This window comes from Williamsia muralis NBRC 105860 (assembly GCF_001598915.1).
GTDB lineage: Bacteria > Actinomycetota > Actinomycetes > Mycobacteriales > Mycobacteriaceae > Williamsia > Williamsia muralis.
This window is the reverse complement of the sequence record NZ_BDAP01000005.1, coordinates 288358-465188: the sequence shown is the minus strand read 5'-3', so window position 1 is coordinate 465188 and position 176831 is coordinate 288358. Positions and strand designations below refer to the sequence as shown.

Sequence of the window (176831 nt, the reverse complement as noted above, 5' to 3'; positions counted from 1 at the left end):
AAGAAGGCTCCGGCCAAGAAGACCGCTGCAAAGCGCACAAGCAAGTAGCCAGACCAGCACCAGACCGAACAAACCCCGGCGGACCTTCCCTCCGCCGGGGTTTGTTTTGCGTTGTGTGGCCACCCCTGCGCTAGGGCAACGCGGGACGTCCTGAGATCAGGTGCCGGGGTTGCCGGGCAGTGGGCTGTCGATGTGGTTGGCAGCAACCAATTTGCCGTCCAACAAAGAAAGCACCCACACGCTCGCCTTACGATTTCGCGCGGGCGGCAGCTTCACACCGTCGTGCGCCGACCACCACTTCATCAGCGGCGGGATGACCTTGCCCTGACTACACACGACATGGATCCCGCTCTCGCAACCGATCTCTCGGATCCGCCGTCGCCCCGGTTTGGGATCTTCGTTGAACGCTTCCTCGGCCAGGCTGGGTTCACTGATGATCGACACACCCAGCTCATCAGCAAGCGGTGCCACTGTCTGCTCGCACCGGACGCGGTCAGCGGAGTGCACGTGCGTGGGCCCGAACGCGAGGAGCTGTCCGAGCAATGCCTCGGACTGGGTTCGGCCGACCTTCTCCAACGGTCGCAGACGGTCATCGCCGTGGTACCGAGATTTGCGGCCCGCCTTGGCGTGACGCACCAGCAGGACCGTATCGAGTCGTGCTGGTAGATGTTCGAAAGTTGCCAGGACCTTCTGGTCCAGTCGGAAGGAAAGTTGCTCGGCGGCCGATTCAATTGGCAGCCAACGTATTTCGTCAACCTCGTGGTTGGGTGTAAAGCTGCCGCCGACCGCTTCGGCGGACCAGTAGTGCACGTGCTTGCGACCGGGTCCACGTAGGTCGTAGCTGACCATGCGTAGGTGCCGTACCAGACGGACGTCGTAACCGGTCTCTTCTTTGATCTCCCGTACCGCGGTGCTGATCAACGTCTCGCCCGGCTCGACCTTGCCCTTGGGCAGCGTCCAGTCGTCGTACCGCGGGCGGTGGACGATCACGACTTCGACGTCACCGGCGGAGTTCTCGCGCCACACGACTCCGCCGGCCGCATAGACAACAGTGTTCTTGCCGTCTGCCCCTTTGCTCACTGGATCAGGTCGGCCCGGCTACGGTTGCGACGCATCATCTGGCGCTGATGATCACGTACCTCTTCACCCGCGGCAGGCGACGCCGTCCAGCCGCCGTCCTCGCCGAGCACCCAACTGCGGGTGGTCGGGTCCATCGCCGAATTGAAGACGTCGTCGAGTTCGCGGGTCAGTCGTGGATCGCGCACCTGCGCCATCACTTCCACGCGGCGGTCGAGATTGCGGTGCATCATGTCGGCGCTGCCGATCCAGAACTCGTCGAGAGACTGGAAATGCAGAACCCGTGAGTGCTCCAGGAACTGTCCGAGTATTGAGCGGACGGTGATGTTCTCGCTCATACCCGGAACGCCCGGCCGGAGCGCACAGATCCCACGCACCACGACCTCCACAGGAACACCGGCCTGCGACGCCCGGTACAGGGCGTCGATGACCTGCTCGTCAACCAGAGCGTTCATCTTCAACCGGATCCGAGCATCGGTGTGACCGGCCTGACGCCGTTCACATTCTCCGAGGATCCGGTCGATGATGCCCGCCCGCACTCCGTGCGGGGCGACCAACAGGTTGCGGTAGGCCACCTTCCGTGAGTAGCCCGTGAGGGTGTTGAACAGATCGGTCAGGTCGGCACCGATGTCCCGGGCCGCGGTGAACAGGCCCACGTCTTCGTAGAGCCGCGCGGTTTTCGGATTGTAGTTACCCGTTCCGATGTGGCAGTACCGGCGGATGGTGGACCCTTCACGGCGCACGACGAGACATGTCTTGCAGTGTGTCTTGAGCCCGACGAGTCCGTAGACGACGTGCACGCCGGCCTGCTCGAGTTGCCGGGCCCACTTGATGTTGGCCTGCTCGTCGAAGCGGGCCTTGATCTCCACAAGCGCGACAACCTGTTTGCCGGCCTCGGCGGCGTCGATCAATGCGTTCACGATCGGGGAGTCGCCCGAGGTGCGGTACAGCGTCTGCTTGATCGCCAGCACCTGGGGATCTGCCGCGGCCTGCTCGAGGAACCGCTGCACACTCGTGGAGAAGGAGTCGTACGGGTGATGGACCAGGACGTCGCCGTCACGCAGGGTCGAGAAGATGCTCTTGGGTGTTTCGCGCTCACCGAAAGCCGGGTGGGTGGCCGGGACGAACGGCGGGTCCTTGAGAGCCGGGCGGTCCACAGCGGCCACCTGGAACAGACTCGACAGGTCGAGCAGCCCGGGAACTTCGATGACGTCTGCCGGGTCGACGTCGAGCTCACGCAGCAACAGTTCGAGCATGTGCTCGGTCATGTCGTCGGCGACCTCGAGGCGGACCGGCGAACCGAAACGTCGCCGCGCCAGTTCTCGTTCGAGTGCCTGCAGGAGATCCTCGTCGCGGTCTTCCTCCACCTCGAAATCCGCGTTGCGAGTGATGCGGAAAGCGTGGTGCTCGACGATCTCCATCCCGGGGAACAGCTGATCGAGGTGAGCTGCGATCAGATACTCCAGCGGCAGCAGAACCGTTTTCGCCGGGGTGTCGGCGGTTTTCGCGTAGTTCTGCCGGAATTCCGGCGGCATGAACCGATCGACCTGAACGAAGCGGTCGACGTTGTCGGGCACCTTGACGCGCGCGAAATGTTCGCCACCTTCGGTGACGTCCTTGACGGTCACCGCCAGATTGAGGCTGAGGCCGGAGATGTACGGGAACGGGTGCGCCGGGTCGACCGCGAGTGGGGTCAGAACCGGGAAGACCTCTTCGTGGAAGTACTCGGCCATCCGGCGGCGCTCGTCGTCAGTCAACTGGTCCCAGGTGATGACGTGAATGTTGTTGTCCGCCAGGGCCTTGCGGACCGAGTCGAGGAAGACCCGGGCATGGCGTTCGGCCAGCACCTGTGTGCGCTGTGCGATGAGTGCGAGCTGCTCGCGCGGTGACAGCCCGTCGGCCGACCGTACCGACAGGCCGGTTTCGTGTCTGCGCTTGAGCCCGGCGACACGCACCATGAAGAACTCGTCGAGGTTCGAGGCGAAGATGGCCAAGAACTTTGCCCTTTCGAGCAAGGGCAGCGAGGTGTCTTCTGCCAGCGCCAGAACCCGGGCGTTGAAGTCGAGCCAACTCAGTTCCCGGTTCAGGTAACGATCTTCGGGAAGGTCCGCTGTGGCGGTGGGGGCGGCGGTGGCTGCCGGCGGGGCGGCCGGCATCGACGATCGCGGCCGGGGAGCGGGGGTCGTTGATTCGGCTGTGCTCACCAGACCATCATGGCCTATCTGTCGGGGCCCCGACACCGGGAGATCAGGTTTGTTCATCCAATTGCAAGCGTTCGAGAACGGCACTGGTGGAAGTTCCCAGGCCAAGGCGCCGTGCGGTCAGCAAATCCTCGACGGTGTCGACGTCGATCCTCAGGTCCGGCCAGCGACCGGAGTCCTCGGTGAGTTCGACCGCACCCCGGCGACGATGTTCTCGGGCCGAATGGGCCCCGAACCGAAGGGTGTCGGCGGCGCTGAGATCGGCTGCGTTCAGGAAGAGCGCGGTGGTACCGGTGCCCGAATGGTCGGCGATGAACGCCCGCTCCAGATCCGAGGACCGGTCGATGGCAGCCGTGAGCGACTCGGGCCTCACCGCGGGGAGATCGGCCTGCAGCACCATGATTCGACTGCCCGGCCACAACGACAGAGCGTGGTCGATGCCGATCGCGAACGCCGCGTTGAGAACATCGCCGTTGAGCACGTCGCCGCGGTCCACCACAGTGCGAGCGCCACTCGCCTGCGCGGCCTCGGCCACCGATGTGTCGGGACTGACCACCACCACCTGATCGAGTCCCGCGGCTCGCACCGCTGCGAGGGTGTCGGTCAGCATGGCCAGCACCAGTTGGCGTCGGGCGTTGCCGTCGACGCCCGGCGACAGCCGTGTCTTGGCTGCGCTCAGCTCTTTGACCGCGATGACGACTGCGATCGATCGCGTATCCATGACCTCCATCATGGTCGCCGGTGGTCGCGGGGGGAAAAGGCACCCCACCACCTCCGTGGCCTCTAGTCTTGGACCGTTCGAGAGAATCGGGTCGGTCCGGGCAGCGGATGTCGACACAGTCGGACGGCAGAGAACGATGGAGAAGGTGGTGGCGTGATGCAGGCGGTCGTGATGGGCTCGGGTTCGTGGGGCACTGCGATGGCCAAGGTGTTGGTCGACGCGGGCACCCCGACGGTCTTGTGGTCGAGGAGGCCCGAACTGGCGGACGCCATCAACCGCACCCACACCAACCCCGACTATCTGCCACAGGTACCTCTGCCCGAGGGCCTGCGCGCCAGCGCCGACCTCGCCGAGGTTCTCGCGGGTGCAGACCTGGTGGTCTGTGCCGTGCCCTCCCAGTCGCTGCGCGCGAGTATGCAGACCTGGCTGCCGCACCTCGCCGACATCGCAACCCTGATGTCGTTGTCCAAAGGCGTAGAAACCGGGACGCTGCTGCGGATGAGCGAAGTGATCGCCGAGGTGACCGGTGCCGCCTCAGATCGCGTCGCGGTGCTGTCGGGGCCCAATCTCGCCGGCGAGATCGCAGTCGGCCAACCCGCCGCGACCGTGGTCGCGTGTGAGGACGAGTCCCGGGCGCGCGACATCCAGAAGGCGTGCAGTACGAGATATTTTCGGCCGTACACCAACACGGATGTGGTCGGCTGCGAGATCGGGGGCGCGGTCAAGAACGTCATCGCGCTCGCATGTGGGATGGCGTCCGGTGTCGGCCTCGGGGAGAACACCCTGGCATCCATCATCACTCGCGGTCTGGCCGAGACAATCCGCTTGGGGGTCGCGCTGGGGGCGAGACCGGAAACACTCGCCGGGCTGGCCGGGGTCGGTGATCTCGTCGCCACATGCTCCTCGCCGCTGTCGCGCAATCGCACATTCGGCAGCAGATTGGGGGAGGGTAAGACTCTGGCAGAGGCTCAAGAAGCCACCAACGGTCAGGTCGCCGAGGGTGTGAAGTCGTGCACGTCGGTACGGGCACTGGCCGAGAAACACGGTGTGGACATGCCTTTGACCGAGGCGGTTCACCAGGTCTGCCACGAAGGCCTCACGGTCACCGAGGCCATCTATTCACTGCTCGGCCGGCGGACCAAGCCCGAGTGACGTGACGTCCTCAGCCGCCCAGATCGATGGGTGCGCTCGTGAGATTCTGGTCGATCAGTTGCGAAACCTGTTGAATGGGGCCATTTCCGACGTTCTCGGGTAGCCAGATGGCCACATAGGGCCGATGGTCGACGGCGTACCAGAGGAAGCCCTTGGCCTCGGTTGTCGCCGACACCGAGAACCACTGCACCGGATCGACGACCTGCAAACCAGAGGTCGGCGAGAGCGATTCGGGCCGATCGACTCCGCAACGCACCTGGACGGGTCCGGCCACCTGGTCGCCCGGCGCCCAGGTCACCAGGCCGTCCGCAGCGGTCTCTCGCTTACCGAATCCCTCAAAACTCTCGGGAAGGGCGGCAATGAGTTTCGCGCACTCCGGAGAGTCCCGTTCGGGCGCTGCCATCGTCTTCAGCGGGGTGTCGTCGGAGGTTGCACCGTCTGTGCCGACCACTGCATAGGTGATGAACCCCACGATCACCATGACCGGGATCGCTACGATGCTGGCGATCACGGCCGGACTGAGCCGGCGCGTCGACGAGTCGCTCACCCCTGCCTCGGCGTACCGGTCACCACCGGGCAGGTCAACGTCCGGGTGATTCCTTCGACCTGCTGGATCTTCGGTACCACCGCTTCGGTGAGGTGCGTCCCATCGGTCGCATCCACGCGCACGATGACGTCGTAAGGGCCGCTGACCTCCTCCGACGAGGCGACGCCGTCGATCTCCGAGATGGTGGCCGCTGCCACGGCGGCCTTTCCGACCTCGGTCTGGATCAGTATGTATGCCTGAACCACGGCGTTCCTTTCGCTGGCGACTGCGATCAACCGGTGGCTGACCCAAATACACTGGCACATATTCTCACCGACAACGGTGCTCAGAGGCCAATCAACAGACTCGAGATGAACAGAGGGGCGGTGAGGGAACCTGTCCAGCGATCCCGTCCGCACGGTCGGCGACGTCGGTGAGCACGAGCTGATCGCGTTGTTCACCGCACAGAACGACTCCGCTCCTGCAGATGGGGTGATCGTGGGCCCGGGTGATGACGCCGCGGTTCTCGTCGGCAGCGGACCGGTGGTGGTGAGCACCGATGCACTCGTCGACGGACAGCACTTTCGACTCGACTGGAGCACGCCACGTCAGGTGGGCGCCAAAGCGGTGGTGGCCAATGCCGCCGACGTGATGTCGATGGGCGCCAGGGTCACCGGTTTTGTGGTGTCGCTGACGTGCCCGGATCGAACCCCCACCACAACACTGGTCGGTGTCCGTGACGGAATGCGTGAGGCCGCAGCGCGGTACGGGGCGCAGGTCGTCGGTGGCGATCTCACCGCGGGCGATCAACTGGTGATCGCGGTGACGGCGATCGGCGCGATGGACGACCGCGCACCGGTTCGACTCTCCACACCGGTAGCCGGCGACGTTCTCGCCGTATCGGGCCCGCTCGGTGGATCCGCCGCGGGCCTTGCTCTCCTGCTGGCGGGCGTCGATGACTTTGCCGATCTTGTTGCCGCCCACTGCGTTCCGAGGCCGCACCTGCAGCTGGCCCTGGCCGCGGCGGAGTCGGGCGTGCACGCGATGACCGACATCTCGGACGGCTTGTCGAGTGAACTGCGAACGATGGCAAGGATGTCGGGTCTGTCGCTTCGGGTGGACCCCGCTGCCATTCCGGTGCCCCCCGACCTCGCCGCGGCAGCAGTCGAGCTGGGTGTCGACCCGGTCCGCTGGGCCGTGGCCGGTGGGGAAGACCATGAGCTCTTGGCTGCCTTCGCGCCCGGTGAGCTGCCGACGGGGTGGACCGCGATCGGGTCGGTGCATGCGGCTGAAAGCGGCCCGTCGGTGGTGGTCTCGGGCTTGGATGTGTCCGACCTCGATAGCGGCTGGCGGACATTCTGACCGCTGCGGTCGACCGCCGGGGCGCCCGCGATACTGTGACTGCCATGGCGATCTACGCACTCGATGACCGAGAACCGCAACTGGGCGAAGGGGTCTACATCCATCACGACGCGGTGGTGATCGGAGCCGTCACGCTCGAGGCGGGGGTCTCGGTATGGCCCGGTGCCGTGCTTCGGGGCGACTACGGAACCATCACCGTCGGCGAGCGGACAAACATCCAGGACGGCACCGTCATCCACTGCACACTCGTGGACGCGACGGTGATCGGGGCGCGGTGCACCATCGGGCACAACGCGCACATCGAGGGAGCCGTGATCGGCGACAACTGCCTGATCGCCTCAGGGTCGGTGGTACTCAACGGGTCTCGGATCGGAGCCGGTTCCATTGTCGGTGCCGGGGCGGTGGTGCCGTTCAAGTTCGAGGTGCCCGACCGTTCGATGGCGCTCGGTGTTCCGGCGAAGATACGTCAGGGCTACCAGGTTCCGGAAGGTCACATCGACCTGAACGTCGATCTGTATGCCAACAATGCCGCCTACTATCGAACCGCCCTGAGGCGGCTCGACTAGGTGATCGGCACTTTCCCACGGTGAGGAGCGATATGTCCGACGGGCGACCACTGTCCGAACTCGTGGACGCGGGCTGGGCAAAAGCCCTCGAACCGGTGGCCGACGATGTCGCGCGGATGGGCGAGTTCCTGCGTGCCGAGTTGGCCGCAGGGCGAACGTATCTGCCGTCGGGGCCCAACGTCTTGCGCGCGTTCACCCGTCCCTTCGACGAGGTGAGAGTTCTCGTGGTGGGCCAAGATCCCTACCCGACGCCCGGACATGCTGTCGGACTGAGCTTTTCGGTGGCACCGGAGGTGAGACCGGTTCCTCGCAGCCTGGGGAACATCTTCACCGAGTACGGTTCCGATCTCGGATTTCCGCGACCGTCGAACGGGGACCTGACGCCCTGGGCGGATCAAGGGGTACTGCTGCTCAATCGGGTTCTCACGGTCTTGCCCGGAACCCCGGCGAGTCATCGCGGCAAGGGGTGGGAGGCAGTCACCGAGTGCGCCATCAAGGCCTTGGCGGCCCGAGATCGGCCGTTGGTCGCGATTCTGTGGGGGAAAGATGCCGCATCACTTGCGCCCTGGTTGCCCGGGGTCGCGACGATCACGTCTCCCCATCCGTCGCCGCTGTCGGCAAGTCGCGGATTCTTCGGGTCGAAGCCGTTCTCGCGTGCCAATGCAGCGCTCGCCGAACAGGGCGCCGATGAGGTGGACTGGCGCCTGCCGTGAACAGCGGCGTCACAGCAAGTCCGGTACCGGCGACTACTTGCCGTTGATGGAAGAGAAGTCCGGCTTGCGTTTGCCGACGAACGCGTCGACGCCTTCGACTCCGTCGGGCTGGCCGGACAGTGCCGATATCGATGCGGCCTCGGCATCGAGCTGATCGCTCAGCGTGGATGTCGGGGAGTTCGTGAGAAGTTCCCGGGTGGCGGACAACGCTCGCCACGGACCGGCCGCGATCGCGGATGCAGCGGCTTCTGCGGTCGCCAGAACCTCGTCGTCCTCGACGATGCGTGAGAGCAAACCCAGTTCGAGTGCACCGGCCGCGTCCACGATCCGGTTGGTCAAGATGATGTCGCGGGCGCGGGCGGCTCCGACAACCCGGGGGAGCGACCACGTGAGGCCGCCGTCCGGACTGAGACCGATCCCGATGTAGGCCGGACGCATCTTGGTGGATGTGCCACCGATGGCGACATCGCTGTGCGTCACCAAACTCATCCCCGCGCCGGCGGCCCAACCGTGCACCGCTGCGACGATCGGGAGATCCGCTCCGACGAGAGCTCGGATGAAGTGGTGGAAGTCACCGGCGAGACCACCGAGGAATTCAGGTCGGTCGTCGGCAGCCGCGAAGTCGCGAACGTTGCCGCCCGCGCAGAAGTTGGCTCCGGTACCGATCAGAAGAATGGCACCGGCTTTGATCTCGCCACGCGCCACCTGGAGCAAGACCTCGGTGCCGCGGTTGAAATAACCGCGGTCCAGGGAGTTGCCCGCTTTGTCAGACGCGACGGCGATCCGCAGAACGCCATCGTCGCTGAGCTGGACGGAATCGGACTCGACGGCCGACTCCGGCCGTGTGTCGGTCACGGGGTCAGCCCCGGACGACCTTGCCGGCCTTCAGGCATGAGGTGCAAACATTCAGGCGCTTGCGGTTTCCGGGAGCGATCTGGGCCCGAACAGTCTGGATGTTCGGGTTCCAGCGCCGGTTGGTACGCCGGTGTGAGTGAGAGACCGACTTACCGAAGCCGGGGCCCTTGGCGCATACGTCGCAGACGGCAGCCATCGTCGAACTCCTTAGTGAGAAACTGGTGGTCATGGCCCCTCGGTGTTCGGCGTGACGCCGGCGTCCGATAGGCAACCCTGCAAGGATAGCGGCTCGGTGGGCCGCGATCCAAATAGCCTCACGTCCCCGTCCCGCTGATACGGCCGGGTCCGGTTGGTCGTCCCCTCAGATTAGTCTGTGGAACAGACCACATGAGGGGAGGTGCGGACATTGGCGGAGCAGGTTGGTGTACCCGCCATGGATCCCGGGTTGTTGCGCGACTGGATCGAGGGTGCGGTGGCAGGGCTCGGCGCCGTCCGCGCCGAGATCAACGACCTCAACGTCTTCCCCATCCCGGATTCGGACACCGGCAGCAACATGCTGCACACGATGATGGCGGCAGCCGACGCAGTGGGTGAGGTACAGGCCGACGCCGATACGGCGACGGTCGCCAGGGCGATGGCCGATGGTGCCGTGGGCAAGGCGCGGGGTAACTCGGGCATCATTCTCTCGCAGGTCCTCGTCGGATTGGCCGACGCTGCCGAGGTCAACTCCATCGGTGGCCGTGTCTCCTTCAACCAATTGTGGGTCGCGGGTCTGCGTCTCGGATCGCTGGCCGCCACGCGAGCGGTGAGCCAGCCGCGTGAAGGCACCGTCCTCACGTTGCTGCGGCGTGCGGCGCACAATGCCGCCGAACACATCGAGGCGACGCCTGCCGACCTCGCCAGGGCGATCGCCGACGGCTGCGCGGAGGATCTCGACCTCACCACCGGCCAACTCGACGTGCTGGCTCAGGCCGGGGTGGTCGACGCCGGTGGACGCGGTCTGCTCGTGATCTTCGACGAACTGGTCAAGGTACTCACCGGTGTATCTGCACGCCGCCGTCGTTATCAGGGCGCGCTTGCCGGTGGCGGTGACCGCATCGGACACCAGATCGGCGAGACGTGCGAGAGCGACGATGAGATGGACTTCGAGGTGATGTACCTCCTCGAAGGCGCTGCCGCAGAGCAGATCTCGACGTTGCGGCGCGACCTGGACGGTCTCGGTGATGCGGTGGTGATCGTCGGCGACAGCGCCGATGACGAAGCAGGTGAACGATTCTCGATTCACGTGCACACCTGTGAACCGGGTGCGGCGATCGAGGCGGGACTTGCCCTGGGAAGGGTCTCCGACATCCGGATCAGCTGCTTTTTGCTCGATGCCCATCGAGGCCAGGACGACGACTCCGGACACCTTCCCAAACGTAAACGCGCCGTCGTCGCCGTCGTCACCGGCGACGAGGCCGCCGAGTTGTTCGAACAGGAGGGGGCCGTGGTGGTCCGCGCTGACACCGACGGTGCCGGTGAACTGGATGCGGATGCGTTGGCCAAGGCGATCATCGAGGTCGACAGTGCACATGTGGTGTTGATGGGCAACGGGGCATTGCCAGCTCAGGAACTCGTCGCCGTTGCTGCCGCTGCCCGCTCGCGGGAGCGCTCGGTGGTCATCCTCCCGGGTGGATCGATGGTGCAGAGTCTGTCGGCGATGGCAGTCCACGACCCGACCGAACTGGCCGACGACGACGCCTACGCGATGGCTGAAGCAGCCGCTGCAACGCGTTTCGGCGCGGTGGTGGTGGCCACCGAGACGGCCCTGACCTTTGCCGGAACCTGTCGGCCGGGTGACCATCTCGGACTCATCGGCGACGGAGTCCTGGTGATCGACAGGGAGATCCTCGGCGCTGCGACAGGTCTGATCGATCTGCTGCTCAGTACAGGTGGCGAGATGGTCAGCGTGCTCGCGGGCCGCAACCTCGATCCAGGGGTTCTGGAGCAGCTCGAGCACCACGTGAACACCAACCACCCCGGGGTCGAGTTCGTCAGCTACCCCGGCGGCCAGGTCGGCGAGCTCTTGCAGGTCGGAGTCGAATAGGCATGGCACGCTAGTGGTTTCGCTGTCCGACTCGCTCGAGACGGTGCTCGGCGCCAAAGCAGCCGACATGCTCGAGGAACAGATCAAGGTGCAGACCGTCGGTGAGCTCCTACGCTACGTTCCCGACCGCTACGTCAAACAAGGTGATCTCTCGGGCGAACGCAAACCCGAACCCGGTGAGCGCCTCACCGTGGTGGCCCGGGTCGAGGAGAACAAGACGATCCCGATCCGCAATTCTCGCCGAAAGATGGTCAAACTCGTTGTCTTCGACGGGAACGTCCGGATCGCTGTCACCTTCTTCAACTCGCCGTGGATCGCCGCGAAGCTCCCCAAGGGGACGCGGGTGATGATGGCCGGCGAGGTCAAGTACTTCCGCAACGAACTACAGCTCACACACCCGAACTGGCTGCTGCTGCCAGAGGACGGCACCTCGATCGAGGCCGACGATGCGGTGGGGTCGGCGGTGATGGCGGGGATCGCCAAAGCGCTTGCGGTGGACGCAGGAGACGGCGGCGGAGAAAAAGATGGGTCGATCGATTTCTCCGAGTTCCTGCGCGATGTGATCCCCGTGTACCGGGGCACGGCCAAGTTGCAGGCGTGGACCATCTGGCAGTGCGTGCGCGCCGTTCTCGGCCAACTCGATCCGATCGAAGACCCGTTGCCCGACACCGAGCGGCTCGCCCGCGGGTTGATCGGTGCCGACGAGGCGCTTCGCAAGATTCACGTGCCCGAGGGGCAGAACGACATCGACCAGGCGCGTGCCCGGCTCAAGTTCGACGAGGCGCTCGCGTTGCAACTGGCATTGGCGCAGCGACGCCACGTCGACCGCGGTGCGGCCGGCCCTGTCTGTCGGCACGTACCCGGTGGCCTCGAGGACAAGATGATCGCGCGGCTGCCCTTCACTCTGACCGAAGGTCAGGCGGCCGTGATCGACGAGATCAGCGCCGACCTCGCAGCCCCGATCACCGCGGCCGATCAGTCCAGCGTCGCGCCGATGAGCAGGCTGCTGCAGGGAGAGGTCGGGTCGGGCAAAACCCTGGTGGCGCTGCTGGTGATGCTGAGGGTGATCGACAACGGCTACCAGTGCGCGCTACTGGCTCCGACGGAAGTCCTTGCCGCTCAGCATCTCCGGACGCTCGAGGCGATGCTCGGAGGACTCGCGCGCGAAGGTGAGCTCGACGGTGAGGAGGGAGCCACCCGGATCGCGCTGATCACCGGATCCATGAAGACGGCGGCCAAACGCACCGCGCTTCTGGAAACCGTCACCGGCCAGGTGGGCATCTTGATCGGCACCCACGCGCTCCTCCAGGAACACGTCGACTTCTTCAACCTCGGTTTTGTCGTGGTCGACGAGCAGCACAGATTCGGTGTGGAACAGCGCGATACGTTGCGGTCCCGTGGACGCGACGGAATCGTCCCGCATCTGCTGGTGATGACCGCGACGCCCATCCCGCGGACTGTGGCCATGACCGTGTTCGGAGACCTCGAGACCTCCACGCTCCGAGAGTTGCCGCGTGGTCGTCAACCCATCACCACGAGTGTGGTCCCGCGTGGGAATCCGAAGTGGGTCCAGCGTGTCTGGGAGCGGGTGAACGAGGAGGTCGAGGCCGGTCGACAGGTGTACGTGGTGTGCGCCCGGATCGGCGACGACGGGACTGCGGCCGGGCAGAAGTCGGAGCGCAAAGGCGCCGAAGCCGCAGCCGAACCGGCCACGTCCGCGGTCGACATGTTCACGACGCTGAGCGAAGGGCCGTTGGGTGGTCATCGCCTCGGCCTCCTGCACGGTCGACTGCCCGCGGACGAGAAGGCCCTGCTGATGGCCGACTTCACCGCAGGGGACATCGACATCTTGGTGTCGACAACGGTGATCGAGGTGGGAGTGGACGTGCCCAATGCGACCACCATGGTGATCGTGGACGCCGAGCGTTTCGGGGTCAGCCAACTGCACCAATTGCGGGGCCGCGTCGGCCGTGGTGGTCTGCCCGGATTGTGTCTGCTGGTGACCGGTGCGGCGGAGATGTCGCCGGCGATGGAACGGTTACGGGCTGTCGCGGAGTCCAATGACGGATTCGCGTTGTCGATCGTCGACCTTGCGCAGCGGAGGGAAGGTGATCTGCTTGGCTCCCTCCAATCGGGGCAGACCTCGTCGCTCAAGTTCCTCTCTCTCCTCACCGACGGCGACCTCATCGAGGACACCCGCGCGCTGGCCGACGAAGTGGTGGGCCGCGACCTCACGCTCGTCGACCACAAGCCGATGGCGGGTCTCGTCGACTCGATCCTCGGGCCCGTCCGATTGGCCTATCTGGACAAGTCGTGACGGCGGTACCGTTGCCCTTAAGTGGTGGGTGGCGCTGTTCGCTTTCGCGATGGCGGCCGTGTTCGCGGCGAGCGACGGGTTCACCGGGGTGGATCCGCCCATCGCGTCCACCGATGCCCGAGCGGTTCTGGCCGACTTGGCGTTGATCCCGGCACTCGCGGAGCGCCCGAAATCGACCGACTACGAACGCAGCTCCTTCGGCGAGGCGTGGACCGACGGTACCGATGCGCGCGGAGCCGGCAACGGATGCGACACCCGCAACGACATCCTCGATCGGGACCTGCGCGACAAGGTGTTCACGGCCATCGACAGTTGTCCGCGAGCGGTGGCCTCCGGTGAACTGCAGAGCCCGTACAGCGGGCGCTGGATTGTCTTCCGGCGGGGCAAAGGGTCCGGCGCCAAGGTGCAGATCGACCACATCGTGCCGTTGGCCTACGCATGGTCGATGGGTGCGCGTCGTTGGAATGCCATTGTGAGACAACGGTTTGCGAACGATCCGGCGAACCTGGTGGCGGTCGACGGGGAAGCGAACCAGGACAAGAGCGACAAGCAACCCTCGCGATGGATGCCCGCCAACGCGGCCTTCCACTGTCAGTATGCAACCCAGTTCGTCAGGGTGGTGCGAGCGTACGGGCTGTATCTCGACCGCGCGTCGTATCCCGTGCTCCGAAAGGCCCTGACAACCTGTTGAATGCGTCCGCCGATCGGGCCGAGATGCTGGTCGAGAGTGCCTGACTTTCCGCCTTGGATCAGGACGGCGACAACGGCGCGGTCGTCGGGGGACAATCGCAGACATGCGTAGTCCCGAGACAGCAACAGCATCGGACGTCGGCTCGCCACTGGTCGCAGTGGTCGGCACGTTGAATCTGGACCTCGTCGTCCGCACCGACCGCCGGCCACGGGTCGGCGAGACGGTGATGGGCACGAGCTACGTCGAACGACCCGGCGGTAAAGGAGCGAATCAGGCTCTCGCGGCGGCAGACATCGGCCCCACCGCCCTGATCGGTGCAGTGGGCGACGACGCCGCGGGTACAACGATGCGCCGGCACCAGGATGCCGCCGGCGTGGACACCCGCCACGTCGTCGAGGTGGCCGGCGCCAGTGGCCGCGCCGTCATCGAGGTCGATGCCGATGGCGACAACAGCATCATCGTCATCTCCGGTGCCAATGATCAGGTCTCGGCGGACCATGTCACCGCTGCGCTCGACGCTCTCGCCCCAAAAGTGGTTCTGACGCAACTGGAATCACCACGATCGGTGACGGCGGCCGTGGTGGGATGGGCCGAAGCAGGCGACTGCCGTTTCATCCTCAACCCCAGCCCGGTCGCCCCGCTGGACGACAACATCTTGAGCGTGGCCGACCCGTTGGTGGTCAACGCGGTGGAGGCCGAGTATTACTGCGGCGACCGACTGCTCACTGATCCCGGTGACATGGCCCGGCGACTGCTGGAGGTGGCGCGGTCGGTGGTCATCACTCTCGGCGCCCGCGGGGTGGTGGTTGCCACGGGCGGCTCGGTCGAGACATTCGACGTCGAGAAGGTGCACGCACATGACACAACGGGAGCCGGTGACCACTTCGTCGGTTCTCTTGCTGCATACCTGGCCGCGGGATCGGATCTGCAGTCGGCGGCACGCCGGTCCGCAGCCAGAGCGACGGACTACGTCGCTTCCCCCCGGTAGGTCCGGCGCGCATGTGCGTCGAAGAGGCGTCGCCGCTGCGGTTTCGGCGATACGTTCGGACCCATCCGGCCAAGGGAGACACATGACGAACACAGTGGTGGTGCGCCGCGAAGGGTCGGTCACCACGATCGGCATCAACCGGCCCGAGGTGCGCAACGCCGTCGACGGCGAGACCGCCGCAGCGCTGGCGGCCGCCTTTCGCGCGTTTGACGCCGATCCCGACGCCGCGGTCGCGGTTCTGCACGGAGAGGGTGGAACCTTTTGCGCCGGTGCAGATCTCAAAGCGGTCGCGACGGGAGACAAGGTCAACCGGGTGGAGCCCGATGGCGACGGCCCGATGGGACCGACCCGAATGCAACTGTCCAAACCGGTGATCGCGGCCATCAGCGGACACGCGGTCGCCGGCGGACTCGAACTGGCCTTGTGGGCCGACATGCGCATAGCCGAGGATGACGCGGTGCTCGGCGTGTTCTGTCGCCGCTGGGGTGTGCCGCTGATCGACGGCGGCACCGTGCGGTTGCCGCGCCTGATCGGCACCTCGCATGCGATGGATCTCATCCTGACCGGACGGGCGGTCTCGGCTTCAGAAGCGCATCACATCGGCTTGGTGAACAGGGTGGTGCCGCACGGCGAAGCGGTGCACGCCGCGAAGCATCTCGCGCGCGAGATCGCTGCCTTCCCGCAGACGTGTCTACGTCAGGACCGGCTGTCGGTGATCGAGCAGGAAGGTATGGCAGAGAGAGATGCACTGAGCAATGAGTTCGCGCACGGACTGACGTCGTTGGCAAGCGACACCGTGGCCGGTGCTTCTCGGTTCGCAGGGGGCGCGGGCCGCCACGGCTCGTTCGACAGTGCACAAGACGGCCGCCAGGATGACGTCGATCAGGGATGAACTCCCCGAACCCTTATCCTGGACCGATGAGTGCTTCCATCACCACTGCGGCTGATGTCGAACAGATCGTTCGTGCCCAGGCGACCGCGGCGAAAGCCGCGTCCAGGATGCTGGCCCGACTGACGACCATCCAGAAGAACCAGGTGCTGCATGACGCAGCGGAGGCTCTTCTCGTCCAGACCGATGCCATCCTGGCGGCGAACGCCGGCGATGTCGCCCGGGCCGAGGCTGCGGGTGTGGAGGCCAGTCTCATCGACCGCCTGCGTCTGACCGCCGACCGCGTCGAGGGCATCGCCCAGGGCCTGCGGCAAGTCGCCGTTCTGCCCGATCCGATCGGCGACGTCGTCCAGGGCAAGACGCTGCCCAACGGAATGCAGTTGCGTCAGGTCCGGGTGCCCCTCGGTGTCGTCGGGATGGTGTACGAGGCGCGGCCCAACGTCACCGTCGACGCATTCGGCATCGCGCTGAAATCGGGTAACGCAGCGCTGCTTCGTGGGTCGTCGTCCGCGGCGGGTTCGAACGCAGAGCTGGTACGCATCCTGCGCGAGACGCTGACCACCGCTGGTGTGCCCGCTGATGCCGTCCAACTGCTCCCGTCCGACGACCGGTCGAGTGTGACCCATCTGATCCGGGCTCGTGGACTGGTCGATGTGGTCATCCCACGTGGCGGGGCCGGGTTGATCAAAGCAGTCGTGGAGAACGCGACCGTGCCGACCATCGAGACCGGTACGGGCAACTGCCACATCTACATTCACGCAGCCGCCGATCTCGACATGGCCGAGGATCTGGTGGTCAACTCCAAGACCCGCCGGCCGAGCGTGTGCAACACCGCCGAGACCGTGTTGGTCGACCGGGCCATCGCGGAGACCGCCCTGCCGCGACTGACCCAGGTCTTGCAGACCTCGGGGGTGACCATCCACGGGGACGAACCGGGCATGGTTCCGGCGACCGAGCAGGACTGGGCCGACGAATACCTCACCCTCGACATCGCTGTGAAGATCGTGGGTGGGATCGACGAGGCGATCGACCACATCGACCGGTACGGCACCAGCCACACCGAGGCCATCGTCACCACGGACCTCGCTGCCGCCGAAGAGTTCACCAACCGCGTCGATGCCGCCGCGGTGATGGTGAACGCGTCCACCGCATTCACCGACGGTGAACAGTTCGGCTTCGGCGCCGAGATCGGTATCTCCACACAGAAGTTGCATGCTCGTGGACCGATGGGGCTCCCGGAACTCACGTCCACGAAGTGGATCGCGTGGGGGAACGGCCAGACGCGGCCTCGTTGACCCGGTGGACGAGCCGGCCGACACCTGATTTTCGATCCTGAGGAGTGACCTGTGGGCGTACAGCCTAGTTTCACCGATGTGCCCGGCGTCCGCGAAACGCTTGCCGGCGTCGGCTATCTCGCCGACGACTCGACCTCCACGTCGGTGTTCCTTGCCGACCGGCTGGGCAAGCCGCTCCTGGTCGAGGGACCGGCCGGCGTGGGTAAAACCGAACTCGCGCGCGCCATCTCGCAGTCGACGAACGCCGATCTGGTGCGACTGCAGTGCTATGAGGGCATCGACGAGGCTCGCGCACTGTATGAGTGGAATCACGCCAAGCAGATCCTCGCCATCCAGGCGACAGGGCAGCGCGGATGGGACGAGACGAAAGCCGACATCTTCTCGGACGAGTTCCTCCTGCCCCGGCCGCTGCTGAAAGCGATCTCGCAGCCTGGCCCGACGGTGCTGCTGATCGATGAGGTCGACAAGGCCGACGTCGACATCGAGGGCCTGCTGCTCGAGGTGCTCAGCGACTTCGCGATCACCATTCCGGAGATGGGCACCGTGACCGCCGACCGGCGGCCCATCGTCCTGCTCACCTCCAACGCGACACGCGAACTGTCCGAAGCCCTCAAACGACGCTGCCTGTACCTCTACATCGACTTCCCCGATGCGGCCCGCGAGCGCGAGATCCTCGCCAGTCGTGTCCCGCAGCTCGCCGAATCCGTCGCGAACGAGCTGGTGCGCATCATCGGAGTTCTCCGCACCCTCGACATCCGTAAGAAGCCATCGGTGGCCGAGACAATCGACTGGGCCAACACCTTGCTGGCCTTGGGAGTGGGGGAGAAGCCGGGGTCACGGATCGACGAGGGGGTCATCGCGAAGACCCTCGGCGTGGTCCTCAAACATCGTCCCGACCTCGCCACGGCGCTCAAAGAGCTGAAGTTGAGCTGAGCGCGCCCGTGGATGCCCCGTTCATCAGCCAGCTCACCGGATTCGTGGATGATCTGCGGGCCCGCGGCATCGTCGTCGGACCGGCCAACCTGATCGATGCGGGCCAGGCGACGGCAGTGCTGGATCTGCTCGACCGGGACAGCTTCCGTGAGGGCATGGCGTGCACACTCCTGCACGACAACGGACACCGCCGGGTGTTCGATTCGGTCTTCGACCTCTGGTTCCCGTTGGGCATGGGCGAACGCAGCGGCGTCGACGACGACGCGTTCACGCCTGACGCCGACGGGAACATCGACGTGGACGCGGTGCGTGAACGGCTCGCCGAGTTGCTCGCGGATGACTCACCGCAGGCGCAGGCCGAACTGGCCGCATTCGCGGCGATGGCTGTGGCGCAGCTCGGCAGTTACCGATCCAATCGCGGTCCGGCATTCTCCACGTATCAGGCGATGTCGACGATCAATCCCCAGACCCTCATCGCGCAGATCGCCGCCGCCATGGCCGCCGGCGCGGGAGACGAGACCGCCGGCACCGAACCGCTGTACCGGCGGGCAGCGGCCGACCGGGTACAGAAGTTCAGGTCGTTGATCGAACAGGAGACCAGGCGCCGGATGGCCCAGCGGAACGGCCGCGAGCAGGTCTCGCAGTACGCGGTCCCCAATCTTCCCGAACGGGTCAACTTCCTCTCCGCCGGCGCCGCTGATCTTGCGGAGGTCCGTCGCACCATCGCCCCGCTGGCACGGTTACTGGCGGCCCGCCTCGAGATCCGCAGGCGACGCGCCCACCGTGGGTCGATCGACGTACGCAAAACGCTGCGGGCATCGATGTCCACCGGAGGCGTACCGATCGACCTGGTGCGCCGCAAACCTCGGCCCGGTCGGCCGGAATTGGTTGTCCTGTGTGATGTCTCGGGCTCGGTGGCTGGGTTCTCGCAGTTCACCCTGCAGCTCGTCTACGCCCTACGGCAACAGTTCTCGAAGGTCAGGGTGTTCGCTTTCGTCGACACCGTGGACGAGGTCACCGAGCATTTCGACGGGCCCGATCTCGACTTTGCGACAGCTGTGCGGGAGATGCTCGCCGGCGCCCGATTGATCACCCGCGACGGCCACTCGGACTACGGTCACGCGTTCGGCGGATTTGCGGACGACCACCTCGATGCCCTCACGCGCCGGGGCGCCCTGCTGATCCTGGGCGACGGGCGCAACAATTACCACGACCCCCAACTCGATGCGCTCACGCGCATGGTCGAGAGCACCCGGCATGCCTATTGGCTCAATCCAGAAGCCGCGGTGAACTGGGACACGGGGGACTCGGTGGCCGGCACCTACTCGGCGGTCATCGAGATGCACGAATGTCGCAACGCCGGTCAACTCGCCAAGGTCATCGCCAACCTGTTGCCGGTCTGATCTGCTGTGGACCTCACACGCTCAGTACACTCAGCCCCTATGCCCGAGATCGCGCCAGACCGACAGCAGCCGCGCGGTCGGCGGATCGGGGTGATGGGCGGCACTTTCGATCCGATCCACAACGGTCACCTGGTGGCGGCGAGCGAGGTTGCCGACCGGTTCGACCTGGACGAGGTCATCTTTGTCCCCACCGGACGACCCTGGCAGAAGAACCGGTCGGACCGGAACGTGAGCCCGCCGGAAGACCGCTATCTGATGACGGTGATCGCCACTGCGGCCAACCCCCGGTTCTCGGTGAGTAGGGTGGACATCGATCGCCACGGGGACACGTACACCGTCGACACCCTTCGCGACCTGCACACACTCAACCCGGACGCGGAGTTGTTCTTCATCACCGGCGCCGACGCGTTGGCGTCGATCCTGTCGTGGCAGAACTGGGAGGGTTTGTTCGAGTTCGCGAGCTTCGTCGGCGTGAGTCGGCCGGGGTATGAACTCGGCGCCGCACATCTCGACCAGCACCTCGACAAGCTGCCGCCCGATACCCTTCATCTGATGGAGATACCGGCGCTGGCCATTTCTTCGACCGATTGCCGGATGCGTGCCGGCACCGGCCGGCCGGTGTGGTACCTCGTTCCCGACGGGGTGGTGCAGTACATCAGCAAGCGAAAGTTATACCAATCGAAAGGCATTCAGTGACAGCGTCATCCGAGGCGGTTTCCATGGCAACCGTGGCCGCCCACGCGGCCGCCGACAAGTTGGCCGCCAACGTCATCGTGATCGACGTGTCCGAACAGCTCGTGATCACCGACTGTTTCGTGATCGCATCGGCCGACAACGAACGTCAGGTCGCGTCGATCGTCGACGAGATCGAAGAAAAGCTCCGCGAGGCGGGCAACAAACCTGTCCGTCGGGAGGGGACCAGAGAAGGCCGTTGGACCCTCCTCGACTACATCGACGTGGTGATCCACGTGCTGCACAACGAGGAGCGCGAGTTCTACGCCCTCGAACGGCTGTGGAAAGACTGCCCGATCATCGAGATCCCCGGAATCGAATCCACTGCGGAAGCCGGTGACAGCGATCGGGGTGACCTTGGTGAATGAGTCGATTCGGCCGGACGGCCACGACTCGAGCGTCGAACGGATGACCCCGGTTGTACGACGACTGCTTCTTCTGCGCCACGGCCAGACCGACTACAACGCAGGCAGCCGCATGCAGGGGCAACTCGACACCGACCTGTCCGAACTCGGAGTTCGGCAGGCCGCTGCGGCGGCGAAAGTGTTGGCTTCCCGCGGCCCACGGTTGATCATCTCCTCGGATCTGCGGCGGGCCCGCGACACCGCGGCTGCCCTTGCCGATCAGGTGGGCATGGAGGTTGCCACCGATCGTCGTCTGCGTGAAACGCATCTCGGTGAGTGGCAGGGTCTGACCCACCATGAAGTGGATGCCCAGATGCCCGGGGCCCGCAAGGTGTGGCGCGACGATGCCTCATGGCGACCGCCCGGTGGCGAGAGTCGCACCGATGTGGCCCAGCGCAGCATGCCGGTGGTCGACGAACTCGTGGCCGAGTTGGGGGACTGGGGGCGCGGCGACGACGCGGATGCCCCCGTGGTCCTGGTGGCTCACGGCGGTGTCATCGCTGCGATGACGGCGGGCCTGCTGCGGTTGCCGGTGAGCCACTGGCCCGTCCTCGGGGGTCTCGCCAACACGAGTTGGGTCCAGCTGAGCGGTCACGGCGCCGACGACGAGACCACGTGGCGGCTCGATGTGTGGAACGCGTCGGCCGAGGTCGCCGACGACGCAGTGCAGTGACCTGTTGATGAGTTCAAGCGACGGCATCTCGCCGAGTCGACCGCCGGTCCGCGACAGCCTGCTGGTCCTGTCCGACTCGCTGGCCTACTACGGGCCCACCGGTGGTCTACCTGCCGATGACCCCCGGATCTGGCCGGTCCTGGCGGCCGATCGCCTGGATCTGCGTCTGGAGTTGTTCGGGCGCATCGGCTGGACCAGCCGTGACGTGTGGTGGGCCCTCACCCAGGACCCGCGCATCTGGTCGGCGGTTCCGAGGGCCAAGGCCGTGGTGTTCGCCTTCGGCGGGATGGATTCGTTGCCGTCACCACTTCCGACGGCGCTCCGTGAGCAGATTCGGTACATCCGTCCTCCTGCCCTGCGCCAGCAGGTCCGCAACGCATACGGGTGGCTGCAACCGCGACTCTCGCCGCTCGGATGGCCGTTGGCGCTGCCGCCCGCGTTGACCACCGACTACCTGACGAAGATTTACGAGGCGCTGGTCGCAATACGCCCCGACCTGCCGGTGGTCGCCTGCCTGCCGTCCACCCATCGGAGTCCGTACTACGGGAACGTCCATGCCGGGCGACCGAAAACCGTTGGCGCGATGACTGATTGGGCAACGCAGGCGCAGGTGCCCCTGGTCGACCTGTTGGAGCCGACGGCACGCCATTTCGACCACGGTGAAGGCAACCCGGACGGGATCCACTGGGGGTTCGGCTGTCATCGGGAGGTGGCCGACCTGGTGGGCGATGCCGTCGCCGCCGCGACCGCGACTAGCGTGGCACTGTGACCGTCACCATCGTCACCGACTCGTCGGCCCGCCTGCCCGCGCCGATCCGCGAGCGGTACCGCATCGAGCAAGTACCCATGCATGTGCTGACCGCCGATCAGGATCTGCTCGAGGATGTCGACAACATCGGCCCGGACATCTTCAACGATCCGCAGACCACCACGTCCGGCGTCTCCCCGGCCGATCTCGAGGCCGCCTATGAGAAGGCGGTCGACCTCAGTGACGGCGACGGCGTGATCGCCGTACATCTGTCGCGTCGGTTCAGCGGGACATGGGGCTCGGCGAGACTGGCGGCCGAGAAGTTCCAGGGCCGCATCCGAGTGGTCGATTCCCGCACCGTGGGTCTGGGGGTCGGGTTTGCGGCGATCGCCGCCGCGCAGACCGCGGAGACCGGCGCCGACATGGACCGGGCGTATGAGGCAGCGATCCGGGTGGGGTCCACCACGGAGTGTCTGCTGTGTGTACAACAACTCGAGAACCTGCGGTCGAGTGGTCGCATCGGTGCCACCACCCGCCTGTTCGCCTCGGCCCTCGCGATCAAGCCGATACTTCGGGTGGTCGATGGCACGCTGGCCCTCAAGGAAAAACAGCGAACCATGTCCAAGGCGATCGCCAAGATGATCGACACGGCCGTGGACGTCGCCGAACGCCGTCCCATCACGCTGGGTGTACAGCATTGCGACGCACCCGAATTGGCCGAGCAGATCATCGACTCCCTGCAGTCCAAGCTCACCATCACCTCGCTGGTGCAATCCGACCTCGGGCCCGTGTTGTCGCGACATGTGGGGAGCGGTGCGGTGGGGATCGCTGTGACAACGTCGCTCGACCACATCGATGTCGACTGACTTTGTCAACACTCGCCGGGTTGTCCACAGCACCGCGTCGCCGGGTGGCGTTCTGATCTGAACGCAGAAATCTGGCTCCTACCGTTCGGGTATGAGAAGCAACCTGGACCGGTTGACGGCGTCGCCGACCGCGTCGGACACGCCTGAACCATCCGTCCCGGTGGCAGAACCGATGGCCCCTGCGTGGCTCGGTTCGGCGCAGTGGATGCACGACAACCCTGATTCGCCCGATGGCGGTGGCGATGTTCCGCCAGCGGATTCGGCCGGCCGCGCACGTGGTCACTGGACCGATGACCCCGACGACCTCGACTTCGGACCGCTGCGACGGCGATGGCGTTCGACCCCGGCAGCGGCGATCGGGTTGGTGGCGGTCGGAGTCGTGGCAACTCTGATCGCGTTGTACACCGCGTTCGCCGGGCCCGACGCGGGATCAGAGGTCCCCGTCAGCTTCCCGGAATCGGCGGGTGTCCCGGCCCCGATGGACACTGCACCACCGCCGCCGAGCGCTGCGCCCCCGGAGGAACTGGTGGTGAGCGTGGTCGGTTTGGTGCACCGTCCCGGATTGGTCCGGTTACCTCCGCAAGCTCGTGTCGCCGACGCCATCGACAAGGCAGGGGGAGCGAAGCCGAACGCAGATCTGTTGAGCCTCAACCTGGCTCAGCCGCTTCGGGACGGCGATCAGGTACTGGTCGGTTTCACCGATCCGGCGGGAGGCTTTCAGATGCGCAGTGCCGTCGTCGCGGTGGACGGTGCCGGGAGTCCGCCGGCCGCCGCCGGCACCGCACCATCCGGGCCCGGTCCGGCAGGAACGGCCGATGGGGCGGGCACGGTGAACCTGAACACGGCGACCGAAGCCGAGCTGGACACGCTACCCGGGGTGGGCCCCGTCACCGCGGCAGCGATCATCGCGTGGCGGCAGGCCCACGGGAGCTTCACCTCGGTCGATCAGCTGGCCGAAGTCGACGGGATCGGTCCCGCCCGCCTGGAGAAGCTGAAGGACAAGGTCACGGTGTGAACGGCACCGACGTCCGGGCGCCCACGTCGGTGGGTCTCGACGTGCGGCTGGTGCCCGCGGCAGTCGGAGCGTGGACCATGACGGTCGTGGGGATTGTTGGCCCCCTTGGCATCACGGTCGCGGCCAGCGTATCGGTCAGTGTGGTCGCGCTCGTGGCGATCGCTTGGACGGCACGCGGATCTCGGCTGCTGGTTCTGCCTGTGGTGTTGGGGGTCGCCGGAACCATGGCCGGATTCGGGTGGGCGCTGGTGGTGCGTCAGCACCAACTGGCCGAGCACCCGCTGGCGGCCGAGTCGATGCGCGGAAGCAAGACAATCATGACCCTTCGGGTGTCAGACGACCCGCGCATCATCGCCGGCACCGATCGGGTGGTGCTCGCGGTCGATGTGGTGTCGGTGCGGGGCCGGGATGTCGCCGACACGGCGGCGACCGTGCTGGGCCCGATGGACGGATGGTCCGGTCTTGTTCCGGGACAGACACTCTCGACTGTCGCCAAGGTGTCGGCGCCGCGGCGCCCGGACCTCACCGTGGCCACGCTGACCGTCTCCGCGCCGCCCAGCCGGGTGCGTGCGCCGCCCTGGTATCAGCGCGCCGGAGCAGAGGTCCGGACCCGGTTCCAGGAGACGGCCTCACGGGCACTGGGTACCCCGGAATCAGGATTGGTGCCCGGAATGGTGCTGGGGGACATCTCGACTCTGGACGAAGACCTCAAGACCGCATTTCGAACGTGCGGGCTGTCGCACCTCACGGCTGTGTCTGGCGCCAATTTTGCGATCATCATCGGTGCTCTGCTCCTGGCCGTGCGAGCGGTGGGTGCCGGGCCCCGTCTGTCGGTGACTGTGATCGCCTGCGCCATCGTGGTTTTTGTGCTGCTGGTCCGACCGAGTCCGAGTGTGGTGCGGGCAGCTGTGATGGGTGCGGTGGGACTGCTCGCGTTGCTGGTCAGGCGACGGGCCCAGGCGATGCCTGCGCTGTGTACGGCCATCGTTGTGCTGTTGCTGATCTGGCCCGCCTTTGCCGTCCATCCGGGATTCATGCTGTCGGTCGCGGCAACTGCTGGGCTGATCGTGATGGCACCACCGATCGTGGATCGGCTTCGACGGCACCGCGTTCCGGGTGGTGTCGCCGAGGTGCTGGCCGTCGCGGTCGCGGCGCAGGTGGTCACCCTTCCGATCGTCGTGATGATCAGCGGTCAGATCAGCCTGGTGGCCATCGTCGCGAACATCGCGGTGACCCTTGCGGTCCCGCCCATCACCGTGCTGGGTACGGCCGCTGCGGCCCTGGTGGTGCTCTGCCCGCCGCTGGCAACATTGCTGGTCCGGTTCGTCGGTCCGGCCCTGTGGTGGATGGTGGTGGTGGCCGAGCAGTTGAGTTCTCTTCCGATGGCCACGATCACTCTGTGGTGACCTGTCGCCGGTCTCTGGCACGATGGCCGGGTGAGCAGTGTGCATCTGGTGTTGGGCGACGACGAGTTTCTCTGTGAGCGGGCAACCGCGGGCATCGTTGCCGCCGTCAGGGGGTCGGTCGACAATCCCGGCGATATCCCGGTGACGCGGCTACGCGCCGGAGATGCGACCGAACACGAACTCGCAGAACTGCTCAGTCCGTCGTTGTTCGCCGAAGATCGCATCGTGATCCTGGAGGCCGCCGGTGAAGCCGGGAAGGAACCGGCCAAGCTGGTCACCGAAGTGGCAGCGAGTCCGCCTGAAGGCGTCACGCTGGTGGTGGTCCATTCCGGGTCGGGGCGTGCGAAATCCATGGTCGCCGCCCTGCGGAAGTCGGGTGTCGAAGAGCACGACTGCGCTGCGCTCAAACCATCGGCACGAGCGGATTTCGTCCGCAACGAACTACGCAGTCACGGTGTGAAGGCGGGCCCCGACGTCGTCGAGAAGATCTTGGATTCGGTACGGGCAGACCTGCGCGAGCTGGCTGCAGCGTGCAGTCAGCTTGCCGCCGACACCGGGGGCAAGGTGGACGTGGCCGCGGTCGCCCGCTACTACTCGGGTCGCCCGGAGATCACCGGCTTCGAAGTCGCCGACAAGGCGGTCACCGGTGACCGGCCAGGGGCCCTGGAATCATTGCAATGGGCTCATCATCACGGTGTTCCGCACGTTCTGCTCGCCGATGCGTTGGCCGAAGCGGTGCATGCGATCGCCCGGGTGCGCGGTATCGGCAGGATGGATCAGTATTCGGCTGCGTCGGAACTGGGCATGCCGCCGTGGCGGGTGAAAAAGGTTCAGGGCCAGGCGTCGGCATGGGACTCGGTGTCCATCGCCAAGGCGATGACCGTGGTGGCAACCTTGAACGGCGAGGTGAAAGGTCAAGCCGCCGACGCGGATTACAGTCTGCAACGCGCGGTGGCCGCGGTCGCCGATCTGCGTCCCTCTCGTCGTCGCTGACAGCGCCCACCGGCCAGAAACTTCTGGAGCAATCCGGGGTGAGGCATGCGAGGCGGCAGGTGATCAGACGACGCTCACCCCGACGACCGCGTGGGGGATCGTCGGGGTGAGCGAGGTATGAAAAGTTCAGTTGTGCCCGGTTATCGGGCGGGCTCGATCAGAGCTTGTTGAGCGAGACAGCCATCGCCGATTTCTTGTTGGCTGCCTGGTTGGCGTGGATGACGCCCTTGCTCGCGGCCTTGTCGAGCTTCTTGCTGGTGCTGACCAGCAACTCGGAAGCCTTATCCTTCTCGCCGGCTGAGACGGCCTCGCGGAAGGAGCGAATCGCGGTCCGCAGCGACGACTTCACCGACTGGTTGCGCAGCCGTGCGCTGTCGTTGGTCTTGTTCCGCTTGATCTGCGACTTGATGTTTGCCACGCGTGTGTTTTCCTTAGCTCAGCGATACGGGTTTTGGTGTCAGCACCAGCGCACTACGTTACCAGCCGGCCCGGTGCGCACCCAAATCGCAGCGGGGCAGGTAGCGGATACCGCTGGCAAGACTGCCAACACCAGCCACTTACGGCACGATGTTCACATGAGTGCGGCAACTGCAGCAGGGTCAAAGCGCGCCGTGGCCACTCGCGCCACCGGTACCAAGGTGTCAGCCGAGACCACGACGGGCAAGAAGAAGCCGGCAAAGGTGGCCGGGCCGAAAGGCAACGGTTCCAAGCCGCCGGCCAAGAAGACCGCGGCGAAGGGCGCTGCGAAGCCGAGCGGCATCTTCAACGGCTACGCCGCGGGCCCTTATGACGGCGCGTTCGACGAGATGTTCGACGACAACGGCGAGGTTCGCGGACCGTACCGGGGGATCCACAAGTCCCTGGGCAGTTACGACGGTGCCGACCTGGACACCCGCGTCGACGCTCTCGGTCGGGCCTTCATCGATCAGGGCATCACGTTCTCGCTGTCGGGGCAGGAGCGCCCGTTCCCGCTCGACGTGGTTCCCCGAGTCATCTCGGCAGGTGAATGGGCGAAGCTCGAACGCGGAATCACCCAGCGGGTCAAAGCCCTGGAGATGTTCCTCGACGACATCTACGGCGAGCAGGAGATCCTGCGCGACGGGGTCGTTCCCAAACGGCTGATCACCTCATGTGAGCACTTCCATCGCCAGGCGGTGGGTATCAGGCCTCCCAACGGGGTTCGTATCCACGTCGCCGGCATCGACCTGATCCGCGACGAGCACGGTGACTTCCGGGTGCTCGAGGACAACCTGCGCTCGCCATCGGGTGTGTCGTACGTGATGGAGAACCGTCGCACCATGGCCAGGGTGTTCCCGGATCTGTTTGCCTCACACCGAGTTCGGGCAGTCGGCGACTACTCGACCCACCTGCTCCGGGCCCTGCGGGCGTCGGCGGCATTCAACGAGGCCGACCCGAACGTCGTTGTCCTCACCCCCGGAGTGGCGAACTCTGCGTACTTCGAGCACTCGCTGTTGGCCAGGCAGATGGGCGTTGAATTGGTGGAGGGCCGCGACCTCTTCTGCCGCGACAACGTGGTGTACATGCGAACCACGGAGGGGGAGCAGCGAGTAGACGTGATCTACCGCCGCATCGACGACGACTTCCTCGACCCGATGCAGTTCCGTCCGGACTCCATGCTGGGCGTCGCCGGACTGCTCAACGCGGCACGTGCCGGCAACGTGGTGATCTCCAGTGCCGTCGGCAACGGGGTCGGTGACGACAAGCTCACGTACACCTACGTTCCCGAGATCATCGAGTACTACCTGGGCGAGAAGCCCAGCCTCGGCAACGTCGACACCTTGCGTTGCTGGCTCGACGACGAGCGCGAGGAGGTGCTCGACCGGATCGACGAACTCGTGGTGAAACCCGTTGAGGGATCAGGGGGTTACGGCATCGTCTTCGGTCCCGATGCCACATCGGAGGAACTGGACGTGCTGGCCCGCAAGGTCAGACTCGACCCTCGTGGCTGGATCGCGCAGCCGGTGGTGCAGCTCTCGACGGTGCCCACCAAGATCGGTGGCAAGCTGGCGCCGCGTCACGTGGATCTGCGTCCGTTCGCCGTCAACGATGGCGAGTCGGTGTGGGTGCTGCCCGGCGGGCTGACCCGGGTGGCGCTCCCGGAAGGCAGTCTGGTGGTCAACTCGAGCCAGGGTGGCGGCTCCAAGGACACCTGGGTTCTCGCGACCCGTACTTCGGGTGAGGAGCGCGAACTCTCGGGCGACGAACTCGTCCGGAGCCAAGACCTCAGGGCTCCGAGTACTCCCACCGAGCAGGGGCCGGACACCGCCGCCATGCAGGATCAGCAGCAGCAACAACAGCAACAGCAGGCGGGTGTGACCGGTCGACACAGTCAGATCCAGAATCAGGGTCCGACCGGTCAGACGCAGAGCCAGTCGATGTCGCAGCAGGGTGGTGCCCGCCGATGATGCTCGCACGCAACGCCGAATCCCTGTACTGGATCGGACGCTACGTAGAACGCGCCGACGACACAGCCCGGATCCTCGATGTGGCGGTACACCAACTGCTCGAGGACGCCACGGTTGATCCCGACGGCCGGTGCCGACTGGTCTTGCAGGTATTGGGGATGGAATTGCCTCCCGCCGATGTGGAATTGGACGCCTGGTCGTTGACCGACCGGGTCGCCTACTCGAAGAAGGAACCAGGCTCCATCGTCGACAGCGTGGGTCAGGCCCGGGAAAATGCAAGGGGCGCACGCGAAGTCACGTCGAGTGAGATGTGGGAATGTCTCAACACCACCTACAACGGCCTGGGTGACGCCGAGCGGGCGTCGCGCAAGCTCGGGCCGTACGAGTTCCTGTCCTTCGTCAAGAACCGGGCGGCGATGTTCGCCGGACTGGCCGACGCCACCCTCAGCCACGACGACGGTTATCGCTACCTCCTGCTCGGCCGATCGGTCGAGCGTGTGGACATGACCATCCGAATGTTGTTGTCGCGTGCAGGTGACAGGTCGGGGTCACCGGCGTGGGTGACGGTGCTGCGGTCCGCGGGTGCACACGACACCTACCTAAGGACCTACCGGGGCGCACTCGATGCGACCCGGGTGGTCGAGTTCCTGCTCCTCGACCGGCTGTTCCCACGATCGGTGTTCCACGCGATCAGCCTGGCCGAACGGCAATTGATCGAGCTCGACAACCGGCCGAGCCGGGTGGGCGCACAGGCCGAGGCGCAACGTCTCCTGGGCCGCGCGCGAAGCGGGCTCGAGTTCATGCAGCCTGGAATGTTGTTGGACGACTTGCAGACCCGGTTGCTCGATCTGCAGGAGACGTGCCGCGAGGTCAGCGAGGCCGTGACGGCCCAGTACTTTCACGTGTCGCCGTATGTCGCCTGGGCGGATACGTCCGCAAGCGATTCGGTCGACCGATTCATCGAGGAGAGTGAACTGTGAGCTGGCGATTGCGGGTCGTGCATTCGACGGGATTTGCCTACAACGCCCCGGTCACCTCTTCGTACAATGAGGCCCGGCTGACGCCCCGGAGCGATACCCGGCAGAACGTGATCATCAACCGTGTGGAGACGATCCCCGCGACGAGGTCGTATCGGTACACCGACTACTGGGGGACCGCGGTCACCGCCTTCGACCTGCATGCTCCTCACGAGGAACTCGAGGTGTCGGGTCTGTCGGTGGTCGAAACCGAGCCCGACGCAATGCCTTCGGACGACGAATTGCTCGATTGGGAATCGCTGCACCATGAGTCGGTGATCGACCGATACGACGAGGTGCTGAGCAACACCGGATACGTACCGGTGAGCAGGCAGCTCGGTCAGGTGGCCAAACGCCTCACCAAGGGGCTCACCCCTCAAGAGGCTGTGCTCGCCGTGTGCCAATGGGTGCACACCGAGATGGAGTATGTTCCCGGCACCACCGGCGTCCACACCTCCGCGGTCGAGGCCTGGAAAGAGAAGAAAGGCGTCTGCCAGGATTACGCGCACCTGTCCTTGGTGATGTTGCGCAGCCTCGGCATTCCGTCGCGCTATGTGTCCGGCTATCTGCACCCGAGCAGGTCGGCAGTCATCGACCGCACGGTCGAGGGGCAGAGCCATGCATGGGTCGAGGCCTGGACCGGCGGCTGGTGGGGGTACGACCCCACCAACGACCTCGCGATCTCCGAGCAGCATGTGTCGGTCGGTGTGGGCCGCGACTACTCTGACGTGCCTCCGCTCAAGGGGATCTACACAGGCGCGGGCGCCAAGGACCTCGAGGTGAAGGTAGAGATCACCCGTTTGGCGTGATCGCCACCCATTCGCTCGCTGTGCGCCAAACCCTCGGTGGGCGGCCGCTCCGGTGTCACAGTCGTGCAATGACCACTGCAGCAAAGCGATCCGTTGTCCCGTTTGTTGTCAGCGCAACCGGTAGCGGGGTCGCGCAACGTCTTGTCACCGCCGGCTCGGCTCACGAGTTCCACACCGATGCGTACCCAGCGTTCGGCGGTGAGGACAAGGCCCCGAGCCCGTTGTTCTACGCTCTCGGCGCACTGACGTCGTGCAATCAGGTCACCGCGTCGCTGGTTGCCAAAGACCTCGGGATCGCGTTGGGGGAGTTCACCTTCGAGGTGCAGGGTGATCTCGACACCGCAGTCCTCGTGCAAGGCGCCGAAGGTAACGCCAACTTCGACAAGGTCACCGTGTCGGCCGTGGTCGAATCAGACGCAAGCGAGCAACAATTCGCCGAGTTCGTCGCCGAAACCGAACGACGGTGCCCGGTCTCGCAGCTCTTCGTGCGCAGCGGTCTCGAGTTCGTCAACAACTGGACGCAGGCGCCGCTGTCCTGAGTCAGACGTGGGTGGCCGGATTCAACGCCACCCGTACCGGTCCCGCAGAACTGTTGCGATCCGGTCGAATTGGCCTCGATCGACGATCGCACCCTCGCGGCGGATGGCATTTTCGGGCACCGTGAGCACCCGGTCGAGCCGGGCGAAGCTCTCGCGGTGGGCGCTGTCCCACTCGCCGGTCCCGATGCTCATCCAGTTCGCGTCGTCGCGCCGGTGCTCCTGACTGGAGAGCATGAGTCCGAGGAGAGCGGGTCCCTCCCGTCCGACCACCACGACCGGACGGTCTTTACCTCGACCTGGATCATCTTCGAACTCGACCCAGGTCCACACCACCTCGCCGGGATCGGCTGCGCCGTCGAGGCGGGGAGAGTAAGCGATTTGCCGCGCGTGTGTGGCCGTCGGAGACGTGCGCGTCACCCGGTTCCCACGCGGTGAGGGCGCAGATTCACGGCCGGGCCGTGTGGCCGCAGAGCGGGTGAGTTCGCGCACCACGCGCGGCCCGTGTCGACGGATCAACGACATCGCCATCTGTCCCAAGGTGCCTGCCACGCCGTCAGCCTATCGAGAAGAAGTCGAGCACCTCGGTGGCGATCAGCCGCGGCGCGCCCGACCGATCGGGTTTGAGGTCGTGGCCGACCTTGGGGAGATCGAGGAACCGGGTCGGTGACGGGATCATCGCGATGGCGGCGGTCAGCTCGTCCGTGGTGCCGAACGGGTCGGTGGCGCCGTGGACCACCAGGACCGGCTTGGTGATGGAGGGCAGGTGATCGGTGCGCATCTTCTCCGGTCGTCCGGGTGGGTGCAGTGGGTACGAGGTCAGCAACAGTCCATCGGCGATGTCGGGGTTCTCGGCCACCGTCATCGAGGCCTGGCGTCCTCCATAAGAATGCCCGCCGACGATCAGGGGGCCGGTCGATTGACCCCGGAAGGCGTCACACGCCGCGGCTATCCCTGCGCGGTCGGCTGCCGCGCCGGACGGATGCGGCGGTCCCTTGGGTCGTTTCTGACGGTAGGGCAGGTCGATGCGGGCGACAGCGATCCGGCGGTCGCACAATTCCTCGGCGATGCGGCGCAGGATGACCGCATTGTGGTCACCGCCCGCACCGTGCGCGAGCACGACCACGGCGAGCGGGTCGCCATCGGGCCGATGCAATGCGCCGGCCACACCTTCTGACTGCCACTCTTCGACGCTCACGTCCTGAACATTAGCGTCGAGACCGCCGATGGATGGTCGATGTGCCTGCGCATGAGAAACTGGACGGGTATCTCGGCCACTGCAAGGAGTGAGTTCAATTCCCAGGCTTTCCGACACCACGTTCACCGATCCCGCGAAGATCCGGAATTTCTGCATCATCGCTCACATCGACCACGGCAAGTCGACGTTGGCGGACCGGATGTTGCAGGTCACCGGTGTGGTCGAGGGGCGCGACATGCGGGCGCAGTATCTGGACCGGATGGACATCGAACGTGAGCGCGGCATCACGATCAAGGCCCAGAACGTTCGGCTGCCCTGGAACGTGGACGGCACCGACTACGTGATGCACCTGATCGACACCCCCGGCCACGTGGACTTCACCTATGAGGTGTCACGTGCACTGGAAGCGTGTGAAGGCGCAGTGTTGCTCGTCGACGCGGCCCAGGGCATCGAGGCTCAGACGTTGGCCAACCTGTACCTGGCGCTGGACAAGGACCTGACGATCATCCCGGTCCTGAACAAGATCGACCTGCCGGCCGCCGACCCCGACCGTTACGCAGCCGAGATCGCTCACATCATCGGCTGTGAACCCGACGACGTCCTGAGGGTCTCGGGCAAGACCGGCGTCGGCGTCACGGAGCTGCTCGACGAGGTGGTGCGGCTGATCCCGGCTCCGGTCGGCGATTCCGACGCCCCGCCCCGCGCGATGATCTTCGACTCGGTCTACGACACCTATCGCGGCGTCGTCACGTACGTCCGTGTGGTGGACGGCAAGATCGTGCCCCGCGAGAAGATCAAGATGATGTCGACCGGCACCACCCACGAACTCCTCGAGGTCGGCATCGTCTCGCCGGACCCGAAGCCGTCCAAGGGGCTGGGCGTCGGCGAGGTGGGCTATCTGATCACCGGTGTGAAGGACGTCCGCCAGTCCAAGGTCGGTGACACCATCACCTCTGCGCGTCATGGCGCGGAGACCCCGCTGACGGGCTACCGCGAGCCACGGCCGATGGTCTACTCCGGTCTCTACCCGGTGGACGGGTCCGATTACCCGGTCCTGCGAGAAGCCCTCGACAAGCTGCAGCTCAACGACGCCGCACTGGCGTACGAGCCAGAGACGTCGGTGGCGTTGGGGTTCGGTTTCCGTTGCGGCTTCCTCGGGTTGCTGCACATGGAGATCAGCCGCGAACGACTCGAACGGGAATTCGGCCTGAATCTGATCTCCACCGCACCGAACGTGGTGTACCGCGTGGAGATGGAGGACGGCACCGAGCACATCGTCACGAATCCGTCCGATTGGCCGGACGGCAAGGCACGCAACATCTTCGAGCCGATCGTGAAGACGACGGTGATCGCACCGAGCGAATTCGTCGGTTCGATCATGGAGCTGTGTCAGTCCCGGCGTGGCGAACTCGGCGGGATGGACTATCTGTCCGAGACCCGCGTGGAACTGCGCTACACCCTGCCGATGGCCGAGATCATCTTCGACTTCTTCGATTCGCTCAAGTCGCGTACCCGCGGCTACGCCAGCCTCGACTACGAGGAGGCAGGCGAGCAGGTGTCGAGCCTGGTGAAGGTGGACATCCTCCTGCAGGGTGAAGCCGTCGACGCCTTCAGTGCAATCGTCCACAAGGACGGCGCCGCTGCCTACGCCACGAAGATGACAACCAAGCTCAAGGAGCTGATTCCCCGCCAGCAGTTCGAGGTCCCCATTCAGGCCGCCATCGGTGCCAAGATCATTGCGCGCGAGAACATTCGGGCGATCCGCAAAGACGTCTTGGCCAAGTGCTACGGCGGCGACATCAGCCGTAAGCGCAAGCTGCTCGAGAAGCAGAAAGAGGGCAAGAAGCGGATGAAGACGATCGGTCGGGTGGAGGTCCCGCAAGAGGCGTTTGTGGCTGCACTGTCGTCGGATGCGTCGAGCGACAAACCCAAGGGCAAATAAGGCCGGAGGGAATCAGGACCGAAAGTCAAGCACCGCAGTACCATCGGGCCATGCCCTCTAACCCGGTCCTGGCCCGAAGTCCCCATCTGCACGGTCTGCCCGACTTCCCGTCGTTCACCGACGACGACTTCGTGCCCGCCTTCGAAGAGGCGATGGCCGAGCACCTGCGTGAGGTGGAGAAGATCGCCGGCGCTCGCGCCGAACCGACCTTCGCCAACACCATCGAGGCACTCGAACGCAGCGGGCAGGCGCTGGCGCGGGCGGCAGGCATCTTCTTCAACCTCGCCGGTGCCGACACCAACCCCAAGCGCAATGCGATCGCCACCGAGCTCGCACCGAAGCTCACCGCGCACGGCAACGCCATCGCACTGCACGCCGGTTTGTTCGCCAGGATCGACACGTTGTTCCAGAACCGCGACGGCCTCGGTCTGGACGAGCCATCGCTGCGTTTGCTCGAACGCCGCCATCGCGACGCGATCCGCGCCGGGGCCGGTCTCGACGCCGACGGCCAGGCCCGGATGCGGCAGATCTCCGAGCGCCTTGCCACCCTCACGACCGAGTTCGGTCAGCGAATACTGAACGACAGCAACGACTCTGCGGTGCTCGTCGACGACGTGGGCAAGCTCGCCGGTTTGTCCGACGGCCAGATCGCGGCTGCGCGCCGCGCAGCGCAGGATGCAGGACACGACACCGGGTACCTCCTCACCCTCGAATTGCCGTCGAGCCAATCCGCTCTCGCCGTGCTGGAGGATCGCGACACCCGGATCCGGCTGTACGAGGCGTCGGTGAACCGCTGTTCGCGTGACAACAACAACGACACCCGGGCACTCATCCTCGACATCGTCCGTCTTCGTGCCGAACGGGCACGTCTACTGGGTTATCGCGACCACGCCGAGTACGTGATCGCGGAAGAGACCGCTCCGAGCCCCGAGGCCGTCGAGGAACTGCTGAGAGACCTGATCGCGTCGGCCATGCGGGCAGGGGGGCGCGAGCTCACCACCATCACCGAGACCGTCGGCACCGACATAGGTCCGGCGGATCTCACGTATTGGCTTGCGCGGCAGGAAGAACAGCGTGCGGCGGTCTCGTTGAGCGGGCTGTCGGACTACCTCGAACTCGACAGCGCGCTTGCCAATGGAGTGTTCTACGCTGCCGGCCGACTCTATGGTCTGCGGTTCGTCGAGTTGGACAACGTGCCCACGTATCACCCTGATGTCCGCGTCTGGCAGGTGTTCGACCGCACCAACACCTCGATCGGATTGTTCCTCGGCGACTTCTTCGCCCGTCCGAGCAAGCGGGGCGGCGCCTGGATGAACAACTTCATCGATCAGAGCTTGCTCCTCGAGTCCCGTCCGGTGATCGTGAACGTACTCAATCTGACAAAACCCGATGAAGGTGAGAAGTGCCTGCTCACCATGGACCAGCTCACCACACTGTTCCACGAGTTCGGACACGCACTGCACGGCTTGCTGTCGGCGGTGCGGTACCCGTCGCAATCGGGAACATCGGTCCCTCGGGACTTCGTCGAGTTCCCGTCACAGGTGAACGAGATGTGGGCGCTGCACCCAGAGGTGTTGCGACAGTACGCAAAACACCACGAGACCGGACTGCCCATCCCTGATGACCTCGCCGAGGCCGCCAGGGCAAGCGCGGACGTCGAGTCGGCCCACGGCACCATCGAGTACCTGGCGGCCGCGATCCTCGACATGGCCTGGCATCGGGTGACCGTCGAGGATGACATCGACGACGTCGAGGCCTTCGAGAAGGCGGCACTGGCCAACGCCGGTGCCGCGGCCGACCTCATCCCGCCGAGATACCGCAGCGCCTACTTCAATCATATTTTCGGTGGCGGATATTCGGCCGGCTACTACTCGTACATCTGGTCCGAGGTCCTCGACGCCGAGACCGAACAGTGGTTCCTCTCCGGCGGTGGCCTGTCTTCGGATCTGGGGGCCCGGTTCGCCGAGACAACGCTTTCTCGAGGCGACAGCGTGGACCCCATTGCCGCGCACCAGGAACTCCTCGGCCGTCCCGCCGAGATCGAACCCCTGCTGCGTCGGCGCGGTCTGCTACCGGCCTGAGACCAGCACGCCCGCCGCGATCGCGGCCAGTGCCGACTCGGCGGCGCGTTCGGCATCGACCTTCTTCAGCGGCCTTGTCGAGGTGAGGAACTGATAGTAGAGCGGTGCTGACACCTGCCGGATCGCAGCTCTGGCGTCGGTGCCGGCGGGCGCTTCTCTACGGGCGATCCCGTCAAGTACACACGGTGCCCATTCGGCGACGCGGGTGTCGTAGAAATGCGCCAGTGCGTCGGCGGTGCGCGCGTCGCAGGTCGCCGCAGCGATGATCGCCTTGAACAACGGACCTTGACGCTTGTCCGACAGGGTCTTTCGCACCAATGCGGCGTTGGCGTGCAGGTCGGCGGACAGGGTGCCGGTGTCTGCCCGCGGCACGGATTCGGCGGCCATCTCCGACAACAGGTCTGCCACCAGGCCGGGCGCCGAACCCCACCGGCGATACACGGTGGTCTTGCCCACACCGGCACGACTGGCCACGTCGGTGAGGTCGAGGCCGGGTAGGCCTGATTCGGCGAGTACATCTCCGGTCGCACGGAGAACCGAAGCGCGGACCGCCGCCGTTCGGCCGCCTGGTCTGACCATCCCTGGCTCAGTCATGTCATGAGTGTAACGGGAACGCCGTTTCATTAACCGAACTGTCGTGCTACCTTCACTAAAGGAACGGGAGTCCCATTAAGGAGGAAGATCGTGGAGTATCGGCGCGTGGGTAATTCAGGACTGGTGGTGTCCGAACTGAGTTTCGGCGCAGGCACATTCGGCGGCGTGGGCGAACTCTTCGGAGCTTGGGGCGACACCGATGTCACCCAGGCCCGGAGAATCGTCGACGTGTGTCTGGAGGCGGGCATCACCCTCTTCGACACAGCAGACGTCTACTCCGCCGGAGCCTCAGAGGAGGTTTTGGGCGCAGCGATCGAAGGGCGCCGAGACGATGTGCTCATCTCCACGAAGGCGAGCTTGCCGATGGGAGACGGGCCGTCCGACCACGGGTCGTCGCGATCGCGGTTGATCGGTGCCGTCGAGCGCGCGCTCACGCGGCTGCGGACCGACCGGATCGATCTGTTCCAGCTGCACGCCTACGACTCGAGTACGCCGATCGACGAGGTGCTCAGCACTCTCGACCTCCTTCAGCAGCAGGGCAAGATCCGGTACACGGGTGTCTCGAACTTTTCGGGGTGGCAACTGATGAAGTCTCTCGGAATTGCTGACCGCCAACGTTATTCGCGGTACGTCGCGCATCAGGTCTACTATTCGCTGGTCGGGCGGGACTACGAATGGGAACTGATGCCGCTCGCGGCTGACGAAGGCGTTGGCGCCATCGTGTGGAGCCCACTCGGCTGGGGCAGACTGACCGGCCGTATCCGACGTGGCGAACCCCTGCCGGAGGGAAGCCGGTTGCACGCGACCGCCGATGCGGGCCCGCCCGTCGACGACGAGCTGCTCTTCGACATCGTCGATGCGCTCTCTGACATCGCAGCCGAGACCGGGCACACGGTCGCGCAGGTCGCTCTCAACTGGTTGTTGCGCCGACCCACCGTCTCCTCGGTGATCGTCGGCGCTCGCAACGAGCAGCAGCTCCGCGACAACCTGGGTGCTGTGGGTTGGCGCCTCGACGCCGAACAGATCGCCCGGCTCGATGCGGTCAGTGTTCGCGAGGCGCCCTACCCCTACTTTCCGTATCACCGGCAGGAGGGGTTCGCCCGACTCAACCCGCCGATGGTCTGATCGCCGCAACATCTCCGATGATGTGGGGTTCTGGCGGTGCCGACCTGGCGGTTTCGTCGCCAGAACCGCACATCATCGGGTTCAGTTGGCGGGGATGAACATCCCGTGGCCCTGAGCTTCCTCGGCCCTGATCACATGCATCACCGCATTGATCAACGCCAGGTGGGTGAAGGCCTGCGGGAAGTTGCCGAGCTGGCGGCCGGTGGTGGGCTCGATCTCTTCGGCGTAGAGCTTCAGCGGACTCGCGAACGACAACAGACGCTCGCACAAGGCTTTTGCCCGCGGCAGCTCACCGATCTCCACCAGGGCGGACACCAGCCAGAAGGAACAGATGGTGAACGAGCCCTCTTCGCCGGACAAGCCGTCGTCTGTCTCCTCCACCCGGTACCGGAGCACCAGACCGTTCTCGCTCAGTTCGTCGGCGATCGCGAGCACGGTGTTGCGCACGCGCGGGTCCTCGGCGGGCAGGAACCTCAGCAACGGGACGAGCAGGAGGGATGCGTCCAGGGCGTCGCTGCCGTAGCGCTGGGTGAAGATCCCGCGGTCGTTGACCCCGAACTCGAGGATGTCGGCCTTGATCTCCTGAGCCTTCTCGGCCCACGTCTTGAAGTACGACGTCTCACCGTGGATGGCAGCCAGTTTGGCCCCCCGGTCGAGTGCGATCCAGCACATCACCTTCGACGAGGTGAAGTGCTGCGGTTCGCCACGCACCTCCCAGATGCCTCGGTCGGGGTGGCGCCAATGTTTGATGGCTTCTTCGACCTGTGCCTTCAACACCGGCCAGAGTGTCTCCGAGACGGTTTCGGTGGTCTTTGTGTTCAGGTAGACCGAGTCGAGCATCGTGCCCCAGATGTCGTGCTGTGACTGGTTGTAGGCGCCGTTGCCGATCCGCACCGGGCGTGCCCCGTCGTAACCGGACAAGTGATTGAGCTCGGATTCCTCGAGAGTCCGCTCGCCGCCCACCCCGTACATGACCTGGAGGGGATGGTGCTCGCCGTTCGTTGCTCCCGACACATCGGCGATGAACGAGAAGAAATCGCCGGCCTCGCGGTCCAAGCCCAAGGTGTACAGGCCCCACAGGGCGAATGTGGAGTCGCGAACCCACGCGTAGCGGTAGTCCCAATTGCGTTCGCCCTTGGGTGTTTCCGGCAACGAGGTGGTCGCAGCGGCCAAGAGTGCACCGGTGGGCGAGTAGGTGAGCCCTTTGAGGGTCAGTGCGCTGCGCTGCAGATGATTTCGCCACGGGTGGTCGGGGAAGCTGCCGACGTTGATCCACTGCCGCCAGGATTCGGAGGTCTCCCACATCATCTGGGCCGCATCTTCCCAGGTCTGCGGGGCGGGAGGACTACCCCAGCTCAGGGCGACGAAGATCTCGCTTCCCTCGGTCATCCGGGTGCGGGCCCGGGCCTCACGACCTTCGAGGCCGATCTTGAGATTGGTGGTGAGTTTGAGTGCCGGGAAGTCGCCGGTCACCCCGGTCGCGGTGGCGATCGCCTCTCCGTACGCGGGCCCGGAGTACTCCCATTTCGTGCCACCCTTGTGGTAGTCGAATGCCGGCTCGCAGCTCATCGCCAATTCGACGGTGCCGTTCACGCACCGCACGGTCCGCAGCAAGATGTGTTCGGCGTCCCAGTCGGTAGGTGTCCGCTTGTGGGTGCGGGAGCGGGCATCGTTGTCGTGCCACGGTCCCATCACCAGTGCGTCGCGCACGATCAACCAACCCGTATCCGTCTGCCAGGTGGTCTCCACCATCAGGCTTCCCGGAAGGTACCGCCGGTCGACGGGGACGTTCACCCCATAAGGGGCCAGTTTGAAATGTCCGGCACTACGGTCGAGCACCGCCCCGAACACACTGGGGGAGTCCGGCCGCGGAACGCACATCCACTCCACCGATCCGTTCCGGGCGATCAGACAATTGGTTTCGCAATCGGACAAGAAGGCGTAGTCACCGATGGGTGGGAACGCAGATTGCACCACTGGAGCGGACTGATGGGGGGCCGCGCCGCTGAGGGCGGAATGGCTCACATGCAGGCGGGGGACCGCTGTGTTGCCGGTGAGGTCAGAGATGCTGCTGCCCTCGGTTGGGGTTGTCATCGCTCTATCATGCGGTTGCGCGATGCCCCATGCCACCGATGCAGCGATACTCGCAGAGGCGAGCCGCACAGCGTCCGACTCCACCGAACACAGTCCTGGCCGATTTTGAATCACGGTGAACAAAAGTCGTCGGGCTAGGCTGTTGTGGTGGATGCGATGACAACGTGGTGGGACGGCGTCGAGGAGTGGCTGACGTCGTTGTCGTTCGTCCCCCAGATTCTTGTCTGCGCCGCGGTGGTCGTACCGCTGGCCATCGGCCTGTCCTATCTGATGAATCTGCTGGTAGACACCTCATTTCGGGTTGTCGACCGGCGCGAGTCCACCGAATCCGATTCCGGAGAACACTGATGCCTCGCTCGAAGGTCACGATGGCCCTGATCGGTCTGATCCTGTTGGTAGTGGTGGCCTGGTTGTTGCTCGGCTGAGCAGGGGCTCATCCGGTCCTCTTTTGGTGAGTTTGTCGACCAATTCATCCTGCTAGTCTTCGGCCTATGTCTGCAGCCGTCGGTTACCGCGTACGCCACACCCTGGCGTTGTTCGCGGTCGATTACCGCTGCGTTTTCGACGCGCTCTGTCGCTGAACACGTTTTCCGGGGCATTGCCCTGCGCTGATTCGACTCGAACACATCCGACCTGAAACAAGGGGACACAACCGTGCTTTTCCGTCTCTCCCGCCGAACGAGTACGCGAAGGCGCGCTCGGAGATCGTCGGCCGGGATCCTCACCATGCTGACCGTGTCCGCGCTGGTGCTCTCGGCCTGCGGCGGCGGTTCCACCGACGAGCCCGGCGGCCAGGACATCTCCAGCGGTTCACGGCACCTCAACCTCTTTGCGTACGCGGTGCCGAAGATCGGATATGACGCGATCATCCCGGCCTTCCGCGACACCGAGGAGGGCAAGGGCATCGGCTTCTCGCAGTCGTACGGCGCGTCCGGCGACCAGTCACGTAAGGTCGCCCGCCGCGTCCCGGCCGATGTCGTCAACTTCTCCGTCGCACCCGACATCACCCGCCTGGTGAAAGAAGGGGTGGTGGACAAGGACTGGGCCGAGCAGTACCCCAACGGCAGTACCCCGTTCGGGTCCGTGGTCGCGCTCGTGGTCCGCGAGGGAAATCCGAAGAACATCCGTACCTGGGACGACCTCTTGAAGCCCGGTGTCCAGGTTGTCACCCCGAACCCCGGTAGTTCGGGATCGGCCAAATGGAATCTGCTGGCACCGTTCGCCGCGAAGAGCAACGGTGGGCTGAACGAGCAAGCCGGGCTGGACTACGTGGCCGAACTCGTCCGCGACCACACCCGGGTACAGCCCAAGTCCGGCCGTGAGGCGACCACCGCATTCGAGCAGGGTCAAGGCGATGTGCTGATCAGCTACGAGAACGAGGCGATCTTCCTCAAGAACCAGAACCCCACCGCCAAGCCGGGGCAGCGCGTCGACTACGTCATCCCACCCGAGACGTTCAAGATCGAGAACCCGGTCGCAGTGGTGAACTTCAGCAAGGAGAAGGAGGCGGCCAACGCCTTCGTCAGCTATCTGTTCACCCCACCGGCGCAACGACTCTGGGCGCAGCAGGGTTTCCGTCCCGTCGACCCGACGGTCATCGAGGAGACCAAGGATCTGTTCCCCGGTGTGATCACCAAACTGTGGACGATCAGCGAATTGGGCAAGGTCCTCGGCGAGGGCACTGCCGCGAAGAACAAAGGTAGAGACCTCAAAGGCTGGCCGGCAGTGGACAAAGCGCTGTTCGGCACCTCCGGGGCAATCACCGAGATCTACGACGCCGGAGGCAAGGTATGACCGCCACAGTGACGCCGTTGAAGCCACCCGCTTCATCAGGTCCACCCAAGCGAGGATGGGGCAGCGTCGGGCCGCTCAGCATCGGTATTGCCGGTCTGTGGTTGAGCATCATCGTGCTCCTGCCGCTCGCCGCGATCACCAGTGAGGCGTTCGACGACGGTTGGAGTGGATTCTGGGCCGCCGTCAGCGACGACGGCGCAGTCGACGCCCTGAAGGTGACGGTCCTCGTCTCACTGGTCGTGGCACTGATCAACGTGGTGATGGGCACCATCGTGGCCTGGGTCCTGGTCCGGGACGAGTTCCCGGGCAAGCGAATCGTCAACTCGCTCATCGATCTGCCGTTCGCGCTCCCCACCATCGTCGCCAGCCTCGTACTGCTCTCCCTGTACGGACCGAGCAGTCCGATCGACATCGAACTCAACGCGACCCGCCCGGCACTGGTGATCGCGCTGACCTTCGTCACGTTGCCGTTTGTCGTCCGTCAGGTGCAGCCCGTGCTGATCGAGATCGACAAAGAGGTCGAAGAAGCAGCCGCGTCTCTGGGCGCAGGCAACTGGACCATCTGGTGGCGGATCATCTTCCCGTCACTGGCTCCGGCGGTGCTCTCGGGTGCAGGTCTGGCCTTCACCCGCGCCATCGGCGAGTTCGGTTCGGTTGTGCTGATCGGCGGCAACATCCCCGGCGATACCCAGGTGGCGTCGCAGTACATCCAGCAGCAACTCGAGATCGACTCACCAGTTGATGCCGCCGCGGTATCGGTGGCCCTGCTGCTGATCGCCTTTGTCGTGCTGCTCGTCCTGCGAGTACTCGGTCGCTGGACCTCGCGCCGTGAGGAGGCGAACTGATGAAGATCTCCAGATTCCCGCAACTCACCCTGCGTGTGATCGCATTGCTGTATCTCTTTGTGCTGCTGGTGGTTCCAGTGGCACTCATCTTCTATCGGTCGTTCGAGCACGGCATCGGCCAGTTCTGGGACTGGATCACCACACCCGCAGCGATCTCCGCTCTGCAGCTGAGTCTGCTGATCGTTCTCATCGTGGTCCCGTTGAACGTGGTCTTCGGTGTGTTCACCGCAATGGCTCTGGTACGTGGACGTTTCCGCGGTCGAGGCGTCGTCGAGGCAATCGTTGACCTGCCGTTCGCCGTCTCTCCCATCGTGGTCGGTGTCGCCCTGATCCTGTTGTGGGGGTACGGAGGCTGGTTCGGCGGAGTCGAGAGTCTCGGCTTCCGGGTGATCTTCGGGCTGCCGGGCATGGTGCTTGCAACCATCTTCGTCACACTGCCCTTCGTGGTCCGTGAGGTGGAACCGGTGCTGCGCGAGATCGGAACCGAGCAGGAGGAGGCTGCTGCGACGCTGGGGGCCAACGGCTGGCAGACCTTCTGGCGGATCACGTTGCCCGCCATCCGATGGGGGCTCTCCTACGGCGTGGTCCTGACCATCGCGCGCTCGCTCGGCGAATACGGCGCGGTGATCATCGTGTCGTCGAATCTGCCTGGCATCTCTCAGACCCTCACGCTGCTGGTGTCGTCGCGGTACACCGACGACTACAACGAATACGGCGCCTACGCGGCGGCGACGCTGCTGATGATCATCGCCATCATCGTGCTGCTGCTGATGACACTCGTGCAGCGGCGTACCGGAACCAATCAAATCGAGCGCCGACAGGCGAGCAACGAGTCCGACGCTGCCGCGGACCCGGCCGAGACAGCCCCGAAAACGCAGGAGAGTGAACTGGTATGACGATCTCGGTTATCGACGCGAACAAGCGTTACGGCGACTTCGCCGCCCTCGACAACGTGTCCATCGACATCCCGGTCGGCTCGCTGACCGCACTGCTCGGACCGTCGGGATCGGGCAAGTCGACGCTTCTGCGCGCCATTGCAGGACTGGATCAGCTCGACTCGGGGACCGTGCTCATCAACGGTGACGATGTCACGCGGATCTCCCCACAGCGTCGCGACATCGGGTTCGTGTTTCAGCACTACGCGGCCTTCAAGCACATGACGGTGCGGGACAACGTGGCGTTCGGGCTCAAGATCCGTAAGCGGCCCAAGAACGAGATCAAGGCGAAGGTCGACGAGCTGCTCGAGGTGGTGGGCCTGGCAGGTTTCCAGACCCGTTATCCCGCACAGCTGTCCGGCGGACAGCGACAGCGCATGGCGCTGGCCCGAGCGTTGGCCGTGGACCCCAAGGTGTTGTTGCTCGACGAGCCGTTCGGCGCACTCGACGCCAAGGTCCGAGAGGATCTGCGGGCATGGCTGCGCAGGCTTCACGACGAGGTCCAGGTGACCACCGTGCTGGTCACCCACGATCAGCAGGAGGCGCTTGACGTCGCCGACCGTATCGCAGTGCTGAACAAGGGTCGCATCGAGCAGATCGGCTCACCGGCCGACCTCTATGACCGGCCGGACAACAAGTTCGTGATGTCGTTCCTCGGCTCGGTGGCAAAGCTGAACGGGGTACTCGTCCGGCCACACGACATCCGTGTCGGCCGAACCCCCGACCTCGCACTGGCGTCCGCAGACAAGAACGCGGCGGAGACCGGTGTACTCAAGGCGCGGGTCAAACGCGTGGTGTACCTCGGATTCGAGGTGCGTGTCGAACTCGAGAACGCTGCCACGAACGAGGATTTCCACGCCCAGATCACCCGTGGTGATGCTGCGGCGCTGGGCCTGAGGGATGGCGACGACGTGTACGTCAGGGCTACGCGGGTGCCCGACGCCGCGCTCGCCTGACCCTTGACGCGAAGACGACCCAGCCGGCCGGCTGGGTCGTTTTCGCGTGTGTACGCCCCCGGGGCGAGAGTCAGGTGCTCACCAGGAACTCACCGATGAGCTCGGCGGTGCGCTGGGGCTGATCGAGCATGATCAAGACGTAGGCGTCGTCGACCTCGGCGAGGGTGCCCTTGGGGAACAGGTCGGCGAGCTGTTGCCCGTGCTCGCGCCGCATCACGTTGGTCTCAGGCGCCCAGATGATCAGCACAGGCCCCGCGAAGTCGCGCAGCTTCTCGGTTGCAGCGATCAGAGCTGCCTTGTCGAATCTCGTTCGGCAGTAGGCCAGTACGTCTCGGCGGACGTCGGCTGATGCCACCCCGGGATCGGTCCATCGAGCGATGATGTCGTCCGGAATGCGTTTTTTTGCCATCAACCCGAGGACCATCGGAGTTCGGCGTAAGAAGCGGTTGCGAAACTGATGCAGCGCGAACAGGATTCCGCCCGGTACCGAGACCGCGACCTTCACCACCTTGCCGGGGAACCCCGGTGGGAAGTTGTCGTACGCTTCGGCCGGGCAGACCACCAGGCGGGTGATCCGTTCACCGGACGTGAGCTCGGGCAAGAACAACGGGCCGCCCCAGTCGCTCAGGATCAGCGTCACCTGCTGCAGGCGCAGTGCCGCCAAGAACTCGGACAGGATGCCGACCATTCCGGGCATCGTCAGGTCGGCATCGGGGTCCATCGGGATGCGATGGCCGCCCAATGGCAGCACAGGCAACAGGTAGCGGAAGCCGTCAGGCAGGAGTGGCAGCACCAGATCCCATTGGTGGTTGTTCATCAGCAATCCGTGGGTGAGCACCACGGGAGGGCCTTCCGGATCTCCCACCTCGCGATACTCGATGGTTCCTGCGCCCAGCTGCACTGTCTGCATGGTGACCTCCCCGGTACTAGAGCAATCGTTCTAGAACGATTGCTCTAGTATGGGACGTGGAGGTGCTGATGGCAAGAGGAACGCGCGAAACGATCCTGACCACGGCGGTCGAACTGATGCGGGTGCACGGGTACGCAGCGCTGAGCATGAAGCAGATCGTCGCCGGATCCGGTGCGCCGATCGGGTCCATCTACCATCACTTTCCCGAGGGCAAGGCGCAGATCGCCCGTGAGGCACTGGTGAACGCGGGCGTCGCCTACGCCGCGATCATCCCGGCGGTCTTCGCCGACCAGACCGACCTCGGAGACGGCATCAGAGCGGCGTTCGCCCTGGCTGCCGAGGACATCGAGCAGACCGGTTTTGCGAACATGTGTCCGGTGTCCACCGTTGCCGGTGAGGTCGCAAATGCCGACGAATCGCTCCGGTTGGCCGCAGCATCGGTGTTCGGTGACTGGATCACGCTGGGAACGGCGTACTTCGAGAGTCGAGGCGTCCATCCGGACACGGCGAGGGAGGTCATCATCGCCATCATCTGCGCGTTGGAGGGGGCCTTTGTGATGACCCGGACCCTGCGCGACACCGCGCCACTACTCGCGGCCGGGGCGGCCTTGGCAGGTACTTACCATGGGTTGCCGCTGACCGAGAAAGCGGCGACCAAGCGTTCTATCTGAACGCAGAGAACGGAGCCGGGGTGGCCATGGTCGCGTCGCGGAAACGGTCGCACACGACGTCGATCAGGTCGGGATGAGCCCCGATCGGGCCGGCTATCAACGAACCCGGGGCAAGATGGTCCACGGCCGCGTCGACGCGTTCGGTCAGTAATCCTGCGGACAAGAAATACGGGCTGACAACAACACGCCGTGCACCGCCGCGACGCAGACTCCGTAGAGACTGATGCAGATTGCTGTGATCCTGGCCCAGTCGGGTCGCGAAGACCGTCTGCACCAACGGTGTCCGGAGCCGGACGGCGAGTTCTGCGGCGCGGCCCCGAACGGCCTCGTCGGCAGTGGGATCGCTGGATCCGACCGCGGTCAACACGACGCCGTCGGTGGCGCGGATGCCTGCCTGGTCCAGCCGGCCGATCAGCGCGCTGACGATCCGGGGATCATCTCCGAGTGGCGGCAACTGCCGGACCTCGATGTCGGGGTTGGCGGCGCAGGCGTCGGAGACGATCGCCGGAAGATCGACCTTGCTGTGAAAAGCGTTGGACAGCAGCAGGGGAGCGACCATCACCCGGCCAGTGCAAGCCGTGAGGACGTCGGCGACGCTCGGGGAATTGAGGTCGAGGTAGCCGAGGCGCACATCGACCCCGGGGAGCCGGGTGCGGACACCATGGGTGATCCGTTCCATGGTGGCCGCGAACCGGGGGTCGCGGCTGCCATGGGCGGCGAGCACAAGTGTTGTCACACAAGTTCTTTCAGGTGCAGCTGCGACAGGGCGTCGCCCACCAGTCCGGCGCCGAGGGTGTTGCCGCCCTGCGGGTCGATCAACAGGAAACTGCCGGTCTCGCGGTTGGTGTTGTAGTCATCGGCGCTGATCGGCTGTGCGGTCTGCACCGAGATCCGGCCGATCTGGTTCAGTTCCAGCGATTCGGGCTGATCGCGCAGTACCAGTTCCTGCTCGTCGAACAGCACCTCGAGTTCGCCGACGATGGCCTGGGTGGTGCGGGCGCCGTGCTTGAGCAGCAGTCGAGCACCGGGGCGCAGAGCCTTGTCGCCGAGCCAGCAGACCGTGGCACTGAACTGCGAAATGGGTTCTGGCGCATCGGCGACTGCGGCGATCACGTCACCGCGGGATACGTCGACGTCGTCCGCGAGGAGCACGGTCACGCTGCGCCCGGTGTGGGCGGACTGCAGCGAACCGTCCGCGGTGTCGATGCGTTCGACGGTGGTGCGGGTGCCCGAAGGCAGGACAACCACCTCGTCGCCGACGGTGACCCGTCCAGCGGCGACCTGACCGGCGTATCCCCGGTAGTCGGGGTACTCAGGTGTGCGGGGCCGGATCACGTACTGCACAGGGAAGCGGAAACCGACCGGCTTGCGGTCGTCTTCGACGGGCACGGACTCGAGGTGCTCGATCAGTGTCGGTCCGTCGTAGAAGGGCGTGTTGTCCGAACGCACGGCGACGTTGTCGCCGTGTAGCGCCGACACCGGGATCGAAACGACCCGATCGGCACTCCAACCGAGCGAGGTTGTCATGTCGGTGAACTGGGTCCGGATCTCGCCGAACACCTTTTCCGGGTCGTCGACCAGGTCGATCTTGTTGACTGCCAACACAAGTCGGGGCACACCCAGCAAGGCCATCACCGCGGCATGCCGACGGGTCTGCGAAATGACACCCTTGCGGGCATCAACGAGCAGGATGACCAGGCCCGCAGTGGACGCGCCGGACACCGTGTTGCGGGTGTACTGCACATGCCCTGGCGTGTCGGCCAGCACAAACGAACGCGTCGGTGTGGCGAAGTAGCGGTAGGCGACATCGATGGTGATGCCCTGTTCGCGCTCGGCGCGCAGACCGTCGACGAGCAGTGACAGGTCCGGTTGATCGAGGCCCTTGTCGACCGAGGCGCGGGTGACCGCGTCGATCTGGTCGGCCAGCACGGACTTGGTGTCGTACAGCAACCGGCCGACTAGCGTCGACTTGCCGTCGTCCACACTGCCGGCAGTGGCCAGGCGCAGCAGATCAGGTGAAGCACTCATCAGAAATATCCCTCGCGCTTACGGTCTTCCATCGCGGCCTCCGAGACCCGGTCGTCGCCGCGGGTGGCACCGCGTTCGGTCAGGCGCGAGGCCGCGACCTCGGCCAGGACGGCCTCGTTGTCGGACGCGTCGGACAACACGGCCCCGGTGGTCGATCCGTCGCCTACGGTCCGGTACCGGACCGAGAGCTTCTGGATCTGTTCACCGTCGGCGGGTCCGCCCCAGGGGCCGGGCGTCATCCACATGCCGTCGCGTGAGTAGACCTCGCGCTCGTGCGCGTAATAGATCGAGGGGAGGAGCACCTGCTCGCGGGCGATGTACCGCCAGACGTCCAGTTCGGTCCAGTTCGACAACGGGAACACACGAACGTGCTCGCCGGGTGCGTGCTTGCCGTTGTAGAGGTTCCACAGTTCGGGCCGCTGGCGCTTGGGGTCCCACTGCCCGAAGGCGTTGCGGAGCGAGAAGATCCGCTCCTTGGCGCGCGAACGTTCCTCGTCCCGGCGGGCACCACCGAACACGGCGTCGAACCGGTTCTCGGTGATCGCGTCGAGAAGGGGAACGGTCTGCAGCGGATTCCGGATGCCGTCGGGGCGTTCGGTCAGCCTGCCATCGGCCAGGTAGTCCTCGACCTTGGCGACGTGCAGACGGAGGCTGTGCCGCTCCACCACGTCGTCACGGAACTGCAGCACCTCGGGCAGGTTGTGCCCGGTGTCGACGTGCAGCAGCGAAAACGGCAGTGGCGCAGGCCAGAACGCCTTGAGTGCGACGTGCAGCAGCACCGTCGAATCCTTGCCGCCGGAGAACAGGATCACCGGACGTTCGAACTCGCCGGCCACCTCCCGGAAGATGTGGATCGCCTCGGACTCGAGGGCGTCGAGTGTGCTGAACTCATCCGCGGTCTCGACGGGCAGTACGTCGGTGTTCTGGTCGATTGTCATGACGCGTGCAACCCGCATTCTGTCTTGGCCAGTCCGGCCCATCGGCCACTTCGGGGATCAGCGCCGTTGATCGGCTTGGTGGTGCAGGGGGCGCATCCGATCGACGGATATCCCTCGTCCACAAGGGGATTGACCAGCACGCCCTTGCGGTCGATGTAGTCCTGGAACTCGTCGTCGGTCCAGGCGGCGATCGGATTGATCTTCACCAACCCGAACGCCTCGTCGAAGGAGATCAGAGGCGCGTTGGCGCGGGTGGGGGACTCCACTCGGCGAATGCCTGTGACCCAGGCCCGGTATCCCGACAGCTCACGTTTGAGCGGCACCACCTTGCGCAACCGGCAGCACTCGCCGGGATTCGAGGCGAACAGATTGCGTCCCACGGCCGCATCCTGCTGCGCGACGCTCTGCTCGGCTTTGGCGTTCACGATCTCGACGCCGTAGACCTGTTCGACGGCGTCGCGGGTGCCGAGGGTCTCGGCGAAGTGATAGCCGGTGTCGAGAAACAGCACCTTGAGTTTGCTGCCGTTCAACTGCTCGGGGGTGACGGCAGAGGCCGCAACGTCCACGAGCACCGCATCCTGCATGTTGGACGCGACGATGAAGTCGGTGCCGAAAGTGTCTGCGGTCCAGCGCATCAGGTCGTGTGCTGAGGCGTCCGGGCCCAGCAGTGCAGCACCTTCCGCCGCCAGATCGCGCAACTCCGTCTCACTGCGAACTGCGGTACTCATCGCAAATCCTCCTCGTCGGCGCGAACCGCCCACTGGGCGAAACGCTCACCGTCACTGCGTTGCTTCACGAAATTGCGGACCACGCGGTCCATGTAGTCACCGATCTCTCCGGAGAGCACCTTGTGCTGACGGAGTTTGCGGCCGAATGCCGAATCCTGACCGAGGCTGCCGCCGAGGTGAACCTGGAAGCCTTCCACGGTGTTGCCATCGGCGTCCTCGACGAGCATGCCCTTGAATCCGATGTCGGCGATCTGTGCGCGGGCGCACGAGTTGGGGCAGCCGTTGATGTTCACCGTGATCGGGACGTCGAGCTGGTCGTTGATGTCGGCGAGTCGCGACTCCAATTCGGGCACGAGCACCTGCGACCGTTTGCGCGTCTCGGTGAACGACAACTTGCAGAACTCGATGCCCGAACAGGCCATCAGGTTGCGCCGCCAGGGCGACGGCCTGGCGATCAGCCCGAGAGGTGCGAGTTCGGAGATGAGCTGCTCGACCTTGTCGTCGGCGACGTCGAGGACAACCAGCTTCTGGTACGGGGTGAAGCGGATGCGGTCGGAGCCGACCCGGGCTGCGGCATCGGCGACAGCGGTGAGCTTGGAGCCCGACACGCGTCCGGCGATCGCCGCGAACCCGACGGAGTTGAGGCCGTTCTTCAGCTTCTGCACGCCCACGTGGTCGCGCGGTGCGGTGAGCGGGGCAGGCGCCGGTCCGTCGATCAGCTTGCGGCCCAGGTATTCGTCCTCGAGCACCTGGCGGAACTTCTCGATGCCCCAGTCCTTGAGCAGGTACTTCAGCCGGGCCTTGGTACGCAGACGCCGGTAACCGTAGTCGCGGAACAGCGAGACCACGCCCTCCCAGACATCCGGGACGTCGTCGAGTGCGACCCACGCACCGACCCGCTGCGCAAGCATCGGGTTGGTGGAGAGCCCGCCGCCGACCCACAGGTCGAGTCCGGGCCCGTGCTCGGGATGGTTGACGCCGATGAAGGCGACGTCGTTGATCTCGTGGGCTACGTCCTGCAGGCCGGAGATCGCCGTCTTGAACTTGCGGGGGAGGTTCGAGTACTTCGGGTCGCCGATGTACCGGCGGACGATCTCGTCGATCGCGGGTGTGGGGTCGAGGATCTCGTCCACGGCCTCACCGGCGAGCGGGGAACCGAGCACCACGCGGGGGCAATCCCCGCACGCCTCGGTGGTCTTGAGGCCGACGGCCTCGAGTCGTTGCCAGATCTCGGGGACGTTCTCGATCTCGATCCAGTGGTACTGGACGTTCTCACGATCGGAGAGATCTGCTGTATCGCGGGCGAACTCGGTGGAGATCTGACCGATCGTGCGCAATTGCTCGGCAGTCAGTGCGCCGGCGTCGCAGCGGACCCGCATCATGAAATGGCGGGCCTCGAGGAGGTCGATGTTGTCGTCACCGGTCCAGGTGCCGTCATAACCCTCGGCGCGCTGGGTGTAGAGACCCCACCAACGCAACCGGCCGCGCAGATCCTGTTTGTCGATCGAATCGAAGCCCTGCTTGGAATAGATGTTCTCGACGCGGGCGCGGACGTTGAGCGGATTGTCGTCCTTCTTGGCCTGCTCGTTGGGGTTGAGCGGCTCCCGGTATCCGAGTTTCCATTGGCCCTCGGCGCGGCGCTTCGTCGGACGTGCCCGCCGCGCCGGTTTGCCGGGGGCGTCTGCGGTCGACGTCATTGATTCTCCTGTCTGGCGGACTCCGGGCAGCGTGCAGATCAGGGCTCGAGGCACCCGGGAGTCCAGCAAAGGCTTGGTACAAGGGAAGAGCGTGGCGCGGGCTTGTCACCATCTGCGGTCCGGGCTGTGGACCGTGGGTTGTGCCGCTTGTCAGTTAAGACAGAAAGCGCTGCATACGCGCTTGAGATCGATGTGCCGTCGCATCGCGAGCCACACCCCTTGAGAAGTCACGTCGCCCATAGTGCCACGGCCTTCCTTGATGCGTCTACTTGGGCTTACTTTGGCTCACTCTGAGCCGAAGTCCGTCGGCGCGGTCGACGCCGACGTATTCAGGTGTCAACACCGGTCGAGTCGTGGTCATTCCTCCCCGCCAGATTCTTTCTTCTTTGTCCTGCTCCACTGGACTGCCGCGACGATGACCTTGATGCCCACGCCGACGACGATCAGGTTGAGGACCATCTGTATCGCCACGATCGCGCGGGACAGATCGACGGCCGCGGTGATGTCCCCGAAGCCCACGGTCGCGAACACCGACAAGGTGAAATAGAGCGAGCTCATCCGGGACAGCGGCTCGTTGAACTGGGCAGGGTCACTCGCCGAGAGCAGAAAATATCCGAGAGCGAAGCCGAGCAGGTAGAGCGGGGCAATGATGGCAAGAGCCTCGATCGCCTGGACCGCGGGTGCCGGAGCCCGCAGGATCCGGCCGATCTGCCAGACGGCTGTGAGCGCAGCGACCACCAGAAACGCCGCCACGACCACCACCTCGCCCCAGCCGTCGAGCACCGTCCACGGCACCATGAAATACGCGGTCAGATAAGCGACCACGATGCCGAAAGACCGCACCATCGCCCAGACGATCAGGCTCTTGGGCAGTTGGATGAAGTCGCCCGACCTACCGGGTCGTGTCATGGGTTTCGTCCCTTGCCGATTGCGCTGATTCTGATGTTGTCGCCAGTACTGGGATGATCGAACCACGATGCCGAACACCTTCATCCCGAAGTCGCGATCCGAGACCCCTCTGGGGCTGTACATCCACGTCCCGTTTTGCGCGACGCGGTGCGGTTACTGCGACTTCAACACCTACACACCCGGTGAGCTGGGCAGCAGCTCGTCACCGGAGCAGTGGCTCTCCGCACTCGACGGTGAACTGTCGATGGCGGCGACCCACCTCGATCCGTCCAGGCCCGTGTCGACGATCTTCGTCGGCGGTGGGACCCCATCGCTGCTGGGCGCGGAGGGTTTGGGGCGCGTCATGGCATCGGTGCGGACTCACTTCGACATCGCGCCGGGGGCCGAGATCACCACCGAATCGAATCCCGAATCGACGTCGCCCGAATTCTTCGAGGGCATCCTCGCGGCCGGGTTCACCCGCGTGTCACTGGGGATGCAATCGGCCGCGGGTCACGTTCTCGCGGTGCTGGACCGCACGCACACCCCCGGCCGGGCCGTCACCGCCGCGCGTGAGGCCAGGGCCGCCGGGCTCGGACATGTGAACCTCGATCTGATCTACGGCACCCCCGGAGAGCGCGACGAGGATCTCGCCTCGTCCCTCGATGCGGTTCTCGATGCCGGGGTCGACCACGTGTCGGCATACGCGCTGATCGTCGAAGACGGCACCGCCCTGGCCCGCCGGGTGCGCCGGGGAGAGCTGCCTGCTCCCGATGACGACGTGCTCGCGAGCCGGTACGAGATGATCGACGAGCGCCTCTCGGCCGCGGGACTTCGGTGGTACGAGGTGTCGAACTGGGCGCGAACCTCGGTGCCCGACGCGTTCTGTCGGCACAATCTCGGCTACTGGGACAGCGCCGACTGGTGGGGAGCCGGGCCCGGGGCGCACTCGCACGTCGCGGGGGTCCGCTGGTGGAACCACAAACACCCGGCCAGGTATGCCGCCGCGGTGGCCGCCGCAGAACTACCGGTTGCCGGCCACGAACAGCTGACTCCGGACGATCAGCACACCGAACGGGTGATGCTGTCGATCCGCCGTTCGGTCGGGCTCGCGTGGTCCGAACTCCGTCCCGACGAGCAACAGCGGGCCGCGCGAACGATCTCCGACGGGCTCACCGAACGGGTCGGATCGTCCCTGGTTCTGACCAACCGTGGACGTCTGCTGGCTGATGGCGTGGTCCGTGACCTGTTGGCGGGCTGACACTCTCGACACCGGTACTCGGTTCGCGGGTGAGTTCGGACACGTTGTCCAGGTCGAGTAGTCGTGCATGGATGACGTGCCGGTTGCGCAACGCCGACCGGACTGCGCGATGTAGGCCGTCCTCGAGATAGATGTCGCCCTGCCAGCGCACGGCGTGTGCGAACAGGTCTCCGTAGAAGGTCGAGTCCTCCGAGAGCAGCTTGTCCAGCGCGAGCACCGTGGTGACGGTGATGAGCTGATCGAGCCGCAACTGGCGCGGGGGGATCTTGGCCCAATCGCGAATGGACAACTGATGGTCCGGGTACGGCTTCCCGTCGCGGACGCCCTTGAAAATCACCGGTTCACCGTATCGGTTCTCCGTCGCCGTAGACTTGATGAATGCTGTGAAGTGCCCATTGTCCAAAGCCGAGGGCTGGAGGTGAACTGCTCATGTCGAGCACCGATGAACGTCGTTTCGAAGTACTTCGCGCCATCGTCACCGACTATGTCGCGACGCAGGAGCCGATCGGCTCCAAGGCACTTGTCGATCGCCACCACCTCGGTGTGTCCAGCGCCACCGTCCGCAACGACATGGCCGTCCTGGAGGCCGAGGGGTACATCACCCAGCCGCACACCAGCTCCGGCCGCGTTCCGACGGACAAGGGATACCGCCTGTTCGTCGACCGCATCAGCGAGGTGAAGCCGCTGTCACCGGTGGAGCGGCGCACGATCCTCAGCTTCCTCGATTCCGGCGTCGACCTCGACGACGTACTCCGGCGGTCGGTGCAGTTGCTGGCGCAACTCACCCGGCAGGTCGCGGTGATCCAGTACCCGGTGCTCTCGTCGTCCTCGGTCCGCCACCTCGAGGTGGTCGCACTGACCCCGGCGCGGTTGCTGCTGGTGGTGATCACCGACACCGGCCGTGTCGAACAGCGAATCGTCGACCTCGGCTCCGACCTGAACGACGAAGACATCAGCCGGCTGCGCGACATGTTCGGTGCCGCGCTGAACGGTCAGCGGCTCGAGGTCGCCTCCCACGCGGTCGCGGAGCTGGCCAACAAGGCGCCCGAAGACCTGCGTCAGCCGTTCATCCGGGTCGCGACCGTATTGGTGGAGACACTGGTCGAGCGATCGGCCGATCGGCTGCTGATGGGTGGCACGTCCAATCTGACCCGGGCCGCCGCCGATTTCGCGCCGATGGCCGGCGCCATGGGATCGGTACTCGAAGCGCTCGAAGAGCAGGTGGTGGTCCTCAAACTGCTGGCCGCCACACAGAACACCGGCACCGTCACGGTGCAGATCGGCGAGGAGACCCGAGAAGAGAACCTGCGTGGCACCGCCGTGGTTTCCACCGGGTACGGTGCCTCGGGCACTGTGTTCGGTGGTCTCGGCGTGCTCGGACCGACCCGGATGGACTATCCGGGAACGATCGCGTCCGTCGCCGCCGTTGCCAGATACGTCGGCGAGGTACTCGCCGATCGATGACGTGCAACGCCGCACACTGACCTGAACAACCCATCCGGACGCGCCTGCTCGGTGCTCCCGGAGATGAATCAAAGAACGGAAAATGCATCGCCGTGGCACGTGACTACTACGGGATCCTTGGTGTGGACAGAGGCGCCAGCGACCAGGAAATCAAACGCGCGTACCGCAAGTTGGCGCGCGAATTGCACCCCGACGTCAACCCCGATGAGTCGGCCCAGAACCGCTTCCAGGACGTGACCGCCGCCTACGAGGTGCTGACCGACCCCGAGAAGCGGCGAATCGTGGATGCCGGCGGTGACCCGCTCGAATCGGCAGGCGCCGGCGGTTTCGGGGGCTTCGGCAACGGCGGGTTCACCGGTGGCCTCGGCGACGTCTTCGAGGCGTTCTTCGGTGGCGCGGGAGGCGGCGGCGGACGGGGTCCGCGTGGTCGCGTCCAAGCAGGTTCCGATGCGCTGCTGCGGATGCGACTCGACCTCGACGAGTGCGCGGCGGGTGTCAGCAAAGAGGTGACGGTCGACACGGCGATTCTCTGCGACGTGTGCACCGGGTCGGGCACAAACGGCAACAGCAAGCCCGTCGTGTGTGAAACCTGCCGTGGCGCAGGCGAAGTGCAGTCGGTGCAACGCTCGTTCCTCGGCCAGGTGATGACGTCGCGGCCGTGCCCCACCTGTGGGGGCGCCGGTGAGACGATTCCCGATCCGTGTCACAAATGCGGTGGTGACGGACGAGTGCGCTCGCGCCGCACCCTCACGGTCAAGATCCCCGCTGGTGTCGCCGATGGCATGCGGGTTCGTCTCGTCGGCCAGGGCGAGGTGGGACCCGGTGGCGGTCCTGCCGGCGACCTCTACGTGGAGGTCCAGGAGAAACAACACAGCGTGTTCGTCCGCGACGGCGACGATCTGCACTGCACCGTTCGCGTCCCGATGGTCGACGCCGCCCTCGGTGGCGAGATCGACATCGACACGATCCTGGGCGGCTCCACCCGCGTGGTGATCGAACCCGGAACGCAGCCGGGCCAGATCGCCAAGATCCGTGGTCAGGGAATGCCGCACCTGCACACCGGGGTGCGCGGCACCCTGCATGTGCACCTCGACGTGGTGGTGCCGACGCGCCTCGATTCGCAACAGACCAAGCGTCTCAAGGAGTTCCGGAAACTGACACTCGAGGACCAGATCGAACTGGTACACGCCGGGTCGTCGAACACCGGGGGACTGTTCTCGCGGCTGCGTAACGCCTTCGCCGGGCGCTGACGCAGGGCCGTGCCGAGAACGCCGTCATGAGTCCGCCGCTGTTCTGGGTCGGCACCGTGCCGCCTGCCGGGGAGATCGCCACCGTGGACGGCGACGAGGGTCGCCATGCAGTCACCGTCACCCGGGTTTCGCCGGGCGAACGCATCATCGTGGCCGACGGTCTGGGGACCTCCGGGCTGGCCGAGGTGATCACGACCGAGGGCAAGGCGTCGCTTCAGGCGCGGGTACTCGATCACGTCGGCAGGTCCGCGCCGCGACCGCGGGTGACCGTGGTGCAGGCCCTGCCCAAATCTGAACGATCCGAGCTCGCTGTCGACCTCGCCACCGAGGCTGGCGCCGACGCGATCGTGCCGTGGCAGAGCGCGCGCTGCGTGGCGAAATGGGTTGGGCCCAAAGCGGACAAGGGTGTGGCGAAGTGGCGGGCGGCCGCTCGGTCGGCGGCCAAGCAGAGCCGGCGGGCCTTCATCCCGGAGGTGGAAGACCTGGCGGCGACGCGGGACGTCGTGGCACGCGCACAACAGGTCGTCGCTGCTGGCGGCATCGTCGCGGTCCTGCACGAGAGTGCCCCGACGAGCCTTGCCGCGCTGGACCTGTCGAGCGCTGCGGAGATCATGCTGATCGTAGGACCCGAAGGCGGACTGGACGATTCGGAAATCGATGCCCTCGTGTCGGTCGGTGCGGTCGCGGTCCTGCTCGGACCCGAGGTGCTGCGCACCTCCAGTGCCGCAGCGGTCGCGCTCGGTGCCATCGGCGCGCTGACCCCGCGTTGGGCGGTGGGCACGCCATGGAGGTGAGGGTCAAAAGGGTGAAACTCGCCTACGGCGAGCGTAATTCGCAGTTCGGTCACGTCTACCTGCCGACATCGCCCGCCGAGAACGGTGTGCCGGTCATCGTCCTCGTGCACGGCGGCTACTGGAGCACCGAGTTCGGGCTCACCATCGAGACCGCCATCGCCCGCGATCTCGCCGCCCGCGGAGCTGTGGTCTGGAACATCGAGTACCGCCGCGTCGGGGAAGAAGGTGGCGGATGGCCACGCACGGGCAACGACGTCGTCGCCGCGATCTCCGCGCTCGACGGCCCGGTCCGATACGCCTTGCCCGAGCACATCGCGTCCGCAGCCGACTGGTCGCGGGTCACCGTCATCGGACACTCGGCGGGCGGCCAGCTCGGGGTGTGGGCCGTGGCCCAGCTGGGCGCCGTGACCAAGAGAGCAGCGATCTCCACGGTGATCGCGCAAGCAGCACCGCTCGATCTGCAGTCGGGTGGACGCGCCGGACGCCCGTCACTGCGTGCGCTCATGGGGGCCTCGATCAAGCAGGCGCCGCAGCTCTACCGCGACGCCTCCCCGGTGGAGCAGGCACCTTTTCCCGCCCACGTCGTGGCGATCCACGGCGAACTCGATGAGTCCGTACCGGTCGAGGTGAGTCGCGACTACGTGCACCGCGTGGTGCACGCCGGCCAGTCGGCCGAACTGATCGTGGTCCCCGGTGAGGGTCATGACGTGTTCGTCAATCCGCGCAGCAGGGGTCATCGGGAGACGGTCCGGGTACTCGGTATCTGACGGCGCGAGGTCCGCCTTCGGCGAGCAGGCGAAATATTGACGTGAAACCGGGCGTTTCATCGACGTAGAATCAATCGAACCCAGCGGCAGAGCAGGAGAAAAGAACTTCGTGAGAGATGACAACAGCGCGACCCGAACCAGCGACGACGCGGACGGGACATCGGCGCGTACAACGGTGACTACAACCCTCGAAGTGTCACCGGATGTCATCTTCGGACTGCTGGGCGCTGGTGACAAGAATCTGAAGCAGCTCGAGTCCGATCTGACCGCCGACATCCATGTACGTGGCAACGCCGTGAAGCTGACCGGAGAACCCGCCGACGTGGCGATCGCCGAGCGCGTTCTCGCCGAACTGTCCGCGGTGGTGCGGCGCGGAACCCCGTTGACGCCGGACCTCGTCCGGCACAGCGTCGGCATGCTGACCGACGGGTCGGGGGCTTCGCCTGCGGAGGTGCTGAGTCTGGATATCATCTCCAGGCGCGGCAAGACCATCCGGCCCAAGACGCTCAACCAGAAGCACTACGTCGACGCCATCGACAAGAACACCATCGTCTTCGGGATGGGTCCGGCCGGTACCGGCAAGACCTACCTCGCGATGGCCAAGGCTGTGCAGTCGTTGCAGGCCAAAGAGGTGAGCCGGATCATCCTGACCCGTCCTGCGGTCGAGGCCGGCGAGCGTCTGGGGTTCCTGCCGGGCACCTTGCACGAGAAGATCGACCCGTATCTGCGGCCGCTGCACGACGCCCTCCACGACATGATGGATCCCGAGGCGATCCCGAAACTGATGGAAGCCGGGGTCATCGAGGTGGCACCGCTGGCCTACATGCGTGGCCGCACCCTGAACGACGCGTTCATCATTCTCGACGAGGCGCAGAACACCACGGCCGAACAGATGAAGATGTTCCTCACCCGGCTCGGCTTCGGGTCGAAGATCGTCGTGACGGGCGACGTGACCCAGGTGGACCTGCCGGGCAACTCCGAGAGTGGGCTGCGTGCAGCAAGCCGCATCCTCGAGAACATCGACGACATCTTCTTCTCGCACCTCACCAGCGCCGACGTCGTACGCCATCGCCTGGTGTCCGACATCGTCGACGCCTATGGCCGAGATGAGGCAGCGGCAGAATTGCACGGCAATCGCGCACAGCGCCGTGCCGCGGCCGGCGGGCGTCACCGATGAACGCGGACTCACCCCGAACGACGGGCGGAGACCTGTGAGTATCGAGGTCTCCAACGAATCCGGCGTCGATGTGCCCGAAGAAATGCTCATCGACGTCGCCACCTTCGCGCTCGGCCGCATGGATGTACATCCGGCGGCCGAGTTGTCGATGGTGCTGGTCGACAGCGAGACGATGGCAGAGCTGCACATGCGCTGGATGGACCTGCCCGGTCCCACCGACGTGATGAGCTTCCCGATGGACGAACTGAGTCCGGGCGGACGCCCCGACACCGCAGGGCCAGGGCCTTCGATGCTCGGTGACATCGTGCTGTGTCCGGAGTTCGCGGCGGAGCAGGCCGCGACCGCCCGGCACTCCACCGACCACGAATTGTCCATCCTCACCGTGCACGGCGTGCTGCACCTCCTCGGCTTCGACCATGCCGAGCCCGAGGAAGAGAAGGCGATGTTCGGTCTGCAGGGCCAGATCATCGAAGACTGGTATGACGACCGGCGCGCTCGTGCCCGTGCCGCCCGGATGGCCCAGCGAGACGCGAAGCTGCTGCACAGCACCGGTTTCGACGACGACTCACCGACCTCCGAGGGAAGCTGATCACCAGTGCCCGCTGATATAGCCCCGCTGATCGCCGCAGTTGCGCTGGTATCGATCGGCGGCGTCTTCGCGGCCATCGACAACGCACTCGTGACGGTGTCGCCCGCGCGGGTCGAGGATCTGGTCAAAGACGGCCGTCCTGGCGCTCGCCGGCTTCGCGACGTACTCACCGATCGGGCCAAGTACGTTGCGCTGACCGTGCTGCTGCGCATCGTCTGCGAAACTGCCGCAACGGTTTTCGCTGCCGGATACGCCGTCGAGGTGCTCGGCACCCCCTGGGGTGTCGTGGTGGCCATCGGCGTGATGGCAGTGGTCAGTTACGTGGTGATCGGAGTGGGCCCACGCACCCTCGGCAGCCAGAACGCCTACTCGTTCGCGGTGAACTCCGCGGCTGTCCTGCAGATCATCGGGGTGCTGCTCACCCCGCTGACCCGGCTGCTGATCGCTCTCGGTAACGCGATCACCCCCGGAAAGGGCTTTCGCAACGGACCGTTCGCCACCGAGGTCGAGTTGCGTGAGGTGGTCGACATGGCCGAGCTCACCGGTGTCGTGGCCGCGGGCGAACGACGCATGATCCAGTCGGTGTTCGACCTCGGCGACACCAGCGCACGCGAGGTGATGGTTCCCCGCGGTGAGATGGTGTGGATCGAGGCGACGAAGACCGCTGCCCAGGCCACGTCGCTGGCCGTACGGTCGGGACATTCCCGTCTGCCGGTGATCGGCGAGAACCCCGACGACGTGCTCGGGGTGGTGTATCTGAAAGACCTGGTGCAGCGCGGACTTCCACCGGCTCAGCCGACTGCGGTGGAAGTACGCGAACTGATGCGCGAAGCCGAGTTCATCCCCGATTCCAAGCCCCTCGACAAGGTGCTCGCCGACATGCAGCGCAGTCGCAATCACATGGCGCTGCTGGTCGACGAGTACGGCGGTATCGCCGGTCTGGTGACCATCGAGGATGTGCTCGAGGAGATCGTGGGCGAGATCAACGACGAGTACGACACCGACGAGACCCCGCCCATCGAGGCTCTCGACGACGGCACTGACGGATATCGGGTGTCGTCGCGACTGCCGGTCCAGGACCTCGCCGAGTTGTTCGACGTGGAGTTCGACGAAGACGACGTGGAAACGGTCGGTGGATTGTTCGGTCTTGTCCTCGGCCGGGTGCCGCTGCCCGGAGCCGTCGTGGAACTTCATGGGCTCGAGTTGATCGCCGAGGGCGGGCCGAATCGGCAGGGGCGCGTACGGATCACGTCGGTGGTGGTGCACCGGATGCCAGAGAAAGAACTCGAGAAGAAAAAGAAGCGGAAGAAGAAGCGGGACGTGTCAGAAGCCGAGACCGTCGACACGGCCGACCATCAGCCGGACACCGCCGAACGCACCACCCAGCTACACGAGGAGGCGTCATGAGCCGACCAGCGGCTTCCGGACTCGATGACGAGGACAGCAAACTGTTGACGTTGGCGCGGGGTGCGATGGCTCGATCGGGCGGCGACACCGGCGCGGCGGTGCGGGACACCGATGGCAGGACGTATGCCGCCGGTGCTGTCGCTCTCACCTCCCTCCGGCTGTCTGCGCTGCAGGTGGCAGTGGCGATGGCGGTGGCCAGCGGCGCCAAGGGATTCGAGGCGGCGGTCATCGCGTCCGGTGCCGATGTGGGCGAGGATCCGGGTCTGGCACCGCTGACCGAGGTCAGCGCCAGTGCGTACGCGCTGGCAGTGGACTCTTCGGGCGACGTCCGGCATCTGGCGGTACCAGCGTGAGTGTTCCAGAGAGCGACTCCGACTTCCGTTCCGGTTTCGTCTGTTTTGTCGGCCGGCCGAACACCGGTAAATCGACGTTGACCAACGCGCTGGTGGGGGAGAAGATCGCGATCACCTCCAGTCGGCCGCAGACCACTCGGCACACGATCCGGGGCATCGTGAACCGCGAGGACACCCAGCTCATCCTGGTGGACACCCCAGGTTTGCACCGGCCCCGCACCCTGCTCGGTAAACGACTGAACGACCTTGTGCGCGACACGTATTCGGAAGTCGACGCGATCGGATTCTGTGTCCCTGCCGACGAGAAGATCGGGCCCGGGGATCGCTGGATCGCTCAGCAGCTCAAGGAGATGGCCCCGAAGACGCCCGTGGTCGGCCTGGTCACGAAGATCGACAAGGTCAAACCCGACCGCGTCGCCCAGCAGCTGATGGCATTGTCCGAACTGCTCGGACCCGACAGCGAGGTGGTGCCCATCTCCGCTGCCAAGGGCAAACAATTGGACGTGCTCATCAACGTCCTACGCGGATTGATGGAGCCGGGCCCGGCGTACTACCCCGACGGCGAATTGACCGACGAACCCGAGACCACCTTGATGGCCGAGTTCATCCGAGAGGCCGCGCTCGAGGGAATCCACGACGAGCTGCCCCATTCCCTCGCCGTGGTGATCGAGGAGATCATCGAACGGGAGGCTCCGGAAGGGCAGATCCCGATGGTCGACGTGCACGCGAATTTGTACGTGGAACGCGACAGCCAGAAGGGCATCATCATCGGGAAGAAGGGTGCTCGCCTCAAAGAGGTCGGCACGGTGGCCCGCGTTCAGATCGAGAAAGTACTGGGTGCCAAGGTGTACCTGGACCTTCATGTGAAGGTGGCCAAGGACTGGCAGCGCGACCCCAAGCAGTTGGGACGACTCGGCTTCTGACGGGCGCGCGACAACGACGATCGAGGGAGCCGCCCGATGGATCCGGACGTAGCGCGCAAAATCCGTTCACCGTGGCTCTGGCTCGTTCCTGTCGGCGCGGTGGTGGTGCTGATGTCGTTGCTGGCCGCGACGTACGTGGGTTCGGTGGCCGACCCGCAGAAACACCTCGAGAAGTTCCCGGTGCTCTTGGTGAACGAGGACGACGGGGGTCGGTTGCCCGCGCCGGGGGGCGGCGAGGGACCGGAGCAGAACTTCGGCGCGCAGATCGTGTCCGGGCTCGAGAAGGGCTCGGACACACAGAAATTCGATCTCGAGGTGGTCGACTCGGACACCGCGTTCCGCCGTCTGGACAACGCCGAGGCCTATGGGGCGATTGTCATCCCGCGGAACTTCACCTCGACATCGATCGAGTTCGCCGGATCGGCTGTGGGTTTCACCCAGGTCGATCGCCCGGTGATCCAGGTCTGGACCAATCCGGGTGCCGGCGCACTCGCGTCCTCGATAGTCACCGCCTACGCGGACACCGCTCTCACCGAGGCCAACACCACGTTCGGCAAGCAGTTGGCGGCCGGGGTCATCGATCAGGCCAAACAGGCCGGATTGACCGTGACAGGAGCGTCCCTGCTCGGGTTGGCCGCTCCCATCGACATCCGGATCGACCCTGCTGATCCACTCCCGGGCAACGCCGGCAACGGACTGACGGCGTTCTACTTTGCGTTGCTGCTGGTGCTCGCCGGGTTCACGGGATCGGTGATCGTGCAGACCCTCGTCGACGGCATGCTCGGCTTCGGTCCGATGGAGGTCGGACCCCTGTATCGACTGATGGCTCCGCTGAAGATCTCGCGGTGGGGGACCCTGGTGATCAAGTGGTGGATCATGTTCGTGATCGCCTTGGTTCTGGCCTCGGTGTATCTGCTGGTGTGCCGAGTGGTCGGGATGGATCTCTCCAACGCCTTCGCCCTCTGGATGTTCGGGGTTCTGGTGATCACGGCGGTCGGGGTGACGTGCATGTCGGTGGCCGCGGCCCTCGGATCCTTCGGTCTACTGGTGAACATGGTGGTGTTCGTGGTGCTGGGACTGCCGTCCTCGGGCGGCACCGTCCCGCTGGAGGCCACTCCCTCGGTGTTCCATTGGCTTGCATGGTTCGAACCGATGCATCAGGTGTATCTGGGCACGCGAGCGATCCTGTACTTCGACGTCAACTTCTCTGCCGGGCTCGGTCGGGCGCTGGTGATGACCGGCGTGGGCCTGGTCATCGGGTTGGTACTGGGCGCCGTGGTGACCCAGTTGTACGACCGCAAGGGCTGGCTGCGTGTACCCGGGGGATTGGGCCCTCGCCACCTCGCGGAATCGTCGAAATAAGCCATCTGAATACGCGTGGTATCAAATACCGGCGATTAAATGACGTTTGATCCGTGGCTTAGTGGGGAATAACACGTTCAATCCGTGACGGCGGCGAGTGAGTCGGGGCATGCGCCGCAGCGGTAGGGACATCGGCTGATGCCGGTGACGCGGTGTCCAATCAGCGGCACGGCAATTCCACGTGTTCGAACGCTGAAAGGCCATGCCGCGATGACGAATGACCTGACTCCTTTCTACGACGACGTCCAAGCTCATTACGACTTGTCTGACGAGTTCTTCGAGCTTTTCCTCGACCCGACCAGGACATATAGCTGCGCATATTTCGAACGCGACGACATGACGCTCGAAGAGGCGCAGCGCGCGAAAGTCGATCTTGCGCTGGGCAAATGCGATCTGCAGGCCGGTATGACACTGCTCGATGTCGGTTGTGGCTGGGGTTCGACCATGTTGCGAGCACTGGACCAGTACGACGTCAACGTCATCGGCCTGACGTTGAGCCAGAACCAGCACGACCACGTGGCATCGCTGCTCGAGCAGAGGGGTAACACCGGTCGCAGTGCCGAAGTGCGACTGCAGGGTTGGGAAGACTTCGACCAACCGGTCGACCGGATCGTCAGCATCGGCGCGTTCGAACATTTCCGGCGTGAGCGCTATGACGCATTTTTCGACAAGTGTCGCAACATTCTTCCCGCGGACGGTCGAATGTTGCTGCACACCATCACGCAATACAATCGACACGACATCCGTGCGCGTGGTCTCCCGATCAACAGGGAAGTGCTGGAGTTCGCCCAATTCATCCAGAACGAGATCTTCCCCGGAGGTCAGTTGCCCGAACCCAAGTGGGTTGTCGACGGTGCCGAGGCCGCAGGCTTCGCCGTCGAGCGGATCCACCCTCTGCAGCAGCACTACGCGCGGACATTGGAGATCTGGTCGGCCACGCTGCAAGAGAAGAAAGACCAGGCGATCGCGATCGCTTCACCCGAGGTGTACAACACCTACGTCAAATACCTCAGTGGGTGTGTGGACTATTTCCGGAAAGGCTATATCGACGTCATGCAGTTCAGTTTGTCCAAGCATCAGCCTCTTTCAGCGCAGCAATGAGCGTGCAGCAAGAAGCGGTTCCAACCGCAGACGTGGCAACCTCCCTCCTGGGTCGGCCCTACCGCCTGTCCGACACCTATGAGGTCGGGCGGGAGAAGATCCGGGAATTCGCCAGGGCAGTGCAGGACCACCACCTTGCGCACTACGACGTGCGGGTCGCACGCGCGCTGGGACACGAGGGGTTGGTGGCGCCGGTCACCTTCACCGCGATCCTGGGCGGCATATCGCAGCGCTGTGTCTTCGAACAGTTCCTGCCCGGCTACGACTTGAGCCAGGTGTTGCAGACCGAACAGCGCATCCGCCAGCATCGGCCGTTGCGCGCGGGCGACGACATCACCTGTCGGATCACTCTCGATGCCTTCCGGGCGGGGCACGGACAGGACTCGTTTGTTCTGAGAACCGACATGTCGGATCAAACCGGCGCCCTTGTGCAGACCGGGTGGACCACTGCGGTCGCCCGCTCGGGCGGGGTTGTCGACGAGAACATCGCCCAGGCCGTGGAGGGTATCTTGATGCGCGCCGCCACCGAGGCCGGCGGCGAGATCGGCTCGTCGATCGTGCATCTCGTGGAGGACGACACCGGCGCGCTGGAAGTCGCCGACTCCGTTGCGCCGCAACCCAAGCGGCGGTTCGCCGACGTCTCCGTCGGTGACGAGATCTCGGCCCGCACCGTGCAGGTCGCCCGCGGCGATCTGGTGAACTATGCGGGGGTGTCGGGTGATGAGAACCCGATCCACTGGAGCGAGCAGGTGGTCGATCTCGCCGGCCTCGACAACGTCGTCGCACACGGGATGCTCACCATGGCCTTCGGCGGCGGCTATCTGTCCGAATGGGTGGGGGACCCCGGGGCTGTGATCGAGTACGGCGTGCGTTTCACCCGGCCGGTGTTCGTCGAGGCGAACACCCCGGCAGAAGTGACGTACACCGGGAAGATCAAAGAGCTCGACGAGTCGACCCGGACTGCGACGATCGTGCTCAACGCCACCGCTCGCGGAAGCCGCATCTTCGGTAAGGCGACGGCCATCGTGCAACTGGCGTGATCGCCGGACCCGATCGGGTGCCTGGTGAGGCATGTCGGATCGGACGCCGGTCGGTGCCCGGTGGAACAATGTCCGGGTGAGGTTGTATCGAGATGAGGCGGTGGTCGTCCGCCAGCACAAGCTGGGCGAGGCCGACCGCATCATCACGCTGCTCACCAAGGAGCACGGGCTGGTCCGTGCCGTCGCCAAAGGAGTGCGGCGTACCCGCTCGAAGTTCGGTGCCCGGCTCGAACCGTTTGCGCACGTCGACGTGTTGCTCCACCCGGGTCGCAACCTCGACATCGTCACCCAGGTCTACAGTCTCGACACGTTCGCCTCGGCCATCGTCTCCGACTACGGCCGGTACACCACGGCCTGTGCGATCTTGGAGACCGCGGAGCGTCTGGCCGGTGAAGAACGGGCCCCGGCGGCCCGCCTCCAGAGGTTGACGGTGGGTGCGTTGCGAGCGGTCGCGGCGGCGGATCGGCCCAAAGAGCTCGTACTCGACGCATTTTTGTTGCGCGCGATGGATTTCGCCGGCTGGATGCCGGCGCTGGAGAACTGTGCGCGCTGCGGTGATCCCGGGCCTCACCGTGCCTTTCACGTGGCGGCCGGCGGTGCGGTCTGTGTGCACTGCCGCCCACCCGGTTCGGCGACGCCTTCACCCGGGGTACTCGACCTGATGGATGCGCTCTACCGTGGCCAGTGGGAACACACCACCGAGATCACCGAATCGGCTCGGCGGCAGGCCAGCGGTTTGACCGCAGCGCATCTGCAATGGCATCTCGAACGCCAGCTGCGCACACTGCCGCTGATCGAACGCGAGGCGCCACACCGCGGGCTCATCCCCGCCGGCGTGCCCATCGCCCCTGCCAGAAAGGACATCAGTGATCCAGCGACGACGCAGCGCGGCGCGGCAAGCTGAGGCACAGGCCGCAGCGGATGCGACATCACGGGTGATCCGTCCGCCCGACCCGCATCCGTCGGGCGCTCGGCCTCCGGAGATACCGGCCGAGTTCGTCCCCAAACACGTCGCCCTCGTCATGGACGGAAACGGCCGCTGGGCCACCGACCGCGGCCTCCCGCGTACCGAAGGCCACAAGCGCGGCGAGGCGGTGCTCATGGACACGGTCTGCGGGTGCATCGAGATGGGTGTCGGGTGGCTGTCCGCGTACGCGTTCTCCACCGAGAACTGGAGCCGCAGTCCGGACGAGGTCCGTTTCCTCATGGGTTTCAACCGCGACGTCATCAGGCGTCGGCGCGACGAGATGCACGAGATGGGTGTGCGTGTGCGCTGGGCCGGGCGACGACCACGGCTGTGGCGCAGCGTCATTCGTGAGCTCGAGGTCGCCGAGGAGCTGACCAAGGACAACACCACCATGACCTTGACGATGTGCGTCAACTACGGCGGCCGGGCAGAGATCGCAGATGCCGCCCGCGAGATCGCCCGTCGCGCAGCCGCCGGAACGCTGGACCCCGAACGCATCACCGAGGCCTCCTTCGCGCGATATCTCGATGAACCCGACATGCCGGACGTAGATCTGTTCCTGCGCCCCTCTGGGGAACAGCGCATCTCCAATTTCCTGCTCTGGCAATCGGCTTACGCGGAGATGGTGTATCAGCACAAACTGTTCCCGGATTTCGATCGCCGGGACCTGTGGGATGCGTGCGTCGAATACGCAAGCCGCGACCGACGTTTCGGTGGCGTGCCGGGGTCTTCCGGTGCCTGAGGCGCAGGGCGAGGCCGGACTCATCGCGCGAACCGCCGAGGTGCTGGCGTCGGAGGTCTCGGTGCAGCCGGGCGAAGACGATTCGCTCACCGTGTATTTCCAGGGCACCGTGGTCTCGATGCGTGCCTTGTCTCTCGCGCCCGGACTCGACGTGCTGTCCCTGACCCAGGTGCTCGCGTGGGACCTACCGGTGACCGATCAACTCCGAGCCGACGTGGAGCAGGCGTCGGGATCGTCCAATTTCGGCACCGTCAAACTCGCGGTGCACGAAGTGACCGCAGATGTGTTGTTGCACTACACGTTTCCGGCCGGCACCCTGTCCGACGAAGCGTTGCGCACGATGCTGATGATGGTGCTCGGTGTAGGGGCCGAGGTGGGTGCCCGGATCCGGGGATGACCGGTGTCTCGGCTGTTTCGACGGCCGGTTCAGGAGCAGGCGCTACAGCGGCCGAACACCTCGACCGTGTGACTGATGTCGACGAACCCGTGTTGGGCCGCGACCTCGGTGGCCCACTGTTCGACGACGTCGGCCTGCACCTCCACGGTGGTGCCGCACTCGCGACAGACCAGGTGGTGATGGTGATCGTTCGACGAGCAATGCCGGTATACCGATTCGCCCGAATCGGTCCGCAGCACATCGACCTGACCGGCGTCGGCCAAGGCCTGCAAATTGCGGTACACCGTTGTCAGCCCGATGGACTGTCCGGAGGCCTTGAGCTGATCGTGGAGGTCCTGGGCGGACCGGAATTCTTCGCTGCCCGAGAGCAATTCGGCGATGGCGCTGCGCTGCCTGGTGGATCGGACGCCGGTGACCGGACGCTGTTCGGTGCCTGAGCTCATGGCCGAGCCTCGCCGTTCGTGGACTCCTCGGTCGCGTGTGCGATCGCATCGGTGACGATGTGCGCGAGGTGGTCGTCGACGAGCGTGTACAGCACCTCTCGGCCCGAACGGCGGCCCTCGACGACGCCCGCCGATTTGAGCACCCGGAGATGCTGACTGATCAGCGGCTGCGGTACCGACAATGCACCTACGAGTTCGTGTACGCATCGTCCGCCGGAGAGCAGTTCGAGAACGATCGCGATACGGACAGGAGCCGACAGCGCGCGGAGCAATTCGCCGGCAGCGTCGAGGACCTGCTTGTCGACACGGTTGTCGGCGGATGGCCTGACTGTTCCCGCGGCAGCCATCTCTGATTGGCCGGTACCGGCGGAACGGCCGCTGAGGGGTTGGGTTGTCACGACTACTCCCGGGGTTCGAACGTACGAAAGCTCTTGACAACCATTTTCATATGCGTTGGACGCTATGTCAAACGTGGCGCGCTCGGCCAGGACGTCCGCGGCCGTGTCCCGGCCGCGCGCTGCCGGGGGACAGAGGCCCCGCGCGCGACCGTTAGGCTAGTCGCGTGGCAGGCAAAACCAATCTCGTGGAAACCGTCGTCAACCTCTGTAAACGACGGGGGCTGGTGTATCCGTGTGGAGAAATCTACGGCGGCACCAAGTCGGCCTGGGACTACGGCCCTCTCGGCGTGGAGCTCAAGGACAACATCAAGAAGCAGTGGTGGCGGAACATGGTCACCTCGCGCGATGACGTCGTCGGTCTCGACTCGTCGGTGATCCTGCCGCGCCAGGTGTGGGAAGCCTCCGGCCACGTGGAGACCTTCAGCGACCCACTGGTCGAGTCGCTGCACACGCACAAGCGCTACCGCGCCGACCATCTCATCGAGGCCTACGAGAACAAGCACGGCCACCTTCCGCCCAACGGACTGGCCGACATCAACGACCCGGAAACCGGCCAGCCCGGATCGTGGACCGAACCCCGGGCGTTCTCGGGTCTGATGAAGACCTACCTCGGCCCGGTCGACGACGAGGCCGGCCTCCACTACCTGCGACCGGAAACCGCGCAGGGCATCTTCATCAACTTCAAGAACGTGATGACGACAACGCGCAAGAAGCCGCCGTTCGGCATCGGGCAGATCGGCAAGAGCTTCCGCAACGAGATCACGCCGGGAAACTTCATCTTCCGTACCCGTGAGTTCGAGCAGATGGAGATGGAGTTCTTCGTCAAACCCGGCGAGGACGAGACCTGGCATCAGTACTGGATCGACTACCGGCTCAAGTGGTACACCGACCTTGGTATCGATCGGGACAACCTGCGTCTGTACGACCACCCCAAAGAGAAGCTGTCGCATTACTCCAAGGGAACGGTGGACGTGGAGTACCGCTTCGGATTCGCCGGAGGCGAATGGGGCGAGCTCGAGGGTGTGGCCAACCGCACGGACTTCGACCTCGGGACCCACATCAAGCATTCGGGCGAGGACCTGTCGTTCTTCGATCAAGCGTCCGGTGAGCGCTACGTGCCGTACGTGATCGAGCCGGCCGCCGGTCTGACCCGCTCGTTGATGGCCTTCCTCTGTGACGCGTACACCGAAGAGCAGGTCCCGAATGCCAAGGGCGGCACCGACACCCGCACGGTTCTCAAGCTCGATCGGCGACTGGCCCCGGTGAAGGTGGCCGTGCTCCCGCTGTCGCGCAACGAGCAGTTGTCACCCAAGGCGAAAGACCTCGCCGCCGAACTGCGCCAGAACTGGAATGTCGACTTCGATGACGCCCAGGGCATCGGCAAGCGGTACCGCCGCCAGGACGAGATCGGCACACCGTTCTGCGTCACCATCGACTTCGACACTCTCGAGGACAACGCGGTGACAGTGCGCGAGCGCGACACCATGACCCAGGAGCGGGTCGCCCTGGACAAGGTCGTCGAGTATCTGGCCGTCCGCCTGATCGGCTGCTGACCGCAGGCGCCGCTGCCTATGATCGCCGTAGGCAGCGTCGCCGATCAGTCAGGAGCGGGTCATGAAGAAGGTCTTGAAGTCTCTGTCCGAGGACGAGTACCGCTTGGTTCGCCAGACCAAGCGAAAGCAACTAGCCGACTTGGACGAGGACACACTGATCGAGTTGCACATGCGAACTCGGCGCGCCCGCAACAAGCACGTGAAGAATTACCGGCAGGCCGCTGCCCAATCCGTACGCGCGAAGGGCGGACGCGGTGCCGCCCGGCCCGCCACCAAGCACAACGCAGCCAAGGCGGAGGCCTTCGAGGCCGCTCTGGCGCGGGTGAGCAGGCAGCTGGGTGTTGTCGCGAAACGCAGCGCTGCCGAGCTCAAGAAAGAACGCCTGTCGAACGCGAAGGGCGAGGGCACATCGTTCAGCGGCCCTGCCGACGGCAAGGGCACAGTGATCTCCGAGGGGACCACCCGCGCTGACAAGACGCGGAAGTCGCCCGGCCGCAAGAAGATTGCGGCGTCGTCGAAGGCTGCGGGCAAACGTCGGCAGGCGAAGAAAGACAACCGCTGACGACCGGTGTGGTCGCGCCGTAGACGTATTCGGCAGCTGAACTGTCTGAAATCCGTCTGATCTGGGATACTCGGGTTCTGCAGCAAGCCGTCTGGGCGCGCATGGGGCGCGGCCGAGAGTGACGGCAGGAGAGTGGGTAGTTGTGTCTGTAAGCGGGAAAATCGTTCATTTTGATCCCAACAAGGGATTTGGGTTCTTGGCACCCGACGCCGGTGGCTCGGATGTGTTCCTCCACATCAACGACATCGACATCGACGAGCATTCGCTCAAACCCGGTGCGGCCGTCGAGTTCGACATCGAAGAGACCGACCGGGGATCCAAGGCGATCAACCTGGTGGTGACCGGTGCAGCACCAGCCGGATCCGCTCCGGAGCGTCCGCGGCGTTCAGAGGGCGGGCGCGACAGCGGACGCCCGGACCGCAAGCACGACAGCCGCGACGACCGCCGCAAGCCGCGCCACAACGATGCCGCCACCCTGGATGCGGGCACCTTCTCAGAGGAGATCACCGAGCTCCTGCTCGACGCTTCAGGAACTCTGACCGCCGCGCAGATCTTGGCGATCCGGCAGCGGGTCACCGACTTCGCCATCGCCCGGGGCTGGGTGTTTGACTGACTCGTCCGCGGGAACGCCCCCGCCGGTCCTACGAGCCGAGTACAACGAGGCCGATGTCGAACGGCTGGTCCCTGAAGGCTCAAAAGTGGCCGGACTCGCCGGCACCCGCAACGACTATCGCAGTGCCTTCGCCCGGGATCGGGCGCGGGTTCTGCACTGTGCTGCGCTGCGCCGGTTGGCCGACAAGACACAGGTCGTCGGTCCGCACGAGGGTGACACCCCCCGTACCCGGCTCACCCATTCCCTCGAGGTCGGCCAGATCGGCCGCGGGATCGCGATCGGGGTGGGATGCGATCCCGACCTGGTGGACCTTGCGGGCCTGGCGCACGACATCGGACACCCGCCGTACGGCCACAACGGTGAGCGCGCGTTGGACGAGGTCAGCAGCGAGTATGGCGGCTTCGAGGGCAACGCCCAGAACCTTCGCATCCTGACTCGACTCGAACCGAAAATCCTTGACGCCGAGGGACACAGCGCAGGACTCAACCTGACCAGGGCGTCGCTGGATGCCACGTTGAAGTATCCCTGGACGCGGCCGTCTCCCGGCGCGAAGTTCGGCGCCTACGGCGATGATTCGGCGATGCTCGACTGGATCCGCAACGGCCGCACCGATAAAAGGCAGTCGCTCGAATGCCAGGTGATGGACTGGTCGGATGACGTGGCCTACTCGGTGCACGATGTCGAGGACGGCGTGATGGCCGGGCGCATCGACCTGCGGAGCCTCGGAAACCCCACCGATCAGCGCGACCTGGCGGCAGTCGGACTACGTGAGTTCCCCGGCCTCGAAGAGAACGTGCTGATCGAGGCGGCGGCCCGGCTGTGGGGGATGGACATCGTGAACGAGGTCGGGGAGTACGACGGGACACTGGCTCGTTCGGTGGCTCTCAAACGGCTCACCAGCGAACTGGTCGGCCGTTTCGCGTCCGCCGCGATCAGCATGACCCGTCGAGAGGCTCAGGAGCGCGGTGTCAGCCGCTATCAAGCGGATCTGGTCATCCCGCCTGCCGTGGCAGCCGAGGTCGCGGTGCTCAAGACCCTGGCGTTGCGGTTCATTTTCTCCGATCCACGCCATCGTGCCCATCAGGCCCGCCAGCGTGACCGGATCCACCGGGTCGCCAACTGGCTGGTGCACGCCGCACCCGGCGGTCTCGACCCGTTGCTGGTTCCCGCGTGGCACCAGGCAGCCGACGACGCAGGACGCATGCGGGTGATCATCGACCAGATCGCGTCGATGACCGAGGGCCGTCTCGAGCGCATGGACAAGCAGAACCTCGGAGCGTCAGCCCACCTCGGCTAGCCCGGTTCTGGTGGGTTCGGGCGAGCGTTTGCGCAGGTCGGCGTCGCCGAAAGCCACCATTTTCGGGGGGCGGGTACCGACCGCTCGCAGCGGCCTAGACTTGCTGTCGTGGCAGGCCGAATTCCCGATCGCGACATCACCGCTATCCGCGAAAAGGCACACATCGAGGAAGTTGTCGGTGAGTATGTCGCCCTGCGCAAGGCCGGCGCCGATTCCCTCAAGGGACTGTGCCCGTTCCACGACGAGAAGTCGCCGTCGTTCCATGTTCGGCCCAATCACGGTCACTTCCACTGCTTCGGATGCGGTGAAGGCGGCGACGTGTACACGTTCCTGCAAAAGGTGGAGCACGTCAGCTTCGTCGAGGCTGTCGAGCAGCTTGCCGACCGGGTCGGGTACCAGATCAGCTTCGAAGGTGGCGGCACCAGCGTCGCCCGTGATCGGGGAACCAGAGCACGGCTGGTGGCGGCCAATGCGGCTGCCCAGAAGTACTACGCGGAGCAACTCAAGACCCCTGAGGCCCAGACCGCCCGCGACTACCTCACCGAGCGGTCGTTCGACGGCGCAGTCGCGCTGAAGTTCGGCCTGGGCTACGCGCCGGCCGGCTGGGACAAGATGACCAAAGCCCTGCTGTCTCAGGGTTTCGAGTTCGCCGAACTCGAGGCCGCGGGGCTCTCGAAGCAGGGACAGCGCGGCCCCATCGACCGGTTCCATCGCCGATTGCTCTGGCCGATCCGCAATCTCGGCGGCGACGTCATCGGTTTCGGTGCCCGCAAGTTGTTCGACGACGACAACATGGGCAAGTACATGAACACGCCAGAGACGATGTTGTACAAGAAGTCTCAGGTGCTGTTCGGTCTCGACCACGCCAAGAAGTCGATTGCCAAGGGCCATCAAGCTGTTGTGGTCGAGGGTTACACCGACGTGATGGCGATGCATCAGGCGGGCGTCACCACGGCGATCGCCTCGTGTGGCACCGCATTCGGCGAAGACCACCTCGCGCTGTTGCGTCGATTGATGATGGACGACAGCTACTTCCGCGGCGAGGTGATCTACACCTTCGACGGTGATGAGGCCGGAAAGGCTGCCGCGCTCAAGGCATTCGAGGGTGAACAGAGCATTGCCGGTCAGACGTTCGTCGCGGTGGCGCCCGACGGGATGGATCCCTGCGAGCTGCGCCAGGAACACGGCGACGCCGCCGTCCGGGATCTCATCGCCAGGCGTATCCCGATGTTCGAGTTCGCGGTGAAGGCTCTGCTGGGAAACTACGACCTGGATACGGCCGAGGGGCGGGTTCACGCTCTGCGGGAGGCGGTGCCCGTTGTCGCACGGATCCGCGACGTGGCGCTGCGGGACGAGTATGCGCGGCAGCTGGCCGGATGGGTCGGCTGGGACGACACCTCGCAGGTGTTGCGGCGGGTGCGCGAAGAAGCGGGCAAGCAGGCCAAAGCGGCCCGCTCCGGCGCCGCGGACACGTCGAAGAACCGGGACCGTCGGGTTGATGTGGTGCAGGACGCAGATCGGCCGAAGGCCGACTCGAAGACGCCGACCGTGGTTCGCCCACGTCCGTCCGATCCACGGTTGTGGGCCCAACGTGAGGCGCTCAAGGCCGCGCTGCAGTACCCCGCCATCGCCGGGACGGTGTTCGATTCCCTGCCGCCCGAATGCTTCACCGAGCCCGCGTACCAGGTCATCCGCGAAGCCATCGCCACCGCTGGGGGCACGGGGACGTCGCATGGGGGAGCGCAGTGGGTGGACAACGTCAGTCAGTGCCTCGAAGGCGCTGTGCTGGAGTCGCTGGTGACCGAACTCGCCGTCGAGTCGATGCCGGTGTCGGAGTACATGATTCCGAAGTACGTCGGCAGCGTGCTGGCCCGGCTGCAAGAAGTGTGGGTCGGTGCCCAGATCGCCGACCTCAAGTCGAAGCTACGTCGTATGTCACCCGGCGACGACCCCGATGCCTACAACGCGCTGTTCGGCGATCTGGTGGCCCTGGAGGCCTATCGGCGCAGCCTGCTCGAGCAGGCTGTGGCGCCTACTCAGGACGCCGGCTGACCGGTTGGGTCAGTTGTTGCGGACCTCATCGGGGCCCAACACGGTGGTGGTGTCGTCGATCTCACGCAACTCGGTGAGTTTGGGCTGGGTGCTGAGCTTCTCCGACAACTTCTGCCTGCCCACGTCCACAGCCTTCTTGGTGGCGGGCGATGCGGCGACGGTGCGGTAGGCGCGATTGATCTGCTCGTAGCGCTTGCGACCGGCTTTCGCCCCGAGGACGTAACCGACGCTGACAGCGGCGAGGAATCGAACCATAGGAAGTCTTGCCTCCAGTGCAGGTGACGGGCGAACACGGCGCCGTGTTCGCGATTGCTCGCCCCATCCTGCCTGATGTGGTCGGCGCACGCGGAACTTGCCTGGTCGGACGCCCCGCGAGCAGGCGATTTGGCATGTGCCCGCACCTGTAGGCTAAAGTCATTGTTCGGCGCTCGCGCCAGATATTCCCCCATAGCTCAATTGGCAGAGCTTCCGACTGTTAATCGGACGGTTACTGGTTCGAGTCCAGTTGGGGGAGCAAGTAAACCCGCTGCTCACAGCGGGTTTTTTGTTTCCCAGATGGCATGGCATGCCAGAAACGTGCCAGTGATCGGCGTGCACGACCGAAAGCGATTCGGCATGCATCCCAACCGATCCGACATAATTCTCACGCCATTGGCCGCGGTCATGGCCGTGGCACTCTTCCTCACGGCGATGTACGGCCTGTTCGTCGGCACATGCACCCTGTTCGTCGCAATGGGGTGGGCAGCATGATCCGCACCCGCGACGACGCCGAACAACAAATCATTCGCGACATCGCCACCGCCGGTCTCGCACCAGCCACCAACTACGACATCACCGGTATCGCGGACACCTGTCACGCGATCACCGGTAATTGGTCATTCGACCCCATCGACGATCGCACCTACGACCAGATCGTCACCAGACACGCCTTGTAGAGGCTCGCACCGTCGTTCTTCTACCGGCGCCCGACCATAACCAGCGCCGGCCGGTAAGTGCTGACAGCGCAAGGCGTCACAACCGGGTGGCGCGCCCAACCATCGACTGATCATTGACGGACCTGGGTCATACCGTGAAACCTTCTGGCCCCGTGCCGGACGGTCTAGCGGTCGTGGGATGACAGACGGTCAGCGGAAAAATGGGCTAGGGCCATGGGGGGTCATCAAGATCAGGGTCACCGGTAGGTGTCCAACGACAATCACTGAAAGGTCACACCATGAAGAAGAAAATCCCCTTCGATTCCACTCGACACATGCAGGCCCTCTGCTGTGTCTGCGGATCGCTGCGGCATCTGAATCGCAAGCGCGTGGCTGGTCGGCACTCGGGTGCCCTGGCCGGCACTCTCAGTGATTACACCCCAAGTAACGGCTACTCGCCCACAGGTGAGCCCCAAACAGCGACCGGTAAGCTCCCTGGCCACTGGGCGCACCAGCAACGCAAACCCGCGCACCTCCGGTCGATGGAAACGGAGTACGACCGAATGGTGTGCTTGGCAACGTGCGACGAATGCGACGAACGCACCCGGCACGCAATGATCTACCCCGAGACCCGGATCGATCGCGACAAACTCGAAGACGACATGCACCACGGCCGGCTAGGCAAGCCGGTCCTCTGAACTTCCTGCGAAGATCAGGTCGTGACCGACTGGTATCAAATCGTCCCGATCGCCGCGGGAGTGTCGGCGGCAGTGACTGTCGCGATTCGATGGTTCGACCGACCACGCGCCGTCCTGCGCCTCGAAGGCCGCCTGTCGCCGACATTCGACGAACATCTCAGCTCGGCCGGCAGAGTGACCGCGCACGCCTCACTTATCAATATTGGCGACGGCGACGCCTTCGATGTGAGGCTCTATGGGTCGGGATGCGACGCCGTTGTGCCGAGCCGCGCAGACATCCTGGAAGGCGCACCACCACTGTGGTCACACCGGCTGGCGGTGGTCCGAGCGGGCGACACGGTACGCCTCACGGTTGGTGTGCCCAAGCCCCTGGAGGGCGGCGAAGCGCTCATCGTGACATGGTCACCGAGCCCGAAACGATGGCTCAGAAAGACGGTTCGATTCGAGTTCGATCAACTGCCGTCCGAGGGCCTCTTTCCGCCGTCCGTCATGCCGACCGTCGACATTCCCAAGCATGTGCGCCGGACGAAAAAACTCGAGGAACTATCCCCGCGTGCAAATCACACACTGCAACGCGACGACGACAACCTCTAGGTCAATGACCTAGTTTCGGGTCCGATCAACACCCTCAAAACCGGCCTCAAAACGGGTCAAAATCCCTCGAAAACACCAGTTCTCGCCAGTTCTAGGGCCAGAACCGGCAATCGACAAGCATGAGAGCGACGGATCGTTAACAACCGACAACGCTCTGACCTGCGACGATGGCGAAAATGATCTGGGAAAAACCCCGGGGAGAGAAAACGCCTGACTGGGCAACGGAGTCAGGCGGGGGCGGGGTGTGGATTTTTCCGAGGGCACTTTCCGCGCTCGTTGATCGGTCCTGAGTGGCCTGTGATCGACCTCGTTTGACGTGGTTGATGGTGGGGGTCATGGCGGCTGTTGCTGCCTTCTTGTTGACAGCAGAACACCCCCGGCGCATGTTGCTCGGGGGTGTTCTGGTTCGGCGCTGGTCGGGTCATCGTTGGTGGAAAGGAGGGGCGCGACGTTGCCGTGCGCTCTTCGTTTGCCAACTCTCCGGCCATACTTCCCCTGCGCCAGGCTGAATGAACCTGGCCGGGGTGGGCTTGACGCCGAGGTTTTCGGGGTGTTTTAGCGGGTGGTCAGCGGAACCATTCTGCGGGTTCTGCGGCGTCCTCGGCGCCGCCTGAGTGTCCGATTTCGGCTACGGGGAGCACGTTGGCGGGCATGGACGCGAGAACTTCGCCGAGTGCGCCGTCGTTGGTGACCAGCGTGATCCAGTGGCCTTTGCGGGCGGGTGGAATCTTGCCTGCCTTGATGGCGGTGTCGACTTTGTCTTCGACTTCGCGGCGGGCGGATGCGGCGATGAGGTCGCGACCCTTCTGCGCTTCGGCTTGGAGGTGGGTCAGCGACTCGGGGTCGATCGTCGTGAGTCCGGCTTTCTTTGCGGCGGCGATCGGGTCACCGGCACTTGCCTTCGACATGTCCTCGATGACGGTGAGGATGGTTGCGACGTCGATGCTCGGGTCGTCGGGTGAAAGGCCTAGCAGTTCGAGTAACTTGTTGGTTTGGTCGGCCGTGAACTCGAAGCGGGGGGCGTCGGCGCCCTTGGCCGCCATGATGAGTGTTCCAGTGGTTTCGGACATGGTGGTTGTCATCCCTTTCCGGGTCAGAGTCCGGTGATTTTCTTGGCGGCGTAAGGCTTGTCGACTGCGAACGCCGGCACGCAATAGGCCTGGATCCACCGGCTTCGGGTGCTGCGGTCGTCCCAACTGTCGATGGTCAGCGGCTTCTCAAACCCAACCGTGCCGACTTCCCCGGACTTGATTGCCCATGCGGTGCCGGAGGCGATGCGGGGATTGGAGAAGAGTCCGACGCCTGCTGACTTGAGCATGTCATCGAGTCCATCGCCGTAGGCAACCCGCAGTGCATGCGCCTGGTTGGGGTGAACGACGAGCAGATCGTGAGTGATACCCATCTCTTGCAGGTCGGAGGCGAGTTGCGCGGCGGATAGGTCGGCGGTGGGTCGGTTGGCTGAAACCGTCAGGTTGGCTTCGGGGCCGACAAACACCAGCCCGTCCCAGTCGTGGCCGGTGACGATGTTGTCGCCGGTGACCGCGGTTGTAATCGCTAGGATCGCGGCCTGATCGAGCTTGCGGGCGATGGTGTTCGCCAACTGAGTGGTCTGCTGGTCGAGGTAGCTGACATCGTTGCGGCTGATCTGTTCGTCCGAGACCTGGAACTTCCCACCCCAGTCTTCGACGGGTGCGAGTTTCGGTTCCGGGTCGACACCTTCGACGACCTTGTACTCCGAGAGGGGCGAACGCTTTTCGAGGTCGGTGCTCACGTAGAAGTCGGATGCCTGAATGACGCTGTAGAGCAGGCCACCGCCTTCGACCGGGGCGCCGTGGTTGTGGAAGAACTTCGGCAGCAGGATTTGTTCGTCGGCGAGCCGAGCGATTTGGTTGCGGATGACGGTAGGCGACTTGAGTGCCGTGTCGACGGTAAGGCGCCGGCCGGACAGTTCGGGGATCAGAGCGTTAACCATGAGATGTCAGTCCTTTTCAGTAGAGGGAGATTTCGGCGTCAGCGCCGGAGGTGGCGCCGGTGACGGCGTAGCCGACTGCGACGCCGCTAGTTTTGGTTTTGGCTTTGCCGGCGGCGCCGACTTCGACCTCGACGCCGAAGGCGATGGCGCCGTCTGCGGTGACCTTGACGACGCGGGAGTTGCCGCGGGCCAGGGACACGAGTTCGCCGGTGGCGGCGTCGTTCTTGGCTACTCCTGCAACGCGGCCGCCGGCGGTGGCTGTGGCGACGCTGATGTTCCCACCGGCCGCCCGGTTGCCGCTGATAGCCACGAATGTCCGGGCGACGATGGTGCCGGTTGCCTGGGCGGTGATGTCGGCGCCCGGTGCATAGACCGAGACGTTTGAGAGCGATGTGGACATGGGGTCAAACCTTTCTGTGGGTGCGGCGGCGCCGTGCCGCTGCGATGAGCACTGCGCGATCGCGGGTGCCGGTTAAGGGTTGCGGGTGCGCGCCCGGGCGTAACGTGATCCGGGACGCTGCCACTGGGTCATGAAGCTGGCGAAGGGTGTCGATTCCCGGTGCGGTCGCACCCAGTAGCGCTAGGCCGGTCAACACGAGCGGCCACATGGTTCCGTCCGCGGCTTCAAAGTTCTTGAGCGCTTCAACTGATCGGTCAGGCCAGTGCACCGGGATCGACGCGGCAAGCCATTCCGGCACTACCAGGTCGCCGACCAAGGTCGCTCCGTCTTCGGCTACACGCACGTCGTCGATGTGACCGAACGACGGTTGCCCGTCGAACCTGTCGTCGATGTGACCGAGTTTGAGGGGCGGTTTTCTCAGTACGCCGGCGTGATGGGCGGCGACCGCCGATTCGAGGTCACCCGCGGTCACCGCCCAACTGCCGGTGCTGATGTCCCATGAACCGACTTTGATCAGTTCGACGTCGCGTAGCGTCCGGGTCCTAACCATGGGCGGCAGACCCGGACACGTCGGCGTCAGTGGCGAGCGCGTTCCATAACGGCAGCGGCAGATATGAACCATCGGCCGCCTGAGCGTCGCGCCGGTAGTGCTCCGCGGCGCGCAAGGTCTCGGACACCGTTGGGTGTGATGCCGAGGATTTTCGCGGCTTCACTGGGTGAGGTGATCGCATAGGGGCTATCGTCGTCCGAAAACCATTCGCCGCCTGCATTTCTGGCGTGTTCACTGGCGATTGACCGCGAATCGCTGGCGGCTGCAACAGTTTTGCGTAGTCGGTCGGTCGTCGCGGCCAATCGTGGCGAAGGTGCTTGGCCGTGTCGTCCCAGGGCAGCAACCATGGAATCGATGGCGGCGAGCAGATATTTCGCGTCGTCGTCGGTGAGCAGGGTTCCCTGCACTGAGCTGATCATTCGCTTTCCAATCGCAGCGTGGTCACGGCCAGATCGTGGCGTAGTCGCTCGATAAGCCGCTCCTGGTCGACAACGAGTTCGGCTAGCAAGTCCTGCGTCGGTCCGATCAACTCGATGATGCGGTGCGGTGCAGTGCGGTAGGACTCTTCGATGCCGATGTGGTCATCGCTGAGTCGGTGGATGAGAAGGCGCGCAGCGGCGGCGCGGTTTTCTAGGGCGCGGTGATCGGTTGTCATTTCGGGTGGTCCTTCGGGTAGTCGTCAGACTCGGGTGTGTTGGCCGGGGCGTGGGTGCCGTCCCACCGCCCGGTGTTGTCTTCGGGTATCTCGATCCACCCGGCGACGCTGGAGAAGATTCGCCGGGTCATCATGATGGCTTTGGGTTTGTGCCGGCGCGCCATTCGCGGACGGTCGCCTGGTAGTGATCGAGGTAGGCGTGCAGCGCGTTGGTTTCCCGCTCGTCGAGGTCACCGTGGCCGGCGCGGTGTGCCAGGTTCCAGAGCCGGCGGGCGAGACGGTCGTTGTTCGAGGCTTTGACCGTCATTCGTCGAGACCTTGCTCGGTGAAGATCAACTGTTCGATGTGGGCTTCGACGCGGGCGAGTGCTTCGTCCCGTATCAACCAGTATTCGGCGGCCGCGACTTCCATCGTTCGATACACCGATAGTGGGTTGATATGCCCTTCGGCTTCCAGTCGAATTATCTTGTCGTGGTCACCGGCCAGGCGAGCTGCGACCCACTCAGCGGCGCGGCGTTCGTCGGCGTTAGAGATGAAGTTCATGACGCTTCCTTGCTGTTGACGCGGGCCAGAATCTCCAACACCCGCGGTGTCATTCCTGGAGTGTTTTCGGTGACGTCACCGATGGGCGGCACTGTCTGGGCGAGCTTGCATTCCAAGCACAGGCCAGTGATGTTGTGAGCGGTCAGAGCTTCACCGCACTCGGTGCATGCGGTCGCGAATCGAGTCGCCGGGGGAGTGCCGTCGAACACGAGCGCGGATGGTTCTACAGGCAAGGGAGTGTCAAGGGAGTCATGCACGCTCCCTTGCTCCCTTGACTCCCTTGCTCCCTTGACTGAATCCAAGGGAGTATCGGACACCCCTTCTGACCTGGAAGGGAGCAAGGGAGTCTCATTTTGTGTATGACTCCCTTCCTTGCTCCCTTGACTCCCTTGGATGGGGAGCGACCACCACCACGCCACGTCTTTCACCGCAATGACACCGAGACGCTTCTTCGCGTTTTTGGCTTTGTCTTTGGAGTGGCCGGCGGCGTCGGCGGCCGAATAGACCTCGGTCGCTTTGATCCGGCCGGCCCGGAGTAGTTCAGTCAGCCACGCATCGACGTCGTCGCGGTCGCTTTGGTCTTCACCTGACCCCGACAAAATCGTGCGGGCATCTTGAGTCGTTTCACCAAGCCAATCGATCACACCGACTTCAGTGGCGCCGGTATCGGTGACGACCGACTTGGACACCACCCGGCACGCTTCAGACCGCACACGCTTGGCGAGGTTGCCTTTGGTGTTGGTGACCACCAACCGCTCGTCGTCCTCGTCATAGGCGACTGAGAGCACCGAACGGGCGACCTGAGACCACGCGATCGAACCGAGGATCAGCTTCCCGCTGTCGGCACCGTCGCGCTTACCGAAGTGCACCAGCCCGAGCACGACCATGTTCTGTCGTGCGGCCATCTGAGAGAGCGGTTCAAGGAACTGCCGGACCTGCCGGTCATCTTTGCCCGACAATTCTGCCGACATCGAACTAGTCGCGGCATCGAGCACCATGAACTTCACGCCCTCGGCTTCGATGACCTTTTCGAGCTGGTGGTTGTCGAGCGGCAGGGTGATTGTTCCGGTGTCGCTGGTCTCGGTCTGCACGTCGACGAACAACACCTTGTCCATGTCGGCACCGGCGGCGAGTAATCGCGGTGCGACGGTATGTTCCCGGCTGTCTTCGGTGTGCAGGTACATGATCGTGAACCCTTGCCGGGTCAGCCACGCTGACCACTCACACGCGATCGTCGACTTACCGAGACCTTCACGGCCGGCGAGCAGTGTCAGCGCGCCACGCGGTATCCAGTCCTCGATCAGCCAATCGACCACGCTCGTCTTCACTTGAGACCCGCGGGTGACCTTCAGGTATCGGCCCGGTGGCCGCTGGGCTACCAACTCCGACAACTGCTTCCCGGCGGCAACATGATCGGCCATGTCTTTGCCGACGACGGATTCGACGATGTACCACTCTGCTTTACCGTCGAGCTGTTCGGCGACTTGCTGGGCGTGTTTGCGGCCCGGTCCATCTTTGTCCGCGACGATCACCACCCGTTTGCCGTGAAGGGGTGTTAGGTCGAACAGGTGGGACTTGCCGGCCCCGGCGGCGTTGCACACTGCGACCGCGCCGACTGATTCGGCGGCCAGGACATCCTTCTCGCCTTCCACGTAGTAGACCGTCTCAGCGTCACCGATGCGATCGACGTGGAAAAGGTTGCGACCCTTCGTATTTCCCGACTGACGGAACGTCTTGTCGACCGATCGAAAAACCTTCCGACCGTCTGGGTAGTCGTAGACGGTCCCACGCTTGTCGTCGAACAGATCCGCCATAGTCAGCCCGAGGGTGTCGAGAACATTGGCGGTCGGGTCCGAATGGGAGTGCATCAAAACTTGGCCGGCGATCTGGGTAATCGAGACCGAGCGGTCAGCGGGGGAGTGGCCGGGTGCCTGCGCCTGGGCCTTGCCGTGACCGTTGTCGATGACGGTCAGGCCTTCGGAACGGAACGCGTCGATCACGCGGTCGTATGCCGTCATTTCGCACCACCTTCGCGGCGACGGCACACCGGACCCTGGAATGATTCGACGGACTTCGGTGCCGCCAACCATGACCCGCATGTGCGGCAGCGCACGGCGATCCGGTAGCCGCGGTCATGCAACTCAGCAACTAGATCGCGTTCTCTGCGCTCGTCTACCGTGAGGACTTCGGTGGGCGCGTTAAGATGAGTCCAGACGGCTGCCCTGCTGTTCGCCCGCTCGCCCCTGGTTCCTCGGCCGGGGGCGGCGCCAATTCTACGGCCGGTCATGCGGTGTCACCGCCGACCAGGTTGAGGTCTGTAGGTGCAAGCTGAAGGTCAGCGTGACGCTCAATCTCGTACATGCGCTGCACGGCGTCCAGGCGGAAGATCAAGCGTTCGGCCGGGTGAGTCGACGGACCGCCGGCGATTAGATCCGCCTGTGCCAGTTCCCAATTCGCGGCGCTCATGCGGCACCGCCGAATGGGGTCATGGCTGCGTCAACCTGATTAAGGTCGAGGCGTATTAGGCGCGTCCCATTGCGGTAACCGGTGAGTCGTCCGTCTGCGATCATCTGGCGGACTGTGCGATCGGTGACACCGAGATACTCGGCAGCGTCCGCTATCGAAACATATCGACGCGGAACGGATGGTCTGGACATGCATGCCTCCAGGCGTGCTTCAGCCCTCGGACTCGCATCCGAGAGAAAGGAGGCTGATGCACGTCAATGAAAGCGACGAGTACCGCTACTGCTAACTTAGCACGAGATTCCGCGAAAAGGTGCGATCTTCAGTGTTGGTCGAGCATGTCATTGTGAAGTTGCAGCGATGCCCGAAGGCCATCGAGGGTTATCGTCACCGACGCGTCATCATTGTGGGTCGCTAGCATCGCGAATGTTTGGCGATACTGGTTGGGAGGACCGGCATAGTCGGACCACCCCGTCAGCATCACGCAAATCTGTTGCAACACTTCTTCTCTGATAGAAACAGAGTTTGGGCACTTCTGGCATTTCACGGCGTAATGATGCCTGATAGGGCCGGACAGTCTGGGGTCGAACACATCATCAACTTCGTCGCCGCGCAGTGATGTCATCTGAGTGATACCGCTGACTGTCGGCGCCCATACCGCTTGACTGGACATCCATCGAAACCGTTCAGCAAAATCGGCGTGTCCGCCACGCGCACCGTGCGAACACTTCACCACGACATCCCTACGGGTCTTTTCGATCATGGTTCAGCTCTCCTCTATGAGTCGGGATAATGCCTCGGCGATCTTCTTGTCACGGCCCTTGGCGGCATGCTGGTAGCGCATTGCGGCTGCGACGGTTGAGTGTCCAAGCCTTTGTTGAAGTTCAGCGAGCGTCGCACCTGTGACCGCGGCGAGCACCGCGCCGGTGTGCCGCAGGTCGTGAAACCTGAGGTCGTCGCGATCGGCTGCGCGGCGGGCTGGATAGTAGTGGCGGTACAGGGACGTCGGGGTCAGATATCCTCCGTTGCCCGCTTCGAACAACAACGCGTCACGTCCCGCGGCGACATGTTCGGCCATGTGCTCGGTAGCCATCGGGATCAGGTGGGGTGGCATGTACACCACTCGCGTGCCGGCCTCCGACTTCGGACTCGTCACGACGTACTGACCATCAGCTCTGCGGATAGCAGCACGGGTTACCGATATCGTGCCCTCTTTGAGGTCGATATCCTTTCGCCGCAATTCGATCAGCTCGCCGTACCGCAGAGCGCACCAGCCGGCGAGCAGCACCATCAAGCGAAGTCGATTCGGCATCTCCTCTGCGATCGTCAGCAATTCTTCGACGGTGGCCGGGGTAGTCCGAGACACACGTCCAGCGGAGCCCGCGCCCTCGACTCGACACGGGTTAGCGTCGGCATGCTCCGCGTTGACTGCTGACGTCATGATCGTTCGGAGAAGCGAGTAGGCGTGCGCCCTCATCGTTGGCTTAGTCGGCAAGAGGTGAGCGTGCCACTGCCGCACCATCGCCGGGGTGATCGCATCGAGTTCGGAGTCTCCGAACTCCGGCAGGATATGTCGGTCGAGCAGCTCGCGGTAGTGGTCGCTGGTGCGTGTCTTCAAGGGCCGACCTCGTACCGTGCGAGAGTTTAGCCATTCGTCGGCGTACTCGTTGAATAGCGGCGCCGCACGCTTGTCGGCCGTCACCGGGTTCCACAGGTTGCGGTCAATCTCTCGCCGGCGGTCACCGAGCCACGCTTCAGCGTCGATCTTCGCCCCGAACGTTTGGGGCGCCTTGTGTTCGGCGCCATCCGGCCCGGTGTACCGAGCTTGATACCGGCCGGACGGTAGGCGGCGGATATTGCCGAAGCCGCGCCGACTAGCCATCAGTGACCCTTCGTTGCGTGCCAGATATGTGCCAGATCAGCTTACCTCAGGTTCCGCTTGCCTCCGCTTACCTCAGCGGCTACTGTTTCACTTGTGTCCAGGTAGAGGCCCTGAACGCCAAGGTAGGACCCAACTTCACAGAGCACGACCGGTTACTGGTTCGAGTCCAGTTGGGGGAGCAGATAAGCCCAGGTAGACCGGTTTTCGCCGGACCGCCTGGGCTCTTTTGTATCCAAGGGTCGCGTCGGCGGGACCCGCGGCGGGTCGAGTACGACGTGATCGGCGCGGCTCGGTAGCATCAGCACGTTCGCTGCGTCGATGACGCAGCCTCGGGGCGGTAGCTCAGTTGGTTAGAGCCGTGGACTCATAATCCATTGGTCGCGGGTTCGAGCCCCGCCCGCCCCACCACGGACACAGAAATGCCCCTTGGCGTGAGCCAGGGGGCATCTGTGCCGGAAGGGTCGGGGGATCTCCCAGCACCAGTGGTTCGACTCAACTATGTGACTGGATGGGTCGATTGCGAATCATTTCGCAACTCACCGGAAATCGAACTCCGACCGATCAAGCGCGCCGCGGAACCTCGAGTCCACGCTGCTCGGCGATTTTGTTTGCATTGTCCAATTGAGCGATTCTGTCGTCGTAGGATGCGCGATCACCGTCTGCTTGAAGTGAATCGAACTCCATTTGCGCAAGCTTTGTCTGGTCGTGGATGAATGCGATGAGTTCGTCGTCGTTGAGGTCATCCGGTGCGCGGTTCGAGGTGTCGTCCATCGCACCATCATGGACCAAGCTGCAGCTCTCCAGCGGTGGAATCGGCTGCGGGATAGCCCGCGAACTCAGCCTTCTCGACGAATCCGAACCAGCTGCAGTGCGCCCGAGATCGCAACGATCGGCCAGCAGACGATCCCGACCCACAAGCTGACGTTGCGTTCGCCGTCAATGAGGTCGTAGACCGCAAGAGCGGTCAGCAGTACGCCGGCGAGGACGCAGAACCACGCGAGGGTGGAGCGTGCTGACGAGCCCAAGGGCGATTTGTTCGCAGAAGTCACCGAATGAAAGTACATCCGCGCACGCGGTAATGCAGGGTGTATCGAACTGTCGGCCGTGTGCGCGGATCTCTTGGCGAACTATCGCAACAGGAGTTCGCGAATCGCTCCTGAGATTTCGTCCGGTGATTCCTCCGCCATGAAATGCCCGCTCTCGATGATGCGGTGCTGCACATCGATTGCCCACTTCTGCCATAAGGCCTCGGCATCGAATCCCAGAGCTGAGCCCCAGTCCTGAGCAATGACGGTCACGGGCATCGACAACCGCTTGGATGAGTTCAGATCTTCGAGATCGTGCTGAACATCGATGCCGGCCGAGGCGCGATAGTCGGCAACGATCGAGGGCACCGCGTTCGCACTCGCGGCGAGGTACTCACCACGCACGTCCGCGGGAATGGCTTGTGGATCCCGCGTCCAGATGTCGAGGAAGTAGCCAAAAAAGACGTCGGCGCTCGCCGCGATCATGGCCTCGGCCAGGCCGGGCGGCTGTGCCATCAGGTAGAGGTGAAAGCCCACTGCCGCAGACGTTCCGTGCATGACGTCCCACATGTCGAGCGTGGGAAGCACATCAAGCGACGCCAGATGGGACACGACGCCCGGATGATCGAGGGCGGCCCGAAACGCGACCAGCGCGCCGCGGTCGTGCCCGACGAGGGCGAAGCGCTCATGACCGAGCGCCGCGGCGGCCGCCACGATGTCTGCGGCCATGGTTCGTTTGGAATACGTGGAGGCATCGGTGTCGGAGGGTTTGTCGCTGTCGCCGTATCCCCTCAGATCGGGACAGATCACGGTGTGGTCCGCGGCCAGATCGGCCGCAACGTGACGCCACATCAGGTGGGTCTGCGGGAATCCGTGCAGCAGCACGATCGGGCTGCCCGTACCTGCGGTCGCGACATTCAGTGCGACGCCGTCGGCGACGGGGATCTTCTGGTACCGGAAGTCGGGAATGGACGGTTTCATGGGCGGCCTCTCTGGCGGACGTTGGATGTACCTCGTCACCGTGCCGCGTCCCGATGAGCATCCAGTCAGCACAAAGCCTCGCGACGCCCCTCGCCACGGTGGAGCCGACTCGGCGGGGACAATGGTGAGGTGTCGATCGAGTTCAGCGTCTTGGGGTCGGTCACAGCCCACGACGGCGAGGGCAACACGATCGCCCTCAAAGGCCCCCGCCATCGAGCTGTACTCGCCAGGTTGCTCATCGCCCGGGGCAGGAGCGTGCCTCTGGCAACGCTCATCGACGACCTGTGGGAGGACCCGCCACCGGACGCCGTCGGCGCGATGAGGACATTCGTCAGCGCCTTGCGACGGGCGATCGAACCCGAACGGGCACCACGGTCGCCGGCCCAGCTGCTCGTGACCGAGGGAACCGGTTATGCGCTGCGTGCACACGCATCGGATGTGGACGCATGGCGATTCGGCCAGGCCGTCGAGTCGGTACGAGACCTCGGCCCACAGGACGCGCTGACCACACTGCTCGACGCGTTGGCACTCTGGCGTGGCCCTGCCTTCGCGGACTTTCTCGACGAACACTGGAGCCGCTCTGAACGATCTCGCCTCACCGAGGTTCGCTTGCACGCGGTGGAACTCCTTGCGGAGGCTCGCCTCGACCTGGGTCTCGACGCCGAGGCGATTCCCGATCTCGATTCCCATGTCGCAGAACATCCTTGGCGCGAGGAAGGTTGGCGGTTGCTGGCCCTAGCGTTGTATCGGACGGGCCGACAGGGGGATGCGCTCACCGTTCTCCGGCGGGCTCGTGGGCTGTTGGTCGATCAGTTGGGCGTCGAGCCGGGACCCGCTCTCACCGACTTGTACACCGACATCTTGCGGCAGTCGCCGAATCTGGGGTCCACCTCGCCGATCCGGCTGAGCGCGCAAGGAGTGTGGGCGCAGACCACCGCGGCATACGACCGGGCTGTGGCGTCCGGCTCGCGAGCTCGGCTGCGTTCCACCGTCGACCTGCTGCGCAGTCTCGCCACCACCGGAGGCGAAGGGCTGCGGGTGGCGCAGCAACAGCGCCTCGCCACGATTGCTGCTGCCGAGGAACTGGGTGATGTTGGTCTGACGGCCAAGGTGATCGGGGCATACGACGTACCGGCGATCTGGTCACGGTCAGACGATCCGGAGAACGCGGCAGCAGTTGTCGCTGCGGCCGAGCGGGCGCTGGCGACCTTGCCTCCCGGGCCTATAGCTTCGATCCGCGCCAGATTGCTGGCGACGATTGCTCTGGAGACCAGGGGATCATCGGATCCGCGAGCAGCGGCCGCCGCCCGCGAAGCCGAACAGATCGCGCGTAGCGTCGATGATCCGGGCCTGTTGGCCTTCGCGCTCAACGGAGCGTTCATGCAGTCCTTCTCGCGCGCGGGTCTGGCCGGTAGACGCGCCGCCATCGCCAGTGAACTGATCACCCTCTCATCACGGCACGACTTGGTCACGTACGAGGTGTTGGGGCATCTGATAGCGATGCAGAGTTGCTGTGCCATCGGTGATCTGACGGGCGCCGATGATCATGCCGCCGCGGCGGATCGGCTCGCCGAAGGCTACGAATCACCGCTGGTGGCCGTCTTCACGCAGTGGTTCCGAGCGCTGCGGCTCGCGTTGACCGACGCGCCGTTCGACGACGTCGCTGAGGCGTACCGCGCGGCAGCCTCCGGTTCGGAGAACGCGGGTATGCCCGGACTGCATCACGGCCTGCTTGCTCTGGCTCTCCTGTCGTTGCGCCTTCAGCGGGCGCATTTGCCGCAGGCCGCAGACGGAGGCGACACGGACTGGGGGCCCTACGAACCCTGGGTGCGCCCGCTCCTCCTGGCCGCTCAGCACCGCAGAGACGAAGCGACAGAAGCCCTTCGTCAGCTCGCCGATCCGCCGCCGGACCATCTGCAGGAGGTGCTGTGGTGTCTCAGCGCGCGGGCCGCCGTCGCTGTGAACGACCGCGGGATGATGACTCGTGCCCACCGGGCGCTCCTACCGGCCGAGGACGAGATTGCCGGAGCAGGAAGCGGATTGCTGACTCTTGGACCCGTATCGAACTACTTGCACGAACTCGCAGATGCGCTGGCGCGCTGATCACAGATGCATCCGACGTCCGGTCAGGTGGGCGTCATCCCGGCGCCTCGATCCATCCGGAACCGAGGTGCCGGCTGTGCCTGGCCGGTCACCAAATCGGCAATCATGCTTCCGATCAGCGGCGCGAACTTTGCCCCGTGTCCTGAACAGGGTGAGGCAACCACAAGGGGACCACTGCGGTCGAGGATGAAGTCTTCATCGCTGGTCATCGTGAACAGGCAACTCGACTCGGCGATCGGTTCGGGATGCACGGCAGGCAGCCATTCACTGACGTAGTCGACGACGTCTTGTCTTTGCTCGTCGGTGATGCGGCCGTCCCGGCTGTCGGCAGTGGTGGTGACGCCGTCATCGAATCGCGCCACCTTCATCGCCGGCACCGGAACGTCCTCGCCCGAGGCCAGTCCGTACATCTGACGGCCGTCCATATGGACAAAAGTAGGAAGGGTGGGGTGGCCAGGCCGCATCGGGAAGTGGAACACCTGTTGTTGACGAATCGTCAAGGGTGGCAACAACTTGTCATCAGGCCGCCCGAACTCGAGAAGTGCGCCGGCAAAGTCGGGTAACCAGGCGCCCGCGGTGAGCACCGTCACGTCGGCGATTATCTGATCACCGTCTGCCGTGCGCAGGGTGACCTCGCCCGTCGGTGTCGGATTCGCGTCGACGACCCGGGTCCGGGGAAGGATCTGCGCGCCCGCGGCAGCTGCGAGCGACGCGGCCGCGAACACGGTGCTCTCCGCGTCGATCACGCCCGAACACGGGTGGAACATCACATCGGTGTCGAATCGCATGCCCGGCCAGCGCCGGGCGGCCTCGGTGGGGGAGAGCAACTCGTGCTCGACGCCGTGTAGAGCCATCTGCTCGGCCAGGGTCGCCGGCATGCGCTCGAGTCCGTGGTCGAGGCCACCGGTGCCGGTGATCAGGGTCGTGCCGGATTCTTGTTGCAGTGCCTGCCACTTCTCCAGTGCCAAGCCGGTCATCGCGACGTACAGGGGATCGGGATACGCGCGGCGGAAGATCCGAGAACGTCCGTGCGAACTGCCATGGGCATGGCCGAGATCAAACGCTTCGATCAACGCGACCGAGAGCCCGCGTCCGGTCAATTGCCACGCGGCACATGCCCCCATCAGTCCTGCACCGACGATGGCCACGTCCACCCGCTGCGCCGTCATGGCTCGACGGTCGAACCAGGCAGGCGTCGACCGGCGACCGAAAGGGGTAACCGAGGGTCGTGCTGGATGCTGAACCTCCTGGTGGAGACCATGGTTGACCAGTATGGAACCGGCTGCGGGGCCTGTCCACTCGAGCCGGAGAATGGCCAGGAAGACCGCGTCACCTGACGTCGGGTACGCCGACCCACTGGTACACGAGGTCGCGGACGCCGGCCAGACCCAGAGTGCGTCCGACAGCGGATTCCACCGCGAACACGTCCGGGTCTATCTCGTCGCGCATGGTGGCCCCGAACGCTGCCAGTTCCACCACATCCATCCGCTCGGGTGAGAACCCGGTGAGTTCGGTCAGGTCATCCACGGCTCCGATCAGCTGCGCAGCCGCAGCCGGCTCAGAGCGGCGGAACAGGACGTAGGCGAGTGTGAACAGGCCCACCATCGCCGAGGTGAGGTCATCGGCCCGCTCGCAGTACGCAAGCATGTGCCCGAGTTTTCGTTCGGCGGGGCCGTTCCAATTCTCTTGTGCAATATCGCTTTTGGCATGGATCCAGAGGATCGAGGCAGCGCACCAGTCATAACCGCAACCGCGGGCGGTCTCCAGCGCGGTGGTGAAATGCGCTGCAGCGGCGGCGTGATCGCCGGCACGGAAATCTGCGGTGCCCAGCGACATCAAGGATTCGGCTGCAGTCCAGGGGTAGTTGTATCGCCGCGCGATCTCGAGCGCGATGGCGGCATGCTCCCGGCCGGCATCCACCAGCCCCGACCCGGATTCGAAAAAGGCGAGGGTGACCGCTGCGTCGCCGCGGGCAACCTGTTCGCCTGCGTCCGGAGAGTCCACATCGAACGTTGCAAACACCTCGCCGAGAGTGCCGAGGGCCGCGAACAACGCCGGGAGATCGGCAGCCAGGTAGCTCATTATGGTCCGGCCGGCAATGGCTCGGACCCTGGTCGCGATCGGGATGTCGGTGGGGGCGGTCAGGGCGGGTGCGAGCATCCGCATACCTTCGTCGGTGTGCCCGCGGCGGTACCAGAACCAGTACACGTTCCCGACCACTTCGAGGTACGTCTCCTGTGAGGTGCTCTCCCGAGAGAGCGCTGCCCGGATGTTGTCCATGTCGGCACCGAGCCTGCGCGTCCACGCCAGGCATTGCGGGCCGCGCAGTCCGAGGTAGGCGTCGGTGGCCACCGCAACCACCCATGCGGTGTGGGCATTTTCGAGTTCCGCCGCTCGAGCCGGATCTTGTTGAACGAGGGCGTAACTGCGCAGGGTCTCGAGCATGAGATAACGCCGTGGATCTCCGCCTACCGCCTTGAGCATCGACTTGTCGATCAGGGCGTTGAGGTCGGTGAGAAGATGCCGGTGCCGGGTGACCTGTCTCGCCGCGTCCAGGTCGAATCCGCCACTGAACACCGCCAAATCGCAGAACAGTTGCTGCTGACTGTCGGTGAGGGAGAAGTACGAGCCGTCGATGGCCGCCTGCATGGTGGCGTGCCGCTTGTTGGTACGTGGTCCGCCGCGCAACACTTCGAAGCGGTCGTCGAGCATGTCGATGATCTGGCGAACGGAGAGGGTCGAGGACTGGCCGGCGGCGAGCTCGATGGCCAGGGGCATGTGATCGATTGCGGCACAAAGGTGTTCGATATCAGCCTGTTCGGCATCGGCTGCGCCCGAGCCCGCCCGCTCGAGAAAGAGGTCTGCCGAATCGTCCAGCGGCGGCATCTCGTAAACGGTCTCACCGGCGACGCCGATCGCTTCGCGACTTGTGGCCAGGATCTGGATCTTCGGACACGTCTGCAGCACCGTGGTGGCGAGTGCGGCGACCTCGTCGAGCAGATGCTCGCAATTGTCAAGAACGAGAAGGAAATTGCGGTCGTGCAGGAGTGAGGTGAGTACGCCGATTCCGCCGGAGACGGTCAGTCCGAGCGTCGCGATGACGGTGTCCAGCGTGTCGCCGGGGCGGGTGACCCCGGCGAGCTCGATCAGCCAGGGCCCATCGGCATCTTTGCGTTCGCGGGCCACCTCGAGGGCAGCGCGGGTCTTTCCCATCCCGCCCGGACCGGTGAGGGTGACCATTCGCTGCGAGTTCAGAAGGTCGCTGATCTGTTCGATCTGTTCTTCCCTGCCGACCAGGGAGGTCAGCGCCAACGGGATGTTGCCGGTCGGACGCTCCGGGTTACCGACTGGCCCGGGCGCGGTGACGGTTGCCGCATGTCGCTCGCGCGGCATCAGCGCCGGGTCCTGCCGCAGGATGGCGTCCTGCAGTTCGAGGAGACTGTGCCGGGGATCGGCGCCCAGCTCCTCGGCGATCCGGCTGCGTGCCTCGCGCAGAGTCTGGAGGGCGTCGCCCTGGTTGCCGGCTCGATAGTGAGCCAGCGCGAGTAACTCCCAGGCACGTTCGCGCAGGGGATCGGTCGCGATGATCGACTCGAGCTGCGCTGTGACGGCGGTGAACTCACCGCAATCAGATCGCGCGGCAAGGAGGTGTTCGGTGGCATCTGCCCGCAGACGTTCGAGCCGCACCGTCTCGATGGCGGCGAAGTCCCAATTCGCCGCATCCGCATACGCCGGGCCCCACCACAATTCGAGTGCCTCAGAGATGGTGCGCCGGGCGGATTCGCTGTCCCCGGCGGCCAACTGTTCACGGCCCGCGGTGGCGAGCGTCTCGAATCGGGCGGCGTCGACCTGGCCGGGGTCTACCACCAGCGCATACCCGGTGCCCCGCCGGACCAGGATTTCCGGTGCCGCGCGTCCGCGCTCGGGTTCGAGGGCTTTGCGCAGTGCTGCCACGTATGTCTGGAGCGTCAGCTGGGCCGAACGAGGCGGCTTGTCGCGCCAGAGATCCTGAATCAGGGTGGAGTCGGGGACCATGTGGCCGTTCGACATGATCAATCTCGCCAGCAAGGCGCGGGGGAGAGGACCACCCAGAGTGACCGGTTCACCGTCGCGAATGACGGTGAGTGCGCCGAGAACTCGCACCGAGATGTCAGACATAGACACCGACGATAGAGACATCGGTGCACCTTCGACACCCGAGCGGATAGATCACCCGGCGAACTCCACGGTCCTGTCGGGCGGCTCAGCCCGGGGCAGCCGCGTTATCTGCGTCGTCGGACCACAACCCGATGCTCTCGAGGTGGCGCATCAGCCGCTCGGCCCCGTCGGTGAACTGCCGACGAGTCTGTTCGACGACCTCGTCGCGGTCGCCACGCCGGTACGCGTCGATGAGCTTGAGGTGACTGTCGTAGGCGACCTGCCCCCACTGTGGGTCGTTCGCGTAGAGCTCCTGCGGGGTGTACCGGGTGGCGTTGAGCAGGAACCACGCCAACTTGTCTCCGTTGGCGATTCGGTTGTGCACCCGATGGAACTCGAACTCGGCCGACACGATCTCGGACACTCGGCCGGCGGCCAGCGCGTCCTGTAGGGCCTCGTTCAATTCGGCGAGGCGGTCGAGCTCGGCAGAGGTGATGGTCGAAGCAGTCCGCACCGCCAGCTCCACGGCCAGCACACTCTGCAGCCAGAAGATGTCGGCCACGTCCTGGCGGGTGAGGTCGGCGACCACGTACCCCCGATGCGGTACCAGGTTGACCATGCCTTCGCCCCGCAATGTCAGCAGGGCTTCTCGCACGGGGGTGACGCTGACCTCCAGTTCCACCGCGGTCTCGTCCATCCTGATGAACTCGCCGGGGCGAATCGTCCCGGACATGATCAGGTGACGCAGATGACCGGCGACCTCCTCGGAGAGGCCAGGTCGCCGGCGCATCGTCGCTCGCGGTGGTGTCGTCAAGACGTCAGAGACCGTACGTCTTGCCGATGATGTCGCGCTGGATCTCGTTGGTTCCGCCATACACGGTCGATATGATCGCACCCCGCATCAGACGCTCTGCATCGAACTCCGTCGCGTAGCCGTAGCCACCCATCATCTGCATGCCGTCGATGGTCATCGCCTTCGACACCTCGGTGGCCTTGAGTTTGGCCATCGATGCCTCACGCGGCAGCATCTTCTTGGGATTGGCGTCGGATTTCTGGGCCACGCTGTAGACCAGCAGTTTGGTGCACTCGATCTCGGTGGCGTGGTCGGCCAGCCGATGGCGCAGCGATTGGAATGTGCCGACCGGGCGGCCGAACTGCTTGCGCTCGGTGACGAACTCGAGGGTGTTGGCGAAGGACCGTTCTGCGACACCGAGCTGCATGGCAGCCAGGATCAGGCGTTCGGTGTTGAGGCCACTCATGAGCTGCATCCAGCCGCCGCCGACCTCGCCGACCACTGCGCTGTCGGGAACGCGGACGTTGGTGAAGTAGAGGTCGTTGACCTCTCGGCCGCCGAGCGTGTCGATGCCCTTGATCTCCAGTCCCTCGGTGCCGGCAGGGATGTGGAAGAAGGTCAGTCCCTCGTGCTTCTTGCCGGTGCGATCGGTTCGAGCCACGAGGAGGATGCTCTTGGCGAAGTGCGCGTTGGAGCACCAGGTCTTCTGACCGTTGATGACCCAGCCGCCGTCGACCTTCTCGGCACGGCAGGTCAGTGCGGCAACATCGGAACCGGCCTCGGGCTCCGACATCGAGATGGAAAGTGATTCACCCGCAACGACATCGGCGAGAACTTCCTTCTTGAGCTGCTCGTCGGCGAACTTCTGATAAGCGCCGGCGGCGATCAAGGTGGGGCCGATGCCGCCGATGGGGGCGTTGCCGCGCATGGCCTCTTCGAGGAGGATGCACATCTCGACATTGCCGGCGCCGGCTCCGCCGAACTCCTCGGGAACGAGGATGCCTGCCCAGCCGAGGTCGGCCATCTTCTTGTACAGCTCCACCGAGTGCAGTTCGGCACCGGCGGCGGTGAGGGCGTCGCGCTGCTCGCGGGTCCCCGCTTCGCGTTGACAGAAATCGGCGACCGACTTGGCGAAGTCGGTCTGCTCGGGGGTGAGAATCGACATGAAAATGGCTCCTAGATCAGTTCGTGGCCTGCTGTCGCGAAGGTATCACATCAAATATATTTGATGGCCTGTTGCTGTGTCAGGGGCCACAGGGCCTACATTGTCGGCATGAGCCCGAAAGCCAAGCTGGGGGGAACCGGCGATCGTGGTGCCGATTCGACGCCGCCCGACACTTCAGACATCCCCGAGACGGACACGACTTCGTCGAACCCCGGCCGAGACGCCGCAGCCGGGAACGATCCCTCTCCGTTCGATTCTGCGGAGTTCCTCGAGGCCAACCGCCGGAACCGCGACAAGATGCGGGCCGCTGCCCAAGCGCGCCGTGCCAAGGAGGAGGCTCGCGCGCGCAGACGGTCGGGCCGGTGGTGGCGGCGGTCGGCCGCCGCCGCGCCGGACACTGCCGTCGAATCGGAGCCCGCCGATGTTGAACTCGAGCGACCCGGTGATGGCCGTTGGACGGTCCGGGTGCTGTCGGCACTGCTTGTTGTTGCACTGGCCGTCGCAGGTGTTTTCATCTACCTCTACCGAGATGCGGACAGCCGCGCCGACTCGGCAGACCAGGTCAACCAGTTGCGCCCCGGCGCAGTCCAGCTCGCCGGCGAGTACGCAACCACGCTCCTGACCTATGACTCGGCAAACTTTGCCGCGCTCGACGAGCGCATCACCGAGATCTCCACACCGGCATTCGCCCGAGACTTCATCGAAGGGTCGCGACAGGCCCGCGAAGGGACGGCCAACGCGCAGGCGGTCGCCAAGGCCGAGGTGGTCTCTGCCGGTGTGATCTCGGTGTCGTCCACCGAGGCAGTTGTCCTTCTGGCCATCGACCAGGCCGTGACGGCGCCTGGGACCGCGGAGCAGTTCCCGGACGGCGTGCCCTACCAGTCGCGCGTCGAGGTGACACTCCAATGGATGCCGGACGGCTGGAAGTTGGCCGACTTCAAGGTGATCTGAAGCTGGTCAGGTGATGTTCTGCCCGTTGCCGAGAAGGATCGCCGACATGACCGCCTCGATGCGTCTGCGGGTGGAGGGACGCGCGTCGTAGCGTTCCCAGTTCCCAAGGTCCAGAACGGTGTTGGTCGCGGCGTGCACGAGATACCGTGCCTCCACGGGGTTGAGATCCGGCCTGATCTGGACGACCAGTTGCGCCCATTCTTCGACGTTGCGGCGTTGCTGGTCGCGTAGCTCGGCGCGCAGCGGGTCGGGCACGCTACCGATTTCCGAGAGGTACAGGTTCAGCAGGTCACTGTTGACAAAAGACATCTCGACATACCGCGACACCAGGTTGTCGAGGGCCTCTCGCGGGGTGGCCGATTCCGCGAGGGCGTCGCTGATCCCGGCCGTGAGACGCTCACTGGCACGTTGGAAAGCGGCGGTCAGCATCGCGACCTTGGTGTCGAAGTGCCGATACACGCCGGACTGATTCATGCCGACGGCCGCGCCGATCTCTTCCATCGTGACGTCGTGGAAACCGCGCCCGCGCATCAGCCGAATGGCCTCGGTCAGAAGGGCTTCGCGTTTGGACGCCATCGCCATTCCGACCGGGCCGGCAGCGGCGTCCCCGACGGGGGGCTCCACGGGCGGGAGTTCGGTGCGCGCCACCGTCATCGCCGCGGACATGATGATCGCTTCGATGCGCTTGCGCGGCAGCGACGCCCGGTGCGTGGTGATCGAACCGATAACGCTCAGCACCGATCCGCTGAGGTATCTGGCATCGGTGTTGAGCCGGCCGGCGACGGTCGGATTGCTCTCGGTCAGTTCCGGTCTCATCCTGCCGAGCGGCGTGGCGAAGCGGGTGTGCATGCGACCGACCATCTCGCCCAGCGCCTGCCGATCGGGCTGAGTCAGGTATCGCGCCTCCCACCGGTACAGCGCCCCACGCGACCGGTTGTCGATCGTGGTCCGGGTCAATTCGGTGATCAACAGGCGCAGTTCCTGTTCGGGGTCTTCCGGTAACTCGGGCACAACTTCCATGGCACGTTCCAGGTCGGCGCCGAGCGTCCGCACCGTCTCCGAGAAGAGCGCGTACTTGTTGGGGAAGTGGCGATACAGGGCGGGTCCACTGATCCCGACCTCGCCGGCGATCTGGTCCACGCCCGTCGCGAAATAGCCTCGTTGGCTGAACGACTCGGCAGCGACGCGAATGATCTGATCGCGTCGATCCTTCGGTCGTTGCCGAGGTTTCGGCGTGTCGCCGGTGGTTGTCTGGGCCGTCTTCAACCGGCCGTTGGCAGATGCCATCCGATCATGCTAGCTGCAGGTACCGCGTGGGCGCAGGGGTGGTCCGCCTGTGTTGTGCGTCGCCACAGGCGACGTGCGACGTCACTTGACGCCCCCGACCACGATCTGAGAAGTTAATGTGGATTCACGTGATCTGTGTCGCAGCTGCCAGATCTGAGCCGAGGGTGGCATCTATGCAAGGGCAAGACGGCCTGACAACGTCGATCGACGAACGTGGAGTGGCTCGGCTGGTGATCAACAGGCCTGAGCGAAAGAACTCCATGGCCTCCGAGACCAGTGCAGCCTTCATCGAGGTGATGACCGCGTGGGCGAGGGACGACTCAGTGCGACTGGTTGTACTGGGCGCACCGGGTCGCGACTTCTGCACCGGGGCAGACATCGTGGCGATGGCGTCAGCCGAACCGCCGCAGTCGCCGGAAGAAGCCAGAGCCCTCGCCGAGCAGACCATCGACACCGGTTCAGACGTGGTCCGCGCCATTCGCGCGATCAAGGTTCCCGTGGTCGCCGTGGTCGGTGGGGCGGCTGTCGGTATCGGGGCCTCGATCGCGTTTGCCTCGGACCTCGTCTACGCCGCGTCCGACGCCTACTTCCTGCTCGCCTTTGTGAACATCGGGCTGATGCCGGACGGCGCCGCCACCGCCACCGTCGCTGCCGCGGTCGGCAGAGCCCGGGCCAATGCGATGGCGCTCCTCGGAGAGAAGCTGCCGGCTGCGCAGGCCTGGGCAGACGGTCTGGTGACGGCGGTGGTGGAACCGGATGCGCTGCAGGCCACGGTCGACAAGGTCATCGACAAACTGCTGGCCGCATCGCCACGGGCATTGGAGCTCACCAAACAGGCGGTCGACGCTCAGACGCTGGCGGGGTTCGACCTCGCACTCGATCTCGAACGTGAGGGCCAGATCGAACTGCTGCAGTCGCCCGAGTTCGCGGCGCTCATCGAAGCATTCGCCTCCCGCGGCAAGGCACGCACGCCCGTATCGGCGTCCAACCAGTAATTGACAACAATGGCCCGTTCGACGCGAACGGGCGGTCCCACGACAGGAAGCAGAACATGACGAGCACCACGCTGGCCCAATCAGACCACTTGGTAGAAGAGCCTTTCCGGTCGCGCCGGAACAACTGGAACACCCACGTGCGGCGGCACGCGACGATGAAGCCGAACGACGTGGCGTTGCGTTTCCAGGGTCAGGACACCACGTGGAAAGAACTCAACGACCGCTCGGTCGCGTTCGCTGCAGCCCTGTACCGACGGGGTGTGCGTTTCGGCGACCGTGTGTTGATCCTGATGCTGAACCGCAGTGAGTACGTCGAGGCGATCTTCGGCGCCAACCTCATCGGCGCGATCGCGGTGCCGGTCAACATCCGGATGACGCCTCCCGAGGTCGGATTCCTCGTGGCCGACAGCGGTGCGAAGGTTGTCATCACCGAGTCGCTGCTGGCGCCGTTGGCCGATGCGGTCCGCAAGGGCACCGATGGCATCGAGAACCTGATCATCGTCGGCCCGTCCGACGTCGCCGACGCGCTCGACTACGAGCACCTTCTCGCAGAGGACCCCTCCGATCTGCCGGCGATCGACGTGCCGGAGAACTCGATCGCGATGATCATGTACACCTCGGGAACCACCGGTAACCCCAAGGGCGCCATGCTTTCTCACGCGAACATGCAGGCGCAGGCGGTCACCTGTATCTCGGCTCTGCACATCCGTAACGATGACGTGGGCTCCTGTGTGGCTCCGATGTTCCACATCGCCGCGATGGGTGCGATGGCCCCGCTGTTCTACATGGGCATCCGTACGGTGATCCATCCCCTCGGGGCCTTCGACCCGGAATCGCTGCTCGACGTGCTGGAGAAGGAAGGGATCACCTCGATCTTCCTGGTCCCGGCTCAGTGGCAGGTGGTGTGCGCGGTGCAGCAGGCCAAGCCCCGCAACCTCAAGTTGCGCGTGATCTCGTGGGGTGCGGCTCCCGCATCGGACACGGTCTTGCAGGCCATGGCCGACACCTTCCCCGAGGCGATCAACGTCGCGGTGTTCGGTCAGACCGAGATGTCGCCGATCACCTGTGTGCTCGAGGGCAAGGACGCGCTCCGGAAGCTGGGTTCGGTGGGTCAGGTGATCCCGGCGGTTCAGGCCCGTGTGGTGGACGCCGAGATGAACGATGTGGCTCCGGGCGAAGTGGGCGAGATCGTCTACCGCGGTCCCACGATGATGGAGGGCTACTGGCAGAACCCTCAGGGCACCGCCGACGCATTCGCCGGTGGCTGGTTCCATTCCGGCGACCTGGTCCGCATGGACGACGAGGGTTTCATCTACGTCGTGGACCGCAAGAAGGACATGATCATCTCCGGCGGCGAGAACATCTACTGCGCTGAGGTGGAGAATGCGCTCTTCGCCCATCCGAAGATTCTCGAGGCAGCGGTGGTCGGCAAGGCTGATGACCGCTGGGGTGAGGTACCTGTTGCGATCGTGGTGCTCAAGCCCGGCGAAGAGCTGACCTTCGATGAACTGATCGAGTTCTTGAACGAGCATCTCGCGCGCTTCAAGCAGCCCAAGGAAATGATCGTCATCGACGAATTGCCGCGCAACGCGTCGGGCAAGGTCGTCAAGCCGTCGCTGCGCAAGGAGTACGGCGGCAAAGACGCCGGTCTCAAGCACTGACACACCCAGGAGACACCGCGGGACCCCCGATCGACTCTTCGACGAGACGGTCGGGGGTCCTCGTTATTTCCCGTCGTTTGCCGGGTTTTCGGAAAGTCTTCTGACACAGGTCAAGACCCGTTCTGGCCCTGAAAACTGAAACACGTTACACTTCTTGAAGACCAGTGACCGTCGTCACTGCAGTGGTCGAACCGTGGTGACGTGGTCACCTTCAATGCAGAAGAGCGGTGCCGCGTCGGGCGCCGCGAGTGGAGGGTTTGAATGAAGACCAAAGGCGCTTTGCTCCGGAACTTCAACGAGAAGTGGGCGATCGAAGAGATCGAGATCGGTGACCCCCGCAAGGGCGAGGTCAAGATCCGGATGGAAGCCGCCGGGATGTGCCACTCCGATCACCACTTGGTGACCGGCGGCATCCCGATGGCTGGGTTCCCGGTGCTCGGCGGCCATGAGGGCGCCGGAGTCGTAGACGAGATCGGCGAAGGCGTCACCGACTTCCAGGTCGGCGACCATGTGGTCCTCTCGTTCATTCCCTCCTGCGGCAAATGTCCGTCGTGCCGTTCCGGACAGAGCAACCTCTGCGACATGGGGGCCATGCTCCTGCAGGGAGAAGCGGTGTCCGACCACACCTTCCGCGTGCAGACCGCAGACGGCGAGAACGTCTACCCGATGACCCTGCTCGGTACGTTCGCGCCATACATGGTGGTCCACGAGACCTCGGTGGTGAAGATCGATCCAGAGATCCCGTTCGAGGTCGCCTGCCTGGTGGGCTGCGGTGTTCCCACCGGTTACGGCTCGGCCACCCACAGTGCGAACGTGCAGGCGGGTGAAGATGTCGCGATCGTCGGCATCGGTGGTGTCGGTATCTCCGCTCTCCAGGGAGCTGTGCTCTCGGGTGCACGCTACGTCTTCGCCATCGACCCGGTGGAGTGGAAGCGCGAGCAGGCCATGAAGTTCGGGGCCACGCACGCATTCGCCAGCGTCGAAGAAGCAGCAATGACCATCGCCGAGGTGACCGCCGGACAGATGGCAAAGAAGGTGATCGTCACCGTCGGTGAGGTGCACGGCAAGGATGTCGATCTCTGGATGGGCATCACGGCCAAGGCCGGCACCTGCGTGCTCACCGGCATGGGCAGCATGATGGAGTCCGACGTCACCCTCAACCTGGCGATGCTGACCCTGCTCCAGAAGAACCTGCAGGGAACGATTTTTGGCGGCGCGAGCCCCAAGCTCGACATCCCGCAGCTGCTGTCGCTGTACAAGATGGGCAAGCTGAACCTCGACGACATGGTCACCCGCCAGTACCGTCTCGACCAGATCAACGAGGGCTACCAGGACATGCTGGACGGCAAGAACATTCGTGGAGTCATCCGCTTCACCGAAGAAGACCACGCGGTCTGATCAACCGAAACCCTCTCACCGGGGCCGGCGAGCGCACACTCGCCGGCCCCATTTTTTGTCTCCCGGGTCTGGTCGGGCGCCTCGCACAGGAGGTGTCCAACCGCTGCGCCGCAACGATTTCCACAGGTGTGTAGCTGCGACGTGTTGCTCGTGCGGCCTCGGTCGTGATGGCATGAACGCATGCTCAGACAACTCGAGGAATGGCCGGTCGACACCGTGGCGGCCGCGGTGGTCGCCGGTGGAGAGGTCATCGAACGCCATGGCGACCAGCAGCGGGTGTTCCTGCTCGCGTCGGTCACCAAGCTGCTCACCGCACATGCGGCTCTGGTGGCGGTCGAAGAAGGGGCGATCGAGCTCGATCAGCCGGCCGGGCCGGAGGGCTCTACCGTTCGCCATCTGTTGGCGCACGCATCGGGCCTGCCGTTCGAGGGGCGTGCCCCGACGGCGGGTGTGGGGGAGCAGCGGATCTACTCCAGCGCAGGATTCGAGGTGCTCGCCGATCTGATCGGGGCGGAGACGGGTATCGAGTTCGCGGACTATCTGCACCAGGGCGTGTGCGAGCCGCTCGGCATGGGGTCCACGTCATTGCAGGGGTCGGCGGGGCACATGGCGCACTCGACGGTCGAGGACCTTGCGGCTTTTGCGGTCGAGCTGCTCAATCCCAAACTGGTGTCGTCCTCGTTGTTCGCCGACGCGACGTCGGTTCAGTTTCCCGGCCTCGACGGGTTCGTGCCCGGGTACGGAAAGCACCGTCCGTGCGATTGGGGTCTGGGGTTCGAACTGCGCTCGAACAAGGATCCGCACTGGACCGGTGCGGCCAACAGCCCGGAAACCTTTGGGCACTTCGGTCAGTCGGGCACGTTCTTGTGGGTCGATCCGGCGTTGTCGGCAGCGTGCGTTGTGTTGACCGACCGAGCTTTCGGGCCGTGGGCGAAGCCTTTGTGGAGCGAGTTCAACGATTCGGTTGTCGAGTCGCTGACACATTGAAATCACCGTGCACTAGCGCAACACGGGTCACTTAAGGCACAATAAACACCAAAGGTGTGATATCTGCTCCTGGGTACGACAGACGTTGGGGAAGACGTTCTCGTCGAAACCGGAGGTGGAAAGTGCGCAATCTGAATCAGTTTGCGGACGTGACATCGGGTGTTGTGTACATACACTCCTCACCCGTCGCGTTGTGCCCACATGTGGAGTGGGCTCTTTCGTCGACCCTTGACGCCCGCGCCAACCTGAAATGGTCGGCGCAGGACGCAGGGCCGGGGTTGCAGCGTGCCACGGTGGACTGGGTGGGGCCCGTGGGTACGGGTGCCCGACTGGCCAATGCTCTCCGTGAGTGGACGGTCCTGCGGTTCGAGGTCACCGAGAACGCCAGTGAAGGTGTGGACGGTGAACGCTTCAGCCATGTGCCCGGTCTCGGATTGTGGCGCGGTTCGATGAGCGCCAACGGCGACGTGATCGTGGGCGAGATGCAATTGCGCGCACTCATCGAATCGCACACCGACGGAATGGAATTGGCCGGCGCGCTCGATGCCGCGCTCGGCACAGCGTGGGACGAGGCGCTCGAGTCGTTCCGCATGGGTGGCGATGGCGCAGAGGTCACCTGGCTGCATCAGCGCGTGGGCTGAACGTACAGAACAAACAAAAGCGGGCCCGGACTGAAAAGTCCGGGCCCGCTTTGTTTGTTATGGCTGCGCCGCCCGTGAGCGAAGGTGTGGGCCGCGTGCGATGCAGTGAGGAACGCGGTCGCGAAGCGGCCACGTGACGAGCGAAGAGCACGCACTAAGGCCCACACCAAAGCGAACAGTTACAGGGGTATGTTCTTGTGGCGTCCGCGCCGAGCCGGCGCCGAGGCCAGGGCTTCGGCGATGATGCTGCGGGTTTTGGCGGGATCGATGATCTCGTCGACCACGCCGATCGACTGTGCGCGACCCACGCCGCCGGCGATGGCTTCGTGCTCGACGGCGAGGCGTTCGTGCAGTGCTTCGCGCTCGTCGTCGGGCGCTGCTGCCAGGGCTTTCTTGTGCAGGATGCCGACCGCGGCCTTGGCGCCCATGACGGCGACCTCGGATCCCGGCCATGCGAACACGGCGGTGGCACCGAGGGCACGCGAGTTCATCGCGATGTAGGCGCCGCCGTAGATCTTGCGGGTGACCAGGGTGACGCGGGGAACCGAGCATTCGGCGAATGCGTGGAGCAGTTTGGCTCCACGTCGGACGACGCCGTCCCATTCCTGGCCGACGCCGGGGAGGTAGCCCGGGACGTCGGTCATCACGATCAGAGGGATGCCGAATGCGTCGCAGAGACGCACAAAACGTGCGGCCTTCTCGGCGCTCTCGGAGTTGAGGCAGCCGCCCATGCGCAGCGGGTTGTTGGCGATGACGCCGACACTTCGGCCGGACAGTCGGCCGAACCCGATGGTGATGTTCGGAGCCCATTTTGCTTGCAGCTCTTCGAAACTCGAGATCTCGGTTTCGCCGTCGGCCGCGATGTCGGTGTCGAGCAGGGCCCGCACGATCGGGTGGACGTCGTATGCGCGACGGTTCGACTCGGGCAGCAGGGCCCGCAGGTCGGTGTCGCCGGCTTCGGCCTTCTGACGGCTGAAGTGTCCTTGCTGGCTGAAGGTGGCGATGAGTCGGCGAGCTCGCCAGTAGGCGTCGGGCTCGGAGTCTGCGGTGATGTGCGAGACGCCTGACTTCTTGCCGTGGGTGAGTGGGCCGCCGAGCGACTCCATGTCCACGACCTCGCCGGTGACGCTCTTGACCACGTCGGGGCCGGTGACGAACACGCGTCCGGCCGGGGCCATGATCACGATGTCGGTGAGGGCCGGGCCATATGCGGCGCCGCCAGCTGCGAAGCCGACGACCACGGAGATCTGCGGGACGTAACCCGATGCGCGGACCATCGCCTCGAACACCTCGCCGACGGCGTGCAGTGCTTCGACGCCTTCGGCCAACCGCGCTCCGCCGGAATGCCAGATACCGATGACCGGTGCCTGCTCGGCGATGGCGGTGTCGATGGCGTTGACGATGTGCTTACATCCCACCACCCCCATGGCCCCACCCATCACGGTGCCGTCGGTGCAGTAGGCGACGGTGCGAACACCGTTGACTCGCCCGACTGCAGCCTGCACTCCCGACTTGTCGCGGGGGTGCAGTAACGACATCGACGCTTCGTCGAAGAAATTGGTCAAGCGCAGCAATGGATCTCGCGGATCGACCGACTCTTCGTGCTTGGTGATCGGGGCCATGGTGGTCATGGAATCTCCTTACAGGTAGATCTTCAAGCGCCCTGTCGTGAAGGAACAGGGGGCAACGGGTCAGTAGCGCCCAAAGGCGAGCGCGACATTGTGCCCACCGAATCCGAACGAGTTGTTGATGGCGTATTCGATCTGGCCGTAACGGGGTTCACCGTGAACCACGTCGAGGTTGATTTCCGGATCCTGATTGTCGAGGTTCAAGGTCGGAGGGATGACTCCCTCTTCGATGGCCTTGATGGTCAGAACCGATTCGAGTGCCCCCACCGCACCGATGGAGTGCCCGAGGGCAGACTTCGGTGCGTAGACCGCGGCATGATCGCCGACGGCCGCGTTGATCGCGAACGCTTCAGCCGTATCGCCCACCGAGGTGGACGTGGCGTGGGCGTTGACGTGGGTGATGTCCGATGCACTCAGCCCAGCTGTCGACATCGCGCGTTTCATCGCCCGCGCGGCGCCGGTTCCCTCCGGGTCGGGTGCGACCAGGTGGTAGCCGTCGGACGTGATGCCCGCACCGAGCACGCGCGCGTGGATGTGCGCGCCCCGAGCACGAGCGTGGTCCTCACGCTCGATGACCATGAGAGCAGCGGCTTCGCCGAAGACGAAGCCGTCGCGGTCCTTGTCGAACGGGCGCGAGGCTGCGGCCGGGTCCTCGTTGCGGGTGCTCATCGCACGCATCATCGCGAAACTCGCGATGGGCACCGAGTCGATGTGACCCTCGACGCCACCGGTGACGACGATGTCGGCGTCACCCATGACGATCTGACGCCACGCGTGGGCGATGGCCTCAGATCCCGAGGAACAGGCGGAGATCGGCGTGATGACGCCGGCCTTGGCCCCGATCTCGAGGCCGACGACCGCGGCGGGACCGTTGGGCATCGACATGGGTACTGCCAGCGGGGACACCTTGCGGTAGTTGCCCGTGGTCTTCATGACCCTGTCGGCCTCGATGAGAGCGTCGCCGCCACCGAGCCCGGTGCCGATGACAACACCGAGACGATCTTTCTCGACGTCGGGCTCACCGGCATGCACCCAGAGACGCTTGCCCATCACGTAGGCGATCCGCTCGACGTAGGCCATGCGGCGGGCCTGGACCCGCGAGACCTCGTCAGTCGGATCTTTGACAAGCCGCCCACCGAACCGGACCGGGAGGTCGTACTCCTCGACCCAGTCGTCGGTGAGCGTTTTGATGCCACTCTCTCCGGCGAGAAGACCCTTCCACGTGGAATCGAGGTCTTCGCCGACGGAAGTGGTGGCAACCATCGATGTCACGACGACGTTCGGGAAATTCCCGCCGAGGGTGGAGTAATCGCGAAGAGAGTTAGTCACTACTGGTCACTCACCGGTCTTGTCGGCGTCCAGCTTGGCGCGGATCGCGTCGGCGGCCTCGGAGTTCTCGGCTTCGAGCTTCTGGATGTAGGACACAGCGTCTCCGACGGTGCGCAGTCCGGCGAGGTCCTCATCGGGGATCTTCACGCCGTACTTGTCTTCGGTCTGCACTGCGATCTCGACCATCGACAGCGAGTCGATGTCAAGGTCGTCGACGAACGACTTCTCCACAGTCACCTCAGAGGGCTCAATGCCGGTGACCTCCTCGATGATCTCAGCGAGTCCGGCAATGATTTCTTCCTGTGCGGCGGCCACTATGTGGCTCCCTTCTTCTTCGTAATGCGGGTGTCTTCCGGACGGCGTGCGAACGCCGCGTTGGACTGTGACGACCTGCGTGCTTGGTCTGTCACTTTCCGGGGATGGAGACGCGAGGTGCGTCGCCACCGCTATCCAAGATCGGTGAGTCCCTCGAGGTCGTCGGGGGTCTTGAGGGCCCGGGTGGGAGTTCCCTTGAGTTCGCGCTTGGCGATTCCGGTGAGTGTGCCGGCGGGCGGCAACTCGACGAGCGCGGTGGTGGCTTTTTCGCGCATCGTGGCCGAGCACAGGTCCCACCGCACCGGGCTGGTGACCTGGGCGACCAGTTTGTCGAGCGCATCGCGCCCGGAGGTGACGGGCTGGCCGTCGGAATTGGAGAGCAACGTCCTGTTCGGGTCTTGCGGGACGATGTCCGCAGCAGCTTGGGCGACCGCTTCCTGCGCAGACTCCATGTATTTGGTGTGGAAGGCGCCGGCGACCGCGAGCTTACGGATGCGCGCCTTCTCCGGCGGGTTCGCGATCAACTCGTCGATGGCCGCGACTGCGCCCGCAGCGACGATCTGTCCCGCCGCGTTGCGGTTGGCCGGAACCAGGTCGAGTTCTTCGAGACGGGCCAGGACGGCAGCTTCGTCGCCACCGAGCACCGCAGCCATGGTGGTGGGTTCGAGTGCACATGCCTTCGCCATCGCGGCGCCGCGAACAGCAGCCAGGGCCACGGCCTCATCGGCAGTCAGTACGCCGGCGATGGCGGCTGCGGCCAGCTCGCCCACAGAGTGGCCGGCGACGAGAGCGTCGGCCGGCAGGGGAGAGCGTTTGGAGAGTTCGTCGAATGCGAGCAGTGCGGACACCACCACCAGCGGCTGGGTGACGGCGGTATCGGTGATCTCGTCAGCCGTCGCGGTGGTGCCGAGGCGTGCGATGTCGAGTTTCGTCATCTTCGACCAGGTCGAAACCTGGTCGCGGGCGCCGGGCAGCTCAAGCCAAGGGGTGAGCATACCGACGGTCTGGGAACCCTGTCCGGGCGCAAGCAAGGAGAGCACGTGACAAGAGAACACCCTATTGGCGTGTGGTGAGGGTGTTGGACGCGATGAACCTTGAGCAAGGCCTTTGTGGGGTTCCCACAAATGACCACATCAGCGTGCCTGCATCGTCACCACATCGATATGCGTTAGCCAAATGTGAAGTGATGCACAATTGTCACCTTGGTCCTCAGTGTCCTGTTGCGCGTGTGACTGAAGAGAAAACTGTGCGCATGTCGTGTCGAACTCGTGCCAATCTGCCGACAGTTGTGGCAACCCTAAGTACGTACGCATCTCGTGGGTTCATCGGATCGCGGCCAGTTATGTCCGAAATCCGCTTTAGTCGATATCTGACAGTATTTGGATGGACGAAGAGCTCCCGGGCACAGGACTCCACCGACCCTCCGGAGTCGAGGTAGGCGTCCAGCGTGACGGTCAAAGTGTCGCCGCCTTTGGTCAACGGGGTGATCAGGGAGTCGTTGAGGGTCGTCATCGCGGTCTGATCGCCGAGCAATGCCCGCTCCGGCAGCAACTCCCAGGAATGCACCGGCCGCGGAGCGCTGGGCCAACCCGCCACTGCCTCGATACCGGCGAGGGCGTCGATGGCGCTGGTGTGCGCGGCCCCGAGATTGGGTGTTGTCGGGCCGATCACCACCGGCCCCTCGGCAAAGAGATTCAGCAGATCGATGACAAATGGCTCGCTCACGGCCACCGGCCCGCTGACGATGGCGACCAGCAGGCTGCCCTGGACGACGGACAACGCCGCGCGGTCGTGCTGGCGGGCAGTGTTGTGCACCGCCAAGGGAACCGACACGTTGCGCTCGGGTGGCGGCATACCGACCAGCACCGTTGCGGTGGCTTCGGTGTCCCAGTTCAGCGCAGCCGCCCGCGACAACAAGGTGGGTCCGGAGTCGCCGCGCACCACGGCGTCGACGACCAGTGCTTCGAGCCGCGAATCCCACGCACCGCGTGATTCGGCTGCGGATGCGTAGATGGATGCCGCCGCGAACCCGATCTCGCGCCCGTAGCGCAGCACCGATTCGGTGAGTGCGCGCAGCTGGGCGTCGTTTCGGGCTAGAAGTGGCAGCCACTTCTCGAAGAACTCCATGGCCACCCGGACCATCTCGACGGTCTGCAGCAAGCTGATCCGCCGCGCCAGATCCTGCGGCACCACCTGGAACGCCTGCACCGTGAACTTCACGTTGCCTTCGGGATCCTGAAGCCACTCGACGAAGTTGACCACTGCGGTCTGAACGACCAGCTGCACACTGGCTCGCTGACCTGCCTCGAGGTCGGCGAAATACGGCAGTTGGTCTTGCATCGAGTGCACCGCCTCGGTGGCCAACCGACCGCTGTACTGCTTCACCCGGCGGAGCAGCGTGTCCGGCAATGCGTCGTGCACGTTGGCCGGGGCGGGCACATGGGCACCCCTCGGCCCGAAGAGATCGCCGGCGGGCTGCTCGACCGCACGTGACTCATCCATCTGACCAATCTATGTCAGCGGGACGGTTTCAGGTCGGACGCTGCCTGCAGGCGATCCCCTCGACGGGCGGAGTGGGACTCGGCTCAGGCGCCGGGACCCGGGTCGCTCGTCTGCTTCGGCGCTGCGAGTACGTCGTCGATCTTGTACTTCGCGGCGGCCTCGGCAGCGACCTTGGCCTCGATGTGGCCGTCGCGGGCCAGCGCCGACAGCACACCCACCGCGATCGACTCACCGTCGACGTTGAAGAACCGGCGCGCGGCCGGCCGGGTGTCGGAGAAACCGAATCCGTCGGTACCGAGGGTGAGATAGGTGCCGGGAACCCAGGCGCGGATCAGTTCGGGAACCCCACGCATGAAATCGCTGGCCGCGACGAACGGACCCGCGGCTTCGGTGAGCGCTTCGGTCACGTACGGCTGCTGGTGCTCACCGTCGGGATCGCGGAGCGATGCCTTCTCGTACTCCACGCCATCACGGGACAGCTCGTTCCACGACGTCACCGAGTAGACGTTTGCGCCCACGTTCCATTCCTCTGCCAGCAACTCTTGTGCTTTGAGCGCACTGGGCATGGTGATGCCGGAGACCAGGATGTTCGCCGGGTACTCCTTGCCTTCGGGAGCTTCGGCGTAGCGGTAGATGCCCTTGAGCAGTCCGGCGACGTCGAGGTTGTCGGGCTGCGCCGGCTGACTGATCGGCTCGTTGTAGATGGTGATGTAGTAGTAGATGTTCTCGGGATCTTCCCCGTACATTCGGCGCAGGCCGTCGGCGATGATGTGCCCGAGCTCGTATCCGAACGCCGGGTCGTAGGCCACCACTGCCGGGTTCGACGCCGCGAGCAGCAGCGAATGCCCGTCTGCGTGCTGCAGACCTTCACCGGTGAGTGTGGTGCGACCGGCGGTGGCTCCCAGGACAAATCCTCGCGCCATCTGGTCGGCAGCCGCCCACAGTCCATCGCCGGTGCGCTGGAAGCCGAACATCGAATAGAAGATGTACAGCGGGATCATCGGCTCGTCGTGTGTTGCATACGACGTACCTACAGCGGTGAACGATGCCGTGGAACCGGCTTCGTTGATGCCCTCGTGCAGGATCTGCCCGACCGAGCTCTCCTTGTACGCGAGCATCAGCTCGGCGTCGACGGAGGTGTAGAGCTGACCGTTGCGGTTGTAGATCTTGAGCGACGGGAACCACGAGTCCATACCGAAGGTGCGGGCTTCGTCGGGGATGATCGGCACGAGGCGCTTGCCGACTTCCTTGTCGCGCATCAGTTCCTTGAAGATGCGGACGACGGCCATGGTCGTGGCGACCTGCTGCTTGCCCGAACCTTTCGCGGCCAGTTTCAGCGCCGGCGCGGTGTCCGGCTTGAGCACCTTGCTCTTGGTGCGCCGAGCGGGCAGGAAACCGCCGAGCGCCTTACGGCGATCGAGCATGTACTGGATCTCGGGCGCGTCGTTGCCGGGGTGGTAGTACGGCGGCAGATAAGGATCCTTTTCGAGCTCGGCGTCGCTGATCGGGATGCGCGTGCTGTCGCGGAAGTCCTTGAGATCGTCGAGGGTCAGCTTCTTCATCTGGTGTGTGGCATTACGGCCCTCGAAGTGCTTGCCGAGTGTGTAGCCCTTGATGGTGTGCGCCAGGATCACCGTCGGTTGGCCCTTGTGCGCCAGCGCCGAGGCATAGGCCGCGTGGACCTTCTTGTAGTCGTGGCCGCCGCGCTTGAGGTTCCAGATGTCGGCGTCGCTGAGGTCTTTGACGAGCTCCTTGGTTCGCGGGTCGCGGCCGAAGAAGTGGTCGCGGACGTAGGCACCGTCGTTGGCCTTGTAGGTCTGGAAGTCACCGTCGGGGGTGCTGTTCATCAGGTTCACCAGCGCGCCGTCGCGGTCCTTGTGCAGCAGCGAGTCCCACTCGCGACCCCAGACGACCTTGATGACGTTCCAACCGGCCCCGCGGAAGAACGACTCGAGTTCCTGGATGATCTTGCCGTTACCGCGCACCGGGCCGTCGAGGCGCTGCAGGTTGCAGTTGACGACAAACGTCAGGTTGTCGAGGCCTTCGGTTGCGGCGACGTGCGCCAGGCCGCGTGACTCCGGCTCGTCCATCTCGCCGTCGCCGAGGAATGCCCAGACGTGCTGATCGCTGGTGTCTTTGATGCCGCGGTCATTCAAGTAATGGTTGAACCGCGCCTGATAGATCGCGTTCATCGGGCCCAGGCCCATGGACACGGTCGGGAACTGCCAGAAGTCGGGCATCAGCCGAGGGTGGGGGTATGACGGCAGGCCACCGCCCTCGCCGGCGTGGGAGTGCTCCTGACGGAACCCGTCCATCCGCTTCTCGTCGATGCGGCCCTCGAGAAACGCGCGTGCGTAGATGCCGGGGGAGGCGTGACCCTGGATGAAGATCTGGTCGCCGCCACCGGCGTGGTCCTGGCCGCGGAAGAAGTGGTTGAAGCCGACCTCGTACAGCGCGGCCGACGAGGCATAGGTGGAGATGTGGCCGCCGACGCCGACGCCGGGACGCTGTGCGCGGTGCACCATGATTGCTGCATTCCAGCGGATGAAAGCGCGGAAGCGGCGTTCGACTTCTTCGTCACCGGGGAACCAGGGTTCGCTCTCGGTGGGGATGGTGTTGACGTAGTCGGTGGAGGTGAGGGCCGGGATCGAGACCCGCTTCTCCCCGGCGCGCTCGAGCAGGCGAAGCATCAGGTACCGGGCCCGGCCGGGGCCGGCGTTCTCGAGTAGACCGTCGAAGGACTCCAGCCATTCAGTGGTCTCATCCGGGTCGATGTCCGGGAGGTAGGACGCGACTCCTTCTCGGATGACGCGAACCCGCTGCTGGTTCTTCGGTGCTTTCGTGCTGTCAGTCACTACGCTGGTCTTCTCCTCGAGTCGTCCGGCAGGGTGGCTGCCAGAAACCAAATGTGGCGCTGGACCCTGGTGAGGTCCTCGGCGTTCTCTCAATCGTGCCGCATGTGATGTTCGTTGGCATCGGAGGACGGCAAACTAGCCGAACCTACATGTGTTGCTCTGGATGTTCGAGCGGTACATGGGGCAGTATCTGCTCTGTGAAGTCCAGGTGGGTGGTCGGCGTTGTGGTGGCCGGGGCACTTTTCACCGGATGTGCCACCACCGTCGACGGTTCCAGTGGCGTCGATCCCAGCGACGTGCGCGCCTATCAGAGCGACGTGTCGGTCGCGGCCGAGCAATCGAGGATCGCAGAATCGTCGAGGGCCGCCGAGGCTGCGCGCACGCTGACGGTCGGCCTCTGCGCGCAATTCACCACCACTGTGGTGACCATGCTCAACGGCTACAACGAGTTCGTCACCAAACTCAATGACGTGCAGTCCTATTCGCAGATGGGCGACAGCAGTCGGGTGGTGGTCGACCAGCTCACCGCCGGTGAGCAGGCAATTACCGCGAAACTGGTGGGCGGCGTCGAGCAGCCCGTGCAGACTCTCGTACGGAATTTCCTCGACCGCAACCGGGAGTTGGTGGCCGCGGTGAGGAACGAATATCGGGCCGGCCTCAACGATCCGGCGGACAAGTGGATCGACGCCAGGAACAAGGCTGTGGACGCGTGCGGGAAAGTTGCCGGTTGAAAAAGGTGCCATTCGGCTTGCAACTTGGGGGTTTACCCTGTTCGCTTGAGTCATCGAAGCGGACACGGACAGTGTTCGCCTATTTTTCTACTGACAGGAGGTCGTCGCGTTGGTTGCCGCTTCAGATGGTGATCGCGTCCAGAAGCTGGGAGTGACAGCGGGCATGATCGTGCAGGAGCTGGGGTGGGACGAGGACACCGACGACGACCTGCGTGCCGACATCGAGGATGCCATCGACGCCGAGATGGTGGACGAGGACTCCGACGAGGTCGTCGACATGGTGGTGCTGTGGTGGCGGGACGGTGACGGCGATCTGGTCGACGCCCTGATGGATGCCATCACGCCGCTCGCCGACGACGGGTTCGTGTGGGTGTTGTCGCCGAAGACCGGAAGTGACGGTTACGTCGACCCCAGTGAGGTCGCCGAAGCCGCGCCGACCGCGGGCCTCACCCAGACCAGTGCCGTGAGTTTCGGTGATTGGCTGGGATCTCGTCTGGTTCAACCGAAGACGCGAGCCGGCAAGAAGGCATGACCGACTCCGCTCATCAGGAGCTCGCGGTGGGAACCGCGGCTCCTGACTTCACGTTGCGTGATCAGAACAATCAGGACATCACCCTCTCCAGTTATTTCGGTAAGAAGAACGTGCTGCTGGTGTTCTTCCCGATGGCGTTCACCGGCACCTGCGAAGGTGAACTGAGCATGGTGCGCGATCGGCTGCCGGACTTCGAAAACGACAACTCGGCGTTCATCGCGGTGTCGGTGGGCACATCGCCCACTCACAAGGTGTGGTCGGCGGCCCAGGGGTATCTCTTCCCGATTCTCGCGGACTTCTGGCCCCACGGCCGTGTCGCTCAGCTGTATGGCGTCTTCAACGAGGACAAGGGCTACGCCAACCGCGGCACCTTCGTCATCGACAAGACCGGACACATCGCGTTCTCCGAGCAGATGGCCGCCGGGCAGGTCCGTGACCAGTCGCTTTGGGAGAAAGCCCTGGCCGCGCTAGATTCTTGAAGGTGTCTGACGCCTTCGGGTGTCGGACGGGCGGCGAGTCCATGTTTTCTCTCGCCGTCGCGGCCGGTCGAACTCGCCTTCGGTTCGGTCGCCCCGCGCGTATAGCTCAGCGGTAGAGCTCTGGTCTTACACACCAGCGGTCGGGGGTTCAAATCCCTCTGCGCGCACCATCATTTACACCGACCTCTCAAGCATTCAACCGCACACTCGCCCCGACACCCTTTTGCATCGCCACATCGACCAGCGTCCGGGCGGTCACCAGATCCTGTAGACCGATTCCGACGGAGTTGAACAGGGTGATGTCGTCGTCGCTTTGGCGGCCGAGAGCGGGATTCACGATCACATCGCCGAGTTCGACATCGACGTCCTGCGTCTGCAAGTGGCCTTCGGCGATCGCCACCAGGACATCTCCCGATTTGGTGAGTGCGGTCGGAATGCTGTCGACGATCAGCCGGCTGCTGCCGATCCCGGGGCCGTCGATCTCACGGTGGTCCGCGCGAGGAGGAGCGCCGACGGCGTTCAGGTGCAGGCCCGGGCGGAACCAGGCGCCCTCGACGATCGGTTCGCGCGACGGCGTCAGTGTGCAGACGATGTCGGCGGAGGCGAGAATAGACCGAGGGGATTCGGCGTATTCGATCTGGATGTCGAGATCGGCTGTCCGACGGCGGAAGCTGTCGACGGTTGACGCCGACCGTGACCACACCAGAACCTTCTCGATGTTCCGGATTTGGCAGATGGCGCGGGCGTGCTCCACCGCGAGGGTTCCGGCACCGATGAGCCCCAGAATCGAGCTCCGTTGCGTGGCAAGGTGAGCCGTCGCCACCGCGCTCGCCGCAGCAGTACGGATGGCTGTGATGAGGCGGCCGTCGAGTACTGCTTCGCACTCGCCGGTCTGTGCCGACATCAGCAGGATGGTCGATCGCTGACTCGGGAGCCCGCGGCCGACATTGGCCGGCATGTCCGACAACATCTTGACGACGCTGGCGCCCAACGGTTCTGACGACGCCACCATCGGGAGGGCGGTGCCGCCGTCGGCGATCGGCAACTGAGGGGGAGCGGGGTTACTCGCAGCACCTGATGTCAGATCAGCGTGAGCCTGCTCCACGGCGCGGTAGACCGAAGTCCGGTCGATGAGCGCGTCGATGTCGGAGTGGGTGAGGATGAGGGTCATGTCGCCTTCCGGGGCAAAGAGGTTCAGGAACGGCCGGCGTACGGCACGGTGAGGCACGACGGGGCTCGACGGCCACCGACCACGCCGCTGATCGCGACGATGGCGATGACGTACGGCAGCATCAGCAAGATCGCGTAGGGGATGTCGACTCCGACGGCAGGCAAGGCGAACTGAAGCGATCGGGCGATCCCGAAGAACAGGCACGCCCACACGATTCCGATCACTTTCCACCGTCCTGCGATCACTGCGACCACGGCGAGGTACCCGAGGCCGGCAGTCATGTTCTCGCTGAACGACTGCACTTCCGAGAGGGCCAGTTGAGATCCTGCGAGACCGCCTGTTGCGGCAGCCAGCAAGACGCACGCGGCCCGGATCTTGTTGACGGACAATCCTGTCCAGCCGGCCGATGTGGCGTCCTCGCCGACGGCGTCCACGCGGATGCCCGCCATGGTCTTGCCGGAGAACAGCAGCGCCAGCGCGATGACCACGAGCACACAGAGGTAGCCGAGGACTGATTGTCCGAACAGGGCCGGACCGACGATCGGGATGTCGGTCAGCAAGGGGATATCGACGCCGTTGAAGCCGGGTACACCCTGGCCTTTGCCGTCCTCGAGGAAGATGCGGGCACCGTAGGTGGTCAACCCCAGAGCCAATGCGTTGCCGGCAATTCCGACAACGATCTGGTCGGCTCGGAACCGCACCGTCAGCAACGCCTGGATGATGCCGAAGATGAGAGCCGCAAGCACGCCGCTGACGAGGCCGAGCATCGCCGAATCAAGTGTGGCAGAGGCCAACACGCTCGCGAAAGCGCCGGTGAGCATGATGCCCTCCATGCTGAGGTTGAGCACGCCTGCACGTTCGCTGATCGATTCACCTGCTGCGGCCACGATGAGCAGGATCGCGAAGGCCACCCCGCTGGTGAGGACCTGGGTGAGCATGTCGATGTTCATGACGTCGCCTTTGCGGGGGCTGTGATGGCGGGTGCCAAAGTGGCCTCGGGGGGCGCCACTGATCTCGACCGGGTGGTCCACAAGGCAGCGCCCGCGATCAAGATGATCAGCACGCTCTGCACCACGGTCACGGTGGAGGACGGAACTCCCGCGGCCAACTGCAGATTGATACCGCCGGCAACCAGGAATCCCAGGAACAGCGACACCCCGGCAACTGCTGTCATCGACCCGCGGGCAAGCAAACCGACCACGAGGCCGGTGAAACCGAAGCCTGACGAGAACCCTTCGGCCAAGACGAACGGGGCGGACGTGACAAGGATTCCACCGGCCAGCCCGGAGAATCCACCTGCGGTGGAGAGCCCCAGGAAACGGACGCGATCAACTGGGACACCCAGTCGACCCGATGCAGTCGGTGACAGTCCCACTGAGCGGAGCCGTAGTCCGATTGCGCTGTGCCGCAAAACCACTCCGACGGCCGTGATGGCAAGGAGCGCAATGACGATGGCCACGGTGGCCGGCGATTTGGTCAATCCCAGTAGCGGGAGGTGGCTCGCTTCGCTCAGCGACTCCGACTGCGGGAGCGTCTCCGACGAGGTCATCGGCTGCCGGAGCAAGCTCGGCTCCTGGACCATCAACACAACCAACGCCAGGCCGACAAAGTTGAGCAGCAGGGTGGTGATGATCTCGCTGGTACCGCGCCGAACATAGAGCCACGCCGCAATGGCCGCCCAACTTGCGCCGGCCAATACGGCAGCCACCAGCGCCAGGGTGACTCCAAGGAAGAGAGGCATGGCGTCGGGGATGGTCACGCCCACCGCAGTGGCAGCAATGCCGCCGAGACAGATCTGGCCTTCGCCTCCGACGTTCACCAGACCGGCCCGATAAGCGACGGTGAAGCCCGCCGCGATGAACATGATGATGGCAGCGTTGTTCAGCGAGGTGCCGACGGCGAAGGGCGAGCCGAATGTTCCCTGGATGAGGGCGTCGATGACCTCGGCGGGCCCGGCCCCAGCGCCTGCGGCCAACAGCAGTCCGATGCCTGCGGCGATCACCAAGGCAACGACGGCGACCACAAGAGGACTGTGGGCCCAATCGCCCTGCCGCAGTTTGGTACGAAGCAGAACAGCCGTCGGCATCATCCTGCCACCCCCATCATGAGCTCGCCGATGTCGTTTGTGGCAGAGGAAGACTCGGAGTCGACAGACCCGCGGATGGTGCCGCGGTAGGCGACGACAATGCGCGAGCAGAGGGTGACGAGCTCGTCGATCTCGCTGGAGATCACCAACACTGCGGCGCCAGACGCCGCGGCGTCCCGAAGACGGTCGAGCACAAAGGCGACGGCACCGACGTCGAGCCCACGGGTGGGTTGAGCCGCGACGACGACACGCAGCCCCGGGGTCGACAATTCCCGGGCCAGCACAACCTTCTGCTGGTTGCCGCCGGACAATGATCCGATGGGGATGTCGGGACCATCGGCGCGGATCGAGTACTCCGTGATGGCCTGCGCGGCATCAGCTCTCATACGCCGGCGATCCAGTAGGCCCCAGCGCCGGTAGTCGCTCAATCGGCCGAGTGCGTAGTTCTCGGCAAGTGATAGTTCGGCGACCATGCCCTCGGCGTGCCGGTCTTCGGGAATGACACCCATGCCCGCACGGGTGCGCTGCGCCGGAGTGTGTTCGGTGATGTCGAGCCCGTCGACACTGACTGTTCCGCGATCAGCGGCGACGGACCCGGACAACACTGCCGCCAGCTCCGACTGGCCATTGCCTTCGACACCTGCGATACCAACGATCTCTCCTGAGTGGACAGTCAAATCGACGTCTGACAGGGCAGTGCTGCCATCTGGGCGGGACAGCGTGACGCCCCTGACCTCCAAGCAGGGTGCTGCGTGATGCGGTGGCGATGACGGGCGTCGTTCGGACGCAACAGGTTGTGCGCCACCGAGCATCAGGTCGAGCAAGGAGTCCAGCGGTGTCTGCGACAGCCGGCCTCCGCCGACGACCGTCCCGCCTCGGAGCACAGTCGCCGCATCGGCCACGCGGGCGACCTCTCCGAGTTTGTGGGTGATCAGGACAACCGACTTGCCATCGGCGGCAAGGGCATTGCAGGTCTCGATCAGCGAGTCGATCTCACCGGGGTCGAGCACCGCAGTCGGTTCGTCGAGCAGGATGAGGTCTGGCCGTCGAAGCAGGGCTTTGACGATCTCCACCCGCTGTCGTGCGCCGATCGGAAGGTCACTGACGCGGGCGGTGCGGTCCACGGTCAATCCGTACGAATCGGCTATGCGCGCCAGGCCCTGCTCCACCTCATCGTGTGGCTGGCGAAAACCTCGCCGGCCCAACAACAGGTTGTCCTCCACTGTCATCGTGGGGATGAGTGAGAAGTGCTGATGCACCATGGCGACGCCGGACTCGAGTGCCGCTGCCGGTGTCGAAGGGCGGTACGGGGTTCCGTCGATGGTCATACTGCCCTGGTCCGCAGACACCGTTCCGTACACGACGTTGCACAGTGTCGACTTGCCTGCACCGTTCTCTCCGAGGATGCAGTGCACCGTGCCCCGTTCGACGGCCATGGTGACGTCGTCGAGCGCGCGAACACTGCCATACGACTTACCGATTCGATCGAGCGTCAACAGCGGGCTGGTTGCTGGGGTCATCGCGTCGGCCGTTTCAGTATGCCGTGACGGAGCCGGATGTCAGCGCCGCCTTTGCGTCGGTCAGCGCCTTGGTGGCGGCCGGGTCTTGCGAGCAGAGGATGAAGTCGCTGCCACCCTTGTCTGTTGTCAGACCGAACGGAACTTGTGCAGCCTCCCAGGAGCCGTCGAGCGTTGAAGAGACGGCGTATTCGATCTCGGTCCCGATGTCGGTGCGGACAAAACCTGCGTATACCGGGTTTGCGCAATCTCCGGGAATCGGTCCGCCGACCATACGATTGCCCGAGTCGCGTGCAGCTTGTTCGATGCCTTGTTTGCCGAGGTTGACGATCTGACCGAGGATGTTGGCACCTCCCGCGTAGGCGGTGCCCGCAGCCTGTTTGGCTTTGGCGGGATCGTTGAAGTCGCCGACATATTGGGGGCTGAGAACCTTGACATCGGGTCGGACAAACGTAGCCCCGTTCGAGAACGCCTTGGCCGCATTGACGATGGCCGGTAGCTCGACGCCTCCGACGAATCCGACCGTTCCGGTGGCCGATGAAGCCGCTGCCACTGCGCCGGAAAGGAATTCGGCTTCGGCCTGCTGCGGATCGTAGTAGGCGAGATTGTCCATCGGTTCGGCGTCGGAAGGTCCACCGATTTCGACGAACTTCACGTCTGGGAACTGCGGGGCGATCTTACGCACGTCGGCGTCGGTCTGGCCGCCGACCGAGATGACCAATTCGTTCTCAGATGCGAAGCGCTGCAATGCCTGCTGGTAGTCGGCTGGTGCGACTTGCTCGACATAACTGAGGTCAACCTGGTCACCGAGTGCCTTCTCGACCCTCTGGTATCCGAGGTAGCCCGACTCCATGAACCCGGTGTCGGTGACCGAGCCGGGGAAGAAGACTCCGACGGACAGGCTCCCGTCGTTGGCGTCGGCGCCCGAAGTGCCGCACCCTGACATTCCTACCGCAATGGCTCCGGCCGCGAGCAGCGCCACTGGTACGCGGACGGTTGTGGATCGAAATCTCATCGTGTCTCCTGATCGTCGGCCGCTGTGTTTTAGCGGTATACCGTTACGAGAAGAGTGGGGGCTGAGTGTTTCCATCCGATTACGAGCCGGTTAGTTATTGGTATACCGCTAAGTGGGTCTGGCTAGACTCGGCTGAACGAGGCGAAATCCGCGAGAGGACTTGGTGTTCATGCCTGCGGTAGAAGAGCTGACGGGTTCGGCAAACGATCGAAAGTCTTTGCGCCAGCACGCGTATGAGGAGATTCGGCGCCAGATCGTAGATCTGCGGCTGGCGCCGGGGTCGAGGCTGGTGGAGCGCGATCTCGCCGCAGAACTTGATGTCTCGCGTATCCCGCTGCGCGAGGCGTTGCAGTTGCTGCAGCAGGACGGACTGGTGGTTTTGGTGCCGAGACAAGGTGCAATCGTCTCGCCCTTCAGCGAGAACGATGTCCGAGATCTGTTCGACGTGCGCGAGAGTCTCGAAGTCCTTGCCGCCCGGCTTGCTGCCGAGCGCGCCGACGAGGAAGGTCTCGCCCGGTTGTCGGAGCAACTCGAAGCCGCTCGTGCCGCGACGCTGAAGCGGGACCGCCCAGCGATCGCAGCGGCCAATGCCAAGTTCCACCAAATGATCGTCGACCTGTCCGCGAACCCTCTGCTGGAGTCGCTGCTGCGCCCTCTGGAGGCGCGCACGCAGTGGCTCTTTCATCTGACAAAAGACCGGGATCCGGGCCGCCAATGCCACGAGCACGAGGAAATTCTTGCCGCCATCGCGGCCCACGACGCCGACCGTGCGGCCGAATCAGCCTTCCATCACGTTCATTCGGGCCGGCAGGCAAGCCTTGCGATGGCCGCCGAGTGGTCGGGCGGGTCGATCGATCCGGTGGAGGCCACGAAGGGACGTCGGCGGGCGAGACCTGAACCGACTTGAGCGGTGGGTGCTACACACCGCCGGTCGGAGAGCACGACAGGGTTCCGGCTAAACGCTGAATCGCTGTGCGTGCAGGGCCCGCATCTCGTCGACCAGAGCATCAGCCGGTCCGTCTACCGGCAATTGGGGCGCAACGGTGTTGATCGGCAGCCCGGCGACCGGTGAGGGAGGAGCATTCCATTCCGCGAGCCACTCCGACAATTGAGACGACGACACCGCATAGGCAATTCGGCCCAGTCCGACCCACGCGTGCGCCGCGGCGCACATCGGGCAATGCTCTCCGGAGGTGTACACCGTGGCCGCGGCCCGCGCGGCCGGCTCCATGTTCTCCACTGCCCATAACGCGATCGTCAGCTCGGGATGCCTTGTGTTGTCGCCGTCTTTGACGCGGTTGCGGTCTTCGAAAAGTGTTCGGCCGTCTGCGCTCACGAGCACTGAACCGAAGGGTTCATCGCCGGCCGCCAGCGCTTCGCGTGCCAGATCCACGCATCGCCGTAGGTGCTGTACATCGTCGTTCGTTATGCCCACAGGTGCGAGCGTACGACACCCTGGCTCGGTGAGCAGGTGTGTCCACGGTGGGGGTGCTGAACGGACCCGCGATTGCCGCAGGCCTGTTTCGAATCGCCACAATGGTAAAACTGAATTGTTCAATCGGCTTTGTCGGCGAAGATCAATTTGAGTCGCTGACTAATTCGTTCGCAGAACCAATTCAACCCGCTTAGTAAGGGTTCGCAATTGAATCCCTCGACGTGGTCGGGTCGGGCGATGTTCGAGGGCGAGACGAACGAACCCGACGGCTACACCCCCACGCTGCGGCTCCGGAAAGCTACGGCAAGGTGACCCCGCGGAGTCTTGCGGACCGCACACCGGCCTGGTGCCGCACGCAAGACAGCCCGCTGGTCTGCGGCTCACCAGCCAGGGGCAACGTTGCAGGAAGGCTGTCGTGGTGGGACGATCAGGGTGGGAACAGGCCGTGAATCGGATTCGACATTGTTCGAACAGGCTTTGAAATCCGACGGTTTTGATCGTCAGAATCATAAACTATGATCGTGACGATCAATTCGAAATTACTTCTAAAAGAACAGTTTCCCAATTCGGGATAGTGGGCCATACTTTCGACGTGTTCTTATGGATAGGCGTCGCCGTAGCCGCTTGGGTATTGATCTCGATCTTTGTCGCCATCGTGATGGCGCGCGTGATCAGTCACGCAGATCTCGAAGCCGAGGCCGCAGACCTTCGCGCTCTGCAGTCTGCGGGTCGGCCAAAGGAAACCGCGGGAAGCGCGTGATGGCGCTTCCCGTTTCCTCGACGTAGTAGCCCTCAGCTCGATTCTTCGAGGGACTCAGGCGTGGCGATCGGGTTTCCGCCGAGTTCTTCTTCTGCCCGGCGTTCGGTGAGAAGTGGGACGAAGTCGCGGATCGGTTGGCCATCGAACTTCCGGTACGCGTCCTCGACGACCTCGGCGACAGCTTCCGTCGGCACATCCGCGTGCTTGTCCGCCAGTTTGTCGGCGATCTGCTCGATCTGCTGCTGCTCTTGATCCTCGGGGTTCATACCTTTGACCGTACGGCGCGCACGTCGGACCCTCTAGTTTGTTCACGGGCTGTTGGCCCTACCGCCATCCGCTATTCGAGCGCACTGTGACGCGTCCGGCGATCAGGCTCCGAGCTTGGCGATCCGGTCGTCGAGGAGCGCGGCGATGGATGTCAGCTCCTCGTCGTTGACGTGCGCGACGTCGTGAGTCTCGCGCAATTCGCGCGCGGTGGCGACCACCAGCGCCGACTCATCCTTCTCCGCGCTGGCGCCGTCGATGACCGACAGCTGACCCATCTCCAAGATCAGATGCGCATCCTCGAACGAACTCTCGAGAAGTTCCCGGACGTGTGTTTCCGACACCATCGGTTGTCCTTTCATAGCTACGACCATGATCTGACTCGATCCGGCAGATACCCGTTGATCGCCGAGGGCAAACTCCGCGCCATGGCCGGCCACAGCAACATCTCAGCGCTGACAAGAGCAGGCGGGGGGAAAGCAGGAACAACTCGAAAAGCCACAGACGGGCGGTGTGTGTAACGAACTGGTGGCTCACCGATATAGGTGGGTGAATGGCTCGGACCGGTGGGGAAGTCGCTGGTAGCAGCGCTTTTCATTACCCTTCCGAAAGGTTTTCATTCTCATGACGCAACAGTTCTCCATGCCCGATAACTGGGATCGGCCAACCGGCGGGTCTCCATATGGGCAGCCACCGAAGAAGAAGCGGAAATGGCCGTGGATTGTTGCTGCTGTCTTCGCACTCCTCATGATCGTCGGCCTCGTGGCTCCTTCGGAGGAGCAGTCTGATGAAAAACCGAAAACTGTGGCCGAAGCGTCGACACCTGCGGTGACGTCACCGCCGAAGACAACATCGACAACCACCACCGCGACCACGACCACGACGACCGCGGCACCGCCGACCCGAATAGTGACCTCAGTGGTGACCTCCATCGTGGAGGTTCCGGTCACCCGAGGCATTCCGGACACGAACGCTGCGACTCAGGCGCCACTGCCTGTCATGCCGCGGACGTCGACACCGGTGTACGTGCCCGTTGCACCCGATAGCAACGCCGGAGCGGTCTATTACGAGAACTGCACAGCGGTGAAAGCGGCAGGTGCTGCTCCGATCATGCAGGGAGAAGCCGGCTATCGGCCCGCCCTCGACCGCGATGGCGACGGGGTGGCGTGCGAGACATAGCCGCTCAGCGCCGCCACTGGTAACGGATCTTGGGTCGACCGGCATTGCCGTAGTCCGTGTGGCGAGAGAGGGTTCCCTCGTCGGCCAGGCGTTCGAGATAACGCCAGGCCGTCACCCGCGACACGCCGACCTCGTTGGCGGCCTCGGCGGCGGTGAGACCTTCGGGACTGTCGCGGATCCGGCGGGCTATCTCGTCGGTGGTGCCGGGTGCCGCGCCTTTCGGGGCCGTGGATTTGTCTGTGGTGCCCCGCAATTCGGCGATCGCCCGGTCGACCTCGATCTGGCTGGCCGCGTCGGTGCCCGCGGGCAACGCCTGTCGATAACGCTGGTACCGCTCGAGGCGGTCGCGGAAAGCGGCGAACGTGAACGGTTTGAGCAGGTACGCCAGCGCCCCGTGGGCCACGGCGGCTCGCACCATCTCCAGATCTCGTTCGGACGTGATGGCGATGATGTCCGGAGCCGGGCGTAACCCTGACAGTGCTGATGCCAGGTCGATCCCGCTGGCGTCGGGCAGTCCCAGATCGAGGAGTACGAGGTCGATGGGTGTTGTCGTTGTCGCGGCCTCTGCGGCCGATCGCATGGCGTCCTGCGCCGTATGCACCACGGCGACAACGGAAAAGCCGTCGATCCGGCCCAGATACGTGCGGTGGGCTTCGGCGATCAGCGGTTCGTCTTCGACGACGAGAACGTTGATCATGCCGGCGGGCCGAAGGTGACGGTGACAACCGAGCCGTACGTCACCTCGGCAGTGAGGGTCCCTTCGTGGCGATCGACAACCTGGGACACGAGCGCCAAACCCAGTCCGCGCCTGCCCGCTTCGCCACCGGACTTGGTGGAGTATCCGCGTTGCCTCGCTTTGCTGAATTCCTCGGCGTCCATGCCCGGGCCACTGTCGGCGACCTGGATCAGCAGATGTTCGCCATCTTGCCGTACGGTCACCTCCACCCAGGGGTCGGACCGGTCGCATGCATCCAAGGCGTTGTCGACAAGGTTGCCCACCACGGTGACGAGTTCTTGGCCCGACAACACAGCGTGCTCGTTGTCCGAGGGAATCACGGTGTCGTCGGTGATCGTCAACTCGATACCCCGTTCATCGGCCTGAGCGCTCTTGCCCAGCAACAGGGCGGCCAGTGCGGGTTCACCGACCGATTCGGACAGCCGGTCGACCAACTTCTGCGACAACTCCAATTCGGTGGTGGCGAAGCGGACGGCCTCGTCGCCGCGTCCCATCTCCACCAGCGTCACGATGGTGTGCAGGCGGTTCGCCGATTCGTGAGCCTGCGATCGCAGCGATTCGGTGAACACCTTCATCGAGTCGAGTTCGCCCAGGGCGCCTTGCAATTCGGTCCTATCACGAATGGTGACCACCTCGGTCTCCGGCGACCGATTGCCGGGGACGCGAGACCTGTTGACCACCAGTACCCGGTCACCCGTCACGTGGACTTCATCGCGTGCGCCGGGGGAGTACGACCGGAGAAATGCGGGCAGGTTCTCTTTGTCCACCTCGCCTGCGGGCAGTGCCAGCAGGCGCCGGGCCTCGTCATTGGCCAGGGCCACGCCGTGTCGATCCAGCACGATCAATCCTTCCGACACCGAGTGAAGGATGGCGTCGTGATGTTCATACATCACCTGCAGTTCGGTGGGAGCCAACCCATGTGTCTGCCGCAGCAGGCGACGGCGAATCGCCCAGATCCCGACGAGGGACACGAGTAACGCGCCGGCGGCGATCAGCAGGATCTGCGGCAACTGCTGCTGCCAGCGCGAGAACAGCGTCTGCTGGGTGATCCCGGCCGACACCAGTCCGACGACCTCGCCGGACGACGAGCGCACCGGCGCGACAGCGCGGATCGACGGACCGAGAGTGCCGGTGTAGACCTCGGTGAAGGTGCGGCCCTGCAACGCAGGCTCGATGGTCCCGATGTACGGCCGGCCGATGAGTTCGGGATTCGTGTGGGTGAATCGTGTCCGGTCAGGCGCCATGATCGTGATGAACGCGATCTGGGTATCTGCCCGAACCCGTTCGGTCACCGGTTGCAGCACCGCTGTCGCGCTTCCGGATTCGATGGCCGCTGCGGTCGCCGGAGATTCGGCCAGCGCGCTGGCGATGCCGGTGACCTGCAACCGCGCCGCGGCGTCACCGTCGCGTCTCGCGTCGACGATCGCCAGCGCGCTGCCGCCCAGGACCATCACCGCGATCACGACCAGCTGCAGCACAAACGTTTGGCCGGCAAGTGAACGGGGCACCAACCTGGCCATGAAACCTCTCCGTCGGTTGAACGTAATGAACTAAATAGTGACCTGGCTCACCCCCGTAGAACACCATCCTTGCAGACCCATTCTTGTCACCAGTCAGAAGGAAGTTCGATCATGACAACCACACACGATCGTCAGGCCGACGGGGACGCTGCCGTTCCGAAACGACGCGATCGAACGCACTGGCTGTACATCGCGGTGGTCGTGGCCGTGATCGCCGGTGTCTTGGTCGGCATCCTGGCTCCCGGGGTCGGCAAAGACCTCGGAGTCCTCGGCACGATGTTCGTCAGCCTGATCAAGATGATGATCAGCCCGGTCATCTTCTGCACCATCGTCCTCGGCATCGGGTCGGTGCGCGCAGCCGCCACCGTCGGAAAGGTGGGCGGCCTGGCCTTCGCCTACTTCCTGGGTATGTCGACGGTCGCGCTGGCGATCGGACTCGTGGTCGGCAACCTGCTCAAGCCCGGTGATGGCCTGACCCTCGACCCCTCGGCGATGGGAAAGGGCACCGAACTCGCCGACAAGGCCCACGAATCGGGCGGCACGCTGGACTTCATCCAGTCGATCATCCCGACGTCGATGCTCTCGGCGCTGACCGAAGGCAGTGTGCTGCAGACCCTGTTCATCGCACTGCTGGTCGGCTTCGCCATCCAGAGTCTGGGCAAATCGGGCCAATCCGCACTGCGAGCCATCGAGACGCTGCAGAAGATCGTGTTCAAGGTGCTCGCCATGGTGCTGTGGCTCGCCCCGATCGGCGCTTTCGGCGCGATCGCGAACGTCGTCGGCCAAACCGGTTGGAGTGCGGTCACCGAACTGCTGACGTTGATGCTCGGCTTCTATGTCACCTGCGTCATCTTCGTCTTCGGGATCCTCGGCCTGCTGCTCCGCTTTGTCGCCGGCGTCTCGATCTTCAAGTTGGTGCGCTACCTCGCCCGTGAATATCTCCTGATCTTCGCCACCTCGTCGTCGGAGTCGGCGTTGCCGCGGCTGATCGCGAAGATGGAGCACCTCGGTGTCGAGCGCACCACTGTCGGAGTTGTTGTCCCGACCGGCTATTCGTTCAACCTCGACGGCACGGCGATCTACCTGACCATGGCCTCGCTGTTCGTGGCCGATGCCATGGGTCAGCCGCTCTCGCTCGGGGAGCAGATCTCGCTGCTGGTCTTCATGATCGTTGCCTCCAAGGGGGCTGCCGGCGTCAGCGGCGCGGGCCTGGCCACGCTCGCCGGCGGTCTGCAGAGCCACCGTCCCGAACTCCTCGACGGCGTCGGGATCATCGTCGGAATCGACCGGTTCATGTCCGAAGCGCGTGCGGTGACCAACTTCTCCGGCAACGCCGTGGCAACCATGCTGGTCGGTTCCTGGACCAAGACGATCGACAAGGATCAGGTCGACAGCGTGCTGCGCGGTGACGATCCGTTCGACGAGCTGACGATGGTCGACGACGGCCACGACAGCTGGGACAAAGACGACGACTCCGGCACGAAGGTGGACACCACGAAGAAGCCGGTGACTGCCTGAGTGTCACTTCTGGCAATGCTGTGCCGCGGACCGCTGGTCCGCGGCACAGCTGTTTTCATGCGGTGACCGTCGACAATTTGCTGAAATGGGCGAATCGAACAGCCCCGCGGGGTCACACCCGTCGGGAGGGCGTTCGCGACGTGAGGGGACCAGGTGGCCACAGAGGTCGACGATGGCGCGCACAGCCCTGCGATCTCACAGCAGGACCGGTGGATCCATCTGACCGAGTGGCCGCTGGCCATCGCCGGGGTCGTGTTCGTGCTCTGCTACGCCGTCGAAGTACTCGCCCAACCGGGTGGAACGGCGGAGGACCTCCTCGAGGCGGTCATCTTCATCACCTGGGCCGGCTTTGTCATCGACTATCTCGTGCGGCTCGGTCTCGCGGGTGAGCGACTCCGCTGGTTCGTCCGGCACCTACCCGAACTGCTGATCGTCGCGTTACCCGTCTTGCGCCCGCTACGTCTGCTGCGTCTGCTCGCGGTACTCGCCGTGCTCCATCGCGTTGCCGGTCAGGCAATCCGCGGGCGGGTGCTGGCGTACACGGTGGTTGCCTGCCTGATGCTGATCTTCGTCGCGTCGCTGGCAATCCTCGACACCGAGCGGGGTAGCGACGACGCCACCATCCGCAACTTCGAAGACGCGTTGTGGTGGTCCATCACCACGGTCACCACCATCGGCTACGGCGACTACGCGCCGACCACGCTCACCGGGAGGATGATCGCGGTCGGTCTGATGATCGGTGGCATCAGCCTGATCGGCGTCGTCACGGCCAGCATCGCCACCTGGATCGTCGAACGCGTCAACGAGACCGACGAAGCCAATCTCGCGGCCACCAAGCGTCAGATCGACGCGCTGCACGACGAGGTCCGCGACCTGCGGGCCGACATCGCTCGGCTCACACCACAGGCGCACCCGGGATCGACGACCAATGGTGCGGTCGTCGGCTCGGGCGACGCCGAACATCGGCCGTGACCCGCGCGGAGAAGCAGCTGGTCGTAGCGCGAATCGGCGGATCGGCGACCGTCGAAGCAATGAAAAGCGGTAGGCCAGTCGCTAGGCTACGAAGAGTCGGCCTGTAGCCCCCGGGTCGACAGACCGATCGAACAGCAAGCCCTGGAGGCGCGCATGGCAGACGAACGGTTCAACACGACAACGGATTCCGGTGCTCCGGTCACCAGCGATGAGCACTCGCTGACAGTGGGCGCCGGTGGTCCCATCGTTTTGCACGATCACTACTTGATCGAGCAGATGGCCCAGTTCAACCGCGAGCGAGTGCCCGAAAGGCAGCCCCACGCGAAGGGCAGTGGCGCGTTCGGATCGTTCGAGGTCACCGCTGATGTGTCCGACTACACCTGCGCAGCGGTCTTCCAGCCGGGCACCGTCACCGAGATGGCCGCGAGATTCTCCACCGTGGCGGGCGAGCGTGGAAGCCCCGACACCTGGCGGGACCCCCGCGGCTTCGCGCTCAAGTTCTACACCAGCGAGGGTGTCTACGACATGGTCGGCAACAACACGCCGGTCTTCTTCATCAAGGACCCGCTGAAGTTCCAGCACTTCATCCGGTCACAAAAACGGCGCGCGGACAACAACTTACGCGACCACGACATGCAATGGGACTTCTGGACGCTGTCCCCGGAGTCGGCGCACCAGGTCACCTGGCTGATGGGTGATCGCGGGATTCCGCGGACCTGGCGGCACATGAACGGTTACAGCTCCCACACCTATCTCTGGGTGAACAGCTCCGGTGCCAAGCACTGGGTGAAGTACCACTTCAAGACGGACCAGGGCATCGAGACGTTCACCCAGGACGAGGCCGACCAGATGGCCTCCGCCGACACCGACTACCACACCCGTGATCTGTACGAGGCCATCGACGGTGGCGACTTCCCGACGTGGACCATGAAGGTGCAGCTGATGCCGTTCGACGACGCAACGTCGTATCGGTTCAATCCCTTCGATCTGACCAAGGTCTGGCCGCACGACGACTATCCGCTGATCGAGGTCGGCCGGATGAAGCTCGACCGGAACCCCACCGACCATCACACCGAGATCGAGCAGGCCGCATTCGAGCCCAACAACCTCGTCCCCGGGATCGGGTTGAGTCCGGACCGCATGTTGCTGGCGCGCTCGTTTGCCTACGCGGATGCACACCGATACCGAATCGGCGTGAACTACAAGCAGATTCCGGTCAACGCCTCGAAGTATCCGGTGCACAGTTACTCCAAGGACGGCGCGATGCGGGTCACCAACGTGTCCGATCCCGTGTACGCACCCAATTCCAAAGGCGGTCCTGCCGCGCGTAACGACTTCCAGGGTGAGCCGGGCTGGGCGGCCGATGGTGACATCGTGCGCACCGCGTACGTCGATCACCCACAGGACGACGACTTCGGTCAGGCGGGCACGCTCATCCGAGAGGTGATGGATCAGGATGCCCGAGATCGACTGGTGGACAACGTCGTCGGTCATCTGCTGAACGGAGTGGAGGACCCGGTGCTCAGCCGGGCCTTCGAGTACTGGCAGCGCATCGACCCCGGTGTCGGCAAGGCGATCCGGGACGGTGTGGAGTCCAAGGCCGGGGAGTCCGATCCCAAGGCCGCGGACCAGGGCAATCCGGCTCGCGCCGGCATGCAGCAGAAGGCGTAGGGCATGGCAGAGATCGACCACGGGAAACTCGCGGTCCTGTTCGACATCGACGGTACCCTCGTGGACTCGGTGTATGCCCACGTCGCGGCCTGGCATGAGGCGCTGGCCGATGTCGATCTCACCGTTCCCCACTGGGAGATCCACCGCCGCATCGGGATGGATGGGTCGCTCCTGGTTGACGAACTCCTGGATATCGCGGGGGTGGGCGCGGACGCACCGGGGAGGTCGGATCTGGCTGATGCGGCGTCGAGCAAACACACCGAGGCCTATCTCCGTCGGTCCGATTCGTTGACCATCTTGCCCGGTGGGCGCGACGTCGTCAGACGGGCCAAGGAGCTCGGATACGTTGTGGTCCTTGCGACCTCGGCGCCGCAACAGGAACTGGAGATCCTGCGTGATCTGCTCGAGGTCGAGGACCACATCGATGCGGTGACCTCCGGGGAAGACGTGGAGACCGCCAAACCCGACGCGACGGTGGTGAAGATCGCGGTGGAGCGCGCCGGGGTGAGTGCCTCGAACGCGGTCATGGTCGGCGATGCCACCTGGGATGCCATCGCGGCGACAAAGGTGGGTGTTCGTTCGGTGGCCGTGCTGACCGGCGGCATCGGCGGTGATGCCCTCCGGGGTGCCGGCGCCAAGCGGGTGTTCCAGGACGCGCGCCATCTCGCGGACGACCTCGCCAAGACCGTCGATGGGTTGTGCGCCTCGCCCGGAAGCCGGCGTTAGGCGTTGCGGTAACGCTCGGCAACCCGAAGGTGGTACTCGGCGAGCGACACACATTCGTCGCGCAGTTCGGTGGGCGACAGAACTGTGAAATCGGCGTCGAACGCGTACAGCCACCGTGCGATCGACGCGACAGACTGGCCGTAGAGCTGTACCTCGCAGCTGTCGGTGTCGCCGGATTCCACCACGCCCCACTCGGCGTCGACCATGTCGGCGACCTTTTCGACGGGACTGTGAATCTGCACCCGCGCGTTGGCCTGGCGGTACACGGACCCCAGGCTGCGCGCGATGAATGCCGCGGCGCCGCCTTCGGGCAGTGACCGAGGTGAAAAGCGCGGGCCCGTCGGGATTTTCGGGGTGAGCCGGTCTAGGCGAAATGAACGCCAGTCGTCGCGACCAAGGTCCCACGCGAGCAAATACCACCGCGCGCCGCTGCGGACCAGGCGGTAGGGCTCCACTTCACGCCTGCTCTCTGCTCCGTCACGGGCTTTGTAGTCGAACCGGAGTCGCTCGTGCCGGTGACAGACCGCCGCGACATCGGCGAGAACGCCGGCATCCACCGCCACCCGGGTTCGGTTGGGGGTGGCGTCGACCTGCAGCGAATCGAGCCGGTGCCGAAGCCGCGACGGCATCACCTGACGCAACTTGGACATCGCGCGCACCGACGCCTCATCGAGGCCGGTGACCGAATTGGCTGCGCCGGCGCCCAGACTCAGCGCCACCGCCAGCACCTCGTGATCGTCGAGAAGCAGCGGTGGCATCTCGGCTCCGGCGCCGAGTTGGTACCCGCCGCCGACTCCCACACTGGCGTCCACCGGATACCCCAGTTCGCGTAGCCGGTCGATGTCGCGGCGCACGGTGCGGGTGGTGATGCCGAGCCGTGCCGCCAGGTCTGCTCCCGACCAGTCCTTACGGGTCTGAAGCAGGCTCAGGAGCCGGAGTAGTCGCGCTGAGGTATCCAACATGTTTTCGACAATGCCAGATATTGCGGACCGTTACTGTCCGCAATGGGTCATAGGTTCCTCTCATCGCAGTTCGCGACTCATTCCGGGAGGACAACAGAGATGACTCAGACACACGACATGCCGGCCATCGAGATGGTGGGCCTGACCAAGACCTTCAAGCAGGGCAAGAGCACCGTCGAAGCAGTCAAGGGCATCGATCTGGCGGTGAAGGAGGGGGAACTCGTCGCATTCCTCGGGCCCAACGGGGCGGGTAAGTCCACCACGCTGCGGATGATCACCACGCTGTTGCGGCCCACGTCCGGCGCGGCGTGGCTGGCCGGCCACAACATCGCCGACGAGCCCGATGCGGTCCGGCGCAAGATCGGCTACGTGGGCCAGGGCAACGGTGGCGGCAACAATCAACGCGTACGTGAGGAACTCATCACCCAGGGTCTGTGCTACGGATTCGGCAAAGCCGAGAGTTCGCTTCGCGCAGACGAATTGATCGCGGCTCTCGACCTCACGGGGATGGAGAACCGAAAGGTGAGCACTCTCTCGGGAGGTCAGCGTCGTCGACTCGACATCGCGCTCGGCATCGTGCACCGGCCTCCGGTGATCTTCCTCGATGAACCGACCACGGGCATGGATCCCCAGAGCCGGGCCAACCTGTGGACACACATCCAGCGGTTGCGCGCGGAGACCGGTGCCACGATCGTGCTGACCACGCACTACCTCGACGAGGCCGACGCGATGGCCGAGCGAGTGGTCGTCATCGACAAGGGCACGGTCATCGCCGACGACTCCGCGGCGGCGCTCAAAGACACTCTTGCCGGCGACAGCGTCAGCCTCACCGCCGACTCCTCCGACGGTGCCGCAGAACTGGCCCGGATCGCCACCTCGATCGATGCGGTACGCAGCGCCGAGGTGACCGGCGAGTCCGTCGAACTGCAGGTTGTCGGCGCCGACAAGGTGCTGCCCCAGGTGATCACCGCAGCTGCGGCCAGGGCTGTTGCGGTACGTAGTGCATCTTCGACGCGCCCGACCCTCGACGACGTCTTCCTGTCACTCACCGGACGAAGCCTGCGCGAAACCGCAGCCGTCTGAACACCTTTCCCTCAAACCCTTTGCCAAGTCTTCAGGAGAAACCGATGACAACATCAATCATCCGCGACAGTTCCATCGTTCTGACCCGTGAATTGCGGCCGACGGTCCGGGATCCGTTCACCGTGATCTTCAGCCTCGTGCAGCCGCTGATCCTGCTTGCCCTGTTCGGCCCGCTTCTGAAAGATGTTCCGGGTGCCGGTGATTCGGGCAATGTATGGAACTGGTTCATTCCGGGTGTGCTGGCGATGATCGCGATCTTCGGCACGTCGATGACCGGTTCCAACCTGATGGACGAGATCCACTCGGGCAGTCATGAGCGGATGCTCGTCACGCCGTTGAGCCGCAGCTCGTTGCTGATCGGACGCGCGTTGAAAGAAATGGTGCCGCTCGCAGCGCAGGCCGTGATCATCTTGCTGGTCGGTCTGCCGTTGGGCTTCGACATCAACCTCGGGGGAGCGGCCATCGGCATCCTCATCCTCGGTGTGTTCGGCGTCGGACTCGGAGCCCTGTCGTACACGCTGGCTCTTGCTGTGCGCGAACAGGACTGGGTGTTCTGGACGGTACAGCAGACGCTGATGTTCCCGATGCTGATCCTGTCGGGCACCATGCTCCCGCTCGATGACGCGCCGGGATGGATGAAGGTGTTGGTGAACATCAACCCGTTGCACTACGTGGTGGAAGCAGAGCGCGCGCTGTTCGTCGGCGACTTCGACGCCAAGACAGTGCTATCCGGTGTGATCGCGGCTCTCATCGTGGCCGTCGGCGGAATTGCCGCAGGTGTGCGGGCGATCAGTGCGGCGTCGCGCAGCTGATCCCATCACGAGATGTGGCCTTGTCACGCACTCCTCGGCGGAGTGCGTGACAAGGCCAGACTGCGGTTCGCATCCTCTAGGGCAGGATGGCTGCGGTCTTGGCGGCCCGCATCCAATCAGGGAATTCCGAGAGCAGACGCTGGTACAGATCGTCATCGGACACCTGATCGATGTCGTCGAGAGCAAAGAAGCCGGCGTTGTCCACGACGCGGCCCTCCATGTCGTCGAGTCGTTCGAGGACTCCGTAGTTGGCCCTGCCGATCCCCACGAACTGCCAGAACACCGGAGCGCTCGACGCGGCACGCATCAGCTCGCTGATCGGTCCCTTTTTCCGGAAACCGCCGTCGGTGAAGAACAGGACAAGCACCGGCCGTCCGGGGACAACCGTGTTCAGGATCTCGTTGATGATCGGCAGTTCATCGTTCGACGCTCCGATCGCGTCGTAGTCGATGCCCCCGTGAACACCCGACAAGTGGAGGAACTCCTCGGTCCACGACTCGACGTTCGTCACACTGATGTCGGGGACACGCGCAAAACCACGGGCATACATGTACGGCTCCAACTGGCCGTCGTCGTCGATCTGGGTGGCCACCGCCAGCATCCGTTCGACCACGCGGTGCACCACCCGGCCTGAGTATTGCCTGGACATACTCCCGGTCTTGTCGATGACAAGAATCACCCGGGCTCGGACGCCGGTCGCGTTCTTGCTGAGCAGCACCTTGTGCACCTCACGCTTGCGCATGTCGAGGCGCTGGCGCTTGTCGAGGGATAGTTTCTCTTCACCCGCAACAGATCTCACCGCCGGGACCTCGGGGGCGGGCGATGTGGCCGCGGGTTCGTCATCGACCTCCACACCGTGTTCCCGAACCAGATCCGCGAAGCCGCGATCCCATCCGGCGCTGACATTGCGGATCTTCCACTCACCGCCCCGCCGATAGATCTCGCCCAACACCGCGGCACGTTCGGTACTCAATCCGGCTGCGGGTAGCTCGATCTGGACTCCGGTCCCGCTCGCAGTGGCCGCCAGAGCGGGTAGCGCCGACAGGGGAGACGAGTACCCCTCGTCGCAGGCAACCGCAACGGCAACGGTGTGGACGTCGGCTGGCACCCTCTCGAGGTCGACCGTCAGGGTGGTGCCACCCGACAGCACAACCGCGCCGTCGGCCGATTGCGGCTGGTTGAAGAAGATGAAGTCCGAATCGGTTCGCGTCTTGTGGTTGTCGCCGAGAAGAAACGCCATCACGTCAACTGTGCCGGGCGACGCTCCGGTGACCGCGACAGTGAGAACGCCGGAAGAGATGAGTGTGTTTGCGCCTCGCGACAGGGTGACCATGGCGCTCAGTATCGACGATGGTGCGCCGAACACGCATCTGATGTCGACCCATCAGCCGATCCGGTCCGAGGTCATGCAGCAGGCAGGCCCGCCAGGGGCTGCACGGTCTTGGCGATGCCGTAGCCGGCACTCCACGGGTAGAGCCCTGCCGAATCCGGCCAGACCAGTTGCCACGCCGACACACTGCCGTAGACGCGGTTCGCGACGCGCAGGTCCGATGTGGTGAGTGCTTCGATGGCCACCAGGTCCAGGTCGTTGTCGAAGAAACCCGACAGGCGTTCACCGGCGGTGAGGCTGCCTCCAGCTCGTGCGATCCGGTGTCCGACAGTGTTGAGGATGGATCCGGCGGTGCCCGGTTCGAGTCCGTAGATGATCAGCTCGGGGTGTGCCAGCGAGGTCAGCCCGGTGGTGTAGGCGAGCGACGGGAATCCGACCTGGACGGCCGCCCGTACCGCGGTGACCGTCCAATAGCGTTTGGCAATCGCGCGGTGGGCGAAATCGACCGGATCGGATTGCTGACGCATGGCGTCCTCCTTGGCTGTCTGGCTGGTGCAGATCGTTGTGCCGGGAGGTTAACGTCGGCCTCTGACAAGTCGGCCTTCTGACGGAGGGTTGCGTTCGAGTGCGCTCGAAGACCTAGCGTCGCCACCATGACAAAGAACTGGATCATCACCGGCGCATCCTCGGGCATCGGACGGGCTCTCACCGAAGCGGCGTTGGCAGCAGGGGACTGCGTGGTTGCCGCGATGCGACGACCCGAGCGGATCGCCGATCTGCTCACCACGTACCCCGACGCGCTGCTGGCGGTTCGCCACGACGTGCGCGACACCGCTTCTGCGGCTCACCTCGTCGCCGGAGCCGTGGAGCGCTTCGGTGCCATCGACCTATTGGTCAACAACGGTGGAGTCGGGCAGATCGGGGCAGCCGAGGAGATCGACGACCGGCAATTACGAGACATGCTCGACCAGCACCTGTTCGGTCCTGCGGCCCTGGTACGGGCGGTACTGCCCGGTATGCGAGAGCAGGGCAAAGGAACAATCGTGCAGATCAGCAGCCAAGGCGGACGCGTGTCATTCCCGGGTGCCGGGTCCTACTCCGCGGGTAAGTTCGCGCTCGAAGGGTGGTCTGAAGCGTTGGCCGGCGAGGTGGAACCATTTGGCATCAGAGTTCTCATCGTCGAGCCGAGCCGCTTCCGAACCGGTTTCAACGCACCCGACGTACTCAAACTCGCAACGCCATCGAAGACCTATGGCCCTCTGCTGGCTGCGGTGCGCGCCGACATGCTGGCCGTGGACGGAAAGCAGGAGGGCGATCCCGCTCGCGCGGCGGACATCATCCGGTCGTTGGTCGACGCCGAGAGCGCGCCGTTGCGGGTCCCACTCGGACGTGAAGCGGTACGTCGGCTCGCCACCGCTCACCGACGTGGACTCGAGGAGCTCGACAAGATCGCCGCACTGTCCGAGAGCGCAGACTTTCCGGGCGTCCCAGAATCGGTTCGACCGGTCTAGCGTTGGATCATGGCGACCCGAGATCTGATGAGTCGAGCGCTCGAGGCGCTGCAGGGCGGCGACGAGTCGATGACCGTCGAGGTGGTCCACGGCCTGGTCGACACCGGCGACGTGGACGGCCCGCTGGGCATCGCCGACGTGGCCGAACTGCTCGGCGTGTCTGCGCACACACTTCGCTACTACGAGCGAGCCGGCCTGGTCACGGTGCCACGAGATCTTGCCGGCCGGCGTGCCTACGATGGCGCCGCCGTTCGGCGGCTGGTCTTCGTCTCCCGAATGCGCTTGTCGGGCATGCCGATGCGGGATCTGCAGCACTATGTGGAATTGGCCGACCAAGGGGAGCGGACGGTTGCCGAGCGCCTCGAGATCATGGTGGAGCAACGCAACACGATCACCCGGCGCATCCGCGAACTGGAGCTGTCGCTGGCGGCCACCGAGTACAAGATCGCGACCTACGGCGGCAACATCGGGCCGTGATCACACCCTTGTGCTGCCGGCGGGGTCACCCGGCCTGATCGTGCAGAACGCGGCCACCCGTGGCGAAGGAACGCACCTTCGGGTCGAGCCAGATGTGCGCTGGAACGCCGCCGCCGAGGAGTGTCCGGGCAACTGCTGGTGACTCGCCGAGCGGGGTGTCAGCGGCGGCGATCACGATGTTGCCGTAACGACGGCCCTTGAGCATCGCAGGGTCGGCGATGATCGCGAGGTGCTCGAACAAGGTCCCCAAGGTGGCGGCTTCTGATCGGGCGAGTGAAAGGTCGCGGGTGTCACCACAATTGACCATGTAGACACCGCCAGGGGCCAGCACCCGACGCACCTGAGCGGTGAACTCGGCGGTGGTCAGTGCCGGTGGGGTGACGGCGGCGGAGAACACGTCACGAATGATCAGATCCCGGCTGTTGTCGGTGAGTGATTCGGTGACTTCGCGGGCGTCACCCACCCGCAGTCGGAGCAGGGGAGCACGAGGCAGATCGAACCATTCCCGCACCAATCGAGCCAGTGTGTCGTCGATGTCGACCGCGACCTGCCGGGCCTGCGGATAGTTCGCGGCCAGATGGCGAGCCATCGAGCACGCGCCGGCGCCGAGGTGAAGAACGCGCAGTCGGCTCGAGGCCGGCCAGCGGTCAGCGATGAGCGCGGCCATCCACTGCATGTACTCGAAGTCGAGCTGGGTGGGGTCGGAGAGGTTGATGTGAGAACTCTGCACGCCGTTGACGTTCAGTATCCAACCGTCGGTGAGGTGGTCACGAACCAGCTCGCAGCTGCCGGTGTCGATCGGGTACACGCCGGGCTGCGGCCCGCCGGAATCGTTGCGGGCCTTGGGTTGTCGCGATGCGCGGCCCATCAGAGGTCAGTACACATCTCGCAGATACCGCTTTTCCCGCTTGAGGGTGTTGACGTAGTCCTCCGCCGTCTCGGCATCGAACCCGCCGTACTCGGCGACCACGTCATGAAGAGCCGAATCCACATCTTTCGCCATCTGCGAAGCGTCGCCGCACACGTAGAAGTGGGCACCGTCCTCCAGCCAGGTGAACAGGTCGGCGCCGTACTCCCGCATCCGGTCCTGCACGTAGACCTTCTGCTCCTGATCCCGTGAGAACGCCAGATCAAGCCGGTCGAGGACGCCGTCGCGGCGGAATTGCACGATCTCGTCTTCGTACATGAAGTCCGTTGCCCGGAACTGGTCCCCGAAGAAGAGCCAGTTGCGTCCCCGAGCGCCCCTGGCCTTGCGTTCGTAGAGGAAGGAGCGGAACGGGGCAACGCCCGTACCCGGGCCAACCATGATCACCGGTACCGAGTCGTCGTCGGGCAGGCGGAACGAGCGGTTCTTCGACAAGAAGACACCGGCCGTGTCGCCCGCCTTGAGCCGGTCGGCGAGGTAGGTCGAGCACTGCCCTCGGCGGTCGCGCTGCGCCGAGCGATACCGAACCGCGGACACGGTCAGATGGACCATGCCCTTGTGAGTCAGTGGGCTCGACGAGATCGAGTACACCCGATGGGTGAGCGGTCTGAGGAGTTCGAGCAGCTCGGTCGCGGATATCTCGAGCGCGGGTTCGAGGTCGAGCAGGTCGAGGACGTCCTTGCCCCACAACCAACCTTCAAGGGCCTCACGTTCTTCGGTGGACAGAACGTGATCGAGTTCGGCATCGCGCGACCGCTCGGCCATGAAATCGATCAGGTCGCGGGTGGGAAGAGAGATCTCGTACTCGTGTGTCAATGCGTCCACCAGGGTGAACTCGCCGGCGCGGGTGGTGATCACTTGATGCGGATCTGCCCCGATCCTGGTGATCAACGCCGACACCAGGTGCGGGTCGTTGACCGGTCGGATGCCGAGGCCGTCGCCCGCTTCGTAGTCGATGTCGCTGTCGCCGAGATCGAAGACCACATGACGGACGTCTTTGGCCGAATCCGACCCGCGCAGTGGTCGATTGGCGACAAGCGTGGCGGCATAGGGGTTCTTGCGGGTCCACGGTGACCTTTTCGGCTTGGCCGGGCGGTCTGCGATCTCCTCGGCGCCGGGTATCTCCGGGGCCGACACCCCGCTGTCGAGCTCGGCGAGTGCCGCTCGGGCGGCGGCCAGAACTGCGTCGCGGTCCGCCGCGACGGCGCCATCCGTCGTCGAGCCGGCGTCGAAACCGGCCAGGAAACCCGACAACCACAATCGCTGGTCGCCGGTATGTTCAAGGTCGTCTGGCAGGTTGGTAGTTCTCATTAGCTCACCATTGTTCGTGATGTCGGAACCAGTGCCCCGGGTGGGCCGGGCACCGCTGCGTCGTTGAAGCGGCACCAAGCAGGAATGAGGGTACCCTCACTTGCTCTCGTGGCTGGGCGCGCCTCACCAAGTCCTAGGATGAGCACACCATGGTGACTGCTGGCTGGGACCGCGCCCTCGGGCTGACCGCGGGATATCTCCTCGACCGCATCTTCGGCGACCCGACGCGCTATCACCCCGTGGCCGGCATGGGTATCGCAGCGGGAAGGCTCGAGAGCGTCCTGTATCGCGACTCACGTTGGGCCGGAACCATGTTCACCGTCACGTGCGTGGGAGTGGTCACCGGTGCGGGCATGATGGGCCGCCGCAGCGGGGTGCTGCCGACGGCGCTGATCACCTGGGCGACCTTGGGCGGTACCTCCCTGACGTCGGTAGGCGAGCGTCTGGCCGACTCGCTGGCGTCCGACGACCTCGAGGGCGCCCGCGCGTTGATACCCAGTCTGTGCGGCCGTGACCCGAACAGTCTCGACGCAGACGGGATGGCCCGCGCCGCGCTCGAATCCGTCGCCGAGAACACCTCGGATGCAACAGTGGGTCCGCTGGTGTGGGGAGCGATCGCCGGGATCCCGGGACTGCTGGCGTACCGGATGATCAACACGCTCGATGCGATGGTCGGTTATCGCAACAGCAGATATTTAAACTTCGGCTGGGCAAGCGCTCGACTCGACGACGCTGCGAGCTTCCTGCCCGCCCGCCTGACCGCACTCCTGGTGGTGGCACTCGGCGACGATCGGGCGGGGGCGGCCACCGCTGTGCGTCGGGACGCATCGGCACACCCCAGTCCCAATGCGGGTGTGGTCGAGGCCTCGTTCGCGGGAGCACTCGGCGTGGAGCTCGGCGGTGTCACGGTCTACCGGCACCGGACCGAGATTCGCCCGACGCTGGGCGACGGTCGCGCTCCCACCGACCGCGACCTGTACCGCGCCGCGGCGTTGTCCCGGCGGGTGCAGATCGGCGCCTTAGCGACCGTAGCGGTCGGACAGCTTGTCGTCCGGCGCGCTCGTCGGTCCTGAGCCGATCGGCCCACGCGCCTCCGAATGGACCACTGCGCCGGTGGACGACGCGGCCAGTGCCTCCCGCGTCCGGCGGCCCCGCTCGCGTGGCTTCTTGGGTATCGGGGCGCCGGTCTTCGCAGCTTTCCGCTGCTTGACCTCCGACCACACGAAGTAGCCCAGCCCCAACGGCGCCATCACGCCGAAGGCAAGCCATTGCAACCCATAGGAGAGGTACGGGCCTGAGTCGAGCTGGGGGAGATCGATGACGCCGAGTCCACCGGGCTGGTCGTCGGTCAGCTGGAGGTATCCGGCGGCCAGAGGCACGTCGACGGCACGGCCGAGGACCACCGGGTCGATGGAATAGACCTGTGTTGCGCCGGCCTCGGTACGCGGCTCACGCCCCGGACTGGTTCCCTCCGCCGCACGGATGCGGGCGACCAGCGTGACCTGCTCGGTCGGCGGCGGGGTGATCGGAGGCAAGGCCGTGCCCTGGACAGGCTTCACGTATCCGCGGTTGACCAGGTAGGTGTCGCCGGAGTCGGCCGCGAACGGGGTGAGCACCTCATAGGCGGGCGACCCCTCGATGGAGCGCAGCCGTACCACCGCCTGCTTGTCCGGCAGGTACCTGCCGGTGACCGCGACACGGCTCCATTCGGCGTCCTCGACCGGACGACCATCTTGATAGAGGTCGCTGATCGGAACGGGCTGAGACGACTCCGCTCGTTTGATGAGGTCGTTCTGATGCTCGGTGCGTGAGTTCTTACCCAGCTGCCACGGGGCCAGCACCCAGAAGCACGCGACGGCGAACGCGATCACCACGATGGCAAGCGCGATCCATCCGGGACGCAGGAAGTTTCGCAGGACACGCACATCACCACGGTACCGAGTCCACCCACCAGGTCCGACACGGTGTCGCGTCCGATTCCCGGATCGGCCATGTCCGACGCGGCCGGACCAGCGACTACGCTCAACGCAGTGGGACGGTGCAAAAACTGCGGTCCGCCCGGCGACGGGCCGGCATCACGCCGTCATCATCACCACGAGGGGAGCGTCACCCATGCGCGATCTGGTCTGCCGTAAGTGTGGTCAGCGACTGTCGTTCGAGAACACGTTGTGCCTGAACTGCAAGAGCCCGCTCGGATTCCACATGCCGACGCGCACCATGTATGTCCTCGACGAGGAGGCGACCACCGAACTCGACGGACAAAAGCTGGTGCGATGCACCAACTTCGCGCTCATCTCCTGCAACTGGATCATCCCGGAAGTCGAACCCGGCGCGAAAACACCTGCAGGCGAACCAAATCCGTCGACTCTGTGCGAGTCATGCCGGCTCACCCGAACGCGGCCCGCCGACACCGACACCACCGCGATGGAGGCGTTCGGGGTTGCCGAGACCAACAAACGCCGGGTGATCCTCGAACTGGACGAATTGGGGCTTCCCATCCGGGGCCGCGACGTGGACCCCGACACGGGCCTCGCATTCGATCTGCTGTCCAGCGCCGAGAACCCCGTCATCACCGGACACGCCAGCGGGGTGGTGACCCTCGACCTCGCAGAGGGCGACGATGTGCACCGCGAGCAGTTGCGGGTGTCGATGGACGAGCCCTATCGCACCCTGATCGGACACTTCCGTCACGAGATCGGGCACTACTACCAAATGGTCCTGGTCGGCTCAGGTGAACACCGGGAACCCTTCGAGGAGCTGTTCGGAGACCCGGACGAGGACTACCAGGCGGCACTCGACCGCCATTACGGCGATGGACCCCCGACGGACTGGCGGCGCAACTTCGTCTCCTCCTACGCCACGATGCACCCCGCCGAGGACTGGGCCGAGACGTTCGCGCACTACCTGCACATCCGCGACACCCTCGACACCGCTGCGGCATTCGCGATGGCGCCGGCGGGAGCCACCCTCGACAGCGTGTTGCTCGGCGATGTGGGATTCGACCAGATCATCGACCTGTGGCTCCCACTGACGTGGGCGCTCAACCAGATCAACCGATCGATGGGGCATCAGGATCTGTACCCGTTTGTGCTCCCGCAACAGGTGTTGTCGAAGATGCGCTTCATCCACGGACTGATCGCACCGGCCGTGCTCTGACCCCGCGGGGGCCCGGGGTCAGTGGCGTTCGCGCACCCACGCCAGGAGCCCCGGGACGGCGGCCTCGATCTGCTGACGAACGGTGGCGAATCCGTCGTCCGATCCGTAGTACGGGTCGGCGACATCCGGCCCATCGGCGTCGGGGTCGAAGCTGCGCAGCAGCCGTGCTCGTTCGCCGACACCCTGTTCCTGCAGTGCACGCAGATGCCCGCTGTCCATCGCCAGCAACAAGTCTGCTCCGAGGTGCTCGGGTCCGATCTGGGCTGCGGTGTGGTCGTCGTCGTACCCGGCCGAGGTCAATTCGGTACGGGCTCTGAGGTCCGCGGGATCGCCGACATGCCAGTGGCCCGTTCCGCAACTGGTCACCCGGACCTGCTCCGCGAGCCCGGCCTCGTCGAGCGCATGCCGGAAGATGTTCTGCCCCATGGGTGACCGGCAGATGTTCCCGGTGCAGACGAAGGTGACGTGCAGGCGGTCAGGCATGGAGCAACCCGCGGAGCTGGTCCACCGATTCCACAGCCCACGCCGCGTCGGTGTGCTCGTCGGACACCGCGTATCCCCACCGCACGAACACCGCGGGAATGCCGTACTCGGCCGAACCGTGAACGTCATGCGACCGGTCGCCGATCATCACCACCGCGTGATCGGAGACGTCGGTGATCCCCAGGGAGGCCAGTGCGTGCCCGATCACGTCGGATTTGCTGCGCCGTGAGCCGTCATCGGATGCCCCCGCGATGTACTCGAAGTGCTTGTCGAGCCCGAAGTGCTCGAGGATCCGCCGGGCGGTGGCCTGATTCTTGGAGGTCGCCACCGCGAGCCTGCGACCGGACGCGGACAGGTCGGCGAGGAGTCCGTCCATACCGTCGAACACCGAGTTCTCCAGCCAGCCGACGCTGACGTACCGCTCGCGGTACGCCTTCATCGCGGCATCGACGGTTGGTTCATCGAGGTCGAGCCGCCGAAGGCTGTCGATCATGGGTGGCCCCGCGATCCCGGCCACCACCGACTCGTCGGGTTGCGGTGCGCCCACGGTGTCGAGGGCATGGCGGAAACTCTTCTCGATGCCTGCGAACGAATCGGTGATGGTGCCGTCGAGGTCGAACAGGAGCACCGTCGACGCGGCGGCCGGGTCGGGCAGATCAGCGGGGTCGGGGAGGCTGGTGTCGATGCGCGAACTCACCAGTCCATCCTGCCCGTAGGCTCGACAACTGTGAAATCGCCGAGCGCACCGACCGGGGGAGAACACCGAGTTGCTGCGGGGCAGCCGCTCACGGACCTTGCTCGTCACGGCGACCGTGACATCGAGCCCGGACTCGTCGACTTCGCGGTCAACGTGCGTGGCGCCACCCCTGACTTCCTGCTGCGAGCGCTGTATGCCCGTATCGGTGACCTCGCCCGCTATCCCGGGGTCGACGATGAGCGACGGGCCGTGGAGGCCATTGCCAGGCATCACCGCCGTGACCCGTCCGAGGTGTTGTTGCTGGCCGGGGCCGCCGAGGGTTTCGCGTTGCTGCCGCAGTTGCAGCCCCGGCTGGCGGCTCTTGTGCAACCCTCGTTCACCGAACCCGAGCGTGCCTTGCGCGCAGCGGACGTCGCGATCGAACAGGTGGTGCTCCCGCCGCCCTGGAACCTCGACCCCGATCTCGTGCCCGAGTCCGCCGACCTGGTGGTGCTGGGCAACCCCACCAATCCCACGTCCGTGCTGCACCCCCGCGCCGCGATCGCCGCCCTGCGACGTCCCGGTCGCGTCGTCGTGGTGGATGAGGCGTTCGCCGACATCGTGCCGGGGGAGCCGGAGAGCCTCGCGGGTGATCGTCTCGACGGTGTGCTGGTTCTGCGGAGCATCACGAAGACATTTGCACTCGCGGGGCTGCGTGCCGGCTACCTCCTGGGCGACCCCCTGTTGCTGCGCCGGCTGGCCCGGGCCCGACCGCACTGGCCACTGGGGACGTTGCAGCTGGTCGCGCTCGAGGTGTGTGCGGGCCCCGAGGGTGCTGCGTACGCGGCGGCGCAGGCTGCGGAGGTACAGGCGCATCGCGCCTCGATGATCGCGGCACTGCAGGGAGTAGGTGTCGAGGTGTTGGGACGGCCCTCGGCGTCGTTTGTCACGATCGCCATCCCGAACGGCACTGCGTTCAAAGAACGGCTGCGCGATCATGGGTATGCGGTGCGCAGCTGCGCCAACTTCGTCGGGATGGGGCCGGACATGCTCCGGCTCGCGGTCCGCGATGAGAGCACTGTCTCCGGGTTGATCGATGCGATCGGAAAGGTGGGCTGATGACCGCCCTTGCAGACGTGATCGAAGTACTCGAACGGGCATACCCGGTACGGCTCGCCGAGGACTGGGACTCGGTGGGTCTGGTGTGTGGTGACCCCGCCGAGACGGTGGGTTCGGTGCTGTGCTGCGTGGACGTGACCGACGCGGTGGTCGATCTCGCCGTGGCCGGAGGGGTCGACCTCATCGTGGCCCACCACCCCCTGCTCCTCCGTGGCGTCGACACGGTGGGCGCCCATACCCCCAAGGGCCGGCTCATCCACCGGTTGATCCGGAACGGGTGCGCGCTGTACACCGCCCACACCAATGCGGACTCGGCATCCCCGGGAGTGTCGGATGCGTTGGCCGGTGCGCTCGGACTGACCGACCTGCGGCCGCTCGACCCGAAACCTGCTGCGGCCATGGACAAGTGGTCGGTGTTCGTTCCCGCCGCCGAGGCCGCCTCCGTACGGGAAGCGATGTTCGCTGCGGGAGCCGGCCAGATCGGGGAGTACAGCCACTGCTGCTGGAGTACGTCCGGAACCGGACAATTCCTTCCCAGCGCAGATGCGGACCCGGCGGTCGGTGCGCGCGGTGAGCTGACCCAGGTTGCCGAAGACCGTGTCGAGATGGTTGCACGCAGGTCGGTGCGCGCAGCAGTTCTCGGCGCGCTGCGAGCAGCCCATCCTTACGAGGAACCGGCCTTCGATCTCATCGAGCCGGCCGCAGGGATCAGTGGGGAGGGACTCGGCCGGGTCGGTGAGCTCGCCGGACCGCTGACGCTGGGCGCGTTCACCAAGCTCGTCGCCGACGCCCTGCCCGTGTCGACGTCAGGGATACGCGCCGCCGGTGATCCCGAACAGGCGGTCCGGACCGTTGCGGTCTGCGGTGGAGCTGGCGATTCGCTGCTCAGGGCCGCGCGGGCCGCCGGGGCGGACGTCTACGTGACGGGGGATCTACGCCATCACCCGGTCGACGAACATCTGCGCGGGGGTGGTCCGGCGCTCATCGACGCCGGCCACTGGAGCACCGAGTTTCCTTGGTGCGAGCAGGTTGTCGATCTCCTGGGTGCCGAGCTGCCGGGGCTCTCGGCCACCGTGTTCGCCAACCCGACTGATCCGTGGACCGTCCATCGAGGGGGTTACGGCGGATGAGGGCGGCGGGAGCTGAACCGAGTGGGTCGTCGCAGACCGCGTACGGTTGCACATCCATGCATAAAACGAAAGGGCACTGGTGAAAGCAGACCCGGCCAGCCAACGACTCATGTTGGATATCGCCGACATCGATGCCGAATTGCACCGCATCGCGCATCGGCGGGCAGTCCTTCCAGAGAACGCCGAGTTGAGCAGGCTTGCCGAACAGCTGCAGACCCAGCGCGACGAGGCAATCCGCGCCCAGATCGCCGCCGAAGACCTGCTGCGTGAATCGCGTCGGCTCGACAACGAGATCAACTCGATGTCGATGCGCGAGGCCAAGGACAACCAGCAGTTGGCGGCAGGCAATCTGCCTGCCAAGGCACTGACCGAACTCGAGCACGAGGTCGCCGGTTTGATCCGTCGACGGTCCAATCTCGAGGACGAGATGCTCGAGGTGATGGAGCAGCAGGAAGCGGTCAGCGCGGACGAGCAGCGTGCATCGGCGATGACGGCCCACACCCAACGGCTGATCGACGACGCCACGGCCCGCCGCGAGGTCGCGTTGGCCGAGATCGCGGAGGCAGAAGCTGCCGCGCAGACCAAGCGTGACGCGATGCTCGAACACGCCGACGCCGATCTCATGGCGATCTACGACCGGCAGACGAAAGCGGGAAGGGTCGGAGCGGGCTTGCTCCGGGCCGGCCGTTGCGGCGGATGCCGCATGGAGTTCGACCGCGGTCTGCTCGGCCGCATCGCCGCCACCCCGGCCGACGAGGTCGTCCGATGCGACGAGTGTGGCGCAATCCTGGTACGTACCAACGAATCCGGTCTGACCCGGCAATGACCGCGGCGCCTGTGCGCTCGACGACATCGCACGCGACGACGGTGCACCGACGGCACGAAGGGTGAGGGACCGGTGAAGGTGATAGCGGAGGCAGACGGGGGCTCACGCGGCAACCCCGGTCCGGCCGGTTACGGGGCGGTGGTGTTCGACGCCGACCACTCTGCGGTTCTCGCGGAACGCAAAGAGGCGCTCGGGGTGACCACCAACAACGTGGCCGAATACCGGGGCCTCATCGCGGCGCTCACAGCTGCTGCCGAGCTCGGGGCCGCTGAGGTCACGATGCGGATGGATTCGAAACTCGTTGTCGAGCAGATGTCGGGCCGCTGGAAGATCAAGCATCCGGACATGATCCCGCTGGCTCGCGAGGCCAAGAGCCTGACCGGACGGTTCGACAACGTCGAGTTCGTCTGGATACCGCGCAATCAGAACGGGCACGCAGATCGATTGGCGAACGAAGCGATGGATGCCGCTGCAGGTGTGACGCCTGCCGCGTCGCCCGAATCCGACACCGGCACAACGGTAAAAGCGCCGGCGATGTCGCCGGGGTGGACAGGCGCGCGCGGCGCTCCCACACGTCTGTTGCTGTTACGGCACGGGCAGACAGCGCTGTCGGTCGAGCGTCGCTACTCGGGTAGGGGTAACCCCGAACTGACCGAGCTGGGCCGCGAACAAGCAGCACTGGCCGCCAAGCGGCTGGCCTCACGGACCCCCTCGGACGTCAGTGCTGTGATCAGCTCTCCGTTGGGCCGCGCCAGGGAGACCGCCGAATCAGCCGCTACCGCATTGGGTTTGCCGGTCACGGTGCACGACGGTCTGATCGAGACCGACTTCGGGGCGTGGGAGGGTCTGACGTTCCGAGAGGCCGCAGAGCGCGACCCCGAGCTCTTCAAGACCTGGCTCGGTGACACCAGCGTCGCCCCGCCCGGGGGCGAGAGTTTCGACACCGTCACCGAACGCGTGCTGCAGGCACGGTCAGAGATCGTCGCAGGCAACGAGTCGTCGACTGTTCTGGTGGTATCCCATGTGACACCCATCAAGGTGTTGCTGCGTTCAGCGCTCGATGTGGGTCCGTCGATTCTCTATCGACTGCACCTGGATCTGGCGTCGCTGAGCCTCGCCGAGTTCTATCCCGACGGCGGTGCGTCGGTGCGACTGGTGAACGACACCAACCACCTCGGCGAGATCTGACTCAACTGGCCTTGCGGCGACGTTGCTTCTCTGCCGGCATCCGGTCGGCCTGGTCGAATCCGGGACGGTTGCTGCCCACGAAGGCGAAGAGCCACGAGGCGATGGCCGCGAACCGGTTACGGAACCCCACCAGGTAGAACAAGTGCACTGCCAGCCACGTCAGCCAGGCGATGAAGCCGCCGAACCGGATTCGCTCGTTGATGGCCACCACCGCGCTGAAGCGGTTGATCACCGACATGCTGCCCTTGTCGAGGTACTGGAACGGGGTGCCCGGTTGCTTCTTCCGGCTGATGATGTCCGCAGCGTGGCGTGCCTCCTGCATGGCGACCGGGCTCTGACCGGGGTAGCCGTTCAACGACGTCATGTCGCCGATGGCGAACACGTTCGCGTAGCCACCGACCGTCAGGTCGGGGTTGATCAACAGTCTGCCGGCGCGGTCGGTCGCGCTTCCGGTGACCTCGGCGAGTACGCCCGCAAAGGCGCTTGCCTGCACTCCGGCCGACCACACGATGGTGTCGGCTGCGATGCGGCGCGTTGCCGCCCCGTCGCCGATCTTGACGGTGACGCCTTCTGAATCCATTTCGGTGACAAAGGCGTTCAGTACCACCTCGACACCGCCACGTTCCAGGGCCTTCTGCGCATAGGCGGACAGCGAACCCCCGTACACGGGGAGCGCGGCCCCCGCGCCCTCGACGAGGTACACCGAGACGTCATCGAGCTTGTAATAGCGCGTGGCCAATTCGCGAATCTGGCCGGCCACCTCCACGCCGGTGGGGCCGGCGCCCACCACCACGAAGCTGAGCAACCGGCGACGCAAGTCCGGATCGTCCGTGCGCGCGGCTTCCTCGAAACAGCGTCGGATCTGTGCGCGAAGACGGGTGGCGTCGTCGATCGTCTTGAGCGCGAAGGAATATCGTGCGAACTCGTCACGACCGAAGTACGACTGGGTGGCACCTGTGGCCGCGATCAGATAGCGGAACCGGACGGTCTGGGCTGCGCCCTCTCCGCGGAATGTGAGGAGCCCGGCATCGGGATCCACCGCGGTCACCGTTCCCAGCCGCACCTCGATGTTCTTGTGGCGACGGAGGATGCCGGCCACGTCCGGGGCGATCTCCTCGCTGTTCAGGACGCCGGTGGCAACCTGGTAGAGCAACGGCTGGAACAGGTGCTCGGGAGTGCTCGAGACGAGGACCACCCGCAGACCCGACTTGGCGAGCCGCTGCGCTGCGGTGAGCCCACCGAAACCCGATCCGACGATGGCGACGTCGGCGTCGAGTTGCTGATTCGTGCTGGTCGTTGCGAAAGGTGCGTCCATGATCCTTTTATCTCCTGGGTGCGACATCTGCCAAGTACAGCGTCGACTCATCAAGGAGTAATCCCTCTTCAGCCGCTGATCAAACGAATTCTAAAGATAGGACTTATCGCGATTCGGCATATATGCTGCTCACATGGAGCTTCGCCAGTTGACGTATTTCGTGGCTGTCGCCGAAGAGCTGAGCTTCAGCCGGGCGGCGCAGCGCTGCTTCATCTCGCAGTCGGCGATCAGTCATCAGGTTGCCCGGCTCGAGCACGAGCTCGGATCCAAGTTGATCGAACGGTCCACCCGGGCCGTGCGGCTGACCGAGCTGGGCGCGCAGGTGCTCCCGCTCGCCAGGCAGATGCTGGGCATCGAATCGATGATCACGGCCGCGGCTCGGGCGCCTGGTGGCCGGGTACGGATGGCGGCGAACATGTCGTTCGCTCAGCAGTCGCTGGCCGCGATCGCGCAACTGCGTACCGAGCATCTCGATGTCGAGATCGAGTTCATCATCAAGAGTTTCGATCAGCGCATCGATGCGGTGCTCGGTGGTGACGTCGACCTCGCGTTGATCCGAGGCGACATCGAACGCCCGGGCCTGGCGGTGCAGCGACTGTGGGTGGACGATCTGGTGGTGGCGATGTCGGATCGGCATCCCCTCGCGGGCACCGGCGACGTCCCGTTGGCCGAACTGGGTGCCTATCCGCTGTTGTTGCCGCCTGCGCGCGATCAGGTGTTGTTGCACAACGTGATCCGAGATGCATTCGACCGGCATGGACTGGATCGTCCTCGTCAGGCGCCGCCGTTGCCGGTGGATCACACGGCCACCATGGAACTGCTGAACCACCCCGACGAATGGACGGTGCTGTACGAACGGATGCCGCTGGCGGGTATCGCCTTCACGCGGGACCGCGAACGCGCACTGAGGGTTCCGGTGTCTGCTGTTGTTCGTTCGCCAGGTGCGCATTCGGAGATCGTGGATGATCTGATCGCGACGTTGCAGGCCGTACACAGGCGGACCGGAGACGAAGCGTAGCGGAGCTCGACCATTCGGCCGGAGACGAAGCGTAGCGGAGCTCGATGAGAGCTTCAGGTCACCAGCCAGAGGGCCACCACGGAGGCGACGAGGGCGGCGGGAACGGTGAGCAGACCGACTGCGGTGAATTCCTTGACCGTCACGGTTTGACCGCCGACGCGGACGAGCTTGAGCCACAACATGTTCGCCAACGATCCGAGATAGGTGAGCGTCGGGCCGATGTTGACGCCGAGCAACATGGCGAGCACCAGGGGAGTCGGGCATCCGGCACCGAGCGCGGCGAGCATCAGCAGGGTTGCGGGAATGTTGTTGATCACGTTGGCGATCACCGCTGACACGACTGCGACGAGCAACAGGTCGAGCAGACCGGTTCCGTCGGGGAGGAATTCGGCGAGCCGGGAGCCCAGTGCGCCGTCGGCGATCCCGACGACGAGCACACCGAGGGCGAACACGAAGGCGAGGAATCCTGCGTTTGCCGACCGCGCGATCTCGACCACGGAGGTGCTGCGTGCGCGAATTGCCAACGCTGCCATCACCGTGGCACCGAGGACGGCAAACCACACCGGTTCGATACCGATCACCGAACTCAGCCCGAACAGCAACAGTGTGGCGGCGAGTACGGCCAAGGCTGCCGTGGGGGCGGGACCGGGTTCCTCGGTGTGCTCTGAACGCGGGAGGGTCTTCAGGTCGTCACGGAAGTACCAGCAGAACAGTGTGTACTCGACTGTCACGATCACCAGCCACGGCAGCGCCATCAGCAAGGTGAACTCGACGAAACCCAGGCCTGTCGCGGCAAATGCCAGCAGATTGGTCAGGTTCGACACGGGCATCAGCGTCGATGCCGAGTTCGCCAGGGTGAGAGAGGCGTAGCTGTACGGACGTGCGGCCACCCGTAGCGTCCGGGTCATCGACAGGAGGACGGGCGTCAGCAACAGCACGGTTGCGTCGAGGCTCAGGGCGGCAGTGGTGAGGGCACCGGCCGCGAAGACGAAACCGAGGAGCCGGTACTTCGGCGCCGGCGTGCCCGCGGCCGGAACCGATCGGCGCGCGATGGTCCTGGCGAGCCAGGTGAAGATCCCCAGTGCGGCACACGCGTGCGACAACACGAGCAGGGCCGCCAAGAACAGCACGGTCGGTGACAGGGTTCGGATCTCGGCCCAGGCCCGATCAGGGGCCACCGCGCCGATCGCGATCGCGAGTCCGGCTGCCGGAACTGCGGCTGCGGCCTCGGGAAGCCCTCTCGGCCGCCAGACGGCAATCCCCAGTGTCGCGACCAACAGCACCAGAGCCGCAACATCCACGCGCTGATTGTTCCCTGCGTCCGGTCGGGTGGACCAATCGGACAGGAGGGAACGTACAGTGATGGAGCGAACGAGTCGGCCGGGCGGCCGCGATCGCGGGAACAGTTGCTTCAGCGACCTGCCCGCGGTCGAGGAAAGTCCGGACTCCACAGAGCAGGGTGGTTGCCAACAGCAACCCGAGGTGACTCGCGGGACAGTGCCACAGAAAACAGACCGCCGGCGAAAGCCGGTGAGGGTGAAACGGTGCGGTAAGAGCGCACCAGCATCACGGGTGACCGTGATGGCTCGGTAAACCCCACCCGGAGCAAGGTCGAAGGTCGCATCAGGCAACTGGTGCGGCTGCGCAGGTGTTCGAGGGCGGCTCGCCCGAGCCTGCGGGTGGACCGCTCGAGGTACCCGGCGACGGTGTACCCAGATGGATGGCCGCCACCGGCGACCGCAAGGTCGCCGGTACAGGATCCGGCTTACAGGCCGGCTCGTTCGCCCACATCCGAATGTTTGTCCCGTCAAGCCGTTGCCGGGGGAGCCCGCCGTTAGTCTTGGGCGGTGCAACGCAGACTCCGCGCAGCGGACATAGACTTCGGCGCCATCCGGACCGACCTGGGCTTGTCCGAGGACTTCGGCGCCGCCGCACAGGAACAGGCGCAGAACGCAACCGACCGGCTCGCCGATTCCCGCACCGACCGCACCGACCTCCCACTGGTCACCATCGACCCGCCCGGTTCGGTTGATCTCGATCAGGCGGTCCACATCATTGCCGACGGTGACGGCTTCGTGGTGCACTACGCCATCGCAGACGTCGCCGCGCTCGTCCCTCCCGAGGGGCCCTTGGACCAGGAGACACGCCGGCGAGGGCAGACCGTCTACTTCCCCGACGGGAACGTGCCGTTGCATCCTCGGCCGCTCTCGGAGAACATCGGGTCGTTGCTGCCCGATCAGACGCGGCCCGCGGTGCTGTGGCGGATCACGGTGGACTCCGCGGGGGAGCCGACGTCGGTGGACGTGCACCGGGCGTCAGTGCGTTCGGTGGCTCGTCTGGACTACGCAACGGTGCAGCGCGACGCGGACACAGGTCGGCTGCACCCGTCGATCGCGGCGCTGCCCGCCTTCGGCGAACTCCGCAGCAGACTGTCGATCAGCCGCGGCGCCATCGAATTGGGGTTGCCCGAACAAGAGGTCGTCCGCGAGCCGGGTGGCGACTGGCAGCTGGTGGTGCAACCCCGCACCCGCGCCGACATGTGGAATTCGCAGGTGTCGCTGCTCACCGGGATGTGCGCCGGCCAGATGATGCTCGAGGCCAAGACCGGGCTCCTGCGGACCCTGCCCGATGCCCGTCAGGAAGACGTGGACAAACTGCGTGCATCCGCCTCTGCCCTGGATGTGCCCTGGGCACAAGGTGTCTCGGCGGGCGCTTTCTTGGCCGGGCTCGATCCGGCAGCTCCGAGCACCCTGGCGTTGATGTCGGATGCGACCACTCTTCTGCGTGGCAGTGACTATCTGGCGATGTTGGGGGAGATCCCGCCGGACACGGTCACCGGCCACGGCGGTATCGCCGGTGTGTACGCGCATGTGACGGCACCGCTGCGCCGGCTTGCCGATCGTTTCGCCACCGAGGTGTGCCTGGCGCTCGCGTCGGGGGAGTCGATTCCTCCGTGGGTCCGCACGGCGCTACCGACTCTTCCCGATGTGATGCGGAGTTCGAGTTCGGTTGCCGGCAAGGCCGACCGGGCCGGCCTCGACCTCGCCGAGGCGATGCTGTTGTCGAGCCGGGTGGGCGAGAGTTTCACTGCCACAGTCCTGCACGGGAAGCGCGGTAACCGTCACGCTCAGGTCTTCATCTCCGACCCAGCGGTGTTCGGCAGCTGTCTCGGCGACCCACCGGAAGGCACTCGGATCCAGGTGAGGCTGACCGAGGCCGACCCTCACGAACCGACGGTGGTCTTCACCGCTGTGTCGTGATGGTCGGCCACACGATCACCGAGCCGAGCGGATCTTGTCGTACTCGGCGAGCGCAGCCTTGGCCGCGAACTCCTCACGTGCGTCGAGGCGACCGTAGACAAAAGCATCAGCCGGGGTGATGCCGGATGCGGATGCCAGCGATGCGAGGTGCTCGCGACTGACTTCCGCATCGTGGAAATCGCCCAGCACGCTCTGTTCACCCTTGGCGACCTTTGCGATCTTGCGGTGTTTGTTGCTCTGCAGTTGCTCACCCGATTCGGCGCTGTACCGCAACTGCTTTGCGCGTTTGCGGATGGTGTGGAGTTGCTCCACCCATTCAGGTGTGCCGTCGGTGAGTTCCTCGAGTTTGCGCTGAGCCTTCTCGACACGCTTGGCGCTGCGTTTGATCGCGTGGTCGAGCGCGTCGGCGGCGGTGAGTTCTGCATCCTCGCCGGCTTCGGGCTCGGCGATGGTGCGGTCGAGCTCTTCGAGCAGCTCGAAATACCGCTTCGAGCGCAGGAAGTCGATGGCCAGTTCGAGTGCGATGCGGTGCGTTTCGCGTTGGTCGTCGATCAGTGCGGTGACGATCGACTCCGATGCCTTTTCGTTCTCGAGCAGGTGTTCGTTGCGTTCGAGTTGTACCTCGGCGTCCCGGGCTTCGCCGAGAACTGCTGCGAGGTGTTTCAGCTCGCCGCCCAGGTGTTCGGCCGTGTCGGCGGACAACACATGCGGGAACGACTGCAGCACGCTACGCGCTCGTCTGGTTGCCACCCGCATCTGATGCACAGAGTCGGGCGCATTCTCGCGGACGAGGGGATCTTGAGCGATCAGGTGGTCGCGGTGCTCGGCCAGCTCCGAGATGACGAGCTCGAGAGCGCTGGGTTTCTTCCCGATGGAGTGGGCTTTGCCGGTGGGGGTCGGCCCGATCGTCCTGGCCAACTTCGATGCACTGGACGCGGTACGAGCCCCGTTGGCGCGCAACAACTTGTCGGCCTTCTTGAGCAGCTTCTCGTTGCCGTTGACCAGTTCGAGTTCCCACTCGTTCCAGCTCTGGGCGTGTCCGCCGGGAAGCAGTGACTGGGCGGTCACGTTGTCGTCGCACAGGACGGCCAGTACGTTGTCGTCCTCGTCGCGCAGTTCGGTGATGTGCCGCACGGTGGCGATCGTGGCGATGGGGATCAGGCGCCGACCGCGGACGTGAACACCGACCTGATCGGCCAATGCGTGGGGCACCACGGCCGCGAAATGGTCCGTCTGTGTTTCGGTGCTGGCGTCGACCACCGAGTCCAGCGGGGCGTGTAGCTCGCGGCGGGCATTGCTGTTCGCGGGGGCGGGACGCTTGAGATGCCAGCCCTCGTCGTGTCCTCCGGCCCGTCTGCGCAAGGTGATCTTGTTGCTGGCCAGATCGAGAGCTTCGGTGTCGTAATAGGTTGCGTCCAAGTGCTCGACCACCGGTCCGGACACCGAATGCACCACATCGAGAGTGGTCAGATCGGGTACGGACGCTCCGGCATTCAGGTCGTACTTGAGTTCGACTTCCAGAACCTCGTCGGCGCTCACCGGGTTCTTCCCTTCTGTTGGTCGAGACCGGCAAAGCGGTCCGTTGCTTCGATCAGTTGGTGGCGGATACCCGTTTCGAACGAGGCATGCCCGGCATCGTCCACCATATGCAACTCGGCCGCAGGCCACGCGCGGTGAAGGTCCCAGGCGCTTCGTGCGGGACACACCACGTCATAGCGACCCTGGACGATCACACCCGGGATGTGTGCGATCCGATGTGCGTCGCGCAGCAGTTGCCCCTCGTCGAGGAAGCCGCGGTGCGTGAAGTAATGGTTCTCGATGCCGGCGAAAGCGAGAGCATAGCGTTCGGAGTCGCCGTCCTCGTCTGCGTTGGCGCGCTGAGGAAGTAGGTAGCTGGTCGATTTCTCCCACGTCGTCCACGCCACTGCGGCCCGCACCGCTGCGGCGCGATCGTCGCCTGTCAACAGTCGGTGGTAGGCCTCGACGAGGTCGCCGTCGCGGTCCGACTCGGGAATCGGCTCGAGGTACGACTCCCACAGATCCGGGTAGATGTTGGCGGCACCGCCGTTGTAGTACCAGTCGATCTCGCTGCGGCGCAGCAGGAAGATCCCACGGAGCACCAGCTCTGTGACCCGCTCGGGGTGCCGCTGTGCGTAGGCGAGTCCCAGCGTCGACCCCCAGGAACCGCCGAACACCTGCCACCGGTCGATCGCCAACTCCGTGCGCAACTTCTCCATGTCGGCGATGAGATGGTCGGTGGTGTTGACGGACAAGTCGGCGCCGTCGGCGATGTGGGGCCGGGACTGCCCACATCCCCGTTGGTCGAACAAGACGATCCGATAGGCATCGGGGTGGAAGAACTGTCGCTGATTCGGTGACGTACCGCCGCCCGGACCGCCGTGGACGAACACCACGGGTTTGCCGCCCGGGTTGCCGCTCTGCTCCCAGTAGATCTGTTGCCCGTCACCGACATCGAGGTGTCCGGAGGCGTACGGCTCGATGGCCGGATAGAAATCGCGCATCCGACCACTATGCCGGTCCGCCCGCGGACGGGCTCGCATTTGCGGCCGACCGAGCTGAAAGCCCTAGTAGCTGTGCTCGGGTCCGGGGAACTGTCCGCGACGCACCTCGTCCGCGTACTGCTCTGCGGCACGGCGCAATTCGCCGCCGACGTCGGCGTAGCGCTTGACGAACCGGGCGGTCTTGCCGTGCGTGAAGCCGGCCATGTCCTGCCATACGAGTACTTGTGCGTCGGTTTCGTTGCCGGCTCCGATGCCCACGGTGGGGATGGTGAGTTTGCGGCTGATCTGTCCCGCGAGGTCGGCAGGGACCATCTCCATCACCACAGCGAATGCGCCGGCCTCCTGGACGGCGATGGCGTCGGCGATCAGTTGGTCGCCGGCATCACCACGGCCCTGAACGCGGAAACCGCCGAGGCCGTTGACGCTCTGGGGAGTGAAGCCGATGTGTGCCATCACCGGGATGCCTGCCGCGGTCAGTGTGGCGATCTGGTCGGCGACGCGTTCGCCGCCCTCGAGTTTGACGGCATGGGCGCCGCCCTCTTTGAAGAATCGGATCGAGGACTCCAGGGCCTGCTGCGGCCCGGCCTCGTAGCTGCCGAACGGGAGATCGGCGACCACCAGCGCGTGCGGCGCACCCTTCACGACCCCGCGGACCAGGGGGAGCAGTTCGTCGATGCTGACGGGGATGGTGGTGTCGTAGCCGTAGACGACGTTTGCCGCGGAATCACCGACGAGGAGAACCGGGATCTGGGCATCGTCGAAGATCCGGGCACTGGAGTAGTCGTACGCGGTGAGCATCGACCACTTCTCGCCTTCAGACTTCATCTGGGCCAGGTGATGCACGCGGGTGATGCGGCGGCGGGGGGAGGAGGTGGCTGCTTCGCCAGAAATTGGTGCGGAGGGAGCAGCGCCATAAACCGAATTTTCGGACATCGTTGTCTCTTTCGTGCCTCGAGTCCCGCATCCGCGGGTACCCGGGTGGGTGGATGACCCCACCAGTGTGGCACTCCGCGGCGCGAGGAGAAATGGTGTCGGCAGTGGAACTTGTCACACGGACGTGATCTCGGCGGAACCTCACCGACTTCGCAGCAGGCCTGTGCGGCCTCGTTCGCGTGGCACGATGATGACGGTGAGCATGGATGAGAGGCCGACTCGGCTCGTGGACCAGGGCCCGACCGGGCCGCGACGAGTCGTCACGGTGGTGACGATCCTGATGGCGCTGTTGCTGACGGCCGCATGCACCGAAGGTGTGTCGGGCACACCGACCGACGCAACGTTCACCACCGGTGTGGCCCCGACTCCGGACCTCGACCGGTTCTACGGACAAGAGGTCCGCTGGGGTCCGTGCACCGACTTCGCCGACCAGGAGCTGAACGGCTATCCGGCCGACCGCAGCGATTGCGCGACCGTGTCGGTTCCGGTGGACTACGCCGACCCCGAGGGGCAGGTGGCACAGATCGCGATGTTCCGGTTGCGGGCGTCCGGCAACAAGATCGGCTCACTGCTGGTGAACCCGGGCGGGCCGGGAGCCTCTGCGGTCGAGTTCATCGCGGCGCAGGCCGACTTCCTCGGCGGTCTCGACGTCTCCGAACGCTTTGACCTGATCGGGTTCGACCCGCGGGGGATCGGCAGGTCGACGCCGGAGGTCCGTTGCCTGACCGACGAGGAACGCGACGCGGAACGGGCCGAGACCCTCGTCGACATGACGCCCGATGGCATCGCCGCGATCGAGGACCGCGCGCGGTCGTTCGCCCAGAAGTGCGCCGAACGCCTGGGTACGGAGTACCTCGCGCATGTCGGTACCGACGACGTGGTCAAGGACATGGACGTCCTCCGTGCGGTACTCGGGGACGAGCAGTTGAACTATCTGGGCTATTCCTACGGCACCCGCATCGGTGCGACGTACGCCGAGCAGTTCCCGACCAAGGTCCGAGCCATGGTCAACGACGGAGCAGTGGATCCGTCGGCCGACCCGGTCGAGGATGCCGTGGCGCAGCGAGAAGGTTTCCAATCGGCGTTTGATGCGTTCTCTGCCGACTGCGCCCGGTACCCCGACTGTGCTCTCGGTCCGGACCCGTCGAAGGCCACGGCACGGTTCCAGCAGTTGACCCGGCCGCTGATCGACGCGCCGGTCCCGACGACGCAAGACCGTCGACTCACCTACGGCGACGCGATGACAGGGGTGAGCCAGGCCTTGTATTCGGACACGCTCTGGGAACCGCTGCGAGAGGGCTTGGCGCAGCTGACCGAGGGCAACGGGAGTACGTTGCTGCGGCTGGCCGACCTGTACGAGGGCCGCGACTCCTCGGGCGCGTACACGAACACCTTGGACACCTTCACGGTGGTGCGTTGTGTGGACGACCCGCCACTGACCGATCAGGCCCAGATCGATCGTCTCGATGTCGAATCCCGCAGGGTGGCGCCGTTTGCCGACGACGGTCGCGGAACCGGCCGGGGCGCCCGTGACGCCTGCGCGTTCTGGCCGGTGCCACCGACGAGCACGCCCCATGAACTCGAAGTCCCCGACCTGCCCACCACGGTGGTCGTATCCACCACCAACGACCCGGCGACTCCCTACCAGGCGGGTGTGGAACTCGCGCGGCAACTACGCGCCCGGCTGATCACGTTCGAGGGCGATCAGCACACGGCATCATTGCAGGGCGATGACTGTGTGGATGACGCCGTCACCGCATACTTCGTCGATCTCACACTTCCGGAAGAAAACCTCAAATGTTGAGATTCCAGGGTGAAATCCGCTGGATATTCTGGTTGATGCGCGCTTGTAACATCGATTTAACACCGCGCTCCTAGGCTCCGATGTCATGGATCGCCAAAAAGAATTCGTGCTCCGGACCCTTGAAGAGCGCGACATTCGTTTTGTTCGCCTCTGGTTCACCGACGTTCTCGGATATCTGAAGTCGGTCGCGATCGCGCCTGCCGAGCTCGAAGGCGCTTTTGCCGAGGGTATCGGGTTCGACGGGTCGGCCATCGAGGGCTTTTCACGGGTGTCCGAGGCCGACACGATCGCGAAGCCCGATCCGTCCACGTTCCAGATCCTGCCCTGGACCACCAGCACCGGGCGGCACCACTCCGCGCGCATGTTCTGCGACATCGTGATGCCCGACGGTGAACCGTCCTGGGCAGATTCGCGCCACGTCCTCCGTCGGCAGTTGAACAAGGCCGCCGATCAGGGATTCAGCTGCTATGTGCACCCCGAGATCGAGTTCTTCCTGCTCAAGAACCCGCCCAGTGTCGACGGGTCGATCCCCATCCCCGCCGACAGCGGTGGCTATTTCGATCAGGCAGTACATGATTCGGCGCCCAACTTCAGGCGCCACGCCATCGAAGCCCTCGAGTCGATGGGCATCTCGGTGGAGTTCTCCCACCATGAGGGTGCACCCGGACAGCAGGAGATCGACCTGCGGTACGCCGACGCCCTGTCCATGGCCGACAACGTGATGACGTTCCGTTACGTCGTCAAAGAGGTCGCGATCGGTGAGAACGTCTGGGCGACGTTCATGCCCAAGCCGTTCAGCGAGTACGCCGGCTCGGCGATGCACACCCACATGAGCCTGTTCGAGGGCGACACCAATGCCTTCCACAATCCCGACGACCCGATGCAGCTGTCGGACACCGGAAAACAGTTCATTGCCGGCATCCTGCACCACGCCGACGAAATCAGTGCCATCACGAACCAGTGGGTGAACAGCTACAAGCGCCTGATCCACGGTGGTGAGGCCCCGACGGCCGCCAGCTGGGGCGCGGCCAACCGCTCGGCGCTCATCCGCCTGCCGCTGTACACGCCCAACAAGGCCTCCTCCCGCCGGATCGAGGTCCGCAGCCCCGACTCCGCTTGCAACCCGTACCTCACCTTCGCCGTATTGCTGGCCGCAGGGCTCAAGGGAATCAAGGAAGGCTACGAGCTACCCGAACACGCCGAAGACGACGTGTTCGCGCTGACTCCGGCAGAGCGCCGGGCCATGGGGTATCGCGAGTTGCCGGGAAGTCTGGCCGAGGCTCTCACGAAGATGGAGAAGTCCGAATTGGTCGCCGAGGCCGTCGGCGAACACGTCTTCGAGTACTTCCTGCGCAACAAGTGGGCGGAGTGGACCGAGTACCGCAGCCACGTCACGCCGTTCGAACTGAAGAACTACCTGGCCCTGTAACTCTCCGGCGGCGCCGGCCCGTGTGGGCTGATGGTGCCGCCGACAGCTCGACCAGTACCGTTGTGTGTTGTGAACCCACCTGCCTCGCGATCTCGAGTGCCCAGTGTCGGCCGACTCGGACTGCTGGAAGCAACAGCGGCTGCGGATCTGGCGACGCTCGGCTGGGATGCAGAAGAGAGTGTCGATCTGTTGTGGGCGCTTTCGCGCGCGCCGAGTGCGGACATCGCGCTCAGAGCGCTCGTCCGGCTGCACGCTGCCGTCGGCCCGGAATGGGCGGACATCGACGGGCTGTTACGCACCGACCGCGGTTTCAGGGGACGTCTGTTCGCCGTATTGGGTTCGTCGACGGCGTTGGGAGACCACCTCGTCGCCGAAAACCATGCGTGGCGATTGCTGACTCGTAAGGACCTGCCCGAACCGGCAGAGGTTCTGCAGTCGATGCTCGATTCCGTTGACGCACAACCCGAGTCGGGACACGAAGACAACGGGAACCTGCTGTTCCGGGCACGCGAGACAGGCCCGAAAGCGGTGGTTGCGCTGCGGCTCGCCTATCGCGACCTGCTGCTGCAGGTGGCCGCCCGCGACCTCGCGCCCACCGTCGAGGACGAACCGGTCCTGTGGTTCAGCGATGTGAGCAACTTCTTGGCCGATCTCGCCGACGCGGCTCTCACGGCGGCCTTGGCGGTCGCCATTGCCGAGATCTGCGGTGACGACCCGCTGACCTGTCGCATCGGTGTGATCGCCATGGGCAAATGCGGTGCGCGCGAACTGAATTACGTCAGCGACGTCGATGTCATCTTCGTCAGCGAGCCCGCCGATGCGCAGACCAGCCGTATCGCCGGCGAGATGATGCGCGTGGGATCGCTTGCCTTCTTCGAGGTGGATGCCGCGCTACGGCCGGAAGGCAAGGCGGGCGCTCTCACCCGAACCCTCGATGCGCATGTCACCTACTACAAGCGCTGGGCCAAGACGTGGGAGTTCCAGGCCCTGCTCAAGGCGCGGCCGATGACCGGCGACATGGAACTGTGCCGCCAGTACGTGGACGCGCTGAGCCCGATGGTGTGGGAGGCCTCTGAGCGCGAAGACTTCGTCATCGACGTGCAGGCGATGCGCCGCCGCGTCGAGTCGATGCTGCCCGAGGACATGCGCGAGCGCGAGATCAAACTCGGTCGCGGTGGGCTGCGCGATGTCGAGTTCGCCGTTCAGCTCTTGCAGATGGTGCACGGCCGGGTCGACGAAACGCTTCGGGTCAAGGGAACCGTCGAGGCCCTCACGGTGTTGCGGGACGGCGGGTACATCGGCCGCGACGACGGCGCCAATCTCATTGCCTCCTACGAGTTCTTGCGTCTGCTGGAACACTGCCTGCAGCTCCAACGGCTCAAGCGCACGCATACGCTTCCCGAGTTCACCGATGTGGAGGCCATGCGGTGGCTGGCCCGCGCCGCGCACATCAGACCCACCGGCGACCTCGATGCGGGGGGCGTGCTGCGCGAAGAGATCCGACGACAGTCGCATCGGGTCCGCCGCCTGCACGAGAAGATCTTCTACCGTCCGTTGCTCGAAGCGGTCACACGTTTCGACAAGGACGAGTTGAGACTGTCGGACGAATCGGCGATCCGGCGTCTGGGCGCGCTCGGCTACAGCAAACCGCAGAACGCGCTGGGGCACCTGAAAGCGCTGGTCTCCGAGACCGGGCGCCGCGGTCAGATCCAGGAACTGCTTCTGCCGACGTTGCTCGAATGGCTTAGTCGCACACCAGATCCGGACGCGGGCCTTCTCAACTACCGGAGGCTGTGCGACGCAGCGGCCGATCGCGACTGGTTCCTGCGCCTGATCCGCGACGAGGGTGTGGTCGCCGAACGGTTGATGACGGTGCTGGGCACTTCGGCCTACGCAGCCGAGCTGCTGATGCGGTCCCCAGATGTGATCCGGTTGTATGCGGACGGCGCCTTGGGTCCCAAGCTCATCGAGGTCGATCCCAAGGACGTGGTCGGCGGCATGGTCGCCTCGGCCGTCCGGCAGCGTGACCTCAAATCGGCCATCGCAGTGGCGCGCTCACATCGGCGAGCCGAACTGGCCAGGGTTGCTTCGGCCGACATCCTGGGCATGCTCGACGTCCCGCAGGTGTGCCGAGCGCTGTCGCTGGTATGGGCCGGTGTGTTGAATGCCGCGCTGACGGTGGTCACCAAAGCCTCGGTCGCCGAACGGAAATCACCCGCTCCCGCCCGGATGGCCGTGATCGGCATGGGCCGGCTCGGTGGCGGCGAACTGGGTTACGGGTCAGACGCCGACGTGCTCTTCGTCTGCGAACCCGTGGAGGGCGTGGACGAGTCCGAGGCGGTCCGGTGGGCCAACTCGATCGCCGACCGGGTGCGCCAACTCCTCGGGACGCCGAGTGCCGACCCTCCGCTCGAGGTCGACACCGGGCTGCGCCCGGAAGGCCGCAACGGCCCGGTGGTTCGCACCCTCGCCGCCTACGCGACGTACTACCAGCAGTGGGCGCAGGCCTGGGAGATCCAGGCGTTGCTCCGAGCGCACCAGGTCGCCGGCGATGAGGACCTCGGAGTCGCCTTCCTGCACATGGCCGACCAGATCCGATACCCGGAGGGCGGCGTGTCCTCGGATGCGGTCCGTGAGATCCGGCGGATCAAAGCCCGGGTGGATGCCGAACGTCTCCCACGCGGGGCCGACCCGGCAACTCATACGAAACTGGGACGAGGTGGCCTCGCCGACGTCGAGTGGACGGTCCAGCTGTTGCAGTTGCGGCACGGGCACCGGATCCCGGCCCTGCACAACACATCCACCTTGCAATGTCTCGACGCCATCGGCTCGGCAGAACTGCTCGGGGAGAATGACGTTCACCTCCTCAAGGAGGCGTGGCTGACGGCGACGAAGGCACGCAACGCGCTGGTGCTGGTGCGCGGTAAGGCAGTGGACCAGTTGCCGGCGCCGGGAAAGACGTTGCGCGCGGTTGCTTTTGCGGCCGGATGGCACGATGACGACTCGGGGGAGTTCTTGGACAACTATCTGCGCGTGACCCGGCGAGCAAAAGCCGTGGTACTGAAGGTATTCGGCGGGTGAGGCGGCGCTCGCAGCGTCTGGCAGACCGGGGAGCCGCGTTCAAGGTCCTCTACTTCTTTGCCGTGGTGATCGGCTGGGCGCTGTTCGCGGTTGCCCTGGCGGCGGTGTGGCTGCATTTCTTCCCAGGCCGTGGGCAGGTGGCGATCGCTGCTGCCAGTGCCGTACCGCTGATGTTGCTCGCCATCGTTCCTGCCATCCTCATCCTCGCCGTGACACGACGGTGGATCTCCACCGTGCTGGCCGTTGTCCTCTTGGGGGTGGGCATCTGGACCCAGGCGCCGCTGTTCAAAGCGGCTGATGCACCCACTCGCGGGTCGGTGACAGTGGTGCAGGCCAACCTCAAGCTCGGCAAGGCCGATGCCGGGGAAGTGGTGTCGCGGGTCCGGGCGACCGGGGCGGCGCTGCTCACCGTCGAGGAGCTCACGCCCGAGTCCCTTGCATCACTCGAGGGCACAGATCTACGCGGGATGATGCCGTACGAGTTCGTGGTACCCGGCGAAGGTGGTACCGGCACCGGCATATTCAGCCGTTACCCCCTTCGCAACACTGCTGAACTGAACGGGTTCGCGCTGGGAAACCTGCGTGCGGACGTGGACCTTCCCGGCGCGCCCGGCACCACCGTCTTCGCCGTACATCCGATCCCGCCCTACCCCTACGACCCGGATCGATGGGTGGACGAGATGAAACGCCTGCGCGAAACGCTGCATGGGGTCACCGGAGATCGGGTGATCGTCAGCGGAGACTTCAACGCGACATGGGACCACGCGCAGTACCGGTCGCTGCTGGAGCGCGGATTCCGGGATGCGACCGAGCAGGCGGGCGAGGGCGTGCAGTTGACCTACCCGGACGATCGCAGCTACCCGCCGCTGATCGGCATCGACCACGTGGTGACACGCGGATTCACCGCGACGTCGTTGTCCACCTTCTCGGTGACGAGGTCCGACCATCGCGCACTGGTGGTCGCACTGGTACCGAGCTGACGTCTCTTCGGTACCGAGCCGGCCGCGGCCTCACTTCTGACCTCTGATCAGCTCTCGGCGGAGATGATCTTGATGGCGAAAACCAGCGTGTCGCCGGCTTCGATACCGGCCTGGGGATTGCCGTTCGCGTAACCATCGGCAGAGGTCATCGCGACGGCCACGGTGGATCCGACCTTCTGACCGGCGATGGCCTTCTGGAAGCCTGGAACGACGCGGTCGAGCGGGAAGTCGACAGGCACGCCGCGCTCGTAGCTGCTGTCGAACACGGTTCCGTCGCGGCCGTTCACCCCCATGTAGCAGACCGTCACCTCCGCGGTGTCTGGCACGAGCGCGCCGTCACCCTCGGTCAGCGTGTGAACGGTCGTCTGGTCGACGGAGAAGGGTGTGGTGACCTCGATGGCGGGCGCGGTGGTGTCGGTGGAGCCGGTGACAGCGACCTCACCGGTGTTTCCTGGCAACGTCCACTCAGGTTCCACGTCGGACTCCGGGGCCACGGTCGGGCATCCCGCGGGTGCTGCGGTGGTGGTGATCCCCGCGGCGGTTGATTCGGAGGTGGCGGAGTCGGCGTCGGAGCCGCATGCGGCCAGCATCAGCGTCGAGGACACGATGAGGGCCGGGAGCAAACGCTTGAAGGTCATCCAGGCAACGTAGCAGTTGCCGATCGCTGACCGACCACTGCGGTCGGCGAATGTGCTGTGACGCAAACACATCCGCCCGCGACGAATCACTCGGCGCGGGCGGACGTCGCTCGTGGGGTCAGGCGCGCCACTCGGCGGTGCGTTCCGGCGTCGCCTGCGCAAGCGCTTCGATGGTGCCGTCGATCCCGTAGTCCTTGCCGTACACCGGGGTGCCCGGTTGCTGACGCCACGACTCCTCGAGGCTTCCGGCGTCGACCGGATCGAACCCCAGGTCGTCGACGAGCTGGGAGACGACTTTCTTGCCCTCGTCATCCGGACCCGCGATCGGGAGTGCGATGCGGCCCTGTGTCCCGGCCGGGACACCCTTTTCGAGCAGGTGCTTCCAGAAGATGCCGTTGAACACCTTGTAGACCGGCTCTCCGAGGAGCTGCGACACCCACACGCTCTCGGGTGTGCCGTCTTCGATGGCGTCGATCTTGCCGTCGCGCTGCTGCGGGTAGTAGTTGTTCGTCTCGATGATGGGCGCACCGGCTTTGCGCGCCGACACGATGCCCGGCGCCAGGTCGGGAGTGTTCTTCTGCGGGATGCTGACGATCACGAGATCGGCGTCCTCGGCTGCTTCCGACGCCCACACCGCGGTGGCCCCGGTCTCCGATGCCAGGTCGGCGAGCGTCTGCGGGTCGCGCGAGTTGGCGACCCGGACCTCATGTCCGAGTTGGGTGAGGCGGCGCGTGAGGGTTCCGCCGATCTTGCCTGCTCCGATGATGCCGATCTTCACGAATGACTCCCTGCGACGTTGTGACGGGTGAACCTCTTCACGCCAACCGGTGCGGTCGACGGTTCATTCCGTGGGCAGGGTGTGGGCCTGGATACGCCGAACCGGCCCGGTGAACTGCGTGACAGTTCACCGGGCCGGCCGGGTTTGTACTCAGGCGCTGATCGCCGGTGGCGGATCAGACGTCCTTCGCCGGAGGCGGATCAGACGTCGTAGTAGAGAGAGAACTCGTAGGGGTGCGGACGGATCTGCACCGGCTCGATTTCGTTCTCACGCTTGAACGAGATCCAGGTCTCGATCAGGTCCTCGGTGAACACGCCACCCTCGGTGAGGTATTCGTGATCCTCTTCGAGGCGGTCGATGACCGCGCCGAGCGACGTCGGGGCCTGGGGGATGCCCTTGGCCTCCTCGGGCGGGAGCTCGTAGAGGTCCTTGTCGACGGGCTCGTGCGGCTCGATCTTGTTCTTGATGCCGTCCAGGCCGGCCATCATCATCGCGGCGAACGCCAGGTACGGGTTGCCCGAGCTGTCCGGGCAACGGAACTCGAGGCGCTTGGCCTTCGGGTTGTTGCCGGTGATCGGGATACGCACGCAGGCGCTGCGGTTGCGCTGGCTGTAGACCAGGTTGATGGGGGCCTCGTAGCCCGGCACGAGCCGCTTGTAAGAGTTGACCGTGGGGTTGGTGAACGCCAGCAGCGACGGCGCGTGGTGCAGGATGCCGCCGATGTAGTGGCGGGCCAGATCCGACAGTCCCGCGTAGCCGGCCTCGTCGTGGAAGAGAGGCTTGCCGTCTTTCCACAGCGACTGGTGGGCGTGCATGCCCGATCCGTTGTCGCCGAAGAGGGGCTTGGGCATGAAGGTGACGGTCTTGCCGTTCTGCCATGCGGTGTTCTTCACGATGTACTTGAACAGCTGAACGTCGTCGGCTGCGTGCAGCAGGGTGTTGAACTTGTAGTTGATCTCGGCCTGTCCGGCGGTGCCCACCTCGTGGTGTCCGCGCTCGAGGATGAAGCCGGCCTTCTGGAGGTTGGTCGAGATCTCATCACGCAGATCGACGTAGTGGTCGTACGGGGCGACCGGGAAGTACCCGCCCTTCTGGCGGACCTTGTATCCGAGGTTGGGTGAACCGTCGGGGTCGGTCTGCGAAACCGTGTTCCACCAGCCTGATTCGGACTCCACCTGGTAGTGGGTGCCGTTGATCTCGGAGCTGAAGGACACCGAGTCGAAGATGTAGAACTCGGCCTCGGCGCCGAAGAAGCAGGTATCGGCGATGCCGGTGCTGGCCAGGTAGTCCTCGGCCTTGCGGGCGATGTTTCGCGGGTCGCGGCTGTAGGCCTCGCGCGTGAACGGGTCGTGCACGAAGAAGGTGACGTTCATCGTCTTCGCCTTGCGGAACGGGTCGATCCGCGCAGTCGCCGGGTCGGGGAGGAGCATCATGTCCGACTCGTCGATCGACTGGAAGCCGCGCACCGACGATCCGTCGAATGCCAGGCCGTCCTCGAAGACGCTCTCATCGAAAGCCGATGCCGGGATGGAGAAGTGCTGCATCACCCCGGGGAGATCGCAGAACCGGATGTCGACATATTCGACGCCCTCGGACTTGATGCCCTCGAGCAGTTCTTCTTTTGTGTTGTACACCTGTGGGTGACTCCTTCACTCGTACCCGTTGTAGTCAGACCGATTCTTGGGTTCTACCTGGGTCTGACGACTGTCCTTGCCACTCTAGAGCGGCGGATCATCACCGCTGACCGTATTGACACCAGGTTGCTTGGCAGATACCTCGGTGTTTCGCCTGTGTTACGTAGGGAAGTCCGCGACGCAACGACGGTACCGATCACGGCGTGTCGGGGCGAGTCGCGTCCGGTCCGACGGATTCGGCAGCACATCTATGATTGGGCAATGGGACGAATCACCGGATCGTGGCTCTCGGGCCCTCAGTCGGCTCTGCACGATGGTGTCGACGACGGCACCTACCGCGGTGAACAGCTCGGACTGCCCGAATCGGGGCCCGGAGCGCTGGCGTCGTCGTGGCACCGCTGCGTGGGTCTGCTCGTGGATTGGCTGATGTGCGGCGGTATCTCGCTGCTGTTTGTCCAGGACCTGCAGTCGTCGTCGCTGTCGACGATCGTCCTGCTCGTCTGGTTTGTGGTCGGAGCCGTGACCTTGACCGCATTCGGCTTCACCCCGGGCCAGTTCATCACCGGCTTGCGGGTGGCCAGGGTGGACGGGGGCGAGCGGGTGGGACTTCTGCGATCGCTGGGCCGGCAGATCCTCATCGTCTTCCTGGTTCCGCCTCTGATCAATGATGCCGATGGCCGGGGACTGCACGATCGGGCAACCGGTACCGCGTTGGTCCGTACCCGCTAGCCTCCCGCCACACACGCCGACGACAGCGCCACCCGTTTCGGCCCATCCACCATCTGCAGAGTGGATGTGACCAGAACGGGTGGCGCTGTTCTGTGCGGAGCTGTGTGGAGAAGTGCGGAGTGGGGGAAGTGCGAAGTGCGGAGGACTAGCGGCGGCGGGCGGCGCGCTGAACGTTGCGCATCTTCGCACCCTGCGGCATCGGGCCCTTGGGCATTCCCGGTCCGGGCTGCTTCCCGCCCAACGCCGCAAGACGTGATTCCAGGGCGTCGATCCGCGCCTTGTTGATGTTGTTCGGCAATTTGTTCAGATGGCGTTCGAGGCTCTTCAGAGGTACCTGGCCCTCCTCGTTGCCGACGGTCACGTCGTAGATCGGTGTATCGCCGACCAGTCGGGAAATCCGCTTCTTTTCCTGTGCCAGCAACGATTTGGTGCGATGGGGCGCGCCTTCGGCGACGAGGATGACCCCGGGCTTGCCGATGACCCGATGGATCGCGTCGAGATGTGCGGTGCCCGTGACCGCCTGCTTGACCCGCCACTGTCCACGCATGTTGTCCAGCGCCCACGCTGCGGCGCCGGCCTGGCCCTCCGCTTTGGTGAACACCGTCTTCTGAACACGACGACCGAAGATGATGAATGCGATCAGCACACCCAGAACGATGCCCAGCGGCAGAACGAACACCAGCGATCCGGTGAGCACACCGATGAGCACGGCCAGGCCGACCAGGAGAACAACCGCGCCGATCATGTAGGGCAGAAGCAGCTTGTCTTCTTTGCGCTGCATTTGGAACGCCTGCCAGAGCTGCTTGCGGCGGGCCCGCGACGCTTCCTTACGGGCAGCCTTCGCTGCTGCCTTCGCCTCTTTTGTCGCTTTTGGTGCCTTAGCCATGTGGTCCAGGATACTGAACCATCCAAATCAGTTGACCAGGCCGTCCCAACCCGACGGTCAACGTCCGGTGGCGGCGGAGTGCCGGGTCAGCGGGCGAGGCGGGCGAGCAGCGACGTGGCTTCCTGGGTGGCGCTGCCACCGTCGGTCAGGTGGGCCATCTCGGCGGGCAACTCCCGGCCGTGGTGAGCCATCGCCTGGGCATACAGACGGCCGGCCCGGTACGACGAACGCACCAGTGGCCCCGCCATCACGCCGGCGAACCCCAGGTTGTCGGCGAACGTGGAGTGCTCGACGAACTCTTCGGGCTTGACCCACCGATCGACCGGGTGATGCCGTGGCGACGGACGCAGGTACTGCGTGATGGTCAGGATGTCGCAGCCGGCATTGTGCAGATCGGCCATGGCCTCGCGGACCTCGTCCGGTGTCTCGCCCATCCCGAGGATGAGGTTGGACTTGGTGACCAGGCCGGCGTCGCGCGCAGCGGTGATCACGTCGAGGCTGCGCTGGTAGCGGAACGCGGGACGGATGCGCTTGAAGATGCGCGGCACCGTCTCGACGTTGTGGGCCAGCACCTCGGGCCGTGAGGCGAACACCTCGGCGAGTTGGTCGGGGTCGGCGTTGAAGTCGGGGATCAACAACTCGACGCCGGTGTTCGGGTTGAGCTGCTTGATGTAACGCACGGTCTCGGCGTACAGCCAGGCACCGCCGTCAGGGAGATCGTCGCGCGCCACACCGGTCACGGTGGAGTAGCGCAACCCCATCGTGGCGACCGACTCCGCCACCCGGCGGGGCTCGTCACGGTCGAGGTCGCTCGGCTTACCGGTGTCGATCTGACAGAAGTCGCACCGACGGGTGCACTGTTCGCCGCCGATCAGGAAGGTGGCCTCACGGTCTTCCCAGCATTCGTAGATGTTGGGACATCCCGCTTCTTCGCAGACCGTGTGCAGGCCCTCGCTCTTCACCAGGGCTTTGAGTTCGGTGAACTCCGGGCCCATGGTGGCGCGGGTCTTGATCCACGACGGCTTGCGCTCGATCGGCGTCTCGGCGTTGCGCGCCTCGAGCCGGAGCAACTTGCGGCCATTGGGACCAACGGACCCGGGGGCGCTGGATTGAGATGGTTTGTCCTGCGAAACGGTCACTGGATCGATGCTACGCCGGTGCGGGCAGGTGCGAAGACCTGCGGGGAGGGCTCGGTCGGCGCCGGGTGGTCGCTGACCGGGAGGGTGCCGTCGAGCGCGTCGACCACGGCCTTCTCCAGCAGGGGGAGCACCTCGTCGACTGTGACCGTGCGACCCAATTCGCCTGTCAGAGAACCTGCCCCGGCGTCGGGGATACCGCACGGAATGATCGAACCGAACGCATCGAGATCCGGATTGCAGTTGATGGCGATCCCGTGCAGGGCCACAGCGCGAGCGACCCTGATGCCGATGGCACCGATCTTCCGATCCGCACTTCCGCCTCCTGCTCCGAGCACCCAGACGCCCGACCGGCCGTCGACTCGGTATGTCGGAAGGCCGAGCTGCGAGCACACGGCGATCATCGCCTCTTCCAGCCGGCGCACGTAGTCCACGACATCAACCGGTTGGGCGAGCGCGACGATCGGATAGGCGACGAGCTGGCCAGGGCCGTGCCAGGTGATCTTCCCGCCGCGGTCCACGTCGATGACGGGTGAACCGTCTGTCGGCCGGTCGGCGTCTTCGGTTCGTCTGCCGGCGGTGTAGACGGGCGGGTGTTCCAGCAACAGCAGTACGTCGTGGTCCAGCACACCGTCGGCACGGTCAGAAGCGAGCCGGTGCTGCAGGTCGAATGTCTCCTGGTAGTCCACCCGGCCCAGTCGGCGAACCTCGATCGGGTCTCGGGACAGTCGTGAACTGGTCATCGCTTTTTCATCCTGCCGCTCCTCGGCCCTCGCGGCCGGTGGCATACGCCAACGCCGCGGCGATGGTCGGATGCCGATAGTCGAAGTCGTTGCCGGTCAGCACAGCAGGTACAACGTTCTGGCCCCCCAACAACATTTCCTCGGCCATCTCACCGGCACCCCTCTTGAGTGCAAAACCCGGGACCGTCCACGGAGCCGGGCGCCCTAGAGTGCGACCGAATGTCTTGGTGAACTCGTTGTTCGTCACCGACGCCGGGCCACAGATGTTGACCGGCCCGGCAAGCGACCGGTCCAGCACGAACTCGATCGCGCGGACAGCGTCCACGAGGCTGATCCAGGGGAGATACTGACGGCCGTCACCGAGCTTGGCTCCCAGACCCAGCCGGAACAGAGGTCGGAGCTTGCCGAGGATTCCGCCCGTCGGCGACATCACGGGCGAGATCCTGAGCAGAGTGACGCGGTGCTCGCCGGGTACCGATGCCGACATCGCCGCGGCTTCCCAGTCGGTGGTCAGGTCGGCAAGGAAACCCGTCCCGGACGGGCTCTCCTCGGTGACCGCCGTCGACCCGGTGTCGCCGTAGTAGCCGGTGGCGCTCGCGTTCACCAGTACCGGTATCCGTGCGGCCCGTACGGCATCGGCGAGCACCTGTGTCGGGATGATCCGGCTGTCTCGCAGTTGCTGCTTGACATGCCCGGACCAGCGCCGGTCGCCGATGCCCCGGCCACACAGGTTGACCACGGCATCGGTGCCGCGCATTGAACTGGGATCTATGCCGAAAGATTCAGGCTGCCAATGGATCTCGTTCTGCGCCGTCGTCGGCCTGCGAACGAGACGGACCACCTGGTGGCCGGCCCCGGTGAGACTGTCCACCAGGGCCGTGCCGATCAATCCAGATGATCCCGCAACGGCGATGCGCATCGATTAAAGGCCGAGATCTGCCTCAAACGCCGCTTCTTCCAGACGATGCTTCACCGTGGTGAGGAAGCGTCCGGCGTCGGCACCGTCGATCAATCGGTGGTCGTAGGTCAGCGGCAGGTACGACATCGACCGCACCGCGATCGATTCGGAACCGTCTGCTCCGGTGAGCACCACCGGGCGTTTGACGATCGCGCCGGTACCCAACATCGCGGCCTGCGGCGGAACCAGGATCGGGGTGTCGAACAACGCGCCCTGGCTGCCGATGTTGGTGATGGTGAACGTGCCACCGGTCAGGTCGTCGAGCTTGAGCTTGTTGCTCCGAGCCCTGCTCGCGATGTCGGCGATCGCCCGCGCGAGTCCGGCGACCGAGAGGTCGTCGGCGTTGTGGATCACCGGCGAGAGCAGACCCTGCTCGGTGTCCACAGCGATACCGAGATGCACCTTCGAGTAGTAGGTGATCTCCTTGGCGTCCTCATCGATCGAGGCGTTGACGTTGGGATGGGCCTTGAGGGCCTCGACGACAGCCTTCGCGATGAACGGCAGGAACGTCAGGTTCACGCCCTCGCTCGACTTGAAGCCTTCCTTCGCCGCCTTGCGTAGCGTCACGATCTTGGTCATGTCGACCTCGAAGACCTGCGTGAGCTGAGCGCTCTCCTGCAGGGACTCGCGAGTCTTCTTGGCCGTGATCTGGCGAATCCTGTTGATCTTCTGCGTGGTACCGACCAGCTGGGCCAGCTCCGGCCGCGGCGCGACCGCAGACGAAGACGCTTGCGCCGCGGGTGCGGGCTCGGCGGACTTCTCGGCTGCCGGCGGGGTCTTTGCGGCCTCGGCGGCGGCGAGCACATCCTGCTTGCGGATACGGCCACCGACACCGGTGCCCTTGATCGAGTTCAGGTCGACGTTGTTCTCGGTCGCGAGTTTGCGGACCAGTGGCGTCACGTATGGACTCGAGCCGCTGTCGCCACCGCTGGACGCAGGGGCCGACTTCTCGGCGGGCTCGGACTTCGGGGCGGGCTCGGGCTTCTTCGCCTCGGGTTCTGGCTCGGGCTCAGGTTCCGGCTCTGGCTCGGGTTCTGGCTCCGGCTCGGCTTTCGCCTCGGGTTCCGGCTCAGGCTCGGGTGCGGACGGTTTGGCGTCGGCTGAACCGATGACCGCCAGACGCCCGCCGACCTCGACCACGTCGTCTTCCTGGGCGACGATCTCGAGCAGTGTGCCGGCCGCCGGCGATGGGATCTCCGTGTCGACCTTGTCCGTGGAGACCTCGACGAGGGCCTCGTCGGCCTCGACCGAGTCGCCGACCTCTTTCAGCCAGCGCGTCACGGTGCCCTCTGTCACGGACTCACCCAGTTCGGGCATGGTGACGTCGGTGCCTTCACTCGATCCCGATCCCGAAGCGGCGGGCTTGGCCGGCTCGGGTTCGGATTCAGGCTCTGGTTCGGCTTCGGGTTCCGCCTCTTGCTCGGCGGGCGCCTCGTCGGAACCGGTATCGCCGGAGTCTGCGTCGTCGGAGCTTCCGCCCGATTCGCCTTCTTCGCCGATCTGGGCCAGCTCGCCGCCGACCTCGACCACGTCGTCCTCTTGGGCGACGATTTTTGTCAGGACACCTGAGGCAGGGGCCGGGATCTCGGTGTCGACCTTGTCGGTCGACACCTCGAGCAACGGTTCATCGGCCTCGACCGTGTCACCCTCCTGCTTGAGCCACCTGGTGACTGTGCCCTCGGTGACGCTTTCACCCAGGGCGGGCATTTGGACGGAGAAGGCCATCGTTGTCGACTCCTCGATTTCGAGATCCGGTGTACGGTCTGCGGTCTGAGTCCGGGCCACCGGTGTTGGTGACGCGGCGTTGTGGCGGTACTTCCTGGTGGGCCGAACCGCCGGTCTAAACCCTACCTTTTGCTCTACCCTTCGGCAGCGATCTCCTCGAGCACGGCGAAGATGGTGCGTACGGGGACGCCTGTACCGCCTTTACCGGTATAGCCCCACGGGCCTCCGGTGTTGAACGCAGGTCCGGCGATGTCGATGTGGGCCCACTCCACTCCGTCGGCGACGAACTCGCGCAGGAACACGCCGGCCGAGAGCATTCCGCCCCAACGGTGATTGGTGATGTTGGCCAGGTCGGCGACCCGGGAGTCGAGATCTGAACGCAATTCCTCGGGAAACGGCATCGCCCAACCTGATTCGCCCACCGAGCGGGAGATCGTCGCGACACGGTCACGGAACTCCTCGGTGCCCATCACACCGGGTGTGCGTGTCCCCAGGGCCACCATCTGCGCCCCGGTGAGTGTCGCGGTGTCGATGAGGTAGTCGGGGTTGTCCTCGCACGCGCGCACGATCGCGTCGGCGAGGATGAGCCGGCCCTCGGCATCGGTGTTGAGCACCTCGACGGTCTTGCCGCCGTACTGGGTGAGGACGTCGCCGGGACGTTGGGCGGTGCCGGACGGCATGTTCTCGGCCATCGGGACGGTGGCGATGACGTTGACGCCGACGTCGAGTTTGGCCGCGAGGATGGTGGTGGCCACGATCGCCGCAGCTCCGCCCATGTCCGACGTCATGTGATCCATGCCGGATGCTGGCTTGATCGAGATGCCACCGGTGTCGAAGGTGATGCCCTTACCCACGAGCGCAACGGTTTTCGCCTTGCGGCCCGCGGTGTGGGTGAGTCGCACCAGGCGCGGTGGCCGGGAACTGCCCTGGCCGACCCCGACGATGCCGCCGTAGCCGTCCTTGGCCAGGGCTGCCTCGTCGAGGATCTCCACCTTGAGGCCGGCGGCGGAGCCGAGGGCCTTGGCGCGTTGTGCGAACTCGTCGGGGTACAGATGGCTCGGCGGGGTATTGACGAAGTCGCGAGCTGTCGCGACGGCGGTGGCGATGGCCTCGGCGCGCTCGAGATCTTTTTTGGTCTGCTTGTCCGTGGCGGGCACCAGGAGCTTGACCGCGGTGACCCCGGACTTCTCCGGCTCCTTCGAACGGAACTCGTCGAAGCGGTAGGAGCCGAGGAAGAAGCCCTGGGCGGCGGCGGTCAGATCGATTGTGGACAGCGTGGTGAGCGCACTGGCCACCCCCTCGAGGCTGCGGGCGGCAACGCCTGCCTGCCGTCGAACGTGTTCGCTGTCATCGAGTTTGGCCGGGGCACCCAGGCCCACCGCGAGGACAGAGGAGACGCCGAGCCCGGGGGGTGCCGGGATCCGGGTGAGCTGGCCGGCCGCGCCGGTCGCCCCGACCGCAGACAGCGCGGCGTCCACTGCGCCTGCTTGCGCATCGTCGAGCAGTCCATCGCCGATCACCAATGTGGGAGTGCCGTCGTCCTCGGCGGTCGTCAATCCGATGACCAGAACGTCGTCGCCCTTGCCGATCTGGGTCACCAGAGACAGTTCCGGACCCAGCCGACGGTTCGCGCTTGACTTGCTCACGTTTCACTCCCACTCATAGCCGACATGCTTCCCGATTGTCGATCCTAGTTCGCCTCGCTCCCGGGCCCGCCGTGGGCGCGATAGCGTAACGCCATGAGCGAAGGTGAATTGCTGGCCGGACCGATCGAGGAATCGCACCGCACACTGGGCGCGAGTTTCGCGGCATTCGGCGGATGGAACATGCCGGTGTCCTATGCGGGCACCGTCGCCGAGCACACCGCCGTGCGTGAGGCGGTCGGGATATTCGACGTCAGTCACCTCGGCAAGGCGTCCGTCACCGGACCGGGAGCTGCGGAGTTCGTCAACCGCACCCTCACCAACGATCTGAACAAGATCGCGCCGGGCAAGGCCCAATACACGTTGTGCACCAACGAAACCGGCGGTGTCATCGACGACCTGATCGTCTACTGGGTGTCCGACGACGAGGTGTTCATGGTTCCGAACGCCGCGAACACGGCTGCAGTGGTCGCGGCGCTCGCGGCCGTCGCCCCTGACGGGATCGAGGTCCGGAACCGTCATCGCGACTTCGGTGTCATCGCGGTTCAGGGACCCCGCTCGGCGCAGGTGCTCGCGGATCTGGGCGTGCCGACGGAGATGGACTACATGTCGTTCGCCGATGCCGAGTTGGCGGTGGGTGACGCGAGGTATCCGGTGCGGGTGTGCCGGACCGGATACACCGGTGAACGCGGCTACGAGTTGCTGCCGTCGTGGGACGACAGCGCACCGGTCTTCGATGCCCTTCTGTCCGCAGTTGTCGCGGCCGGCGGGCAGCCGGCCGGATTGGGAGCTCGCGACACCCTCCGCACCGAGATGGGTTACCCCTTGCACGGACACGAACTGTCGGTCGACATCAGTCCACTGCAGGCCCGTTGCAGCTGGGCTGTCGGATGGAAAAAACCGGAGTTCTTCGGTCGCGACGCCCTGCTGGCCGAGAAGGAGGCGGGCCCGGTGCGGCGGCTGTGGGGTCTGCGGGCGACCGGGCGCGGCGTGCCGCGTGCCGATCTGCCCGTGTTGTCGGCAGCAGGCGGTGACCGGATCGGCGTGTGCACATCGGGCACCTTCTCTCCGACACTCAAGACCGGAATTGCCCTGGCGCTCATCGACAGTGCCGCAGGCGTCGCCAAAGGCGACACCGTGGTGATCGATGTCCGGGGACGGGCTCTCGAGTGTGAGGTGGTGCTGCCGCCGTTCGTGACCGCGAACGCCGGCTGACCCCGCCCGTTTCGCCTGCGGACCGGGGGTGGTCGGGCCACGCGGAATCGGTGGTCGGAATCGGCTCACGGGTGAGCGTTACCATTGCCTGATGACCTTGGAGTTCGTCCGGACCGAGCATCCCCAGCCGGTGTCCCAGTCGCGCCGCGCCGACATCCTGGAAGCCCCGGGATTCGGCAGGCATTTCACCGACCACATGGTGATCATCGATTACAGCGCGGACAAGGGCTGGCACGACGCGAGCATCGTCCCGTACGGCCCGATCGCCCTGGATCCTTCGGCGATGGTGCTGCACTACGCCCAGGAGATCTTCGAAGGTCTCAAGGCCTATCGGCAGTCCGACG

178 protein-coding genes, 3 tRNA genes and 1 other RNA gene (1 of these 182 running past the window's edge) are annotated in these 176831 nt (G+C 64.9%); 99 read left to right on the top strand and 83 right to left on the bottom strand.

Annotated elements, in window-relative coordinates; genetic code table 11:
- Positions 1–156 precede the first annotated feature (156 nt).
- From WIMU1_RS20160 to cofC, 3 genes are all read right to left on the bottom strand, one after another.
- Positions 157–1080 carry an NUDIX hydrolase gene (locus WIMU1_RS20160; protein WP_062799788.1) on the bottom strand — a complete coding sequence of 308 codons (924 nt, stop codon included), beginning with the start codon at positions 1078–1080 and terminating at the stop codon, positions 157–159.
- Positions 1077–3233, bottom strand: coding sequence for an RNA degradosome polyphosphate kinase (locus WIMU1_RS20155; protein ID WP_120802702.1), 2157 nt, complete (start codon positions 3231–3233; stop codon positions 1077–1079). The genes WIMU1_RS20160 and WIMU1_RS20155 overlap by 4 nt, the downstream gene beginning before the upstream one ends.
- 91 nt (positions 3234–3324) lie before the next feature.
- Positions 3325–3999 carry a 2-phospho-L-lactate guanylyltransferase gene (gene cofC / locus WIMU1_RS20150; RefSeq protein WP_062799784.1) on the bottom strand — a complete coding sequence of 225 codons (675 nt, stop codon included), beginning with the start codon at positions 3997–3999 and terminating at the stop codon, positions 3325–3327.
- A 156-nt stretch (positions 4000–4155) separates the two neighbouring features.
- Here cofC and WIMU1_RS20145 point away from each other — a divergent pair, with 156 nt between their 5' ends.
- A complete protein-coding gene (locus WIMU1_RS20145) occupies positions 4156–5151 on the top strand; it encodes an NAD(P)H-dependent glycerol-3-phosphate dehydrogenase (RefSeq protein ID WP_062799903.1) in 996 nt (331 codons plus the stop codon).
- 10 nt (positions 5152–5161) lie between these two features.
- On the opposite strand, the gene WIMU1_RS20140 is transcribed toward WIMU1_RS20145, so the two are convergent.
- Both WIMU1_RS20140 and WIMU1_RS20135 read right to left on the bottom strand, forming a co-directional pair.
- Positions 5162–5698 (bottom strand): DUF3515 domain-containing protein, encoded by a 537-nt coding sequence (locus WIMU1_RS20140; RefSeq protein ID WP_023954071.1) that lies wholly within the window; start codon positions 5696–5698, stop codon positions 5162–5164.
- Positions 5695–6003, bottom strand: coding sequence for an Lrp/AsnC ligand binding domain-containing protein (locus WIMU1_RS20135; RefSeq protein WP_051406303.1), 309 nt, complete (start codon positions 6001–6003; stop codon positions 5695–5697). Before WIMU1_RS20135 ends, WIMU1_RS20140 begins: the two co-directional genes overlap by 4 nt.
- 70 nt (positions 6004–6073) lie before the next feature.
- Here WIMU1_RS20135 and WIMU1_RS20130 point away from each other — a divergent pair, with 70 nt between their 5' ends.
- From WIMU1_RS20130 to WIMU1_RS20120, 3 genes are read left to right on the top strand one after another with little or no spacing between them, the layout of a single operon-like run.
- Positions 6074–7039, top strand: a complete 966-nt coding sequence (locus WIMU1_RS20130; protein WP_062799782.1) for a thiamine-phosphate kinase — start codon at positions 6074–6076, stop codon at positions 7037–7039.
- A gap of 44 nt (positions 7040–7083) precedes the next feature.
- Positions 7084–7605 carry a gamma carbonic anhydrase family protein gene (locus tag WIMU1_RS20125; protein ID WP_062799781.1) on the top strand — a complete coding sequence of 174 codons (522 nt, stop codon included), beginning with the start codon at positions 7084–7086 and terminating at the stop codon, positions 7603–7605.
- Between the two features lie 32 nt (positions 7606–7637).
- Positions 7638–8318 (top strand): uracil-DNA glycosylase, encoded by a 681-nt coding sequence (locus WIMU1_RS20120; protein WP_062799779.1) that lies wholly within the window; start codon positions 7638–7640, stop codon positions 8316–8318.
- 33 nt (positions 8319–8351) lie between these two features.
- Here the strand turns inward: WIMU1_RS20120 and WIMU1_RS20115 are convergent, their stop codons facing one another.
- On the bottom strand, positions 8352–9173 hold the full coding sequence (locus WIMU1_RS20115) for an enoyl-CoA hydratase/isomerase family protein (RefSeq protein WP_062799778.1): 822 nt from the start codon (positions 9171–9173) through the stop codon (positions 8352–8354).
- A gap of 4 nt (positions 9174–9177) precedes the next feature.
- Positions 9178–9369, bottom strand: coding sequence for a 50S ribosomal protein L28 (gene rpmB / locus WIMU1_RS25875; RefSeq protein ID WP_023954059.1), 192 nt, complete (start codon positions 9367–9369; stop codon positions 9178–9180).
- 237 nt (positions 9370–9606) lie between these two features.
- Between rpmB and WIMU1_RS20110 the strand changes: the two genes are divergently transcribed.
- The 16 genes from WIMU1_RS20110 to holA all read left to right on the top strand — a co-directional run bounded on the left by WIMU1_RS20110 (position 9607) and on the right by holA (position 26612).
- Positions 9607–11259 (top strand): DAK2 domain-containing protein, encoded by a 1653-nt coding sequence (locus WIMU1_RS20110; protein ID WP_062799776.1) that lies wholly within the window; start codon positions 9607–9609, stop codon positions 11257–11259.
- 13 nt (positions 11260–11272) lie between these two features.
- Positions 11273–13576, top strand: a complete 2304-nt coding sequence (gene recG / locus WIMU1_RS20105; protein WP_084248406.1) for an ATP-dependent DNA helicase RecG — start codon at positions 11273–11275, stop codon at positions 13574–13576.
- 49 nt (positions 13577–13625) lie between these two features.
- Positions 13626–14267 carry an HNH endonuclease family protein gene (locus WIMU1_RS20100; protein ID WP_062799900.1) on the top strand — a complete coding sequence of 214 codons (642 nt, stop codon included), beginning with the start codon at positions 13626–13628 and terminating at the stop codon, positions 14265–14267.
- Between the two features lie 103 nt (positions 14268–14370).
- Positions 14371–15255, top strand: a complete 885-nt coding sequence (locus tag WIMU1_RS20095) for a ribokinase (protein ID WP_062799773.1) — start codon at positions 14371–14373, stop codon at positions 15253–15255.
- An 82-nt stretch (positions 15256–15337) separates the two neighbouring features.
- Positions 15338–16147 (top strand): crotonase/enoyl-CoA hydratase family protein, encoded by an 810-nt coding sequence (locus tag WIMU1_RS20090; RefSeq protein ID WP_062799771.1) that lies wholly within the window; start codon positions 15338–15340, stop codon positions 16145–16147.
- Positions 16144–17439, top strand: a complete 1296-nt coding sequence (locus tag WIMU1_RS20085; protein WP_062799769.1) for a glutamate-5-semialdehyde dehydrogenase — start codon at positions 16144–16146, stop codon at positions 17437–17439. The genes WIMU1_RS20090 and WIMU1_RS20085 overlap by 4 nt, the downstream gene beginning before the upstream one ends.
- Positions 17440–17490: 51 nt before the next feature.
- Positions 17491–18372: an AAA family ATPase gene (locus tag WIMU1_RS20080; RefSeq protein WP_062799767.1), complete on the top strand. Its 882-nt coding sequence runs from the start codon at positions 17491–17493 to the stop codon at positions 18370–18372.
- Positions 18373–18380: 8 nt separating this feature from the next.
- Positions 18381–19775, top strand: coding sequence for a vWA domain-containing protein (locus WIMU1_RS20075; protein ID WP_030171963.1), 1395 nt, complete (start codon positions 18381–18383; stop codon positions 19773–19775).
- 39 nt (positions 19776–19814) lie between these two features.
- Entirely contained in the window at positions 19815–20471 is a 657-nt protein-coding gene (nadD, locus tag WIMU1_RS20070; RefSeq protein WP_062799765.1) for a nicotinate-nucleotide adenylyltransferase, read from the top strand.
- The gene (gene rsfS / locus WIMU1_RS20065) at positions 20468–20875 is read left to right on the top strand and encodes a ribosome silencing factor (protein ID WP_023954034.1); all 408 of its coding nucleotides are present in this window, start codon (positions 20468–20470) and stop codon (positions 20873–20875) included. The genes nadD and rsfS overlap by 4 nt, the downstream gene beginning before the upstream one ends.
- A 40-nt stretch (positions 20876–20915) precedes the next feature.
- Positions 20916–21584, top strand: a complete 669-nt coding sequence (locus WIMU1_RS20060) for a histidine phosphatase family protein (RefSeq protein ID WP_051406300.1) — start codon at positions 20916–20918, stop codon at positions 21582–21584.
- 7 nt (positions 21585–21591) lie between these two features.
- Positions 21592–22353 carry a diglucosylglycerate octanoyltransferase gene (octT, locus tag WIMU1_RS20055; protein WP_062799763.1) on the top strand — a complete coding sequence of 254 codons (762 nt, stop codon included), beginning with the start codon at positions 21592–21594 and terminating at the stop codon, positions 22351–22353.
- Positions 22350–23198, top strand: coding sequence for a DegV family protein (locus WIMU1_RS20050; RefSeq protein ID WP_062799762.1), 849 nt, complete (start codon positions 22350–22352; stop codon positions 23196–23198). The genes octT and WIMU1_RS20050 overlap by 4 nt, the downstream gene beginning before the upstream one ends.
- Before the next feature lie 91 nt (positions 23199–23289).
- Positions 23290–24213: a ComEA family DNA-binding protein gene (locus WIMU1_RS20045; RefSeq protein ID WP_062799759.1), complete on the top strand. Its 924-nt coding sequence runs from the start codon at positions 23290–23292 to the stop codon at positions 24211–24213.
- Positions 24210–25619, top strand: a complete 1410-nt coding sequence (locus WIMU1_RS20040) for a ComEC/Rec2 family competence protein (protein ID WP_084248405.1) — start codon at positions 24210–24212, stop codon at positions 25617–25619. The genes WIMU1_RS20045 and WIMU1_RS20040 overlap by 4 nt, the downstream gene beginning before the upstream one ends.
- 30 nt (positions 25620–25649) lie before the next feature.
- Positions 25650–26612 carry a DNA polymerase III subunit delta gene (gene holA / locus WIMU1_RS20035; RefSeq protein WP_062799757.1) on the top strand — a complete coding sequence of 321 codons (963 nt, stop codon included), beginning with the start codon at positions 25650–25652 and terminating at the stop codon, positions 26610–26612.
- A gap of 157 nt (positions 26613–26769) precedes the next feature.
- Here holA and rpsT read toward each other — a convergent pair whose 3' ends face one another.
- The gene (gene rpsT / locus WIMU1_RS20030) at positions 26770–27030 is read right to left on the bottom strand and encodes a 30S ribosomal protein S20 (protein WP_023954022.1); all 261 of its coding nucleotides are present in this window, start codon (positions 27028–27030) and stop codon (positions 26770–26772) included.
- A 157-nt stretch (positions 27031–27187) separates the two neighbouring features.
- Between rpsT and WIMU1_RS20025 the strand changes: the two genes are divergently transcribed.
- From WIMU1_RS20025 to WIMU1_RS20010, 4 genes are all read left to right on the top strand, one after another.
- Positions 27188–29038, top strand: coding sequence for a circularly permuted type 2 ATP-grasp protein (locus tag WIMU1_RS20025; protein WP_062799755.1), 1851 nt, complete (start codon positions 27188–27190; stop codon positions 29036–29038).
- Positions 29038–30018, top strand: a complete 981-nt coding sequence (locus tag WIMU1_RS20020; protein ID WP_030171937.1) for an alpha-E domain-containing protein — start codon at positions 29038–29040, stop codon at positions 30016–30018. Before WIMU1_RS20025 ends, WIMU1_RS20020 begins: the two co-directional genes overlap by 1 nt.
- Positions 30015–30863: a transglutaminase family protein gene (locus WIMU1_RS20015; RefSeq protein ID WP_030171934.1), complete on the top strand. Its 849-nt coding sequence runs from the start codon at positions 30015–30017 to the stop codon at positions 30861–30863. Before WIMU1_RS20020 ends, WIMU1_RS20015 begins: the two co-directional genes overlap by 4 nt.
- 68 nt (positions 30864–30931) lie before the next feature.
- On the top strand, positions 30932–31402 hold the full coding sequence (locus tag WIMU1_RS20010) for an OsmC family protein (protein ID WP_062799895.1): 471 nt from the start codon (positions 30932–30934) through the stop codon (positions 31400–31402).
- A gap of 21 nt (positions 31403–31423) precedes the next feature.
- Here the strand turns inward: WIMU1_RS20010 and WIMU1_RS20005 are convergent, their stop codons facing one another.
- Together WIMU1_RS20005 and WIMU1_RS20000 are read right to left on the bottom strand one after the other, a co-directional pair.
- Entirely contained in the window at positions 31424–31951 is a 528-nt protein-coding gene (locus WIMU1_RS20005) for a type II toxin-antitoxin system PemK/MazF family toxin (protein WP_371850308.1), read from the bottom strand.
- Positions 31952–31955: 4 nt separating this feature from the next.
- A complete protein-coding gene (locus WIMU1_RS20000; RefSeq protein ID WP_062799753.1) occupies positions 31956–32597 on the bottom strand; it encodes an alpha/beta hydrolase family protein in 642 nt (213 codons plus the stop codon).
- A gap of 79 nt (positions 32598–32676) precedes the next feature.
- Between WIMU1_RS20000 and lepA the strand changes: the two genes are divergently transcribed.
- Positions 32677–34539, top strand: a complete 1863-nt coding sequence (lepA, locus tag WIMU1_RS19995; protein ID WP_033335880.1) for a translation elongation factor 4 — start codon at positions 32677–32679, stop codon at positions 34537–34539.
- 50 nt (positions 34540–34589) lie between these two features.
- Entirely contained in the window at positions 34590–36620 is a 2031-nt protein-coding gene (locus tag WIMU1_RS19990) for a M3 family metallopeptidase (protein ID WP_062799751.1), read from the top strand.
- Here WIMU1_RS19990 and WIMU1_RS19985 read toward each other — a convergent pair.
- Positions 36609–37214: a TetR-like C-terminal domain-containing protein gene (locus tag WIMU1_RS19985; RefSeq protein ID WP_062799749.1), complete on the bottom strand. Its 606-nt coding sequence runs from the start codon at positions 37212–37214 to the stop codon at positions 36609–36611. The two genes, WIMU1_RS19990 and WIMU1_RS19985, sit on opposite strands and share 12 nt — an antisense overlap.
- Positions 37215–37304: 90 nt before the next feature.
- Here WIMU1_RS19985 and WIMU1_RS19980 point away from each other — a divergent pair, with 90 nt between their 5' ends.
- The gene (locus WIMU1_RS19980) at positions 37305–38339 is read left to right on the top strand and encodes an aldo/keto reductase (RefSeq protein WP_062799747.1); all 1035 of its coding nucleotides are present in this window, start codon (positions 37305–37307) and stop codon (positions 38337–38339) included.
- 81 nt (positions 38340–38420) lie between these two features.
- Here the strand turns inward: WIMU1_RS19980 and WIMU1_RS19975 are convergent, their stop codons facing one another.
- Entirely contained in the window at positions 38421–40433 is a 2013-nt protein-coding gene (locus WIMU1_RS19975) for a glycoside hydrolase family 15 protein (RefSeq protein WP_062799746.1), read from the bottom strand.
- Positions 40434–40580: 147 nt separating this feature from the next.
- Here WIMU1_RS19975 and WIMU1_RS19970 point away from each other — a divergent pair, with 147 nt between their 5' ends.
- From WIMU1_RS19970 to WIMU1_RS19950, 6 genes are all read left to right on the top strand, one after another.
- A complete protein-coding gene (locus WIMU1_RS19970; RefSeq protein WP_197037973.1) occupies positions 40581–40781 on the top strand; it encodes a hypothetical protein in 201 nt (66 codons plus the stop codon).
- A gap of 143 nt (positions 40782–40924) precedes the next feature.
- Positions 40925–41014, top strand: coding sequence for an Ms4533A family Cys-rich leader peptide (locus WIMU1_RS26910; RefSeq protein WP_317615613.1), 90 nt, complete (start codon positions 40925–40927; stop codon positions 41012–41014).
- A gap of 145 nt (positions 41015–41159) precedes the next feature.
- The gene (locus WIMU1_RS19965) at positions 41160–42227 is read left to right on the top strand and encodes a sulfate ABC transporter substrate-binding protein (RefSeq protein WP_062799744.1); all 1068 of its coding nucleotides are present in this window, start codon (positions 41160–41162) and stop codon (positions 42225–42227) included.
- Complete coding sequence (gene cysT, locus WIMU1_RS19960; RefSeq protein WP_023953996.1) at positions 42224–43072, top strand: sulfate ABC transporter permease subunit CysT; 849 nt, start codon at positions 42224–42226, stop codon at positions 43070–43072. Before WIMU1_RS19965 ends, cysT begins: the two co-directional genes overlap by 4 nt.
- A complete protein-coding gene (gene cysW / locus WIMU1_RS19955) occupies positions 43072–43968 on the top strand; it encodes a sulfate ABC transporter permease subunit CysW (protein ID WP_023953994.1) in 897 nt (298 codons plus the stop codon). Before cysT ends, cysW begins: the two co-directional genes overlap by 1 nt.
- Positions 43965–44963: a sulfate/molybdate ABC transporter ATP-binding protein gene (locus WIMU1_RS19950; RefSeq protein ID WP_062799742.1), complete on the top strand. Its 999-nt coding sequence runs from the start codon at positions 43965–43967 to the stop codon at positions 44961–44963. The genes cysW and WIMU1_RS19950 overlap by 4 nt, the downstream gene beginning before the upstream one ends.
- 70 nt (positions 44964–45033) lie before the next feature.
- On the opposite strand, the gene WIMU1_RS19945 is transcribed toward WIMU1_RS19950, so the two are convergent.
- A complete protein-coding gene (locus tag WIMU1_RS19945; protein ID WP_062799740.1) occupies positions 45034–45873 on the bottom strand; it encodes an alpha/beta fold hydrolase in 840 nt (279 codons plus the stop codon).
- 68 nt (positions 45874–45941) lie between these two features.
- On the opposite strand from WIMU1_RS19945, the gene WIMU1_RS19940 reads away from it, so the two are divergent.
- On the top strand, positions 45942–46544 hold the full coding sequence (locus WIMU1_RS19940; protein ID WP_030171896.1) for a TetR/AcrR family transcriptional regulator: 603 nt from the start codon (positions 45942–45944) through the stop codon (positions 46542–46544).
- Here the strand turns inward: WIMU1_RS19940 and WIMU1_RS19935 are convergent.
- The 6 genes from WIMU1_RS19935 to WIMU1_RS19910 form a co-directional block, all read right to left on the bottom strand.
- Entirely contained in the window at positions 46537–47280 is a 744-nt protein-coding gene (locus tag WIMU1_RS19935; RefSeq protein WP_084248404.1) for a sirohydrochlorin chelatase, read from the bottom strand. The genes WIMU1_RS19940 and WIMU1_RS19935 overlap by 8 nt on opposite strands.
- A complete protein-coding gene (locus tag WIMU1_RS19930; RefSeq protein ID WP_023953986.1) occupies positions 47277–48572 on the bottom strand; it encodes a sulfate adenylyltransferase subunit 1 in 1296 nt (431 codons plus the stop codon). The genes WIMU1_RS19935 and WIMU1_RS19930 overlap by 4 nt, the downstream gene beginning before the upstream one ends.
- Complete coding sequence (gene cysD / locus WIMU1_RS19925) at positions 48572–49510, bottom strand: sulfate adenylyltransferase subunit CysD (RefSeq protein WP_033335932.1); 939 nt, start codon at positions 49508–49510, stop codon at positions 48572–48574. The genes WIMU1_RS19930 and cysD overlap by 1 nt, the downstream gene beginning before the upstream one ends.
- Positions 49507–50238, bottom strand: a complete 732-nt coding sequence (locus tag WIMU1_RS19920) for a phosphoadenylyl-sulfate reductase (RefSeq protein ID WP_062799738.1) — start codon at positions 50236–50238, stop codon at positions 49507–49509. Before WIMU1_RS19920 ends, cysD begins: the two co-directional genes overlap by 4 nt.
- A complete protein-coding gene (locus WIMU1_RS19915) occupies positions 50235–51935 on the bottom strand; it encodes a nitrite/sulfite reductase (protein WP_116914856.1) in 1701 nt (566 codons plus the stop codon). Before WIMU1_RS19915 ends, WIMU1_RS19920 begins: the two co-directional genes overlap by 4 nt.
- Positions 51936–52292: 357 nt before the next feature.
- A complete protein-coding gene (locus WIMU1_RS19910) occupies positions 52293–52844 on the bottom strand; it encodes a potassium channel family protein (RefSeq protein ID WP_062799735.1) in 552 nt (183 codons plus the stop codon).
- A gap of 67 nt (positions 52845–52911) precedes the next feature.
- Between WIMU1_RS19910 and hemW the strand changes: the two genes are divergently transcribed.
- Positions 52912–54084 (top strand): radical SAM family heme chaperone HemW, encoded by a 1173-nt coding sequence (gene hemW / locus WIMU1_RS19905; protein ID WP_062799734.1) that lies wholly within the window; start codon positions 52912–52914, stop codon positions 54082–54084.
- On the opposite strand, the gene WIMU1_RS19900 is transcribed toward hemW, so the two are convergent.
- The gene (locus tag WIMU1_RS19900; RefSeq protein WP_030171878.1) at positions 53996–54421 is read right to left on the bottom strand and encodes a type II toxin-antitoxin system VapB family antitoxin; all 426 of its coding nucleotides are present in this window, start codon (positions 54419–54421) and stop codon (positions 53996–53998) included. The two genes, hemW and WIMU1_RS19900, sit on opposite strands and share 89 nt — an antisense overlap.
- Before the next feature lie 92 nt (positions 54422–54513).
- Here WIMU1_RS19900 and hrcA point away from each other — a divergent pair, with 92 nt between their 5' ends.
- From hrcA to WIMU1_RS19825, 15 genes are all read left to right on the top strand, one after another.
- Positions 54514–55548 (top strand): heat-inducible transcriptional repressor HrcA, encoded by a 1035-nt coding sequence (gene hrcA / locus WIMU1_RS19895; protein ID WP_030171876.1) that lies wholly within the window; start codon positions 54514–54516, stop codon positions 55546–55548.
- Between the two features lie 92 nt (positions 55549–55640).
- Entirely contained in the window at positions 55641–56798 is a 1158-nt protein-coding gene (gene dnaJ, locus WIMU1_RS19890) for a molecular chaperone DnaJ (protein ID WP_023953972.1), read from the top strand.
- Between the two features lie 26 nt (positions 56799–56824).
- Entirely contained in the window at positions 56825–57592 is a 768-nt protein-coding gene (locus tag WIMU1_RS19885; protein ID WP_062799731.1) for a 16S rRNA (uracil(1498)-N(3))-methyltransferase, read from the top strand.
- The gene (locus tag WIMU1_RS19880) at positions 57583–58359 is read left to right on the top strand and encodes an alpha/beta hydrolase family protein (protein ID WP_062799729.1); all 777 of its coding nucleotides are present in this window, start codon (positions 57583–57585) and stop codon (positions 58357–58359) included. The genes WIMU1_RS19885 and WIMU1_RS19880 overlap by 10 nt, the downstream gene beginning before the upstream one ends.
- Positions 58360–58534: 175 nt before the next feature.
- Positions 58535–59536: a PhoH family protein gene (locus tag WIMU1_RS19875; RefSeq protein WP_245969243.1), complete on the top strand. Its 1002-nt coding sequence runs from the start codon at positions 58535–58537 to the stop codon at positions 59534–59536.
- Between the two features lie 34 nt (positions 59537–59570).
- Positions 59571–60125 (top strand): rRNA maturation RNase YbeY, encoded by a 555-nt coding sequence (ybeY, locus tag WIMU1_RS19870; RefSeq protein WP_031331071.1) that lies wholly within the window; start codon positions 59571–59573, stop codon positions 60123–60125.
- Positions 60126–60131: 6 nt separating this feature from the next.
- Positions 60132–61532: a hemolysin family protein gene (locus WIMU1_RS19865; RefSeq protein WP_062799725.1), complete on the top strand. Its 1401-nt coding sequence runs from the start codon at positions 60132–60134 to the stop codon at positions 61530–61532.
- Entirely contained in the window at positions 61529–61885 is a 357-nt protein-coding gene (locus tag WIMU1_RS19860) for a cytidine deaminase-like protein (RefSeq protein WP_062799724.1), read from the top strand. The genes WIMU1_RS19865 and WIMU1_RS19860 overlap by 4 nt, the downstream gene beginning before the upstream one ends.
- The gene (gene era, locus WIMU1_RS19855) at positions 61882–62808 is read left to right on the top strand and encodes a GTPase Era (RefSeq protein WP_062799722.1); all 927 of its coding nucleotides are present in this window, start codon (positions 61882–61884) and stop codon (positions 62806–62808) included. Before WIMU1_RS19860 ends, era begins: the two co-directional genes overlap by 4 nt.
- 36 nt (positions 62809–62844) lie before the next feature.
- Positions 62845–64170: a YhgE/Pip domain-containing protein gene (locus WIMU1_RS19850; protein ID WP_062799720.1), complete on the top strand. Its 1326-nt coding sequence runs from the start codon at positions 62845–62847 to the stop codon at positions 64168–64170.
- 210 nt (positions 64171–64380) lie between these two features.
- Positions 64381–65271, top strand: coding sequence for a cyclopropane mycolic acid synthase family methyltransferase (locus WIMU1_RS19845; RefSeq protein WP_062799719.1), 891 nt, complete (start codon positions 64381–64383; stop codon positions 65269–65271).
- Positions 65272–65303: 32 nt separating this feature from the next.
- Positions 65304–66311: a fused (3R)-hydroxyacyl-ACP dehydratase subunits HadA/HadB gene (locus WIMU1_RS19840; protein ID WP_245968967.1), complete on the top strand. Its 1008-nt coding sequence runs from the start codon at positions 65304–65306 to the stop codon at positions 66309–66311.
- A 76-nt stretch (positions 66312–66387) separates the two neighbouring features.
- The gene (recO, locus tag WIMU1_RS19835; protein WP_030171823.1) at positions 66388–67215 is read left to right on the top strand and encodes a DNA repair protein RecO; all 828 of its coding nucleotides are present in this window, start codon (positions 66388–66390) and stop codon (positions 67213–67215) included.
- A 31-nt stretch (positions 67216–67246) separates the two neighbouring features.
- Complete coding sequence (locus WIMU1_RS19830; protein WP_120802956.1) at positions 67247–68020, top strand: isoprenyl transferase; 774 nt, start codon at positions 67247–67249, stop codon at positions 68018–68020.
- The gene (locus tag WIMU1_RS19825; RefSeq protein ID WP_062799715.1) at positions 68013–68417 is read left to right on the top strand and encodes a hypothetical protein; all 405 of its coding nucleotides are present in this window, start codon (positions 68013–68015) and stop codon (positions 68415–68417) included. The genes WIMU1_RS19830 and WIMU1_RS19825 overlap by 8 nt, the downstream gene beginning before the upstream one ends.
- Positions 68418–68446: 29 nt before the next feature.
- Here the strand turns inward: WIMU1_RS19825 and WIMU1_RS19820 are convergent, their stop codons facing one another.
- Both WIMU1_RS19820 and WIMU1_RS19815 read right to left on the bottom strand, forming a co-directional pair.
- On the bottom strand, positions 68447–68860 hold the full coding sequence (locus WIMU1_RS19820; RefSeq protein ID WP_023953947.1) for a Fur family transcriptional regulator: 414 nt from the start codon (positions 68858–68860) through the stop codon (positions 68447–68449).
- A complete protein-coding gene (locus WIMU1_RS19815) occupies positions 68857–69207 on the bottom strand; it encodes an ArsR/SmtB family transcription factor (protein ID WP_062799889.1) in 351 nt (116 codons plus the stop codon). Before WIMU1_RS19815 ends, WIMU1_RS19820 begins: the two co-directional genes overlap by 4 nt.
- Before the next feature lie 215 nt (positions 69208–69422).
- Between WIMU1_RS19815 and WIMU1_RS19810 the strand changes: the two genes are divergently transcribed.
- The 5 genes from WIMU1_RS19810 to dnaG all read left to right on the top strand — a co-directional run bounded on the left by WIMU1_RS19810 (position 69423) and on the right by dnaG (position 75335).
- Complete coding sequence (locus WIMU1_RS19810) at positions 69423–70811, top strand: glycine--tRNA ligase (RefSeq protein ID WP_062799713.1); 1389 nt, start codon at positions 69423–69425, stop codon at positions 70809–70811.
- 61 nt (positions 70812–70872) lie between these two features.
- Positions 70873–71373 carry a hypothetical protein gene (locus WIMU1_RS19805; protein ID WP_062799711.1) on the top strand — a complete coding sequence of 167 codons (501 nt, stop codon included), beginning with the start codon at positions 70873–70875 and terminating at the stop codon, positions 71371–71373.
- Positions 71374–71515: 142 nt separating this feature from the next.
- Positions 71516–71986, top strand: a complete 471-nt coding sequence (locus tag WIMU1_RS19800) for a cold-shock protein (RefSeq protein ID WP_023953939.1) — start codon at positions 71516–71518, stop codon at positions 71984–71986.
- Positions 71979–73283 carry a deoxyguanosinetriphosphate triphosphohydrolase gene (locus WIMU1_RS19795; RefSeq protein WP_062799709.1) on the top strand — a complete coding sequence of 435 codons (1305 nt, stop codon included), beginning with the start codon at positions 71979–71981 and terminating at the stop codon, positions 73281–73283. Before WIMU1_RS19800 ends, WIMU1_RS19795 begins: the two co-directional genes overlap by 8 nt.
- A gap of 108 nt (positions 73284–73391) precedes the next feature.
- Positions 73392–75335 (top strand): DNA primase, encoded by a 1944-nt coding sequence (gene dnaG, locus WIMU1_RS19790; protein ID WP_062799707.1) that lies wholly within the window; start codon positions 73392–73394, stop codon positions 75333–75335.
- Positions 75336–75344: 9 nt separating this feature from the next.
- Here dnaG and WIMU1_RS19785 read toward each other — a convergent pair whose 3' ends face one another.
- Positions 75345–75590 carry a hypothetical protein gene (locus WIMU1_RS19785; protein ID WP_023953933.1) on the bottom strand — a complete coding sequence of 82 codons (246 nt, stop codon included), beginning with the start codon at positions 75588–75590 and terminating at the stop codon, positions 75345–75347.
- 186 nt (positions 75591–75776) lie between these two features.
- On the opposite strand from WIMU1_RS19785, the gene WIMU1_RS19780 reads away from it, so the two are divergent.
- From WIMU1_RS19780 to WIMU1_RS19765, 5 genes are all read left to right on the top strand, one after another.
- Positions 75777–75849 (top strand) — tRNA-Asn (locus WIMU1_RS19780).
- 101 nt (positions 75850–75950) lie between these two features.
- Complete coding sequence (locus WIMU1_RS26725; RefSeq protein WP_255283885.1) at positions 75951–76085, top strand: hypothetical protein; 135 nt, start codon at positions 75951–75953, stop codon at positions 76083–76085.
- Positions 76082–76270, top strand: coding sequence for a hypothetical protein (locus WIMU1_RS19775; RefSeq protein WP_062799705.1), 189 nt, complete (start codon positions 76082–76084; stop codon positions 76268–76270). The genes WIMU1_RS26725 and WIMU1_RS19775 overlap by 4 nt, the downstream gene beginning before the upstream one ends.
- A 278-nt stretch (positions 76271–76548) precedes the next feature.
- Positions 76549–76947, top strand: a complete 399-nt coding sequence (locus WIMU1_RS19770) for a hypothetical protein (protein ID WP_062799703.1) — start codon at positions 76549–76551, stop codon at positions 76945–76947.
- Positions 76948–76968: 21 nt separating this feature from the next.
- Positions 76969–77541, top strand: a complete 573-nt coding sequence (locus WIMU1_RS19765; protein WP_062799701.1) for a hypothetical protein — start codon at positions 76969–76971, stop codon at positions 77539–77541.
- 566 nt (positions 77542–78107) lie between these two features.
- Here the strand turns inward: WIMU1_RS19765 and WIMU1_RS19760 are convergent.
- The 14 genes from WIMU1_RS19760 to WIMU1_RS19710 all read right to left on the bottom strand — a co-directional run bounded on the left by WIMU1_RS19760 (position 78108) and on the right by WIMU1_RS19710 (position 86006).
- A complete protein-coding gene (locus WIMU1_RS19760) occupies positions 78108–78611 on the bottom strand; it encodes a hypothetical protein (protein WP_147431379.1) in 504 nt (167 codons plus the stop codon).
- Positions 78612–78634: 23 nt separating this feature from the next.
- On the bottom strand, positions 78635–79513 hold the full coding sequence (locus WIMU1_RS19755; RefSeq protein ID WP_062799697.1) for a major capsid protein: 879 nt from the start codon (positions 79511–79513) through the stop codon (positions 78635–78637).
- A gap of 16 nt (positions 79514–79529) precedes the next feature.
- Positions 79530–79913 carry a capsid cement protein gene (locus tag WIMU1_RS19750; RefSeq protein WP_062799695.1) on the bottom strand — a complete coding sequence of 128 codons (384 nt, stop codon included), beginning with the start codon at positions 79911–79913 and terminating at the stop codon, positions 79530–79532.
- 4 nt (positions 79914–79917) lie between these two features.
- The gene (locus WIMU1_RS19745) at positions 79918–80463 is read right to left on the bottom strand and encodes a hypothetical protein (RefSeq protein WP_062799694.1); all 546 of its coding nucleotides are present in this window, start codon (positions 80461–80463) and stop codon (positions 79918–79920) included.
- Between the two features lie 26 nt (positions 80464–80489).
- Entirely contained in the window at positions 80490–80882 is a 393-nt protein-coding gene (locus tag WIMU1_RS19740; RefSeq protein ID WP_062799692.1) for a helix-turn-helix domain-containing protein, read from the bottom strand.
- Entirely contained in the window at positions 80879–81118 is a 240-nt protein-coding gene (locus WIMU1_RS19735; RefSeq protein WP_062799691.1) for a hypothetical protein, read from the bottom strand. The genes WIMU1_RS19740 and WIMU1_RS19735 overlap by 4 nt, the downstream gene beginning before the upstream one ends.
- Complete coding sequence (locus tag WIMU1_RS26535) at positions 81115–81252, bottom strand: hypothetical protein (RefSeq protein WP_157366801.1); 138 nt, start codon at positions 81250–81252, stop codon at positions 81115–81117. Before WIMU1_RS26535 ends, WIMU1_RS19735 begins: the two co-directional genes overlap by 4 nt.
- The gene (locus WIMU1_RS26235; RefSeq protein ID WP_157366800.1) at positions 81249–81425 is read right to left on the bottom strand and encodes a hypothetical protein; all 177 of its coding nucleotides are present in this window, start codon (positions 81423–81425) and stop codon (positions 81249–81251) included. The genes WIMU1_RS26535 and WIMU1_RS26235 overlap by 4 nt, the downstream gene beginning before the upstream one ends.
- Positions 81422–81661: a hypothetical protein gene (locus tag WIMU1_RS19730; RefSeq protein ID WP_062799689.1), complete on the bottom strand. Its 240-nt coding sequence runs from the start codon at positions 81659–81661 to the stop codon at positions 81422–81424. Before WIMU1_RS19730 ends, WIMU1_RS26235 begins: the two co-directional genes overlap by 4 nt.
- Positions 81658–83679 carry an AAA family ATPase gene (locus WIMU1_RS19725; protein WP_062799687.1) on the bottom strand — a complete coding sequence of 674 codons (2022 nt, stop codon included), beginning with the start codon at positions 83677–83679 and terminating at the stop codon, positions 81658–81660. The genes WIMU1_RS19730 and WIMU1_RS19725 overlap by 4 nt, the downstream gene beginning before the upstream one ends.
- Before the next feature lie 265 nt (positions 83680–83944).
- A complete protein-coding gene (locus WIMU1_RS19720) occupies positions 83945–84127 on the bottom strand; it encodes a hypothetical protein (RefSeq protein ID WP_062799685.1) in 183 nt (60 codons plus the stop codon).
- Positions 84124–84318: an excisionase family DNA-binding protein gene (locus tag WIMU1_RS25870; RefSeq protein WP_084248402.1), complete on the bottom strand. Its 195-nt coding sequence runs from the start codon at positions 84316–84318 to the stop codon at positions 84124–84126. Before WIMU1_RS25870 ends, WIMU1_RS19720 begins: the two co-directional genes overlap by 4 nt.
- A gap of 128 nt (positions 84319–84446) precedes the next feature.
- Positions 84447–84887 carry a hypothetical protein gene (locus WIMU1_RS26230; RefSeq protein ID WP_147431380.1) on the bottom strand — a complete coding sequence of 147 codons (441 nt, stop codon included), beginning with the start codon at positions 84885–84887 and terminating at the stop codon, positions 84447–84449.
- A gap of 3 nt (positions 84888–84890) precedes the next feature.
- The gene (locus WIMU1_RS19710; RefSeq protein ID WP_062799681.1) at positions 84891–86006 is read right to left on the bottom strand and encodes a tyrosine-type recombinase/integrase; all 1116 of its coding nucleotides are present in this window, start codon (positions 86004–86006) and stop codon (positions 84891–84893) included.
- A gap of 331 nt (positions 86007–86337) precedes the next feature.
- Here WIMU1_RS19710 and WIMU1_RS19705 point away from each other — a divergent pair.
- Positions 86338–86414, top strand: a tRNA-Ile gene (locus WIMU1_RS19705).
- A gap of 153 nt (positions 86415–86567) precedes the next feature.
- Here WIMU1_RS19705 and WIMU1_RS19700 read toward each other — a convergent pair.
- From WIMU1_RS19700 to WIMU1_RS19690, 3 genes are all read right to left on the bottom strand, one after another.
- Positions 86568–86777 (bottom strand): hypothetical protein, encoded by a 210-nt coding sequence (locus WIMU1_RS19700; RefSeq protein ID WP_062799679.1) that lies wholly within the window; start codon positions 86775–86777, stop codon positions 86568–86570.
- A gap of 65 nt (positions 86778–86842) precedes the next feature.
- Positions 86843–87055, bottom strand: a complete 213-nt coding sequence (locus WIMU1_RS19695) for a hypothetical protein (protein ID WP_156045590.1) — start codon at positions 87053–87055, stop codon at positions 86843–86845.
- A 78-nt stretch (positions 87056–87133) separates the two neighbouring features.
- Positions 87134–88012 carry an alpha/beta fold hydrolase gene (locus WIMU1_RS19690; protein ID WP_062799677.1) on the bottom strand — a complete coding sequence of 293 codons (879 nt, stop codon included), beginning with the start codon at positions 88010–88012 and terminating at the stop codon, positions 87134–87136.
- A gap of 129 nt (positions 88013–88141) precedes the next feature.
- Here WIMU1_RS19690 and WIMU1_RS19685 point away from each other — a divergent pair, with 129 nt between their 5' ends.
- Positions 88142–90115 carry an AfsR/SARP family transcriptional regulator gene (locus WIMU1_RS19685; protein ID WP_062799675.1) on the top strand — a complete coding sequence of 658 codons (1974 nt, stop codon included), beginning with the start codon at positions 88142–88144 and terminating at the stop codon, positions 90113–90115.
- A gap of 23 nt (positions 90116–90138) precedes the next feature.
- Here the strand turns inward: WIMU1_RS19685 and WIMU1_RS19680 are convergent, their stop codons facing one another.
- From WIMU1_RS19680 to WIMU1_RS19665, 4 genes are all read right to left on the bottom strand, one after another.
- Positions 90139–91284 (bottom strand): FAD-dependent oxidoreductase, encoded by a 1146-nt coding sequence (locus tag WIMU1_RS19680; RefSeq protein WP_062799673.1) that lies wholly within the window; start codon positions 91282–91284, stop codon positions 90139–90141.
- 160 nt (positions 91285–91444) lie between these two features.
- A complete protein-coding gene (locus WIMU1_RS19675) occupies positions 91445–94273 on the bottom strand; it encodes an AfsR/SARP family transcriptional regulator (RefSeq protein WP_062799671.1) in 2829 nt (942 codons plus the stop codon).
- An 85-nt stretch (positions 94274–94358) separates the two neighbouring features.
- Complete coding sequence (locus WIMU1_RS19670) at positions 94359–95042, bottom strand: GntR family transcriptional regulator (protein ID WP_023953919.1); 684 nt, start codon at positions 95040–95042, stop codon at positions 94359–94361.
- 28 nt (positions 95043–95070) lie between these two features.
- Positions 95071–96210, bottom strand: a complete 1140-nt coding sequence (locus WIMU1_RS19665; protein ID WP_023953917.1) for an acyl-CoA dehydrogenase family protein — start codon at positions 96208–96210, stop codon at positions 95071–95073.
- Positions 96211–96318: 108 nt separating this feature from the next.
- Here WIMU1_RS19665 and WIMU1_RS19660 point away from each other — a divergent pair, with 108 nt between their 5' ends.
- Entirely contained in the window at positions 96319–97161 is an 843-nt protein-coding gene (locus WIMU1_RS19660; protein ID WP_062799667.1) for a hypothetical protein, read from the top strand.
- Between the two features lie 6 nt (positions 97162–97167).
- Here the strand turns inward: WIMU1_RS19660 and WIMU1_RS19655 are convergent, their stop codons facing one another.
- Complete coding sequence (locus WIMU1_RS19655) at positions 97168–98448, bottom strand: TetR/AcrR family transcriptional regulator (RefSeq protein WP_062799666.1); 1281 nt, start codon at positions 98446–98448, stop codon at positions 97168–97170.
- A 173-nt stretch (positions 98449–98621) separates the two neighbouring features.
- Between WIMU1_RS19655 and WIMU1_RS19650 the strand changes: the two genes are divergently transcribed.
- From WIMU1_RS19650 to WIMU1_RS19630, 5 genes are all read left to right on the top strand, one after another.
- Positions 98622–99443 carry an enoyl-CoA hydratase-related protein gene (locus WIMU1_RS19650; protein WP_062799664.1) on the top strand — a complete coding sequence of 274 codons (822 nt, stop codon included), beginning with the start codon at positions 98622–98624 and terminating at the stop codon, positions 99441–99443.
- Positions 99444–99499: 56 nt separating this feature from the next.
- On the top strand, positions 99500–101104 hold the full coding sequence (fadD5, locus tag WIMU1_RS19645) for a fatty-acid--CoA ligase FadD5 (RefSeq protein ID WP_062799663.1): 1605 nt from the start codon (positions 99500–99502) through the stop codon (positions 101102–101104).
- Positions 101105–101365: 261 nt separating this feature from the next.
- Positions 101366–102502: an NDMA-dependent alcohol dehydrogenase gene (locus WIMU1_RS19640; protein WP_062799661.1), complete on the top strand. Its 1137-nt coding sequence runs from the start codon at positions 101366–101368 to the stop codon at positions 102500–102502.
- A 180-nt stretch (positions 102503–102682) separates the two neighbouring features.
- Positions 102683–103489 carry a serine hydrolase domain-containing protein gene (locus tag WIMU1_RS19635; protein WP_062799659.1) on the top strand — a complete coding sequence of 269 codons (807 nt, stop codon included), beginning with the start codon at positions 102683–102685 and terminating at the stop codon, positions 103487–103489.
- A 122-nt stretch (positions 103490–103611) separates the two neighbouring features.
- Positions 103612–104130, top strand: a complete 519-nt coding sequence (locus WIMU1_RS19630) for a DUF3145 domain-containing protein (RefSeq protein WP_062799658.1) — start codon at positions 103612–103614, stop codon at positions 104128–104130.
- 179 nt (positions 104131–104309) lie between these two features.
- Here WIMU1_RS19630 and WIMU1_RS19625 read toward each other — a convergent pair whose 3' ends face one another.
- The 6 genes from WIMU1_RS19625 to aceE all read right to left on the bottom strand — a co-directional run bounded on the left by WIMU1_RS19625 (position 104310) and on the right by aceE (position 112759).
- The gene (locus WIMU1_RS19625) at positions 104310–105761 is read right to left on the bottom strand and encodes an acyl-CoA carboxylase subunit beta (RefSeq protein WP_023953901.1); all 1452 of its coding nucleotides are present in this window, start codon (positions 105759–105761) and stop codon (positions 104310–104312) included.
- 60 nt (positions 105762–105821) lie between these two features.
- On the bottom strand, positions 105822–107087 hold the full coding sequence (locus tag WIMU1_RS19620; RefSeq protein ID WP_030171718.1) for a KasA/KasB family beta-ketoacyl-ACP synthase: 1266 nt from the start codon (positions 107085–107087) through the stop codon (positions 105822–105824).
- Between the two features lie 6 nt (positions 107088–107093).
- Positions 107094–107402: a meromycolate extension acyl carrier protein AcpM gene (gene acpM, locus WIMU1_RS19615; protein WP_062799656.1), complete on the bottom strand. Its 309-nt coding sequence runs from the start codon at positions 107400–107402 to the stop codon at positions 107094–107096.
- A gap of 131 nt (positions 107403–107533) precedes the next feature.
- Positions 107534–108442: an ACP S-malonyltransferase gene (locus tag WIMU1_RS19610; RefSeq protein WP_062799654.1), complete on the bottom strand. Its 909-nt coding sequence runs from the start codon at positions 108440–108442 to the stop codon at positions 107534–107536.
- 169 nt (positions 108443–108611) lie between these two features.
- The gene (locus tag WIMU1_RS19605) at positions 108612–109904 is read right to left on the bottom strand and encodes a PucR family transcriptional regulator (protein WP_062799652.1); all 1293 of its coding nucleotides are present in this window, start codon (positions 109902–109904) and stop codon (positions 108612–108614) included.
- Between the two features lie 83 nt (positions 109905–109987).
- Positions 109988–112759: a pyruvate dehydrogenase (acetyl-transferring), homodimeric type gene (gene aceE / locus WIMU1_RS19600; protein WP_062799650.1), complete on the bottom strand. Its 2772-nt coding sequence runs from the start codon at positions 112757–112759 to the stop codon at positions 109988–109990.
- Between the two features lie 197 nt (positions 112760–112956).
- Here aceE and WIMU1_RS19595 point away from each other — a divergent pair, with 197 nt between their 5' ends.
- The 4 genes from WIMU1_RS19595 to WIMU1_RS19580 all read left to right on the top strand — a co-directional run bounded on the left by WIMU1_RS19595 (position 112957) and on the right by WIMU1_RS19580 (position 114671).
- A complete protein-coding gene (locus tag WIMU1_RS19595) occupies positions 112957–113490 on the top strand; it encodes an Rv2240c family protein (RefSeq protein WP_120802708.1) in 534 nt (177 codons plus the stop codon).
- A 109-nt stretch (positions 113491–113599) separates the two neighbouring features.
- On the top strand, positions 113600–114022 hold the full coding sequence (locus tag WIMU1_RS19590) for a DUF3052 domain-containing protein (RefSeq protein ID WP_062799646.1): 423 nt from the start codon (positions 113600–113602) through the stop codon (positions 114020–114022).
- Positions 114019–114501, top strand: coding sequence for a peroxiredoxin (locus WIMU1_RS19585; protein ID WP_062799645.1), 483 nt, complete (start codon positions 114019–114021; stop codon positions 114499–114501). Before WIMU1_RS19590 ends, WIMU1_RS19585 begins: the two co-directional genes overlap by 4 nt.
- 95 nt (positions 114502–114596) lie before the next feature.
- A tRNA-Val gene (locus WIMU1_RS19580) sits at positions 114597–114671 on the top strand.
- Between the two features lie 17 nt (positions 114672–114688).
- On the opposite strand, the gene WIMU1_RS19575 is transcribed toward WIMU1_RS19580, so the two are convergent.
- Genes WIMU1_RS19575 through WIMU1_RS19555 form a run of 5 tightly spaced genes read right to left on the bottom strand, consistent with a single transcriptional unit; the run spans position 114689 to position 120290 of the window.
- Positions 114689–115672 carry an ornithine cyclodeaminase family protein gene (locus WIMU1_RS19575; protein WP_062799887.1) on the bottom strand — a complete coding sequence of 328 codons (984 nt, stop codon included), beginning with the start codon at positions 115670–115672 and terminating at the stop codon, positions 114689–114691.
- 23 nt (positions 115673–115695) lie between these two features.
- Positions 115696–116622: an ABC transporter permease gene (locus tag WIMU1_RS19570; RefSeq protein ID WP_062799644.1), complete on the bottom strand. Its 927-nt coding sequence runs from the start codon at positions 116620–116622 to the stop codon at positions 115696–115698.
- A complete protein-coding gene (locus tag WIMU1_RS19565; protein WP_062799643.1) occupies positions 116619–117758 on the bottom strand; it encodes an ABC transporter permease in 1140 nt (379 codons plus the stop codon). Before WIMU1_RS19565 ends, WIMU1_RS19570 begins: the two co-directional genes overlap by 4 nt.
- Entirely contained in the window at positions 117758–119278 is a 1521-nt protein-coding gene (locus WIMU1_RS19560; RefSeq protein ID WP_062799638.1) for an ABC transporter ATP-binding protein, read from the bottom strand. The genes WIMU1_RS19565 and WIMU1_RS19560 overlap by 1 nt, the downstream gene beginning before the upstream one ends.
- Positions 119279–119291: 13 nt before the next feature.
- Positions 119292–120290, bottom strand: a complete 999-nt coding sequence (locus WIMU1_RS19555) for a BMP family ABC transporter substrate-binding protein (RefSeq protein WP_062799637.1) — start codon at positions 120288–120290, stop codon at positions 119292–119294.
- 169 nt (positions 120291–120459) lie between these two features.
- Between WIMU1_RS19555 and WIMU1_RS19550 the strand changes: the two genes are divergently transcribed.
- Positions 120460–121197, top strand: coding sequence for a GntR family transcriptional regulator (locus WIMU1_RS19550; protein WP_174548757.1), 738 nt, complete (start codon positions 120460–120462; stop codon positions 121195–121197).
- A 48-nt stretch (positions 121198–121245) separates the two neighbouring features.
- Here WIMU1_RS19550 and WIMU1_RS19545 read toward each other — a convergent pair whose 3' ends face one another.
- Complete coding sequence (locus tag WIMU1_RS19545) at positions 121246–121725, bottom strand: nucleoside deaminase (protein ID WP_030171671.1); 480 nt, start codon at positions 121723–121725, stop codon at positions 121246–121248.
- A gap of 592 nt (positions 121726–122317) precedes the next feature.
- Here WIMU1_RS19545 and WIMU1_RS19540 point away from each other — a divergent pair.
- Complete coding sequence (locus WIMU1_RS19540; protein ID WP_157366799.1) at positions 122318–122485, top strand: hypothetical protein; 168 nt, start codon at positions 122318–122320, stop codon at positions 122483–122485.
- Positions 122486–122517: 32 nt separating this feature from the next.
- Here WIMU1_RS19540 and WIMU1_RS19535 read toward each other — a convergent pair whose 3' ends face one another.
- Positions 122518–122751 (bottom strand): three-helix bundle dimerization domain-containing protein, encoded by a 234-nt coding sequence (locus tag WIMU1_RS19535; protein ID WP_062799633.1) that lies wholly within the window; start codon positions 122749–122751, stop codon positions 122518–122520.
- 102 nt (positions 122752–122853) lie between these two features.
- The gene (locus tag WIMU1_RS19530; protein ID WP_062799631.1) at positions 122854–123111 is read right to left on the bottom strand and encodes a hypothetical protein; all 258 of its coding nucleotides are present in this window, start codon (positions 123109–123111) and stop codon (positions 122854–122856) included.
- Positions 123112–123373: 262 nt separating this feature from the next.
- Between WIMU1_RS19530 and WIMU1_RS26530 the strand changes: the two genes are divergently transcribed.
- The gene (locus tag WIMU1_RS26530; RefSeq protein WP_211339021.1) at positions 123374–123928 is read left to right on the top strand and encodes an excalibur calcium-binding domain-containing protein; all 555 of its coding nucleotides are present in this window, start codon (positions 123374–123376) and stop codon (positions 123926–123928) included.
- Positions 123929–123932: 4 nt separating this feature from the next.
- Here WIMU1_RS26530 and WIMU1_RS19520 read toward each other — a convergent pair whose 3' ends face one another.
- Positions 123933–124625, bottom strand: a complete 693-nt coding sequence (locus tag WIMU1_RS19520) for a response regulator (RefSeq protein ID WP_062799627.1) — start codon at positions 124623–124625, stop codon at positions 123933–123935.
- Entirely contained in the window at positions 124622–126184 is a 1563-nt protein-coding gene (locus WIMU1_RS19515) for a sensor histidine kinase (protein ID WP_062799625.1), read from the bottom strand. The genes WIMU1_RS19520 and WIMU1_RS19515 overlap by 4 nt, the downstream gene beginning before the upstream one ends.
- Positions 126185–126295: 111 nt before the next feature.
- Between WIMU1_RS19515 and WIMU1_RS19510 the strand changes: the two genes are divergently transcribed.
- The 4 genes from WIMU1_RS19510 (at position 126296) to WIMU1_RS19495 (ending at position 131071) form a co-directional block, all read left to right on the top strand.
- The gene (locus tag WIMU1_RS19510; RefSeq protein ID WP_062799624.1) at positions 126296–127702 is read left to right on the top strand and encodes a cation:dicarboxylate symporter family transporter; all 1407 of its coding nucleotides are present in this window, start codon (positions 126296–126298) and stop codon (positions 127700–127702) included.
- 153 nt (positions 127703–127855) lie between these two features.
- Positions 127856–128674 carry a potassium channel family protein gene (locus tag WIMU1_RS19505; protein ID WP_371850307.1) on the top strand — a complete coding sequence of 273 codons (819 nt, stop codon included), beginning with the start codon at positions 127856–127858 and terminating at the stop codon, positions 128672–128674.
- 153 nt (positions 128675–128827) lie between these two features.
- A complete protein-coding gene (locus WIMU1_RS19500; RefSeq protein WP_062799623.1) occupies positions 128828–130345 on the top strand; it encodes a catalase in 1518 nt (505 codons plus the stop codon).
- A gap of 3 nt (positions 130346–130348) precedes the next feature.
- On the top strand, positions 130349–131071 hold the full coding sequence (locus WIMU1_RS19495) for an HAD family hydrolase (RefSeq protein ID WP_062799621.1): 723 nt from the start codon (positions 130349–130351) through the stop codon (positions 131069–131071).
- Here the strand turns inward: WIMU1_RS19495 and WIMU1_RS19490 are convergent.
- Positions 131068–132033 carry a helix-turn-helix transcriptional regulator gene (locus tag WIMU1_RS19490; protein ID WP_062799619.1) on the bottom strand — a complete coding sequence of 322 codons (966 nt, stop codon included), beginning with the start codon at positions 132031–132033 and terminating at the stop codon, positions 131068–131070. The two genes, WIMU1_RS19495 and WIMU1_RS19490, sit on opposite strands and share 4 nt — an antisense overlap.
- A gap of 99 nt (positions 132034–132132) precedes the next feature.
- Here WIMU1_RS19490 and WIMU1_RS19485 point away from each other — a divergent pair, with 99 nt between their 5' ends.
- A complete protein-coding gene (locus WIMU1_RS19485; RefSeq protein ID WP_062799616.1) occupies positions 132133–133116 on the top strand; it encodes an ABC transporter ATP-binding protein in 984 nt (327 codons plus the stop codon).
- Positions 133117–133160: 44 nt separating this feature from the next.
- Positions 133161–133928: an ABC transporter permease gene (locus tag WIMU1_RS19480; RefSeq protein ID WP_062799613.1), complete on the top strand. Its 768-nt coding sequence runs from the start codon at positions 133161–133163 to the stop codon at positions 133926–133928.
- A gap of 76 nt (positions 133929–134004) precedes the next feature.
- Here WIMU1_RS19480 and WIMU1_RS19475 read toward each other — a convergent pair whose 3' ends face one another.
- Both WIMU1_RS19475 and WIMU1_RS19470 read right to left on the bottom strand, forming a co-directional pair.
- The gene (locus WIMU1_RS19475) at positions 134005–135261 is read right to left on the bottom strand and encodes a VWA domain-containing protein (RefSeq protein ID WP_062799881.1); all 1257 of its coding nucleotides are present in this window, start codon (positions 135259–135261) and stop codon (positions 134005–134007) included.
- A 71-nt stretch (positions 135262–135332) separates the two neighbouring features.
- On the bottom strand, positions 135333–135785 hold the full coding sequence (locus WIMU1_RS19470) for a DUF4262 domain-containing protein (protein WP_023953847.1): 453 nt from the start codon (positions 135783–135785) through the stop codon (positions 135333–135335).
- 126 nt (positions 135786–135911) lie between these two features.
- On the opposite strand from WIMU1_RS19470, the gene WIMU1_RS19465 reads away from it, so the two are divergent.
- A complete protein-coding gene (locus tag WIMU1_RS19465; RefSeq protein ID WP_062799612.1) occupies positions 135912–136769 on the top strand; it encodes an SDR family NAD(P)-dependent oxidoreductase in 858 nt (285 codons plus the stop codon).
- 9 nt (positions 136770–136778) lie between these two features.
- A complete protein-coding gene (locus WIMU1_RS19460; protein WP_062799611.1) occupies positions 136779–137246 on the top strand; it encodes a MerR family transcriptional regulator in 468 nt (155 codons plus the stop codon).
- A 25-nt stretch (positions 137247–137271) separates the two neighbouring features.
- Here the strand turns inward: WIMU1_RS19460 and WIMU1_RS19455 are convergent, their stop codons facing one another.
- On the bottom strand, positions 137272–138114 hold the full coding sequence (locus tag WIMU1_RS19455) for a spermidine synthase (RefSeq protein WP_062799610.1): 843 nt from the start codon (positions 138112–138114) through the stop codon (positions 137272–137274).
- Between the two features lie 6 nt (positions 138115–138120).
- Positions 138121–139482 carry a sulfite reductase subunit alpha gene (locus WIMU1_RS19450; protein WP_062799609.1) on the bottom strand — a complete coding sequence of 454 codons (1362 nt, stop codon included), beginning with the start codon at positions 139480–139482 and terminating at the stop codon, positions 138121–138123.
- A 149-nt stretch (positions 139483–139631) separates the two neighbouring features.
- On the opposite strand from WIMU1_RS19450, the gene WIMU1_RS19445 reads away from it, so the two are divergent.
- Complete coding sequence (locus tag WIMU1_RS19445; RefSeq protein ID WP_062799608.1) at positions 139632–140555, top strand: cobalamin biosynthesis protein; 924 nt, start codon at positions 139632–139634, stop codon at positions 140553–140555.
- Here the strand turns inward: WIMU1_RS19445 and WIMU1_RS19440 are convergent.
- Positions 140502–141407, bottom strand: coding sequence for an SURF1 family cytochrome oxidase biogenesis protein (locus WIMU1_RS19440; RefSeq protein WP_062799606.1), 906 nt, complete (start codon positions 141405–141407; stop codon positions 140502–140504). The genes WIMU1_RS19445 and WIMU1_RS19440 overlap by 54 nt on opposite strands.
- A 187-nt stretch (positions 141408–141594) precedes the next feature.
- On the opposite strand from WIMU1_RS19440, the gene WIMU1_RS19435 reads away from it, so the two are divergent.
- Entirely contained in the window at positions 141595–142638 is a 1044-nt protein-coding gene (locus WIMU1_RS19435; RefSeq protein ID WP_062799605.1) for a zinc-binding metallopeptidase family protein, read from the top strand.
- An 18-nt stretch (positions 142639–142656) separates the two neighbouring features.
- On the opposite strand, the gene WIMU1_RS19430 is transcribed toward WIMU1_RS19435, so the two are convergent.
- Positions 142657–143121, bottom strand: coding sequence for a low molecular weight protein-tyrosine-phosphatase (locus WIMU1_RS19430; RefSeq protein WP_062799603.1), 465 nt, complete (start codon positions 143119–143121; stop codon positions 142657–142659).
- Positions 143114–143818: an HAD-IA family hydrolase gene (locus tag WIMU1_RS19425; protein ID WP_370623639.1), complete on the bottom strand. Its 705-nt coding sequence runs from the start codon at positions 143816–143818 to the stop codon at positions 143114–143116. Before WIMU1_RS19425 ends, WIMU1_RS19430 begins: the two co-directional genes overlap by 8 nt.
- Before the next feature lie 30 nt (positions 143819–143848).
- Between WIMU1_RS19425 and cobC the strand changes: the two genes are divergently transcribed.
- The 4 genes from cobC (at position 143849) to WIMU1_RS19405 (ending at position 148060) form a co-directional block, all read left to right on the top strand.
- Positions 143849–144916: an Rv2231c family histidinol phosphate aminotransferase CobC gene (gene cobC / locus WIMU1_RS19420; RefSeq protein ID WP_062799602.1), complete on the top strand. Its 1068-nt coding sequence runs from the start codon at positions 143849–143851 to the stop codon at positions 144914–144916.
- Positions 144916–146046, top strand: a complete 1131-nt coding sequence (locus tag WIMU1_RS19415; RefSeq protein WP_062799601.1) for a Nif3-like dinuclear metal center hexameric protein — start codon at positions 144916–144918, stop codon at positions 146044–146046. The genes cobC and WIMU1_RS19415 overlap by 1 nt, the downstream gene beginning before the upstream one ends.
- 79 nt (positions 146047–146125) lie before the next feature.
- The gene (locus WIMU1_RS19410) at positions 146126–146872 is read left to right on the top strand and encodes a zinc ribbon domain-containing protein (protein ID WP_062799600.1); all 747 of its coding nucleotides are present in this window, start codon (positions 146126–146128) and stop codon (positions 146870–146872) included.
- Positions 146873–146944: 72 nt separating this feature from the next.
- The gene (locus tag WIMU1_RS19405) at positions 146945–148060 is read left to right on the top strand and encodes a bifunctional RNase H/acid phosphatase (protein ID WP_062799599.1); all 1116 of its coding nucleotides are present in this window, start codon (positions 146945–146947) and stop codon (positions 148058–148060) included.
- Position 148061: 1 nt separating this feature from the next.
- Here the strand turns inward: WIMU1_RS19405 and WIMU1_RS19400 are convergent, their stop codons facing one another.
- A complete protein-coding gene (locus WIMU1_RS19400; RefSeq protein ID WP_062799597.1) occupies positions 148062–149375 on the bottom strand; it encodes an NAD(P)/FAD-dependent oxidoreductase in 1314 nt (437 codons plus the stop codon).
- A 133-nt stretch (positions 149376–149508) separates the two neighbouring features.
- Here WIMU1_RS19400 and WIMU1_RS19395 point away from each other — a divergent pair, with 133 nt between their 5' ends.
- Positions 149509–150393 carry a LysR family transcriptional regulator gene (locus tag WIMU1_RS19395; RefSeq protein ID WP_062799595.1) on the top strand — a complete coding sequence of 295 codons (885 nt, stop codon included), beginning with the start codon at positions 149509–149511 and terminating at the stop codon, positions 150391–150393.
- A 53-nt stretch (positions 150394–150446) separates the two neighbouring features.
- Here WIMU1_RS19395 and WIMU1_RS19390 read toward each other — a convergent pair whose 3' ends face one another.
- Positions 150447–151694, bottom strand: coding sequence for an SLC13 family permease (locus tag WIMU1_RS19390; protein WP_062799878.1), 1248 nt, complete (start codon positions 151692–151694; stop codon positions 150447–150449).
- Positions 151695–151765: 71 nt separating this feature from the next.
- On the opposite strand from WIMU1_RS19390, the gene rnpB reads away from it, so the two are divergent.
- Both rnpB and WIMU1_RS19380 read left to right on the top strand, forming a co-directional pair.
- Positions 151766–152177: RNase P RNA component class A (rnpB, locus tag WIMU1_RS19385), an RNA gene on the top strand.
- Positions 152178–152240: 63 nt separating this feature from the next.
- Positions 152241–153653 carry an RNB domain-containing ribonuclease gene (locus WIMU1_RS19380; RefSeq protein ID WP_062799592.1) on the top strand — a complete coding sequence of 471 codons (1413 nt, stop codon included), beginning with the start codon at positions 152241–152243 and terminating at the stop codon, positions 153651–153653.
- A 15-nt stretch (positions 153654–153668) separates the two neighbouring features.
- Here WIMU1_RS19380 and WIMU1_RS19375 read toward each other — a convergent pair whose 3' ends face one another.
- The 3 genes from WIMU1_RS19375 to panB form a co-directional block, all read right to left on the bottom strand.
- Positions 153669–155192, bottom strand: a complete 1524-nt coding sequence (locus WIMU1_RS19375; RefSeq protein ID WP_062799590.1) for a CYTH and CHAD domain-containing protein — start codon at positions 155190–155192, stop codon at positions 153669–153671.
- Positions 155189–156175 (bottom strand): prolyl aminopeptidase, encoded by a 987-nt coding sequence (gene pip / locus WIMU1_RS19370; RefSeq protein ID WP_062799588.1) that lies wholly within the window; start codon positions 156173–156175, stop codon positions 155189–155191. Before pip ends, WIMU1_RS19375 begins: the two co-directional genes overlap by 4 nt.
- A 63-nt stretch (positions 156176–156238) precedes the next feature.
- A complete protein-coding gene (gene panB / locus WIMU1_RS19365; RefSeq protein WP_023953817.1) occupies positions 156239–157108 on the bottom strand; it encodes a 3-methyl-2-oxobutanoate hydroxymethyltransferase in 870 nt (289 codons plus the stop codon).
- 280 nt (positions 157109–157388) lie between these two features.
- Here panB and WIMU1_RS19360 point away from each other — a divergent pair, with 280 nt between their 5' ends.
- The 4 genes from WIMU1_RS19360 to WIMU1_RS19345 all read left to right on the top strand — a co-directional run bounded on the left by WIMU1_RS19360 (position 157389) and on the right by WIMU1_RS19345 (position 164402).
- Positions 157389–158912: an alpha/beta hydrolase gene (locus tag WIMU1_RS19360; RefSeq protein WP_062799876.1), complete on the top strand. Its 1524-nt coding sequence runs from the start codon at positions 157389–157391 to the stop codon at positions 158910–158912.
- Positions 158913–158997: 85 nt separating this feature from the next.
- Positions 158998–160341, top strand: a complete 1344-nt coding sequence (gene glnA, locus WIMU1_RS19355) for a type I glutamate--ammonia ligase (RefSeq protein ID WP_023953813.1) — start codon at positions 158998–159000, stop codon at positions 160339–160341.
- Between the two features lie 69 nt (positions 160342–160410).
- Positions 160411–163422 carry a bifunctional [glutamine synthetase] adenylyltransferase/[glutamine synthetase]-adenylyl-L-tyrosine phosphorylase gene (locus WIMU1_RS19350; protein WP_116914809.1) on the top strand — a complete coding sequence of 1004 codons (3012 nt, stop codon included), beginning with the start codon at positions 160411–160413 and terminating at the stop codon, positions 163420–163422.
- On the top strand, positions 163419–164402 hold the full coding sequence (locus tag WIMU1_RS19345; protein WP_062799586.1) for an endonuclease/exonuclease/phosphatase family protein: 984 nt from the start codon (positions 163419–163421) through the stop codon (positions 164400–164402). The genes WIMU1_RS19350 and WIMU1_RS19345 overlap by 4 nt, the downstream gene beginning before the upstream one ends.
- 47 nt (positions 164403–164449) lie before the next feature.
- Here WIMU1_RS19345 and WIMU1_RS19340 read toward each other — a convergent pair whose 3' ends face one another.
- From WIMU1_RS19340 to glnA (WIMU1_RS19330), 3 genes are all read right to left on the bottom strand, one after another.
- Positions 164450–165040: an FKBP-type peptidyl-prolyl cis-trans isomerase gene (locus tag WIMU1_RS19340; RefSeq protein WP_062799872.1), complete on the bottom strand. Its 591-nt coding sequence runs from the start codon at positions 165038–165040 to the stop codon at positions 164450–164452.
- A 118-nt stretch (positions 165041–165158) separates the two neighbouring features.
- Positions 165159–165818 (bottom strand): NADPH-dependent F420 reductase, encoded by a 660-nt coding sequence (locus WIMU1_RS19335; protein ID WP_062799585.1) that lies wholly within the window; start codon positions 165816–165818, stop codon positions 165159–165161.
- 200 nt (positions 165819–166018) lie between these two features.
- Complete coding sequence (gene glnA, locus WIMU1_RS19330) at positions 166019–167452, bottom strand: type I glutamate--ammonia ligase (RefSeq protein ID WP_023953803.1); 1434 nt, start codon at positions 167450–167452, stop codon at positions 166019–166021.
- 261 nt (positions 167453–167713) lie between these two features.
- Here glnA (WIMU1_RS19330) and WIMU1_RS19325 point away from each other — a divergent pair, with 261 nt between their 5' ends.
- Complete coding sequence (locus WIMU1_RS19325) at positions 167714–168181, top strand: RDD family protein (protein ID WP_023953801.1); 468 nt, start codon at positions 167714–167716, stop codon at positions 168179–168181.
- Positions 168182–168326: 145 nt separating this feature from the next.
- Here the strand turns inward: WIMU1_RS19325 and WIMU1_RS19320 are convergent, their stop codons facing one another.
- The 6 genes from WIMU1_RS19320 to WIMU1_RS19295 form a co-directional block, all read right to left on the bottom strand.
- Positions 168327–169067 carry a DUF4191 domain-containing protein gene (locus WIMU1_RS19320; protein WP_062799583.1) on the bottom strand — a complete coding sequence of 247 codons (741 nt, stop codon included), beginning with the start codon at positions 169065–169067 and terminating at the stop codon, positions 168327–168329.
- 86 nt (positions 169068–169153) lie between these two features.
- A complete protein-coding gene (gene lipA / locus WIMU1_RS19315; RefSeq protein WP_023953797.1) occupies positions 169154–170206 on the bottom strand; it encodes a lipoyl synthase in 1053 nt (350 codons plus the stop codon).
- The gene (lipB, locus tag WIMU1_RS19310) at positions 170203–170946 is read right to left on the bottom strand and encodes a lipoyl(octanoyl) transferase LipB (protein ID WP_062799870.1); all 744 of its coding nucleotides are present in this window, start codon (positions 170944–170946) and stop codon (positions 170203–170205) included. The genes lipA and lipB overlap by 4 nt, the downstream gene beginning before the upstream one ends.
- A 7-nt stretch (positions 170947–170953) precedes the next feature.
- The gene (locus WIMU1_RS19305) at positions 170954–171865 is read right to left on the bottom strand and encodes a TIGR01777 family oxidoreductase (protein ID WP_062799581.1); all 912 of its coding nucleotides are present in this window, start codon (positions 171863–171865) and stop codon (positions 170954–170956) included.
- Between the two features lie 3 nt (positions 171866–171868).
- The gene (sucB, locus tag WIMU1_RS19300; RefSeq protein WP_062799869.1) at positions 171869–173629 is read right to left on the bottom strand and encodes a 2-oxoglutarate dehydrogenase, E2 component, dihydrolipoamide succinyltransferase; all 1761 of its coding nucleotides are present in this window, start codon (positions 173627–173629) and stop codon (positions 171869–171871) included.
- 134 nt (positions 173630–173763) lie between these two features.
- The gene (locus WIMU1_RS19295; RefSeq protein ID WP_062799579.1) at positions 173764–175275 is read right to left on the bottom strand and encodes a leucyl aminopeptidase; all 1512 of its coding nucleotides are present in this window, start codon (positions 175273–175275) and stop codon (positions 173764–173766) included.
- A 93-nt stretch (positions 175276–175368) separates the two neighbouring features.
- Between WIMU1_RS19295 and gcvT the strand changes: the two genes are divergently transcribed.
- The gene (gene gcvT / locus WIMU1_RS19290) at positions 175369–176487 is read left to right on the top strand and encodes a glycine cleavage system aminomethyltransferase GcvT (RefSeq protein WP_062799572.1); all 1119 of its coding nucleotides are present in this window, start codon (positions 175369–175371) and stop codon (positions 176485–176487) included.
- Between the two features lie 91 nt (positions 176488–176578).
- Positions 176579–176831: the 5' portion of a branched-chain amino acid aminotransferase gene (locus WIMU1_RS19285; protein ID WP_062799570.1), read on the top strand. It continues 848 nt past the right edge of the window; the window shows 253 of its 1101 coding nt (coding positions 1–253); its start codon is at positions 176579–176581; the stop codon falls past the right edge of the window.

Excerpts from the sequence above, each read along its gene's own strand:
- WIMU1_RS20155 (WP_120802702.1), bottom strand. The coding sequence starts at position 3,233 with ATGCCGGCCGCCCCGCCGGCAGCCACCGCCGCCCCCACCGCCACAGCG.
- cofC (WP_062799784.1), bottom strand. The coding sequence starts at position 3,999 with ATGGATACGCGATCGATCGCAGTCGTCATCGCGGTCAAAGAGCTGAGC.
- WIMU1_RS20145 (WP_062799903.1), top strand. The coding sequence starts at position 4,156 with ATGCAGGCGGTCGTGATGGGCTCGGGTTCGTGGGGCACTGCGATGGCC.
- WIMU1_RS20135 (WP_051406303.1), bottom strand. The coding sequence starts at position 6,003 with ATGTGCCAGTGTATTTGGGTCAGCCACCGGTTGATCGCAGTCGCCAGC.
- WIMU1_RS20125 (WP_062799781.1), top strand. The coding sequence starts at position 7,084 with ATGGCGATCTACGCACTCGATGACCGAGAACCGCAACTGGGCGAAGGG.
- WIMU1_RS20120 (WP_062799779.1), top strand. The coding sequence starts at position 7,638 with ATGTCCGACGGGCGACCACTGTCCGAACTCGTGGACGCGGGCTGGGCA.
- rpmB (WP_023954059.1), bottom strand. The coding sequence starts at position 9,369 with ATGGCTGCCGTCTGCGACGTATGCGCCAAGGGCCCCGGCTTCGGTAAG.
- WIMU1_RS20110 (WP_062799776.1), top strand. The coding sequence starts at position 9,607 with ATGGATCCCGGGTTGTTGCGCGACTGGATCGAGGGTGCGGTGGCAGGG.
- WIMU1_RS20100 (WP_062799900.1), top strand. The coding sequence starts at position 13,626 with ATGGCGGCCGTGTTCGCGGCGAGCGACGGGTTCACCGGGGTGGATCCG.
- WIMU1_RS20095 (WP_062799773.1), top strand. The coding sequence starts at position 14,371 with ATGCGTAGTCCCGAGACAGCAACAGCATCGGACGTCGGCTCGCCACTG.
- WIMU1_RS20090 (WP_062799771.1), top strand. The coding sequence starts at position 15,338 with ATGACGAACACAGTGGTGGTGCGCCGCGAAGGGTCGGTCACCACGATC.
- WIMU1_RS20085 (WP_062799769.1), top strand. The coding sequence starts at position 16,144 with ATGAACTCCCCGAACCCTTATCCTGGACCGATGAGTGCTTCCATCACC.
- nadD (WP_062799765.1), top strand. The coding sequence starts at position 19,815 with ATGCCCGAGATCGCGCCAGACCGACAGCAGCCGCGCGGTCGGCGGATC.
- WIMU1_RS20060 (WP_051406300.1), top strand. The coding sequence starts at position 20,916 with ATGACCCCGGTTGTACGACGACTGCTTCTTCTGCGCCACGGCCAGACC.
- octT (WP_062799763.1), top strand. The coding sequence starts at position 21,592 with ATGAGTTCAAGCGACGGCATCTCGCCGAGTCGACCGCCGGTCCGCGAC.
- WIMU1_RS20045 (WP_062799759.1), top strand. The coding sequence starts at position 23,290 with ATGAGAAGCAACCTGGACCGGTTGACGGCGTCGCCGACCGCGTCGGAC.
- WIMU1_RS20025 (WP_062799755.1), top strand. The coding sequence starts at position 27,188 with ATGAGTGCGGCAACTGCAGCAGGGTCAAAGCGCGCCGTGGCCACTCGC.
- WIMU1_RS20020 (WP_030171937.1), top strand. The coding sequence starts at position 29,038 with ATGCTCGCACGCAACGCCGAATCCCTGTACTGGATCGGACGCTACGTA.
- WIMU1_RS20010 (WP_062799895.1), top strand. The coding sequence starts at position 30,932 with ATGACCACTGCAGCAAAGCGATCCGTTGTCCCGTTTGTTGTCAGCGCA.
- WIMU1_RS19990 (WP_062799751.1), top strand. The coding sequence starts at position 34,590 with ATGCCCTCTAACCCGGTCCTGGCCCGAAGTCCCCATCTGCACGGTCTG.
- WIMU1_RS19985 (WP_062799749.1), bottom strand. The coding sequence starts at position 37,214 with ATGACTGAGCCAGGGATGGTCAGACCAGGCGGCCGAACGGCGGCGGTC.
- WIMU1_RS19975 (WP_062799746.1), bottom strand. The coding sequence starts at position 40,433 with ATGACAACCCCAACCGAGGGCAGCAGCATCTCTGACCTCACCGGCAAC.
- WIMU1_RS26910 (WP_317615613.1), top strand. The coding sequence starts at position 40,925 with ATGTCTGCAGCCGTCGGTTACCGCGTACGCCACACCCTGGCGTTGTTC.
- WIMU1_RS19965 (WP_062799744.1), top strand. The coding sequence starts at position 41,160 with ATGCTGACCGTGTCCGCGCTGGTGCTCTCGGCCTGCGGCGGCGGTTCC.
- cysT (WP_023953996.1), top strand. The coding sequence starts at position 42,224 with ATGACCGCCACAGTGACGCCGTTGAAGCCACCCGCTTCATCAGGTCCA.
- cysW (WP_023953994.1), top strand. The coding sequence starts at position 43,072 with ATGAAGATCTCCAGATTCCCGCAACTCACCCTGCGTGTGATCGCATTG.
- WIMU1_RS19950 (WP_062799742.1), top strand. The coding sequence starts at position 43,965 with ATGACGATCTCGGTTATCGACGCGAACAAGCGTTACGGCGACTTCGCC.
- WIMU1_RS19945 (WP_062799740.1), bottom strand. The coding sequence starts at position 45,873 with ATGCAGACAGTGCAGCTGGGCGCAGGAACCATCGAGTATCGCGAGGTG.
- WIMU1_RS19940 (WP_030171896.1), top strand. The coding sequence starts at position 45,942 with ATGGCAAGAGGAACGCGCGAAACGATCCTGACCACGGCGGTCGAACTG.
- WIMU1_RS19930 (WP_023953986.1), bottom strand. The coding sequence starts at position 48,572 with ATGAGTGCTTCACCTGATCTGCTGCGCCTGGCCACTGCCGGCAGTGTG.
- cysD (WP_033335932.1), bottom strand. The coding sequence starts at position 49,510 with ATGACAATCGACCAGAACACCGACGTACTGCCCGTCGAGACCGCGGAT.
- WIMU1_RS19920 (WP_062799738.1), bottom strand. The coding sequence starts at position 50,238 with ATGAGTACCGCAGTTCGCAGTGAGACGGAGTTGCGCGATCTGGCGGCG.
- WIMU1_RS19915 (WP_116914856.1), bottom strand. The coding sequence starts at position 51,935 with ATGACGTCGACCGCAGACGCCCCCGGCAAACCGGCGCGGCGGGCACGT.
- WIMU1_RS19910 (WP_062799735.1), bottom strand. The coding sequence starts at position 52,844 with ATGACACGACCCGGTAGGTCGGGCGACTTCATCCAACTGCCCAAGAGC.
- hemW (WP_062799734.1), top strand. The coding sequence starts at position 52,912 with ATGCCGAACACCTTCATCCCGAAGTCGCGATCCGAGACCCCTCTGGGG.
- hrcA (WP_030171876.1), top strand. The coding sequence starts at position 54,514 with ATGTCGAGCACCGATGAACGTCGTTTCGAAGTACTTCGCGCCATCGTC.
- WIMU1_RS19885 (WP_062799731.1), top strand. The coding sequence starts at position 56,825 with ATGAGTCCGCCGCTGTTCTGGGTCGGCACCGTGCCGCCTGCCGGGGAG.
- WIMU1_RS19880 (WP_062799729.1), top strand. The coding sequence starts at position 57,583 with ATGGAGGTGAGGGTCAAAAGGGTGAAACTCGCCTACGGCGAGCGTAAT.
- WIMU1_RS19860 (WP_062799724.1), top strand. The coding sequence starts at position 61,529 with ATGAGCCGACCAGCGGCTTCCGGACTCGATGACGAGGACAGCAAACTG.
- WIMU1_RS19850 (WP_062799720.1), top strand. The coding sequence starts at position 62,845 with ATGGATCCGGACGTAGCGCGCAAAATCCGTTCACCGTGGCTCTGGCTC.
- WIMU1_RS19845 (WP_062799719.1), top strand. The coding sequence starts at position 64,381 with ATGACGAATGACCTGACTCCTTTCTACGACGACGTCCAAGCTCATTAC.
- WIMU1_RS19820 (WP_023953947.1), bottom strand. The coding sequence starts at position 68,860 with ATGAGCTCAGGCACCGAACAGCGTCCGGTCACCGGCGTCCGATCCACC.
- WIMU1_RS19815 (WP_062799889.1), bottom strand. The coding sequence starts at position 69,207 with ATGGCTGCCGCGGGAACAGTCAGGCCATCCGCCGACAACCGTGTCGAC.
- WIMU1_RS19805 (WP_062799711.1), top strand. The coding sequence starts at position 70,873 with ATGAAGAAGGTCTTGAAGTCTCTGTCCGAGGACGAGTACCGCTTGGTT.
- WIMU1_RS19785 (WP_023953933.1), bottom strand. The coding sequence starts at position 75,590 with ATGGTTCGATTCCTCGCCGCTGTCAGCGTCGGTTACGTCCTCGGGGCG.
- WIMU1_RS26725 (WP_255283885.1), top strand. The coding sequence starts at position 75,951 with ATGCATCCCAACCGATCCGACATAATTCTCACGCCATTGGCCGCGGTC.
- WIMU1_RS19775 (WP_062799705.1), top strand. The coding sequence starts at position 76,082 with ATGATCCGCACCCGCGACGACGCCGAACAACAAATCATTCGCGACATC.
- WIMU1_RS19770 (WP_062799703.1), top strand. The coding sequence starts at position 76,549 with ATGAAGAAGAAAATCCCCTTCGATTCCACTCGACACATGCAGGCCCTC.
- WIMU1_RS19760 (WP_147431379.1), bottom strand. The coding sequence starts at position 78,611 with ATGTCCGAAACCACTGGAACACTCATCATGGCGGCCAAGGGCGCCGAC.
- WIMU1_RS19755 (WP_062799697.1), bottom strand. The coding sequence starts at position 79,513 with ATGGTTAACGCTCTGATCCCCGAACTGTCCGGCCGGCGCCTTACCGTC.
- WIMU1_RS19750 (WP_062799695.1), bottom strand. The coding sequence starts at position 79,913 with ATGTCCACATCGCTCTCAAACGTCTCGGTCTATGCACCGGGCGCCGAC.
- WIMU1_RS19745 (WP_062799694.1), bottom strand. The coding sequence starts at position 80,463 with ATGGTTAGGACCCGGACGCTACGCGACGTCGAACTGATCAAAGTCGGT.
- WIMU1_RS19740 (WP_062799692.1), bottom strand. The coding sequence starts at position 80,882 with ATGATCAGCTCAGTGCAGGGAACCCTGCTCACCGACGACGACGCGAAA.
- WIMU1_RS19735 (WP_062799691.1), bottom strand. The coding sequence starts at position 81,118 with ATGACAACCGATCACCGCGCCCTAGAAAACCGCGCCGCCGCTGCGCGC.
- WIMU1_RS26535 (WP_157366801.1), bottom strand. The coding sequence starts at position 81,252 with ATGATGACCCGGCGAATCTTCTCCAGCGTCGCCGGGTGGATCGAGATA.
- WIMU1_RS26235 (WP_157366800.1), bottom strand. The coding sequence starts at position 81,425 with ATGACGGTCAAAGCCTCGAACAACGACCGTCTCGCCCGCCGGCTCTGG.
- WIMU1_RS19730 (WP_062799689.1), bottom strand. The coding sequence starts at position 81,661 with ATGAACTTCATCTCTAACGCCGACGAACGCCGCGCCGCTGAGTGGGTC.
- WIMU1_RS19725 (WP_062799687.1), bottom strand. The coding sequence starts at position 83,679 with ATGACGGCATACGACCGCGTGATCGACGCGTTCCGTTCCGAAGGCCTG.
- WIMU1_RS19720 (WP_062799685.1), bottom strand. The coding sequence starts at position 84,127 with ATGAGCGCCGCGAATTGGGAACTGGCACAGGCGGATCTAATCGCCGGC.
- WIMU1_RS25870 (WP_084248402.1), bottom strand. The coding sequence starts at position 84,318 with ATGTCCAGACCATCCGTTCCGCGTCGATATGTTTCGATAGCGGACGCT.
- WIMU1_RS26230 (WP_147431380.1), bottom strand. The coding sequence starts at position 84,887 with ATGATCGAAAAGACCCGTAGGGATGTCGTGGTGAAGTGTTCGCACGGT.
- WIMU1_RS19710 (WP_062799681.1), bottom strand. The coding sequence starts at position 86,006 with ATGGCTAGTCGGCGCGGCTTCGGCAATATCCGCCGCCTACCGTCCGGC.
- WIMU1_RS19700 (WP_062799679.1), bottom strand. The coding sequence starts at position 86,777 with ATGGACGACACCTCGAACCGCGCACCGGATGACCTCAACGACGACGAA.
- WIMU1_RS19690 (WP_062799677.1), bottom strand. The coding sequence starts at position 88,012 with ATGAAACCGTCCATTCCCGACTTCCGGTACCAGAAGATCCCCGTCGCC.
- WIMU1_RS19680 (WP_062799673.1), bottom strand. The coding sequence starts at position 91,284 with ATGACGGCGCAGCGGGTGGACGTGGCCATCGTCGGTGCAGGACTGATG.
- WIMU1_RS19675 (WP_062799671.1), bottom strand. The coding sequence starts at position 94,273 with ATGTCTGACATCTCGGTGCGAGTTCTCGGCGCACTCACCGTCATTCGC.
- WIMU1_RS19670 (WP_023953919.1), bottom strand. The coding sequence starts at position 95,042 with ATGCGCCGGCGACCTGGCCTCTCCGAGGAGGTCGCCGGTCATCTGCGT.
- WIMU1_RS19665 (WP_023953917.1), bottom strand. The coding sequence starts at position 96,210 with ATGTCGATTCTCACCCCCGAGCAGACCGACTTCGCCAAGTCGGTCGCC.
- WIMU1_RS19660 (WP_062799667.1), top strand. The coding sequence starts at position 96,319 with ATGAGCCCGAAAGCCAAGCTGGGGGGAACCGGCGATCGTGGTGCCGAT.
- WIMU1_RS19655 (WP_062799666.1), bottom strand. The coding sequence starts at position 98,448 with ATGGCATCTGCCAACGGCCGGTTGAAGACGGCCCAGACAACCACCGGC.
- WIMU1_RS19650 (WP_062799664.1), top strand. The coding sequence starts at position 98,622 with ATGCAAGGGCAAGACGGCCTGACAACGTCGATCGACGAACGTGGAGTG.
- fadD5 (WP_062799663.1), top strand. The coding sequence starts at position 99,500 with ATGACGAGCACCACGCTGGCCCAATCAGACCACTTGGTAGAAGAGCCT.
- WIMU1_RS19640 (WP_062799661.1), top strand. The coding sequence starts at position 101,366 with ATGAAGACCAAAGGCGCTTTGCTCCGGAACTTCAACGAGAAGTGGGCG.
- WIMU1_RS19635 (WP_062799659.1), top strand. The coding sequence starts at position 102,683 with ATGCTCAGACAACTCGAGGAATGGCCGGTCGACACCGTGGCGGCCGCG.
- WIMU1_RS19625 (WP_023953901.1), bottom strand. The coding sequence starts at position 105,761 with ATGACCACCATGGCCCCGATCACCAAGCACGAAGAGTCGGTCGATCCG.
- WIMU1_RS19605 (WP_062799652.1), bottom strand. The coding sequence starts at position 109,904 with ATGGATGAGTCACGTGCGGTCGAGCAGCCCGCCGGCGATCTCTTCGGG.
- WIMU1_RS19585 (WP_062799645.1), top strand. The coding sequence starts at position 114,019 with ATGACCGACTCCGCTCATCAGGAGCTCGCGGTGGGAACCGCGGCTCCT.
- WIMU1_RS19575 (WP_062799887.1), bottom strand. The coding sequence starts at position 115,672 with ATGACCCTCATCCTCACCCACTCCGACATCGACGCGCTCATCGACCGG.
- WIMU1_RS19570 (WP_062799644.1), bottom strand. The coding sequence starts at position 116,622 with ATGAACATCGACATGCTCACCCAGGTCCTCACCAGCGGGGTGGCCTTC.
- WIMU1_RS19565 (WP_062799643.1), bottom strand. The coding sequence starts at position 117,758 with ATGCCGACGGCTGTTCTGCTTCGTACCAAACTGCGGCAGGGCGATTGG.
- WIMU1_RS19560 (WP_062799638.1), bottom strand. The coding sequence starts at position 119,278 with ATGACCCCAGCAACCAGCCCGCTGTTGACGCTCGATCGAATCGGTAAG.
- WIMU1_RS19555 (WP_062799637.1), bottom strand. The coding sequence starts at position 120,290 with ATGAGATTTCGATCCACAACCGTCCGCGTACCAGTGGCGCTGCTCGCG.
- WIMU1_RS19550 (WP_174548757.1), top strand. The coding sequence starts at position 120,460 with ATGCCTGCGGTAGAAGAGCTGACGGGTTCGGCAAACGATCGAAAGTCT.
- WIMU1_RS19535 (WP_062799633.1), bottom strand. The coding sequence starts at position 122,751 with ATGAACCCCGAGGATCAAGAGCAGCAGCAGATCGAGCAGATCGCCGAC.
- WIMU1_RS19530 (WP_062799631.1), bottom strand. The coding sequence starts at position 123,111 with ATGAAAGGACAACCGATGGTGTCGGAAACACACGTCCGGGAACTTCTC.
- WIMU1_RS26530 (WP_211339021.1), top strand. The coding sequence starts at position 123,374 with ATGACGCAACAGTTCTCCATGCCCGATAACTGGGATCGGCCAACCGGC.
- WIMU1_RS19520 (WP_062799627.1), bottom strand. The coding sequence starts at position 124,625 with ATGATCAACGTTCTCGTCGTCGAAGACGAACCGCTGATCGCCGAAGCC.
- WIMU1_RS19515 (WP_062799625.1), bottom strand. The coding sequence starts at position 126,184 with ATGGCCAGGTTGGTGCCCCGTTCACTTGCCGGCCAAACGTTTGTGCTG.
- WIMU1_RS19510 (WP_062799624.1), top strand. The coding sequence starts at position 126,296 with ATGACAACCACACACGATCGTCAGGCCGACGGGGACGCTGCCGTTCCG.
- WIMU1_RS19500 (WP_062799623.1), top strand. The coding sequence starts at position 128,828 with ATGGCAGACGAACGGTTCAACACGACAACGGATTCCGGTGCTCCGGTC.
- WIMU1_RS19495 (WP_062799621.1), top strand. The coding sequence starts at position 130,349 with ATGGCAGAGATCGACCACGGGAAACTCGCGGTCCTGTTCGACATCGAC.
- WIMU1_RS19490 (WP_062799619.1), bottom strand. The coding sequence starts at position 132,033 with ATGTTGGATACCTCAGCGCGACTACTCCGGCTCCTGAGCCTGCTTCAG.
- WIMU1_RS19485 (WP_062799616.1), top strand. The coding sequence starts at position 132,133 with ATGACTCAGACACACGACATGCCGGCCATCGAGATGGTGGGCCTGACC.
- WIMU1_RS19480 (WP_062799613.1), top strand. The coding sequence starts at position 133,161 with ATGACAACATCAATCATCCGCGACAGTTCCATCGTTCTGACCCGTGAA.
- WIMU1_RS19475 (WP_062799881.1), bottom strand. The coding sequence starts at position 135,261 with ATGGTCACCCTGTCGCGAGGCGCAAACACACTCATCTCTTCCGGCGTT.
- WIMU1_RS19470 (WP_023953847.1), bottom strand. The coding sequence starts at position 135,785 with ATGCGTCAGCAATCCGATCCGGTCGATTTCGCCCACCGCGCGATTGCC.
- WIMU1_RS19465 (WP_062799612.1), top strand. The coding sequence starts at position 135,912 with ATGACAAAGAACTGGATCATCACCGGCGCATCCTCGGGCATCGGACGG.
- WIMU1_RS19460 (WP_062799611.1), top strand. The coding sequence starts at position 136,779 with ATGGCGACCCGAGATCTGATGAGTCGAGCGCTCGAGGCGCTGCAGGGC.
- WIMU1_RS19455 (WP_062799610.1), bottom strand. The coding sequence starts at position 138,114 with ATGGGCCGCGCATCGCGACAACCCAAGGCCCGCAACGATTCCGGCGGG.
- WIMU1_RS19450 (WP_062799609.1), bottom strand. The coding sequence starts at position 139,482 with ATGAGAACTACCAACCTGCCAGACGACCTTGAACATACCGGCGACCAG.
- WIMU1_RS19445 (WP_062799608.1), top strand. The coding sequence starts at position 139,632 with ATGGTGACTGCTGGCTGGGACCGCGCCCTCGGGCTGACCGCGGGATAT.
- WIMU1_RS19435 (WP_062799605.1), top strand. The coding sequence starts at position 141,595 with ATGCGCGATCTGGTCTGCCGTAAGTGTGGTCAGCGACTGTCGTTCGAG.
- WIMU1_RS19430 (WP_062799603.1), bottom strand. The coding sequence starts at position 143,121 with ATGCCTGACCGCCTGCACGTCACCTTCGTCTGCACCGGGAACATCTGC.
- WIMU1_RS19415 (WP_062799601.1), top strand. The coding sequence starts at position 144,916 with ATGACCGCCCTTGCAGACGTGATCGAAGTACTCGAACGGGCATACCCG.
- WIMU1_RS19400 (WP_062799597.1), bottom strand. The coding sequence starts at position 149,375 with ATGGACGCACCTTTCGCAACGACCAGCACGAATCAGCAACTCGACGCC.
- WIMU1_RS19395 (WP_062799595.1), top strand. The coding sequence starts at position 149,509 with ATGGAGCTTCGCCAGTTGACGTATTTCGTGGCTGTCGCCGAAGAGCTG.
- pip (WP_062799588.1), bottom strand. The coding sequence starts at position 156,175 with ATGCGCGATTTCTATCCGGCCATCGAGCCGTACGCCTCCGGACACCTC.
- panB (WP_023953817.1), bottom strand. The coding sequence starts at position 157,108 with ATGTCCGAAAATTCGGTTTATGGCGCTGCTCCCTCCGCACCAATTTCT.
- WIMU1_RS19360 (WP_062799876.1), top strand. The coding sequence starts at position 157,389 with ATGGCGCTGTTGCTGACGGCCGCATGCACCGAAGGTGTGTCGGGCACA.
- glnA (WP_023953813.1), top strand. The coding sequence starts at position 158,998 with ATGGATCGCCAAAAAGAATTCGTGCTCCGGACCCTTGAAGAGCGCGAC.
- WIMU1_RS19340 (WP_062799872.1), bottom strand. The coding sequence starts at position 165,040 with ATGACCTTCAAGCGTTTGCTCCCGGCCCTCATCGTGTCCTCGACGCTG.
- WIMU1_RS19325 (WP_023953801.1), top strand. The coding sequence starts at position 167,714 with ATGGGACGAATCACCGGATCGTGGCTCTCGGGCCCTCAGTCGGCTCTG.
- WIMU1_RS19320 (WP_062799583.1), bottom strand. The coding sequence starts at position 169,067 with ATGGCTAAGGCACCAAAAGCGACAAAAGAGGCGAAGGCAGCAGCGAAG.
- lipB (WP_062799870.1), bottom strand. The coding sequence starts at position 170,946 with ATGACCAGTTCACGACTGTCCCGAGACCCGATCGAGGTTCGCCGACTG.
- WIMU1_RS19305 (WP_062799581.1), bottom strand. The coding sequence starts at position 171,865 with ATGCGCATCGCCGTTGCGGGATCATCTGGATTGATCGGCACGGCCCTG.
- sucB (WP_062799869.1), bottom strand. The coding sequence starts at position 173,629 with ATGGCCTTCTCCGTCCAAATGCCCGCCCTGGGTGAAAGCGTCACCGAG.
- gcvT (WP_062799572.1), top strand. The coding sequence starts at position 175,369 with ATGAGCGAAGGTGAATTGCTGGCCGGACCGATCGAGGAATCGCACCGC.